Annotated in this window: 193 protein-coding genes, 1 tRNA gene, 1 other RNA gene, 7 pseudogenes and 1 riboswitch (1 of these 203 running past the window's edge); of the genes and pseudogenes, 82 read left to right on the top strand and 120 right to left on the bottom strand. The window is 73.7% G+C overall.

Annotation, left to right across the window (positions count from 1 at the left end):
* Positions 1-145 precede the first annotated feature (145 nt).
* Positions 146-901, top strand: coding sequence for a Tellurium resistance (locus ACQYWQ_RS07685; RefSeq protein ID WP_431033160.1), 756 nt, complete (start codon positions 146-148; stop codon positions 899-901).
* Positions 902-913: 12 nt separating this feature from the next.
* Here ACQYWQ_RS07685 and ACQYWQ_RS07680 read toward each other — a convergent pair whose 3' ends face one another.
* Positions 914-1681, bottom strand: a complete 768-nt coding sequence (locus ACQYWQ_RS07680) for a TerD family protein (protein WP_431033159.1) — start codon at positions 1679-1681, stop codon at positions 914-916.
* A 196-nt stretch (positions 1682-1877) separates the two neighbouring features.
* Between ACQYWQ_RS07680 and ACQYWQ_RS07675 the strand changes: the two genes are divergently transcribed.
* From ACQYWQ_RS07675 to ACQYWQ_RS07665, 3 genes are all read left to right on the top strand, one after another.
* On the top strand, positions 1878-3053 hold the full coding sequence (locus ACQYWQ_RS07675; protein WP_431033158.1) for an HpcH/HpaI aldolase/citrate lyase family protein: 1176 nt from the start codon (positions 1878-1880) through the stop codon (positions 3051-3053).
* Between the two features lie 89 nt (positions 3054-3142).
* A complete protein-coding gene (locus ACQYWQ_RS07670; RefSeq protein WP_431033157.1) occupies positions 3143-5692 on the top strand; it encodes a phosphoribosyltransferase in 2550 nt (849 codons plus the stop codon).
* Positions 5689-6495, top strand: coding sequence for a hypothetical protein (locus ACQYWQ_RS07665; RefSeq protein WP_431033156.1), 807 nt, complete (start codon positions 5689-5691; stop codon positions 6493-6495). Before ACQYWQ_RS07670 ends, ACQYWQ_RS07665 begins: the two co-directional genes overlap by 4 nt.
* Positions 6496-6510: 15 nt before the next feature.
* On the opposite strand, the gene ACQYWQ_RS07660 is transcribed toward ACQYWQ_RS07665, so the two are convergent.
* The 3 genes from ACQYWQ_RS07660 to ACQYWQ_RS07650 all read right to left on the bottom strand — a co-directional run bounded on the left by ACQYWQ_RS07660 (position 6511) and on the right by ACQYWQ_RS07650 (position 9250).
* Positions 6511-6729, bottom strand: a complete 219-nt coding sequence (locus ACQYWQ_RS07660) for an FmdB family zinc ribbon protein (RefSeq protein WP_431033155.1) — start codon at positions 6727-6729, stop codon at positions 6511-6513.
* Positions 6730-6915: 186 nt separating this feature from the next.
* Positions 6916-8376, bottom strand: a complete 1461-nt coding sequence (locus ACQYWQ_RS07655) for a hypothetical protein (RefSeq protein ID WP_431033154.1) — start codon at positions 8374-8376, stop codon at positions 6916-6918.
* A 121-nt stretch (positions 8377-8497) separates the two neighbouring features.
* Complete coding sequence (locus tag ACQYWQ_RS07650) at positions 8498-9250, bottom strand: DUF4097 family beta strand repeat-containing protein (protein ID WP_431033153.1); 753 nt, start codon at positions 9248-9250, stop codon at positions 8498-8500.
* A gap of 144 nt (positions 9251-9394) precedes the next feature.
* On the opposite strand from ACQYWQ_RS07650, the gene ACQYWQ_RS07645 reads away from it, so the two are divergent.
* Positions 9395-9466: transfer RNA gene (locus ACQYWQ_RS07645), tRNA-Val, on the top strand.
* A gap of 393 nt (positions 9467-9859) precedes the next feature.
* On the opposite strand, the gene ACQYWQ_RS07640 is transcribed toward ACQYWQ_RS07645, so the two are convergent.
* From ACQYWQ_RS07640 to ACQYWQ_RS07595, 10 genes are all read right to left on the bottom strand, one after another.
* Positions 9860-10234, bottom strand: a complete 375-nt coding sequence (locus ACQYWQ_RS07640; RefSeq protein ID WP_431033152.1) for a VOC family protein — start codon at positions 10232-10234, stop codon at positions 9860-9862.
* A gap of 479 nt (positions 10235-10713) precedes the next feature.
* Positions 10714-11220, bottom strand: a complete 507-nt coding sequence (locus ACQYWQ_RS07635) for an HD domain-containing protein (RefSeq protein WP_431033151.1) — start codon at positions 11218-11220, stop codon at positions 10714-10716.
* A 205-nt stretch (positions 11221-11425) separates the two neighbouring features.
* Entirely contained in the window at positions 11426-12241 is an 816-nt protein-coding gene (locus ACQYWQ_RS07630) for an enoyl-CoA hydratase/isomerase family protein (protein WP_431033150.1), read from the bottom strand.
* A complete protein-coding gene (locus ACQYWQ_RS07625; protein ID WP_431033149.1) occupies positions 12238-13506 on the bottom strand; it encodes a cytochrome P450 in 1269 nt (422 codons plus the stop codon). Before ACQYWQ_RS07625 ends, ACQYWQ_RS07630 begins: the two co-directional genes overlap by 4 nt.
* A 348-nt stretch (positions 13507-13854) precedes the next feature.
* Complete coding sequence (locus tag ACQYWQ_RS07620; RefSeq protein WP_431033147.1) at positions 13855-15207, bottom strand: cytochrome P450; 1353 nt, start codon at positions 15205-15207, stop codon at positions 13855-13857.
* Positions 15208-15541: 334 nt separating this feature from the next.
* Positions 15542-16144 (bottom strand): GTP-binding protein, encoded by a 603-nt coding sequence (locus ACQYWQ_RS07615; RefSeq protein WP_431033146.1) that lies wholly within the window; start codon positions 16142-16144, stop codon positions 15542-15544.
* A complete protein-coding gene (locus ACQYWQ_RS07610) occupies positions 16119-16514 on the bottom strand; it encodes a DUF742 domain-containing protein (protein ID WP_431033144.1) in 396 nt (131 codons plus the stop codon). The genes ACQYWQ_RS07615 and ACQYWQ_RS07610 overlap by 26 nt, the downstream gene beginning before the upstream one ends.
* Positions 16511-16912 (bottom strand): roadblock/LC7 domain-containing protein, encoded by a 402-nt coding sequence (locus ACQYWQ_RS07605; RefSeq protein ID WP_009064783.1) that lies wholly within the window; start codon positions 16910-16912, stop codon positions 16511-16513. The genes ACQYWQ_RS07610 and ACQYWQ_RS07605 overlap by 4 nt, the downstream gene beginning before the upstream one ends.
* Complete coding sequence (locus ACQYWQ_RS07600; RefSeq protein ID WP_431033143.1) at positions 16909-18108, bottom strand: ATP-binding protein; 1200 nt, start codon at positions 18106-18108, stop codon at positions 16909-16911. The genes ACQYWQ_RS07605 and ACQYWQ_RS07600 overlap by 4 nt, the downstream gene beginning before the upstream one ends.
* 796 nt (positions 18109-18904) lie before the next feature.
* On the bottom strand, positions 18905-19441 hold the full coding sequence (locus ACQYWQ_RS07595) for a hypothetical protein (protein WP_431033142.1): 537 nt from the start codon (positions 19439-19441) through the stop codon (positions 18905-18907).
* 963 nt (positions 19442-20404) lie between these two features.
* On the opposite strand from ACQYWQ_RS07595, the gene ACQYWQ_RS07590 reads away from it, so the two are divergent.
* Together ACQYWQ_RS07590 and ACQYWQ_RS07585 are read left to right on the top strand one after the other, a co-directional pair.
* A complete protein-coding gene (locus ACQYWQ_RS07590) occupies positions 20405-20704 on the top strand; it encodes a hypothetical protein (protein WP_431033141.1) in 300 nt (99 codons plus the stop codon).
* Positions 20705-20763: 59 nt separating this feature from the next.
* Positions 20764-20997, top strand: coding sequence for a DUF2277 domain-containing protein (locus tag ACQYWQ_RS07585; RefSeq protein ID WP_431033140.1), 234 nt, complete (start codon positions 20764-20766; stop codon positions 20995-20997).
* Positions 20998-22182: 1185 nt separating this feature from the next.
* Here the strand turns inward: ACQYWQ_RS07585 and ACQYWQ_RS07580 are convergent.
* A complete protein-coding gene (locus ACQYWQ_RS07580; RefSeq protein WP_431033139.1) occupies positions 22183-22830 on the bottom strand; it encodes a DedA family protein in 648 nt (215 codons plus the stop codon).
* Positions 22831-23065: 235 nt separating this feature from the next.
* Here ACQYWQ_RS07580 and ACQYWQ_RS07575 point away from each other — a divergent pair, with 235 nt between their 5' ends.
* On the top strand, positions 23066-24133 hold the full coding sequence (locus ACQYWQ_RS07575; protein ID WP_431033138.1) for a superoxide dismutase: 1068 nt from the start codon (positions 23066-23068) through the stop codon (positions 24131-24133).
* A gap of 326 nt (positions 24134-24459) precedes the next feature.
* On the opposite strand, the gene ACQYWQ_RS07570 is transcribed toward ACQYWQ_RS07575, so the two are convergent.
* Positions 24460-26451, bottom strand: coding sequence for an alkaline phosphatase D family protein (locus ACQYWQ_RS07570; protein ID WP_431033137.1), 1992 nt, complete (start codon positions 26449-26451; stop codon positions 24460-24462).
* 697 nt (positions 26452-27148) lie between these two features.
* Positions 27149-27772 carry an HNH endonuclease family protein gene (locus ACQYWQ_RS07565; RefSeq protein ID WP_431039102.1) on the bottom strand — a complete coding sequence of 208 codons (624 nt, stop codon included), beginning with the start codon at positions 27770-27772 and terminating at the stop codon, positions 27149-27151.
* Positions 27773-28317: 545 nt separating this feature from the next.
* On the opposite strand from ACQYWQ_RS07565, the gene ACQYWQ_RS07560 reads away from it, so the two are divergent.
* The 3 genes from ACQYWQ_RS07560 (at position 28318) to ACQYWQ_RS07550 (ending at position 31703) form a co-directional block, all read left to right on the top strand.
* Complete coding sequence (locus ACQYWQ_RS07560) at positions 28318-29592, top strand: DUF6183 family protein (protein WP_431033136.1); 1275 nt, start codon at positions 28318-28320, stop codon at positions 29590-29592.
* Between the two features lie 569 nt (positions 29593-30161).
* A complete protein-coding gene (locus ACQYWQ_RS07555; RefSeq protein ID WP_431033135.1) occupies positions 30162-30752 on the top strand; it encodes a TMEM165/GDT1 family protein in 591 nt (196 codons plus the stop codon).
* Positions 30753-31049: 297 nt separating this feature from the next.
* Entirely contained in the window at positions 31050-31703 is a 654-nt protein-coding gene (locus ACQYWQ_RS07550) for an HAD-IA family hydrolase (RefSeq protein WP_431033134.1), read from the top strand.
* Positions 31704-31724: 21 nt separating this feature from the next.
* Here ACQYWQ_RS07550 and ACQYWQ_RS07545 read toward each other — a convergent pair whose 3' ends face one another.
* Entirely contained in the window at positions 31725-32666 is a 942-nt protein-coding gene (locus ACQYWQ_RS07545; protein WP_431033133.1) for a peptidoglycan-binding protein, read from the bottom strand.
* A gap of 112 nt (positions 32667-32778) precedes the next feature.
* Positions 32779-33354 (bottom strand): GNAT family N-acetyltransferase, encoded by a 576-nt coding sequence (locus ACQYWQ_RS07540; RefSeq protein ID WP_431033132.1) that lies wholly within the window; start codon positions 33352-33354, stop codon positions 32779-32781.
* A gap of 164 nt (positions 33355-33518) precedes the next feature.
* Here ACQYWQ_RS07540 and ACQYWQ_RS07535 point away from each other — a divergent pair, with 164 nt between their 5' ends.
* Together ACQYWQ_RS07535 and ACQYWQ_RS07530 are read left to right on the top strand one after the other, a co-directional pair.
* Complete coding sequence (locus ACQYWQ_RS07535; RefSeq protein WP_431039101.1) at positions 33519-34280, top strand: hypothetical protein; 762 nt, start codon at positions 33519-33521, stop codon at positions 34278-34280.
* Between the two features lie 5 nt (positions 34281-34285).
* The gene (locus ACQYWQ_RS07530; protein ID WP_431033131.1) at positions 34286-34873 is read left to right on the top strand and encodes a translation initiation factor IF-2; all 588 of its coding nucleotides are present in this window, start codon (positions 34286-34288) and stop codon (positions 34871-34873) included.
* A 372-nt stretch (positions 34874-35245) separates the two neighbouring features.
* Here ACQYWQ_RS07530 and ACQYWQ_RS07525 read toward each other — a convergent pair whose 3' ends face one another.
* Together ACQYWQ_RS07525 and ACQYWQ_RS07520 are read right to left on the bottom strand one after the other, a co-directional pair.
* Positions 35246-35647: a DUF1992 domain-containing protein gene (locus tag ACQYWQ_RS07525; protein WP_431033130.1), complete on the bottom strand. Its 402-nt coding sequence runs from the start codon at positions 35645-35647 to the stop codon at positions 35246-35248.
* Between the two features lie 59 nt (positions 35648-35706).
* Positions 35707-36381, bottom strand: coding sequence for an O-methyltransferase (locus tag ACQYWQ_RS07520; protein WP_431033129.1), 675 nt, complete (start codon positions 36379-36381; stop codon positions 35707-35709).
* A 500-nt stretch (positions 36382-36881) separates the two neighbouring features.
* Here ACQYWQ_RS07520 and ACQYWQ_RS07515 point away from each other — a divergent pair, with 500 nt between their 5' ends.
* Together ACQYWQ_RS07515 and ACQYWQ_RS07510 are read left to right on the top strand one after the other, a co-directional pair.
* Positions 36882-38921, top strand: coding sequence for a bifunctional glycosyltransferase 87/phosphatase PAP2 family protein (locus ACQYWQ_RS07515; RefSeq protein ID WP_431039100.1), 2040 nt, complete (start codon positions 36882-36884; stop codon positions 38919-38921).
* A gap of 55 nt (positions 38922-38976) precedes the next feature.
* Positions 38977-40137, top strand: a complete 1161-nt coding sequence (locus tag ACQYWQ_RS07510) for an acetyl-CoA C-acyltransferase (protein WP_431033128.1) — start codon at positions 38977-38979, stop codon at positions 40135-40137.
* Positions 40138-40315: 178 nt separating this feature from the next.
* Here ACQYWQ_RS07510 and ACQYWQ_RS07505 read toward each other — a convergent pair whose 3' ends face one another.
* Entirely contained in the window at positions 40316-41455 is a 1140-nt protein-coding gene (locus ACQYWQ_RS07505) for an FAD-dependent oxidoreductase (RefSeq protein WP_431033127.1), read from the bottom strand.
* A gap of 127 nt (positions 41456-41582) precedes the next feature.
* Between ACQYWQ_RS07505 and ACQYWQ_RS07500 the strand changes: the two genes are divergently transcribed.
* On the top strand, positions 41583-42284 hold the full coding sequence (locus tag ACQYWQ_RS07500; RefSeq protein ID WP_431033126.1) for a TetR/AcrR family transcriptional regulator: 702 nt from the start codon (positions 41583-41585) through the stop codon (positions 42282-42284).
* Positions 42285-42425: 141 nt separating this feature from the next.
* Here ACQYWQ_RS07500 and ACQYWQ_RS07495 read toward each other — a convergent pair whose 3' ends face one another.
* From ACQYWQ_RS07495 to ACQYWQ_RS07470, 6 genes are all read right to left on the bottom strand, one after another.
* Positions 42426-42926 carry a transglycosylase SLT domain-containing protein gene (locus tag ACQYWQ_RS07495; protein ID WP_431039099.1) on the bottom strand — a complete coding sequence of 167 codons (501 nt, stop codon included), beginning with the start codon at positions 42924-42926 and terminating at the stop codon, positions 42426-42428.
* Between the two features lie 290 nt (positions 42927-43216).
* Positions 43217-44089, bottom strand: a complete 873-nt coding sequence (locus ACQYWQ_RS07490; protein WP_431033125.1) for an ECF transporter S component — start codon at positions 44087-44089, stop codon at positions 43217-43219.
* Positions 44086-45885 carry an ABC transporter ATP-binding protein gene (locus ACQYWQ_RS07485; RefSeq protein WP_431033124.1) on the bottom strand — a complete coding sequence of 600 codons (1800 nt, stop codon included), beginning with the start codon at positions 45883-45885 and terminating at the stop codon, positions 44086-44088. Before ACQYWQ_RS07485 ends, ACQYWQ_RS07490 begins: the two co-directional genes overlap by 4 nt.
* The gene (locus tag ACQYWQ_RS07480) at positions 45882-47033 is read right to left on the bottom strand and encodes a CbiQ family ECF transporter T component (RefSeq protein ID WP_431039098.1); all 1152 of its coding nucleotides are present in this window, start codon (positions 47031-47033) and stop codon (positions 45882-45884) included. Before ACQYWQ_RS07480 ends, ACQYWQ_RS07485 begins: the two co-directional genes overlap by 4 nt.
* Positions 47030-47695: an SCO2322 family protein gene (locus tag ACQYWQ_RS07475; RefSeq protein ID WP_431033123.1), complete on the bottom strand. Its 666-nt coding sequence runs from the start codon at positions 47693-47695 to the stop codon at positions 47030-47032. Before ACQYWQ_RS07475 ends, ACQYWQ_RS07480 begins: the two co-directional genes overlap by 4 nt.
* Positions 47692-49035, bottom strand: coding sequence for a prenyltransferase/squalene oxidase repeat-containing protein (locus tag ACQYWQ_RS07470; RefSeq protein WP_431033122.1), 1344 nt, complete (start codon positions 49033-49035; stop codon positions 47692-47694). The genes ACQYWQ_RS07475 and ACQYWQ_RS07470 overlap by 4 nt, the downstream gene beginning before the upstream one ends.
* 284 nt (positions 49036-49319) lie before the next feature.
* On the opposite strand from ACQYWQ_RS07470, the gene ACQYWQ_RS07465 reads away from it, so the two are divergent.
* The 3 genes from ACQYWQ_RS07465 to ACQYWQ_RS07455 are packed head-to-tail and all read left to right on the top strand — an operon-like array spanning position 49320 to position 52578.
* Positions 49320-50759: a glycosyltransferase family 4 protein gene (locus ACQYWQ_RS07465; protein ID WP_431039097.1), complete on the top strand. Its 1440-nt coding sequence runs from the start codon at positions 49320-49322 to the stop codon at positions 50757-50759.
* Positions 50753-51496: a methyltransferase domain-containing protein gene (locus tag ACQYWQ_RS07460; RefSeq protein ID WP_431033121.1), complete on the top strand. Its 744-nt coding sequence runs from the start codon at positions 50753-50755 to the stop codon at positions 51494-51496. Before ACQYWQ_RS07465 ends, ACQYWQ_RS07460 begins: the two co-directional genes overlap by 7 nt.
* On the top strand, positions 51493-52578 hold the full coding sequence (locus tag ACQYWQ_RS07455) for a prenyltransferase (RefSeq protein WP_431033120.1): 1086 nt from the start codon (positions 51493-51495) through the stop codon (positions 52576-52578). Before ACQYWQ_RS07460 ends, ACQYWQ_RS07455 begins: the two co-directional genes overlap by 4 nt.
* Before the next feature lie 53 nt (positions 52579-52631).
* Here ACQYWQ_RS07455 and ACQYWQ_RS07450 read toward each other — a convergent pair whose 3' ends face one another.
* From ACQYWQ_RS07450 to ACQYWQ_RS07430, 5 genes are all read right to left on the bottom strand, one after another.
* The gene (locus tag ACQYWQ_RS07450) at positions 52632-53483 is read right to left on the bottom strand and encodes a hypothetical protein (RefSeq protein ID WP_431033119.1); all 852 of its coding nucleotides are present in this window, start codon (positions 53481-53483) and stop codon (positions 52632-52634) included.
* 169 nt (positions 53484-53652) lie between these two features.
* Positions 53653-54585, bottom strand: coding sequence for an N-acetylmuramoyl-L-alanine amidase (locus ACQYWQ_RS07445; RefSeq protein WP_431033118.1), 933 nt, complete (start codon positions 54583-54585; stop codon positions 53653-53655).
* A 35-nt stretch (positions 54586-54620) separates the two neighbouring features.
* Positions 54621-55280, bottom strand: coding sequence for a class I SAM-dependent methyltransferase (locus tag ACQYWQ_RS07440; RefSeq protein ID WP_431033117.1), 660 nt, complete (start codon positions 55278-55280; stop codon positions 54621-54623).
* 87 nt (positions 55281-55367) lie between these two features.
* Positions 55368-56408, bottom strand: coding sequence for an NAD(P)-dependent alcohol dehydrogenase (locus ACQYWQ_RS07435; RefSeq protein ID WP_431033116.1), 1041 nt, complete (start codon positions 56406-56408; stop codon positions 55368-55370).
* A 131-nt stretch (positions 56409-56539) separates the two neighbouring features.
* Positions 56540-58324 (bottom strand): MFS transporter, encoded by a 1785-nt coding sequence (locus ACQYWQ_RS07430; protein WP_431033115.1) that lies wholly within the window; start codon positions 58322-58324, stop codon positions 56540-56542.
* Between the two features lie 177 nt (positions 58325-58501).
* Between ACQYWQ_RS07430 and ACQYWQ_RS07425 the strand changes: the two genes are divergently transcribed.
* On the top strand, positions 58502-59347 hold the full coding sequence (locus ACQYWQ_RS07425) for a MaoC/PaaZ C-terminal domain-containing protein (RefSeq protein ID WP_431033114.1): 846 nt from the start codon (positions 58502-58504) through the stop codon (positions 59345-59347).
* Positions 59348-59425: 78 nt separating this feature from the next.
* Here ACQYWQ_RS07425 and ACQYWQ_RS07420 read toward each other — a convergent pair whose 3' ends face one another.
* Both ACQYWQ_RS07420 and ACQYWQ_RS07415 read right to left on the bottom strand, forming a co-directional pair.
* The gene (locus ACQYWQ_RS07420) at positions 59426-59635 is read right to left on the bottom strand and encodes a hypothetical protein (protein WP_431033113.1); all 210 of its coding nucleotides are present in this window, start codon (positions 59633-59635) and stop codon (positions 59426-59428) included.
* Positions 59636-59733: 98 nt separating this feature from the next.
* Positions 59734-61878, bottom strand: a complete 2145-nt coding sequence (locus ACQYWQ_RS07415) for a hypothetical protein (protein WP_431033112.1) — start codon at positions 61876-61878, stop codon at positions 59734-59736.
* Positions 61879-62074: 196 nt separating this feature from the next.
* On the opposite strand from ACQYWQ_RS07415, the gene ACQYWQ_RS07410 reads away from it, so the two are divergent.
* The 3 genes and pseudogenes from ACQYWQ_RS07410 to ACQYWQ_RS07400 all read left to right on the top strand — a co-directional run.
* A complete protein-coding gene (locus tag ACQYWQ_RS07410) occupies positions 62075-62914 on the top strand; it encodes a Nif3-like dinuclear metal center hexameric protein (protein ID WP_431033111.1) in 840 nt (279 codons plus the stop codon).
* Entirely contained in the window at positions 62911-63654 is a 744-nt protein-coding gene (locus tag ACQYWQ_RS07405; protein ID WP_431039096.1) for a zinc ribbon domain-containing protein, read from the top strand. Before ACQYWQ_RS07410 ends, ACQYWQ_RS07405 begins: the two co-directional genes overlap by 4 nt.
* A pseudogene (locus ACQYWQ_RS07400) lies at positions 63641-64342 on the top strand (histidine phosphatase family protein); the annotation flags it as partial. The gene ACQYWQ_RS07405 and the pseudogene ACQYWQ_RS07400, both read left to right, overlap by 14 nt.
* Positions 64343-64464: 122 nt before the next feature.
* Here the strand turns inward: ACQYWQ_RS07400 and eda are convergent.
* The gene (gene eda, locus ACQYWQ_RS07395) at positions 64465-65121 is read right to left on the bottom strand and encodes a bifunctional 4-hydroxy-2-oxoglutarate aldolase/2-dehydro-3-deoxy-phosphogluconate aldolase (protein ID WP_431033110.1); all 657 of its coding nucleotides are present in this window, start codon (positions 65119-65121) and stop codon (positions 64465-64467) included.
* 65 nt (positions 65122-65186) lie between these two features.
* Positions 65187-65987 carry a peroxide stress protein YaaA gene (yaaA, locus tag ACQYWQ_RS07390; RefSeq protein WP_431033109.1) on the bottom strand — a complete coding sequence of 267 codons (801 nt, stop codon included), beginning with the start codon at positions 65985-65987 and terminating at the stop codon, positions 65187-65189.
* 203 nt (positions 65988-66190) lie between these two features.
* Here yaaA and ACQYWQ_RS07385 point away from each other — a divergent pair, with 203 nt between their 5' ends.
* From ACQYWQ_RS07385 to rnpB, 3 genes are all read left to right on the top strand, one after another.
* A complete protein-coding gene (locus ACQYWQ_RS07385; protein ID WP_431033108.1) occupies positions 66191-66613 on the top strand; it encodes a DUF4260 family protein in 423 nt (140 codons plus the stop codon).
* Positions 66606-67142, top strand: coding sequence for a TetR/AcrR family transcriptional regulator (locus tag ACQYWQ_RS07380; RefSeq protein WP_431033107.1), 537 nt, complete (start codon positions 66606-66608; stop codon positions 67140-67142). The genes ACQYWQ_RS07385 and ACQYWQ_RS07380 overlap by 8 nt, the downstream gene beginning before the upstream one ends.
* A gap of 12 nt (positions 67143-67154) precedes the next feature.
* An RNA gene (rnpB, locus tag ACQYWQ_RS07375) (RNase P RNA component class A) lies at positions 67155-67555 on the top strand.
* Positions 67556-67857: 302 nt separating this feature from the next.
* Here the strand turns inward: rnpB and ACQYWQ_RS07370 are convergent.
* From ACQYWQ_RS07370 to ssuE, 13 genes and pseudogenes are all read right to left on the bottom strand, one after another.
* Positions 67858-68634: pseudogene (locus tag ACQYWQ_RS07370) on the bottom strand (urease accessory protein UreD); the annotation flags it as partial.
* A gap of 69 nt (positions 68635-68703) precedes the next feature.
* On the bottom strand, positions 68704-68898 hold the full coding sequence (locus ACQYWQ_RS07365; RefSeq protein WP_431033106.1) for a hypothetical protein: 195 nt from the start codon (positions 68896-68898) through the stop codon (positions 68704-68706).
* Between the two features lie 64 nt (positions 68899-68962).
* Positions 68963-70123 (bottom strand): LLM class flavin-dependent oxidoreductase, encoded by a 1161-nt coding sequence (locus ACQYWQ_RS07360; RefSeq protein WP_431039095.1) that lies wholly within the window; start codon positions 70121-70123, stop codon positions 68963-68965.
* Positions 70124-70164: 41 nt separating this feature from the next.
* Positions 70165-71325 (bottom strand): annotated as a pseudogene (locus ACQYWQ_RS07355) (SfnB family sulfur acquisition oxidoreductase); the annotation flags it as partial.
* A gap of 76 nt (positions 71326-71401) precedes the next feature.
* A pseudogene (locus ACQYWQ_RS07350) lies at positions 71402-71563 on the bottom strand (hypothetical protein); the annotation flags it as partial.
* A gap of 11 nt (positions 71564-71574) precedes the next feature.
* A pseudogene (locus ACQYWQ_RS07345) lies at positions 71575-72882 on the bottom strand (NtaA/DmoA family FMN-dependent monooxygenase); the annotation flags it as partial.
* The gene (locus ACQYWQ_RS07340) at positions 72879-74252 is read right to left on the bottom strand and encodes an acyl-CoA dehydrogenase family protein (protein WP_431033105.1); all 1374 of its coding nucleotides are present in this window, start codon (positions 74250-74252) and stop codon (positions 72879-72881) included. The gene ACQYWQ_RS07340 and the pseudogene ACQYWQ_RS07345, both read right to left, overlap by 4 nt.
* Positions 74249-75964 (bottom strand): dipeptide ABC transporter ATP-binding protein, encoded by a 1716-nt coding sequence (locus ACQYWQ_RS07335; RefSeq protein ID WP_431033104.1) that lies wholly within the window; start codon positions 75962-75964, stop codon positions 74249-74251. Before ACQYWQ_RS07335 ends, ACQYWQ_RS07340 begins: the two co-directional genes overlap by 4 nt.
* A complete protein-coding gene (locus tag ACQYWQ_RS07330; protein ID WP_431033103.1) occupies positions 75961-76848 on the bottom strand; it encodes an ABC transporter permease in 888 nt (295 codons plus the stop codon). The genes ACQYWQ_RS07335 and ACQYWQ_RS07330 overlap by 4 nt, the downstream gene beginning before the upstream one ends.
* On the bottom strand, positions 76845-77849 hold the full coding sequence (locus ACQYWQ_RS07325; protein WP_431033102.1) for an ABC transporter permease: 1005 nt from the start codon (positions 77847-77849) through the stop codon (positions 76845-76847). The genes ACQYWQ_RS07330 and ACQYWQ_RS07325 overlap by 4 nt, the downstream gene beginning before the upstream one ends.
* A 9-nt stretch (positions 77850-77858) precedes the next feature.
* Positions 77859-79535 carry an ABC transporter substrate-binding protein gene (locus ACQYWQ_RS07320; protein WP_431033101.1) on the bottom strand — a complete coding sequence of 559 codons (1677 nt, stop codon included), beginning with the start codon at positions 79533-79535 and terminating at the stop codon, positions 77859-77861.
* Positions 79532-81112 (bottom strand): NtaA/DmoA family FMN-dependent monooxygenase, encoded by a 1581-nt coding sequence (locus ACQYWQ_RS07315; protein WP_431033100.1) that lies wholly within the window; start codon positions 81110-81112, stop codon positions 79532-79534. The genes ACQYWQ_RS07320 and ACQYWQ_RS07315 overlap by 4 nt, the downstream gene beginning before the upstream one ends.
* Positions 81109-81684 (bottom strand): NADPH-dependent FMN reductase, encoded by a 576-nt coding sequence (gene ssuE / locus ACQYWQ_RS07310; RefSeq protein ID WP_431033099.1) that lies wholly within the window; start codon positions 81682-81684, stop codon positions 81109-81111. The genes ACQYWQ_RS07315 and ssuE overlap by 4 nt, the downstream gene beginning before the upstream one ends.
* A gap of 490 nt (positions 81685-82174) precedes the next feature.
* On the opposite strand from ssuE, the gene ACQYWQ_RS07305 reads away from it, so the two are divergent.
* The gene (locus ACQYWQ_RS07305; protein WP_431033098.1) at positions 82175-83083 is read left to right on the top strand and encodes a LysR family transcriptional regulator; all 909 of its coding nucleotides are present in this window, start codon (positions 82175-82177) and stop codon (positions 83081-83083) included.
* Positions 83084-83640: 557 nt separating this feature from the next.
* Here ACQYWQ_RS07305 and ACQYWQ_RS07300 read toward each other — a convergent pair.
* Positions 83641-84504: a TetR/AcrR family transcriptional regulator gene (locus ACQYWQ_RS07300; RefSeq protein WP_431033097.1), complete on the bottom strand. Its 864-nt coding sequence runs from the start codon at positions 84502-84504 to the stop codon at positions 83641-83643.
* A gap of 174 nt (positions 84505-84678) precedes the next feature.
* On the opposite strand from ACQYWQ_RS07300, the gene ACQYWQ_RS07295 reads away from it, so the two are divergent.
* The gene (locus ACQYWQ_RS07295; protein WP_431033096.1) at positions 84679-85737 is read left to right on the top strand and encodes a hypothetical protein; all 1059 of its coding nucleotides are present in this window, start codon (positions 84679-84681) and stop codon (positions 85735-85737) included.
* Positions 85738-85844: 107 nt separating this feature from the next.
* On the opposite strand, the gene ACQYWQ_RS07290 is transcribed toward ACQYWQ_RS07295, so the two are convergent.
* Positions 85845-86840, bottom strand: a complete 996-nt coding sequence (locus tag ACQYWQ_RS07290; protein WP_431033095.1) for an Lrp/AsnC family transcriptional regulator — start codon at positions 86838-86840, stop codon at positions 85845-85847.
* A 455-nt stretch (positions 86841-87295) separates the two neighbouring features.
* On the opposite strand from ACQYWQ_RS07290, the gene ACQYWQ_RS07285 reads away from it, so the two are divergent.
* Both ACQYWQ_RS07285 and ACQYWQ_RS07280 read left to right on the top strand, forming a co-directional pair.
* A complete protein-coding gene (locus ACQYWQ_RS07285) occupies positions 87296-88873 on the top strand; it encodes an MFS transporter (protein ID WP_431039094.1) in 1578 nt (525 codons plus the stop codon).
* Between the two features lie 407 nt (positions 88874-89280).
* A complete protein-coding gene (locus tag ACQYWQ_RS07280; RefSeq protein WP_431033094.1) occupies positions 89281-89535 on the top strand; it encodes a hypothetical protein in 255 nt (84 codons plus the stop codon).
* Between the two features lie 115 nt (positions 89536-89650).
* On the opposite strand, the gene def is transcribed toward ACQYWQ_RS07280, so the two are convergent.
* The 9 genes and pseudogenes from def to ACQYWQ_RS07235 all read right to left on the bottom strand — a co-directional run bounded on the left by def (position 89651) and on the right by ACQYWQ_RS07235 (position 97156).
* On the bottom strand, positions 89651-90376 hold the full coding sequence (gene def, locus ACQYWQ_RS07275) for a peptide deformylase (protein WP_431033093.1): 726 nt from the start codon (positions 90374-90376) through the stop codon (positions 89651-89653).
* An 86-nt stretch (positions 90377-90462) separates the two neighbouring features.
* A complete protein-coding gene (locus tag ACQYWQ_RS07270) occupies positions 90463-90690 on the bottom strand; it encodes a hypothetical protein (protein ID WP_431033092.1) in 228 nt (75 codons plus the stop codon).
* 194 nt (positions 90691-90884) lie between these two features.
* Positions 90885-91691, bottom strand: a complete 807-nt coding sequence (locus ACQYWQ_RS07265) for a putative protein N(5)-glutamine methyltransferase (RefSeq protein WP_431033091.1) — start codon at positions 91689-91691, stop codon at positions 90885-90887.
* Positions 91684-92250, bottom strand: coding sequence for a hypothetical protein (locus ACQYWQ_RS07260; protein ID WP_431033090.1), 567 nt, complete (start codon positions 92248-92250; stop codon positions 91684-91686). The genes ACQYWQ_RS07265 and ACQYWQ_RS07260 overlap by 8 nt, the downstream gene beginning before the upstream one ends.
* A gap of 91 nt (positions 92251-92341) precedes the next feature.
* Positions 92342-93140 (bottom strand): annotated as a pseudogene (locus ACQYWQ_RS07255) (SAM-dependent methyltransferase).
* Between the two features lie 159 nt (positions 93141-93299).
* Complete coding sequence (locus ACQYWQ_RS07250; RefSeq protein ID WP_431033089.1) at positions 93300-93857, bottom strand: DoxX family protein; 558 nt, start codon at positions 93855-93857, stop codon at positions 93300-93302.
* A gap of 156 nt (positions 93858-94013) precedes the next feature.
* The gene (locus tag ACQYWQ_RS07245) at positions 94014-94916 is read right to left on the bottom strand and encodes a PhzF family phenazine biosynthesis protein (protein WP_431039093.1); all 903 of its coding nucleotides are present in this window, start codon (positions 94914-94916) and stop codon (positions 94014-94016) included.
* Positions 94917-95053: 137 nt separating this feature from the next.
* Positions 95054-95512, bottom strand: a complete 459-nt coding sequence (locus ACQYWQ_RS07240; RefSeq protein ID WP_431033088.1) for a lamin tail domain-containing protein — start codon at positions 95510-95512, stop codon at positions 95054-95056.
* 333 nt (positions 95513-95845) lie between these two features.
* Positions 95846-97156: an MFS transporter gene (locus ACQYWQ_RS07235; protein ID WP_431033087.1), complete on the bottom strand. Its 1311-nt coding sequence runs from the start codon at positions 97154-97156 to the stop codon at positions 95846-95848.
* Positions 97157-97713: 557 nt separating this feature from the next.
* On the opposite strand from ACQYWQ_RS07235, the gene ACQYWQ_RS07230 reads away from it, so the two are divergent.
* From ACQYWQ_RS07230 to ACQYWQ_RS07205, 6 genes are all read left to right on the top strand, one after another.
* Complete coding sequence (locus ACQYWQ_RS07230; protein WP_431033086.1) at positions 97714-98034, top strand: L-rhamnose mutarotase; 321 nt, start codon at positions 97714-97716, stop codon at positions 98032-98034.
* Positions 98035-98513: 479 nt separating this feature from the next.
* Positions 98514-99536, top strand: a complete 1023-nt coding sequence (locus tag ACQYWQ_RS07225; RefSeq protein WP_431033084.1) for a LacI family DNA-binding transcriptional regulator — start codon at positions 98514-98516, stop codon at positions 99534-99536.
* 344 nt (positions 99537-99880) lie between these two features.
* Positions 99881-101056, top strand: a complete 1176-nt coding sequence (gene rhaI / locus ACQYWQ_RS07220) for an L-rhamnose isomerase (RefSeq protein WP_431033083.1) — start codon at positions 99881-99883, stop codon at positions 101054-101056.
* Between the two features lie 72 nt (positions 101057-101128).
* Positions 101129-103168: a bifunctional aldolase/short-chain dehydrogenase gene (locus ACQYWQ_RS07215; protein ID WP_431033082.1), complete on the top strand. Its 2040-nt coding sequence runs from the start codon at positions 101129-101131 to the stop codon at positions 103166-103168.
* Between the two features lie 119 nt (positions 103169-103287).
* A complete protein-coding gene (locus ACQYWQ_RS07210; RefSeq protein WP_431033081.1) occupies positions 103288-104778 on the top strand; it encodes a rhamnulokinase in 1491 nt (496 codons plus the stop codon).
* Positions 104779-104932: 154 nt separating this feature from the next.
* Positions 104933-106567, top strand: coding sequence for an alkaline phosphatase D family protein (locus tag ACQYWQ_RS07205; protein WP_431033080.1), 1635 nt, complete (start codon positions 104933-104935; stop codon positions 106565-106567).
* Positions 106568-106729: 162 nt separating this feature from the next.
* Here ACQYWQ_RS07205 and ACQYWQ_RS07200 read toward each other — a convergent pair whose 3' ends face one another.
* Positions 106730-107734 carry a Gfo/Idh/MocA family protein gene (locus ACQYWQ_RS07200; RefSeq protein ID WP_431033079.1) on the bottom strand — a complete coding sequence of 335 codons (1005 nt, stop codon included), beginning with the start codon at positions 107732-107734 and terminating at the stop codon, positions 106730-106732.
* A 162-nt stretch (positions 107735-107896) separates the two neighbouring features.
* Here ACQYWQ_RS07200 and ACQYWQ_RS07195 point away from each other — a divergent pair, with 162 nt between their 5' ends.
* Genes ACQYWQ_RS07195 through ACQYWQ_RS07185 form a run of 3 tightly spaced genes read left to right on the top strand, consistent with a single transcriptional unit; the run spans position 107897 to position 111522 of the window.
* Positions 107897-109270, top strand: a complete 1374-nt coding sequence (locus tag ACQYWQ_RS07195) for a multidrug effflux MFS transporter (RefSeq protein ID WP_431039092.1) — start codon at positions 107897-107899, stop codon at positions 109268-109270.
* The gene (locus ACQYWQ_RS07190; RefSeq protein WP_431039091.1) at positions 109267-110424 is read left to right on the top strand and encodes a serine hydrolase domain-containing protein; all 1158 of its coding nucleotides are present in this window, start codon (positions 109267-109269) and stop codon (positions 110422-110424) included. The genes ACQYWQ_RS07195 and ACQYWQ_RS07190 overlap by 4 nt, the downstream gene beginning before the upstream one ends.
* Positions 110425-110448: 24 nt before the next feature.
* A complete protein-coding gene (locus ACQYWQ_RS07185) occupies positions 110449-111522 on the top strand; it encodes a small ribosomal subunit Rsm22 family protein (protein ID WP_431039090.1) in 1074 nt (357 codons plus the stop codon).
* On the opposite strand, the gene ddaH is transcribed toward ACQYWQ_RS07185, so the two are convergent.
* Positions 111426-112358, bottom strand: a complete 933-nt coding sequence (gene ddaH / locus ACQYWQ_RS07180) for a dimethylargininase (protein ID WP_431033078.1) — start codon at positions 112356-112358, stop codon at positions 111426-111428. The genes ACQYWQ_RS07185 and ddaH overlap by 97 nt on opposite strands.
* Positions 112359-112588: 230 nt before the next feature.
* Between ddaH and ACQYWQ_RS07175 the strand changes: the two genes are divergently transcribed.
* Positions 112589-113308 (top strand): bifunctional DNA primase/polymerase, encoded by a 720-nt coding sequence (locus ACQYWQ_RS07175; RefSeq protein ID WP_431033076.1) that lies wholly within the window; start codon positions 112589-112591, stop codon positions 113306-113308.
* 33 nt (positions 113309-113341) lie between these two features.
* Here the strand turns inward: ACQYWQ_RS07175 and ACQYWQ_RS07170 are convergent, their stop codons facing one another.
* The 7 genes from ACQYWQ_RS07170 to ACQYWQ_RS07140 form a co-directional block, all read right to left on the bottom strand.
* Positions 113342-114343, bottom strand: a complete 1002-nt coding sequence (locus ACQYWQ_RS07170) for a hypothetical protein (protein WP_431033075.1) — start codon at positions 114341-114343, stop codon at positions 113342-113344.
* The gene (gene efeU / locus ACQYWQ_RS07165) at positions 114318-115208 is read right to left on the bottom strand and encodes an iron uptake transporter permease EfeU (RefSeq protein ID WP_431033074.1); all 891 of its coding nucleotides are present in this window, start codon (positions 115206-115208) and stop codon (positions 114318-114320) included. The genes ACQYWQ_RS07170 and efeU overlap by 26 nt, the downstream gene beginning before the upstream one ends.
* Positions 115209-115218: 10 nt before the next feature.
* Entirely contained in the window at positions 115219-116481 is a 1263-nt protein-coding gene (efeB, locus tag ACQYWQ_RS07160) for an iron uptake transporter deferrochelatase/peroxidase subunit (RefSeq protein WP_431033073.1), read from the bottom strand.
* Positions 116478-117626 (bottom strand): iron uptake system protein EfeO, encoded by a 1149-nt coding sequence (efeO, locus tag ACQYWQ_RS07155; RefSeq protein WP_431033072.1) that lies wholly within the window; start codon positions 117624-117626, stop codon positions 116478-116480. Before efeO ends, efeB begins: the two co-directional genes overlap by 4 nt.
* Positions 117627-117814: 188 nt before the next feature.
* Positions 117815-118654, bottom strand: coding sequence for a heme ABC transporter ATP-binding protein (locus ACQYWQ_RS07150; protein WP_431033071.1), 840 nt, complete (start codon positions 118652-118654; stop codon positions 117815-117817).
* Positions 118651-119799: a FecCD family ABC transporter permease gene (locus ACQYWQ_RS07145; RefSeq protein WP_431033069.1), complete on the bottom strand. Its 1149-nt coding sequence runs from the start codon at positions 119797-119799 to the stop codon at positions 118651-118653. The genes ACQYWQ_RS07150 and ACQYWQ_RS07145 overlap by 4 nt, the downstream gene beginning before the upstream one ends.
* Positions 119796-120848, bottom strand: coding sequence for a heme/hemin ABC transporter substrate-binding protein (locus ACQYWQ_RS07140; RefSeq protein ID WP_431033068.1), 1053 nt, complete (start codon positions 120846-120848; stop codon positions 119796-119798). The genes ACQYWQ_RS07145 and ACQYWQ_RS07140 overlap by 4 nt, the downstream gene beginning before the upstream one ends.
* 198 nt (positions 120849-121046) lie before the next feature.
* On the opposite strand from ACQYWQ_RS07140, the gene ACQYWQ_RS07135 reads away from it, so the two are divergent.
* The 4 genes from ACQYWQ_RS07135 (at position 121047) to ACQYWQ_RS07120 (ending at position 125854) form a co-directional block, all read left to right on the top strand.
* Positions 121047-122510 carry an HtaA domain-containing protein gene (locus tag ACQYWQ_RS07135; protein ID WP_431033067.1) on the top strand — a complete coding sequence of 488 codons (1464 nt, stop codon included), beginning with the start codon at positions 121047-121049 and terminating at the stop codon, positions 122508-122510.
* Between the two features lie 116 nt (positions 122511-122626).
* Entirely contained in the window at positions 122627-124240 is a 1614-nt protein-coding gene (locus ACQYWQ_RS07130) for an HtaA domain-containing protein (RefSeq protein ID WP_431033066.1), read from the top strand.
* A 308-nt stretch (positions 124241-124548) separates the two neighbouring features.
* Positions 124549-125220, top strand: coding sequence for a PhzF family phenazine biosynthesis protein (locus ACQYWQ_RS07125; RefSeq protein WP_431033065.1), 672 nt, complete (start codon positions 124549-124551; stop codon positions 125218-125220).
* A 271-nt stretch (positions 125221-125491) separates the two neighbouring features.
* On the top strand, positions 125492-125854 hold the full coding sequence (locus tag ACQYWQ_RS07120) for an SH3 domain-containing protein (RefSeq protein ID WP_431033064.1): 363 nt from the start codon (positions 125492-125494) through the stop codon (positions 125852-125854).
* A gap of 101 nt (positions 125855-125955) precedes the next feature.
* On the opposite strand, the gene ACQYWQ_RS07115 is transcribed toward ACQYWQ_RS07120, so the two are convergent.
* Positions 125956-126630, bottom strand: coding sequence for a heme oxygenase (biliverdin-producing) (locus tag ACQYWQ_RS07115; protein WP_431039089.1), 675 nt, complete (start codon positions 126628-126630; stop codon positions 125956-125958).
* A gap of 170 nt (positions 126631-126800) precedes the next feature.
* Positions 126801-127658 carry a type I methionyl aminopeptidase gene (map, locus tag ACQYWQ_RS07110; protein ID WP_431033063.1) on the bottom strand — a complete coding sequence of 286 codons (858 nt, stop codon included), beginning with the start codon at positions 127656-127658 and terminating at the stop codon, positions 126801-126803.
* A 163-nt stretch (positions 127659-127821) separates the two neighbouring features.
* Between map and ACQYWQ_RS07105 the strand changes: the two genes are divergently transcribed.
* Positions 127822-128055, top strand: coding sequence for a hypothetical protein (locus ACQYWQ_RS07105; protein WP_431033062.1), 234 nt, complete (start codon positions 127822-127824; stop codon positions 128053-128055).
* Between the two features lie 23 nt (positions 128056-128078).
* Here ACQYWQ_RS07105 and ACQYWQ_RS07100 read toward each other — a convergent pair whose 3' ends face one another.
* Both ACQYWQ_RS07100 and ACQYWQ_RS07095 read right to left on the bottom strand, forming a co-directional pair.
* Entirely contained in the window at positions 128079-128516 is a 438-nt protein-coding gene (locus ACQYWQ_RS07100) for a nuclear transport factor 2 family protein (protein ID WP_431033061.1), read from the bottom strand.
* A 74-nt stretch (positions 128517-128590) separates the two neighbouring features.
* Positions 128591-129910: an MFS transporter gene (locus ACQYWQ_RS07095; protein ID WP_431039088.1), complete on the bottom strand. Its 1320-nt coding sequence runs from the start codon at positions 129908-129910 to the stop codon at positions 128591-128593.
* A 107-nt stretch (positions 129911-130017) separates the two neighbouring features.
* On the opposite strand from ACQYWQ_RS07095, the gene npdG reads away from it, so the two are divergent.
* On the top strand, positions 130018-130725 hold the full coding sequence (npdG, locus tag ACQYWQ_RS07090; RefSeq protein ID WP_431033060.1) for an NADPH-dependent F420 reductase: 708 nt from the start codon (positions 130018-130020) through the stop codon (positions 130723-130725).
* A gap of 113 nt (positions 130726-130838) precedes the next feature.
* Complete coding sequence (locus tag ACQYWQ_RS07085; RefSeq protein WP_431033059.1) at positions 130839-131030, top strand: hypothetical protein; 192 nt, start codon at positions 130839-130841, stop codon at positions 131028-131030.
* 15 nt (positions 131031-131045) lie between these two features.
* Here ACQYWQ_RS07085 and ACQYWQ_RS07080 read toward each other — a convergent pair whose 3' ends face one another.
* Positions 131046-131852 (bottom strand): site-2 protease family protein, encoded by an 807-nt coding sequence (locus ACQYWQ_RS07080; RefSeq protein ID WP_431033058.1) that lies wholly within the window; start codon positions 131850-131852, stop codon positions 131046-131048.
* 156 nt (positions 131853-132008) lie between these two features.
* Between ACQYWQ_RS07080 and ACQYWQ_RS07075 the strand changes: the two are divergent.
* The 3 genes and pseudogenes from ACQYWQ_RS07075 to ACQYWQ_RS07065 form a co-directional block, all read left to right on the top strand.
* Positions 132009-132107, top strand: a pseudogene (locus ACQYWQ_RS07075) (DUF6578 domain-containing protein); the annotation flags it as partial.
* A 62-nt stretch (positions 132108-132169) separates the two neighbouring features.
* Positions 132170-132721, top strand: a complete 552-nt coding sequence (locus ACQYWQ_RS07070; protein WP_431039412.1) for a hypothetical protein — start codon at positions 132170-132172, stop codon at positions 132719-132721.
* A 137-nt stretch (positions 132722-132858) separates the two neighbouring features.
* Entirely contained in the window at positions 132859-136296 is a 3438-nt protein-coding gene (locus tag ACQYWQ_RS07065) for a BTAD domain-containing putative transcriptional regulator (protein ID WP_431033057.1), read from the top strand.
* 63 nt (positions 136297-136359) lie between these two features.
* Here ACQYWQ_RS07065 and ACQYWQ_RS07060 read toward each other — a convergent pair whose 3' ends face one another.
* The 3 genes from ACQYWQ_RS07060 to panB all read right to left on the bottom strand — a co-directional run bounded on the left by ACQYWQ_RS07060 (position 136360) and on the right by panB (position 139327).
* A complete protein-coding gene (locus tag ACQYWQ_RS07060) occupies positions 136360-137193 on the bottom strand; it encodes an ABC transporter permease (protein WP_431033056.1) in 834 nt (277 codons plus the stop codon).
* Complete coding sequence (locus tag ACQYWQ_RS07055; protein ID WP_431033055.1) at positions 137190-138248, bottom strand: ATP-binding cassette domain-containing protein; 1059 nt, start codon at positions 138246-138248, stop codon at positions 137190-137192. The genes ACQYWQ_RS07060 and ACQYWQ_RS07055 overlap by 4 nt, the downstream gene beginning before the upstream one ends.
* 212 nt (positions 138249-138460) lie before the next feature.
* The gene (panB, locus tag ACQYWQ_RS07050; protein ID WP_431033054.1) at positions 138461-139327 is read right to left on the bottom strand and encodes a 3-methyl-2-oxobutanoate hydroxymethyltransferase; all 867 of its coding nucleotides are present in this window, start codon (positions 139325-139327) and stop codon (positions 138461-138463) included.
* A gap of 383 nt (positions 139328-139710) precedes the next feature.
* Here panB and ACQYWQ_RS07045 point away from each other — a divergent pair, with 383 nt between their 5' ends.
* Positions 139711-140640, top strand: a complete 930-nt coding sequence (locus ACQYWQ_RS07045) for an endonuclease/exonuclease/phosphatase family protein (RefSeq protein ID WP_431039087.1) — start codon at positions 139711-139713, stop codon at positions 140638-140640.
* A gap of 265 nt (positions 140641-140905) precedes the next feature.
* Here the strand turns inward: ACQYWQ_RS07045 and ACQYWQ_RS07040 are convergent, their stop codons facing one another.
* Complete coding sequence (locus ACQYWQ_RS07040; RefSeq protein ID WP_431033053.1) at positions 140906-142666, bottom strand: NAD+ synthase; 1761 nt, start codon at positions 142664-142666, stop codon at positions 140906-140908.
* A 493-nt stretch (positions 142667-143159) separates the two neighbouring features.
* Here ACQYWQ_RS07040 and ACQYWQ_RS07035 point away from each other — a divergent pair, with 493 nt between their 5' ends.
* Positions 143160-144521 carry a glutamine synthetase family protein gene (locus ACQYWQ_RS07035; protein WP_009064627.1) on the top strand — a complete coding sequence of 454 codons (1362 nt, stop codon included), beginning with the start codon at positions 143160-143162 and terminating at the stop codon, positions 144519-144521.
* Positions 144522-144583: 62 nt separating this feature from the next.
* Here the strand turns inward: ACQYWQ_RS07035 and ACQYWQ_RS07030 are convergent, their stop codons facing one another.
* The 3 genes from ACQYWQ_RS07030 to ACQYWQ_RS07020 all read right to left on the bottom strand — a co-directional run bounded on the left by ACQYWQ_RS07030 (position 144584) and on the right by ACQYWQ_RS07020 (position 147496).
* Positions 144584-145147: an NUDIX hydrolase gene (locus tag ACQYWQ_RS07030; protein WP_431033052.1), complete on the bottom strand. Its 564-nt coding sequence runs from the start codon at positions 145145-145147 to the stop codon at positions 144584-144586.
* 5 nt (positions 145148-145152) lie between these two features.
* Positions 145153-146658 carry a hypothetical protein gene (locus ACQYWQ_RS07025; protein ID WP_431033051.1) on the bottom strand — a complete coding sequence of 502 codons (1506 nt, stop codon included), beginning with the start codon at positions 146656-146658 and terminating at the stop codon, positions 145153-145155.
* A gap of 253 nt (positions 146659-146911) precedes the next feature.
* Complete coding sequence (locus tag ACQYWQ_RS07020; RefSeq protein ID WP_431033050.1) at positions 146912-147496, bottom strand: TetR/AcrR family transcriptional regulator; 585 nt, start codon at positions 147494-147496, stop codon at positions 146912-146914.
* Between the two features lie 289 nt (positions 147497-147785).
* On the opposite strand from ACQYWQ_RS07020, the gene ACQYWQ_RS07015 reads away from it, so the two are divergent.
* Both ACQYWQ_RS07015 and ACQYWQ_RS07010 read left to right on the top strand, forming a co-directional pair.
* Positions 147786-149474 (top strand): MDR family MFS transporter, encoded by a 1689-nt coding sequence (locus ACQYWQ_RS07015; protein ID WP_431033048.1) that lies wholly within the window; start codon positions 147786-147788, stop codon positions 149472-149474.
* Positions 149475-149690: 216 nt separating this feature from the next.
* Positions 149691-152693: a bifunctional [glutamine synthetase] adenylyltransferase/[glutamine synthetase]-adenylyl-L-tyrosine phosphorylase gene (locus tag ACQYWQ_RS07010; RefSeq protein ID WP_431033047.1), complete on the top strand. Its 3003-nt coding sequence runs from the start codon at positions 149691-149693 to the stop codon at positions 152691-152693.
* A gap of 73 nt (positions 152694-152766) precedes the next feature.
* On the opposite strand, the gene ACQYWQ_RS07005 is transcribed toward ACQYWQ_RS07010, so the two are convergent.
* Together ACQYWQ_RS07005 and ACQYWQ_RS07000 are read right to left on the bottom strand one after the other, a co-directional pair.
* Positions 152767-153666, bottom strand: coding sequence for a phosphatase PAP2 family protein (locus ACQYWQ_RS07005; RefSeq protein WP_431033045.1), 900 nt, complete (start codon positions 153664-153666; stop codon positions 152767-152769).
* Between the two features lie 211 nt (positions 153667-153877).
* The gene (locus ACQYWQ_RS07000) at positions 153878-155560 is read right to left on the bottom strand and encodes a glycoside hydrolase family 13 protein (protein WP_431033044.1); all 1683 of its coding nucleotides are present in this window, start codon (positions 155558-155560) and stop codon (positions 153878-153880) included.
* 406 nt (positions 155561-155966) lie between these two features.
* Here ACQYWQ_RS07000 and ACQYWQ_RS06995 point away from each other — a divergent pair, with 406 nt between their 5' ends.
* Positions 155967-156665 carry a DUF4230 domain-containing protein gene (locus tag ACQYWQ_RS06995; RefSeq protein ID WP_431033043.1) on the top strand — a complete coding sequence of 233 codons (699 nt, stop codon included), beginning with the start codon at positions 155967-155969 and terminating at the stop codon, positions 156663-156665.
* On the opposite strand, the gene ACQYWQ_RS06990 is transcribed toward ACQYWQ_RS06995, so the two are convergent.
* The 8 genes from ACQYWQ_RS06990 to glnII all read right to left on the bottom strand — a co-directional run bounded on the left by ACQYWQ_RS06990 (position 156643) and on the right by glnII (position 165761).
* Positions 156643-157404, bottom strand: a complete 762-nt coding sequence (locus ACQYWQ_RS06990) for a TetR/AcrR family transcriptional regulator (RefSeq protein WP_431033042.1) — start codon at positions 157402-157404, stop codon at positions 156643-156645. The genes ACQYWQ_RS06995 and ACQYWQ_RS06990 overlap by 23 nt on opposite strands.
* Before the next feature lie 311 nt (positions 157405-157715).
* Entirely contained in the window at positions 157716-158102 is a 387-nt protein-coding gene (locus tag ACQYWQ_RS06985; RefSeq protein ID WP_431033041.1) for a hypothetical protein, read from the bottom strand.
* Between the two features lie 96 nt (positions 158103-158198).
* Positions 158199-160205: a hypothetical protein gene (locus ACQYWQ_RS06980; RefSeq protein WP_431033040.1), complete on the bottom strand. Its 2007-nt coding sequence runs from the start codon at positions 160203-160205 to the stop codon at positions 158199-158201.
* A 30-nt stretch (positions 160206-160235) separates the two neighbouring features.
* The gene (locus tag ACQYWQ_RS06975) at positions 160236-160910 is read right to left on the bottom strand and encodes a response regulator (protein ID WP_431033039.1); all 675 of its coding nucleotides are present in this window, start codon (positions 160908-160910) and stop codon (positions 160236-160238) included.
* Positions 160895-162274 (bottom strand): sensor histidine kinase, encoded by a 1380-nt coding sequence (locus tag ACQYWQ_RS06970; RefSeq protein ID WP_431033038.1) that lies wholly within the window; start codon positions 162272-162274, stop codon positions 160895-160897. Before ACQYWQ_RS06970 ends, ACQYWQ_RS06975 begins: the two co-directional genes overlap by 16 nt.
* 227 nt (positions 162275-162501) lie before the next feature.
* Positions 162502-163533, bottom strand: a complete 1032-nt coding sequence (locus tag ACQYWQ_RS06965; protein WP_431033037.1) for an NAD-dependent epimerase/dehydratase family protein — start codon at positions 163531-163533, stop codon at positions 162502-162504.
* Positions 163534-163707: 174 nt separating this feature from the next.
* Entirely contained in the window at positions 163708-164307 is a 600-nt protein-coding gene (locus ACQYWQ_RS06960; RefSeq protein ID WP_431033036.1) for a winged helix-turn-helix domain-containing protein, read from the bottom strand.
* Positions 164308-164741: 434 nt separating this feature from the next.
* On the bottom strand, positions 164742-165761 hold the full coding sequence (gene glnII, locus ACQYWQ_RS06955; protein ID WP_431033035.1) for a glutamine synthetase: 1020 nt from the start codon (positions 165759-165761) through the stop codon (positions 164742-164744).
* Between the two features lie 349 nt (positions 165762-166110).
* Between glnII and ACQYWQ_RS06950 the strand changes: the two genes are divergently transcribed.
* Positions 166111-166413: a hypothetical protein gene (locus ACQYWQ_RS06950; RefSeq protein WP_431033034.1), complete on the top strand. Its 303-nt coding sequence runs from the start codon at positions 166111-166113 to the stop codon at positions 166411-166413.
* Between the two features lie 28 nt (positions 166414-166441).
* Here the strand turns inward: ACQYWQ_RS06950 and ACQYWQ_RS06945 are convergent, their stop codons facing one another.
* Complete coding sequence (locus ACQYWQ_RS06945) at positions 166442-167917, bottom strand: DUF1254 domain-containing protein (RefSeq protein ID WP_431033033.1); 1476 nt, start codon at positions 167915-167917, stop codon at positions 166442-166444.
* 419 nt (positions 167918-168336) lie between these two features.
* Between ACQYWQ_RS06945 and ACQYWQ_RS06940 the strand changes: the two genes are divergently transcribed.
* Both ACQYWQ_RS06940 and ACQYWQ_RS06935 read left to right on the top strand, forming a co-directional pair.
* On the top strand, positions 168337-168660 hold the full coding sequence (locus ACQYWQ_RS06940; RefSeq protein WP_431033032.1) for a hypothetical protein: 324 nt from the start codon (positions 168337-168339) through the stop codon (positions 168658-168660).
* 252 nt (positions 168661-168912) lie between these two features.
* Positions 168913-169290, top strand: coding sequence for an STAS domain-containing protein (locus ACQYWQ_RS06935; RefSeq protein ID WP_431033031.1), 378 nt, complete (start codon positions 168913-168915; stop codon positions 169288-169290).
* A gap of 7 nt (positions 169291-169297) precedes the next feature.
* On the opposite strand, the gene ACQYWQ_RS06930 is transcribed toward ACQYWQ_RS06935, so the two are convergent.
* The 3 genes from ACQYWQ_RS06930 to glnA form a co-directional block, all read right to left on the bottom strand.
* On the bottom strand, positions 169298-169690 hold the full coding sequence (locus ACQYWQ_RS06930; protein ID WP_431033030.1) for an ATP-binding protein: 393 nt from the start codon (positions 169688-169690) through the stop codon (positions 169298-169300).
* Entirely contained in the window at positions 169606-170208 is a 603-nt protein-coding gene (locus tag ACQYWQ_RS06925; RefSeq protein WP_431039086.1) for a hypothetical protein, read from the bottom strand. Before ACQYWQ_RS06925 ends, ACQYWQ_RS06930 begins: the two co-directional genes overlap by 85 nt.
* Before the next feature lie 179 nt (positions 170209-170387).
* Positions 170388-171797: a type I glutamate--ammonia ligase gene (gene glnA, locus ACQYWQ_RS06920; protein ID WP_431033028.1), complete on the bottom strand. Its 1410-nt coding sequence runs from the start codon at positions 171795-171797 to the stop codon at positions 170388-170390.
* Positions 171798-172064: 267 nt separating this feature from the next.
* Between glnA and ACQYWQ_RS06915 the strand changes: the two genes are divergently transcribed.
* Positions 172065-172532, top strand: coding sequence for an RDD family protein (locus tag ACQYWQ_RS06915; RefSeq protein WP_431033027.1), 468 nt, complete (start codon positions 172065-172067; stop codon positions 172530-172532).
* Positions 172533-173071: 539 nt separating this feature from the next.
* Here ACQYWQ_RS06915 and ACQYWQ_RS06910 read toward each other — a convergent pair.
* The 4 genes from ACQYWQ_RS06910 to lipB all read right to left on the bottom strand — a co-directional run bounded on the left by ACQYWQ_RS06910 (position 173072) and on the right by lipB (position 176362).
* Positions 173072-173767 (bottom strand): DUF4191 domain-containing protein, encoded by a 696-nt coding sequence (locus ACQYWQ_RS06910; RefSeq protein ID WP_431033026.1) that lies wholly within the window; start codon positions 173765-173767, stop codon positions 173072-173074.
* Between the two features lie 29 nt (positions 173768-173796).
* The gene (locus ACQYWQ_RS06905; protein ID WP_431033025.1) at positions 173797-173997 is read right to left on the bottom strand and encodes a hypothetical protein; all 201 of its coding nucleotides are present in this window, start codon (positions 173995-173997) and stop codon (positions 173797-173799) included.
* Between the two features lie 364 nt (positions 173998-174361).
* Complete coding sequence (gene lipA / locus ACQYWQ_RS06900) at positions 174362-175330, bottom strand: lipoyl synthase (protein WP_431033024.1); 969 nt, start codon at positions 175328-175330, stop codon at positions 174362-174364.
* Positions 175331-175576: 246 nt separating this feature from the next.
* Complete coding sequence (gene lipB, locus ACQYWQ_RS06895; RefSeq protein ID WP_431033023.1) at positions 175577-176362, bottom strand: lipoyl(octanoyl) transferase LipB; 786 nt, start codon at positions 176360-176362, stop codon at positions 175577-175579.
* Positions 176363-176871: 509 nt separating this feature from the next.
* Between lipB and ACQYWQ_RS06890 the strand changes: the two genes are divergently transcribed.
* A complete protein-coding gene (locus ACQYWQ_RS06890; RefSeq protein WP_431033022.1) occupies positions 176872-178494 on the top strand; it encodes a regulator in 1623 nt (540 codons plus the stop codon).
* A gap of 349 nt (positions 178495-178843) precedes the next feature.
* On the opposite strand, the gene ACQYWQ_RS06885 is transcribed toward ACQYWQ_RS06890, so the two are convergent.
* Positions 178844-180160 carry an NAD(P)/FAD-dependent oxidoreductase gene (locus ACQYWQ_RS06885; protein ID WP_431033020.1) on the bottom strand — a complete coding sequence of 439 codons (1317 nt, stop codon included), beginning with the start codon at positions 180158-180160 and terminating at the stop codon, positions 178844-178846.
* A 363-nt stretch (positions 180161-180523) separates the two neighbouring features.
* The gene (locus ACQYWQ_RS06880; protein ID WP_431033019.1) at positions 180524-181510 is read right to left on the bottom strand and encodes a TIGR01777 family oxidoreductase; all 987 of its coding nucleotides are present in this window, start codon (positions 181508-181510) and stop codon (positions 180524-180526) included.
* A gap of 70 nt (positions 181511-181580) precedes the next feature.
* Between ACQYWQ_RS06880 and ACQYWQ_RS06875 the strand changes: the two genes are divergently transcribed.
* Positions 181581-182198, top strand: coding sequence for a GNAT family N-acetyltransferase (locus ACQYWQ_RS06875; RefSeq protein WP_431033018.1), 618 nt, complete (start codon positions 181581-181583; stop codon positions 182196-182198).
* Positions 182199-182327: 129 nt separating this feature from the next.
* The gene (locus ACQYWQ_RS06870) at positions 182328-183557 is read left to right on the top strand and encodes a PP2C family protein-serine/threonine phosphatase (protein ID WP_431033017.1); all 1230 of its coding nucleotides are present in this window, start codon (positions 182328-182330) and stop codon (positions 183555-183557) included.
* A 165-nt stretch (positions 183558-183722) separates the two neighbouring features.
* Here ACQYWQ_RS06870 and ACQYWQ_RS06865 read toward each other — a convergent pair whose 3' ends face one another.
* The 8 genes from ACQYWQ_RS06865 to ACQYWQ_RS06830 form a co-directional block, all read right to left on the bottom strand.
* Positions 183723-184250, bottom strand: coding sequence for a DUF4240 domain-containing protein (locus ACQYWQ_RS06865; RefSeq protein ID WP_431039085.1), 528 nt, complete (start codon positions 184248-184250; stop codon positions 183723-183725).
* Positions 184251-184389: 139 nt separating this feature from the next.
* Positions 184390-185175 carry a VOC family protein gene (locus ACQYWQ_RS06860; RefSeq protein WP_431033016.1) on the bottom strand — a complete coding sequence of 262 codons (786 nt, stop codon included), beginning with the start codon at positions 185173-185175 and terminating at the stop codon, positions 184390-184392.
* A gap of 179 nt (positions 185176-185354) precedes the next feature.
* Entirely contained in the window at positions 185355-188051 is a 2697-nt protein-coding gene (aceE, locus tag ACQYWQ_RS06855) for a pyruvate dehydrogenase (acetyl-transferring), homodimeric type (RefSeq protein WP_431033015.1), read from the bottom strand.
* A 254-nt stretch (positions 188052-188305) separates the two neighbouring features.
* Positions 188306-188929: a GntR family transcriptional regulator gene (locus ACQYWQ_RS06850; RefSeq protein ID WP_431033014.1), complete on the bottom strand. Its 624-nt coding sequence runs from the start codon at positions 188927-188929 to the stop codon at positions 188306-188308.
* Between the two features lie 174 nt (positions 188930-189103).
* The gene (gene sucB, locus ACQYWQ_RS06845) at positions 189104-190900 is read right to left on the bottom strand and encodes a 2-oxoglutarate dehydrogenase, E2 component, dihydrolipoamide succinyltransferase (RefSeq protein ID WP_431033013.1); all 1797 of its coding nucleotides are present in this window, start codon (positions 190898-190900) and stop codon (positions 189104-189106) included.
* Positions 190901-190952: 52 nt separating this feature from the next.
* A complete protein-coding gene (gene lpdA, locus ACQYWQ_RS06840; protein WP_431033011.1) occupies positions 190953-192341 on the bottom strand; it encodes a dihydrolipoyl dehydrogenase in 1389 nt (462 codons plus the stop codon).
* A gap of 352 nt (positions 192342-192693) precedes the next feature.
* Entirely contained in the window at positions 192694-194199 is a 1506-nt protein-coding gene (locus ACQYWQ_RS06835; protein ID WP_431033010.1) for a leucyl aminopeptidase, read from the bottom strand.
* Between the two features lie 316 nt (positions 194200-194515).
* On the bottom strand, positions 194516-195289 hold the full coding sequence (locus tag ACQYWQ_RS06830; protein ID WP_431039084.1) for an adenosylcobinamide-GDP ribazoletransferase: 774 nt from the start codon (positions 195287-195289) through the stop codon (positions 194516-194518).
* A gap of 107 nt (positions 195290-195396) precedes the next feature.
* On the opposite strand from ACQYWQ_RS06830, the gene ACQYWQ_RS06825 reads away from it, so the two are divergent.
* Positions 195397-196155: a hypothetical protein gene (locus ACQYWQ_RS06825; RefSeq protein WP_431033009.1), complete on the top strand. Its 759-nt coding sequence runs from the start codon at positions 195397-195399 to the stop codon at positions 196153-196155.
* Positions 196156-196159: 4 nt separating this feature from the next.
* Here ACQYWQ_RS06825 and cobT read toward each other — a convergent pair whose 3' ends face one another.
* On the bottom strand, positions 196160-197224 hold the full coding sequence (gene cobT, locus ACQYWQ_RS06820; protein ID WP_431033008.1) for a nicotinate-nucleotide--dimethylbenzimidazole phosphoribosyltransferase: 1065 nt from the start codon (positions 197222-197224) through the stop codon (positions 196160-196162).
* Between the two features lie 72 nt (positions 197225-197296).
* Entirely contained in the window at positions 197297-198538 is a 1242-nt protein-coding gene (locus ACQYWQ_RS06815; RefSeq protein WP_431033007.1) for a bifunctional adenosylcobinamide kinase/adenosylcobinamide-phosphate guanylyltransferase, read from the bottom strand.
* Between the two features lie 80 nt (positions 198539-198618).
* Here ACQYWQ_RS06815 and ACQYWQ_RS06810 point away from each other — a divergent pair, with 80 nt between their 5' ends.
* The gene (locus ACQYWQ_RS06810) at positions 198619-198936 is read left to right on the top strand and encodes a hypothetical protein (RefSeq protein WP_431033006.1); all 318 of its coding nucleotides are present in this window, start codon (positions 198619-198621) and stop codon (positions 198934-198936) included.
* A 224-nt stretch (positions 198937-199160) separates the two neighbouring features.
* On the opposite strand, the gene ACQYWQ_RS06805 is transcribed toward ACQYWQ_RS06810, so the two are convergent.
* The 3 genes from ACQYWQ_RS06805 to ACQYWQ_RS06795 all read right to left on the bottom strand — a co-directional run bounded on the left by ACQYWQ_RS06805 (position 199161) and on the right by ACQYWQ_RS06795 (position 201877).
* Positions 199161-200231, bottom strand: coding sequence for a S1C family serine protease (locus ACQYWQ_RS06805; RefSeq protein ID WP_431033005.1), 1071 nt, complete (start codon positions 200229-200231; stop codon positions 199161-199163).
* A 51-nt stretch (positions 200232-200282) separates the two neighbouring features.
* Complete coding sequence (locus ACQYWQ_RS06800; RefSeq protein WP_431033004.1) at positions 200283-201095, bottom strand: class I SAM-dependent methyltransferase; 813 nt, start codon at positions 201093-201095, stop codon at positions 200283-200285.
* Positions 201096-201253: 158 nt separating this feature from the next.
* On the bottom strand, positions 201254-201877 hold the full coding sequence (locus ACQYWQ_RS06795) for a DUF3043 domain-containing protein (protein ID WP_431039083.1): 624 nt from the start codon (positions 201875-201877) through the stop codon (positions 201254-201256).
* Positions 201878-202170: 293 nt separating this feature from the next.
* Here ACQYWQ_RS06795 and ACQYWQ_RS06790 point away from each other — a divergent pair, with 293 nt between their 5' ends.
* The 5 genes from ACQYWQ_RS06790 to ACQYWQ_RS06770 all read left to right on the top strand — a co-directional run bounded on the left by ACQYWQ_RS06790 (position 202171) and on the right by ACQYWQ_RS06770 (position 209142).
* Positions 202171-202965 (top strand): PspA/IM30 family protein, encoded by a 795-nt coding sequence (locus ACQYWQ_RS06790; protein WP_431033003.1) that lies wholly within the window; start codon positions 202171-202173, stop codon positions 202963-202965.
* 130 nt (positions 202966-203095) lie between these two features.
* The gene (gene pspAA, locus ACQYWQ_RS06785) at positions 203096-203377 is read left to right on the top strand and encodes a PspA-associated protein PspAA (protein WP_007828100.1); all 282 of its coding nucleotides are present in this window, start codon (positions 203096-203098) and stop codon (positions 203375-203377) included.
* 316 nt (positions 203378-203693) lie between these two features.
* A complete protein-coding gene (locus ACQYWQ_RS06780) occupies positions 203694-205019 on the top strand; it encodes a sensor histidine kinase (RefSeq protein ID WP_431033002.1) in 1326 nt (441 codons plus the stop codon).
* Entirely contained in the window at positions 205016-205696 is a 681-nt protein-coding gene (locus ACQYWQ_RS06775; protein WP_431033001.1) for a response regulator, read from the top strand. Before ACQYWQ_RS06780 ends, ACQYWQ_RS06775 begins: the two co-directional genes overlap by 4 nt.
* A gap of 311 nt (positions 205697-206007) precedes the next feature.
* Entirely contained in the window at positions 206008-209142 is a 3135-nt protein-coding gene (locus ACQYWQ_RS06770) for an efflux RND transporter permease subunit (RefSeq protein WP_431033000.1), read from the top strand.
* Between the two features lie 159 nt (positions 209143-209301).
* On the opposite strand, the gene nadA is transcribed toward ACQYWQ_RS06770, so the two are convergent.
* A complete protein-coding gene (gene nadA, locus ACQYWQ_RS06765) occupies positions 209302-210492 on the bottom strand; it encodes a quinolinate synthase NadA (protein WP_431032999.1) in 1191 nt (396 codons plus the stop codon).
* Between the two features lie 283 nt (positions 210493-210775).
* Between nadA and ACQYWQ_RS06760 the strand changes: the two genes are divergently transcribed.
* Together ACQYWQ_RS06760 and ACQYWQ_RS06755 are read left to right on the top strand one after the other, a co-directional pair.
* Positions 210776-211132, top strand: coding sequence for a HesB/IscA family protein (locus tag ACQYWQ_RS06760; protein ID WP_008748399.1), 357 nt, complete (start codon positions 210776-210778; stop codon positions 211130-211132).
* A 137-nt stretch (positions 211133-211269) separates the two neighbouring features.
* The gene (locus ACQYWQ_RS06755; protein WP_431032998.1) at positions 211270-211689 is read left to right on the top strand and encodes a DUF4259 domain-containing protein; all 420 of its coding nucleotides are present in this window, start codon (positions 211270-211272) and stop codon (positions 211687-211689) included.
* A gap of 3 nt (positions 211690-211692) precedes the next feature.
* Here ACQYWQ_RS06755 and ACQYWQ_RS06750 read toward each other — a convergent pair whose 3' ends face one another.
* On the bottom strand, positions 211693-212823 hold the full coding sequence (locus ACQYWQ_RS06750) for a hypothetical protein (RefSeq protein ID WP_431032996.1): 1131 nt from the start codon (positions 212821-212823) through the stop codon (positions 211693-211695).
* Between the two features lie 244 nt (positions 212824-213067).
* Here ACQYWQ_RS06750 and ACQYWQ_RS06745 point away from each other — a divergent pair, with 244 nt between their 5' ends.
* Positions 213068-214045 (top strand): carbohydrate kinase family protein, encoded by a 978-nt coding sequence (locus ACQYWQ_RS06745; RefSeq protein WP_431032995.1) that lies wholly within the window; start codon positions 213068-213070, stop codon positions 214043-214045.
* Positions 214046-214061: 16 nt separating this feature from the next.
* Here ACQYWQ_RS06745 and ACQYWQ_RS06740 read toward each other — a convergent pair whose 3' ends face one another.
* Positions 214062-215435 (bottom strand): cysteine desulfurase/sulfurtransferase TusA family protein, encoded by a 1374-nt coding sequence (locus ACQYWQ_RS06740; RefSeq protein ID WP_431032994.1) that lies wholly within the window; start codon positions 215433-215435, stop codon positions 214062-214064.
* A 457-nt stretch (positions 215436-215892) separates the two neighbouring features.
* Between ACQYWQ_RS06740 and ctaC the strand changes: the two genes are divergently transcribed.
* The 4 genes from ctaC (at position 215893) to ACQYWQ_RS06720 (ending at position 220377) form a co-directional block, all read left to right on the top strand.
* A complete protein-coding gene (gene ctaC / locus ACQYWQ_RS06735; protein ID WP_431032993.1) occupies positions 215893-216858 on the top strand; it encodes an aa3-type cytochrome oxidase subunit II in 966 nt (321 codons plus the stop codon).
* Entirely contained in the window at positions 216855-218591 is a 1737-nt protein-coding gene (gene ctaD, locus ACQYWQ_RS06730) for an aa3-type cytochrome oxidase subunit I (protein ID WP_431032992.1), read from the top strand. Before ctaC ends, ctaD begins: the two co-directional genes overlap by 4 nt.
* Entirely contained in the window at positions 218588-218986 is a 399-nt protein-coding gene (locus tag ACQYWQ_RS06725) for a cytochrome c oxidase subunit 4 (protein ID WP_431032991.1), read from the top strand. The genes ctaD and ACQYWQ_RS06725 overlap by 4 nt, the downstream gene beginning before the upstream one ends.
* A gap of 131 nt (positions 218987-219117) precedes the next feature.
* Positions 219118-220377, top strand: coding sequence for an Ig-like domain-containing protein (locus tag ACQYWQ_RS06720; RefSeq protein ID WP_431032990.1), 1260 nt, complete (start codon positions 219118-219120; stop codon positions 220375-220377).
* A 149-nt stretch (positions 220378-220526) separates the two neighbouring features.
* On the opposite strand, the gene ACQYWQ_RS06715 is transcribed toward ACQYWQ_RS06720, so the two are convergent.
* Positions 220527-220928: a hypothetical protein gene (locus tag ACQYWQ_RS06715; protein WP_431032989.1), complete on the bottom strand. Its 402-nt coding sequence runs from the start codon at positions 220926-220928 to the stop codon at positions 220527-220529.
* Between the two features lie 175 nt (positions 220929-221103).
* Here ACQYWQ_RS06715 and ctaE point away from each other — a divergent pair, with 175 nt between their 5' ends.
* The 6 genes from ctaE (at position 221104) to ACQYWQ_RS06685 (ending at position 228369) form a co-directional block, all read left to right on the top strand.
* A complete protein-coding gene (gene ctaE / locus ACQYWQ_RS06710; protein ID WP_431032988.1) occupies positions 221104-221724 on the top strand; it encodes an aa3-type cytochrome oxidase subunit III in 621 nt (206 codons plus the stop codon).
* A 62-nt stretch (positions 221725-221786) separates the two neighbouring features.
* On the top strand, positions 221787-222596 hold the full coding sequence (gene qcrC, locus ACQYWQ_RS06705) for a cytochrome bc1 complex diheme cytochrome c subunit (RefSeq protein ID WP_431032987.1): 810 nt from the start codon (positions 221787-221789) through the stop codon (positions 222594-222596).
* Positions 222593-223645: a cytochrome bc1 complex Rieske iron-sulfur subunit gene (gene qcrA, locus ACQYWQ_RS06700; RefSeq protein ID WP_431032986.1), complete on the top strand. Its 1053-nt coding sequence runs from the start codon at positions 222593-222595 to the stop codon at positions 223643-223645. Before qcrC ends, qcrA begins: the two co-directional genes overlap by 4 nt.
* Complete coding sequence (gene qcrB, locus ACQYWQ_RS06695; RefSeq protein WP_431032985.1) at positions 223642-225291, top strand: cytochrome bc1 complex cytochrome b subunit; 1650 nt, start codon at positions 223642-223644, stop codon at positions 225289-225291. The genes qcrA and qcrB overlap by 4 nt, the downstream gene beginning before the upstream one ends.
* Positions 225292-225459: 168 nt before the next feature.
* Positions 225460-226524 (top strand): anthranilate phosphoribosyltransferase, encoded by a 1065-nt coding sequence (gene trpD / locus ACQYWQ_RS06690; protein ID WP_431032984.1) that lies wholly within the window; start codon positions 225460-225462, stop codon positions 226522-226524.
* A 132-nt stretch (positions 226525-226656) separates the two neighbouring features.
* A riboswitch (SAM riboswitch) is annotated at positions 226657-226774 on the top strand.
* 242 nt (positions 226775-227016) lie between these two features.
* A complete protein-coding gene (locus ACQYWQ_RS06685; protein WP_431032983.1) occupies positions 227017-228369 on the top strand; it encodes an aminotransferase class V-fold PLP-dependent enzyme in 1353 nt (450 codons plus the stop codon).
* 70 nt (positions 228370-228439) lie between these two features.
* On the opposite strand, the gene ACQYWQ_RS06680 is transcribed toward ACQYWQ_RS06685, so the two are convergent.
* On the bottom strand, positions 228440-228478 hold the end of the coding sequence (locus ACQYWQ_RS06680) for an Lrp/AsnC family transcriptional regulator (RefSeq protein ID WP_431032982.1). The gene runs 243 nt beyond the window's last position; only the last 39 of its 282 coding nucleotides appear in the window; its start codon lies off the right edge, out of view — the gene reads right to left on this strand; its stop codon occupies positions 228440-228442.

Genomic DNA, 228478 nt, shown 5'->3' with positions numbered 1-228478 from the left:
GCTTTCGGCCAGGTCACGGCCGAAGCGCGCGCTCTGGTGTAACGGGCCCCGGGCGCTGGGCACTCTTTTCGTGGGGCGGTCCGATGACACCTCGGGCCGCCCTCCAGCGCGTGAGGCACGACGGGAACGACAGGGGTGTGTGGGCATGGCCTTCCTGGACGGGCTGCGCGGCGGAGCCGCGGCCTTCGACAGCGGGAACACGAGCGGCAGCTCGATCGAACTGACCAAACGGCACCCCACGGTCTCCCTCTCCAAGGAGGGGGCCGTCTCGGGGAACCTGCGGGTCAACCTCTCCTGGCGGATGCGGACGAGCGACCTGGGCGAGCGGCGCCCCGGCGGGGGGCTGCGCGGACTGCGGAGCGGCTGGCGCAATCCGCTGAAGTTCTTCCAGCCCGACGTCGTCCAGGCGCACACGCAGTCGATGGTCAACGTGGACCTCGACCTCGGCTGCCTCTACGAGCTGAAGGACGGCACCAAGGGCGTCGTGCAGCCCCTCGGCGGCTTCCTCGGCGACCTCAACGAGCCGCCCTACCTCAAGCTCAGCGGCGACGACCGCTTCGGCGCCCCCTCCGGCGAGACGATGTACCTCAACCTCGACCAGAAGGACGAGTTCAAGCGGCTGCTCGTCTTCGTCTACATCTACGACCAGACGCCCGCCTTCGACCGTACGCAGGCGCAGGTCACCCTCTACCCCAGCAGCGGCCGGCAGATCGTCATCGACCTCGACGAGCGCGCCCCGGAGGCGCGGTCCTGCGCGGTGCTGAGGATCGAGAACGTGAAGGGGGATCTGGTGGTGCACAGGGAAGTGCGGTTCGTGTACGGGTTCCAGGCGGAGCTGGACCGCTTGTACGGGTGGGGACTGCAATGGGGGCGCGGCTTCAAGTCCAAGGCGGGGCGCTGAGGCGCTCCCCCCTCAGCGGATGAACTGCGGGCCCATCAGCGGCAGACCGTTCTCCGGCTCGTTCTGCGGGTACCCGTAGGGGTCCGGCTGCTGCGGGTAGCCGTACGGGGCCGGGGGCGCCGCCGGGGGCTGCGGGTAGCCGTAGGCCGGGGCGGGCGCGGGCGCCGGGGAGGGGGCCGGGACGGTGACGGGGGTCGGCGCGGGGGCCGGGTCCGGTTCCGGGTCGGGGGCCGCCGATTCGTCGACCGTGATGCCGAAGTCCGTCGCCAGGCCGATCAGGCCGTTGCTGTAGCCCTCGCCGAGCGCGCGGAACTTCCACTCGCCGCCCCTGCGGTACAGCTCCCCGCAGATCAGCGCGGTCTCCGCGCCCGTCTCCGGGCGGATCTCGAAGGACGCGTACGGCTCCGCGTTCTCCCCGGCCGCCGCGTCGAGCAGCAGCAGGCGCAGGTCGCGTACCCCCTCGAAGGGCAGGCTCTCGGCCGAGGCGACGAGCAGGACCCGTTCCACCTCCGCGTCCACGCGCGCCAGATCGGCCTGAAGCGTGTCCCTCATGCTGGAGCCCAGGCGCCGCTTGCCGAGGCTCCACACCGTCCCCGAGGGGTGCCGGGGCTGGTTGTAGAAGACGAAGTCGTCGTCCGAGCGCACGCGTCCGTCCGCCCCGAGCAGCAGCGCCGAGGCGTCGACCACCGAGACCTCGGGGCTGGGTGACCAGCACACGACGGCGCGGACCGCCGCCGCCTCGACCGGGACGTTCGAGCCCTTCAGCATGGCGTGCGTCATGCCGTCATCCTGCCTTCCCGAGGCGCCCGCGGACAACGCGGGTACCCCCGTGCCGCCCGGGCGAGCGCCCCTCCCGTAGCGGGCTGCCGGCCCCCGGTCATCAGAAGTTCACGGGGCGAGGGAACCACTCCGGCTCGCCCGTACGTACTATTACCGGTCACTTCTACTCGAACACTTCTTCCACCTGAGGGGTCAGATGCAGCATTTCGGGCACATCGCCCCGGCGGAACGCGCACGGCTCTTCCACCGGGAACCCCGCGCCTTCGCCGCGGACTCGCCGCCGGAGTTCCTCGCGACCGCACTCGGCGCGACCCTGTACACGCCGGCGACGCGGCCGCGTCTCGCCGAGGACGTGCGCAAGCAGGCCGCACGCGGGACCGTCTCGATGGTGCTGTGCCTGGAGGACTCCATCAGCGACGAGGACGTGCCCGCCGCCGAGCGGAACCTCGTCCAGCAGCTCGGCAAGCTCGCCGCGGGACCCGCGGACGGGCTCCCGCTGCTCTTCGTGCGCGTCCGCACGCCCGAGCAGCTCAGCGACCTCGCCCACCGCCTGGGCCCGTCGATCCGCGTGCTCAGCGGCTTCGTCCTGCCCAAGTTCACCGAGAAGTGCGGGCTCGCCTTCCTCGAAGCCCTCGCCGCGGCCGAGGCGGCCGCCGGACACCGGCTCTTCGCGATGCCCGTACTCGAATCGCCCGAACTGCTCCACCTGGAGACCCGGCACGAGGCCCTGGCCGGAATCGCGCGCGCCGTACGCGCCCACCGCTCCCGCGTCCTCGCCCTGCGCCTCGGCGTCACCGACTTCTGCTCCGCCTACGGACTGCGCAGACCCGCCGACCTCACCGCCTACGACGTCCGCATCGTCGCCTCGGTCATCGCCGACGTCGTCAACGTGCTCGGCCGCGCCGACGGCACCGGGTTCACCATCACCGGGCCCGTCTGGGAGTACTTCCCCGTCGCCGAGCGCATGTTCAAACCCCAGCTGCGCCGCACGCCCTTCGTCGGCGGCGAGGCCGACGAACTGCGCGACGCGCTCATCGAGCGCGACATGGACGGGCTGCTGCGCGAGATCGCCCTCGACCGCGCCAACGGACTGCTCGGCAAGACCTGCATCCACCCCACCCACGTCGCCCCCGTGCACGCGCTCTCCGTCGTCACGCACGAGGAGTACAGCGACGCCGAGGACATCCTGCGGCCCGAGCGGGGCGGCGGCGGGGTGCTCCGCTCCGCGTACACGAACAAGATGAACGAGGTGAAGCCGCACCGCGCCTGGGCCGAGCGCGTCCTGCGCCGCGCGGACGCCTTCGGCGTCGCCCGCGAGGACGTGGGCTTCGTCGACCTCCTCGCCGCCGTCACCCCGCAGGACGCCCTGTGAGCCCTGCGCGGGGCCCCCTCCGGCCGGACCTCCTCCGGCCGGACCCCCGGCGGCCCCGCCCCCTCCGACCGACCGAGAGAGACGAACACGTGGTGTGGACAGGAAGCTGGGTCGCCGAGCGACTCGGCGTACGGCTGAGCGGCGACCCCGGCATCGAGGAACTGCTCGGGCTCGCGCTGCGCCGCAACCCCAAGCGCGCCCACCTCCTCGTCTCGCACGTCCTCGGCAAGCACGTGCCGCGCTCCCCGCGCCTCGTCGCCGAGACGGGCCGCGCGCTCGGCCGTGAGGTCCGCGCCCTGCTCGGGGACGCGGCGGACGAGGCCGTCGTCCTCGGCTACGCCGAGACGGCCACCGCGCTCGGGCACTGCGTCGCCGACGGCATCGGCACGGCCCCTTACCTCCACTCCACGCGTCGGCCCGTCCCCGGCATCGCGCCCGTCGGCGGCTTCGAGGAGGCGCACTCGCACGCGACCTCGCACCTCCTGCTTCCCGCCGACCCCGGCCTCCTCACCGCGGCGGGGCCGCTCGTCCTCGTCGACGACGAGTTCTCGACCGGCTCCACGGTCATCAACACGCTGCGCGAACTCCACGCCCTGCGCCCCCGCACCCGCTACGTCGTCGTCGCCCTCACCGACATGCGCGGCCCCGCCGACCGCGCCCGCCTCGACGCCCTCGCCGCGGAACTGGGCGCCCGTATCGACCTCGTGGCCGCCGTCGCGGGTCACGTCGAACTGCCCCCCGACGTCCTGGACCGGGGGCTCGCGCTGGTGGCGGCCGAGGAAGCGCGCCAGGCCGCGGAGGCCCGTGAGACGGCGGAGGCCCGTAAGACGGCGGAGGCCCGTGAGACGACGGAGACAGGTGAGACGGCGGCGACAGGCGAGGGGGCGGCGCGCGAGGCCGCCGCGCTCCGTACCGCCGGCCCCGCACGGACGCGACCTGTGCACCTGAGCCTGGCCCCCGACTGGCCCGCCGGGCTCCCCGAAGGGGGCAGGCACGGCTTCGCGCCCGCCGACAGGGACCGGCTCGACGCCGCCCTGCCCGCACTCGCCGCGCGCATGCGCGCCGCGCTCCCCGAAGGCGGCGGACGGCTGCTCGTCCTCGGGACCGAGGAGCTGATGTACACGCCGCTGCGCCTCGCCGAAGCGGTCGAGACGGGCGCGCCGGAGTGGGACGTGTGCTTCTCGACCACGACCAGGTCCCCGGTCCTCGCCGTCGACGACCCCGGCTACGCGATCCGTACCGCGCTCGCCTTCCCCGCCCACGACGAGCCCGCCGACGGCCCGGGCCCGCGCTACACGTACAACGTCGCGGGCGCCGGCTTCGACGCGATACTCCTCGTCACCGACGCGGCGGGCGACACCCCCGCACTGCACGCCCCCGGCGGGCTTCTCGGCACACTCGCCGGGCACACCCCCCACCTCCTCCACACGACGCTCCCGCACCACCTGCCCGCGGCGCCCCGCGTCCCCCCACCCCGTACCGCACCGGAGGACACCCTGCTCCCCGCACCGCTCCGCGGCCCCGCCTTCTCCAGCTACCCCGCCGAGGACGTCGGCTGGCTGCTCCAGGACCTCTCGGACACGCCGCTCGAAGCCCCCACGGAGGAGCGCGAGGAGGCGATCCAGAGCGGCGGCGCGCACTACGCCGAATCGCTCCCCGTCGAGTACCAGCCGACCCCCGCCTACCAGCGCCTCTACCACGAGGCGCTCGAAGCGTCCGCCGCGCGCGTCGCCACCGCCGTCGGCACCGTCACGGAGACCGTCCTCGCCGAGCGCTCCCCGCGCCCCGTCCTCGTCTCGCTCGCCCGCGCGGGGACCCCCGTCGGCGTGCTCATGCGGCGCTGGGCGCGCGAGCGGCACGGCGTCGACGTGCCCCACTACGCCGTCTCGATCGTGCGGGGCCGCGGCATCGACGCCAACGCGCTGCGCTGGCTCGCCGCGCACCACGACCCGCGCGACGTCGTCTTCGTCGACGGCTGGACGGGCAAGGGCGCCATCACCCGCGAACTCACCGAGGCCCTCAAGGACTTCCCCGGCTTCGACCCCGGCATCGCCGTCCTCGCCGACCCCGGTTCCTGCGTGCGCACCTACGGCACGCGCGAGGACTTCCTCATCCCCTCCGCGTGCCTCAACTCCACCGTCTCCGGTCTCATATCCCGTACGGTCCTGCGCGCCGACCTCGTCGGGCCGCACGACTTCCACGGCGCCAAGTACTACCGCGAGCTGGCCGGTTCGGACGTATCGAACGCCTTCGTCGACACGGTGGCCGCACGCTTCGCCGAGGTCGCGGAGACCGTCGGGCAGCGCGTCAAGGAACTCGCGGGCAGCGACCGCGCCCCGACCTGGGAGGGCTGGCGCGCGGTGGAACGCCTCAGCGAGGAGTACGGCATACACGACGTCAACCTCGTCAAGCCCGGCGTCGGCGAGACCACCCGCGTCCTCCTGCGCCGCGTGCCCTGGCGCATCGTCGCGCGCCGCGACGCGGGCGCCGACCTCGACCACATCAGGCTCCTCGCCGCACAGCGCGGCGTCCCCGTCGAGGAGACCGACGACCTCCCGTACACGTGCGTCGGGCTCATCCACCCGCGCTACACGCGCGGCGCGACCGGCGCGGACGGCAAGGCGGTGAACCTCGCGTGAACCGCGTCCTCGTCGCCAGCGACCTCGACCGCACCCTCATCTACTCGGCCCGCGCCCTCGCCCTCACCGAGCCCGACGAGGCGGCCCCGCGCCTGCTGTGCGTGGAGGTCTACCGGGGCGAACCGCTCTCGTACGTCACCGAGACCGCCGCGGCGCTCCTCACCGAACTCGCCGCGCGCACCACGTTCGTCCCGACCACGACCCGCACCCCCGCGCAGTACGCGCGCGTCCACCTGCCCGGGCCCCCGCCCCGCTTCGCGATCTGCGCCAACGGCGGCCGCATCCTCGTCGACGGCGAGAGCGACCCCGACTGGTCGCGTCGCGTCGAACGCGCCATCGCCACCGGCTCCGCGCCGCTCGCCGCGATGCGCGAACGCCTCCTCGACGGAGCCGATCCCACGTGGCTCCTCAAGGAACGCGTCGCCGAAGACCTCTTCGCCTACCTCGTCGTCGACCGCGCGCTCCTCCCCGACGGCTGGCTCGACGAGACGACCGCCTGGGCGCACGAGCACGGCTGGACCGTCTCGCTCCAGGGCCGCAAGCTCTACGCGGTCCCGCGCGCCCTCACCAAGAGCGCCGCGCTCCACGAGGTCGCCGCGCGCACCAACGCCACGCTCACGCTCGCCGCGGGCGACTCGCTCCTCGACGCCGACCTCCTCACCGCCGCCGACCGCGCCTGGCGCCCCGGCCACGGCGAACTCGCCGACCAGGACTGGCGGCACGAAGGCGTCACGGCGCTCACGGAGGCCGGCGTGGCGGCGGGCGAGGAGATGGTCCGGAGATTCCTCAAGGCGGCGCAGTAGAGGCCGGGCCCGCGCTCAGCCGCAGCAGCCGCCCCCGCAGCAGCCACCGCCCCCGCCCTGCGGCGCGGGCGGGGCGCCGCCCGACGCCCGGCCCCCGACGGCCACGGTCGAGAGCAGCTTGACGGTGTCCGCGTGCCCGGCGGGGCACTCCGCGGGGGCACCCGAATCGGACATGGGACGGTTCAGTTCGAAAGTGTCACCACAGGCACGGCAGCGGTACTCGTATCGAGGCATGCGCACAGCGTACGGGGACGGGCGCGGCGCGGGGGAGACCGGAGGCGAGCGGAGCGGGGCGAGCGGGGTGAGCGGGGCCGGGCGGGAGCGTGTGGGCGCGAGCGGGCGGGCGGGCGGGAGCGCGTGGGGCGGCCCGCGCCGGGTGGCCTGGGCGCCCCTCGTGCCCGTACCGCTCGGCAGCCCGCCTCAGCCCCCGCCGCGCTCCTCGCGGATCTGCTCCACGACCCGCGCCGCCGTTCCCCGCACCGCCTCCGTCTCGCGCAGGAACTGCCAGTAGTCCGGGTGGTGGCCCTCCAGAGCCATCACCGCGCGGTCCAGGCGCGCCACCGCGTCGTCCAGCGGCCGCGCGTGCCGTGGATCGGGGGTCTGGCGGCCCGTCATCGCGAGCCGCTGCGCGTCCCGTACGGCGAACCGCGTCCGCTCGATCTCGCGCTGCGGGTCCTTCGCGACCTCGTTGAGCTGCCGCAAGCGGTCCCCGGCGGCCGAGACCGCCTCGTCCGTCTCGTCGAGCAGCGCCCGTACGGTCGCGAGCAGCGCGGTCGCGTCGGCCCAGCGCTGCTCCTCGCGGGCCTGCCGCGCCTCCGCGAGCTTCGTGCCCGCCTGCGCCACGTGCTTCGCCGCCTCCTCGGGAACGTGCTGGAGGTCCTGCCAGCACGGCGCGGTGAACCTGCGCCGCAGCTCGCTGAGCACGGGATCGACCTGCGCGCTCCGCGTCGTCAGCGCCTCCGCCCTGGTCCGCAGCGAGACGAGCCGCCTGTCGATCTCCCCGGCCCGCTCCGGCAGCCGCTCCGCCTCCGCGCGCAGCGCCTCCGCCTCGCGCCGCACCCGGTCGGCACGCTGGATCGTCTCCGCCACGCCGTGCCGCGCGGCGCCCTCGTTGAGCCGGGTCAGCTCAGGGGCGAGCGCCGCGAGCCGCGCGGCCAGCTCGTCGGCGCGCAGCCCCTGGGCGCGGACGGCGTCGAGCACGGTCGTCGTGGCGAGCAGCGACTGCTTGGCGCGCTCGACGGCGGGGGCGAGTCGCGCGAGCTGCGTCTCTGCCTTGCCGAGCAGCGGAGCGAGACTCTCGGCGAAACGGTCGAGGTCCGCCTTGACCCGCTTCAGCTCGTCCTTCGCGCCGTCCAGTTCGCGCCGCGCCCGCGAGGCCGCCGCGCCGTCCAGCTCGTCCCTGTCGAGGTCCACGGCGTCGACGGCGGCGATGTACGTACCGCTCGCCTCGTCGATCCTGCGGCCGAGCGCGGCGAAATCGGAGACGGCACGCTGCCCGGCCGGGCTGTCGTCGACGGCGGAGATCGTCTCGACCGAGATGCGCAGATCGCGCTGCGCGGTGTCCAGCTCGTAGAAGGCGTTCGCCGCCGCGTCCCGCGCGGCCTGCGCCTCCGCGCGTCTGTTCTCGCCGCGCCCGCCACCGCCGAACCAGCGCCGCGAACCGCCCCCGCCCCCGGTGAGGGCGCCGGGCAGCGCGAGGAGAAGGGGGAGGGGAAGCAGGCTCAGCGCCACGAGACCGCGCAGCGGCGACGGCGCGGGGCGGGCCCCGGACCGTACGGGAACCGAGGACCGTGCCGGAACCCCGGACCGTACCTGGACAGCACCTGACCCGGGCCGCCGTGCCGCCCGTCCGGTGCACGACCGCCGAGGTGTCGCCGTCACAATCCCTCTCCCGTGCCGCGTCTGCTTGCTCGTTTCATTCTCCCATCCAGGAGGACGAACGCGCGGACGGAAAAGTTCGCGAAAGCGGAGGCCGGTTGTGGCGGGTGGTGCGGGCCGGTCCTCAGCCGGCCTCACGAATCGTGACGGAGCCGTCGTGGCTGCGCGCCCGCACCCGGTGCGCGCTGTCCTCAGCGCGGTCCACCGAGACGTGCGTGCTCCCCTCCTTGACCTCGGTCCGTACGTCGTAGGCCGCCGAACCCGGCAGCTCCACGGTCGTCGAGCCGTCCTGGGAGTGCGTGTCCACGAGCGCGGGCGCGGTACGGGCCACGAGGTGGAGCGAGCCGTCCGTGCTGCGCATCCGCACGGTGCGCGAGCCGACCCCGCGCGCGTCGACGCTCCCGTCCGTGCTGCTCAGGTCGAGCGGGCCCGAGACGTCCCGCACGCGCAGCGAGCCGTCGTGGACCCGCGCGGAGAGCGCCGTACGGACACCCGAGACGCTGACCGTGCCGTCCTTGCCGCGCACCGTGAGCGCGAGCGCGCGCGGCACCTTCACGTCGTAGCGCGCGTCGCAGTCGGCGAAGAGCCCCGAGCACGTGGCCCGCAACCGCAGCCGGTCCCCGTCCAGCTCCCAGCTCGGCCTCGGCCCCTTGCCGAGCACGACCCTGCCCGCGATCCGCCGCGTGACCTCGATCTTCTCGACGTCCGCGGCGACGACGTCGAGCCGCGCGTCGTCCACGTCGACGGTCAGCCGCTCCCCGCCGAAGGCCCAGGCCCGGTGCTCCGGCTTCGCGTCCGCGGCGTCGGCACACCCCCCGAGCACCGCCATGAGCCCCACCCCCAGCACCACTGCCGTCACCGCACGTACTCGTCGCATGAACCCCTCCTCCTCGGACCACGACCGTACGAGGGAGCGGCCCCGCGGCACGATGACGCGGTCCCCCGTCCCCACCCGGGGGTTTTCCCCACCGGCCCCTGTCCCGGCCCCGGCGCGGGGCAAGGTAGGCTGTCGGCTCGACCCGGGCGCGTAGCTCAGGGGTAGAGCGTCGCCCTTACAAGGCGAATGTCGGCGGTTCGAAACCGTCCGCGCCCACCGGGAGCAGAAGCAGGCCGGTGCCTGTCTTTCGGCCCCTCGGCCCTTGTGGCCGGGGGGCTTTCGTCGTCCCCGGACGCGCGCGGGCCCGGCGGTGACGGCGACGGGGCCGACGGCGGGCCCGGCCTGCGGGGGCGGTGACGAGGCGCCGATGCCGCGCGCCTCGGGCGCCGTGCTGATCGCGGCGCGTTGATCGCGCTGCCCTGGTGCCGTTCGCGGTGTGCGGCATTGCCCTCGCGGGGCGAAGGCCGGAGGCTCGGGACCGTCCGCGCCCCCCCCCGGGCGGCGGGTGCGCACCTGCCGCGGCCCCTCAACCGGGATCGGCTGAGGGGCCTTGTCGTGGGCGAGGGGCGCGTGTGTGTGCGTGCGGTGCCTACGGGCGGGGGCGTGCGCTCACAGGTAGGGGCGTGTGATCAGCTCGATGGCGTGGCCCGCGGGGTCCTTGAAGTACACGCCCCGGCCGCCGTGTTCGTCGTTGATCTCGCCGGGGCGGCGCATCTGCGGATCGGCCCAGTGCGTGATCCCGCGCTCGCGCAGCCGCTGGTACGCGCGGGCGAACAGTGCGTCGTCGAGCAGGAAGGCGTAGTGCTGCATCTGGATCTCGACCGGCGGCTCGGCGAACTGCAACAGCACGCCGTCGCGGAGCTGGACGTTGGTGAAGGGACCCCAGGACGGGGCTTCGGACAGCTCCAGCAACTCCCGGAAGAACCGGGCGGATTCGGCACGGTCCTTGGCGGCGATGATGGTGTGGTTGAACGTGGCCGGCATACGGCTGGCTCCTTGGTGGTCCTGCACGGGAAACGGGCTCGTGGCGCGCGTGTCGCGCGCGTGGCGCGAGAGCCCGGGGGGCCGCGTGCGGGACGGGATGGGCGCGTCGTACCGCGCACCCGCCGTGCGCTCAGCCCACCACCGGGTCGCCGATCCGTGAGTGGCGCGAAGCCGGTCCGGTGTTCACGCCGGGAACCCTACGCGAGCGTCCGTGCGGCCACAACGGTGGCGTGGCGCCCTTCGCGGGGCGGGGCGGGGCGCGGCACCGGGCGGGGGTGAGGGGAGTGGGGGTGAGGGGAGTGGGGGGTGAGGGGAGTGGGGGGTGAGGGGAGTGGGGGGTGCGGGCCGGGCGGTCCGGAACGTCCCGAGGGAGACGACGGTGATCCGCCCGGGTGCGCACATCGACCGATCCCCCCCCCGCACCGCGCGGGACTCTGCGGACACGTCCTGCGCCGTCAACTCCTCCAGCAGGTCCGGGTTCACGAGCGTGAGAACGCCGCGACGTCCTGCGGCGGGGCGGCGGACCACAGGACGGCCCGGGCAGCGCGGTACGTGGCCGCCGCCCCCGCCGGCCGCCGCCCCCGCCGGCCGCCACCCCCGCCGGCCGTCGCGCCTGCGGGGCGGGGAGGTGTGCCGTGGGGTCGGCGCGGCGGTCGTGGGCGCTGTCCGCGATCTTCAAGGGTGGCGAGCGGATCGGCCGCGATACGGCGGATTTTGTCCTCGGAGGCGAGCCCGGGCGTGTGGGGCACGGCTTCGGCGATCGCGACGACCCGGTCGGGTACCCCGGCCGCGCGGAGGCGTGCGGCGGTCCAGTCGGTGTCCTCGATGACGTCGTGGAGCAGCCCGGCCATCCGGAGGCCGGGACCGGAGGGGGCGAGACCGGCGGCCACGGCGCGGACGTCGGCGATGCACGGCACGCCGATCTTGTCGGCCTGTCCCGCGTGGGCGAGAGCGGCGAGGGCATGGGCCTCCGCGAGGGGCGTCATGACGCCGGCGTGGCGCGACCGGCGGGCAGCCGTGGCGCGGGGGCGGGGCCCCGGAGGGCAGGGTGCGGGTGAACAGCCGACCTGCGCCTTGTCAGGGCGACGCTCCGCCCATCGAGTCGCTCCACCCGTCGAGTCGCTCCACCCGTCGAGCCGTACGGCCCGCCGACTCACGGGCCCCCGGGCGTCGTTGGCCGGGGGCCCGGGGTCAGCGGCGGGACTCGCTGAGGGCGAGGGCGAGGAGTTCCGGGTCGAGGAGGCTCGCGTCGGCCAGGCGGGTGGGGGCCGCGTGGGCGTTGAAGAGCGTCTTGGTGAGGCGCAGCGCGGTGGGGGAACGGCGCAGCAGCGGCTTGACCCAGGCGAGGACGGCGGCGTCCAGGTCCGCCTCCGGCACGACGCGCTGGAGGATCGACAGGCGCAGCGCTTCCTCGGCGCCGACCACGCGGGCCGTCAGGACGAACTCACGGACGCGGGCGGCGCCGGCCTCGTTGATGAGGCGGGGCAGGAGGCCGCCCCAGGCGACCGGGAGCCCGAGGGCGAGTTCGGGGAGACGGAAGCTCGCGGTCTCGGCACCGACACGCAGGTCGCAGGCGAGCGCGAGCGCGAAACCCGCGCCGATCGCCCTGCCCTGGACGCGGGCGATGGTCACGGCGGGTCCCGTGCTCAACGCCTCGCACACACGGCGGGCCCGCGCGCCCGAGAGGCGTACGGCGCCCCCGGCCGGGTCGGTGGCCATGTGCGCGGAAAGTTCGTGGCGGTCGCCGCCGAGACAGAAATCGGGCCCGGCGCCGGTGAGGACGACGACCTTCGTCGTGGTGTCCTGGGCGTCGAGCACTTCGTACAGCTCGTCGAGCATCGTGTCCGTGACGGCGTTCCCTTGCTCCGGCTCGCGCAGTTCCACGAGGAGCAGGCCGCCCTCGCGGCGGGTGCGGAGGGTTTTGCGGTCGCTGTCGAGGGGGAGGAGGGACAGCGGGGAAGGCGGAACGGGTGCGGGTGCCCCCGCCGGTTCCGGTTGACCGGTCATATCTGGACATCCAGGGAGACGAGACGGCGGAAGACGAATCGGGTGTCGTCGAAGACCGGAGCCGTGACCGCGTGCAACGTGGGGAAACGTTTCAGCACCTGGGCCAGGAGTTCCTGGGCTTCGAGACGGGCCAGACCGGCGCCCAGGCAGTAGTGCGGGCCGCCGCCGAAGGAGAGGTGGCCGCCCCCGCGCAACGGGTCGAAGGTGTCCGGGTCCGGGTTGCGGCGCGGGTCGTGCGCGGCGGCTCCGTACATCACGTGGACCGTCGTGTCACGCGGGATCGGGACGCCGGCGAGTACCAGGTCCTCCGAGGCGATACGGGAGTTGACCCAGATCGGCGGGTCGTAGCGCAGCGCCTCCTCGACCGTTGAGTCGATGTGCTCGGGGTGCGCGCTCAGCCAGGCGGCGCGGGCCGGGTCGGCGGTCGCGAGATGGACGGCGTTGCCCATGAGGACCGCGCTCGTCTCCAGGGAAGCGATCGTGACGAACATCGTGAGGTCGTAGATGATCTGGTCGGCCGCGGCCCGGTCGTCCCCGTACACGTCGTCGAAATGGGCGATCCACTGCGTGAGCGCGTCGTCGCCGGGCCGCGCGCGGCGCTCGCGGATGAGCCGCGTGAAGAACTCCCGCATCTCCAGCGTGGCCTGCTCGGAGATGGCGAGCTGCGATTTGGAGGGCAGCAACTCCTGTGCGTACACCTGACGGTGGGTGAAATCGAGCAGGTGCGCGTGGTCGGCGCGATCGATGCCGATCCACTCGCCGACCGAGCGCACCGGCAGCTGCTCGCCCACGACGCGCATGAAGTCGGCGTGCCCCTCGACCTTGATCTCGGCCTCCAGCTCGTCGAGGAGCGAGGAGATGAGACCGGCGATCATGGGGCGCAGGGCTTCGAGCGAGGCGCGGTCGAAGGGGGTACCGACGGCGCGCCGCTGGCACGTGTGCGCCGGGGCGTTGAGCCGGGGGAGCGTACGGGTCATCTCACGTGTCGCGAGGTCGGCCCAGCGCTCGGGGTTGCCCTGGCGCTCCTGCCAGGCGAAGTCGTTGCTGTGCCATTTCCTGCCGCGCAGGACCTCGTTGCAGGCGTCGAAGCCGACCACGAAATAGCCGCCCCAGGGTGCGGGGACGACGTCACCGAGTTCGTGCAGTGCGGCCCAGACCGGGCGCGGGTTCGCTGTTCCCTGCGCGCTGCGAAGCCGCCGCAGCAAGGGGATGACGGCGCGGCGGCTGAGAGTGGAGGTGCCGGGGTGATGGCCTACGGCGTTCACGCATAGCTCCTTTGGCTAAGGCTGCCGGTACCGGCGGAAGCTACCCTTCCTGTCTGCGCGTCATGCGCCGCAGGGTGTTGCCTCTGTCACATGCGGTGGTTTTGGCCTCTGCGACACCATGCGTAACGCCCCGTTCTGTCCCTGTCTGTCATGAATCCCGGCGTGCCCGGCCGAGGCGCGGAGGACCCGGGACGTGGGCCTCCGCGCCTCAAAACCCGTGCGGGGAAATTGGCCTGATCGTTCATGAGGTGATGAGCATTCAGACCTCTTGTGGGCGCGGTCTACTGGGCGCCGCGCGCGGTCGGCTGAGCGCCGTCGGGCACCGCGCGCGGTGGGCCGGGGGTGTCGTCAGGCGCGGAAGACGTCGAGGAACGCCGACCAGAAGCCCTTCTTGCGGGCCGGTTCCTGCGCGCCGTCCGGACCACTCGTACCGCGCGGGGCGACGGGGGACTGCCGCTCCTCGCCGGGGGCCGGCTGGGGGCGGTGCAGCGCCATGCGGGTCGCCGGGGTGGGGCTGAAATTCACCGGCAACGAGACCAGGGCCCGGTGGAAGGGGCCGGGACGCCAGCGCAGTTCCCCCTCGGGGACCGCGAGCGCGAGGTCGGGCAGCGCGTTGAGCAGCCGCTCGATCGCGGCGCTCGCGATGACCTGCGCCGGGTCCTTGGCGGGACAGGCGTGCGGGCCCGCGCCCCAGGCGAGGTGCGCGCCCTTGCTCTGGCTGCCGCGCGCCTCGGCGAGCTGGGGGTCGCCGTTGGCGCCGGCGAAGGAGATGAGCACGGGCGTGTTCGCCTCCGCGATGTGCCCGCCGAAGTCCACGTCCTGCACGGGGTAGTGGGCCGCGTAGTTGGCGATGGGGGCCGCGTTCCACAGCACGTGGTCCATCGCCTCCTCGATCTGCATCCCCGCGTCACGGCCGCCCGAGGTGGAGAGCAGGAGCAGCAGGGTGTTGCCGATGAGGTTGCGCTCGGGCTCGACACCGGCACCCATCATCATCACGAGCTGGTCGTTCAGCTCCGCGTCGGTGAGCCCGGCCGGGTGCTGGATGAGCCAGGAGGTGATGTCGTCACCGGGCTGGCGGCGCTTGAGGGCGATCAGCTCCATGAGGCACGCGGTCAGTTCCTCGTTGGCGCGCAGCGGGTCGCGGCCGTCGAAGATCGCCGACATCGAGGAGGTGAGGGTGTCACCGATGTCGGCCGGGCAGCCGAAGAGCTTGTTGAAGAGGAGCAGCGGCAGCAGCTTGGCGTAGTCGGAGAGCAGATCCGCCCGGCCCCGCTCGCTGAACTGGTCCAGGAGGTGGTCGGCGATGGGCTCGACCTCGCGTCGTACCCGGCTCATGTTGAGCTTCGCGAGGCTGTCGGTGACGGCCTTGCGCAGCCGCAGGTGCGTGGAGCCGTCACTGAACATGGCGTTGGGCCGGTAGCCCAGCATCGGCAGCAGGGGGTTGTCCGCGGCGATGCGGCCTTCGGCGAGGTCCTGCCAGCGGCGCGAGTCGCGGACGAACAGTTCGGTGTTGCGGAGTACTTGGAGCGCCGTGCCGTGGTCGACGACGAGCGTGCCCTCGATGCCGGGCGCCAGCTCGACGGCCCCGGCGGCGCCCTCGGCGCGCAGTTTCTCGTACACCTGGTGCGGATCGGCGGCGAAGGCCGCGTCGTGCATGGGGCATCCGCCGCCGGTCGGGGCGGACGCGCGATGAGTGGTCATCGGACTTCCTTCATGAACCGGGAGGGGGTTCCCGGGGGGAAAGGGGGTGAGGTGGGGGAGGGGCGGGGTGCGGCCGGGCGCGGGGGCCGACGCGTACCCGTACGAGGCTTGTCCGGTCCTGCACGGGAAGCGGCCGGTCTCGTACGGGATGTGGCCGGTTCCCGTGCGAGATGTGGCCGGTTCCCGTGCGGGGGCGACCGGTCCCGTACGGGATGCCGCCGGGGTGCCGCGGGGGACGCGGTGCCCGGGGGCCGGACGGTGTGGGGCCCGTACGCGCGAGGAGGCCGCGTTTCCCGCCGTACGGAAGGACCGTCCCGTACGGCGGGAAACGCGGTCAGGCCGCGTGTTCGAGGAGGTGGCGGACGAGGGCGATGAGTGCTTCGGCCGAGGAGCGCTGGTCGCGCGCGTCGCAGACGACCACCGGGGTGTCCGGGAGCAGGTCGAGCGCCTCGCGCACCTCCTCCGTGCTGTAGGACGTGCCGGTGTCGAAGGAGTTGACCGCGACCGCGTACTCCAGGCCGTAGCTCTCGATCAGGTCGATGACGGGGAAGGTCTGCTCCAGGCGTGAGGGGTCGACGAGCAGCAGCGCGCCGAGCGCGCCGCGCGCCATGTCCTCCCAGAGCTGCATGAAACGCTGCTGGCCCGGCGTCCCGAAGAGGTAGAGGACGAGGTCCTCGCTCAGGGTGAGCCTGCCGAAGTCGAGGGCGACGGTCGTCGTGCTCTTGTCGCCCGTGCCGCGCAGGTCGTCCACGTCGACCGAGGCGCGGGTCATGCGCTCCTCGGTGCGCAGCGGGGTGATCTCCGAGAGCGAGCCGATGAGGGTCGTCTTGCCCACGGCGAAGTGCCCGACCACGAGGATCTTCGCGGCGTTGGTCACCGCGCTGGGGACGTAGATGGAGCGCGGGGCGACCTCAGCCGATGAGGGATTGGAGTCCATTGAGAACCTTCTCCAGAGTCGCTCTGTCAACGTGCTGGGCCCGGGGCGGTTCGGCTCGGCGCATGAGGTGTCCCTGCCGCGCGAGGTCGGTGAGGAGTAACCGCACGACGCCGACGGGCAGCGCGAGGTGACCCGCGACCTCGGCGACCGAGAGGTAACCCCCGCCGCACAGCTCCCAGATCGCCCGGGTCTCGGGACTGGCGCCGAGCGGCAGACTGCGGTCGGGAGCCAGCGTCACCAGGGTGTGCAGCGCCAGATCCTCGGGGGTGGGCAGTTCCCTGCCCCCGGTGATGACGTACGAGCGCACGAAGTCGCTCGTGACGGAGGCCCCTTCATCGGGGCTCTTGGCCTCCTCCTCGGGGGCCGTCATACGCCGACACCGTTGTCAGTGCGCGGGGCGATGCTCATGGCCTTCGCGAGCGCCGTCACCGTCTTCTGCATCCGGAAGGACACGGCCTCCATGTCCACGTCGACCGCCGCCGATACGGCGAGGTAGGCGCCCGAACCGGCCGCGATGAGGAAGATCCAGCCGCCGTCGTACTCCAGGAGCGTCTGCTTCCAGAAACCGTTGCCCGCGCCGACGAAGGGCGCGACCGCGCGGCTCAGCGACTGCATGGAACTCATCGCGGCCGCGTTGGTCTCCGCGTCGTCGCGGGATATCTCGTCGGAGCGCTGGAGCAGCAGCCCATCACCCGAGACAAGGATCGCGTGGCGTGCGCCGCGCACTTCCAGCACGTCGTTCAGCACCCATGACAGGTCGGTGTTCACGGCTGATCTGGTCCTTCCAAGGAGGTCGTGCTCCGCCCGAGCTGGGTGCCTCGCGCGAAGGCACCGAGGCGGGACGCGGTCACTTCGCTGGACTGTTCCGGTGCCGTCGCCTCGCTCGCCGCGGGCTCGGGGACGACCGCGATGGCACGCTGGCGGCGGCTGCGCTTGGGGAGCCCGCCGGAAGTGCGGCCCACGATGTGCGAGGGGCCGACCGGTACGGGTGCGAGGCGCTGCGGCGTCTCCTCCACGGTGTCGTCCTGCCGGGCGGCGGGCGCCGCGGGTGCCGCCGACTGGGCGCTGAGAAGCTCTTCCGGTACGCGGATCACGGCACGCACGCCTCCGTAGGGGGACACCGAACCGACCGAGACCGCGAAGCCGTAGCGGGTCGCGAGCATCCCGCACACCGCGAAGCCGAAGCGGGGCGGGTCGCCGAGCTTGGTGATGTCGACGGATTCCTCGGCCGAGAGCAGGGCCGCCGCCCGGTCCTTGGTCTCCTGGTCCATGCCGAGGCCCGCGTCGTCGACGATGAAACAGATGCCGGTGGGCACGGTCTGGATGTTCACCTCGACCGGGGTGCCGGGCGCGCTGTACGCCGTCGCGTTGTCGAGCAGCTCGGCGAGCACCACCGCGAGCGGCTCGACCGCCTTGCTCACGACCTGGGCGCTGACCTGCGCGTGAACGCTGACCCGCCCGAAGCCCTTGATGCGGCCCTGGGCGCTGCGCGCGACGTCGTACACGTTCGCCGGGTCCTGGCGGCGGCCGAGCCAGCCGCCGCACAGCACCGAGATGCCCTTGGCGCGGCGCCCGATCTGGCTGCCTGTGTGGTCGACCGACATGAGGTCGGCGAGCATCTCGGAGTCGTCGCCGTACTTCTGGAGCAGTCCGTCGAGCAGGAGTTGCTGTTCCTCGGCGAGGGACTGGAGCGTGCCCATCGCCGATTTGAGGACGGCTTTGGTCGAGGACTCGGCGTCCGCGCGCACGTCGGCGAGTTCGCCGTGGTGCCGTTCGGACAGCGAAGCGGTTCTCGCCTCCAGATGCGCGAGATCACCCCGGGCCCGGCCGAGTCCCGCCTCCAGCTCGGCCTTCGCCTTCCTGAGCGAGAGGTTGGTCCTTCGCGCCCGCAGCACGGCGAACACCGCGACCACGAGCACTACCAGCGAGAACCACAGCAGTGGATCTCGGAAAAATGAAGTCATGAGACTCTCTTCAACTCGCACCGCGCGAGGACGGGGACGGGTCCTCCGGGGCACCGCGCGGGGTCGTGCGTCGTGGCGGGTGGCGCGGAGCCGCCTGGCGTTTTCCGTCCCGCGCCCTAGGGCGGTGGGGCTTTTGAGACTGTCCCCCGCACGCGTATGACGCGTCGTCAGTCTACTGAAAGTCCGATGATCGTATCAGTCGAGACTTGCGACTTCGGCCGGTTGAGCGCATCGGGTGGCGACTCTCACCTCATCTGCACCAGTTCCGGGTGACGGGTGATGAACGAGGCGGGTGCGGACGGGAGTTGGGGAGATGAAGGTGTGGGGGTGCGGGGGGAGCGGGAGGGGGACGTGTGGGGGTTGGGGAGGTGAGGGGGAGTGGGTGGGGGCGGTGCTGCGGGGGGGCGGTGGGGGTGAGGCGGGGCGGCGGTGGGGGAGGCGGAGACGGGGTGGCTTCCGGGTGGGGAGCCCGGGCCGGGGTGGGTTCCGGGTGGGGTGGTGGGGGTGAGGTGGGGCCCGGTGGGCCGGGCGGGGCGGCTTCCGGGTGGGCCGGCCCTTGGGTGGGGTGGGGGTGAGGCGGGTCGGCTTTTGGATGGGTCGGGGTCGAGGGGTGCGGGTTCTCTGGCGGGGGGATGGGTCGGGGTCGAGGGGTGCGGGTTCTCTGGCGGGGTGGCGGCGAGGCGGGTCCCGGCGGCCTGGGTGGCGTGGCTCCTGGGTGAGGGGCGGGGTGGGTCGGCGCCTGGGTGGGGTGGAGGCCGGGGTGGGCCGGCTTTCGGGCGGGCGGGGCCGGGGCGCCTCACTTCTCCGGTGGGGTGGTGGGACCGGGGGTGCCGGGAGCGGGGGGCTCGGGGGCGGTGGACGCCGGTTCGGTGGGCTCGGGCGCGGTGGACCCTGGTTCGGTGGGCTCGGGCTCCGGGGTCTCCGGTGCGGCGGCTTCGGGTCCCGGGGTGCCTGGCTCGTTGGCCTGCGGCGCGGTGGGTGCGGGCTCCGTGGTTCGTGGCTCGGTGGGGGGTGTGGCCGCGTGCTTGAGGCGGCTGCGGGCGTCGACGCGGCGCTCCTGGGCGACCTCGGCCCAGTAGGGATGCGAGGTCACGAAGACGGTCAGCTCGAACTCGCGGGCGCGCAGCTTGCTGACGAGCGCCTGGTCCTCCGCGCCCCAGCCGGGCGTGGCGGGCCGCTCCACGCGACGCCATCCGTTGTCCTCGCTGAAGCCGTCGTGCGGTGTCACGGACCAGGGCAGCCGCCTCAGCAGCTCGCGCAGCTCCGCCCGCACCTGGTGCAGTTCCTCCTGGCCGGTGCGGAGGTCGTCGGGGAAGTCTCGGGTCTCTGCCACGCATCGAATGGTACGCCTGTTCGATTTTTCGAAGCGAACGGAAGGGGGGAGGCGCGTGCTGATTCATTCGAACGTGTGAACGGGGATCGTGGTGTGGACGCGGGAACGGGCCGCGTCCCCGGGACGGCTCTCTCGGGCCACCTCCGGGGTGAGCCGCACCACCCCCACCCCCGGGAACCCGCCCGTCCTGAGACGGCCCGCTCGCGCCCCCGACCGGCCGGAATCCGTACCGGAGCCCGGTCCGGCTCTCCTCCGCCGGGATGCTCGACACCGAGACCGGCCCCGCGTCCGCGGCGTCCCCCGCGCACCGCCAGGGCCGTCGGTGACCCACAGCCCGCCGCCCTCCCGGGCCGTGCCCGTATCGGGCGGCACCGCCTCGGCCTTCGAGAACGACTCGGACTCCGAGTCCGTCGCCATCCACCGCCATCCACCGCGTGAACTGCCGCCTCTCGCACAGGAAGCACCTCGTGCCCGGTTCGTCGGCCAGTACGAGCGCGACGGTGCCGTCCGTGCTTGCGGGGCCCCGCCAGGCCCTCCACCTCGCAGGCGTGCTCGTGACCGACACGCCACCCGCTTTGCCGACTTCGCCGACCACGGAACCGGCCTCCGCGCGACCGTCCCACGCGTGCACCGAGGGCTCGGGGACCCGATCAAGGGGCCGCCCACCGACGCGACCCGCACGGGTGCGGCGCGGCCGGGAGCGGGCGTGCCGGGGATGTGCGTGCTGGGGCGGGTATGCCGGGGCGCGTGTGGTGGGCGCGTGTGCTGGGCGCGCCCGGGAGTGTCGGGGGGCCCGGGGGCGTCGGGGGGCCCGGGGGTGTCGGGGGCCCGGGGGTGTCGGCGGTGTCGGGAGCTTCGGGAATCGGTGGGGTCTCGGGGCCTCGGGAGTGTGTGGGGCGTCCCTGCGCGGAGACTGCCTGCCCCCGCCGACACCGCCGTGCGACGCGAGGCCGCGTCAGGGGTGTGGCCGCCCCCGCCCGCGAAGGCCGCCCCACGTCCCAGCGGGTGAGGGGTGTCGGCGTCGCGGCGGGTGACCAGAAGGCGCTGTGCACGGGGGCGCTGTGCCCGGGGGCGCTGTGCACGGGCGCCGAGGAGGACGCGGTCGCCTGGGGCGAGGAACAGTGGCGCGCCGAGCGGGCACAAGTACCCGTCGTCCGTCCCGAGGTCGTGCACCAGGACGTACCTCGGACGGGGATGACGCCGTCGACACCGGTGACGGCGAGCCGTATCCGTAGGCGCCCGGCTGTATTCGCCCGGCCGTGAACGCTCGGGAGTCACCGTTTCCGGGGCGGGCTCCCGCTCGGCGCGGCAAGCTGGGGGCCATGTGCCGAAACATCCGGACCCTGCGTCCCCCCGCCCAGCCCGAGTGGGCGACCGAGGAAGAGATCCAGGAAGCCGCCCTCCAATACGTCCGCAAGGTCTCCGGCTTCCGCGCCCCGGCCGCACACAACCGAGAGGTGTTCGAACGCGCGGTCGCTGAGGTGGCCCGGGCGACGGCGGAACTGATGGCGGGCCTTGAGGTGAAGGGCCCTGCGGCGCGGGGGGAGGCGAGCTGACCCGGCCCGGGCAGCTCGTCCGGGCGGGGGCCGGTCGGGGTGGGGGCCGGGGTTCGTTGAAGGGCCGGGCCGGTCGTGGGGTTCGGTGCGGGCGGCCCGGCGTGAGGGGGGCGATTCGCCTGGGCGCTCGGCTCGGGTGCGGGTCTGGTCCGGGCGCGGGCCGCGTCCGACGGGGCCGCTGATCGGGTGGGGCCGCTGGTCAGACTGCGGGTCTCGGCCCGGCCGGGCCTGCGATCCGGCTGCGGGCCGGGTTCGGCTCGGCCCGGCTGCGGGGTCTGGTCCGGCTGTGGGGCGTGCCCCGCACCCCGTACGGACTTCCGTGTGGCCGGTGCCGGTGCCGGTGCCGGTGCCGGTGCCGGTGCCTGTGCACAGGGTCAGGCGGCAGCCCGCACCTGCCTCCGCCTCCGCGCCCACACCCGCGACGGGCGAGGGGTGGGGGAAGGTGTGCGTCGTGCGGCCGCGACCGTGGACGCGGTCAACGGCGTACGGGCGCGGTCCGGTGGGGAACGTGACCCGGACCGAGCCGTCGCGGGTCCTGCCGGTCACGTCTCGGCGTTCACCCGCTCCGCCGCGAGTCCGGCGGCCCGTACCGTGCCGTTGCGACTCACGAGCCGATGGAGCCCGCCGGGACCACCCGCGTCCCGCACACGTACATCGCCGTCGCAGTGCCGAGGCGCAGCCGCCCCGCATCCCGTGACTCGGCCGCGTGACCTCAACCCCGTGACCTCGGCACCCGCGTTCCGTGCGCCAACCGTCACCGAGGCTCCCCGGGGGACGCGGACGAGCGGCATCCCGCCGCGGCTCTCGCGCGAGCCCCGTCGCGCGCCGCGCAGGGCGGGTCCGGGGCGCGGGTCCGGGGCGCGGGTCCGCCCGTCACCTTCCCGTCGCGTGTCGTCCCCCGGGGGTCCGTACGCCGCTCCGCGTCGCGACGACGAGCCTGGCCCCGCCCGGCAGGCCGTACGTGTCCCGTCCGCCGTGCCGCCGAGCGGTGAGGAGTGCGAGAGGCCGTGCGGGCGTGCGTGCTGGGTGAGCCGCGGACACGGGGTGTGCGTGAGGCGACCGCGTACGCGCCTTGTGCCGCGGCCGGGCGGCATTCAGCGCGGGCAGTCAGGGGGCGTCGCCGGCCGCGATCAGCGCACGCACGCGCTCCTCGGGTACTCGGCGATCCGGGCTTCGGCCGACCGCTCAGCCCTGGCGCGCGGCGGGGCGCGGGGCCGGGGCCGACGTGGCCGGTGCCGGGCGGCGCATGAGGAAGGCCGCTCCGGTACCTGCGGCGAAGAGGGCCGCCACCGAGATCGCCGTGCCGAACCAGTTGGCGCCCAGCCACTGCCCGCCGAAGTAGCCGAGCGCCACGCTGTACGCGGCCCAGGCGACACCCGCGACCGCCGACCACGGCAGGAAGTCGCGTGTACGGCGGTGCGCCGCGCCCGCGACGAGGGAGACGACCGAGCGGCCCGCCGGGGCGAAACGGGCCAGGATCACAAGGGCCCCGCCGCCCCGCGCGAGCGCCCAGCCGAGTCGTTCCTGCGCGGTGCTCAGCTTGCGCGAGCGGGCGATGGCCCGGTCCAGGCGCGCACCACCCCGCAACGCGAGCCGGAAGGCCAGCAGATCACCGAGCACGGAAGCCACCGCGGCGCAGGCGGCGAGCAGCACCACGTGCGGGATCTGGCTCACGTGCGGGCTCGCGGACGCCGTCGCGGCCGCCGCGGTCGCCGCCATCACGACCAGCACCCCGCTGGGCAGCACGGGGAGGAACACATCGAGCGCGACCGAGAGCGCGATGACCGCGTACATCCACGGGCTGCCGGTCAGCGGCCCCAGACTCTCGAACACCGAAACTCCCGGTCATGGACAGCGCCACGCTGTCGCACGGGAGGCGGCAAGGGCGATCGGATCTCAGCCATACAGCGTACGCGGACTGATCACCGGGAGCTTTGCCGGGGGGTGGGCTTGTAGGACATCTCACGTTCACCCACGTGCCCCATCCGAGCGGCGCCCGGCGGCCCGGTCCCGTACGAGTGAAGACACCGAAGGTAATCGAACGGGAACCGAGCGCAAGGAGCAGCAGATGGTGTCAGGAAGGGTCGCCGGGGCCGTCGCCGCGGCCGTGCTGGCGGCGGCCGCAGCGAGTGGCCAGGCAGTCGCCGTACCGACAGGGCCGGGCACCAGACCGGAGCCGCCGAGGCCCGCGGCGGAGCGGGAGGCGGTGGGCGCGTCCGCACGCGGCTCGCTCCCCTCCTCCTACCTGCGCCCGGCCGCGCCCCCGGCCGGGCCCGCGCTGCGCCCGCTGCCGAGGCCGGCCGCCGACACCACGGTGCGGCCCGCGGTCCAGGGGGTACGGGGCAGGACCGCGCCCGCCGACACGGGCCCCTTCACCACGGTCGCCCCGCTCGCCCCCGCCGGAACCGGTCCCACCGATCCCGCGGCCGTGCTCACCGACCGGCCCGCGGAGCCGGCCGGCGCGCTCGCGCCCGGCAGCCTCGTGCCCGGCGCGGGCCTCACCGGTACGGGTGACCTCGCCACCGGCGCGCTCGGCACCCCCACCGGTGTGCTCCCCGGCACCGGCGGCACGAGCACGACCCCGTACGGCTACCCGACGACCGCCGAGGAGCAGGCCCCGGCCGCCGGTGGCCAGGGGCAGCGTCCCGCCGGGGAGTACCGGCTCCTCGTCGGCTCGCACTTCTCCGCCGTGCCGAAGGCGCTCGCGCCCGCGGCGGACCTCCCGAAGGCGCTCACCTACAAGCCCTCGCTCGTCCCGGCCGGCGCGGGCGTCGAGGTCGAGCAGCGCACCGAGGGCGAGGGCACCCGCGTCACGCTGCGGGTCACCGGCCTCAAGGCGGGCCACCGCTACGGGGCGCACGTGCACACCGGCGTCTGCGGTACCGACCCGGCCGCCGCGGGTGGGCACTACCAGCACGAGAAGGACCCGGCGCAGCCCTCGACCGACCCGGACTACGCCAACCCCCGCAACGAGGTCTGGCTCGACGTCACCGCCGACACCCTCGGCAACGGCACGGCGACCGCCGCGCACCCGTGGGACTTCCGGCCCGGCGAGGCCCGGTCGGTCGTCCTCCACGAGGCGGCCGGCGCGACCGAACGCGTCGCCTGCGTCTCGGTACCTTTCCGGGGATGGTGAGAACCGCGCGGGCGCGGTGAGACGCACCGGGCGGGTTCGCGGTGCGGCCGGACCTGGTGGGGCGGGGGCCCGGTGGCGCCGGCCCTGGCAGGGGGTGGACCTGGTGAGGCTGGCTCTGGCAGGGGTGGCCCTGGCCGGGTGGACACGGTGGGGCCGGCCCTGGCGGGGTGGACACGGTGGGGACGGCCCTGGCGGGGTGGACACGGTGGGGACGGCCCTGGCGGGGTGGAGACGGTGGGGACGGCCCTGGCGGGGTGGACACGGTGTGGGTGAGCCGTGGCCCCTTGATGCCTGGCCGGGGGCCGTACGGAGTGGGTCGGCGCGGTTCACGCGCGGTGCAGTCTGGTGCGCGTCACCTCGCGCAGGATGGCGCTTTCGCCCCGTACCACCGCCTTCTCCAAGGTCAGCTCGGCCGTCCGGCCGCGCAGATCGAGTGTCATGAGCTGATTGCCGAACCAGGGCCCGCCGCCGCGCCGCCAGCGCACGGCGGGCCTCTTCACGTGCCCGTGCCGTGTGAAGAGCCTGCCGAGCGCGCGCCCCGCGCCCGTCCAGCCGAAACGGAACCCGAAGCGCATCGCGAGCGGCACCGAGTTGTGCACGGGAGAGCACGTGAGCTGGTACACCGGGCTGCCCGGCTCCGCCTCGTCCCCGCGCGGCCACCCGGCCCCGCTCCCGCGTGGCCAGCGGGCCTCGGCGATGTAGGCGTGGTGCACGTCGCCCGACAGGACGCTCACCGTCGCCGGCGCCTCCGGCCCCTCCCGTATCTCCGCGAGCAAATCCGCGAGCGCATCGAAGGACCGGGGGAAGGCGGCCCAGTGCTCCAGGTCGGCCGCCCGTCGCAGGTACTCGCCGCGCTCCGCCCAGCGGGCGCCCCGCGCCCCGCCGCACAGGGCCGAGTCCCAGCTCTCCAGGTCGTGGATGAGGTGCGGGAGGAGCCAGGGCAGCGAGGTGCCGAGCAGGAGATGGTCGTACGCGCCGCGATCCTCGCGTACCTGCGCGCGCACCCAGTCCTCCTCTCCCGGGCCGAGCATCGCGCGCCGGCCCTCCTTCAGGACGCGCGCGGCCCGCGAGTCGATCATGAGGAGCCGGGTGCGGCCGAGGTCGCGTCGGTAGCTCCAGCGCACGGCTGCGGGGTCGGCGTCCGCGCGCTCGGCGAAGGCGCGCAGTGCCGCCGTGCCGTCGCGGTCCGGGGCCGAGCGGATCGCGGCGAGGAGCGGATCGGCGGCGAGAGCGGTGGGGGAGAGGTTGCCGAGGTGCTGGTGCACCCAGTACGACATGAGGCCGCTGAGGACGCGTTCGCGCCACCAGTCGGTCGCGCGCATCTCCGCGAGCCAGGACTCACTCGTGTTCCAATCGTCCACTATGTCGTGGTCGTCGAAGATCATGACGCTCGGCACCGTTGAGAGCAGCCAGCGGATCTCCGGGTCGCCCCAGGACTCGGCGTAGAGCCGGGTGTACTCGGCATAGTCGGCGACCTGCGCGCCCGGCCGGCTGCCGAGGTCGCGTCGCGCCCCTATCCACTCCTGCGTCGCGGGCGAGACCTCGTCCGCGTACACCTGGTCACCGAGCAGGACGAGCAGTTCCGGGCGCTCGCCCGTGGGCTCCCGGGCGAGCCGCCGTGCGAGAGTGTCGAGGGCGTCGGGTCCCACCGGGTCCTTCTCCTCGGCCGGTGGCGCGGCCCAGCGGCACGACCCGAAGGAGACCCGGACCGGCGCTGCCGGGTCCTCGCTCCGTGTGCGGATCTCGGAGGGCGGGAAAGCGGAGCCCTCCTCGGGCCACACCCGGACCTCGCTCCCACCGCCGTCGGCCTCGAACGTCACCTCGTACGGCAACGAGACACCGGACGGGAGCCCGTCGACGACGACAAGGGCGTAGTGATGCCCTGCCACGCTGAAGGTGGCGGCCTCGCCGACGAAGGACACGGAACCCGGGGGGCCGTCGCCGTCCCCCGCGCGGGCGCTCCTCTGTCCCGTACGGGCGGCCCCGTTCCTTGCGAGGGCACCGCCTGTTCCCGTTCCGGCGTCCCCGATTCCTGTTCCTGCGTTCCCGGTTCCCGTATCGACGTCCTCGTTTCCCGTGCCGCCGCCGCTCTCCGTACCGCTGCCCGCTCTCGTACCGCCGTCGCTCTCGTCCGCCCCGTCTTGTATCGCCGTCCACGCGCCCGCACTTGCGTCTCCATTTCCTTGTCCACCTCCTTCCGCGTTCTCCCGTGCCGTCCCCCGCACGCGCACCGTGCACGCCGCGTCCGTCTCCACCCAGACGGTCGCCGCGCTCGCGTCCACGTACCGCAGCACCGGCCCCAGTAGCAGCCTTGCCATCCTTGCCCGCCCTTCACGCTCGTCTGGCCCCGCGCCACCCGCACCTACCCTCCCGCTCGAACAGGACGCGTGTCCCTCGAACGGAACTACTACGGAGAACGGCGGTCGGTGAGGGAGCGGTTCCCGGGCGGGCTCTCACGAACGGGTGAACGTGAGGGGTGAGCGTGGGACGGCCGCCGGAGCCGGGCCGGCGGCCGCCGTACAGGATGGCGTTGCGACTGTCTGTGACCGTAGCGCAGATGGTCCGGCGCTGCGCAAGCGCGCAGACGGTCGCCACCCGGACGAGTGAGAGGATTTTTGAGTTCGGCGAAGTTATCCACAGATTCCGGGAATTGGGGCGGGAGGTGGGGTGGGGTGCGGAAGGATGGGAATCGGGGACGCCCCCCTAGGGAGGGTGGGGGGTGCCCGGAAACAGGCGAAGCGGCGAGGCCTGCCTCCCTCAGGCCGTCACCCACGGTCACGTACCCTTGCTTCCGCCCACGCGCCGCCTGCCCCTCGTCCCGCGCCTACGCGACGCCTCGCGCCTGTCCCCACCCCTCCCCCCTCGCCCCGTCACCCTCTCCCCACCCCACCCCCCCAGAGCCCGCCCTTCACCCGCGCAGCGCGCGCCGATCAGACCGCCGCCGTGAGGGGCTCGAATGGACCGCCGCCGTGAGGGGCTCGCATGCCCCTCACCGGCGGCCCTCGCTCCTCCCCCTCAACAACCCTTCAGCGCCCCCTGCAACGCCGTCTTCTCCGCCGAGTCCACATTGAGGTCGTAGTAGTGCTTCACCTGCACCCACATGCGCGCGTACATGCAGCCGTACGACGCGAGCGGGGGCATCCAGGCGGCGGGGTCCTTGTCGCCCTTCGACTGGTTGACGTTGTCCGTGACGGCCACGAGCTGGGGGCGCGTGAGGTCGTTGGCGAGGGCCTGGCGTTGCGCGGTGGTCCAGGAACTCGCACCCGAGCGCCACGCCTCCGCGAGCGGCACGACGTGGTCGATGTCCACGTCGGACGCCGCCGTCCACGTGGCCCCGTCGTACGGGGACTTCCAGGTGCCCGAGACAGCGGAACAACTGGAGTTCTGCTCGACGTTCGTGCCGTCACGTTTCAGCACGACCTCGCGGGTGTCGCAACTGCCCGACTGCGTGATCCAGTGCGGGAACTTGTCGCGGCTGTAACCGGTCATCGAACCAGGCGTCGCGACGGTCAGCTGCGACAGGTAACTCCGGGCCGTGGAAGCGGCGATGGGGGTCGGCGGGGCCGCCTGCGCGGGCGGGCCCGCGAGCACGGACGCGGTGGTGAGCGCGGCGGTCAGGGCGCCGAGCGCGCCCAGCAGGCGGCGCGGGCGACGGAGTCGGCGGGGCCGCTGGGATGCCGGGTCGTCGTGACGCGCGTAGAAAGCGAACGAACTGTCCTGGTGTGAGGGCACGTTGACTCCTCGATGTGGGGGGTGGGTCCGTCTTCAGGCTGGCGGCCCAGGGTTTCCGTGGGGTGGGCGCCAGGTAACAGCGTGGCGTCATGCGCACGTCACTACAAGAGTGGTGAGCGCCCGTCGGTCGTGCGCGGGCGTGCGGATGTCGCGTGCGGGGCACGGGAGTTGTGGGGGCTTCGTGTGGGGGTACGAGAGTGGGTTGCGGTACGGGCCCCGAGCGAGCCGCAGCGATGCGACGCGGCTCAACCGCCCCCCGCCGTGAGGCCCCCTCAGCCCTGAGGCCCCGTCCACCGCGAGGCGCCCTCTCTTTGCGAGGCGCCCTCTCCCTGCGAGGTCGCTCCCCTCCCTACGAGGGGCCCTCACCCCGCGAGATGGCTCCCCTCGCCGCGAGGCGCCTCCTCCGTGAAAACCCGCGTGTCGTTCCGGCCCCCTCCCCGTACGCTCCCCGCATGGACGAGCGAGTGGGCGAGGTCCTGCGCGGCCTGTCCGGCCGGGATGACGTGTCCGACGTGGGCGACATGGCGAAAAGGGCCCTGGCCGCAGGCGAGTCACGCTTCCTCGGCGACCTCGGTGTGGCCTTGGCTGCCCGTCGCGTCGGCACATGGCAGTACTGGAACGTTTTCCATCGCCTTCTGCGCCTGCTCTGTCTCACCCCGGGACGGGAGCATGTCGAGGAGGCGGTACGGCTGGTTGCGGCGGCGACCGAGGCCGCGAAGGCTGCCACTGCCACTGCCACTGCCACTGCCACTGCCACTGCCACTGCCACTGCCACTGCCACCCCCGCCACCCCCTTCACTGCCACCCCCGCCATCTCCGTCACTGCCACCCCTGCCACCCCCACCTCGCCCGCCCCGTCGCCCACCCTCTACTCCCGCACCGCCGCCGCCCTGCTCGCCGAGGGGCAGCCGGTGGCGGACCTCGCCGTCGTCTTCGCCGGTGGTGGCCGCGCGCACGCGCCGGAAGAGCTGCGGGCCTGCCTGGTCCACGAGTTGGTCCTGCGCGGTACGTCGCCCTGCGAGGTTCCCGAACTCGCCCGCTGGGCCCGCTCCCCGCACGGGCGTCGCCACCCGCTCCACCGGCTTCCGCTGGAGCTGCTCGCCGTCGAGGAGCCGCCCCTCCTGAGCGTCAACTCCCCTCATGGAAGCTCCCGTTCGACCCCCGATGCGCGTCCCGGCGCGCCCGTCGCGCTCGGCCGATCGGGCGGCCGCCCGCCACTCGCCGCCGACCGCACCACCGATGCCTTCCGCGCCGAGGCGGGCGCGGCGGTCCGCAACTGGTGCACCGAGTCGAACGGCGCGTACGAGACCGGGTGCTGGGAACTCTCCGCACCCGTCCCCGAGGCCGGCCTGCCCGCACTCCTGCGCGGCCTCGGGCTCGCCCCGCTCGCCGTCGCGAACCCCCGCCGCCCGCTCGCGCTCACCCGATGCACCCCCGGGCAGGTGTGGGGCGCCCTCTTCGCCGCCGCCGCGCACGGTGGCGCGTACAACAGAGGTGAGTACGGCGCCTACGGGCGACTCGCCGCCTGGCGCTCCTTCGCCGCGCTCGCGGGGGCGCCGAAGGACACGGACCCCGCCCGGGTCGAGGTGGCCGCGCACGGCTGCGCCTGGTACGGCTTCGCGGGCTCCACGAAGTGGTTCCGGGGCATCGCCTGGGACATCGGGTTCGCCGCCGTGCGCCCGGACGGACGCGGACTCGCGGTACTGGCGGCGACTGACACGGACTGACGGGACGGACCAATCGACGGGACGGACCAATCGACGGGACGGACCAATCGACGGGACGGACCGTTGACCGGATGTACCACTTGAGGGACGGGGCAGCGGTGCGGGCCGACTGACGGGGAGCCGACTGCCGGGGGCTGACGGGAGCTGACAGGGCGCCCGGCCGACGCGGGCAACCCCGCGAACCCGTCCCGCGCGGCCGACCGAACCCGCCAGCCCCGTCATTCCCCCCGTCATTCCCCCCGTCCCGCAGAGCCGACCGAACCCGCTGGCCCCCGCCACCCATCCCGGTCGGAACCCCTCGCCCCACTACCTCGTCCCGGCCCCCTCGCGCACTCACCCCGCCCTCGCACACCTCACCCCCCTCGCACACCTCACCCCCCTCGCACACCTCACCCCCCTCGCGCACTCCCCCCTCACACACCCCGGGGCGCCACCCCCGCCCCGTCCCCAACACCCCACGCCGGTACGCCCCCACCCTCAAGGACCGGTACCTTCGGGGGCCGGGTGTCGGGATGGTGGGCGGCCCGCTCCGGTCCGGAGGGCCGAGGGGGTCGCGGGAGGCGGGAAGTGTGTTCGATGTCGCTGTGGCCGCACTGGCCTTCGGGGTGGTCGTGCTCGCCGAGCTGCCGGACAAGACGGCGCTCGCCGGGCTCGTTCTCGGCACCCGGTACCGCGCCTCGTACGTCTTCGTGGGGATGGCGGCCGCCTTCCTGCTCCACGTCGTCCTCGCGATCGTGGCGGGCAGCGTACTGACCCTGCTGCCCACGCGGCTGCTGCGCGCGCTCACCGGTGTCCTCTTCCTCGCCGGGGCCGCCTTCCTGCTGCTCCAGCGGCCGCCCGACGAGGAGGCCGTGGCCAGGGCGCGCGAGCCCGGCGGCCAGAGCTTCTGGCCGGTCGCCGGTGCCGGTTTCTCGTTCATCCTCGCCGCCGAGTTCGGCGACCTCACGCAGATCGTGACCGCGAACCTCGCCGCCCGCTACGCCGGTCAGCCGCTCTCGGTCGGCGTCGGCGCCGTCGCCGCGCTGTGGGCGGTCGGGGCGCTCGTCGTACTCGGCGGGCGCGGGCTCATCAGAAGGGTGCCGCTCGGGCTCGTCACGAAGGCCGCCGTGCTCGTGATGCTCGTACTGGGCGCGCTCAGCCTCTTCGAGGCCGTCGCCTGAACCCAGGACCGGAACGGCCACGAGCGACCAGCGGCCGAACGCCACAACGGGCGAGCCCCCACCAGCTCAGCCCCCCTGCCTGCCACCCCCCGCCAGCCCCCTGCCTGCCACCCCCCCTGCCTGCCAGCCCCCGCCAGCCGAGCGCTCCGGCGGGCAGGCTCGGGCGGGGGTGGTGTGGCGCCGGACCGCCCCGTTTTGTATCGTGACCGAACAAAGTGGTTCCGCCCGCAAACCCTGACCTGTGGGCGGGACCACTCTTGTTCTCCGTCCGTGTTCCTCCCGCCCGTGAGGTGTGACATGCCGCGTACCAAGTTGCACGTCAAGGCCCTGCTCATCGACATGGACGGCACGCTCGTCAACTCCGACGCCGTCGTCGAGCGCATCTGGCGGGCCTGGGCCCTGCGCCACGGGCTCGACCCGGAGCAGGTCCTGCGCGTCGCGCACGGGCGGCAGGGGTACGCGACGATGGCCGCGCTGCTCCCCGAACGCCCCGTCGAGATCAACCTCGCCGAGAACGAGGCCATGCTCGCCGAGGAGACCCGCGACACCGAGGGCGTCGTCGAGATCCCCGGCGCCGCCGCGCTCCTCGCCGCGCTCGCCCCGTACCCGCACGCCCTCGTCACCTCCGCCGACCTCCCCCTCGCGACGGCCCGGCTCACGGCCGCCGGGCTCGCGCTCCCCGCCGTACGGATCACCGCCGAGGACGTCGGCGCGAGCAAGCCGGACCCCGAGGGCTTCCTCAAGGGCGCCGCCGCGCTCGGCGCGGACCCCGCCGACTGCCTCGTCCTGGAGGACTCCGCCGCCGGTATCGCGGCGGGACGCGCCGCCGGGGCCACGGTCCTCGGCATCGGCCCCCGCGCCGCGGCGTACGCGCCGGACCACCACGTCACCGACCTGCGCGCGGTACGTGTCGAGGGCACGGCGGACGGGGTACGGGTCCGGCTGGGCTGACCTCACGGCCCCGCACCTCCGCTACCCCAGCTGCGGCGTCTCCCCCTCCAGCTTCGTCCGCGTGTCGGCCCCGTAGACCCCGTGCTCGTCCGTGGCGCCGCGCGTCACCTGGTACGTCGTCAGCGCGTACTGGAGGGTCCGGTCGAAGCGGCCGTCCTCGCGCCCCGGGTAGATCCCGACGGCCCGCAGCCGCGCCTCCAGTTCCGTGACCTCCGGGCCGCTGTCGCCCCGGCGCAGCACCGCCGCCGTCACGTCCTCGGGCGGTCGCTGCTCGGACGGCCCCGCCGTGGGCGGCTTCTGCACGGCGGTACGGGTCGGGAGCGGCGACCCCGCCTCGCTCGCGCTCGCCCCCGGGGACACCGAGGCCGAGGCGCCGGGGCTCGGCGTCGTGCCGGACGCGGAGGCGCTGGGCGACGACGACGCCGACGCGGAGGGGGAGGCGCCGGCCGAGGGGGAGAGGGACGCCGAGGCGCTCGGGGACGGCGCCGCCTCGTCCGTACGCGCCGTGCTCGGCCCGGCCGCCGCCGCGACGCCCGGCGCCGGTCCCGGCGCGTCCGGGCCCGAGGAGAACGCGCCGCCCGCGAGGAGCGCGGCGACCGTGCCCGCCACCACGAGGGCCGCCCCCGAGGCCACGTACAGCCCCTTGCGCCGCCCGCCGCCGCGCGGTTCCGGCTCGCCCGTGCCGGGAAGGCCGGGCCCGGGGACGCGCGGCAGCCGCATCGTCGCCTCGGGGAGCGCCCCGCCGTACGTCGTGGGCTCCGGCTCGGCCCCGTCGTCCTCCCCCTCGCCGACCGTCACGTAGGGCCGCACCCGCAGCGGGCTGAACTCCTCGCCGTCGGCCCCGCACGCGCACGGCGCCCCGGCCTCGCGCGGTCTTCCGCACTCCGGACAGGGTTCCTGCCCCTGTTCCTGCCCGTGTCTCCGTGCCTGTTCGCGGTCTTGCCCGCGTTCCTGTCCGTTCACCGCAGTCCCCTCCCGGCCCCCTGAGCGATCCCCGCGATTATGCCGAGACACCCTGAGCACGTGTTCGACCGGGCGAGACATGACAAGCCGTCAACCCGCCGGGGGCCGCCCCTCAGCCGGTCGCCCCGGGCACCGCCCGGACCTCCCCCACCTCGCCCGCCTCCCGGGCGACCCCGGTGTCCCCCGCGTCCAGTTCCTTCCTGAACCACCGTTCCGCGTAGGCGTCCTCCCACAGCGGCCCCGTCTCCCGCCACCCGTGCCGCGCGTACAGGGCCCGCGCCTCCACCAGGTCGTGCCGCGTGTCGAGGTCCAGGCGCCGCGCCCCGCGCTCCCGCGCCGCCGCCTCCGCCGCGCGCAGCAGCACACCGCCACCGCCCAGGCCGCGGAACGCGGGACGCACGTACATCCGCGTCAGCTCCAGGGCGTGCGGATCGAGCCGGCTCGGCTTGAGCCCCACGCAACCGGCCGTCTCGCCCCCGTACCGCCCCACGAGCAGCAGCCCGTGCGGCGGCGCGAGCGGGGAGTGGTCGGAGGAGGCGAGCGCGCGGCGCAGCTCGCCGGGCTCCGTGTCGTGCCCCTCGCGCAGCCGGTACCAGCGGTCCGAGACCTCCGTGTAGTACGCGCGCCACAGGGCGAGGGCGGTCGGTGATGCGTGCGGTTCCCGGGCGATGGCCCAGCGTGCGTCCATCCCGCGATCCTCACGCACCGTGTCCGTTCACGGCCAACGGTTTTGCGGCGCCGTTCGCGGCAACCCGGAGTGCTGAACGCAATACCCCGGGTCCGGGACAAGGGACGCGGGTTCCGCCGGACTCATATCAACGGAGGGCAAGTATGTCTCCCGCCTTGACAGTTGTGCTGATCGTGGTGGTGGTCGTCGTCCTCGCCGCCGTCGCTTTCCTCCTCGTACGGCGCGGCGGCGGCGCGGGCGGCGGCTCGCTGCCGCGCCGCTTCGGCCCCGAGTACGACCGCGCCGTGCGCCACCACGACGGCGACCGGCGCGCCGCCGAACAGGAGTTGAGGGAGCGCGTCAAGACCTACGGCTCGCTGCGCGAGCACACCCCGGCGCCCGAGGAGCGCACGCGCCTCCTCGCCTCCTGGAGCACCCTCCAGGAACACTTCGTCGAGGCGCCGCGCGAGGCAGCAGCCGAGGCGGAGCGGCTCCTCGCCGAGACCGCGACGGCAGTCGGCCACCCCGGGGGCGACCGGCACGCGGCCCGCCTCGACTCGCTCTCCGTCCACCACCCGCACCACGTCGACGGCTACCGCAGGCTGCGTGCCGCGCTGACCCCCGCCGAGAGCGGCCAGGAGAGCACCGAGGAACTGCGCGAGGCGCTGCTCGCCGCGCGCGGCCTCTTCGAGGAGCTGATCGGCGCGAGCCCGTCCGGAACGCGTACGGAACGGGACGGCGCCCACCAGGACGCCCGCCACCACGACGCCAGCCACGCAGGCCGCCACGCAGGCCACCGCACCGAGCGCACCGAGCGCCCGAGCGCGCGCGGGGAGGGACCGGGCACACCGCCCGCAGCCGGCAGGCCCGAGGCCCCGGCGCCGGGCACGGCCCCGGCCCCCGAGAACGCCGAGACCTACGAGGGCCACGAGGCCCGGAGGAGCTGACCGAGATGACCGCGATCCTGCCCGACCAGAAGCCGCACACCGCCACGACGGGGACGAGCTTCCTTCCCGACGACACGCGTGAACGCCTCGCACCGAAACTCCGCGAGGCCGTGAGCGAGTTCGTCGACTCGCCCGCCGAAGCCGTCGAGAAGGCCGACCGCCTCCTCGCCGAGACCGTCGAACAGCTCCACGAGGCCCTCGTCCACCGCCACGGCGAACTCCGCTCGGCGTGGGACGGCGAAGGAAGCGCGCCGAGCGCGGGCGGCGCGGGGAGCGCCGCGCAGGCACGACGCGACGACGCCACCGGGTTCGGTGACAATTCACGCTTCGGCGACGGCACACCGACCGGTGGCGGAACGGCCCCGCGCGGCGGCCGCGACGGTACGGGGACGGCGCGCGACACCGGCCGCGCGCGGCGCGCGGCCGACGGCGTGACGGACGACCCTGCCGACAGCGCCCCCCTGCCCGCGCGGGAGCCCGGCCGCGAGCGGACCACCTCCCGGCAGGGACACGGCGCCGAGGCCGACACCGAGCGCCTGCGCCTCGCGCTCCAGGAGTACCGCGAGACCACGGAGCGCCTGCTGAGCCTGTGACGCCCCCTGAGACCACCGCAGGGAACGGACGAAGGCACGGGAACGGACGAAGGTGCGGGCCGCGCGGAGCACGAGTCCCCGGGTCCCGAGAGCCGGAAGGGGCGGACGACGGGTGGGACCCCGTCCTCCGCCCCTTCCTCCTGCCCCGGGCCCGCGCGAGATCCCGCGCGGGCCCGCATCCGGTGACGCGGCAGGCCCGCGCAGCGAGTCCCCCGTACGGGCGAATCCGAACCCGGACCCACGGCGCGGCCCCGCACACGACGCGGCCCACCCCGCGCTCAGCCCGTGCCAGCCCAGCCCGTACCCGGCCCCCGTCCCCGTCCCCGTACCCCGGACCCCCGCAGGCGCCCCCTCGCCCTCAGGCTCTCGCCCTCAGGCCCCGCCGCCCCGCGCCGCGCGCCACTGCGCCGCGATCTCGTCCACGTCGTACGGGCTCAGCCGCAGCGGCGGGCCGTCGATCGGGCCGCGCAGTGCCGCGCGGATCTTCTCGTTCAGCTCCGTCACCAGGCGCCGCGCCATCGCCTCGCTCGGCGCCTCGCGCGCGGCGGCGAGCGTGTCCTCCGCCTCCTTGCGCAGGGCCAGGGACGGCGGGAGGTGGGAGAGCCCCTCGCGGGCCATCTTCCCCTTGATCCACCACATCTCGTCGTGGTGCGGGCCCTCGTCGGGCAGCGGCTTCCCGGCCAGCGCCCGGAAGTCGCCGCGTTCCTCGGCCTCTCTGATCTGCCGGTCGATCCAGGACTCGAAGTCCAAGCCGGGGGGTTTGCGCTCGGTCATGCCGTGGCCTCCGTCCGCCGCCGTCTCACGTGCGTACGCGCCCATTGTTCCCCGGGTGTTCAGGCCACCACGCGGGCCAGCGCGAAACCGTCGTACCCCTTGCTCCCGACGGTCTGCACCGCCGTGCCGCTCAGGCGCGGCTCGCGGGCGACGAGGTCGAGCGCGGCACGGGTGCCGAGGACGCTCGGGTCCGTGCTGTCCGCGTCGGTCACCGCCCCGTTCCGTACGACGTTGTCGATCACGATGAGGCTGCCGGGGCGGGTCAGGGCCAGCGCCCACGTCACATAGCCGGGATTGTTGACCTTGTCGGCGTCGATGAAGACGAAGTCGAAGGGCTCCGGCTTCTCGTCGGCGAGCGCCGCGAGGCTGTCGAGCGCGGCGCCGACGCGGATCTCGACCGTCTCCGCGTACCCGGCACGGTCGAGATTGGCGCGCGCCACCTCCGCGTGCCTCGGCTCGTACTCCAGCGTGATCAGCTTCCCGTCCGCCGGGAGCGCGCCCGCGAGCCACAGCGTGCTGTAGCCGCCGAGCGTGCCGATCTCCAGGATGCGGCGCGCGCCCTGCGTCTCGGCGAGGAGCCGCAGGAGCTTGCCCTGGTTGGGTGCGACGGCGATGGGCGGCAGTCCCGCCGCGTCGCTCGCGCGCAGCGCCTCGGTGAAGAAGTCCTCGCCCTGCGCGAGCAGGCCGGTGAAGTAGGTGTCGACAGCGGTCCAGGTCTGTGCGGAGTCGGGCACGGTGCGGCCTTTCGGTACGAAGCTCCCGGTGCGGATGCTCCCGCGAGTGAGTTCCCGAAAGGAACTTATCACCGAGCCGTGCGGGCCTGCCGGAGTGTTCGGCACGTGGAGTCACGTAGAGTGACCACTCTGTTGCCGGGAAGGTGCGGCGGAAGCGGGCCGGGGGGCGACGGCTACGCTTTCCCCGCCCCGAGCGGGGCAAGGGGGAGCGTTCCGCGCCGTTCCGCGAGAATTCGGGAGGCGTCCGCTTTCCCGGTGGCGAGCAACCTTGTCCAGAACCTCAGTTTTCGGCCAAAAGCCGGTCAAAACGTGGTCAACGGCAAGGTGAAAGAGAAGAGGCTATGAGGCGAACAGGGGCCCGGCTGCGTCTCCGTACACGGGCGGTACGAGCCTCTGGGAGCACGGAGGGCGCCACCGGGGGCCGGGACGTGCCGGACAACGACGAGCGGGGCGGGAGGCCACACGACGTGGCGAATGCGGAGCGGAGCGGGACCGACGGGATGTTCGGTCCCGGCGGTCCTGAGGGTGTCAGGGCCCGGATGCGGGTCCTCGGCATCGTGCTGTGGGTCGCCGCCGCGGCACTGGTCGTACGACAGCTCACCGCCGTGCTGCGGCTGCCCCCCGGCGACCGGCTGACCGACCTGGAGACCTGGGTGGGCCCGCAGGGGGTGCTGCACGTCTCCGGTTCCCTCTACGACACCGGGCGCTTCACGGGGACCCCGTTCGCCGGGCTCGTCCTCAAGCCCCTGCGCGAGGCCGCGCAGGACACGCTCGGCGTGCTGTGGACGGTGGCGAGCCTTCTCCTCGTCGTCGTGCTCGGCCTCGTCGTCGCGCGCGCCGTGCCCCGGCCCCGCTCGCAGTCGCGCCTCGTGCCGCTGCTCGTCGCGCCCGTCGCGATCTGCCTCTTCCTCGTCTCGCTCCCGGTGCGCAACGCCTTCCACACCGGGCAGCTGAGCATCCTCCCCGTCCTCCTCGTCGTCCTCGGCTGCTTCGCCGTGCGCAAGGACGTCCCCGCCGGAATCCTCGTCGGCCTCGCCGCGGCCCTCCAGCCGACGATGCTGCTCTTCGCGCCGCTCCTGTGGCTCACCGGACGCCGCCGCGCGGGCCTGTCCACGCTCGTCACCTTCCTCGCGGGCACCGTGCTCGCCTGGGCCGCCCAGCCGCACGACTCGTGGACCTACTGGGTGCACCACATCGCCGGCGCCGGGCTCGGCACCAGCGACGAACTGGCCAACCAGTCGCTGCACGGCGCGCTCCTGCGCCTCGGCCTCCACGGCCCCCTCGAACTCGCCCTCTTCGCCGTGCTCGCGCTCGCCGTCGTCTACACCGGGCTGCGCCGCGCGGTGCGGTACGCGGAGGACGGGCAGCCGCTCCTCGCCGTCGCGATCACCGGCTGCGTCGCCGTCGCGATCTCGCCGACCAGCTGGCAGCACCAGATGCTGTGGGTCCTGCTCACCGTCGTCGGCCGCGTCGGCAGCAAGGCCGCCGACAGGTACGTGTGGCCGATCGCCGTCGTGCTCGCGCTCTCGCTCACCCCCAAGGTGCTGCTGCCGAACATGACGAGCCTCGACCCGATCACGCAGAACATCATCCTCATCGCCGCCCTCGCCGCCGCCTGCGTCGTGCCCTTCCTCAGCACCTCGGCGCCCGCCTACGAGCACCCCGTCCCCACCGTCTACCTGCCGCGCCGCCCCGCGCGCTGGTCCTGGGTCCCGCTGCTGCCCGTGTGGCGCTGGGTCGCGCGGCGTCCCAACCTGCTCCTCGAACTGCTCCTCATCCGGGTCGGCTACGCCGCGTACTCCGAGGTCCGCAAGGCCGCGCGCGGCGGCAGGGCCACCGCGGAGGACCACGGCGACATCGTCCACAGCATCGAGAAGTTCCTCCACATCGACATCGAGCACTGGGCCAACCACGCCGTCGTGAAGGTCTCCTGGCTGGAGGACTTCTTCAACTTCTACTACGAGTCCTTCCACTTCGTCGTCCCGCTCAGCGTCCTCGCGATCCTCTACATCCGCCGTCCCGCCGAGTACCGGTGGGCGCGCAGCGCGCTCGGCTTCGCGACGCTCCTCGCGCTTCTCGGCTTCTGGCTCTTCCCGCTCGCCCCGCCGCGCCTCATGCCGACGCTCGGCTTCATCGACACCGTCCACGGCGTGCAGGACTTCAGCAAGCCGGACTACGGGACGCTCACCGCCGTCACCAACCAGTACGCCGCGATGCCCTCGCTGCACTTCGGGTGGTCGCTGTGGTGCGGGCTCGTCATCGCGATCCTGGCGCCCAAGTGGTGGATGAAGGCGCTCGGGCTGCTGCATCCGCTGTTCACCGTGTCGGCGATCGTGGCGACGGGGAACCACTGGGTCCTGGACGCGGTGGGCGGGGCCACCGTGGTCGGGCTCGGGTTCGGGATCACGTACGTCCTGGCGGGGCCCAGGGGGCGGACCAAGGACGTGGGGAGGGCCGCCGCGCCCTCCGGGCCGGGTGAGCCCGAAGCGGAGGCTCCCCCCGCACGCCCGCGCTCCTCGGTTTCCGGAGGGACCCAATGAGTCGGCCCCTGCCGGAGGGTTAAAAAAACCGGCCCGCTCCCGCAGACTCCCTCCCATGCGCCAGGACGCCGTCATCGTCGGGGCCGTACGGACCCCCGTCGGCCTCTACGGCGGGGCGCTCGCGCCCGTGCATCCCGCGCGGCTGCTCGGGCTCGTGTACGGGGCCCTGCTGGAGCGGGCCGGGCTCGCCGCGGCACGCGTGGAGCAGGTGGTCTGCGGGGCCGAGACCCAGACCGGGGAGCAGGCCGACAACATGGCCCGCACCGCGTGGCTCGCCGCCGGGCTCCCGGCGGGCACCGCCGCGCTCACCGTCGACGGACGGGAACTGTCGGGGCAGGAGGCGGCCCACCTCACCGCCGCGCTCATCGGCTCGGGAAGCCTCGGCATCGGGCTCAGCTGCGCCGTCGAGGCGATGTCCCGGGTACCCCCCGCCACCGCGACGCAGCGCGGCCCGGGACTGCCCAGGCCGGCGGGCTGGCACGTCGACCTGCCCGGCCCCTTCGAGGCCGCCGAGCGGGTCGCGAAGGCGTACGGGATCGGCCGGGCCGAGGCCGAGGAGGTCGCCGGGCTCTCGCGCGCCAGGGCCCGCGCGGCCCGCGCCGACGGCAGGACGACGGCCGAGACCTGCCCCGTACCGCTCGGCACCACCGAGATCACCGCCGACGAGGGCGCGGCTGCCGGGCCGCGGGACCGCACTCCCTTCGTCCCCCGCCAGCGCTCGTCCCCCGCCCCCGGCGGCAGCCCGGCGGGGGCCGTCCACACCGCACGCAGCACCGCGCCCTTCGCGGACGGTGCGGCCGGGCTGCTCTGGGCGAGCGCCGCGTCCGCGCGGCGGCTGGGGCTGCGGCCCCTCGCGCGGATACGGGCCCACGTCACGCTCGGCGTCGAGCCCGCCTCGTACCTCGAAGGCCCCGTCGCGGCGACCCGCGCCGTACTCGACCGCGCCGGGCTGTCCCTCGGCGACCTCGGCACGATCGAACTCGACGAGCCCTTCGCCGCCGTTCCGCTCGGCTGGGCCCGCGCCCTCGGCACCTCGCTCGACCGTGTCAACCCGCGCGGCGGCGCCCTCGCCCTCGGCCGCCCCGGCGGCGCCACGGGAGCCCGCCTCCTCACCACCGCCCTCGCCGAACTCCACTCCGGCGACCACACCTTCGCCCTCGCCACCACCGTCGGCGACGGCGCCCAGACGGCGGCCACGGTCCTCGAACGGCTGTGAGACCGGCGGGGAGAACCCGCCACCATGACTGACGGAGCACCGGGCCCGCGCTCCGCGCCGCCGTCCACCGGGTGTGCCGAAGGCCCTCAGCGCGACCTTCGCCGCGCAGAGGGCCTTCGGTGAGCGCGGCCGCGCGCCGTCCTTCGGCCGCGCGGACCGACCGGGGGTCTCGTCCCGCTCAGGACTCCTGGTCCTGGCCCGTGACCATGCGCAGGAAGCGGTGCGGGGAGTCGGGGCCGAACATCAGCTCGTGCATCAGGGTGGCCTGCGCCGCCTCCTCGTGGCTGCGCGGGAAGAGGTCGCGCTCGTACGCGGCGAGTGCCGCCTCCGGGTCGCCCGGGTGCGCCGCGAGGGCCTTGCCCAGCTCCGCGCCGTCGAACATCGCCAGGTTGGCGCCCTCGCCCGAGGGGATCATGAGGTGCGCCGCGTCACCGATCAGCGTGACACCGGGCACCCGCTCCCAGCGGTGGTCGCCCGGCAGCGTGTGGAGCGGGCGCAGGACGGGGGCCGTCTCGCCGTCCGTGATGAGCGCGGTCAGCTCGGGCGCCCAGCCGTCGAACTCCTTGAGCAGCCCCGCCTTCACCGAGTCCGGATCGCCGAAGTCGAGCGCGTCGAACCAGTCCAGGGGGCGCTGGAGCGCGACGTACGTGTGCAGCCTGCCGTCCTTCTCGCGGTGCCCCTGGATGCCCTTGCCGGGCACCAGCGTGTACATCGCCCCGGCGCCGACGGCCCGCGCCGCACGGGGGTGGCGCGTGTCGGCCTCGTACAGGTACGTCTCGACGAAGGACGTGCCGGTGTACACGGGCTTCGCGTCCGAGAGCAGCGGGCGCACCCGCGACCAGGCGCCGTCCGCGCCGACGAGGAGGTCCGTCTCCGTACGGGTGCCGTTCGCGAAGCTCACCTCGTGGCGGCCGCCGCCGAGCGCGCGCACCCCGGTGACCTTGTGGTCCCAGCGCACCGTGCCCTCGGGCAGCGAGTCCAGGAGGACCTGCCGCAGCTCACCGCGCTGCACCTCGGGGCGGCCCCCCGTGCCGTCGTCCTCCTCCTCCAGGAGGACCGAGCCGTCCGGCGCGAGCGCCCGCGAGGCCTCGTGGCCCTCCAGGACGAGCGCGCGGAACTCCTCGGTGAGCCCGGCAGCGGCGAGCGCGGCCTGCCCGTTGTTCTCGTGGATGTCGAGCATCCCGCCCTGTGCGCGGGACGTCGGCGAGGCCTCCGCCTCGTAGACCGTGGACGGGATGCCGTGGACGTGCAGGACGCGGGCGAGCGTGAGTCCGCCGAGTCCCGCGCCGATGATCGTGACGTGCGTGTGCGTGGTCATGGCGGGCTCCTTCGCAGTCGTCCGGAATCTCCTCCGGAAAGCCGTCTGGAATGTCGTTCCACCACCACCGTGGAACGGCATTCCAGAATTGTCAAGCTGGAACCCTGTTCCAGGGGCGTGTGCCAGGATGGGAGCCATGACGAAGAGGACCGCTCGCGCCGAGCCGCTCTCGCGCGAACGCATCGTCCGGACCGCCATCGCACTGCTCGACGCGGCGGGCGCCCGGAAGCTCACTTTCCGCGCCCTGACGGAGCGGCTCTCGACGGGCCCCGGGGCGATCTACTGGCACGTGGCGAACAAGGACGAGCTGCTCGGCGCGGCGACCGAGGCGGTCGTCGCGGACGCGGTGTCCGTGGAGCCCGCCGCCGGCGCCTCGCCGCGCGAGGCCATCCGCTCCGTCGCGCTCGGCCTCTACGAGGCGACCGAGGCGCACCCCTGGCTCGCCGCCCAGCTCGCGGCGCAGTTCGCGCGCAACCCCTGGGGCTCGGTGGCGCCGCGCGTCTTCGAGGCGCTGGGGCGGCAGGTGCGGGCGCTCGGGGTGCCCGAGAGCGGCTGGTTCACGGCCACGTCCGCGCTCATGCACTACGTCTTCGGCGTCGCAGGCCAGAACGCGGCGAACACCGACATGGCCCTCGACCTGCCCGGGCGAGGTACCCGCACCGAGTTCCTGGAGGCCGCCTCGCGCGCCTGGGAAGCCCTCGACCCCGCCGCGTACCCCTTCACCCGCGCCGTGGCGGGCCAGCTCCGCGACCACGACGACCGCGAGCAGTTCCTCGCGGGCGTGGACCTGGTCCTGGCGGGCATCGTGGCGTCGGCGGAGGGCGCGTAGGGCGCGTAGGGCGCCTAGGGGGCGTAGGGGACGCGGGACGGCGCGGGACGGGGTGTCCTGGCCCGTTCGTCGTGGCGCGACGAAGCCGCCGTCACCCGGTGGGGGTGGCGGCGGCTTCGTTCACGTGTGGCTCCCGGCGGCTCAGTACCAGTGGTGGGCCTGCCAGAAGTCCCAGGCGGCGGCGGGGCTGCCGTAGCGCTCGGTCATGTACTGGATGCCCCACTTGATCTGCGTCCCCGCGTTCTCGTGCCAGTCGGCGCCCGCGGAGGCCATCTTGCTGCCGGGCAGGGCCTGGACCAGGCCGTAGGCGCCCGAGGCGGCGTTGGTGGCGTGGGGGTTCCAGCCGCTCTCGTGCGACACGATCTTGTCGAAGGCGGCGAACTGGCGCGCGTCGGGCAGCAGCTTCTTCGCGAGGGCCTTCGCCGACGCGGGGTCGTCGGCCTTCACGGCGCTCGCGCTCTTCACGGGGCTCACGCTCTTCGCCGCGCTCATGACCGTCGCCGCCTGCGGTGCCGGGGTGGCGGCGTGCGAGGCGGGGGCGGCGGAGAGCGCCATCCCGGCCACGCCGCCCAGGAGGGCGACGCCGGTCACGAACTGCTTGGGGATGAGGGCGAGACGAAGGGCGGTGGCGGGGAAGGGGATGCGCACGAAGGAGACCTCACGTCGGGGACGGGGGGCCGGGGCGCGGACCGTGGAGCGGGAGACCGCGAGGCGGTGTTTCGCTCCGGCGGCGGGTGGGTACTGCGCCCGGCGACGTCTCCCGTTGTAGACCGATGGCGGTTCGGGCGGCAAAGAGCGGGTGTACTACATCCCTTAGGGGATGCGGGGATATGTCGCTTTTGTTCCTGCGGTTTCCCCCGGTTCCCGCGCGTTCCCCCCCGCCCTCGCTCTACTAAGCCGCTCCGTGTGCGAGCCAGGTCACGTGCCCCGCCTCACCTTTCGGCGCCCTCTTCCTCACCCGGTACGGGCAGGGTCTCACGCACCGTGAAGGACACTTCGGGCTCGAAGGCCGCCCTGCGCGTCGCGCGGCGCAGCGCCTTCAGGACGGCAGGCCCGAGCGTCAGGCTCAGCACCGCCGTGAGCGCCGCGCGCGGCAGGTCCCAGCCGAGCGAGGTCGCGAGGCAGTAGGCGAGGAAGCGGGTCAGGTTCGCGCCGAGCGCGTCGCCCGGCACGTACGAGACGCCCGTCGACAGACCTCCGATGTAGGGCCAGCCCTGGAGGTTCATGACCGTGCCGTACGCGAGCGCCGCGACGACCCCGTATCCCGCGAGGACCAGCAGCTCGCGCGTCCCGCGCAGCGACCGCGCCCCCGGCAGCAGCCCCGCGCCACCCGATACCCACCCCATCGCGAGCATCTGGAACGGCAGCCACGGGCCCACGCCGCCGGTCAGCAGGGCCGAGGCGAACATCGACACCGCGCCGAGCACGAAGCCGAAGCCCGGGCCGAGCACCCGCCCCGCGAGCACCATGAGGAAGAACATCGGCTCGATGCCCGCCGTGCCCGCGCCGAGCGGCCGCAGCGCCGCGCCGGCGGCGGCGAGCACCCCGAGCATCGCCACGGCCTTCGCGTCCAGGCCCCCGTCCGCGATCGCGGCCACCACGACCGCGAGCAGCAGCGGGAGCAGCGCGGCGAAGAGCCACGGGGCGTCCCCCGAGTGCGCGACGCCCGAGCCGGGAGCGGCGAGCAGCGGCCAGCCGAAGGCCATGACCCCGATCACGGTGACGAGCCCGAGCGCCACGGCGGCGCGGGGCCCGAGCCGGACGGCGCGCGCCACGCGCCGCGCGGTGGGCACGTTGCCGCTCACCGCGCCACCGTCCCCTCGGTCCCCGGGCCCGTGGAATCCGGGCCCCCGGTTCCCGTCCCCCGCGCGTCCAGCGCCGCCGCGACCTGCCCCACCGTGAGCCACGCCGCGCCGGGCGCGAGGATCTTCGCGGTCTGCGGGGCGAAGAGCGGCGAGGCCACGACGACCTCGGCCGCCGGGCCGTCGGCGACGATCTCGCCCTCGGCGAGGATGACGACGCGGTGCGCGAGTTCGGCGGCGAGTTCCACGTCGTGCGTCGCGAGCACGATCGCGTGCCCGGCGCGGGCGAGCGCGGTCAGGATGCCCACGAGCCGCGCCTTCGCCGCGTAGTCGAGGCCGCGCGTCGGCTCGTCGAGCAGCAGCAGCGGGGGCCGCGCCGTGAGCACGACGGCGAGCGCGAGCGCGAGCCGCTGCCCCTCGGAGAGATCGCGCGGGTGGGTCGCTTCCGGCACGCCGGGCAGCAGCTCGCGTACGAGGTCCCGGCACGTCCCCGGGGCCGCGCCCGCGTCCGCGTCGGCCGCCGCGCACTCGGCGGCGACCGTGTCCGCGTACAGGAGGTCGCGCGGCTCCTGCGGTACGAGCCCGACGCGCCGGATCAGGCGGGCGGGCGCCAGCGCGCGCGGCGCCTCGCCGCCCACCGTCACGGTCCCGGCCGTCGGCGCGAGCAGCCCGACGAGACACGACAGCAAGGTGGACTTCCCCGCCCCGTTGCGCCCCATGAGCGCGACGGTCTCGCCGCCCCGCACGGTCAGCCCGACCCCCCGCAGCGCCCGTACGGACCCGCGCGTGACCGCGAGCCCCCGCACCCGCGCGGCCTCGGTGCCGACGGGCGCCGGTGCGGGGGCCGCCTCGGCACGGCGACGGCGCAGCAGGCGGGGGAGGAGACGGGGACCGGCGGTGTGCGCGTCCTCGTGCGGGTGGCCGCCGGTACGGGGCGCCGGGGCCCCCGGCCCGTGGGCCGCCGGCTCCCGTACGGGCTCCAGGCCGCTCAGCCGCTCCCGCAGGCCGCCCGCCATGCGCCGCGCGTCCCGTACCGAGAGCGGCAGCGGCTCCCAGCCCGCCACGCGGCCCAGCGCGACGACCGGAGGGAAGACCGGGGAGACCGCCATGACCTCGCGCGGGGTGCCCGCGCGCGGACGCGCGCCCAGCGCCTCCAGGAGGATCACGCGATCCGCGTACTGCACGACGCGTTCGAGGCGGTGCTCGGCCATCAGGACCGTCGTGCCGAGGTCGTCGACGAGGCGGCGCAGCACCGCGAGCACCTCCTCGGCCGCGCCGGGGTCGAGCGCCGACGTCGGCTCGTCCAGGACGAGGACGCGCGGGTGCGGCGTGAGCACCGAGCCGATCGCGAGGCGCTGGCGCTGGCCGCCCGAGAGCGTCGCGATGGGCCGGTCGCGCAGTTCGTGCAGCCCGAGCAGGTCGAGCGTCTCCTCGACGCGGCGGCGCATCACGGCGGGCGCGAGGCCCAGGGACTCCATGCCGTAGGCGAGTTCGTCCTCGACCGTGTCGGTCACGAAGTGCGCGAGCGGGTCCTGTCCCACCGTGCCGACGACGTCCGCGAGTTCGCGCGGCTTGTGCAGCCGTGTGTCGCGACCGGCGACCGTGACCCTGCCGCCGAGCGTCCCGCCAGTGAAGTGCGGCACGAGCCCCGAGACCGTGCCGAGCAGCGTCGACTTGCCGGACCCCGAAGGCCCGACGAGGAGCGCCAGCTCGCCCTCGGGCACGCTCAGGTCGACGCCCGCGAGCGCGGGCGCCCCGGCATCGGCGTAGGTGACGGAGACGTTGTCGAAACGGATCACGGGGCGGGCTCCGGGGCGGTACGGGTCAGGGGCGGCGCGGGCGGCGCGGCGAAGGCGGGGACGAGCCCCAGGAGCACCGCGAGCGCCGGCCACAGTGGCAGGACGGGCGCGAGGAGCGGCACGACCCCGGGGTGCAGCGCGGGATTCCCCGAAGCGAGGACGAGCAGCGCGGCGACCCCGGCCCCCGAACCCGCCACGAGCCACGCCCGTACCCCCCAGGGATCGGGCCGGTACCTGCTGCGCACCGCGCGCCGCCCGCCGAGCCACAACCCGCCCGCCGCGGCGAGCACCCCGGCGGCGAGCAGCGGGAACCCGTAGGCGGCCCCCGTGTCGGCGAGCAGCGCGTAGGTGCCCGCGCAGACCCCGAGCAGCCCGCCGAGCGTCAGCGCGGCCGTCGTACGGCGCACCGCGCGCGGCACCGAAGCGGTACGCCCGTACCCGCGCGCGTCCATCGCCGCCGCGAGCGAGACCGAGCGTTCCAGCGCCCCCTCCAGGACGGGCAGCCCCACCTGGAGCAGCCCCCGCAGCCCCCGGTCGGGCCGCCCCCGCAGGCGCCGCGCCGCGCGCAGCCTGCGCACGTCGGCGACGAGGTGCGGTGCGAAGGTCATCGCGACGACGACGGCCAGCCCCGCCTCGTACAGCGCGCCCGGCAGCGACTTCAGGAGCCGCACCGGGCTCGCGAGCGCGTTCGCCGCGCCCACGCACACGAGGAGCGTCGCGAGCCGCAGCGCGTCGTAGAACGCGAAGAGCAGCCCCTCCGCCGTCACGCGCCCGCCGAGCCGCACCCCCTGCGCCCAGTCGGGCAGCGGGATCTCGGGGAGCGTGAGCAGCGTGTGGGTGCCGGGGACCGGCGAGCCGAGGAGGACGGCGAAGGCGAGCCTGATGACGAGGACGACCAGGCCGAGCCGCAGGAACGCCCCGTACGCGCGCGCCCAGGGCGCCTCGGTGCGGCGCGCGGCGACGACGTAGCTCGCGACACCGACGAGGAGCGCGAGCAGCAGCGGATTCGTGGTGCGGATCGCGGCGGCGGCGAGCCCGAGCGCCCACACCCACCAGGCCCCCGCGTGCAGCGGCGGGAAGTCGCGGCGCGAGGGGCCGGTCCCCGTGCCCGTGCCCGTGCCGCGCCCCGCCTCGCGCGCCCCGCTCACGGCTGCCGTCGGCGGCGGGTCTGCCACACGATCCCGGCCGCCAGCACGACGAGCACGCCGAGTCCCGCGGAGACGCCGAGCGAGGGACCGCCGTCGTCGTCCCCGTGCGCCGGGGTCTCCCGCGGGGTCTTCCCCGCCGTCCCCCTCGACGGCGCGGCGACCTGCTCGCCGCAGCCCTGGCGCGGGTAGCCGGCGATGCCGCACAGGAGCGCCGATGCGTCGTAGCGCAGCGGCTTCGCGACGGCGGCGAGCGCGTCGGCGGCGCTCGCGTCCTCGGGGACCCGCGCGCAGGCCGTACGCGCCCGGGGCGGGCGCTCGCCCGAGGGCGCGTCCGCGGCCGTGCCGAAGTCGATGACGAGCCCCACGCGCTTCTCGCCCGCCCGCGCCTTCGTGTCCGCACAGAGCGTCGCGAAGTCCGCGGCGTTGCGCGGCCGGGTCGCGTCGCCCGCGTCCTCGCTCACCGCGAAGCGGAAACCGGCCACCTCGCCGTCCCCGGGCCGGGCGACGGCGGGCCCGCGCGTCGCGTACTGCCAGGCGCCCGCGTCCGTACGCTCCCAGAACGACCAGTACCGGTACGCGCTCGCGGCCGAAGCCGGCGCGGCCAGGCCGAGGACGCAGGCGAGCGCGGTCAGCAGGAGGAGGGCGTGGCGGCGGAAGGTCACCGCGAGCCGTTCTTCTTGTTGCGAGCGCTCAGCAGGAAACCGATCCCGGCCCCCGCGGCGAGACCGACGCCCACGAACCACCACGGGCTCGCCCCGCCACCGTCGTCCTTCTTATCCTTCTCGTCCTTCTTGTCCGCCTCGGCGGACTCGCCCGTCGTGCCCGAGTCCTTGCCGGACTCCCGCGCGCGTACGGTCCCGCCCGCCACCGTCCGGCCGCCCGGCCCCGTCGCGGCGAGCTTCGCGGGAAGGTCGCGGCCCACGAAATCGGCCGGATCGACACCGGTCGCGTGCGCGGCCAGGATGAGCTGGGACCACGCGGCGGGTCCCGTCTTCTCGGCCCACGCCGGGCCTTCGGACTGGAGCCAGCCGACCGCCTTGCGCGCCTCCTCGGGCATCCCGGCAGCGGCGAGCGCGACGGCGGTGTCGGCCGTGTTTCCCGCGTCGGGCTGCGGCTTCGCGCCGGGCAGCGCGCTCATGACGGCGCCGTTCTCGGGGAGTGCCCCGGCGAGCCAGACGGCGCCGTTGCGCGCGGCGTCCTTCGCCGTACGGGGCGCCTCGCAGCCCAGGCTCCCGCCGCTCTCCGCGCGCGGCGCGGCGACCACGAAGCCCGCGCCGTACCCGGCGGTGACGGCGGCCGCCGTCGCGTCGGTGTTCGCGAGGAGCGCGCCGTCCTTCTCGGGCTGGAACGCGAAGGCGGAGCCGGTGCCCTTCTTGCCGGGCGACTGCTTCGCCTCGCACGTCAGGGCGAAGGAGAGCAGCGCGTCCTCGGGGGACTTGCCGCCCTTCGTCACGGCGGACGGCTTCACGCCGAGCGCGCGCAGCGCGCCGAGCACGACGGACGTCGAGTTCGCGTCGGAGGGAGAACCGGCCGTGTACCCCCAGCCGCCGTCCTCGTTCTGCGCGGACTGCAGCCACGACAGGGCCTTCTCGGCCTCGGCCCGGTGCCCCCCGATCGCGGCGAAGGCCTGGATCGCCGCGCCCGTCTGGTTCGTGTCCACCTGGTCCTTCGGCCCGCAGTCCGCTTCCGGCTTCGCGCGGTACGGGGCGAAGGAGCCGTCCGCGCACTGCTGCGCCACGAGCCAGTCCACCGCCTTGACCGGGAGCTTCCTGCCCGCCGCGTCGAGCGCCACGAGCGACAGGGACTGCCGCCACACACCGTCGTACGTGGGGTCCTGCGTCCCGAAGAGCCCTTCCGCCGGACCGGGAGCGGCGGCGGGGGCGGCCGCGGGAGCACCGCCGGGCGCGGTGCCGGGCGCCCCGGCGAGGGCGGGCGCCGCCGCGAGCCCGATGGCGGCGGCGGTGAGGAGGGGGACGGCGGCGGCGAGGCGGCGGAGGTTCATGCGGGCGGCTCCTGGCGGGGCGCGCCTGGCCGGGGGCGCGGGGGATTTCGGGACCGCACCACTTTAGCTGGCGAGGGGTTTCGGCTGCTTTGGCGGTCGGGGACCCCCGCTGACGTGCTCTTCGTCACCTCCCGCACCCGGTGTCCCACCGAGGCTACTTGCCGGTAGATTCTGGGAACGGACGGCGATCAAGGGGAACCTGTCCGGACGATCAAGGGAACTTGTTCGGTTTTGCAGTCCCGGCGTAGGCTCGCCGGACGTTCAGGAAAGAGAGGGTGCCTGGAGTGACCGCCGAGGCCCTGGGTGCCCGCGCCGGACTCGACCGCCCGCTGCGCATCGCCCTGCTGACGTACAAGGGGAACCCTTTCTGCGGGGGGCAGGGCGTCTACGTGCGCCATCTCTCGCGCGAACTCGCCCGGCTCGGGCACGAGGTCGAGGTGCTCGGCGCCCAGCCGTACCCCGTGCTCGACGAGGGCGTCCCGCTCACCGAAATCGCGAGCCTCGACCTCTACCGCCAGCCCGACCCCTTCCGCACCCCGCGCCGCGAGGAGTACCGGGACTGGGTGGACGCCCTGGAGGTCGCCACGATGTGGACGGGCGGCTTCCCCGAACCCCTCACCTTCAGCCTCCGCGCCCGCCGCCACCTCGCGGCCAGGCGCGGCGCCTTCGACGTCGTGCACGACAACCAGACGCTCGGCTACGGGCTGCTCGGCGGCCCCCGCGCGCTCGGCGCCCCGCTCGTCACGACGATCCACCACCCCATCACGGTCGACAAGGAACTCGACCTCGCGGCCGCCGACGGCCTCAAGCGGCAGCTCTCGGTACGGCGCTGGTACGGCTTCACGCGGATGCAGAAGCGCGTCGCGCGCCGCCTGCCCTCGGTCCTCACCGTCTCGGGCACCTCGCGCGCCGAGATCGTGCGCCACCTCGGCGTCGACCCGCGCCGCGTCCACGTCGTGCACATCGGCGCCGACGCGGACCTCTTCTCGCCCGACCCCGCCGTGCCCGAGGTCCCCGGCAGGATCGTCACGACGTCCAGCGCCGACGTCCCGCTCAAGGGCCTCGTGCACCTCGTCGAAGCGCTCGCCAAGGTGCGCACCGAGCACCCCGAGGCGCACCTCGTCGTCGTCGGCAAGCGCGCCGACGACGGCCCCGTCGCGCGCGCCATCGAGAAATACGGGCTCGGGCACGCGGTCGAGTTCGTCAAGGGCATCAGCGACGCGGAACTCGTCGACCTCGTGCGCTCCGCGCAGGTCTCCTGCGTGCCCTCGCTGTACGAGGGCTTCTCGCTGCCCGCCGCCGAGGCGATGGCGACGGGGACGCCGCTCGTCGCGACGACCGGCGGTGCGATCCCGGAGGTCGCCGGGCAGGACGGCGAGACGTGCCTCGCCGTGCCCCCCGGCGACGCGGGCGCCCTCGCACAGGCTCTCGGACGGCTGCTCGGCGACGCGGAACTGCGCGGCAGGCTCGGTACCGCGGGCCGCGCCCGCGTCCTGGAGCGCTTCACGTGGGCCCGCGCGGCCGAGGGCACGGCGGAGCGGTACCGCGCGGCGCTCGCCCGTACCTCGGCGCCCCGCCCCGTACGGCCGCTCACCCGCCCGGCGAAGACCGTGCGGGCCCCCGCCGCCGCGTCCACCGCCGCCGCCCCGGCCGCGCCCGAGGCCGTCCCCGAGGTCGCGCCCACCCCCGCCACCCCCGACCGCGAAAGCAGGTCCTCGTGCTGACCGTCGACTTCACCCGTTTCCCGCTCGCCCCGGGCGACCGCGTGCTCGACCTGGGCTGCGGAGCCGGGCGGCACGCCTTCGAGTGCTACCGGCGCGGCGCACGGGTCGTGGCCCTGGACCAGAACGCGGACGAGATCCGCGAGGTCGCCAAGTGGTTCGCGGCGATGAAGGAGGCGGGCGAGGCCCCGGCGGGGGCGAGCGCCACGGCGATGGAGGGCGACGCGCTCGCGCTGCCCTTCCCCGACGAGTCCTTCGACGTCGTGATCATCTCCGAGGTCATGGAGCACATCCCCGACGACAAGGGCGTGCTCGCCGAGATGGTGCGCGTCCTCAAGCCCGGCGGGCGCATCGCCGTCACCGTGCCGCGCCACTTCCCCGAGAAGGTCTGCTGGGCGCTCTCGGACGCGTACCACGAGGTCGAGGGCGGCCACATCCGCATCTACAAGGCCACCGAACTCGCCGCGAAGATGCGCGGCGCGGGCCTGCGCCCCTACGGCGCCCACCACGCGCACGCGCTGCACAGCCCGTACTGGTGGCTCAAGTGCGCGTTCGGCGTGGACAACGACAAGGCGTTCCCGGTCCGCGCGTACCACAAGCTCCTCGTCTGGGACATCATGAAGAAGCCCCGTACGACCCGCTACACCGAGCACTTCCTCAACCCGCTGCTCGGCAAGAGCTTCGTGGCGTACGCGACGAAGCCGCACCTGCCCCACGACGCCGCGCGCACCGCCGTATGACGACGCCCCGCACCGGCCTTCCGACGCTACCCGGCGTCCTCACCGCCGACGAGGCCCGCGCCACCGTCGCCGCGCTCATCGGGCAGCAGCGCGAGGACGGGGCGCTGCCCTGGTTCCGCGGCCACCACCTCGACCCCTGGGACCACACCGAGGCCGCGATGGCGCTCGACGCGGCGGGGGAGCACGAGGCCGCCGCACGCGCGTACGCGTGGCTCGCGCGCCACCAGAACCCGGACGGCTCCTGGTACGCGGCCTACCACGACGGCGACTTCGCGCGGCCCACCGACCGCGCCCGCGAGTCCAACTTCTGCGCGTACGTGGCCGTCGGCACGTACCACCACTGGCTCGCGACCGGCGACACGGCCTTCGCCGACACGATGTGGCCGGTCGTCAGGGCCGCGCTCGGCTTCGTGCTCGGGCTCCAGCAGCCGGGCGGCGAGATCGGCTGGAAGCGCGAGCCGGACGGCACGCCCGTCACGGACGCGCTCCTGACCGGCTCCTCGTCCGTCCTGCACGCCCTGCGCTGCGGCCTCGCCCTCGCCGCGGCGCGCGGCGAGGCGCAGCCCGACTGGGAACTCGCCGCGGGGGAACTGCGCCACGCGATCCGCCGCCACCCCGAGCGCTTCCTCGACAAGAACCGCTACTCGATGGACTGGTACTACCCGGTGCTCGGCGGCGCGCTCGAAGGCGCGGAGGCGAAGGCGCGGCTCGCGGCGCGCTGGGACGAGTTCGTGGTGCCGGGGCTCGGCTGCCGCTGCGTCGTCCCCAACCCGTGGGTCACGGGCGGCGAGAGCGCCGAACTCGCCCTCGCCCTGTGGGCGGTGGGCGACACCGAACGGGCCGTCGAGATCCTGCGGGGCCTCGGACGGCTGCGGGACACGGAGACGGGGCTGTACTGGACGGGCTACGTGTTCGACGACGACGCCCTGTGGCCGCGCGAGCAGACGACGTGGACGGCCGGTGCGCTGCTGCTCGCGGTCGCGGCGATCGCCGGGGAACCGGCGACGTGCGGGGTCTTCGGGACGGGGCGGCTGCCGTACGGGATCGAGGAGCCCGCGGTGGCCTGCGGGTGCACCGGCTGAGGGGCGGGAGCCTGGGCCCCGCCCCTCAGCCGACACGACGTCGGCGAAGGACGTCAGCCGCGCTGGATGCCCGTCGTGTCGCGCAGGACGCCCCGCTTGCCGTCCTGGGTCTGGGCCACCAGGTCCTGGCCGCGCTGGTCGACGGCCAAGTACCAGGTGCCCGGCGTGAGTTCGGCGATCGGGGTGGGGGTGCCGTCCTCGCCGTAGAGCGGGCGAGGCACCGGCACCGCGAACCAGAACGGGGCGAACTCGGCGGGCTGCGGAGCGGGGGCCGGAGCCGGGGTCGCCCCCGCCTGCGGCTGGCCCGCGCCCGGGTACCCGTAGCCGGGCTGCTGGGGCTGGCCCGCGCCCGGGTACCCGTAACCGGGCGGCTGCTGCTGGCCCGCGCCCGGGTAGCCGTACCCGGTCTGCCCCTGCTGCTGCCCGTACGGCTGCGGCTGCGCGGGGCGCGGGGCGGGGACGAGCGGGCCCTTGAGCGCGGGCACGAGCGGGGTCGCGAGGGTGGCGGCGGCGAGGACGAGCGCGGCGATGAGACCGAGGATCAGGCCGGAGCCCGCCCCGATCCGCGCCACGTTCTGGACGTCGCTGAAGGAGCCCAGCGGGTCGAAGATCGTCCACAGCGCGGTCCACGCGGCGAACACCCCGAGGGCCGCGCCGAGCTGGCCGAGGTCCAGGCCGAGCACCTTGCGCGGCTGCGGCAGCAGCCTCGTGAGGATGACGAGCGCGGCCCCGATGACCCCGGCAAGGTAGACACTCATCAGGAGCCCGAGGCTGTCCCAGGCGTTGGGAACGCTGGTGCAACTGTCGCTGTCGCAGGAGAAGGTGCCGAGGAACGAGGCGATGAACAGCACCACCGCGGCCACGATCACCACCCCGTCGCCTCTGGTCAGAGAGCGGATGTTCACGTCGTCAGGTCCTTCGTCGGCAGTGGTCGGCAAGCCGGGGCGTGCTCACCGCCGACCGTGGGTCGCCAGGTCCGTACGGCAGAGATCCCCCGAGCTCCCGAGGACCATACCGCCACAGGCCGGGGCCCGTCCGGCGGCCCCGCTCGCCCACCCCGGCACCACAGCGTCCTCACGACTTCTCCCCGGCCTCGTCCGCCAGGTAGGCGGCGACTCCCGCGGCGATCCCGCGCGCGGCACGCTCCCGCCACTTCGCGCTGGTCAGCAGCCCGGCGTCCTGCGCGTCGCGCATGTTCCCGCACTCCAGGAAGACCTTCGGGACGCGGCTGAGGTTGAGGCCGCCCAGGTCGGAGCGGGTGTCAAGTCCCGTACCGCCGTTGATGTACGTGGCGGGCGAGGTGCCCGTGGCCTTCGCGAAGGCGGCGGCCAGGCGGGTGCCGAGGTCGTGCGAGGGCCCGCTGATCGCGCGGGTGTCGGCCTTGCCCGCGTGCACGGCGGCGGGCATGATCACGTGGAATCCGCGTGCGCCCTCGGGTGCGCCGTCCGCGTGCACCGAGACGGCCGCGTCCGCCTTCGCCTCGTTGCCGATCTCGGCGCGCTCGTCGACGCACGGGCCGAACTCCCTGTCCCCGTCGTGCGTGAGCCGCACCTCGGCGCCCTGCGCGCGCAACAGCGTCCGCGCCCTGCGCACGACGTCGAGCGTGAACTCGGCCTCCGGGTAACCGGCGTTGGTCTCCGTTCCGGTCGTATCGCACTCCTTGTGCCCGTTGCCGACGTCGACCTGACGGTTGATGTCGGCGGTGTGGAGACGGTTCTTGAGGTTGTGCCCGGGGTCGAGGACGACGACCTTGCCGCTCAAGGGCCCGAGGGGCGAGGGCGAGGGCGAGGGCGGGGGGACGGGGGCCGCGCTCGTACGGGCAGGGGCTGCCTTCGCGTCGTCACCCCCCGTACCGCCGCCGCCCCCGTCACCGCCCCCGCGCCCGGCGAGGCCGTACCCGATGCCCCCGGCGAGCAGGAGGAGGGGCACGGCGACGGCGGCGACGGTGAGCAGCCGCCGGGAACGCTGCGGGCGGCCGGGCTGCGGTGTGGTGGGGGAGTTCGACACGCCCGCGAGGATAGGGGGTCCTCGGCCGCGCGCGCTCAGCGGCGCCGCAGCACCCGCAGCGAGTCCACCGTGCGGACCTCGTCGAAGTCGCCCGAATCGACCGCGCGCAGCCAGACACGGTACGGGGCCTGCCCGCCGTCGGCCGGGTCGGGGAAGACGTCGTGGATGACGAGGAGGCCGCCCGGGGCGAGCCGGGGCGCCCAGCCCTCGTAGTCGGCGTGCGCGTGCGCGTCCGTGTGCCCGCCGTCGACGAAGACGAGTCCGAGCGGCCGCCCCCACACCGCGGCGACCTGCGGGGAACGCCCGACGACGGCGATGACGTGCTCTTCGAGCCCCGCCCTGCGCAGCGTGCGCCGGAAGGTGGGCAGCGTGTCCATGACGCCGAGTTCCGGGTCGACGGTCGCCGGGTCGTGGTACTCCCAGCCCGGCTGCTGCTCCTCGCTGCCCCGGTGGTGGTCGACGGTCACGACGGGCACCCCGGCCGCGCGCCCCGCGTCGGCGAGCAGCACGGTGGACCGCCCGCAGTACGTGCCCACCTCAAGCAGCGGCAGCCCCAGCCGCCCCGCCTCGACGGCGGCCGCGTACAGCGCGAGCCCTTCGTGCACGGGCATGAACCCCTTCGCGCCCTCGAAGGCGGCGAGGACACCGGGCGAGGGCGCGGGCGCGGGCAGGCCGGTGGCGGGCGGCTGGGACATGGGGCGGGTCCTCCTGCGGTACGGGCACGGGCGAAGCTCGTACGCAACGTACTTGCCGCCGCGCACCCGCCCCGCGCCGGGCCCCGCTCAGCCGAGGTCGGACAGGTCGAGCACGAAGCGGTAGCGCACGTCGTTGCGGCGCAGCCGGTCGAGTGCTGTGCCGACCCGCGCCGAAGGCAGCACCTCGACGTCCGCGACGATCCCGTGCTCCGCGCAGAACCGCAGCATCTCCGCCGTCGCGGGGCGGCCCCCGCTGCCCGCCGAGCCCAGCTTCTTGCGGCCGATGAGCAGGTCCGTGGCCTCGACGGTCACGGGGCCCAGGTACCCGAGGAGGCTGAGCGTCCCGTCGAGCGCCACGAGCCGCAGGTAGGGGGCGAGGTCGTGGGGCGCGGAGATCGTGTCGAGCAGGACGTCGAAGGAGTCGCGCGCCGCGGCCACGGCCTCCTCGTCGCTCGTGACGAGGAAGTCGTCCGCGCCGAGCCGCAGCGCGTCCTCGCGCTTGTCCTCGGTACGGCTGAGCACGGTGGTACGGGCGCCGAGCGCGGCGGCGAGCTTGACCGCGAGGTGGCCGAGCCCGCCGAGCCCGGCCACGGCGACCCGGCTGCCCTCGCCCACGCCGAGGGCACGCAGCGGCTCCCACACCGTGATGCCCGCGCACAGCAGGGGAGCGGCGGCGGCCGGGTCGAGCCCGGCGGGCAGGGGGTACGCGAAGGCATCGCGCACGACGTACTCGCGCGCGTACGCCCCGAGCGTCGTCGAGCCGTCGTGCCGGTCCGTGCCGCCGTAGGTGAGCGTCGGGAAGGACAGGCAGAAGTTCTCCTGCCCCGCCCGGCACATGGCGCACGTGCCGCACGAGTCCACGATGTTGCCGACGGCGACCCGGTCCCCGACCGCGAAACCACTCACCCCCGCCCCCACCTCGGTCACGGTCCCCGTGAACTCGTGCCCCGGCACGAGCGGCGCCCCGGCCCCCGCCTCGTACGTGCTCAGCGCGTGCAGGTCGCTGTGGCACACCCCGCAGTAGTCGACCCGCACCGCGAGGTCGTCCGCCCGCAGCTCCCGCCGCGGCAGCTCGGCCCTTCCCAGTTCGGCCGGCCCTGTCGCGCGCCAGCCGGTCGTCGTTCGCATGGGGTGGTCCTCCGCGGGAAGTGAGCGTTTCCCGCGCAGCCTAGACACGATCGCGGTCGTTTCCCGGCGGGTTCCGCCCGCAGCGGACCCGGGAATACGTGCGACCGCGTGGCACCCGGGCCGCGGCACCCTCAGCCGCTCACCGCCTCCGCGCGCCCGCTCCGGTCCCGCGGGGGAGCAAGGACGAGCGGGACGAGACGGGTCGCGTGGCCGCCGGGGAAGGAGACGGCGGCGGCGCGCGGGGTGTGGCCCGTGGCACGGCAGGCGACGACGTAGGGGCCCGGGGCGAAGGCGGGGAGGGCGTAGCGGCCCGCCGCGTCCGTCGTCGTGAGACCGGCCTGGCGGCCCCTGCGGTCGATGAGGGTGACCGTCGCGCGGGCCACGAGTGTGCCCTCCGCGTCCCGCACCTCGCCGCGGAAGCCGCTGAAGCCGTCCGGGAGGAGGAAGTCGTCCTGCGCGCCGGGGAGCGCGACGAGCCTGAGCCGCTCCCCGCCCCCCACCGCGCGCGGCAGGAACCACGCGAGCACGAGCCCGCCCGCCACGGCGCACAGCGCGATCACGAACGACGTGCGGAAACCGCTCGGCGAGGGCACCTCGACACCCCCGTGCACGGTCGCCGAACCCGCGAGGACCATCCCGATGACGGCGCTGGACACCGAGGTGCCGATCGAGCGCATGAGCGCGTTGAGCCCGTTCGCCGCGCCCGTGTCCTCGGGGCGCACCGCCGCGATGATGAGCGCGGGCAGCGAGGAGTACGCGAGCCCGATCCCGGCGCCGACGAGCACCGCGATCAGCACGGTCTGCCACACCGCGCCGAGCAGCCCGAGTCCTGCCCCGTACCCGATCCCGATGACGAGGAGCCCGAGCAGCAGCGTCAGGCGCGGCCCGCGCCGCGCGGCGATCCGTGCGTACAGCGGCGCCGTCGCCATCATCGTGAGCCCCAGCGGCGCCACGCACAGGCCCGCGACGACCATCGACTGCCCGAGCCCGTAACCGGTCGCCTCGGGCAACTGGAGGAGCTGCGGAAGGACGAGCGTCACGACGTAGAAGGACACCCCGACCATGACCGAGGCCAGGTTCGCGAGCAGCACCTCGCGGCGCGCGCTCGTGCGCAGGTCCACGAGCGGCGCGGCCACGCGCGACTCGTACCAGCCCCAGAGGAGCAGCACGAGCACCCCGCACCCGAAGATCCCGAGGACCCGTGCCGAGCCCCAGCCCCAGTCCGCGCCCTTCGTCACGGGGAGCAGCAGGCACACGAGACCGAGGCTCAGGCCGAGCGCCCCTGGCACGTCGAAGCGTCCGGGTGCCCGTACGGACGCGTCCGGCACGAGTGTCACGACGAGCCCGAGCGAGACCACGCCGAGCCCCGCGGCGAGCAGGAACAGCGCGTGCCAGCCCGCGTGCTGCGCGACGATCGCGGAGAGCGGCAGCGCGAGCCCGCCACCGACCCCGATCGACGAACTCATGAGGGCCATCGCGCCGCCGAGGCGTTCGCGCGGCAGCACGTCGCGCATGATCCCGATGCCGAGCGGGATCGCGCCCATCGCGAGGCCCTGGAGCGTGCGCCCCGCGAGCATCGGCACGAGCGTGCCGGTCAGCGCGCACACGACCGAGCCCACGATCATCGCGCCGAGCGACACGAAGAGCATTCGCCGCTTCCCGTACAGGTCACCGAGCCGCCCGAGCACGGGCGTCGACACGGCCCCGGCGAGCAGCGTCGACGTCATGACCCAGGTGGCGTTCGCGGATGAGGTGCCCAGGAGCCGGGGCAGATCCTTGATGACGGGGACGAGCAGGGTCTGCATGACGGCGACGGCGATCCCCGCGAAGGCGAGCGCGGCGACGGTCGCTGAGGGATTGCGGGAACGGACCGGGGTCTTGCGGGGTATCCGGGGGCGGTCGTGGGTGTGGGGCATGAGCGGTGCTACCTCCGACCCTTGCGGACTGAAAGTGATCCGGTACGGAGGGTAGTCCGGTGATTCTCGTACGAAGGGAAAACCGGCCGCCCGGGCGGAAGCGGGAGGGGCACGGGCGGGGCGGAGCGTGCGCCCCCTGAGACGGCGTGTGCGTCGCATGCGTCACAATCGAGCCCCATGCCGCTCGACACCACCCGCCTCCTGGCCGCCCGGCCCCGCACCCGCGACCTCACCTGGTCCGAACGGGACGTCCTCCTCTACCACCTGGGCGTCGGAGCCACGGCCTCCGAGCCGCACTGGACCCTGGAATCCCGGCTGCGCGTCCTTCCCTCCTTCGCCGTCGTCGCGGGCGGCCAGGACGTCCTGAGCGTCCTCGAAGCACCCGGCGCCGAGGACATCGACCGCACCCAGGTCCTGCACGGCACGCAGGAGCTGCTGGCGCACCGCGCGCTCCCCGCGGCGGGCTCGGCGCGCGCCCTCACCTCCGTCACGGACGTGTACGACAAGGGCACGGCCGCCGTCATCGGCGTCCGTACCGAGGCGGCCGACGCGCGGGGACCGCTGTGGACCTCGCGCCTGCTGCTCTTCGCCCGTGGCGCGGGCGGCTTCGGCGGCTCGCGCGGACCCGCGCTCGCGAAGCCGCCGCGCCCCGCGGGTCCCCCGGCCGCCGTCCACCTCGTCCCGCTGCGCGAGGACGCCGCCCTCCTCTACCGCCTCAGCGGCGACATGAACCCCCTGCACGCCGACCCCGCGGAGGCGGCGCGCGCCGGTTTCCCGCGCCCCGTCCTCCAGGGCCTGTGCACGTACGGGACGGCTCTGCGCGTCCTCGTCGACACCCTGCTCGACGGGCGCCCCGAGCCCGTGCGCCGGTACGCGGCCCGCTTCTCGGGGGTCGTCTTCCCCGGCGAGACGCTGGAGCTGAGGGTGTGGCGGACCGGTGCGGGGGAGGCGCGCGCGGAGGCCGTGGCGCGCGGCACGGAGCGGCTCGTCCTCTCGGACGCCGTCCTGGAGTGGGAGGCGTGAACGAACGGGGGCGGGGCCCGGAGACGCCGCTCGGCGTCCCGGGCCCCGCCCGTCCTGCTGGTGTTTCCCCCTGAACTGCTAGGCCGCGGCCCGGTCCTCCTCGAAGAACCCGGCGTATGCGGCGCGTTCGTCGCGTTCGGCGCCGGGCTTGCGGTGGCGCCCGCCGGGCCGGGTCTCCCCGGCCTCCCCGGCGCCCGCCGCGTTCCCCCGGTGCCGCCCCGGTCCCCCCGCGTCCCCGTTCGGGACGGACGGCGTTTCGGCGGCCCACTGCTTGCTGATCTCGGTCAACGGAACGTCACCCCGTAGTACTCGTTCACGTGCGCAACAACTACCCCGCGATTTTCTCACGGCGCGTCAGTCACATGTTCGGGGGGTCCGGGGGGAGTTCAGCCGTGGAAAGGCGCGTCGCGCAGGGGTACGGGGCGGGACGGGGTCTCGTCCGAAGGGGGCGGCGTGGTCCAGGTGATCCCGGAGGGCACGGCGTCCGAGTCCGGCAGGTCCCGCGCCGCCTCGGGCTCGTCGGCGGGCGCGGGCAGCGGTACGGACACGGCCCCGCGCGTCACCACGAGCCCCGCCCTTATCGCCGCCCCCGCGGAGCCGAGCCCCCCGGCGAGCGTGGACGGCCCGGCCACCCCCGAGAACCCGGAGACGGCCATGACGGAGAAGGCACCGGTGACTTGCGGGGTCTCGGCGGCGGAAGCGGCGGAAGCGGCGGGCGCGGGGGGTGCCGGGGGTTGCGAGGGACGCGGGGGAGCGGGGGGCTGCGGGGGGCGTGGGGGCGGGGCGGATCGGGTGGCTTGGCTGGGCCGGCTGGGCCGGCTGGGCTGGCTGGGCTGGGTGGCTGGGCCGGGTTGGGCGGATGGGCCGGGCTGGGCGGGCTGCTCGGGCGGGGTGGGGTGTCCGTGGGGCGCGGGCTGCGCGTGGGGTGCGGGCGTGGGCTGCGCCTGGGGTACGGGGTGTCCGTGCGGTGCGGGTCGCGCCGCCTGGGGTGCCGACTGCTCGTGGGGCGCCGACTGCTCGTGGGGCGCGGGCCGCTCGTGTGGCCTCGGCCGCTCGCCGGCCTCCCGCTGTTCCCCGCGCTCCCCGGTGGCGGGCGCTTCTCGCCGCTCCGGGGGTTCGGGGCGCGGCTGTTCCCTGGTGACCCGGGGGAGCGGCCGGGTCGCCGCGTCCTCCACGTCCGCGCCGCGATCGTGCTCGACGGGCGGGGCGGGCGGCGCCGGGGGAGCGGGCGGTGCGCCGGGGGTCCGCGGTACGGAGCGCGGGGCCGGTACGGAGCGTACGGGCGCCGCCGTGTCCTGCCCGGGCCCGGTCGCCGCCGTACCCCTGCCGTCCCCCTCGTGGGCCTCGCGGCCCAGCCGCGCCTCCCCCTCGCCGCCCCCGGGCGGAGCCGAGGGGGCGTGCCCGGGCGGAGCCGCGGGAGCCGACGGGGCCGAGGGCACCGACGGGGCCGAGGGCACCGACGAGGCCGCGAGGGGCACCTCGCCCGTCTCCGAGCCCGAGGGCCACGTCACCCGGGCGAGCCCGCACGGGCCCGGGCCCTCCGCGTACGGCAGCCGCAGGACGCCGTCGCGCGTCCACAGGCCGCCGCCCGCGAGCCAGCCGCGCGGCGCGGGGAGCTGGTGGAGGCGGCGGCCCACCGGGCGCCACACGCCGATCCAGCTGGCGCCCGCCGTGCCGTCCACGCGGAAGGCCACCGCGCTGTGCTCGGGCAGCAGGTCCTGGCCCGGCTGCACGGCGAACGGCGTGAGCCGCGCGTCCGGCAGGTCCAGGCACTCGGGGAAGCGCACCGGCAGCGCGCTGCCGAGCACCCCCCACGCGAGCCGGTCCTGCCCCGGCGCGTCGGAGCGGATGAGGAGGAGCCCGCTGCCCACGTCGGCGCTCAGCAGCCTGTCGTCGCTCCGCTCGGCGATCTGGAGCAGCGGCGAGACCTCCCCCGCGCGTTCGAGGTCGACGGCGACCGCCTTGGTCACGCCGTCCTCGCCCGTACGGTCCACCGCGAGCATCCGCGCCTCGCGGTCCAGCCACACGCCGCCCGCGCACCGCCCGGGGATCTCCGCGAGGTGCTCGGGCCCGAAGGCCCCGCCCGCGACGAGCCACACGGCCGTCGAGTGCAGCCCGGGAGCGAGCGCGTACACGCGCCCCGCCACGGGACTCGGCGGGAGCAGCAGCAGGGGGCCTGGGGAGCCGTCGGCGCGTACGTGCTCGACGGCGCCGAGCGGCAGCTCCCCCGTGTCGGGCCCGGTCGGATAGAGCAGGGAGAAATAGTGCATGGGCCCTTCGGGTCTGTGCACGAGGACCCGGCCGTCGGGCAGGGGCTGCGCCTCGGTGCCCGCGGGCTCGGGGCGCGCCACGGGCAGCGGTACGGCGAAGGGCTCCGGCCCGCCGAGCGTCCACCGCTCCACGTGCCGCCCCGCCGTTCCGCCTTCGTCGGGCCCGCCTGGCGGCACGATCCTGGCCGCGTACGAACCGTCCGCCGCCACCACGAATCCGGGACCCTCACCCTGCGGCCACGCGGTCTCACTGACCGTCATCGCTGCGTCACCTCCGGCGACGAAGCTAGTTTTCGCACGCCCCCACGGCAGCCCAGGACCCCCGACTTCACCCCAACGGGTGGCGAACCGGCGAATCGCCTGACATCCAGGACACCTTGTGCTCGGTCCGTGCTCGCGTGGTTCCTCGCCGTACCGCCCCGGAGGCACCTCGCCCGTTCCCGGTAACCTTGCCCCCGTGCCCCGCCTCTCCGAAGTCACCGCAGCCCTCGACGCCCTCTGGCCTCCGCACCGCGCCGAGTCCTGGGACGCCGTGGGCACCGTCGTCGGGGACCCGGGGGCCGAGGTGAGCCGCGTGCTGTTCGCCGTGGACCCCGTCCACGAGATCGCCGAGGAAGCGATCCGCCTCGGCGCCGACCTCCTCGTCACGCACCACCCCCTCTACCTGCGCGGGACCACGACCGTCTCGGCGGCGACCTTCAAGGGCCGCGTCGTGCACGACCTCATCAGGCACGACATCGCCCTCCACGTCGCCCACACCAACGCCGACGGCGCCGACCCCGGCGTCAGCGACGCCCTCGCCGGTGCCCTCGGCCTGCGCGTCATCGGCCCGCTCGTGCCCGACGCCACCGACCCCGAGGGGCGCCGCGGCCTCGGCCGCGTCTGCGAGCCCACCCGCCCGCTGACCCTCGGCGCCCTCGCCGAGGCGGCGGCCCGCGCCCTGCCCGCGACCGCGCAGGGCATCCGCCTCGCCGGCGACCCCGAGGCGCAGGTCCGCAAGGTCGTCGTGAGCGGCGGCGCGGGCGACAGCCTCTTCGACGCCGTACGGGCCGCCGGCGCCGACGCCTTCCTCACCGCCGACCTGCGCCACCACCCGGCGTCCGAGGCCACCGAGCACAGCCCGCTCGGTCTCGTCGACGCCGCGCACTGGGCCACCGAGTGGCCCTGGTGCGAGCAGGCCGCCGCACAGCTCGACGAGATCTCCGACCGCCACGGCTGGGAGCTGCGGGTGCACGTCTCGAAGACGGTCACCGACCCCTGGTCCGCACACTTCGATTCCACAGGAGCCCCCAACTGAACGCCGCACCCGCAGACCAGATCCGCCTGCTCGACCTCCAGGCCCTCGACACCAAGCTCGGCCAGCTCGCCCACCGCAAGGAGTCGCTGCCCGAGCACGCCGAACTGACCGGTCTCGGCAAGGACGCGACGGGCCTGCGCGACCTGCTCGTCGCGGCCCGTACCGAGGAGGGCGACACCGCGCGCGAGCAGACCAAGGCCGAGCAGGACGTCGACCAGGTCCGTACCCGCGCGACCCGCGACCAGCAGCGCCTCGACTCGGGCGCGGTCACCTCGCCGAAGGACCTGGAGAACCTCCAGCGCGAGATCGCCTCGCTCGCCAAGCGCCAGGGCGACCTGGAGGACGTGGTCCTGGAGATCATGGAGCGCCGCGAGTCCGCGCAGTCCCGCGTCGCCGAGCTGACCGAGCGCCTCGGCTCCGTCGAGACCCGTATCGCGGAGGTCACCGAGCGCCGCGACGCGGCCGCCGCCGAGATCGACGCCGAGGCCGCGACCGTCGCCAAGGAGCGCGCGGTGGTGGCGGGTTCGGTCCCTGACAGCCTCCTCGCCCTCTACGAGAAGCTGCGCGCCCAGCGCGGCGGCGTCGGCGCCGCGCGTCTCTACCAGCGCCGCTGCGAGGGCTGCCGGCTTGAGCTGAACATCACCGAGGCGAACGAGGTCAAGGCCGCCAAGCCCGACGCCGTCGTCCGCTGCGAGAACTGCGGCCGCATCCTGGTCCGTACGGCCGAATCGGGCCTGTGAGCGAGGAGCCGTGAACGAGGGGAGCGCGGTGCCCGGCGACCGTACGGCCGCCGCGCCGCCGCCCCCCGACCTCGGCCCGCCCACGACCTTCCTCCTGCTCCGCCACGGCACCACCGCGCTCACCGCGCACGGCCGCTTCTCCGGGAGCGGGGCCCGTGAGGACCCGCCGCTCGCCGAGGAGGGGCGGGCACAGGCGGCGGCGGTCGCGAGGCACCTTCGCGGCACGTCCGTGGACGCGGTGATCTCCTCGCCCCTGCGCCGCTGCCGCGAGACGGCGGCCGCGCTCGGGCTCCCCCACGCCGTCGAAGAGGACCTCCGCGAAACGGACTTCGGTACGTGGGAGGGCCTGACCTTCGCCGAGGCGCGCGCTCAGGACCCGGACACCTTCGCCGCGTGGCTCGCGGACCCCGCGGCCGCCCCGCCCGGCGGCGAGAGCTTCGCCGACGTGGCGGTACGGGTCGCGGCGGCCCGCGAGCGCCTGCGCGCCGCCCACGCGGGCCGCACCGTGCTGCTCGTCTCGCACGTGACCCCGCTCAAGACCCTGCTGCGCCTGGCCCTCGGTGCCCCGCCCGCGGCGCTCTTCCGTATGGACCTCGACCCCGCCTCGCTCTCGGCGCTGGCGGTGTGGGGCGACGGCAACACGAGCGTGCGGTTCCTCAACAGCACGGCGCACCTCCCGCCGGGCTGAGGAGGCCGGGGGAGGTGCGCCGGGGTTGCCGGGGTTGCCGGGGTTGCCGGAGTTGCCGGGGATTCGTTGGGGACGTTCCGCGCGACCCCGCGCGCTGCCCGCCCATCCGGTGGCTGCCCGGCTCAGCGCAGCGTCGCCGCCTCGCGCGCCAGCGACTCGACCCGCCCCCAGTCCTTCGCCTTCACGGCGTCGGCCGGGAGCATCCAGGAGCCGCCCACGCAACCGACGTTGGGCAGCGCGAGGTAGTCGGGCGCGTTCTTCGGGCTCACGCCACCCGTCGGGCAGAACCGCGCCTGCGGGAGCGGGCTCGCGAGCGACTTCAGGTACGGGGCGCCGCCCGCCGCCTGCGCGGGGAAGAACTTCATCTCGGTCACGCCGGCCTCGATGAGCGCCACGACCTCCGACGTCGTCGAGACGCCGGGCAGGAAGGGCACCCCCGAGGACTTCATCGCGGCGAGCAGCGCGGGCGTCCACCCCGGGCTGACGAGGAAGCGCGCCCCCGCGCGTACCGCCGCGTCGACGTGCGCCGCCGAGAGGACCGTGCCCGCGCCCACGACCGCCTCCGGTACCTCGGCCGCTATCGCCGCCATCGCGTCGAGCGCGACGGGCGTCCGCAGCGTCACCTCGATCGCGGGCAGCCCGCCCGCCACGAGGGCGCGCGCGAGCGGAACGGCGTCGGCGAGGTCGTCGATCACGACGACGGGGAGCACGGGGGCGAGGTCGAGCACGGATGCGGGGGCCTCGGCGGTGGTCTGCGCGGGGACGGGCGAGTCTGTCATGCGCTCATCGTGCCTCGCCCGCCGCACCCTGCGCAAAGCACGTTGCGCAGGGTGCAACGGCCTGTCTAGTGGATCTCCCGCACCACGACGTCGAGCGCTTGCGGCTTCCCCTTGCCTCCGGGTCCCGCCGTCTCCACCGTGTGCCCCAGGTCCCGCAGCGCGGTGACGAGTTCGGCCGGTGAGGAGGCCCGTACGTCGTGCGCGAGCAGGTCCCGTACGAGCCGCCCCTTGGTCGCCTTGTTGAAGTGGCTCACGACCGCGCGCTTCTCGACCCCGTCGACCAGCCGCGCGTGCAGCACGCGCACGGTCACGGTCCGCTCGGCGAGCGCGCCCTTCGGCTTCCAGGCGGCGGCGTACGCGGCCGAGCGCAGGTCGAGCACGGGCCCCTCGCCCGCGGCCTCCGGCAGCACCTCGGCCATCAAGGGCCGCCAGTACGCGCCGAGCGCCCCGAGCCCGGGAAGCTTCACGCCCATCGCGCAGCGGTACGAGGGGATGCGGTCCGCCGTGCCGAGGGCGCCCCAGAGGCCCGAGAACACGAGCAGCGAGCGCGCCGCCCGCTCCCGCGCGGCGGCGTCGAGTGTGGCGAGGCCGAGCGCGTCGTAGAGGACGCCGGTGTAGATCTCGCCCGCCGGTCGCGTCCCCGCCTCGTACAGCGCCGCGTTCTTCGCGACCTCGCCGCGCAGCCCCGCGCTGAGCCCGAGCACCTCGCGCGCCTTCTCCTCGTCGCCCGCGCACAGCGTGACGAGTTCGTCGAGCACCCGCGCCCGCGCGGCCGTGAGGCCCGGGAGGGAAAGCCCGTCGAGCGCGAGCGGCGCCCCCTCGCCCCCGGCGGCCTTCCCCTCGGACGGCGGCAGCAGTACCAGCACGGTGTCTCTCCTCGTTCACGAAGCGCACGGGCGCGCGGGGGCGGCCGGTGCGGGGCGGCCGGGTGCGCGGCCCCGGGCCAGGGTAATCGGGGCGGGTCCCGTGATGGCTAACGCGCGAAGCCTTGACGGCTAACGTCGTTAGCCTCATGCTGGGGCTAACGACGTTAGCCGGGTGCTTCCCGGCCCGACCCGGGGAGTACGTCATGACCGCCACGCTCCGCACCGCCGCCGCCCCCACCCGCTCCCGCACCTTCCTCCTCCGCCGCCTCGCCTGGGGCGCGGCCGCGCTCTTCTGGCTCGCGTTCACGGTCCTGGAGGGCGTCGACCACGGCTGGCTCGTGGGCCTCGTCGCCTTCGCCGGGCTCATCGCGCCCGACCTGACGATGCTCGTGGGGGCCAGGGAGGCGGCAGGACTGGAGCACGGACAGCTGCCCCCCAGGGCGGTCCCGTACTACAACGCGGCCCACCGCGCGCTCGTCCCGCTCGCACTGCTCACCGCGTACGCTTTCGGCCCCTGGCACGCACCGGCCTTCTTCGCCCTGCTGTGCGGCTGGCTCGCGCACATCACGGCGGACCGGGCCTTCGGCTACGGCCTCCGCACCGAGGAAGGCTTCCGGCGTGGCTGAGCGGCAGGACCCGAGCCCGCGCGCGACGCAGATCCTCGTGGCGGCGCGCCGCCTCCTGGAGGACAAGGGCCCGCAGGCGCTCACGATGCGGGCGGTCGCCGACGAGGTCGGCATCCGCGCCCCGTCCCTCTACAAGCACTTCCCCGACAAGGCGGCCCTGGAGACGGCGCTGACGGCCGCGTCCCTGCGCGAGACGGCGGAGGCGCTGGAGGCCGCGGAGCGTGCCGCGCCCGGCTCGCTGCGCGCCCTCACCGAGGCGTACCGCGCCTACGCGCGCGCCCACCCGCACCTCTACCGCCTCGCGACGGACCGCCCGTTGCGCCGCCCCGCCCTCCCCGACGGCGTCGAGGACCGCGCGTCGGCGCCACTGCTGCGGGCGGTAGGGGGCGAGGCGGCGACGGCCCGCGCGGTGTGGGCCTTCGCGCACGGCATGGTCCTGCTCGAACTCGACGGGCGCTTCCCCTCGCACGCCGACCTGGACGCCGCGTGGGAGCGCGGCGCGCTGGCCTTCGCGCGACCGGTACCATGACCGCACGGCAGACGAGCCGGGCGGACGGCCGCGTGGGCCCCTTCGGGGACCCCCGAGGAACGTCCGGGCTCCACAGGGCAGGGTGATGGCCAACAGCCACCCGGGGTGACCCGCGGGACAGTGCCACAGAAAACAGACCGCCGGAGGCCTCGGCCCCCGGTAAGGGTGAAACGGTGGTGTAAGAGACCACCAGTGCCCGAGGCGACTCGGGCAGCTAGGTAAACCCCACCCGGAGCAAGGTCAAAAGGGAACACCCCGGTGTTCCTGCGCGGACGATCGAGGGCTGCCCGCCCGAGTCCGCGGGTAGACCGCACGAGGCCGGTGGCAACACCGGTCCTAGATGGATGGCCGTCGCCTCGGCACGCCGCAAGGCTCCCGAGGAACAGAACCCGGCGTACAGCCCGACTCGTCTGCCGCTCACGTGCCGCTGGGGGCGGGTGCCGTCGTGCGGCGGGGGTGTGGTGCGGCGCTTCGGTGTCGGTGGGCGCGCATGGCGTCCTCGCGCCAGGCGGCGAAGGTGGGATCGCACAGCGTGTCGCGGTACCGGCCGATTCCCATCCACCGCAGCACGGCGCCCGACCGGTCCAGGGGGGAAGCAGGTCTCTCCGGGGCCGGTGCCGCCCGCGTTCGGCTCGCCGAACGGCTCGGGTGTCCAGCCCAGCGCGGTGACCGTGTCCAGGGCGCGCAGGTTTCCGAGGACGCCGGGCATCCGGCGGGCCTGCCGCCCCAGGTCCAGGTGTTCCACCTGGAGCGGCCCCGCCTCGTCGCGCGCGTCCAGGGACGTGGACAGGTCCCCGCCGGTCCGCCCGGCGCGGCCGAGCACGCGCTTCTCCTGCGTCAGGGCCCTGCCGGAACCGTGCGGCCGGATGCGCGTGCCGCGGTGGGTGGTGATCTCGTCCGAGACCACGAACGGCATGCCCGCCCAGGTCAGGACGGCTCCGTCGCCCACGTCGGCGTCGATCGCCCAGGACGAGGGGGCGTCGCCTTCGTAGGCGACGGTGCCGGTCGCTTCCACGACGTCGAGCCGGGCTCCGGGAGCGACGTCCACCTCGACGCGGACCTCGTCCCCGCAGAAGAAGCCCGCGTCCCCGCCGAAGGTCTTGCGGCTCCACTCCTTCATGACGCGCGCGACCTGCCAGGTGCGGGTCACGGCCTCGCCGACGCGGCCCCTCGCCTGGGTGTCGGACGAGGTGAGGGACGCCGCGCCCCTGTCGTGCGGCACGTCCTCGGCGAACACGGGCGGGGAGCGGATACGGGAGTCGGCGAACGCCTCGTCGTTCGGGCTGGCCAGGTCCGGGTCGTGCGCGGAGGCCGGCATGGCGATGTGCTCGGCCACGGTGTTCACCGTGTACGGCAGCGTCGGGTTCGTCGAAGCGGGCAGGACGTTCTCACGGGCGGCCCCCTTGAGGATGTCGGGCGCGTGCCCGCCACCCGCGCCCTCCGCGTGGAAGACGTGGATGTCGCGTCCGCCGATGGCGTCGAGGGTGGTCTCGCTGAAACCGGCCTCGTTGAGGCAGTCGGCGTGCGGGGCGACCTGGAGCCCCCACCGCTCGCCTGCCCGCTACGCGGCGTCCAGCACTGCGGGGGTGGCCCCCCAGTCCTCGTGGATCTTGTAGCCCCCGGCACCCGCCAGCGCCTGCTCGTCCAGGCCGTCGGCACTGACGGTGTCGCCCTTGCCCAGGAGCATGACGTTGACCGGCAGGTCGTCGAAGCCGCGGTGCGGGTTCCTCCCCAGGTGCTGCGGGCCCGGGGGCACGGTGTTCGCCTGGGAGCCCCGGAAGGGCCGGGCGGAGGAGAGGGGCCCCGTCCGGCCCAGCGGCTCAGCTCACGACCGGTGCGGGGTCCGCCCCGAAGGGGACGGAGGCGTGGGACGTCACCGGTGCGGGGTGGTGCCACAGGCCGCGGCGGGCGAGTTCGGGGAGGACGCCCTCGCCGAACCAGTAGGCCTCTTCCAGGTGGGGGTAGCCCGAGAGTACGAACTCGCTTATCCCCACGGCCCTGTACTGCTCGATCAGGTCGGCGATCTCCGTGAACGAGCCCACCAGGGCCGTTCCCGCGCCGCCCCGGACCAGGCCCACGCCCGCCCACAGATTGGGGTGGATCTCCAGGTCGTCCTTGGACCCCCCGTTGAGGGCGAGCATGCGGCGCTGGCCCTCGGCGGAGGTACGGCGCAGGCCCGCCTGGATGCGGTCGATGTCGGCCTGGTCGATCTGGTCGAGCAGCCGCTCGGCCTCGGCCCACGCGGCCGCCGCCGTGTCCCGCGCGATCGTGTGCAGGCGGATGCCGAAGCGCGGGGTGCGCCCGTGCGCGGCCGCCGCCGTGCGTACCCGGTCGAGTTTCTCGGCCACCGCTGCGGGGGGTTCGCCCCACGTGAGGTAGACGTCCGCGTGCCGGGCCGCCACCGCGATGCCCTCGGGGGACGAGCCGCCGAAGTAGATCTCGGGCGGCGCGTCCGGCAGATTGCCGAGGCGCGAGTTGCGCACGGACAGGTAGCGCCCGTCGAAGTCGACCGTCTCACCCGCCCACAGTGCCCGCGCGATCGTCAGGAACTCGTCACATCGCGCGTAGCGCTCGGCCTTGGGCAGGAAGTCCCCGTACATCCGCTGCTCGTGGTCCTCGCCCCCCGTCACGACGTTGAGCAGCAGGCGGCCTCCGGAGAGCTTCGCGAAGGTGCTCGCCATCTGCGCGGCGAGGTAGGGGCCGACCGAGTCGGGGCGCAGCGCGACGAGGAACCTCAGCCGCTCCGAGAGCGAGCTGATCATCGCTGTCGTCACCCACGCGTCCTCGCACCAGGCGCCCGTGGGTGTCAGCGCCGCCTCGAAGCCGAGCTGTTCGGCCGAGCGCGCGATCTGCCCGAGGTACGGCACGGACGCCGGCCTGCTCGCCGCCTCGGCGGCGAGGCCGTGCCCGCCGCCGATGATGTGGCGGCCGTCGCCGCCGTTCGTGGGGAGGAACCAGTGGAACTTCAGCGGCTCGTTCATCGAATCCGTCCTTCGAGGGGGGAAGTGGTGGTGCGCGGTGGTCAGAGCTGGCCGTGGCGGGGCGGCAGGAGCCTCGACGCCGCCCAGCGGCCGAGGTGCTGCACCTTCCACGCCGCCGGGTCGTGGAGGGTGTGGGTCCGGGCGTTGCGCCAGTGCCGGTCGAGCCCTTCGGCGCTCAGCGCCGCACGGGTCCCCGCGACCTCCAGGAGCCGCGAGGCCACCTCGACGGACACCCGCGCCGAAGAGGCCCGTACGGCGGCGACGGCGAGCGAGGCGGCGGCGGCCGACTCCTCCGAGAGCGCCCCGTCGGCCGCGTCCACGGCACGGCCCGCCGCCGCGAGCAGGGCCTCCGTGCCCCGTACCGCCAGCTCCATCTCGCCGAAGGTGTGCACGACGACCGGGTCGTCGACGGCGCGCGTGATGCCGTGGAGCGCCACGGCGTCGGGGTACGGGCGCGACTTCGCCGTCACGAAGGCGGCGGCGTCGTCGAGCGCGGCGCGCGCGATGCCCGTGTCGATCGCCGCGTGGACGAGCTGGGCGTACGAGCCGTACGTCGTCGGCCCGTCGAAGACCTCGGCGTAGTCGGTGATCCACTCCTCGCCCACGGCGACGTCCGTGAAGGTCGCCGTGCCCGAAGCGGTCGTCCGCTGCCCGACGGCGTCCCAGTCGTCGGTCACCGAGACGCCGTCGGCGTCGCCGCGCACCCACGCGACGTGCAGGGGCCCTTCGGGGCCGAGGTGCGCGAGGACGGGTATCCAGTCGGCGAAGAGCGCGCCCGTGCAGTAGAACTTCGTGCCGTCGAGCCGCCAGCCCTCGCCCGCCGGGTCGCGGGTCAGGGTCGTACGGAAGTCCCGTACGTGCTTCGTGCCCCGCTCCGACTGCGCGTTGCCGAACCAGCGGCCCGCCAGGACCTCGCCGAAGAGGCGCTCCTGCTGCGCCCTGCTGCCTTGCAGGCGCAGCTGGTTGACGTAGACGAAGTGGCTCAGCGGGATCTGGCCGATGCTCGGGTCGGCGCGGCTCACGCGCCGTACGATCTCCGCCACGACCGAGGCGGGCAGCCCCGGGCCGCCGAAGGCGCGCGGCACCGTGACGGCGAGGAGGCCGCTGCGGGCGAGGCGGCCGAGCTGGGCGAAGGGGAGGACGCGGTCGCGGTCGCGTGCCGCGGCGCCCTCGGCGAACTCCCCTGCGAGGCGCTCGGCGACGGCGAGCGCGGCAGGGGCGTCGAGGAGGGGGACCCCTGAGCCCTGCCGCGAGCCGCCCGAGTCCTGTCGCGAGCCGCCTGAGCCCTGCCGCGAGCCGCCCGAGTCCTGCCGCGAGTCGCCCCGTGCGGCCTCCCTGTCCCGTGCCGCCGCCTCCGCCCAGCTGCGCGGCCCGTGCGTGAAGGCGCCCCGGTACCGGGCCGCCGGGTGGCGCGCGGGGAGCCGGTCGCCGCCGAACCACTTGCGGCGCAGTGTGCCCTCCGCGTACTCCTCCTGCGCGAGTCCGCGTGCGCGCAGCACGGGGAGTACCTTGTCGGCGAACTCCTCGAAGGAGCCGGGGATCACCCAGTTGATGACGTTGACGCCGTCGATACCGGCGGCCCGCCACCGTTCGACGGTGTCCGCGATCCGCTCGGGCGTGCCCACGACGACTGTGTCCCGCAGGCGCTGGAGGGCGAGGTCGCCCACGGTCGGCTCGCGGTCCGTGATGTGCCTGCGCAGGTTCTCCAGGAAGCCCTTGGCCGTGTTCGTGTCGACCTGGCTCAGCGGGGTGTCCGCCGGATAGGCGCGGCCCGCCTTGTCGACGAGCGCCGCGTGTGCCGCGTACCCGTCGGAGCTGACGTACCGCTGGTAGTCGGCGAACTTCGCCGCGGCTTCCTCCTCGGTGTCGCCGATGACGAAGGAGAGGCCCTGGTGGAACGTGAGGTCGTACGGGTCGCGGCCGTAGGAGGCCGCGAGCGCGCGGGTCTCCTCGATCTGCTGCCGCGCGATCTCCGGGCTCGGCGCGACGAGGAAGACGGCCTCGGCGTGGCGCGCGGCGAACTCACGCCCCGGGCCCGAGGAACCGGCCTGGAAGAGCAGCGGAGTGCGCTGCGGCGAGGGGGAGGGGAGGAAGGGTCCCTCGACGCGGTAGCGCGGCGAGGAGTGGAAGATCTTGTGGACCCCGGCCGGGTCGGCGTGCCTGCTGCCCGCCTTGTCCTGGACGAGCGCGCCCTCGTCCCACGAGCCCTCCCACAGCTTGTACGTCACGTCCACGAACTCGTCGGCCCAGCGGTAGCGCTCCGCGTGGTCCGCCAGGGCCTCGTGGCCGAAGTTGCGGTAGCCGTTGTCCTGCGTGCCCGTGACGATGTTCCAGGCGACACGCCCCTTGGAGAGGTGGTCCAGGGTGGCGAGCTGGCGCGCGAAGTTGACGGGGTGCTGCTGGAAGACGTTGCTCGTGACGGCGAGGCCGAGGTGCGTCGTGTGGGCGGCGAGCGCGCCGACGAGCACGGTCGGGTCGTTGCTGGGGATCTGGAGGCCCTCCGCCACGTACACCGACCAGTCCGCCTCGGCGTCCCCGTACAGCCCGACGACGTCGGCGAAGAACATCGCGTCGAACTTCGCCTCTTCGAGGAGCCGCGCGAGGCCGATCCACGTCTCGACGTCGTTGAAACGGTGCTGCTGGGCATCGGGCCTGCGCCACTGGCCGTGGTGGATGTGGCTCGTCGTGTTCATCACGAAGGCGTTGAAGAACAGCCGCTCGCGCGGGGCGGCGGGTACGGGGGACCGGTGCTCGCTCATCGGCCGCTCTCCTGCCTCTCCGCACGCGTGCGGTCCGCGTGGTCTGCGCGGTCCGCGTGGTCTGCGTGGTCCGCGTGGGCCGCACGGTCTGTGTGGTCCGCGTGGTCCTTACGGTCGGCGTGGGCCGCGCGGTTTCCGCGCGCCGCCGCGTGGGCGCGCGTGACCCACGCGCTCGGTGCCGTGCCGTTGAGCGCCGCGTCGCCCACGATCGTCTGCCGGTAGATGGCCGGGTTGTGCGAGGCGAGCGTGCGGGCGTTGCGCCAGTGCCGGTCGAGCCGGAAGCGCCCGGTCACCGCCGAGGCGCCGCCGACCTCGAAGATCTCCGTCGTCAGGCCGAGCACGAGGTCGATGACCGCCGACTGCGCCGAGAAGACCGCGAGGTCGGCGGCGGCGAACAGCTCGGGGTCCGCCCGGCCGGCGAGCTGGGCGCGGTGCGCCCGGTCGACCTCGTCGACGGCGGCCAGGGTGGTCGCGGACGCGCCGTACGACTTCGCGCGGACGCGGCCCACGACCTGCTGCACCTGCGGATCGCGCCGGGGCTCGGGGTAGGCGGGGTTGGCGAGGTTGCGCGTGCGCTGGTTGACGAAGGCGACGATGTCGCGCACGGCGGCGCGCGCGATGCCCGCGAGCGTGGCGAGGTGGACGAGCTGGAAGACGGCGTGGAGCGTCGTGCCGCGCGGGGTGTCCTTGGGGAAGACCTCGACGTCCTCGGACGCGATCCGTACCTCGTCGAAGACGGTCGTGCCCGAGCCCGTGAGGCGCTGGCCGAAGCCGTCCCAGTCGTCGATCCTGCGCACCCCGGGGGCCTCGGCGGGCACGAGGACGTGGGCGCCCCGCTCGGCGTCGACCGTCGCCGTGGTCTGGACCCAGTCGGCGAAGAGGCTCCCCGTGGAGTAGAACTTCGTGCCGCTCAGCGACCAGCCCGCCTCCTCGTCCCGGCCGGCCGGGCGGAGGGTCGTGGCGCTGTCCCAGAAGGAGCCGTTGCCCAGCTCCGACTGGGCGTTGCCCACGACGGCGCCCGCGGCGACGCGCCGCAGCCACCGCTCCGCGCGCGCCGCGTCCTCGTGCACGAGCCGCGATTCGACGAAGCCGATGTGGCCGCGCCACAGCTGCGGCAGATTCGAGTCGGCCTCGGCGAGCGCGATGAGCAGGCGGAAGAACCGCGGCAGGCTCACGCCGAAGCCGCCGTACGCGACGGGCACGCGCAGCCGCCCGAAGCCGGCCGCGCGCAGCGCCTTCACCTCCTCGTACGGCAACCTGCGCGCGGCGTCGCGCGCGACCGCGCCGCGGGCGATCTCCTCGATGACGGGCCCGAAGCGCTCGTCGAGTTCCGCGTCGGACGGCCCCGTGGCCAGGGCGCCGCCGCTCACGCCTGACCGACCCGGGGCAGGGCGGTCAGGAGCCGCCGTGTGTACGCGTGCCCGGGGCGTTCGAAGATGTCGTCGGCGCTGCCTGATTCGACGACTGCCCCGTCCTTCATGACGAGAATCCGGTCGCTCATGTGGTGGATCACTCCGAGGTCGTGGGAGATGAAGAGGTAGGAGACGCCCAAAGCGTCCTGGAGGTCCGTGAGCAGGTCGAGCACCTGCGCCTGGACCGAGACGTCGAGCGCCGACACGGGCTCGTCGCAGACGAGGACGCCGGGTTCGGGCGCGAGCGCCCGCGCGATGGCGACGCGCTGGCGCTGGCCGCCGGAGAGGCGCAGCGGGGCGGCGCCGAGGTGTTCGGCGCCGAGCCCGACCTGCTCCAGGAGCCGTACGGCCCGCTCCCGCGCCTCCGTACGGGACGTGGGCGGGGTGGGTCCGGTCGCGAGCGCGTCGGTGAGGACCCGCCCGACCGGCCAGCGGGGATCGAAGGAGCTGAGCGGGTCCTGGTAGATCACGCCGATCCGGGGGCGCAGCGGGCGGCGTCGCGCCTGGCTCAGGCCCGACCACGGGCCGCCGTGCAGCAGCACCTCGCCCGCGGTCGGGGTGATGAGCGACAGGGCGATCCGCGCCGTGGTGGTCTTGCCGGAGCCCGACTCGCCGACGATGCCGAGGGTCTCGCCCTGGAACAGCGTGAAGGAGACGTCGTCGACGACGGCGCGGTCGACCTTGTCGGGCCCGGTGTAGACCTGCGTGAGGTGGCGGGCTTCGAGCACGGGACGGGTGCGGTCGACGGCCCCGCGGGTACGGGGCGCGGGCGCCGCCGTACCCGCGGCGGCGGGGCCCGCGGGGCGTACCAGCCGCTGCCCGCGCGTGTGCTCGGACGGCACCGCGTCGAGCAGCGCCCGCGTGTACGGGTGCCGGGCCTCGCGCAGGACCTCGCGCACCGGGCCCTGCTCGACGATCCGGCCGTCCTTCATGACGGCGACGTCGTCGGCGAGGCGGGCCACGACGGAGAGGTCGTGGCTGATCAGGATGATCGCCCGGCCGCGGTCCTTGGCCTCGCCGAGCAGGTCGAGTATCTGGGCCTGGATCGTGACGTCGAGCGCGGTCGTCGGCTCGTCGGCGATGAGCAGCGGCGGGTCCAGGGCGATCGCCCCCGCGATGAGCGTGCGCTGCCGCAGCCCGCCGGACAGCTCGTACGGGCGCTGCCGCGCCTTCACCTCGGGCTCGGGCACGCCCGCCGAGGCCAGCAGCTCGACCGCCCTGGCCCTGCGCGAGGCCCTGGTGCCGACGCCGTGGACCTTGAGCGGCTCGGCGACCTCGTCGCCGACCCTGCGGAGCTGGTCGAGCGAGACGAGGGCGTCCTGGAGGACGAAGCCCGCCTTCCTGCCCCGTATCCGGCGCCAGGAGCGCTCGTTCTGGCGGGTCAGGTCGAGCCCGTCGAGCGTCAGCCGGTCCGCGCTCACCCGGGCGCCGCCCCCGGTGAGGCCGACGAGGGTACGGGCGGTGACGGACTTGCCCGAGCCGGATTCCCCGACGATCGCCAGGCAGCGGCCCGCGTGCGCGGCGAAGGAGATGCCGCGGACGACCTCGCGGGCGCCGAAGCCGACGCGGAGTCCTTCGACGTGGAGGAGGGGGGTTGCGGTGGCGGGCGGGGCGGACGGGCGGGTCCCGTCGCCCGCCGCCGTGGTCGCCGTGCGGGTGGGAACGGTCATCGGGCGGCTCCTTCCAGTCGTTGCCGGATCGCTCTGCCGAGCGTCGTGACGGAGAGGGCGAAGAGGACGATCACGAGTCCGGGGAGGACTTCCAGCCACCACTGCGTGGTGATGAAGTTGCGCCCGGAGTCCAGGAGCGCGCCCCACTCCGGGTTGGGCGGCGGGACGCCGAGGCCGAGGAAGGCCAGCGAGGAGGCCCACACGATGGACTGCCCGACGCCGAGGGTCACGAGTGCGACCAGCGGGCGCATGGCGTTGGGGAAGAGGTGGCGTACCAGGACCCGCCACCTGCCGTGCCCGAGCGCGTGGGCCGATTCGATGTAGCCGGCCTGGCGCACGAGGAGCACCTGGCCGCGCACCATGCGCGCGTAGCCGGGCATCGAGCTGATCCCGACAGCGAAGACCGAGGTCTTGACCGAGGGCCCGAAGACGGAGATCACGAGCAGCGCGGCGAGGAGCGAGGGGAAGGCGAAGAAGACTTCGAGCACGCGCGTGAGGACCGCGTCCACGACGCGCCCCCCGAGCGCCGAGAGGAAGCCGAGCACGAGGGCGAGCCCCATCGCGATGGCGGTCGCGCCGAGGCCGATCCCGAGCGAGAGCCTGGTGCCGTGGACGACGCGGCTGTAGAGGTCGCGCCCGGCCTCGTCGGTGCCGAAGGGGTGGTGCCAGGACGGCGCGGCGAGCGCGTCGCCGAGGTCGATGCGGGTCGGTGTCGTGGTGGCGAGCACGCCGGGGGCGAGCGCGGCGAGGGCGACGAGGGCGACGCACACGGCGGCGAGCGTGACGCCGGGGCCGGGGAGCCGCCCGAGCGCGCGGCGCGCCGCTGCCCCGTGGGCGGGCGGCTCGGGAGCGACGGGCTCCGGGGCGAGCGAGAGGCTGGTCATGAGGCACGCAACCTTGGGTCGATGACGGTGTAGGCGAGGTCGACGAGGAGGTTGGCGACGATGTACAGCGCGGCGACGACCACGACGACTCCCGCGACGGTCGGGACGTCGCGCGTGCCGACCGCGGTGTTGAGGACCATGCCGATACCGGGCCTGCCGTAGATGTTCTCGACGATGACGGCGCCCGAGACGAGCGCGCCGAGCGCCCAGCCCGAGAGCGTGACGGCGGGGAGAACCGCGTGCCGCAGGGCGTGCTTGACGCGTACCGCCGTGTCGCTCATGCCGCGTGTGCGGGCGGTCGTGACGAACGGTTCGTCGAGTACCTTGTCGAGTTCGTCGCGGATGACCTGTCCGAGGAAGCCGCTGAGCGGGATCGCGAGCGTGAGCACGGGGAGGACGAGTCCCGCGGCCCCCGACCCGCTGATGACGGGGAAGGCGGGGATCTTGACCGCGAGGACCACGAGGAGGATGACGCCCACCCAGTAGTGCGGCAGGCTCGCGGTGAACGCCTCGAAGACCGAGCCGAGGCCGCGCAGGAACCGCCCGCGCTTCACCGTGAGCAGCGAGACGGTGAGCGCGATGACCCAGGCGACGACGAGCGCCGACAGGGTCAGGACGAGGCTCGGCACGAGCTGCGCGCCGATCACCTTCGTCACCGGCTGGTACTGCGTGTACGAGGTCCCGAGGTCGCCCTTGAAGAAGCCGCCGAGGTAGTGCAGCCACTGCGAGATCAAGGGGTGGTCGAAGCCGAACTCATGTTTCACGGGGGCGAGTTCGCCCGGTGAGTAGTTCTGCTGCTTGCCGTTGCGCATGTTGAGGATGGCCGTGGCGCGGTCGCCGGGGATCAGGATCTGGGCGAGCCAGGCCAGCGAGGCCGCAGCGAGGAGGACGAGGATCGCGGAGAGGAGCTTGACGGCGGCCCTGCGGGCGGCGCGCGCCCCCGGCCGTGCGGGGCGTCCCGGCGCCGCGAGGGCGGCCGGGGACGGGGTGAGCGTGGTCATGGCGGGCCCTCACCGCTTCCCGGTGAAGTACGCGTCGGAGAAGACGGGTTCGCCCTGGCTCTTCTCGACCCAGAAGCCGTGGAGCTTGTCGGAGACGGCGATCAGCGTGTTCTGGGTGTAGAGCCCGACCCCCGCGGCCTCGTCGTTGACGACCTTCTGCGCCTGCTTGTACTGGCCGAACCCGGCGGCGGTGTCGGTGTTCGTGTTGGCCCGGTCGATGAGCCGGGTCAGCGAGGAGTCGTTGTAGAAGGAGTGGTTGTTGCCGTTCGGGTTGTCCTTGGTGGACTCGCGCCAGATGATCCACAGGATCGCGGGGCTGGGGCTGGTCCAGTACGAGGCCTGGGTGTCGTACGAGTCGGGGGTGCTGTACGTGCCGCCCCAGGACTCCGCCTGCGTGGCCGGGACGAGGGTGACGTCGAAGCCGTTCTGCCGCCACTGCTCCTGGAGCGCCTGGAGGACGGTGGCGCCCTCGCTCGTGAACTGGTAGCCGGGCCCGTACACGAGCCGTACGCGCAGCTTGCGGCCGTCCTTCGCGTAGATCCCGCCCGCGCCCCTGCTCCACCCGGCCCGCTTGAGCAACTGAGCGGCCTCGGCCGGGTCGTAGGGGTACGGGTCGGTGTCCAGGTAGCCGGGGGTCGACTGCGAGACGGACGGGTTGGGCTCGTAGGGGATCACACCGTGGAAGCCCGCGTCGACAGCGGCCTCGCGGTCGGCGGCGCGGGCGAAGGCCTGGCGGACGAGCTTGTCCGTGAACGGCCCCTGCTGCGTGTTGAGGTAGAAGGAGACCGGGTGGCCGGGGGTGATGTAGCGGATCGTGTTCCTGAACCGCGCCCGCGCGTCCTTCCAGTTGACCGTCGGGACCTCGTAGATCACGTCGGACTGGCCCGTCGTGAGCGAGGCGTAGCGCGAGGTGCCGTCCGCGACGAACTTCCAGTCGATCGTGTCGACGTACGCGGGTCCCTTGTGCTTCGCGGTCGCCGGCCAGGAGGTGTAGCCGGGGTTCTTCCTGAAGAGGACGTTCTGCCCCTTGTTCCACTTCTCGACGGTGAAGGCGCCCGAGCCGATCGGCCGCTCGCAGTTCTGTTCCTTCGTGCGGGTCTTCAGGGCGTGCGCGGACTGGATGCCGAAGTAGCCCTGCGTGATGAGGCGCAGGAACTCGGGGTAGGGCTTGTGGAGGTGGATGGCCACGTGGGTGGCGTCGACCGCCTCGGCCTTCTTGTAGTACGGGTCGATCGAGACCTTCGCCGTGCCGTTGAGGTCGCTGTGCTCGAACTGCTCGAAGTTGTACGCGACCGCCTCGGCGTCGAGCGGCGTGCCGTCGGTGAACTTCACGCCGTCCTTGAGCGTGAACGTGTAGGTGAGCCCGTCGGGCGAGGTCTTCCAGGAGGTGGCCAGCCACGGTTTGACGCTGCCGTCCTCGTCCTCGGTGACGAGACCGTCGAGCACCTGCCGCGAGATGTACGCCTGCTGAATCCAGCCGCCGAAGATGCAGGGCGGCTCCTGGACGTGCGCGTACGTGATCGTGCCGCCCTGGACGGGGGTGCCGCCGGTGCCGCCGCCGCTCGTGCCGCCCGCGCACGCGGCCAGCGCGAGGCTCGCGAGGACGGTGCCGAGCGAGGCGGTGGCGAGCGGGGCGCGGGAGCGGGGCAGGGGCCGCGGGGGCCTGGGTCGGGTCGGGGAAGTCATCGGCCGGCTTTCTCTTCCAGGAGGAGGGGCGCGGGGCGCGGGTCCGAGATGCCCTCGGGGCGCGGGAGGTGCCTGCCACCGCGGTAGCGGGCGGCCGGGTGGTTGGCAGGGAGCCGGTCGCCGCGCCCGAAGACGCGGTCGCGGAGCGATTCGCCGGGGTCGTACGAGGCGCGCAGCCGGCCCCGGGCCCGCAGCACGGGCACGACGAGGTCGATGAAGTCCCTCGCCGTGTCGAAGGTGTGGTACTGGAGCAGGTTGATGCCGTCGATGCCGATGTCGTCGAGCCAGTGCTCGATCGCGTCGGCCGCCTGCTCGGGGGTGCCGACGACCCACAGGGGGTGGCGCGAGAGGTCCCCGAAACCGGCGAGGAAATCGCCGACGGTGCCTTCGGGGTCGAGCCGTTGCCGCCGCCCGGCGAGGCCGCCGTCGACCTTCGCCGCCACGTCGGTGAGCGGGGTGTCCGGCGCGAGCGCGGTCGGGTCCCAGCGGAGCGCGGCATGCGCCAAGTAGCCCTCGGGGTCGGAGAGTTCCTGGAAGCGGGCGGCCTTGGCGCGCGCCTCCTCCTCGGTCGGGGCGACGATCACCCCGGCGTTCGTGATCACCTTGAGGTCCGCGCGGGTCCTGCCCGCGGCGACGGCGGCCTGCCGGAGGCTCCCGACGAGTTCCCTGATCCGCTCGGGGGTCCCGCCGCCGGTGAAGACGACCTCGGAGTGCCGTCCGGCGAAGGCGATGCCGTCGGCCGACTGGGTCGCGGTGAAGAGCACGGGGGTGCGCTGCCTGCTCGGGCTCGGCAGGTGCGGGCCCTCGACGCTGAAGTGCTTGCCGACGTGGTCGATCGGGCGGATCTTCGCCGGATCGGCGTACACGTTGCGCGCGCGGTCCGCGACGATCGCGTCGTCGTCCCAGCTGCCCTCCCACAGCTTGTAGAGCACGTCGAGGTACTCGTCGGCGATCTCGAACCGCGTCCCGTGCTCGACCTCGCCCGAAAGTCCGTGGTTGCGGGCCGCGTTGGGCAGGTACGACGTGACGATGTTCCACCCGACGCGGCCCTTGGTGAGGTGGTCGAGGGTGCTCGCCCTGCGCGCCCACGCGAAGGGCGGCTCGTACGTGGTCGAGAAGGTGATCCCGAAGCCGAGGTGCTTCGTGACCGCGGCCATCGCGGGGACGACGACCGCCGGGTCGTTGTTGGGGATTTGCAGCCCGCGCCTGACGGCGGTCTCCGCCGAGCCGCGGAAGGTGTCGTAGGTGCCGACGACGTCCGCGAGGAAGACGGCGTCGAAGCCGCCCTCCTCCAGGAGCCCGGCCAGCTCGGTCCAGTACTCGATGTCGTTGAACCGCTCGCGGTTGTTGTCCGGCAGCCGCCACAGGCCGTGGGTGATGTGGCTGACGCAGTTCATCTCGAAGAGGTTGAGGACGAGGCGCTTCTTGGCGGGAGCGGGGTCCGCGTCGGGGGCGGGAGCGGGCTCGGCGCCCGCGTGGTCCCCGGGCTCGTGGGCCGTGCGGTCGTGGTCGGTGCGGTCGTGGTCGGGGCGCTCGGGGGCCGTGTCGTGGTCCCCGCGCTCGTGGGCCGTGCTCATGCGAAGGCCCCCTGCCGGGTCTCGCGCGGGGCGGCCCCGTGACGGCTCGTGAGCGCCGCCGAGAAGGCGTCGACGACCCGGTACACCTCGCGGGCCGTGTCCTCCCGCACGGCGACCGTGCCGTCGGGGGATGCCGAGATGTGCTTGTCGACCACGAACCAGCCGGGGAGCACGTGCGCGGCGCCCATCGAGGTGAGCACCGGGCGCAGCGCGTAGTCCACGGCCAGGACGTGCGCGGGGCTGCCCCCGGTGGCGAGCGGCAGCACCGCCTTGCCGGTGAGGGCGTACTGCGGGAGCAGGTCCAGGAGGGTCTTGAGCAGCCCGGAGTAGGCGGCCTTGTAGACGGGTGTCCCTATCACCACACCGTCGGCCTGCTCGAACAACCGGGCCGCTTCGGCGATCGCGGGATGGCCGGGGTCGGCCCCGACGAGCGCGTCGGCGGGCAGCGTACGGACATCGAGCGGGACCACCCGGTGGCCCTGCTCGCCGAGCCGGGCGTCGATGTGGCGCAGCAGGCGACCGGTGCGGGAGGTGGGGGAGGGGCTTCCCGAGACGGAGAGCACGGTGGGCATGGGGACTCCTTCACGAAGGGCGGGACGGCAGCCCGCGCGGACCGTCGGCGGGGCACGGCCGGGCCGATCCGGGCGAGGTGGTGGAGAACGCGCAGGTGAAAGGCGTGGTGAAAGGCGTGACGGCAGGCGGAAGCGAATGCGGGGGGTGCGGAGGAGCTGCCGGGCCGAGGGGGCGTCAGGCAGGAGGCCGCGCGCTCGTGGACGGCGTTGACCCGAGGATCACGGCGGGGGAAGGCGAGGGAAGAACTCGCTCAGCAGGCGGCGCGAGGCGAACAGAGGCCGCTGGACACACCACGCACGAGGTCGACATGGCGTCGCCGCGTGAGGTCCTTGCGCTGATTCATGTGCTGGATTTAAGCAGACGGCGGGCCGATCGGTCGAGAGTCACCCCCGCCAGGGATCGGTGATGCCGTGATAGGAATTTCCTTGCACCCGGCCGGAGCTGAGGTGCGGCCGGGCGCCACCGCCCCAGCGAACCGAGGTGCCCCGTATGCGGATCGAACAGCTGGAGTACCTCCAGACCGTCGCCCGGCTCGGCTCGCTGCGCAGGGCCGCCGACGCGCTGCACCTGTCGCAGCCGGCGCTCAGCGAGACCGTCCGCAATCTCGAACGCGAACTCGGCGTCGCCCTCCTGGACCGCCACCGCTCGGGGGCCAGGACGAGCGACGCGGGGCGCGAACTGCTCCCGCACGTCGCCGCCGTCCTGGAGGCCGTGGACAGGCTCCGCCAGGCCGCCGACCACCAGCACCAGGTCAGCCGGATGGTCAGGCTCGGTACGGTGCACGCGGCGACCGTCCCGCTTCTCGTCCCCGCCGTACGCGACTTCCGCGCCGCGCACCCGCAGACGCAGGTCGAGGTCGTCACCGCGCAACAGCCCGACATCCACCGGATGCTCGCCGAGGGCAGCCTCGACCTGGGCCTCGTCAACTACCTCACGGGCGACGACCTGCCGCCCGACCTGGACTCGACGCGGCTCCTGCGCGGCCGCCCCGTCGTCTGCCTGCGCCCCGACAGCCCGCTCGCCGCGCACGCGGCCGTCGGCATCGACGCGCTGCTGAGCGAGCCCCTGATCGTCATGCGGGCCGGATACGTGATGCACCGCTACATCCACCGGCTCCTGCGCGGCCGCACCCCGGTCTTCTCCTACTCGACGGACGGTGCCGAGATGGGCAAGCTCATGGTCGCCGAGGGTCTGGGGGCCACGGTGCTCCCCGACTTCAGCGTCATCGGGGACCCGTTGGAGCGCCACGGTGTCATCACCTGGCGCCCGCTGGCCGACGCGGACGAGGACACGGAGGTCATGATGGTCGCGGAACGCCGCCGCTCCGCCTCGTACCCCCGCGCCGCCCGCGACCTCCACGAGACCCTCATCGAACGCGCCCGCCTGTACGCACGCTGACCGACAGCGGCGAGCGCGACGTCCGCGCCCCCTGCGGCGGCCGTGACCGCGTTCCGCGGGACGGCCCCCGACGTGATGTCCGCCCGCGGCCCGAACCGTCCCGAAGAAGCGGCCCACCTCACGAAGCCCCCGCCACCACGGCCGTTGCGGCTGTCGCGGCTGTCGCGGCTGTCGCGCGGACGATCACGGGGACCGGGGGGCGGCTGCCGGGAGCCCGCGGGTGGGGGTGGTGGGGGGCAGGGGTGTGGATGGGGACGGTGCGGGGTTCGGTGGGGCCCGCCGGGTTCCGTGCGGGGCTTGGCCGGTCCCTTGCGGGTTTCGCCGGGGTCCCGAGCGGCGGGCCTGCGGTGTCCCGTGCGGGGTTCGCGGGGGTCACGTGCGGGGGGTGCCGGGTCCCGTGCGGGACTGCCGCGGTGCGTCGGGCTTGGCGGGTTCCGCGGGGGGTGCCGTCTCGTGGGTGGGGTACGTCCGGCGATTGCCCGGTCCTCCGGCCGTTCTTCGGCTGCCCTCCGGCCGGTCCCCGCACGGTGTTCGCCCGGCTCCGTGCCGCCGTCCGCTCAGGTGGTTTCCTCGCCCGTCCTCTCCCGCGGGGGTTCTTCCGCGCCGGGGAGGGCGACCGCGCGGACGAAGGTGTCGGTGAAGATCTCGATGGCCTCCTCGGGCGTGGGGAGGTCTTCGGCGCCGGGGATGGAGGGTGCCGCCGGGCGGAGGAGGAAGTGGGAGAAGAGGGGGCCGGTGAGCTGCTGGACGAGGAGGAAGACGGGCAGGTCGCGAATGCGCCCCGCCGCGGCCTCCTCGCTGAGCCAGCGGCCGCTCGCGCCGAGGATGCGCGGGAACACGCGCGCGTACATCGCCTGCACGGTGGGATCGGCCGGGCGCCCGAAGGCGTCGGCGATGATCGCGGGCAGCACGCGCGGCTCGCGGTTGAAGGCGTCGACCATCGCGCGGTAGATGGCGCGGACCGTGTCCCGAAGTCCCTGGCGCGGGCCCGCGAGCAGCGCTTCGACGTCCAGGATCGGGCTGTAGCGCTCGTACACCGTGTAGAGGAGTTCGTCGCGGCCGCCGAAGGCCGCGTAGAGGCTGTGGACGGAGCAGCCGGCGCGTTCGGCGACCCGCTCCAGGGTGGTCGCCGTGAGGCCCTCGGTGCTGATCAGTTCGGCCGCGGCCGTGGCCGCGCGGACGCGGACCGGCTCCTGGCCGCCCGGATCGACCCCCGAGGCGCGCACCGCCTCGTCGAGGGTGCGGCGGGTGCCGTCGAGACGGCGGAGCAGGGTGCTGCGCGAGATGCCGGCGGCCTCGGCCACGGCGAGCAGGGGCACTTCGGCCACGGGGACACCGCGCTCCGACGAGGCGTGCAGAGCGGCCTGCACGATTTCTTCAAGAGCGGAACGCGCGGGGACGGAATCGCTGAGGTTTGACACAGGGCTAAGGGTACTCTGTAATCAAGTATCAGAGGTCGCGGGGTGGTGTCGCCGTCCCGTGCCGCCTCCGCCGTCGCCATGCTCGCCACGCGTCTCTCTTTGCTCGTGCGCATTCTGCCCTTCCCTTCCCATACCGCCCCGACCGGCGTGCCCGGCGGGCGGGAGGAGTTCGCCATGACCGATCAGCCCGCGCCCGTCGCGGGGACCGCTCCCGCCGGAGGCCCGCCCGCGCGGCCCTCCGGCACGGTCCGCAAGCTCACGGTGATCCTGCTCGGCCTGACCGCCGTGGTCACCCTCATGCTCTGCGCCTTCGCGCTGCCCAGCGTGCACGGCGGCCCGCACAAGGTCCCGATCGGCGTCAGCGGCCCGCAGGCGGCGACCGAGGCCCTGACGCGGAAGCTCCCCGGCGCCGAGTGGGAGGTCACGGTCTACGCGGACAAGGCGGCGCTCACCGCCGACATCGAGGACGGTGACGTCTCCGGCGGCCTCGTCCTCACCGCGGACGGGCCCGAGATATACACCGCGACCGCCGGTGCCCCGATGGCGACCAACGCGCTCACCGCGCTGGGCAACGGCATCGCGGCCGAGCAACACGCCGAGGCCACCGTCCACGAACTCGTGCCCTTCACCGCCGACGACCCGCGCGGCTCCGGATTCGCCGCCGCCGCGCTGCCGATGATCTTCGGCGGGATGTTCCCCGCGATCATCCTCACGCGCCTGTTCCCCGGCCACGCCGGTCTGCGCGTGCGCCTCGCCGGGGTCGTGGTCTTCTCGCTCCTGGCCGGTTTCGCCGTCACCGCGCTGCTCCAGTACGGGACCGGATCGCTCGGCGGCGCGTACGCCCTCACCTCGCTCGGCATGAGCCTCGGCATGGCGGCGCTCTCGCTCACGTTCATCGGCCTGGAGGCGCTCGTCGGCTTCGCCGGGCTCGGCGCGGGCGCGGCCCTCATGATGTTCCTGGGCAACCCGCTCTCGGGCCTCCAGACGGGCCCGCACTGGCTGCCCAACGGCTGGTCCACCTTCGGGCAGTTGCTCCCACCCGGCGCAGCGGGGAGCCTGCTGCGCGCCAACGCCTTCTTCGACGGCGCCCACGCCGCGGCGCCCCTCGTGGTGCTGACGGCCTGGGTACTCCTCGGCCTCGTCCTCCTCTTCACGGCCGACCGGCGCGGGCGGGGCGCGCGCCGCGCGGGGGAGAGGGCGGAGACGAAGGGGCCGGTGCCGCTGGCCGCTTGAGTGGCGGGGGCCGTGCCGATGGCCGCTCGCGGGGCGGGGTCCGCGGCGGTGGCCATCCGCGGGCGGGCTCCGTGCCGGGCCGCCCGAGGGGGCGGGCGCCCGCCCCCTCACCTCCGCGGCGCCGGGGCCACCAGGCGGCCCCGGTGCACGAGCGAAGCCGCCTGCTTCAGCGTGCGCAGCCGTACGCTCACGCTGTAGTCCGTGATGCCGGGGACGCTCGCGAGCCCCCGGCTCAGGAAGTCGTAGAAGTCGGCGGCGTCCGTGGCCATCGCGATGGCCATGAGGTTCTGTTCACCGCTGGTGGCGACCGCGAAGACGATACGGGGCAGCCGGGCCACCGCCGTACCCGTCTCGTCGAGCAGCGCGGGCGTCGTCCGCAGCCACAGGGCGGCGCTGAACGGGTAGCCGAGGCGCTCGGGGACGAGGTCCACGTCGTAGAAGAGCGTGCCGGTCCGCTCCAGGCTCTCGATGCGGCGGGCGACGCGGCCCGGCGTCCACCCGGTGCGCTCGGCGAGCGTGGTCTGGCTCGCCCGCCCGTCCTCGGCGAGCACGGCGAGCAGCGGCGCGTCCTCGGGGCGCGGCTCGACGGGCGGGCCCTGCGGCACCGGGCGCGGGTGCCGCTCCTGGAGCAGGGCCACCGCCTCCTCGGGGAGCGAGGGCCCGAGGCGGCCCCAGTCCGCGCCCGGCGGCGAATAGGGACGCAGCAACATGCGCGTGTCGATCCCCAGGACACCGGGGAACCTGGCGAGCTGACGCAGCACATCGGGCACCCGCCCGTCGTGCGGGGCCTCCAGGGAGCAGACGATCTCGGAGCCGCCGAAGGTGATGTTGGCGAAGGAGACCTCCGGCAGCCGGGTCACGGCCTCGGCGAGTGCGTCGAGCCGGTCCGGGCGCAGCGAGATCCGTACGACGCTCGCCGCGAGGCCGTGCACCACCGGGTTCACGAGCCCCACGACCCGTACCGTGCCCGCCCTGCGCATCGCCCCGAACCGGCGCGCCACGGTCTGCTCCGAGGCCCCCACCGCCTCTCCGATCAGGCGGAACGGCGCACGCGGCGCCACGTGCAGGGCGTGGAGGATATAGCTGTCGAGCATGTCGGGCATGGAGAAAGCATCGCATTGCCAGGAAACCTGTGGATGTTTCCGACGCCTTCCGGGGTCCGGCTTGGGGGAATTCATGGTTTCGGCGGAGACTTCTTGAGGATTCGCGGACGGAACCACGGCGCGCTCCCCGGCCGAAACCACCGGACAGACACCCGGCCGAAGCCACCGGCCGGGCAGGTCCGGCCCAGGCCCCGGAGCGCCGTCCGGCCCCGAGTGCGTACGTACCCCGTACGCGAGGGGGACCCCACCGCGTCCCGCCGGCCGGCGAAGGCGCCGCCCGGCCCGCTCGTGCGCCCGGGCGGGGAGGCCGCCATCGGCCGCCCCGTACGGCCGTACGGCCGGACCTGCCGTCCCGCCCACGACTCCGCCCCGTCCCACGCGCCGGAATCCCCCGGCGCCCTGAAGGAGTTCCCTTGTCCCAGTCACCGCCCGCAGCAGCCGAGCCCCGTCGCGGGGTGACACTGTTCATGGCCTGCCTCGGGGTCTTCGTCGCCTATCTGCCGGTGACGAGCGTCTCGGTGAGCCTGACCGCGATTCAGTCGGCGCTCTCCACGACGACCTCGCAACTCTCGTGGGTATCGGACGCCTTCGTGCTGCCGATGGCCGCCTTCATCCTCACCGCGGGCGTCTTCGGCGACGTCCACGGCCGCAAGAAGGTCTACCTGGCGGGCCTCCTGCTCTCCGCCGCGGGGGCCGCGACCTCGCTGACCGCGCATTCGGTCGGTCAGCTCTGGGCCGGGCAGGCCCTCTCCGGGCTCGGCGCCGCGGCGCTGCTGCCCACGACGCTCGCGCTCATCAGCCACGCCGTGCCCCATCCGCGTGAGCGCGGCAAGTTCATCGGCTTCTGGGCGATGTGCCTCATGGGCGCGCTCGCGATCGGCGGCATCGTCTCCGGCACGATCCTCGCGCACGCCTCCTGGCGGTGGATCTTCCTCGTGACGATCCCCATCGCGCTCCTCGCCCTCGCGGTCTCGGCGAAGCTGCTGCCCGAGTCGCGCGCGCCGCGCACGAGCCGCCTCGACTGGCCGGGCCAGATCACCGCGATGCTCGCCATCACCGGTCTCGTCTACGGCGTCATCGAGGGCGGCGCGGGCGCCTTCACGGACGTTCAGGTCGTCGTCGCGCTCGCGGTCGCCGTCGTCAGCGGCGTCCTCTTCGTCGTCGTCGAGCGCCGCGCGGAGCACCCCATGCTCGACCTGGCGCTCTTCCGCAGTCCCGGCTTCACCGCCACGACGCTCGTCGCGATGGTCATGTTCCTCGGCATGATCGGCTTCTTCTTCGTGCTGAGCCTCTACTTCGGCCTGGTCCAGCAGCTCGACACGCTCGGCATCGCGTGGCGGATGCTCCTCGTCACCGGGGCCGCGCTCGTCGTCAGCGGTGTCGTGGGCCGCCTCATGCACAAGATCGCGCCGCGCCTCATGATCACGGTCGGCCTGCTCCTCGTGACGGCGGCGCTGCTCACGCTGCTCGGTGCCGAGGCGGACAGCTCCTTCGGCACCCTGTCGTGGCGGCTCGTCCTGCTCGGCCTCGGTATGGGCATGGTCACGACGCCGATGACCGCGACGGCGGTCGCCTCCGTGCCGCACCCGCTCGCCGGGATGGCCGCCGCGGGCAACAACGCCTTCCGGCAGGTCGGCGGCGCCCTCGGCCCGGCCGTGCTCGGCGCGCTCCTCACCAGCCGCGCGGCCTCCGCGCTGCCGGACAAGCTCGCCGCCAAGGGCGTCGACGGCACCCTCGCGGACCGGCTCACGCACGCGGTCGACGGCGGTGGTCTCGGCGCGGTCGGCTCGGTGCCGCTCGGCGCCCGCGCGGGGCAGGTCTACGGGGCGGTCGGTGACGCCTTCCTCGACGGCATGCGCCTGTGCCTGACGATCTCCGCGGCGCTCACCTTCCTCGCCGCCGTCCTCGCCTTCGTCCTGCTGCGCCCGCGCGCGAACCGCGCGGGAACGGTGGTGCGCGAGTCGGTCACGGCGAAGGTCCCGCACCCCGGCACCCCGGCCGACCGCGAGGCGGTCGCGGGAGAGGGCGCGTAACCGCCCGGCGCTCCCCGGAGACCGAAGGCCGCCCGGGCGCCCGAGGCACCCGCCCCGCGCCCGGGCGGCCTTCGCCGTACCCCGGAGACCCGGGATCGCGCTCCACCAGGGTCGAGGCCGCGCGGGCGAGCCCACGGCCACCGCCGTGCGTGCGGCGGCGCACCGGCACGGGCTCGCCCTCGTGACGCCGTGCCCCGCGCGTGACGGGCGACGCCTCCAGACAGCTTCGCGGTCGACTCGGCGCGCGCCGAACTCCTCGCCCACTCCCAGCAGGACGCACCTGTACGGGGCCCCGCCACGTGCCCTCGGGTCCCAGGGGGCCACCCGCCCCGGCGACGGCCTCGTACCGACCGTGCCCGCGTGCGGCACCGCGAGCCGGGCCCCAACCCCGTAGTCTGGCCCGCGACATGAGCGCCCATGACACGAGTGATTTCGCCGACGAGGCCAGGAGCCGTGCCGCCCGCCTGCTGCGGATGGCCGCGCCCGATGACGACAGGGACGGCCTCATCGCCTACGCCACCGACACCCCCGATCCGCCCCTCATGGGCCCCGAAGGCATCCACACCACGGGCTGCCCCCGCTGCCGCCGCACGATGTGGCTCCAGCGGGACGTGTGGGTGTGCGCGGGGTGCGGAGACGTACGGGAGCGCGAGGAGGCGTAAGGGGTACGGGGCACAGCAGCTCGCCCCACGCCCGCCCCGCCGCGCCGCGCCCGCCCCGCCCCGCCGCGCCCGCTCCGCCGCCCGGGTGCCCGTCCCGCTGCCCCCGCCTCCCGTCCTACCGCTCCCCGCTCAAGTCCGTCACGCCCATCGCCGCCGCCCGCGCCCTGCGTTCGGCGAGGACCGTGTCGCGCGCCTCGGCCATGTCCGTGAGGACCGTGCGGCGGGCGCGCTTGGCGAGGCGGTCCACGTAGACCATGCCGTTGAGGTGATCGGTCTCGTGCTGGAGGCAGCGCGCGAAATAGCCCGTGCCCTCGATCGTCACGGGGCGCCCGTCCCTGTCCACGCCGCGCACCACCGTACGGTCCGCGCGGGCCAGCTCGTGCTGCGCGCCGGGGACCGAGAGGCAGCCTTCGACGTCGTCGACGAGGGTGCGCCCCGACGCGGCCTCGTCGATCACGGGGTTGAGGACGTGGCCGACGTGCCGGGCGCCTTCGTCGTCGAAGCAGTCGTAGACGAAGAGACGCAGGTCCACGTCGACCTGGTTGGCGGCGAGCCCCGCGCCCTCGGCGAGGTACATCGTCAGGAACATGTCGTCGACGAGCTGGGTGAGTTCGGGTGTGCCGAAGACGGTGGCCTCGGCGCAGCGGCGCGCGAGGATCTCCTCGCCGACCTCGGTCACGCGCAGCATCCTGCCCCGCGCCGCCTCGGGCGCGAGCGGCGGGTACTCGCCCTCGTACCGCTCGCCCCGCACGTACACAGGCACCCCGGAGGGAATCCGCGCGCGGACGGAGCCGGGCGGCGGGACGAGGCTCGGCGCGGGCTCAGCGGCGGGTTCGGTCATGGGGCGGCCTCTCTCGGGAACGCGGCGGGCGGTTGGGCGCGTGCGGCCAGAACCCTACCCGCGCGCCGCGCGCCCACCCGCGCCCGTCAGCCGTGCGGGACGTGCCGCACGCGCTGCCGCAGCTCCTTCTCCACGTCGTAGCGGTTCAGGTCCTGTTCGCGGGCCCAGTCGGTGACCGCCATGTGCACTTCGGCGGCCGCGTTGAACCACACGCGCCGCTGCGCGTTCTGCTCCTCGCCGTCCAGGTGCTCGATCCTGCGGCCCTCTTCGTCGGCCGCCTGCTGAAGGGTGATCAGGTAATCCGGTAGCTCCACGGCGGCACCGTAGACAGCGGACGTACCGGGAACGGGCCCGGACACGAGGAGTTCCCGTGAGGGCGGGAGCCCGTCAGCCATACGGGCGAGGGCGTGGGCACGGGCCGGTCGTGGACGAGGGCGTGGGCATGGTCGTGGGCGCGGCAGTGGAGGCGCGACGCGCGGGCGGGGTCCCCGGGGCCCGGCCCCGCTCCTCAGGTGCCGGAGGGCGCACGCGTCCCCGTCACCACCGTCGCCCACCCGTCCTCCTCGTGCGCGACCTCCGCCCGCAGGCCCGCCGCGGTGAAGATCTCGGCGACCTCTGCCGCCTGGCGCTCACCGCTCTCGACGAGGAGGCGGCCGCCGGGCGCGAGCCACGCCCCCGCCTCCGCCGCGACACGGCGGACCAGGTCGAGGCCGTCCGCGCCGCCGTCGAGGGCGACAAGGGGCTCATGGGCGCGGGCCTCGGCAGGAAGGAGACGTACCTCCTCGCTCGGCACGTACGGGACGTTCGCCGTCAGGACGTCGACGCGGCCGCGCAGCGCGGCGGGCAGCGGAGCGTAGAGGTCGCCCTCGTGGACGTGCGCGCCCACCGGCGCCAGGTTGCGGCGCGCCCAGCGCAGCGCGCCCGGGTCCACGTCGGCCGCGTACAGCGTCGCGCGCGGGCCGAGCGCCGTGCGCAGCGCGAGACCGAGGGCACCGGAGCCGCAGCACAGGTCGAGCAGCGTCAGCGCCCCCCGCGCGCGCACCCCCGCGAGCGCCCGTGCGATCAGGAACTCGCTGCGCCTGCGCGGTACGAAGACCCCGGGGCCCACCGCGATCCGCAGCCCGTGGAACACCGCGTGTCCCACGACGTGCTCCAGCGGCTCGCCCGCCACCCGCCGCGCGAGCAGCGCGTCGAGCGCCGCGTCCCGTCCGGCCGCGTCCCGCGGCACCGCAGCGAGCAGCAGTGCCGCCTCGTCCTCCGCGAAGACGCAGCCCGCCGCGCGGAGCCGGGCCACGAGGCCCGCGACGTCAGCCACGCCCGCCCATCGTGTCGGGGAGCCTGCGCACCGGGCTGCCCCAGCCCCGCACCACCTCGTAGTCCGTGAACTCCTGCACGAGCCGGTACGCCGAGCCCGCGTGCGGGCCCCTGCGCTCGGCGGCGAGGAAGGCCTCGGCCTCGCGGCGGTCGTGGCGCGGGGTCCCGCACAGCTGCCACGTACGGCCGTTCCACATCTCCGGCAGCCAGCGCTCCCGTGCCTGTGGGCGTTCGTCGCGCTCCCCGTACCGCGAGGGCGCGACCTGGTAGTCCCGCTCGCCGTCCGGGAGCCTGACCACCCTGCGTCCCCCGCGCCGCCGTGTCTCGCACAGCAGGCACAGGTCGGGGGCGCTCTCGTCCCTCGGCCCGTACGGGTGCTCGGCGCACCGTGTCGTCGGCTCGGGGCCCTCGACGGTCTCCTCCAGGAGAGCGAGGGCGCGCCGCAGGTCCTTGGCGATCTCGTGGAGCTTCGCCTCGGTCGTGGCGCCGCCGAGTTCCTCGCCCTCTTCCCCGAGCGCCCTGAGCGCCCGGCCCAGGGCCGGGATCTTCTGCTGCCTCATGGCCTGAGCCTCCGGTGTCGCGCGTCCCCGTACCCGCCCATTGTCCAACGCCCGCCGGGCAAGCCCTCGGCCCACCCGCCACGGGCCGCCCTCAGCCCACCCGCCGCACAGGTACGAGGGTGAGCCACGCGACGCCCAGGAGCCCCAGGTGCCCGTGGAGCCAGAAGGCGCACTGCTCGCGCAGCTCCTCCCGTACCGCCCCGGCCCGCGGGTGGTCCGGGTGCGGCGCGAGCCACTCCTCGCGCGGCGCGCGGAGCCCCGACTCGAACTCCTCCCACTCCGAGGCGCTCGCCGTCTCCGTCCACAGCGGCCGGAAGCCGCCCGCTTCGGCCGCGTCCACGAGCGCGCCGAGCGAGGGATGGTCGCCGGCCTTCGCGCCGGACCACAGCCGCGCCGGCTCGGCTTCCGTGGGGGTACGTGTGAAGAAGCCCTCCCCGAGCAGTACCCGCCCGCCCGGGTTCACGAGCCGCCGCAGTTCGGCGAAGAGCCTCGGCAGGTAGTCCGGCTCGTCCGGATCGACGAGCGCCTGCCCCGCGCCCCCGCACAGCACGACGTCGGCAGGGCCCGCGCCCGGTGCCGCGCGCCGACTCCTGGTGGAACCGCACCCGCTCGCCGAGCCCGCGCTCCCGCGCCCGCCCGGCGGCCCGCGCGAGGTCCACGCCCTTCAGGCCGATCCCTGTCCCGTGCGCCCCGGGGATTGCTGCGAGCACGCGCGGCATCAGCTCCGCCCAGCCGCAGCCGCAGCCGCAGCCGATGTCGAGCACGCTCGCGGGGCGCACGGCGGCGAGGCGCGCCACCATGCGGGCGGCGCGTTCCCCGGAGAGGGGGTCGTGGGAGGTGAGGCCGGGCAGCCCGGTGGGCGGGGCGCCGTGTGTCTCCGCGGTGGTCATGGGAGCGGACGGTACGGAGCGGGGACGGGCGGGGGCGAAGGGTTTCCCCGCGGGTTTCCTGCGGCGGTACGGGTGCGGGGCGGCCCTTCCGGGGACCCGCCCCGCCCCGCACGCGTCGTACGTACCCGCGCCGGGCCCGCGCGGCCCCGCGCGCCGGCCTCAGCCCTCCGTGCCCTCCGCCGGGGCCGCCTGCCGTACCCGCTTATTGCGCTGCGCGACGACCGTGAGGGCCGCGGCGGCGCCGCCGACGAGGGCGGCGGGGACCATCCAGTGGCGGTTGAAGATGTCGCCGAGCTTGTGGTCGAGCGAGTACCTGCCCGGGCCCGTGACCGCGAGTCCCGCCGCGGCGAAGCCGAGGAACGCCGGGTACTCGTAGCCCCCGCCCTGCGCGAAGAAGCCGCCCGGGGCGTGCACGGCCGCCGCGCCCGCCATCGTCCCCGCGGCCGCCGCGCCAGCCGCCGGGGTCGCGAGGCCGAGCGCGAGCAGCGCGCCGCCGCCCGCCTCGCCGAGCCCCGCGGCGAGTGCGTTGAGCTTGCCGGGCGCGTAGCCCATCGATTCCATCGCCTGGCCTGTGGCGTCGAGCCCGCCGCCGCCGAACCAGCCGAAGAGCTTCTGCGAGCCGTGCGCGGCGAGCACCCCGCCGGTACCGAGGCGCAGGGCGAGGAGCCCGAGGTCGAGCCGACGTGAGCGGCGTGCGCGGCTTCCGTGGCACTTCACGTTGTCTCCTGGGGGTGTGGAGTGGGGGGAGCCGTGTCACCGGGGCCGCACCTCGTCCCCGTACGCCCCGGACACGGTGATCACGAGGCTACGCCTCCCGCGCCACGCCGCACTTCGAGGCACGCGCGCGGCCCCCCGGGAGCCGTCCAGCGACGCTCAGTCGTCCGCCTCCGCCGGGATGCGGACCGCGGTGCCGGAGACCCGCACCCGCGGATCGCCCGCCCGCAGCGTCACCGTGACCGTGCCGGGACGCCCCAGGTCCTCGCCCTGCACGCACGTGAGCCGCGCCTCCTCGCGCACGAAGCCGAGCGCCCGCAGGTACGCGCCGAACGCCGCCGACGCCGCGCCCGTGACCGGGTCCTCGACGACACCGCCGACGGGGAAGGGATCGCGCGTGTGGAAGACGCCGGTCTCCTGGTCGCACCAGAAGAGGTGCACGGTCGTCAGGCCGACGCGCTCCATGAGCGCGCGCAGCCGCTCGAAGTCGTAGTCGAGCGCCGCGAGCCGCTCCCGGGTACCGGCCGCGAGCACGAGGTGCCTGGCACCGGCCGAAGCGATGCGCGGCGGGTACTCGGGATCGAGGTCGGCCGCGGGCCAGCCGAGCGCGGCGAGGGCCTCGGCGAGGTCGTCGGGGGCGATGTCCTCGATACGCGGCGTGACGCTCGTCAGTGTGGCGCGCAGCTCACCGTCCTCGCGCACGACCCCTACGGGCACCTGTCCGGCCGGGGTGAAGAAGACGTACTCGCCTGGCCCCTCGCGCTCCGCGAGCGCGACGGCGGTCGCGATCGTCGCGTGGCCGCAGAAGGGCACCTCGGTCTCGGGGCTGAAGTACCGCACCCGGTGCGTGCGCGGTTCGCCGCCGGGCAGGACGAACGCCGTCTCGCTGTACCCGAGCCGTGCCGCGATGGCGAGCTGCTCGGCCTCGCTCAGCCCGGTGGCGTCGAGCACGACCCCGGCGGGATTGCCCGCGAGGGGATCGGTGGTGAACGCCGCGTACCGGCTGATGCGGGCGGCGGAGGCGTCGGGGGCAGCCGGAGGCGTGGGGCCAGGGGTCGTCATGCCGAGGACAACGGGCACGGCGACGGAAGGTATTCCCGCTGGTCCCCGGGGTGACGGGCGCGGTGGCGCGGGTACGGGGCGCCTCCCCAGGCGAGGGGAGCGGCGCCCCGTACCCGTACCGCCGTCGTCCAGGCGCGTCAGTGGCAGTTCTTCTGCCCGTTCTTCGTGGTCTTCCAGGAGCAGGAATCGCGCAGGGCGCCCTTCGGGGTGAGGAGGCGCGCCTTGTCGCCGGTGTTGTTCCAGACGTACGCGCCGCGGTTCCAGTAGACCGTCCCCGAGACGTTCCTGCCCTTGCCGGTACGGACCTTGACCGTCTTGCCCGCGCCGATCCTGTAGCTGCCGAAGGTATACGTGTAGCCGTTGTCGTCCTTGAGCTTGTACCCCTTCAGCTGCACCGGGGACTTGGAGCTGTTGTGGATGTTCACCCACTCCCCGTTGAGCGAGGCGTTGCTGCGGGTGTCCTTGCCGGGGCTGTCGAACTGGACGAGCCCGAGGTGGACGCCGCTCTTGTGGGCGGCGGCCTGCGAGGGCGAGGCCGCGAGACCCACGAGGGCAGCGGCGGCGAGAACGGCCGGGGCCGCGAAGCGAATGCGCACGTAGTGCTCCGAAGGGTGCCGAAGGATTCCGCGGATCGCGGAAGAGGACATGCGGGTGCCGGAAACGGCGAAGAGCGCTCGTACGCGGTGATGTCCGTCATACGAGTGAAAGACGGCTCATCGTACTGAGAAGCGGGGAGCGGCGGGAGCGTTTCGCGGAACGCGGTCGATGCCGGGCTTCGGCACGGACGGGAATCGGCGTGGACCGGCTTCCGTGCGGGGTGGCTTCGGTGTGGATCGGCTTCCGTGCGGCTCGCCCGGGCGCGGAGGGGGTGGTGCGTCGGCACGCACCACCCCCTCCGCGCCCGCCGGGTCAGGCCCGGCGGGGGCCGCTCAGGCCGCCTTCACGGCCCGCTCCTTCTCCAGCTGGTCCAGCGACTTGCCCGCCGTGTTCGGCATGAAGGAGCCGATCACACCGCACAGGAAGAGCGAACCGGTCAGGAAGGCCGCGACGACCGTGATCCCCGTGCTCGCCAGGTGCGGCACGAAGAAGGACCAGATGCCGAGGATCACGCGCGAGACACCGAAGGTGATGCCCTGCGCCGTGCCGCGCAGCATCGTCGGGAACAGCTCCTGACTGATCGTCTTGTACGTCGCCTCACCGGCGAGCGCCTGCCCGATCCCGAAGAGCACCACGTTCAGGATGATGACCGGGATCGAGAAGTCCATGACGAGGAACATCCCGTAGGCGACGACCTGCATCACCGAACCGAGAATCCACATGACCTTGCGGTGCTTGTGGCTGCGGTCCGAGTAGCGCATGTACCAGAACACCGTGCCGACGATGACGAGCGCGAAGCTGCCGCAGGAGAGCGCGACGCTCGTGGCCTGGCCGCCCGCGCCGAGCGTCCTGATCATGTACGGCGTGAAGGTGCCGTTCGTACCGGCCGCGAGGTTCCAGAACAGGTAGATGGAGCCGGTGAAGAACATCGCCTTGAGGTACGGGCCCTGGAAGAGGTCCCGCACCCGCGGCTTCGGCGCCGCGCCCTTGTCGGACTTCTCCGAAGCGGCCTTCCACACCGAGGACTCGACCATCCCGCGGCGCAGCAGATACGTGATCACCGAGACCACGAAGAGCGAGAGGTACACGATCCTGATGCCGAGCAGGTCGAGCCCGGACAGCGCCCACGCGAGGAGCAGTACGACGACGGGGCCGACGCTCCAGCTCACCTGCGTGAAGCCCAGCAGCCTGCCGCGCGCCTTCGCGGGCGAGAACTCGCCGACGAGCGCGAGCGAGGTCGGCACGTCGGCGCCGACGGCGAGCCCCACGAAGAAGGTGCCCACGAAGAGCATCCCGGCGTTCACCGAGAACGCGCAGACCAGGATCGCCGCCGCGTAGATCAGCAGGTCGTACTGGTAGATCCGCTTGCGCCCCAGCTTGTCGCCGAGACGGCCGCCGATGAACGCGCCGATCGCCGCGCCGATCGCGTTCGGGCCGATCGCCGCGAGCGCGCCGCTCGCGTCCGTGGAGAGCCCGAACTCGTCCTGCCACAACGAGAGCCCGGCGCTCAGCGCCACGATCGAACCCGCGTCGAGATACGAGGCCATACCGGCGAGGCCGGTCCACTTCCACTGCTGCCGCGTGATCTTCTCGTCGTCGCCCGGCGGTGCGGCGTCGGGGATGTGCGTGTCCACGGTGGTCACCTTGGACTCCTTCGTCCTGATGAGGCGGCGCCGCAGGGGGGACGACGGCGCCGCTGGTGGTGCGGTACTGCGGGGGCCCTGGCCGCGTCCCTCCGCGGGGTCCGTGCGGAAAGCGCGGGCTGCGGATGAGCGGGATGGCTCGCAGACGAGTGATTGAAACGAATCAACCATCTGTCGGGGGCGAGGATGCGTCAAGGGGTGGGCGCGGGTGAATTGAGACGGAAGGGGTGTGAAACCTTTCACTTCGTTGCGGCGATTCGCGTGCCGCGCGGGACGGTGCAGTGGCTTACGCGTCCATTGCGTGGCTTGGGCGGGAGGGGGTGTACCGCACCCTTTGCCACGGTACGAGGTGGGGGGATGCGGTGGGATGTGACGTTGCGAACGGGAGGTACGGTCGCCTCAGCGGCCGGCGCCCGTGGTGGCGCCCCGCCTCCTCCCGCGTACCGCCCGCCCTGCCGTCGCGCGGCGGTCCGCCCTCCTGCCCGCCCCGCACCGCTCCCCGGCCGTCGCGTGCCGCCGGAGCCGTGCTCGTGGGCGCCTCCCCGAAAGGAACTCCCGTGCCACGCGTCTGCTTTCTCCTCCAGGTCAAGCCCGAGCGGGTCGACGAGTACCGCGAGCGGCACGCCGCCGTATGGCCCGAGATGCGGCAGGCGCTCTCGGACACGGGCTGGCACAACTACTCGCTCTTCCTCCGTGAGGACGGCCTCCTCGTCGGCTACCTGGAGACCGACGACTTCGACCTGGCCCGCCGCGAGATGGACGCCAAGGAGGTCAACGCCCGCTGGCAGGCGCAGATGGGCGACCTGTTCGAGGAGCTGGAGGGGCAGGCTCCGGACGAGGCGATGAAGCCGCTGCCGGAGGTCTTCCACCTGGACTGAGGTACGGGGGCGGGGCGCGGGCGGGGGCGGGGCGGCGTGGTGCGGGGTGGTGCCGGTCCCGTGCGGTCGGTGCGGCTGCGGCTGCGGCTGCGGCTGCGGCTGCTGCGGCTGGGGTCCGGAGGCCGGGGCCCGGGGGTCGGTCGGTGCCAGGTACCAGGTGCCTGCCGCCCGGCGCTGGGTTCCGGTTTCGCGTCCTCGGCGCCCGGTGCCTGGTGCCCGGCCCTCGGCCCTCGGCCCTCGGTGCCCGGCGGTCCTGTCGCCGGGTGCCGGGACGCTCGCGGGGCGGCGTGCTGCCCGGCGCCCGGACTCGTGCCTCGTTCCGGTTCGCGGGACGCGCCGGGGCCGTGGTGCCGGGGTGAGGTCCGCGCGGCGGGCGGGCCGGGCCGCGTACGCTTCCTGGGGGTTCCCGGCGGGTCTTCCGGGGCTCGGGGGTCTTGGGATCTCCCGGGGGGACAGCAGCACGAGAACAGGACGGACGCGTGGCGCAGAAGGCGCAGAAGGTCGGCATCAAGGACGTGGCGCGCGAGGCGGGAGTCTCCCTCGGCACGGTCTCCAACGTGCTCAACCGCCCCGGCATGGTCTCCGAGGAGACCCGCGTCCGCGTACTGAACGTCATCGAGCGGCTCGGCTACGTACGGAGCGAGAGCGCGCGCCAGCTCCGGGCGGGCGAGTCGCGGATCATGGGCCTGCTCGTGCTCGACATGGGCAACCCCTTCTTCGTCGACATCGCCCGCGGCGCCGAACGCGCCGCCCGCGCCGCCGGGCTCGGCGTCATGGTGTGCAACAGCGCGCAGGACCCGGACGAGGAGGCCGAGTACCTCTCGCTCTTCGCCGAGCAGCGGGTACGGGGCGTGCTGCTCACCCCCTCCGACGCCTCCTCGCGCAACATCGAGACCTTCCGCCGCCACCGCATCCCCTTCGTGCTCGTCGACCGTGTCGGCGCGGACGCCGAGGAGTGCTCGGTGTCGACCGACGACGTCCTCGGCTCGGCTCTCGCGGTGCGGCACCTGATCGAGACGGGTCACCGTTCGCTCGCGTACGTCTCGGGACCTCCGGGACTCCAGCAGGTACGGAACCGGCGCGCCGGGGCGCTCCAGGCGCTCGCCGAGGCGGGACTGCCCCCCGAGGCGCTGCGCGAGATCCCCACCGAGCGGCTCGACGTCTCGGCGGGCCGCGACGCGGGCGCCCGCCTCCTCGGCCTCGGCGACCGCCCGACCGCCGTCTTCTGCGCCAACGACCTCCTCGCCCTCGGCGTCCTCCAGTCCCTCTACGCGGCGGGCGTCTCGGTCCCCGACGAGATGGCGCTCGTCGGCTACGACGACATCGAGTTCGCCGCGGCCGCCGCCGTGCCCCTCACCTCCGTCCGCCAGCCCGCCGTCCGCATGGGCGCGCTCGCCGCCGAACTCCTCCTTGAGGAGACCCCGGGCGCCGAGCACGAGCACCGCCAGGTCGTCCTGGAACCGGAACTCGTGGTCCGCAGGTCCACGCTGGCGGGGCGCTGACCACACGAGCGGACGGCGCCTGCCCGGGGTGGGCGCGTGCTCCCTCGCCCCGGCAGGGGCTTTCCGGGCCAGCGGCCGGGCGGGGGCCCGGCCGCTGGCCGTGCTCTCCGCGACCCGCACCCGCGTGGTGTGCCCCGCCGCTTGCGCAGTTCGGCGAGGCGGTGGACCCGCGCCGCCAGGATCGGCGCCCGCGCTCCCTTCTGAATCCTGTCCTCCTGGTGGCGCCGTCCCTATTGAATCGTTTTCATCACAAGTCGGACCGCTTGACACTCCCGCTCGCCCGCGACTAGCTTCGGGCACGTCTGAAACGATTCAGGCGCCAAAGAAGTCGTCGAGGTGAAGTCATGCCGTCGCAGTCCACGGTCTCCGCAGTCAAGGAAACGCTCAAGGGCCAGGTGATCGAGACCCCGTCGTGGGGTTACGGCAACTCCGGTACGCGGTTCAAGGTGTTCGCGCAGGCCGGGGTGCCGAGGGACCCGTTCGAGAAGCTGGACGACGCGGCGCAGGTGCAGGAGTTCACCGGTGTCGCGCCCCGCGTCTCGCTGCACATCCCGTGGGACAAGGTCGAGGACTACGCCGCGCTCGGCGCGCACGCCGCGAAGCGGGGGCTCGTGCTCGGGGCGATCAACTCGAACACCTTCCAGGACGACGCGTACAAGCTCGGCTCGGTGACGCACCCCGACGCCGCCGTGCGCCGCAAGGCCGTCGCGCACCTCCTGGAGTGCGTCGACATCATGGACGCGACCGGCTCCAAGGACCTCAAGCTCTGGTTCGCCGACGGCACCAACTACCCCGGCCAGGACGACATCGTCGCCCGGCAGGACCGCCTCGCCGAAGCCCTCGCCGAGGTCTACGCGCGGCTCGGCGACGACCAGCGGCTGCTCCTGGAGTACAAGTTCTTCGAGCCCGCCTTCTACACGACCGACGTCCCCGACTGGGGCACCGCCTTCCGCCACTGCCTCAAGCTCGGCCCCAAGGCGCAGGTCGTCGTGGACACCGGGCACCACGCCCCCGGCACCAACATCGAGTTCATCGTCGCGACGCTGCTCCACGAGGGCAAGCTCGGCGCCTTCGACTTCAACTCCCGCTTCTACGCGGACGACGACCTCATGGTGGGCTCGGCCGACCCCTTCCAGCTCTTCCGGATCATGCACGAAGTGATCAAGAACGACGGACTCAAGGCCGAGACCAACGTCAACTTCATGCTCGACCAGTGCCACAACATCGAGCAGAAGATCCCGGCCGTCATCCGATCGGTCATGAACGTGCAGGAGGCGACCGCCAAGGCGCTGCTCGTGGACACCGAGGCACTCAAGACCGCGCAGGTCTCCGGTGACGTGCTCGCCGCCAACGCCGTCCTCATGGACGCGTACAACACCGACGTCCGCCCGCTGCTCGCCGAGGTCCGCACCGAGATGGGCCTCGCCGCCGACCCCGTCGCCGCCTACCACGCCTCCGGCCGACAGCAGCAGATCGAGGCCGAGCGCGTCGGCGGCGAGCAGGCCGGCTGGGGCGCCTGAGCCCCGTACCGCCGCCGCGCACCCCGCACCTCCCCGCACCCCCCTTCTCGAAGGAACCGAAGGACCCCCCTCATGGCCACGCACCCCGAAGTAGCCGCCCTCATCGAGCGCGCCCACCGGCTCGGCGCCGACCCGCGCAACACGAACTACGCCGGGGGCAACGCCTCGGCGAAGGGCGTCGAGACCGACCCCGTCACCGGGACGTCCACCGAACTGCTCTGGGTCAAGGGCTCGGGCGGCGACCTCGGCACGCTGACCGAGCAGGGCCTCGCCGTGCTCCGCCTCGACCGCCTGCGCGCGCTCACCGAGGTGTACCCGGGCGTCGAGCGGGAGGACGAGATAGTCGCCGCGTTCGACTACTGCCTGCACGGCAAGGGCGGGGCCGCGCCGTCCATCGACACCGCGATGCACGGCCTCGTGGACGCCGCGCACGTCGACCACCTGCACCCCGACTCCGGCATCGCGCTCGCGTGCGCCGCCGACGGCGAGGCGCTCACCGCCGAGTGCTTCGGCGACAAGGTCGCGTGGGTCCCCTGGCGCCGCCCCGGTTTCCAGCTCGGCCTGGACATCGCCGCCATCAAGGAGGCGAACCCGCAGGCCGTCGGCGTCGTGCTGGGTGGCCACGGCATCACCGCGTGGGGCACGACCTCCGAGGAGTGCGAGCGCAACGCGCTGTGGATGATCCGCACGGCGGAGACGTTCCTCGACGAGAAGGGCAGGGCCGAGCCCTTCGGCCCCGCGCTCGACGGTTACGAGGCACTGCCCGAGGCCGAGCGGCACGCCCGCGCCGCCGCGCTCGCGCCCGTCATCCGGGGCCTCGCCTCGACGGACCGCCCGCAGGTCGGCCACTACACCGACTCCGCCGCTGTCCTGGACTTCCTCGCGCACGCCGAGCACCCGCGCCTCGCCGCGCTCGGTACCTCCTGCCCCGACCACTTCCTGCGCACCAAGGTCCGCCCCCTCGTCCTCGATCTCGCGCCCTCCGCGCCCGTCGAGGACCAGATCGCGCGCCTCAAGGAGCTGCACGAGGAGTACCGCGCCGAGTACCGCGCCTACTACGAGCGCCACGCGACGGAGGACTCGCCCGCGATGCGCGGCGCCGACCCGGCGATCGTGCTCGTCCCCGGCGTCGGCATGTTCTCCTTCGGCAAGGACAAGCAGACCGCGCGCGTCGCCGGTGAGTTCTACGTGAACGCCGTCAACGTCATGCGCGGCGCCGAGGCCGTCTCCACGTACGCGCCCATCGAGGAGTCGGAGAAGTTCCGCATCGAGTACTGGGCCCTCGAAGAGGCCAAGCTCCGGCGGATGCCGAAGCCGAAGGCGCTCGCGACCCGCGTCGCGCTCGTCACCGGTGGCGGCTCGGGCATCGGCAAGGCGATCGCGCACCGCCTCGTCGCCGAGGGCGCCTGCGTCGTCGTCGCCGACCTCAACGGTGACAACGCGGCCGCCGTCGCCGAGGAGCTGGGCGGCCCGGACAAGGCCGTCGCGGTCACCGTGGACGTCACCGACGAGGCAGGGATCACCGCCGCGTTCGAGCGGGCCGCGCTCGCCTTCGGCGGCGTCGACCTCGTCGTCAACAACGCCGGGATCTCCATATCGAAGCCGCTCCTGGAGACGACGGCGAAGGACTGGGACCTCCAGCACGACATCATGGCGCGCGGCTCCTTCCTCGTCTCGCGCGAGGCGGCCCGCGTGATGAGCGCGCAGAACCTCGGCGGCGACATCGTCTACATCGCCTCGAAGAACTCCGTGTTCGCCGGCCCGAACAACATCGCCTACTCGGCGACCAAGGCCGACCAGGCCCACCAGGTGCGGCTCCTCGCGGCCGAGCTGGGCGGCCACGGCATCCGCGTCAACGGCGTCAACCCCGACGGTGTCGTGCGCGGTTCGGGCATCTTCGCGGGCGGCTGGGGCGCGCAGCGCGCCGCGACGTACGGCGTCGAGGAGAGCAAGCTCGGCGAGTTCTACGCGCAGCGGACCCTCCTCAAGCGCGAGGTCCTGCCCGAGCACGTGGCCAACGCGGTCTTCGTCCTCGTGGGCGGCGAGCTGAGCCACACGACAGGGCTGCACATCCCGGTCGACGCGGGCGTCGCCGCGGCGTTCCTGCGCTGACCGCGAGCGGCGGTACGGGGGCACCACCGCCCCTCCTACCGGGCGGTGGTGCCCCCGCCCCCCCGTACCGCCACCCTCTCCCCGTACCCCCTCCTCTCCCGCACGCCCGAGGTGTCCCCGTGTCCGCCCAGCGCTCCTCCACCCCCACCGCCTTCGCCGCGGCCGACCTCGGCGCCACGAGCGGCCGGGTCATCATCGGCCGGGTCGGGCCCGGGCTCCTGGAACTGACCGAGACCGCGCGCTTCGCGAACACACCGCTGCGGCTCCCCAGCGGCCTGCACTGGAACATCCCGGGGCTCTACCAGGGTGTGCTCGACGGGCTCGCCGAGGCGGGCCGCCGGGCCGACATCGCCTCCATCGGCATCGACAGCTGGGCCGTCGACTACGCGCTCCTCGACGCCGAGGGCGCCCTCACCGGCCTCCCGCACCACTACCGCGACCCGCGCACCGACGAGGTCGCCCCACGCCTGCGCGACCGGATCGGCGCCGACGCCCTCTACCGCACGACCGGGCTCCAGCACCTCCCGTTCAACACCGTCTTCCAGCTCGCCGCCGAACCGCGCGGACCCCGCTGGTACGCGGCCCGGCGCCTCCTCCTCGTCCCCGACCTCCTCGCGCACTGGCTCACGGGCGCCGAGGTCGCCGAGGCGACCAACGCCTCCACGACGGGGCTGCGCGACGCGAGGACGGGGGAGTGGTCGCTGCCGATGCTCGGCGCCGCGCACGTCGACGCGACGCTCCTGCCGCCCCTCGTCGACCCCGGCACCCGCATCGGCACGCTCCTCCCGCACGTCGCCGAGACGACCGGGCTGCCCGCCGCCACGCCCGTGACCGCCGTCGCCTCGCACGACACCGCGTCCGCCGTCGTCGCCGTGCCCGCCGTCGACGAGGACACCGTCGCCTACGTCTCCTGCGGCACCTGGTCGCTCGCCGGGCTCGAACTCGAACACCCCGTGCTCACCGAGGAATCGCGCGCCGCGAACTTCACCAACGAACTCGGCGTCGACGGCACGACCCGCTACCTGCGCAACATCATGGGCCTGTGGCTGCTCAGCGAGTCGCAGCGCACGTGGCGCGCGCAGGGGCTCCCGTACGAGATCGGGCCGCTGCTCGCCGCCGCCGAGGCCGCCGAGCCCTTCGCGCACGTCATCGACCCCGACGCGCCCGAGTTCCTGGCCCCGGGCGACATGCCCGCGCGCATCGCCGCCCACTGCGCGCGCACCGGGCAGCGTGCGCCGCGCGACCAGGGCGCCCTCGTCCGTACGATCATCGAGGCGCTCGCCTGGGCGCACGCGCGAACCCTGCGCGAAGCCGTCAGGCTCGCCGGGCGTGCCGCCCCGCGCACCGTGCACCTCGTCGGCGGCGGCAGCCGCAACGCGCTCCTGTGCCGCCTCACCGCCGAGGCCACCGGCCTCCCCGTCGTCGCCGGTCCCGCCGAGGCGACCGCGCTCGGCAACATCCTCGTGCAGGCCCGCGCGCACGGCCTCGTCGGCGACCGCGCCGAACAGCGCGCGCTCGTCGCCGCGACCCAGCGACCCGTACGGTACGAGCCCGCGGGCGACCCGGAGGCGTGGCGCCGCGCCAACTCCCGTATCGGCCTGGGAGACTGACGCGCCGCCACGAGGGCCACGGCGCGGCGATCCGGCCACCCCCAGAACTCACCCCCCGTCCACACCCCCGTCGCACCGGCGACAGGCGCAGGTCGCACCCGTCCCGGAGAGTCCCCCCGGCCAGCAGCCACCGAGACGAGGGGACCCCCACCCGATGAGCCACCGCTTTCAGGACCCCGACGCCGAACTCCGCGCCGCCGCCCGGCACTTCGGGCGACGTGGCTTCCTCACCATGACGGGTGCCGCCGCCGCGCTCGCCTTCGCCGTCAACCTCCCCACCGCCGGAAGCGCCGCCGCGGCCGAACTCGACCCGCGGGCCGTCAAGGCCGACCCCTTCACCCTCGGTGTCGCCTCCGGGGACCCGCTCCCGCACTCGGTCCTGCTGTGGACGCGCCTCGCCCCCAGCCCGTACGAGAGCGACGGCGGCCTCCCCGGGGGCCGCCTCACGGTGCGCTGGGAACTCGCCCACGACGCCCGCTTCACGCGCGTCGTGCGGCGCGGTTCGGCCACCGCGCACCCGGAGTTCGCGCACACCGTGCGCGTCGAGGTCGCGGGGCTCGACACCGGCCGTGAGTACTACTACCGCTTCCGCGCCGGTACGTGGATCAGCCCCGTGGGCCGTACCCGCACCGCGCCGGCGACGAGCGCGAAGCCCGCCGGGATGAAGCTCGCCGCCGTCTCCTGCCAGGCGTACCACGACGGGTACTTCACGGCGTACGGGCACCTCGCGCAGGAGGACGTGGACGTCGTTTTCCACCTCGGGGACTACCTCTACGAGTACGCGGTGACGGCCGTCGGCGGGAACCGCGGCTACACCGACCGGCGGCTGCCCGCCGTCTTCAACCGCGAGACCCTCACCCTTGAGGACTACCGGTTGCGGTACGCGCTCTACAAGAGCGACCCCGACCTCATCGCCGCGCACGCCGCGCACCCCTTCGTCGTCACGTGGGACGACCACGAGACCGAGAACAACTACGCCGACGACACCCCCGAGAACGACGTCCCGCCGGAGGAGTTCCTGCTGCGCCGCGCCGCCGCCTACCGCGCGTACTGGGAGAACCAGCCGCTGCGCGCGCCGCAGCGGCCCACCGGGCCCGACATGAAGCTCTACCGGCGCCGCCACTGGGGCCGCCTCGCGCAGTTCGACATCCTCGACACGCGGCAGTACCGCAGCGACCAGGCGTACGGCGACGGCTGGCAGGTCCCCGGACCCGAGTCCGAGGACCCCTCGCGCACCCTCACGGGCGACGCCCAGGAGCGCTGGCTCATCGACGGGTGGAAGGCCTCGAAGGCCACCTGGAACATCGTCCCGCAGCAGGTCACCTTCGCGCGGCGCAAGGACCGCGCGACGGACGGCTTCAAGCTCTCGATGGACTCCTGGGACGGCTACCCGGCCTCGCGCGAACGCCTCCTGAACGGCTGGCAGTCGAGCCGCAAGGACAACCTCATGGTCCTCACGGGGGACGTCCACGTGCACTACGGCTTCGACCTCAAGGCGGACTTCGACGACCCCGCGTCGAAGACCCTCGGCACCGAGATCGTCACCAGCTCGATCACGAGCGGCGGCGACGGCACCGACAAGCCGTCCAACTGGGACACTTACATGGCCGCCAACCCGCACCTGCGCTTCTACAACGGGCGGCGCGGCTACGCGGTCGTGACGCTCGGCGAGAAGGCGGCGCGCGCGGACTGGAAGACGGTCTCCGCGGTCACGACCCCGGGCGCGCCGCTCGCGGTCGCCGGGTCGTTCGTGACGGAGGCGGGGAAGCCGGGCCTCACACCCGCCTGAACCCGGCGGGCGCTCCTCGCGCGTACGGCCGCGACTCCCGTACGCGCGAGGGCCCCCCGGCGCAGCGGGACCCGTACGGGCCCCGGCCCACTCGCCCGCGTACCGCCCGGGCCCACTCGCCCGCCTACCGCCCGGGCCCACTCGCCCGCGTACCGCCCCGGCTCACTCGCCCGCGTACCGCACCCCCGTCACCTCGCGCACCCTGTCCAGCGTCCGCAGCACCGCGAGCGAGCCGTCCAGCGGTACGAGCGGCGACTCGCGCAGTCCCTCGCGCAGACAGCGCGTCACCTCGACCGCCTCGGGGACGTAGCCCTCGCCGCCGCCCTCCTCGCGCGCCGTGTACGTGACGGGATCGGCGCCCCGGCGGTGCAGCACGAAGGCGGCCGGGTGGAAGAAGTCGCCCGCGATCTCGACGCGGCCCCGCGAGCCGACGAGCGTCGCGCGCGTCGGGCCCGCGCCCGTGAGCCCGCAGCGCAGGAGCGCCTGCGCGCCGCCCGCCCAGCTCAGGAGCATCCCCGTCTGGAGATCCACGCCCCGCTCGGACAGCTTCGCGCTCGCCCGCACCTCGTCCGGTTCGCCGAGGAAGAGCTGCGCGAAGGCGACCGGGTAGACGCCGAGGTCGAGCAGCGCGCCGCCGCCCTGCGCCGGGTCCACCATGCGGTGGTCGGCGGGGAAGGGCCCGTCGACGGAGAAGTCCGCCTCGACGGAGGTGAGTTCACCGATCGCGCCCTCGTCGACGAGGGACTTGAGACGGCGCACGAGCGGATTCACGTACGTCCACATCGCCTCCATCAGGAAGACATCCCGCGCGCGGGCCAGGTCCACGAGCCCCGCCGCCTGCCGCGCGTTGAGCGTCAGCGGCTTCTCGCACAGCACCCCCCTGCCCGCCTCCAGGCACAGGCGCGCCGCCTCCAGGTGCGCGGTGTGCGGCGTCGCCACGTACACGACGTCCACCTCCTCGTCCGCGGCGAGCGCCGCCCACGAGCCGTGCGCGCGCGGGACGGTGAAGCGCGCGGCGAAGGCGCGCGCCGACTCCTGCGAACGCGAGCCGACCGCGACAAGCTCGGCGCCCGGCACCGTCAGCAGGTCGGCGGCGAACGTCGCGGCGATGCCCCCGGTCGCGAGCACTCCCCAGCGCACGGGACGTCCCGTGATCCCCTCGCCCATGCCGTCCCCATCTCTCTCGCACCGCCCACCGGGGCCCGGAACGGCCCGGCGCGGCGAAAACGGTCCTCAGCGGTCCGTCCGAGCTGAGAGCATAGAAACCGGGCCACCACCGCCGTCCCCCCAGGCCCCCCGTCCCCGGTACCCGTTCTCAGAGAGGCACCCATCGTGGAGCGCGCCCCCGGCACGCCACAGCCCGCCCAGGACACCCCCGCCGATCCCGCCATATCCGCATCCGCCCGCCGCACCTCCCTCCTCACCACGCTCGTGCTCGGCGGGCTCACCGCCACGCCGCCGCTCTCGATGGACATGTACCTCCCGGCCCTGCCGAAGGTCACCGAAGCGCTCGGCAGCCCCGCCGCGACCGTGCAGCTCACGCTCACCGCCTGCCTCACGGGGATGGCGCTCGGCCAGCTCGTCGTGGGCCCGCTCAGCGACCGCTTCGGCCGCCGCCGCCCGCTCCTGTTCGGCCTCGTGATCTACGTCCTCGCGACGGCCGCGTGCGCGCTCGCCCCCGGCACCGCGCTGCTCATCGTCTTCCGCCTCGTGCAGGGTCTCGCGGGCGCCGCGGGGATCGTCATCGCGCGCGCCGTCGTGCGCGACCTGTACGACGGCCTCGCGATGGCCCGGTTCTTCTCGACGCTCATGCTCATCTCGGGCGTCGCGCCGATCGTCGCGCCGCTCATCGGCGGGCAGATCCTGCGCTTCACCGACTGGCGCGGCATCTTCCTCGTCCTCACGGTCGTCGGCGTCCTGCTCACGCTGGTCGTCGTACGGCGCCTGCCCGAGACCCTGCCGCCCGCGCGCCGCCACACCGGGGGCACGCGCGACGCGCTCGCGACGATGCGCGGCCTCCTCGCCGACCGCGTCTTCACCGGGCACGTCCTCGTCGGCGGCTTCACCTTCGCCGCGCTCTTCGCGTACGTGAGCGCCTCGCCGTTCGTCGTGCAGGAGATCTACGGGGCGAGCCCCCAGGTCTTCAGCCTGCTCTTCGGCGTCAACTCCGTCGGGCTCATCATCATGGGCCAGGTCAACGGGCGGCTCCTCGTGGGCCGCGTGAGCCTCGAACGGGCCACCGCCGTGGGCCTCTCGCTCATCACGGCCGCCGCGATCGCCCTCCTCGTCATGACGAGCGGCGTGCTCGGCCACGTCGGGCTCGTCCCGCTCGCCGTCGGGCTCTTCGTGCTCATGTCCTCGATGAGCCTCGTGCTGCCGAACGCGCAGACCCTCGGCCTCCAGCGCGCCCCGCACGCCGCCGGTTCGGCCTCCGCGCTCATCGGCACCTCGTCCTTCCTCATCGGCGCCGTCGCCTCACCGCTCGTCGGCATCGCGGGCGAGGACACCGCCGTGCCGATGGCACTCGTCCAGCTCGTGAGCGTCCTCGTCGCGGGGGCGGCCTACGTCCTCCTGTGCCGCCCCGGCGCGGGGACGAAGGCGACCGTGACGGCGGCACGGCACGACGTCACGACGACCGTGCTGCCCGCGCCCGCCCCCGAGGCGGCGGGCACACCGTGCCGCGAAGGGGCTGACGAAGGCTGAACGCCGCCCGCCTGCGCCGCGCGAGCCCCGAGCGCGCCGGACTCGACCCCCGCGAGATCGCCCGGCTCACCCAGGAGGTCCGCGCCCTCACCGAGGGACCCGAGCCCTGGTGCGCCGGGGCCGTCGTCCTCGCCGGGCGCGGCCACCACCTCGCCGCCGAGTCGGCGGCGGGGTGGGCGGTGCGGTACCGCGCGTGGGACGAGGAGAGCGGTACGGGCGTGGAACTCCCCGCCGGTGAACGCGTCCCCGCGACCCCGAGGACCCCCTTCGACCTCGCCTCGCTCACCAAGCTCTTCACCGCGATCACCACGCTCCAGCAGGTCGAGCGCGGCGCCCTCGCCCTCGACACGCCCGTCGCCGAGATCCTCACCGACCACCCGGCGGCCGCCGCGCACGGCTTCACCGTCCGCGCCCTGCTCACCCACACCACCGGGCTGCGCCCCGAACTCCCGCTGTACGAGCTGCCCGACGACGCGGCCCGCTACCGGGCCCTCGCGACCGAGGAACCCGTCACCGCGCCCGGCACACGCCGCTACTCCGACCTCAACCCGCTCCTGCTCCAGCACCTGGTCGAACGCCGCACGGGACAGCGCATCGACCAGCTCGTGGCCGAGGGCATCACGCGCCCCCTCGGCATGACGTCCACACGCTTCGGCCCGTGCCCCGAAGCCGCCGCGACCGAGGACGAGCGCCGCCCGTGGGCGAAGGCCGACAGGGGCATGGTGCGGGGCCTCGTCCACGACGAGAACGCGTGGGCGCTCGGCGGCGTCGCCGGGCACGCCGGGCTCTTCGGCACAGGACACGACCTCGCGATCCTGTGCCGCGCCCTGCTCGGCGGCGGCGCCTACGGCACGGCGCGCGTCCTCGGCCCGGACTACACCGCGCTCATGCTCGACGAAGGGCTCGGCTTCGAGGTCGACAAACCGTGGTACATGGGCGAACTCGCGAACCCGCGGTGCGCGGGACACACCGGCTTCACGGGCACCTCACTGGTCGTGGACCGGGCCACCGACACCTTCCTCGTCCTGCTCGCCACGACCGTCCACCCCCGCCGCCGCACCCCCGACAGCACCCCCCGCGCCCGCGCGGCGACCCGCCTCAAGCGGGCCGTACGGGACACGGGCCGTACGCTGCCCCGCGAGGGCACCCCCTAGAATCCCGGGGTGAACGATCCCGGGGTGACCCACCCGCACCACGCCCCGTCCGAGGTACTGCGCGCCGCGCTCGCCTCCCTCCTCGACGGCCTCCCCACCCGCGCCGCCACCCGGTCGGTCGACCGGCTCATCGGGCACTACCGGGGCCGCACCCCCACCGGGGCGCCCGTCCTGCGCGACCGCTCCGACGTCGCCGCCTACGCCGCGTACCGGATGCCCGCGACCTTCGAGGCGATGCGCGCCGCGCTCGGCGCGCTCGCCACCGCGCTGCCCGGCTGGCTGCCCGGCAGCCACCTCGACATCGGCGGCGGCACCGGCGCCGCCGTATGGGCGGCCGGAGCGACGTGGGACGGGGAGCGGCCCGTCACCGTCGTCGACTGGGCGCGCCCCGCACTCGACCTCGGCGCCGAACTCGCCGCCGCGGCGCCCTGGCCCGCCGTCCGCGGCGCCCGCTGGACCCAGGACCGCATCGGCACGGGCGTCGGCACGGACGTCGGCACGGGCACGGCCCCCACGGCCGGCCTCGTCACGATCTCGTACGTGCTCGGCGAGCTGACCGAGCCGGACCGCGCCGCCGTCGTCGACACCGCGCTCGCGGCGATCGGTACGGCCCCCGGCGGCGCGGTCGTCGTCACCGAGCCCGGCACCCCCGAGGGCTACGCCCGCGTCCTCGCCGCACGCGACCGCCTCCTCGCCGCGGGGCTCCACGTCGCCGCGCCCTGCCCGCACGACGGGCGCTGCCCGATCGAGCCGGGCCGCGACTGGTGCCACTTCTCGGCCCGCGTCGCACGCTCCTCGCTGCACCGGCAGGTCAAGGGCGGCTCCCTGCCCTACGAGGACGAGAAGTTCGCCTACGTGGCGGCCACCCGCGCCACCCCCGAGCGCGTCCCCACGCGCGTCCTGCGCCGCCCCCAGATCCGCAAGGGCCAGGTCATCCTCGACCTGTGCGAGCCCGACGAGGCCCTGCGCCGCGCGACGGTCACGAAGCGCCAGGGCCCCCGCTACCGGGCCGCCCGTGACATCGACTGGGGCGACGCGTGGCCCCCGGCCGAAGCGGCGGAGGACGGCGAGGACGCGGGCGGCGGTACCGAGGACTGAACCGGCGCGGGCCGCAGCTCCTGCGTACAGCACTTCACGCTCCCGCCGCCCTTCACCAGCTCGCCCAGCTCCACCCCCACCGGGTCGAAGCCCCGCTCCCGCAGCGGCCCGAAGAGGCCGTCCGCCTCGCGCGGGAGGACCACGTGGCGCCCGTCCGAGACGGCGTTCAGGCCCAGGGCCAGCGCGTCCGCCTCGGTCGCGAGGAGCGCGCCGGGAAAGAGCGCGGCGAGTACGGCACGGCTGCCGGGCGAGAAGGCACCGGGGAAGTACACGACCTCCTCGCGCTCCGCGTCGAGCACCGAGAGCGCCGTGTCCAGGTGGTAGAAGCGCGGGTCGACCAGTTCCAGGCCGATCGCCGGGCGCCCGAAGTACTCCTGCGCCTCGCCGAGCGCGAGCGGCGAGGAACGGAAGCCGTGCCCGGCGAGCAGCCAGCGGCCCGTCACGGCGAAATCCCCCTCACCCTCGTTGACCTGCACGGGCACGCCGACGTCCGCCCAGCCCCGCGCCGTGAACCACGCCCGGTGCGCCGCGGCCTCCGGCTCCCGCTCGGCGAAGGCGAACCGCGCCCCGAGCACCCGCCCGCCGACCACGGTCGCCCCGTTCGCCGCGTACACCATGTCGGGCAGCCCCGGCTCGGGCGCGAGCACGTCCACCGTGTGCCCGAGCGCCCGGTAGCACGCCACGAGCCCCTCCCACTGCGCGAGCGCCCGCGCCCGGTCCACGGGCGTGCCCGGGTCCATCCAGGGGTTGATCGCGTAACGGACGTCGAAGTGTTCAGGGGGGCACATCAGGTAGTGGCGCGGGCTCGCCTCGCGGGCGCTCGCTGTACGGATCACGGCAACCTCCTCGTACGGGGAGTACGGAGATCACGCGGGCCCGCACCCGGCCGTGCGGCCCGCCGCCGCGCCACCCGGGCCCGGCACGGCCATCGTGCGGCAGCCCCCGCCCACCGGTCTGCGCGCCGAACGGGTGAACGTCGTGACAGGGTGCCCGAAAGGGCCCGGTCCGTGATCACCCCGCACTGGTGGCACCATAGACGGATCACCAGGACGAAGTGAGAGGTGAGATGGGCGCAGCGCACGACCGGCGGCCGGGCAGGCTCACACAGTGGTGGCGGCGTGCCACCGGACAGCCCCCCGGCGGTGAACCCCCCGCACAGGACCGCACCGCGCTGCTGCTCGCCGTCGCCCAGGCAGGGCTGCCGCTCGCCCCCGCCGCGCACCCGGTGGGGCACCGCTGCTCCTGCGAGCGCGTCGGCTGCCCCACGCCCGGCAGGCACCCCGTCTCCTTCGCCTGGCAGACCCAGTCCACGCACGACCGCGCGCAGGTCGAGCGCTGGGCCGCCGCCGCGCCCGAGGCGAACTTCATCACGGCGACCGGCATGGTCCACGACGTGCTCGACGTGCCCCACGGCATCGGCGAGCGGCTCCTCGCCCGGCTCGCCGACAGCGGGGACGGCACGGAGGTCGGTCCCGTCGCGGTGAGCGACGACGGCCGGATGCTCTTCTTCACGGCGACCCGGGGAACCCCGGAGGACGAGGACGAGTACTGGCCCTGCGAACTCGACTCGCACCCCGAGTCGGTCGACGAGCACCCGGGCCTGCGCTGGCACTGTCGCGGCAGCTACGTACTCGTCCCGCCCGCGCGCCTGCCGGGCGACGGCCTCGGCGTGAGCTGGCTGCGCGGCCCCGAACACCCCCTGGTCGACCCGCTCCCGCTCCTGGCCGCCCTCACGGACGCCGAGGCCGTGGCGGCGGGGACACCGGCCGACGAGCAGGGGTGGTGACGGCCCCCCGCGGCCTCAGCCGCCCCCGCGGCCTCAGCCGCCCTCCGCGCCCGTCAGCCCCTGGAGCCGGTTGAGGAAGACGGCGGGACCACCCGAAGCCGGGACCCGCACCGTCGCGTTGGACGTGTACTCCAGCGTGTACGAGCGGTCCACGCGGCCCTTCAGGAGGGGCTTGGCCGCGAGCGGCGGGACGACGGAGACGTTCGCCGCGCCCGTGCGGCGCTCGTAGTGGCGGCTCGCGAAGAAGGCGAGGCTGCCGCCGTCCGCCGTGCGCAGCGCGTACGGGCGGAAGCTGCCCGTGTCGGCGGGCTCGTCGGCCCACTGGATCGTCCAGCCGGGCCGCTCGGCGTTCTTCGCGCGCTGCTCGCGCCAGCCCGTCGTGTGCTGCCCGGGAGCGAAGCGCTCGCCCTTGCCGTCCTTCAGGAACGTCGCGTAGGCGCGGCTCAGCGCCCCCGGCGTCGCCGGGACGACGTACCCGTCCCCGTCCGTACGGAACTTCGGTATCTCGCGCGGGGAGAGGATCGCGAGGTAGGTGGCCCGCCAGTCCGCTTCGGGCCCCGAGCGCGTGAAGAGGAAGAGCCAGCGCGTGTCGCGTGCCGGGTCCTCGTCCACGTCGCGGTTGGTGTCCGTATCGGCGACGAACCAGCGCGGCCAGCCGCGCTGCCTGGGTATCAGGTAGCGCACGTCGGAGACCTCCAGCGGGCTCGCCCTGCGGCCGCTCGACGGGTCCTGGGCCTTGCGCGCGCGCAAGGTGTCCTGCGTGATGGCGCCGAAGGGACCCGCGAGCACGGCCGCGTCCTTCGCCGGGTCGAGGTCGCGCGCCGCCTCGTTGTACGCGGCCCTGAACCGCTTCAGCGCGGTCGCCGCCTCCCCCCGCGTCGCGGTCGGCACGAGCGCCGTCTCCCCGTGCACGGTGACACAGCCGGTGGTGGTCAGCGCGAGCGCGAGCGCCAGGAGCCCGCCCCGCGCCCCGTACCGCCCCCGCACCCCGCGCGCCCCGTACGCCCGCTCACCCCGCCGCAGAAGTCCCCGCATCCTCCGCGCTGCCCTCATCGGCTCCCGTCACCCTCTCCCCGCCGCCCTTGCCCCTGCTGCGCCCGAACCCTACCGGGGCGAGGAAGAGCCCGAGTGCCGGTACGAGGTACAGCGTCCACACCGTGACCTGGAGGACGGTCGGGTCGGGCTGGAAGTTGAGCACGCCCTTCAGGAGCGTGCCGTACCAGGACTCGGGCGGGATCGTGGAGCTGATGTCGAAGGCGAGGTCGGTGAGGCCGCCGAGCCACCCGGCCTCCTGGAGGTCGTGGAAGCCGTAGGCGAGGACACCCGCCGCGACGACGACGAGCATCCCGCCGGTCCACAGGAAGAATTTCGCGAGGTTGATGCGGACCGCGCCCTTGTAGAAGAGCCAGCCGAGGACGACGGCGGTCAGGAGGCCGAGCACGACGCCGATGAGCGGCCCGTGCGTGCCGTCGCTCGACGCCTGCACGGACGCCCACACGAACAGCGCCGTCTCCAGTCCCTCACGGCCCACCGCGAGGAACGCCGTCAGGACGAGCGCGCCCGTGCCCATGACGAGCGCCTTGTCCAGCTTGCCCTGGAGTTCGCTGCTCAGGTGCCTGGCCGTGCGCCGCATCCAGAAGACCATCCACGTCACGAGCCCGACGGCGACGATCGACAGCGAGCCGCCGAGGGCCTCCTGCGCCGCGAAGGTCAGCTCCCTGGAGCCGTAGGTGAGCGCGCAGCCGAAGCCGAGCGCGAGGAGCACGGCGACGACGACCCCGGTCCACACCGGGCGCAGCGCCTCGCGGCGGCCGGTCTTGACGAGGTAGGCGACGAGGATGCAGACGACGAGGCTCGCTTCGAGGCCCTCGCGCAGCCCGATGAGGTAGTTGGCGAACATGGGGGGCCTCTCAGTCCTTGGCCGGTGCGGTGAAGAGCGCGCGCCCCCACCAGTCGTGGGCGTCGCGCACCCCGGGCGGGATCGCGAAGAGCGCCGAACCGACGTGCTGGATGTACTCGTTGAGCGCGTCGTGCCGGGCGAGTTCACGCTGCACGGGGAGGAAACCGGTCCGGGGATCGCGCTGGTACGCGAGGAAGAACAGGCCCGCGTCGAGGCGGCCCAGCCCGTCCGTCCCGTCCGTGAAGGAGTAGCCGCGCCGCAGGATGCGGTGCCCGCCGTGCGCCTCGGGCCGGGCGAGCCGTACGTGCGCGGTGGGCAGCATCGCGCGCGGGGACACCGGGTCGTGCTCGGCGAGCTTCCCGGCGGGCGCCCCGGTCCGCTTCGTGCGCCCGAAGACGTCCTCCTGCTCGCGCAGCGACGTCCGGTCCCACACCTCGATGTTCATGCGGATACGGCGTGCGACGAGGTACGAGCCGCCGGTGAGCCACGTGGGCCCGTCCTTGTCCTGGACCCACACGTGTTCGTCGAGCGCGGCGTGCTCCTCGCTCCCGATGTTGCGGGTGCCGTCCTTGAACCCGAAGAGATTGCGCGGGGTCTCGGCGCCGGGAGTCGTCGACGAGGTCTTGCCGAAACCGAGCTGCGACCAGCGGATCGCGACGGTGCCGAAACCGATGCGCGCGAGATTGCGGATCGCGTGCACGGCCACCTGCGGGTCGTCGGCGCACGCCTGCACGCACAGGTCGCCGCCGCTGCGGGACTTCTCCAGGTGGTCCCCGGGGAAGGCGGGCAACTCCTCAAGTGCTTCGGGCCGTTGGTCTTCGAGCCCGAAGCGCGTGAAGAGCGAGGGCCCGACCCCGAAGGTGAGCGTGAGGCGTGCGGGGGAGAGCCCGTACGCCTCGCCCGTGTCGTCCGGGGGCGCCTCGTCCGCGCCGAACGCCCCTTCGCCGACGGCGTGTCCGGCGGTCATGCGGGCGGCCGCCCTCGTCCACTCCTTCAACAGGGCGACCAGGTCTGCGCGTTCGGTGGTCGTCACGTCGAAGGCGGCGAAGTGCAGACGGTCCTGGACGGGCGTGGCGATCCCGGCCTGGTGGGTGCCGTGGAAGGGCACGGCGGCGGGCGCCGCCCCCGGGTCGCCGCCGTCGAGCGCGACCGCCGTACCGGCCGCCGCGCCCGCGCCGAGCACGAGCCCGGCCCCGCCCCAGCCCAGCACGTTCCTTCTGGAGGGCCGCTCCCGCGCCTCCCGCTCCCTCGCCCCCCGCTCCCGCGCGCTCACTTCCCCACGACCGCCGCGGCGAGCTTCGAGAGCGGCTCGGCGAGCGCGTTGACGCCGTCCGAGAGCTTCTTGCGCTGGGCTTCCTTCACCTTGTCGTAGGGGGTGAAGTCGTAGGAGTCCTTGTCGGGCCGGTAGGCGTCGAGTTGCTTGTCGAGCGCGGCGAATCGGGCGTCCAGCCGGGTGGTCAGCCCGGGGTCGTTGGCCTTCGCGCCCGGCTTCAGGAGCGTGTACGCCTTCTCGGCGCCCTCGACGTTGGCCTTGAAGTCCACGAGGTCGGTGTGCGAGTAGCGCTCCTCCTCACCGGTCACCTTGCCGGTCGCGACCTCGTCGAGGAGGTCCTTGGCGCCGTTGGCCATCGAGGTCGGCGTGATGACGGCGCGGCCGACGCGCTGCTGCCAGTCCTTCAGGTCCGCGTCGAGCCGCGTCGCGAGGGTCTTCTCCTCGGCGCCGATCTTCCCGTCCTCGAAGAGCGCCTTCTCCAGGCGGTGCCAGCCGGTCCACTTCTGGCCCTTCTCCAGGCCGTCCGCGCGCGTGTCGGTCTTCGGGTCGATGTCGCCGAAGGACTCGGCGACGGGCTCGGTGCGCTCCCAGCCGATGCGCGAGGGCGCGTACGCCTTCTTCGCCGCCTCCAGGTCGCCCGCGCGGATCGCGTCCGTGAAGACCTTGACCTTCGGCAGCGTCTGGTCCGCCTGGTCCTGCGCGTAGTCGCGGTACGCGGAGACCGCCGCGTCCAGGCGCGGGTCCCGCTTCGCCGCGGTGTCCTTGCCCGAGACGGTGAGCCGCTGCCGCACGCCGTGCCCGACCATGCCGGGGCGGCAGGCGATCTCGTAACTGCCCGCCTTGACCTCGGCGGTGAGCGTGTACTTCGTGCCGGGGCCGATGTTCTCCTTCTCGGAGACGATCCGCCCGTCGGGCAGCACGATCTCGACCTCGGTCGCGCGCTTGCCCTTGTTCGCGATGGCGAGCGTGACCTTCCCCGCCCTCGCCGTCTTCGCCGTCGTGTCGCAGGCGGTGTCGGCGGCGGTGACGCCGATGGTTCCGTCCTCGCCCGCTTTCGCCGCGCTCTTCTCGGTGCAGGCGGTGAGCCCGCCGAGGGCCAGGGCGCCGGTGAGCACGGCGAGTACGGGACGACGCAGGGGACGCATGAGAGTGCTCCAGGACCACGAGGCGGCGGCCACGCAGGGGCCACCGGGAGGAGGGGAGTGCCGGTGAGGCGAGCCTAATTTAGCTGAGCCTTACCTCACCGGAACACCGGCGTCTCGTGATCTGGCTCTCATTCATGACGAAAGGTCATGAAGAGGTCAAGGAGGGGTTAAGTGCTGGTCTTTTCGGGTCACTTGAGGGAGGCGCGCACGGGGAGCACCAAGGGGCTGCCGGTCGCCGGGTGGGGGATCACCTCGACCGGCTGCCGGTAGACCTCGGTCAGGAGATCCGCCGAGAGGACCTCGGCGGGGGCCCCGTCCGCCGTCACGCGGCCGTCGTGGAGGACGGCGACGCGGTGCGCGTACGCGGCCGCGAGGCCGAGGTCATGCAGCACCACCACGACCGCGTCGCCGGCCGCCGCGCGCTCGCGGCACACGCGCAGGACGAGCTCCTGGTGGCGGAGGTCGAGCGCGGCCGTCGGCTCGTCGAGCAGGACGAGCGGGGCCCGTTGGGCGAGGACGCGGGCGAGCGCGACACGGGCGCGCTCACCGCCCGAGAGCGCCGAGAAGGGGCGCGGCGCGAACCCCGCCGTCTCCGTCGCCGCCATCGCCTCGCGCACCGCCGCCTCGTCCTGCTCCTCGTGCTCCGTGCCCGCCCAGGGCGCGCGGCCCATCCGGACCACCTCCTCGGCGGCGAACGGGAACGACAGCGTCGCCGCCTGTGGCAACACGGCACGGCGCAAAGCGAGTTCGGCCGCGCTCCACTCGCCGGCCGGGCGTCCGAGGATCTCCACGGTGCCCTCGTGCGGCCGCGTGTCCGCGGCGAGCACGGCGAGCAGCGTCGACTTGCCCGCCCCGTTCGGGCCCACGAGCGCGAGCACTTCCCCCGCGCGTACGGGCAGTTCGACACCGCTCAGCACCGGGCGCCCCCCGAGCCCGAGCCCCACACCGTGCGCACGTGCCACCGTCTCGCCCGGCGCCGGCCGCGCGGGCAGCCGCCGGGCGCGGCCGACCGATCCGTACCACCTCATGCCCAGCCTCCTTGCTTGCGACGGGTCCTGCGCAGCAGCCAGAAGAAGAACGGGCTGCCGAAGAGCGCCGTCAGCACCCCGAGCGGCAGCTCGGCGGGCGCGGCGACGGTACGGGCGGCGAGGTCGGCGCCCACCAGGACGAGCCCCCCGCCGAGCGCGCTCGCGGGGACCAGGAAGCGGTGCCCGGGGCCCGCCGCCATGCGCAGCAGGTGCGGCACGAGCAGCCCCACGAACGAGATGATCCCCGACACCGCGACGGCGGCCGCCGTCAGGAGCGCCACGACGAGCACGAGGACGAGTCGCAGCCGCTCCACGTCCACGCCCAGGTGCCGCGCCGGGCGTTCGCCGAGCGCGAGCAGGTCGAGCTTGCGCGCGTACAGCGGCGCCACCGCGAGCCCGATGAGCGCGCACGGCAGCACGGCGAGGACCTTCGGCCACGTGGCCTGCGCGAGGGAGCCGAGCTGCCAGAAGGTGATCTGTGAGACCTGCGCGTTGTCGGCGAAGAAGACGCACAGGCCGATGAGGGCGCCCGCGAAGGCGTTGACCGCGATCCCCGTGAGGATCAGTGTCACGACCTCGGTCCTGCCGCCCGAGCGCGAGAGCGCGTAGACGAGCAGGACCGTCGCGAGGCCCGCGACGAAGGCGAAGACCGAAACCGTCCAGTTCCCCAGGAAGTCGATGCCGAGCGCGATCGACGCGACCGCGCCGACGGCGGCGCCCGATGAGATCCCGATGACGCCGGGCTCCGCGAGCGGATTGCCGAACACGCCCTGCATGAGCGCGCCCGCGCAGCCCAGCGAGGCCCCGACGAGCAGCGCGAGCACGACCCGGGGAAGCCGCACGTTCCACAGCACGCTCTCGCCGACGCGGTCGAGCGCGTGCCCGCCGGCACCCACCTTGTGCGCGAGCGAGGCGAGGAGGTCGCCGAGCGGGATGTGGTAGGCGCCGATGCTCGCGGAGACGAGGCACAGGGCGAGGAGGCCGAGGACGAGCGCGGGCGTGAGGACGCGGGTGACGGGCCGTGGGGCCTTGGCGGGCGCGGGGGCCCTGGCGGGTGTGGGGGGCGCGGGGGGTGTGTCCCGTACGGGCTCCGCTCCCTGCCGTACGGGCTCGTCGCCGTCCCGTACCGCCTCGGTGGCCGTCATCCCCTGCCGCCCTTGCCGGTCTTCCCGTACAGCTGGTCCACGAGCGTCGCGAGGACCTCGTCCGTGCGCGGGCCGTAGTTGAGGAGGACGCCGTCGTCGACCGAGACGACGCGGCGGTCGAGACCCGCGGGGGTCTCGGCGACACCGGGGATCTTCAGGAGCCCGTCGACGCCGCCGACCGACGCGAGTCCCTTGGTCATGACGAGGATCGCGTCCGGTGCCGCCTTCGCCAGCGCCTCGCTCGTGATCGCGGTGAAGTCCTTGCGCAGCCCGGACTCCTTGCCCGCGTCCACCGCGCCCGCCGCCTCCAGGAGCGAACTCGCCCCGGACTCGGCGCCGCCCAGGAGGTACACGGACGCCGTGCCGCGCAGGTACAGGAAGGCGACGCGGGGGTGGTCGGCGTGCGCGGGGATCTTCTCGCGCTCGGCGGCGAGGCGTTCGTCGGTGCGCTTGGCGAGCCGGTCGCCCGCCTCGGGGACACCGAGCGTCCTCGCCACGGCGTGGATGCGCTTGTCGACGTCGTCGAGGCTCTTCGCGGGATCGAGGATCACGAGCGGGACGCCCGCGTCGCGTATCTGCGCGATCGCCTCGGCGGGACCGGTCGTGGACTCGGCCAGGACGAGGGTCGGGTGCAGCGAGAGGACGTTCTCGGCCGAGACGTCGTGCGCGCGCGTCACGAGGGGCAGCTTCTTCGCCTGCTCGAAGGTCGCCGTGACGTCCTTCGCGACGACGTTCCCGCCGAGCCCGAGGCTGAAGACGAGTTCGCTGATGCTCCCCGTGAGGGGCACGATCCGCGAGACGTCCTTCACCGTGACGGTGTGCCCGTCGGCCGACTTCACGCGCGCGGGCAGGTGCGGCGTGGGCTTGTCCGGCAGCGGTTCGACGCGGTCGCGGTGCGCTGCGGCGCTCGCCGACGCCCGGGGGGCGCCCCCGTTCCCCGTACCGCCGGAGCCGCCGTCCGTGCCGCAGGCCGCGACGGCGAGTACGGCGAGCAGAGCGGCGCCGAGCCGGAGGCGGGCCGTGAACGACGGCCTCAGTTGCGTGCGCACCGATCAACCATCCTGTCGTGCTGGGTTCGTGCTGTGTCGTGCGGGAGCCGGGGGGTTCCCGGGACCGCCTGTCATACATTAGGTTAGCCTTACCTCATTGACCAGGGCTTTGCCGGGTTGACCTGTCGTTTCCCTTTGGCCCTCTCCTGTACCGCCGCACGCCCTCCCGGCGCCGTGCGCCCCTTTCTGAAGGTGTCCATGAAGCACGCCTCGCGCCGTCTCCCGGCACGTTCCGGGGCCTTCGCCCTGCCGCTCGCCCTCGCGCTCGCCCTGCTCCCGCTCCACCAGGCGCGGGCCGCCGAGCGCACGGTGAGCGGCGGCCGGCTCGACTGGGGCATCAAGTCCTCGTTCCAGAGCTACGTCACCGGGCCCATCGCGCAAGGCAGTTGGAGCCTGAGCGGTGGGGTCGGCACGGTCGGGGGGAGCCAGTTCCGTTTCCCGTCGGCGACCGGCACGTACGACCCGGACAGCGGCGCGCTGCGCACGAGCTTCGCGGGCGGGGTGCGCTTCGTCGGGCACAAGAAGGGCTCCTCGTACGAACTCGACCTCACCATCAGCCGCCCCACCGTCCGCATCGCCAACGGCGCGGGCACGCTCTACGCCGACATGCGGAGCAAGGCCAAGGGCAGCGGGCAGTGGAGCGACCGCGCCCAGGTCCCGCTCGCCACGCTGAACCTCGGCGGGATCGACACCAAGGGCGGCGGCAGCCCGATCGGCCTCGCCAACGTGCCGGCGACGCTCACCGCGCAGGGCGCGAGCGCCTTCGCCGGGTACTACACGGCCGGTACGGCGCTCGACCCCGTCACCCTCTCCGTCGACGTCCTCGCGGCCGCCGGGTCCAAGGCGCCCGCGAAGAGCCCGAGCCCCGCGAAGAGCCCTTCGCGAAGCCCCGGGAAGGAGACGGCGAGCCCCGCGAAGGCGGGCCGCATCGAGGACGCCGCGCTCGACTGGGGCGTGCGCCGCACGTGGCGCGAGTACGTGACCGGGCCGGTCGCCAAGGGCGAGTGGACCCTCAAGGACGGCGCCCAGGACGGCGGAGCGCTCTTCCGCTTCCCACGCGGCTCCGGTACGTACGAGGCGAAGAACGGCCGTCTCGACGCGGACTTCACCGGCACCCTCCGCTTCACGGGCGCGCACGGCCTCGACCTGAGCCTCGCCGCGCCGCACGTGAAGGTGCGCGCGGGCCAGGGCACGCTCAGCGCGAAGGTGACCGCGGGCGGCGCGAAGGCCCGTACCCGCACCCTCGTCACCTTCGACGCGAAGAAGCTGAGCGGGAGCGAGGGGCTCGTCCTGCTCACCGAGGCCCCCGCGAAGCTCACCGCCGAGGGCGCGGAGGTCTTCGGCGGCGTCTACACGGCGGGCACGGCGATGGACCCCGTCTCGCTCGCCGTCGCCCTGGACGACACGGCGAAGCTCCCGGCCCTGCCCGACATCGGCAGCGACGCCTCCGCGGCGCCGCGGGCCGCCACGACCACTCCTTCCCCCACGGCAAGCCCCGCGGCGGCCGCTTCCGACGGTGACTCAGCGGCCGTGCCGCTCGCGGTCGGCGGCGGGGCCGTGGTCCTGATCGCCGCGGCGGGCACGGCCTACGGGCTCACCCGCAGGCGCAGGGCGCGCGCGGGCGCCGGGGACGCCACCGGGGGGACGACCCCGGGCGAGTGACCCCGGGCGAGTGACCGCGGGCCGTACGCCCCGCGCGCCGCGGCCCCGTCCCCCACCCCCACCACCCACCACCGTCCCCGCGCGGGGACGGTCCACCCGAGGAGCATCACGTCATCATGGCAGTCACCAGACGCCGCAAGACCACCGTCCTGGCGGCCGCCGTCGCCACGGCGGCGGCGCTCGGCACCGGCGCGCTCACCCTGCCCACCGCGTCGGCCGCCGCCCCCGCCGCGGGAGCGCAGGCCATCAAGCTCAAGGACGGCACGCTCGACTGGGGCGTCAAGGAGTCCTTCCGCAAGTACCTCCTCTCGCCCATCGCCAACGGCAAGATCACCGCGGGCGACGGCGCCACGCAGGCGGCGGGCAACGGCCCCTTCACCTTCACGGGCGGCACCGGCACGTACGACACCGCCACCCACGGCACGCACACCGCCTTCAACGGCAGCGTGCACTTCGAGGGCCATGAGGGCGTCCTCGACATCGAGCTGAGCGACCTCCAGGTCACCACGACCACGACGGGCGGCGGCATCTCCGCCGACGTCACGACGGTCACGGACGGCAAGACGACGACCGATCAGGACGTCGTCATCGCCGACCTGAGCCTCGAAGGCATCCGGCCCGGTTCGGGCGCGGGCGGCGCGATGGTCTTCGAGGACATCCCCGCCACCCTCACCGCCGACGGCTCGAAGGCGTTCCAGGGCTTCTACCAGGCGGGCGCCGAACTCGACCCGGCGACCCTCACGGTGACGGCGGACAGCGAGAAGCCGACGGACCCGAGCACGGAGCCCTCGCCGGAGCCGAGCACGGACGACCCGTCCACGGAGCCGTCCCCCGACCCCAGCACGGACCCGGGCACCGATCCCGGCACGGACCCGGGCACCGATCCCGGCACGGACCCGGGCAAGGACCCCGGCGCCCAGCCGACCCCCAGCCCCTCGGCCGACCCGAGCGAGACCCCGGCCGACTCGGGGACCGTCGCCAAGGGCGCCCTGACCTGGGGTCTCAAGGAGTCCTGGCGCACGTACATCGCGACGGGCGGCGGCAGCGAGGTCTCCGGCGGCGCGAAGAAGAGCGGCGAGGTCTTCACCTTCCCGTACGCCTCGGGCACCGTCGACGCCGACGCGAAGAAGGCCGACGTGGCCTTCGACGGCGGCGTGCGCTTCACGTACAAGGCGCACGGCATCGACATGACGTTCAGCGACGTCAAGGTCGTCACGAGCGGCACCAAGGGCACCCTCACGCTCGACGTCACGACTCCGCAGGGCACCAAGGACGACGTCGACTTCGCGAAGCTCGACCTCTCCTCGGCCTCGTACGCGGTCAAGAACGACGTCGTGACGCTCGCTCAGGTTCCCGCGACCTTCACGGCCGCGGGCGCCGCGGCCTTCGCCAACGACACGACCGGCTCGATCTACAAGGCCGGTGACGCGCTCGACCCGGTCACCGTCAGCCTCGCCCTGAGCGATGACGCCGACCTCCCGTCCGGCGGCTCGGACAACGGCAACGGCGGCGGCACGGGCTCCGGTTCGGGCGCGGGCGCGGGCGGTACGGGCTCCGGCGCGAGCGGCTCGGGCTTCGGCACGAGCGGCGGCACGGGCTCCCTCGCCTCCACCGGCGCCGGCCTGCCCACCGGGCCGCTCCTCGGCGGCGCCGCCGCCGTCGTCGCCGCGGGCGCGGGCGCGCTGTACGTGGCGCGCCGCCGCCGCGACACCCTGGCCGAGCAGGCATGACCTGAGGGCGGGTGCGGCGGGGCGGTCCGCTGTCGTCACGTGACAGACCGCCCCGCCGCCGCGCCCTCCTCCCGGCCGGTGAGCGGCCACTCACCGGTCCCGAGGGCCGCGTCCTTCCGTGTCCGTACGCACGTCTCCGTACGGACCGGGAGGCGCGGCCCCTTCGCGTGCGGGCCCGGCGGCCCGAGCGGGCGGGCCCGGCGGCCCGAGCGTGCGGGCCTGGCGGCCTGAGCGTGCGGGCCTGGCGGCCTGAGCGGGCGGGCCCCGCGCCGCCCGTCCGTCCCCTCGTATGCGGTTCAATGCGGGGCATGAGCACACCAGGCACTCCCGCCCTCGACGTCCTGCGGGTCTTCTGCGACGCCGCCGGGCGGTACGGCAACGCGCTCGGCGTCGTGCGCGACGGCGCGCGCGTCCCCGGCGACGCGGAGCGCCAGGCGCTCGCGGCCCGGCTCGGGTACAGCGAGACCGTCTTCGTCGACGACCCCGAGCGCGGCCTGCTCGACATCCGCACCCCCGGCACCGCGCTGCCCTTCGCCGGACACCCCGTCGTCGGCTGCGCCTGGCTCCTGGACCTGCCGGAACTCGCCCCGCCCGCCGGGCTCGTCGAGGCCCGCTCGGACGGCGAGTTCACCTGGATCACCGCCCGCGCCGAGTGGGCGACAGGGCGCCGGCTCGTCCGGTACGGCAGCCCGGAGGAGGTCGACGCGCTGCCCGTGCCCGAGCCCGGGCACGGCTGGCGGTACGCCTGGGCCTGGGAGGACGAGACGGCGGGCCGGGTACGGGCCAGGGGCTTCCCCGGGCGCGGGGACGGCATCGACGAGGACGAGGCGACCGGCTCGGCCGCGCTCGCGCTCACGGCGCACCTCGGACGCGCGCTCAACATCCGCCAGGGCCGGGGCTCGCAGCTCCTCACGGCGCCCGGGCCCGACGGGCTGGTGGAGCTGGGCGGCCGGGTGCGGTTCGCCGGGGCGCCGCGGTGAGAGGGCCGACGCGGCCGAGGGCACGTCGGGGGCGCCCTGGTAAAGGGGCCCTGACGGCGCGACCGGCTGCGGGCAAAGCTTCGGCGAGCTGAGGCAGGGGGCGCGCCCCTCGCGGGGCCCGCGCTCCTTGTGCGCTCGCCGCCGCCCGGGTGAAGCGGCCGTTTCGTGCACGCCCCAGGCCCGTACCACGTGCGATCAAGGGACGAGACCGGGGTGCCGACGCCCCGGTGACGGCCCGGGACCCGCCCGGGCACCGGCACGGAGGAACTACATGCGCGCAACCCGCACGGCCGCCGCTCTCCTGGGCGTCCTGCTGACCGGCACCGTCCTCGCGACCCCCGCGCTCGCGAACGACGAGTCCGGCACCCAGCTCGTCAGCAACGAGGCCGCCGCCGCGTACGCCAAGGGCAAGGTCGTCTCGAAGATCGAACTGAACGTCCGCGAGAAGCCCACCACCAACTCCAAGGTCCTGCGCACCGTCAAGCCCGGCGCGATCATCGAGCTGCGCTGCAAGGTCATCCACGGCCAGCCGGTCGGTGGCAACAGCGTCTGGTACCGCACGGGCTCGAAGGGCTGGGTCGCGGCCCGCTACGTCAAGAACCTGTCCCACGTGAAGCTCTGCACCGACCACTGAGCCCCGTTCGGGACCGGCAAGGCGGCCCGGTACTCCCTGCCATCCGCAGGGGGTACCGGGCCGTCGTCCGTCCGGGCCGCTGGACGGGGGGCGTACGCGGCTCACGCCGCCGCGAGCGGGAACTCCTCGCCGAGCGCCCTGAAGACGCCCGTGTTGAGCGCGAAGGCGCGCCTGCACTCGTCGACGACCCGCTCCTTCTCCACCGCGTCGAGCGGCAGCGCGTCGAGCCGCTCGCGGTAACCGCGCTTGAAGGCGGCCGGGTTCGGGACCGACGCGAAGACGTAGAAGCGGACCCCGTCGCCCTTGCGCGCGAACCCCCACGTCCGCTCCGCCTTGTCGCGGATGATCTGCCCGCCCGAGAGGTCCCCGAGGTAGCGCGTGTAGTGGTGCGCCACGTACCCGCCGGGCCAGCCCGCCGCGCACTCGGCGACGCGCGCCGCGTACTCCTCGGTGGCGGGCAGCGCGCTGAGACCCGCGCGCCAGCCGGGCCCGCGCAGGTGCGCGAGGTCGCGCTCCAGCTCGGGGAGCCTGGCCAGGCCCGGGTCGACGAACGGCCCGGCGACGGGATCGTCCGCGAGCGCGGCGGAGCGCTCCTCCAGGGCGCGGTAGACGAACCAGAGCTGCTCGGTGTAGCGCGCGAAGGCGTCCACGCCGAGTCGACCGCCGAGCAGGTCGCTCATGAAGGTCGAGTTCTCGGCCTCCGTGTGCTGGGCGTGCGAGGCGGTGCGGATGACGGTCGAGAAGGGGGTCTCAGCGGACCCGGCGTCGCTGGGGATGCCGGGGGAGACGTCCGTCGAGGTGTCCAAGGAGGACCTCCAGGGCGTGAAGGAAGTACCGAAGCGTGGGGGAACCAGGCACGATCATCTAACTTAGGCTTGCCTAAGTCAATGGGTTCCCGACGGGCTGTCGGTAAAACTCCGCGCGGCGCGCGCCGCCGCCGTTCGGCTCAGGGCGTCGTGAGGATCTCCGCCCCCGTCGCCGTCACGACGAGCGTCTCCTCGAACTGGGCGGTGCGCTTGCGGTCCTTCGTCACGACGGTCCAGCCGTCGTCCCACTGCTCGTAGTCGTAGGTGCCGAGCGTGAGCATGGGCTCGATCGTGAACGTCATGCCCTCGCGCATGACGGTCGTGGCGTGCGGGCTGTCGTAGTGCGGCACGATCAGCCCGGAGTGGAAGGAGGAGTTGATGCCGTGCCCGGTGAAGTCCCGTACGACGCCGTAGCCGAACCGCTTCGCGTACGACTCGATGACGCGCCCGATGACGTTGATCTGCCGCCCGGGGCGCACGGCCTTGATCGCCCGGTCGAGCGCGGTACGCGTCCGCTCGACGAGCAGGCGCGACTCCTCGTCCACGTCGCCGACGAGGTAGGTCGCGTTGTTGTCGCCGTGCACGCCGTCCTTGAAGGCGGTGACGTCGAGGTTCACGATGTCGCCGTCGCGCAGCACGGTCGAGTCGGGGATGCCGTGGCAGATGACCTCGTTGACCGAGGTGCATAGCGACTTCGGGAATCCGCGGTAGCCGAGTGTCGAGGGGTAGGCGCCGTGGTCGACCATGTACTCGTGCGCGACGCGGTCGAGTTCGTCGGTCGTGACGCCGGGCGCGATGTGCTTCGCCGCCTCGTCCATCGCCCGCCGCGCGATCCGCCCGGCGACCCGCATCCTCTCGACCGTCTCCGCGTCCTGCACCTCGGGCCCGGTGTACGGCGTGGGCGCGGGCTTCCCGACGTACTCGGGGCGCGGGATGTCCTTGGGGACGCCCCGCGGAGGGGAGATCTTTCCGCTTACGACAAATGACTGGCCAGACATGGGGCGAGTCTATGGCGGCCGCGCGCCGGGGGTCCGGGGTGACCGCGGACCGGGAGGCGGAATCCCGCTGCGGAATCCGATCCGACCGAGCGGCCCGATCTCGGGCACGATGGGACCCGGGCCCGGGGGCAGCACCGGGCAGGACCGCGGAAGGACGCAGCGCATGGCTCTCTTCGGCAGGAGCGACAAGCAGGGCAGCGGCAAACCGGGCGAGTGGTACTACTGCCTGGACCACCACAAGGTCGAGGAGGGCCCCCAGTGCCCCTCCAAGAACCGCATGGGCCCCTACGCCACCCGGGTGGAGGCCGAGCACGCGATGGACCGCGCGGCCGAACGCAACCGCGAGTGGGAGAACGACGAGCGCTGGGGCGACGGGGGCCGGCCCGAGGAGGAGTGAAGGGGTGGGGGTGTCCGGCTCGTTCAGCCCGGCTCCGCCGTCGGCGGCTCCCCCCGGGTCCACACCACGTGGACCGTCATCGCGCTGAAGCGCCAGCCCTCCGGCGTGCGGCGCAGCGTGGCCTCCCAGCGGCCGCCCACGACGAAGAGGGGGTCGGCGGCGGGGGAGTGGTGGACATGGACCATGTACGCGTTCCACGAGGCCGTGGCGTCGTCGGTGCCGAAGGTCGCGTCCGTGACGACGCCCGAGGCGAAGTGCTGGGTGCGGGCGAAGCGCAGGAGGGCGGTCTCGGCGGTGCGTACCGCCTCGGCGCCCCGCTTCGCGCCCACCGGGGCGTCCATCCTCGCGTCGTCGGTGAGGTAGGCGCGTGCCCACCCGGGGGTGAACTCGCGGGTGTCGAGCGCCAGGAAGAAGCGGTCGACGAGTGCGGTGATCTCTGCCTGATCCGTTCGCGCGGTCATGGGCAGAGTCTGTGCCCTCAAGCCCGCTTGAGGTCAAGGGGTGGCAAAAAGCGTGTGCCGCACGGCACGTGGCCTCAGGACGGGTCCTCGACCGCAGCCGGTGCCGGTGCCGGTGCCGGTACGGGTTCGGGTTCGGGTACGGGCAGCGGCTCGGCCCGCTTCTCGGCCCTGCGGCGCACCGCGTCGGGGTCCGTGTCCGCGTCGTACCGCACCATCCGCGGCAGTACGGCGGCGAGCAGCCCGACCGCGGCCACGCACGCCACGCCGCCCGACCACAGCGCCGTCCGCGCGCCCGACCAGCCCGCGACCGTACCGCCGCGCAGCTGCCCCAGCTGCGGCCCCGTACTGAAGGACAGGACTTCGATGCCCGCGAGGCGGCCCCGCAGGCCGTCGGGGATCGTCTGATTCCAGATCGTCGAACGCCCGAGCCCGCTCACCATGTCCCCGGCGCCCGCGAGCACCAGGAAGAACAGCAGCAGCCACACGTTCGTGCTCCACCCCGCGGCGGCGATCGCGAGCCCCCACACGGCGGCGCCGCCCGCCACGAGCAGCCCGTGCCTGCGCACCCGCCCGATCCACCCGCTCGTGAGCCCGAGCAGCAGCGAACCCACCGAGATCGCCGCGTACATGAAGCCGAGCGCCCACGGCGCGCCGAGGTCGTCGGCGAGGAAGGGGAAGAGCGCGTCGGGCACCGCGAAGAGCATCGCGGCCATGTCCACCGCGTACGTCCCGAGCAGGACGGGCCGCGACCACGCGTACGCGGCCCCCTCCGCGATGCCGCGCAGCGAGGGCCGCGCCTTCGCCCCCCGCGCGGGCGCGGGGGACAGGCGTCGGCACAACACGACCGAGACCACGAATCCCGCGGTCGTCAACGCGTACGCGGTCGCCGTGCCCGCCGAGGCGACGACGAGCCCCGCGAGCGAGGGGCCCGCGATGGCGCCGAGCTGCCAGCGCAGCGCATTGAGCGCGGCCGCGGCGGGGACCTGCTCGTGCGGGACGATACGGGCGATGAGCGCGTCCAGCGCAGGACGCTGAAGGCCGCTCAGCCCCGAGACCCCGGCCGCCACGACGTACAGCGGCCACAACAGCGGGTGCGGCAGCAGCGCGTTGACGAGCAGCACGGCGGCGAGGGCCCCGAGCCCCGCCTCCGTGAGCAGGATGATCCTGCGCCGGTCGGCGACGTCCGCGAGCGCCCCGCCGTACAGCCCGCACACCACGAGCGGCACCAGCTCGGCGAGCCCCATCGCGCCGACGGCGAACGGCGACCCCGTCAGCTCCTTGATCTGGAGCGGCAGCGCGACCACCGCCATGAAGCCGCCGAGCGACGTGATCACTCCCTGGACCCACAGCCGCCGGAAATCCGGCAGCGTCCGCCACGGCGTCGGATCGGGCAGCACCCGCGAGAGGAAGGTCACGACGGACGACTATGAGGGAGGGGACGAGCGGCGTGCCAGCGATTTTCGGCGCGGAACGCACCCCTACTTGCCAGTAGGCTGCCGCTATGACTACCACGGACGATCACGCGCAGAAGCCGCCCCGCAAGGACCCCTGGGACCTCCCCGACGTCTCCGGTCTCGTCGTCGGCGTACTCGGCGGCACGGGCGACCAGGGGCGCGGCCTCGCCTACCGGCTCGCCCGCGCGGGCCAGAAGGTGATCATCGGCTCGCGGGCCGCCGAGCGGGCCGAGGGCGCCGCCGCCGAGATCGGGCACGGCGTCGAGGGCGCCGACAACGCGGAGTGCGCGCGCCGCAGCGACGTCGTGATCGTCGCGGTGCCCTGGGACGGCCACAAGGCGCTGCTCGAAGCGCTGCGCGAGGACCTCGCCGGCAAGGTCGTCGTCGATTGCGTCAATCCGCTCGGCTTCGACAAGAAGGGCGCCTACGCCCTCACGCCCGAGGAGGGCAGCGCCGCCGAGCAGGCCGCTTCCCTCCTCCCCGGCTCGCGCGTGACGGCGGCCTTCCACCACCTGTCCGCGGTCCTCCTCCAGGACCCCGCCGTCGAGAGCATCGACACCGACGTCCTCGTGCTCGGCGAGGCCCGCGCCGACACCGACCTCGTCCAGGCACTCGCCCAGCGCATCACCGGGATGCGCGGCGTCTTCGCCGGGCGGCTGCGCAACGCGCACCAGGTCGAGTCGCTCGTCGCCAACCTCATCTCCGTCAACCGCCGCTACAAGGCCCACGCGGGCCTGCGCGTCACGGACGTCTGAGTCGCGCCACCGCTCCGGGCCCTCGTGGCAAGCCCCCCGGAGCGGGGCGATCGGGGCATGGGGGACACTGGTCGGGCAGCAGGCCCGCCCGTCCACGACAAGGAGCCACCCCCATGCCCCGCCTCGCGCTCTACGCCCTCGTCGTCTGCGTCCTCGCCGTCGCCGCCGCCGTGGTCTCCTTCACGCAGGGAAGCTGGCTCGGGATCGTGTGGGTGCTGCTCGCCGGGGTCTCCTCCAACATGTGCTGGTACTACGTGCGCCGTGCCAAGGCCGAGCGCCGGGCCACAACGCCCGTCACCGGCTGAGCCACGGACCGGGACTCACCCGCCGAGCGCGCAGAGCGGGTCCCGCTCCACCCAGAACCGGAACAGGTTCCTTCCGCAGTACGTGTCGAACTCCGGCACCCCGAGCGCCCGCAGCAGCCCGTTCATCGCGTCGAAGAACGCCACGTTCACCTCCGGCACCCACAGCAGCGCGAAGACCGCGATGAGCCCGAACGGCGCGAAGGGCTCCACCTGCCGCCGCACGCTCCGTGAGAGCCAGGGCTCGATCACCCCGTACCCGTCGAGGCCGGGCACCGGCACGAAGTTCAGGATCGCCGCCGTCACCTGGAGCAGGGCGAGGAAGCCGAGCGCGTACTGGAAGGACCTGGGCACCCCGTCCAGCGCGTGCAGCCAGAACGGGGCGGTGCACACGACGGCGAAGAGCACGTTCGTGAGCGGCCCCGCCGCCGAGATCAGGCTGTGCCGCCAGCGGCCCCTGATCGCGCCCCGCTCGATGTACACCGCGCCCCCGGGCAGGCCGAAACCGCCGAGGATCACGAAGACCACGGGCAGCACGACGCTCAGCAGGGCGTGCGTGTACTTCGCCGGGTTGAGCGTCAGATAGCCCTTCGCCGCCACGCTCAGGTCCCCGCTGTGCAGCGCGGTCCGCGCGTGCGCGTACTCGTGCAGGCACAGCGAGACGACCCACATCGCGGTGACGAAGAGGAACACGGCGAAGGCCGTCGCGTCCGCGTAGCCGGTCCACACCGCCCAGCCCGATACGGCGGCCACCGCGACGATGCCGAGGAACACGGGGCTGACCCGCCGGTCCGAACGGTCGGGGCGCGAGTGCGCGGTGGCCATGCGGCTGCTCCAGAACTGGGGATCGGGCCCGGCTCGCACACCGGCTCGGGCAAGGGTACGAGGACGGTACCCGCTACGGGCGGGCTATCCCGCCAACGTGCCGCGGTCCCGCCCGGTTCCGCAGGGCGCCCTGCCTCACCCGGCAGACTCAGCGGTATGACACGGCGGCAGGTCTTCTACGAGAGCCGGCAGTTCGAGTGCTGCGGCGAACCCTTCGCGGTGGGCGACACCGTGCGGTGGCCGCTCATGCCGGAGGCACGGGACGAGGGGCCGCAGACCGTCGAGTGCCGGGTCGGGACGGGGGCGCGGCCCGGCACGTGGACTCGGGGGAGGACGCGGAGGAGGGGGACGCCGACGAGGGGGAGGACGCGGAGGAGGGGGACGCCGACGAGGAGGAGGACGCGGAGGAGGGGGACGACGAGGACGAGGAGGGCCCGTCGCTCGACCTGGTGACGCCCTACGGCCCCGTGAGCCTCGCCCGGATCGGGGCGCCGCGCCTCGAACCCGGCCCCGGTCCCGTACGGCTGCGGGGCGAACTCGTCGTCGGCGGCCACGGCACCGGCGGCGATCCCCTTCCGCTCCGGGCGCACCGCATGTGGGTGCGCTGCGAGCCCAAGGTGCCGGACGGGGAGGGTCGCCTCATGCCCGACCCCGACAAGCCCCCGTACCTCCGCGAGGTCACTGCCCCACCGGCCTTCTTCGCCGACCCCGAGCCGCTGCTCGGCCTCCCCGACGACGCCGACACGCGGGACGGCCTCATGACCGGCCCCGTCACCGGCTACCTCCCCGGCATCGACGAGACCGGCATCCTGGTCGAGGCCGAACCGCTCACCGACGGAACCGAAGCCCCCGGCCGATCCCCGTCCTGACCGAACCCCCGCCGTCCTGACCGAACCCCCGCCGTCCTGACCGACCCGCTCTCCCGGCGGAACCGACGCCGCCGCCCGCGCCCGCCCTTCCCGCCGAAGTCCGCCCGCCCCTCCCGCCGAAGCCCGCCCCGTACACAATGGTCCCCGTGTACTACCGCGTCCTCGGCACCACCGCCGCTCTCCGCCCCGACGGCAGCGCCGTTCCCCTCGGCGGGGCGCGGTTGCGTGCGCTGCTCACCGTGCTCGCCGTACGGGCCGGGCGGAGCGTGTCGGCCACCGTGCTCGCCGACGAGGTCTGGGGAGCCGATCCGCCCGCCGAGCCGCAGGCGGCGCTGCAAGCGCTCGTCGGACGGCTGCGGCGCGCACTCGGAGCCGCCGCGATCGTCTCGGAGCCCGCCGGATACCGGCTCGACGTCCCGCCCGACGCCGTCGACCTGCACCGCTTCGGGCGGCTCACCGACGAGGGGCGGGCCGCGCTCGACGCGGGCGAGCCCGCCCGTGCCGCCGGGCTCCTCGACGAGGCGCTCGCGCTGTGGGCCGAACCGCCGCTCGCCGACCTGCCCGACGCCGAGGCCGAGGCCCGCCACTGGACCGAACGGCTGCGCGCGGCCCGTACCGCCCGCTGGGCCGCCGCCCTCGACCTCGGCCACCCCGAGGAGGCGCTGCCCCCGCTCACCGCGCTGTGCCGGGCCCACCCCCTCGACGAACCCCTCCACCTGCTGCGCCTGCGCGCCCTGCGCGACACCGGGCGCCCCGCCGAGGCGCTCGCCGCCTACGCGCGTCTCGCCCGTACCCTCGCCGACCGCCTCGGCACCGACCCCGGCCCCGCCCTGCGCGCCCTGCACACCGCACTCCTCGGCGCGGGCGAGGACGGCCCGGCGCCCGCCGCGCCCGAACGCCCGCGCCCGCCCGCCCCCGGCAACCTCCCCGCCCGCCTCACCTCCTTCGTCGGCCGCAGCGCCGACATCGACACCCTGCGCGCCGACCTCGCGGGCTCCCGGCTCGTGACACTCCTCGGGCCGGGCGGCTCGGGCAAGACGCGGCTCAGCCAGGAGGCGGCCGAGACCCTGCGCGAGCGCGCACCCGACGGCGTCTGGCTCGCCGAACTCGCCCCCGTCACGGACCCCGAGGCCGTCCCCGCCGCCGTGCTCGGCGCGGTCGGCGCACGCGAGACCGTGCTGCGCGGCGCCGGTGCCGAGGAGATCCGCGTCGCGACCGACCGGCAGTACGACGACGTCCTCACCCGGCTCACCGAGCACTGCGCCCCGCGCCGGATGCTCCTCCTCCTCGACAACTGCGAGCACGTCGTCGGAGCCGCCGCGCACCTCGCGCAGGCCCTCCTCGAACGCTGCCCCCGCCTCACGATCATCGCGACGAGCCGCGAACCGCTCGGCGTCCCCGGCGAAGTGCTCCGCCCCGTCGAGCCCCTTCCCGAGCCCGCGGCGCGCCGCCTCTTCACCGAACGCGCAGCCGCCGTCAGCCCCGGCTTCACGCCCGGCACGGAACCCGATGCCGTCGCCGAGATCTGCCGCCGCCTCGACGGCCTCCCCCTCGCCATCGAACTCGCCGCCGCCCGCCTGCGCCTGCTCACGCCGCGCCAGATCGCCGACCGCCTCGACGACCGCTTCCGGCTCCTGACCACGGGCAGCCGCACCGTGCTGCCCCGTCAGCAGACCCTGCGCGCCGTCGTCGACTGGTCCTGGGACCTCCTCGACGCACGCGAGCGCGCCGTGCTCGCCCGCCTCTCCGTCTTCGCGGGCGGCTGCGACCTCGCCGCCGTCGAAGCCGTGTGCGCCGCCCCGGGGGCACCGGCGGCCGAGGTGCCCGACGTGCTCGGCGCCCTCGTCGACAAGTCCCTCGTCACCGCCGCGCCCGCCCCCGACGGCACGATGCGCTACCGGCTCCTGGAGACCGTCGCCGAGTACGCCGGCGGACGGCTCGCCGAGGAAGGCGCCGCGGCGGCCACCCGCCACGCCCACCTCCTGCACTACCGCGAACTCGTCCGCACCACCGACCCGCTCCTGCGCGGCCCCCGGCAGGCCGCCGCGATCTCCCGCCTGGAGACGGAGTACGAGAACCTGCGCCTCGCCCTGCGCACCGCCGTCGAGCGAGGTGAGGAGCAGGAGGTCCTGTGCCTCGTCCTCTCGCTCGCCTGGTACTGGCAGATCCGCGGCCCGCGCGACGAGGCCGTGCACTGGGCGGCCGCGGCCGCCGCGCTCGGCCCCGACCCCTTCGCCGAGGACGCCGCCGAGGCATCGCCCGTACCGGAGAGCTGCACAGCGACACCCCCGCCGTGGACCGGCGCCGTCCTCGACGAGGCCAGGCGCGGCGTGCACCTCATGCACCTCGCCCACATGGACATGGACCTGGAGCGCTGGAACGACCTCGCGGGCCGCAGGCGGCTGCGCCGCGTCACCGAGGTCTACCGCCCCGGCCTCCCGCAGACCTGCCGCCCCCCGGCCAACGTCTGGTTCTTCGCCGTCCTCTTCACCGGGGACATCGGCCTCGTCCGCGAGGTCGCCGACAGCACCGTGCGCACCGCGCGGGAACTCGGCCTGCCCTGGGAACTCGCCACCGCGCTCCAGAACCGCGCGAACCTCCTCGCCAACCGCACGGACCTGGAGGGCGACCCACTCGCCGACGCGGGCGAGGCGCTGCGGATCTTCCGCGACCTGGGCGACAGCTGGGGCGCCGCCGAAGCCCTCGCCGCGCGCGCCGAGGTCCTGGAGTGGCACGGGCGCTTCACCGAGGCCGCCGCCGACTACGAGGAGGCGACGAGCCACGCGACCACGCTCGGCGCGCACAGCCAGACCGGGGTGCTGCGCGCCAGGATGGGCGGCCTCCTCATCGAGTCGGACGACCCCGATGAGGTGGCGCGCGGCGAGAAGCTGCTGCGCGAGATCGTCGGGCAGGGCGGCTCCGTGCCCGTCGAGGCGCGCCCCGTGGCCTACCTCTTCCTTGCCATGCGCTACGCGGGGACCGGTCGTGTCGCCGAGGCGCGGGAGGCGGTCGAGCGGCTGCGCCGCGACTTCGGAAGCGGCTCCTTCGTCCTCCTCGACAGCATGATCGGGCGCCTGGAGGGCTGGCTCGACGCCCTGGAAGGCCGATACGAGGAGAGTCTGCGCCGCCTCGGGCAGGGCATGGACATGTTCTTCGAGGATCTCGCCCTGCTCATGGCCCCGCACCTGTCCGCCGGTCACCTCCTGACCGCCGCCTACGCGCTCGCCCTGCGCGGCACCGCGCGGCGCTCCGCCCCCGACCTGCTCCTCGCCGCGCGGCTCGTCGCCGCCGTGGGCGCCGCGCTGCCCGCCCCCGGCCGCGCCGCCCGCGTCGAACGCGAACTGCTCGCCGGGACCGAGAGCATGATCACGACCGCCACCGAGGACGAGACCTTCCCCCTCGCCGCCCCCGCCGTGCGCACCGCCCGCGCCGAGGGCGCCGCTCTCACCCTCCGCGAGGGCCTCGCTCTCCTGCACACCCTGACCAGGCCCGGCACCGGCGAAGCCGCGCCCCCCGGCACCGGCGAGTCCGCCCCTCCCGGCACCGGCGAAGCCGCGCCCACCGGCCGGGACTGACCGTCCCCGCCGGAGCCGCGGCTTCCGCTCGTACGTCATCCGTACCCCACCCCCTCGTACCGTTCAGGAGGACTTCGTACGGAACTTGTGGATCGCGACGGGCGCCATGACCACCGTGATCGCCACCGTCCAGATCAGCGTCCACGTCAGCCCGTGCGTGAGCGGGCCGCCGTTGCACAGCGCCCGCGAGGCGTCGGCGAGCGTCGAGATCGGGTTGTAGTCGGTGAAGGCCTGGAGCCAGCCCGGCATCGTCGACGTCGGCGTGAAGATCGAGGAGCCGAACTGGAGCGGCATCATCACGAGGAAGCCCATCGCCTGGATGGCCTGCGCGCTCTTCATCGTCACGCCGAGCGTCAGGAAGATCCACATGAGCGAGGAGCCGAAGAGGATCGACAGGCCGATCGAGGCGAAGAGCCCCGGCACGTTCGAGACCGAGAGCCCGAGGGCGAATCCGACCGCGAGCAGGACGCCCACCGCGATGATGAGCCGCAGGATCTCGACCATGATCTTGGCGATGAGGACCGAGGACCTGGCGATCGGCAGACTTCGGAAGCGGTCCATCACGCCGGTCTGGAAGTCCTGGTTGAAGCCGGTCCCCACGCCGGTCGCCATGTTCATGCCCATCATTGCCATGAGGCCGGGGACGACGTAGTTCACGTACTCCTGCTGGTTGCCCTTGCCCGCGATCGCGCCGCCGAAGACGTAGACGAAGAGCAGCGTGAAGACGAGCGGCATCAGGATGGCGTCGAACATCGACTCCGGGTCCTGCTTGATCCACAGGATGTTGCGGCGGGTCAGCGCCCCGATGTGCCGCAGGTGGGCGCGGAGCCCGATCTTCGCCTCGCCCACGACGGGGGCGGGCGAGGGCGAGGGCGCGGTGAGGGTGGCGGTGCTCATGCCGAGACCTTCTCTCGTACGGGGGCGGTGGCGCCGTCCTGCGGCTGCTCCTGGTCGGTGTGGGTGGCCTTCTGGCCGGTGAGCGAGAGGAAGACCTCGTCGAGGCTCGGCAGCTCGGTGCGCAGGTCGGCGAGGGCCACGCCCTTCTCGGCGAGCAGTCCTATGACCGCGGTGAGCTGTTCGTCGGCGAGCAGCGGGACGAGGACGCTGCCGCTCTCCGGGTCGAGCGCCGGAGTGGCGAGCCCCGTGAGGCCGCTCTCCTCCACGAGCCGGGCCACCTCGGGCAGCGCGCCCCGGTCGGCCGGGCGCACGCGCAGCACACGGCCGCCGACGCGGGACTTGAGCTCGTCGATCGCGCCCTCGGCGACGACCCGCCCGCGGTCGATGACGGTCAGCTCGCTCGCGAGCTGCTCGGCCTCCTCCATGTACTGCGTGGTGAGCAGCACGGTCACGCCGTCGCCGACCATGCTCTGCACCTCGCTCCACACCTCCTGGCGGGTGCGCGGGTCGAGACCCGTGGTGGGCTCGTCCAGGTAGAGCACGGCGGGCCGGCCGATCATCGACGCGGCGAGGTCGAGGCGGCGCCGCATCCCGCCGGAGTACGTGCCCGCCACGCGCTTCGCCGCCTCGGTGAGCGAGAACCGTTCGAGCAGCTCGTCGGCCCGCCGCCGCGCCTCGGCACGGCTCAGGTCGAGCAGCCGCCCGATCAGGTACAGGTTCTCGCGCCCCGAGAGCTTCGCGTCGACCGAGGCGTACTGGCCCGTGAGGCCGATCCTGCGGCGCAGCTCCTTCGGCTGCCGCAGGACGTCGATGCCCGCCACGGTCGCGGAGCCCGCGTCGGGGACGAGCAGGGTGGACAGGCAGCGCACGAGGGTCGTCTTGCCCGCGCCGTTGGGGCCGAGTACCCCGAGCACGGTGCCGCGGCGGACATCGAGGTCCACGCCGTCGAGTGCCCTGGTGCTGCCGAAGTGCTTCTTCAGACCGCGGACCGAGACGGCGATGTCCCCGCCGTCCCGCCGCCCCTTCGGTGCGTTCGTCGTATCGATTCGCGTCATGGCAACCACCCTGACAGCCGCCACCGACAAGCCGCCCACAACTCACCTACACGCCTCTGACCTGCGAAAAGAGGCGATCTGTCGGTGTCGTGCAGGGGGTGGGGGGCGCACGTGCGAGCGCATGCGCCCCGGTGCGGCCCGGACGAAGGGGCCGGCCCCGCGGGAGAACCCGCCGGACCGGCCCCGGTCGTGTCACCGCGCCGCCTGGGGCGTCAGTGCACCTCGTGCTCCGCGGCGGGGAAGGCGCCCCCCGCGACCTCGGAGGCGAACGTACGGGCCGCGTCGCCGAGGAGGCCGCGCAGATCCGCGTACTGCTTCACGAAGCCCGGCACCTTGCCGCCCGTGAGCCCCATCATGTCCGTCCACACCAGGACCTGCGCGTCCGTCGCCGCGCCGCCGCCGATGCCGACGGTCGGGATGGCGAGCGTGCGCGTGACCTCGGCGGCCAGCTCGGCCGGGACGAGTTCGAGCACGACGGCGAAGGCGCCCGCGTCCTGCACGGCCTTCGCGTCGCGAAGCAGCTGGGCGGCCGCCTCCTCGCCGCGCCCCTGCACCCGGTACCCCATCGCGTTCACGGACTGCGGGGTGAGCCCGATGTGGCCCATGACGGGGATACCCGCCTCGACGAGCGTCCTGATCTGCTCGTGCGAGCGCTCGCCGCCCTCCAGCTTCACGGCGCCGACCCCGGCGTCCTTGACCAGGCGCATCGCCGAGCGCAGCGCCTGCTTCGGGCCCTCCTGGTACGAGCCGAAGGTGAGGTCGCCGACGATCAGGGCCCGCTTGGTGCCCCGTACGACGGCGGCGGAGAGCATCGCCATCTCGTCGAGCGTCACGGGCACCGTCGAGTCGTAGCCGAGGTGACAGTTGCCCATCGAGTCCCCCACGAGGAGGACGGGGATGCCGCTCTCGTCGAAGACGGACGCGGTCATGGCGTCGTAGGCGGTGAGCATCGCCCACTTCTCGCCGCGCTCCTTGGCGCGGGCGATGTCGTGCACGGTGACCCTGCGGCGCACGGCCTTGCCGTACAGGGTCCCTGTGGGAGTTTCTGACTGTGCGCGGGCAGCGGAAAGCTCGCTCATCACGCGGCTCCTTCTGGTCATCTCGAAGCGCCCTTGCGGCGTCCCCGGATTCACTCCTCATGGTGACACCTCGCACGCGAAACCGGAAAGAGGGGGAGTGGTCCGGCACGCACAAAAGGCACAGCCCGCACCCAACCAGGAACTCCCGCCCGGCGCCCTCGCGTCCCCACTCCACACAGGTCCGCCGTGGCGGCGGGCAGGGCTCCCTTCATCCCCTAGGGTCAGGGGCGGAACGGGTGCACGGTGGTCAGTGAGGCGGCGGAATGGCGCAGGCATACAAGGCGGAAACGGGCAGTGAGGGACAGCGCCCCGAAGGGCTGCGCGGCCGGATGCGCTTCGTGGGCCGCCGCACAGGGGCACCGGGCGGCGGAAGGTTCGCCGGGATGTGGCGGCGCGGCATCGTGCTCGCCGTGCTCGCGCTCGCCCTCGCGGGCCTCATGCTCGTCCACGCCCACGTCCCCAACCGCGTCGGGAACCTCGGCAGCCTCCTGGAGACCTTCCTCCCGTGGTTCGGGCTCCTCGTCCCCGTCCTCCTCGTCCTCGCGCTCGTACGGCGCTCGGCGACCGCGCTCCTCGCCCTCGTGCTGCCCGTGGCGGTGTGGCTCAATCTGTTCAGCGGTCTCGTCCTCGGCCACGACCAGTCGCGCGGCGACCTCACCGTCGTCACCCACAACGTCAACGCCGAGAACGGCGACCTTCCCGGCACCGTCCGCACCCTCGTCGGCTCCGGCGCCCAGCTCCTCGCCCTGGAGGAGCTGACCGATCAGGCAGCGCCCCGCTACGCGAGCGCCCTCAAGGCCGCGTACCCGTACCACGTCACCAAGGGCACGGTCGGCCTCTGGAGCAAGTACCCGCTGCGCGGCACGAAGCCCGTCGATCTCCAACTGGGCTGGGAGCGCGCCCTGCGCACGACCGCCGAGACCCCCAGGGGCCCCGTCGCGGTCTTCGTGGCGCACCTGCCCTCGGTCCGCGTCAAGCTCGACACCGGTTTCGTCGCGGGGCAGCGCGACCGCAGCGCCGAGGCGCTCGGCAAGGCGATCCGCGAGGAACCGCTCACCAACAAGCTCCTCGTCGGCGACCTCAACGGCACGATGAACGACCGCGCGCTCTCCCCCGTGACCTCGCAGCTCCGCTCCACCCAGGGCGCCGCGGGCAAGGGCTTCGGCTTCAGCTGGCCCGCCGGCTTCCCGATGGCCCGCATCGACCAGATCCTCGTCGGCGGCGCGGAACCGGTCTCCTCCTGGACCCTCCCGCGCACCGGCTCCGACCACCTCCCGGTGGCGGCGTCGATCCGCCTGGCGAGCACGAGCTGAGCGGCCCGCCCGCGGCGGTACCGGGCGCGGGACGGGCGACGGGACGCCGCCGGGCGACGGGACGCCGACGGGCGCGGGACGCCGACGGGCGCGGTGGGCGGCCCGTGCGCGGCACGTGGCCGTGGTCCCGGGCGGTACGTGGCCCCGGGGCGTCCGCCCGCGGTGCCCGCGAGCGCGCGTCCCGTCCCCGTACCGCCGCCACCCGCGTACGCGCAGGGGGCCGCGCCCACCGGACGCGGCCCCCTGCCCGACGGTTCCCCGGGGCTCAGGTCCCCGAGTTCTCCCGCCACCGGTTCGTGATCGGCATCCGCCGGTCCTTGCCGAAGCCCTTCGCGGAGATCTTCGTCCCCGGCGGGTACTGGCGCCGCTTGTACTCGGCGTTGTCGACCATGCGCAGCACGCGCGCGACGACCTCGGGGTCGAAACCTGCCGCGACGATCGCGTCCGAGCCCTGGTCCCTGTCGACGTACATCGCGAGGATGCGGTCGAGCACGTCGTAGTCGGGGAGCGAGTCCGTGTCGACCTGGCCGGGGCGCAGCTCCGCGCTCGGCGGCTTCGCGATCGTGTTCTCGGGGATCGGCGGGGTCTCGCCGCGCTGCTCGGCCGCCTGGTTGCGCCAGCGCGCGAGCTGGAAGACCTGCGACTTGTAGACGTCCTTGATCGGGCCGTAGGCGCCGACCGCGTCCCCGTAGAGCGTCGAGTAGCCGACCGCCAGCTCCGACTTGTTGCCGGGCGCGAGGACGATCTGCCCCTCCTGGTTCGAGATGCCCATGAGCGTCGTGCCGCGCAGCCGCGCCTGGAGGTTCTCCTCGGCGAGCCCCGTGAAGCCGAGCGCGTCCATGTAGGCGTCGAACATGGGGGCGATCGGCGCGGAGCGGTAGTGCAGCCCGGTGCGCGCGGCGAGATCGGCCGCGTCGTCCTTGGAGTGCTCCGATGAGTACTTCGACGGCATCGAGACCCCGTACACGTGCTCCGCGCCGATCGCGTCGCAGGCGATCGCCGCGGTGAGCGCGGAGTCGATGCCGCCGGAGAGCCCGATGAGGACGGTGCGGAAACCGTTCTTCCTCACGTACGCGCGCAGCCCCGTGACGAGCGCCCCGTACACCTCCTCGGCGTCCTCCAGGCGCTCGGCGTACTCGCCGGTGTACTCCGGCTCGTACGCGGGCAGGGGCGTGGGCGAGATCGTGACGTGCTCGATGCGCAGCCCGTCGTGGACGGTCCCGGCGGGCTCCTCGGGCGGCGCGGGCGGCAGGTCCAGGTCGAGCAGGAAACAGCCCTCGGTGAACTGCGGGGCACGCGCGAGGACGGAGCCGTCCTTGTCGACGACGATCGAGTCGCCGTCGAAGACCAGCTCGTCCTGCCCGCCGGACATCGCCACGTACGCGGTCGTGCAGCCCGCCTCCTGGGCGCGCTTGCGGACCAGGTCCAGGCGCGTGTCGTCCTTCTCGCGCTCGTACGGGGACGCGTTGATGCTCAGCAGCAGCCCGGCACCCGCCGCGCGGGTCGCCGGCACGCGCCCGCCGTCCTGCCACAGGTCCTCGCAGATGGCGAGGGCCACGTCGACGCCGTGCACGCGCACGACGGGCAGCGTGTCACCGGGCACGAAGTAGCGGAACTCGTCGAAGACGCCGTAGTTCGGCAGGTGGTGCTTGGCGAAGCGGAGCACGACGCGGCCCTGGTGCAGCACGGCGGCGGCGTTGCGCGGAGACCCCGCGGGCATCCCGTAACGGTGCTGGTCCGTTTCGCTGCGGTCCAGGTAGCCGAGGACGACGGGCAGCCCGCCGAGCCCCTCGTCGACGAGGCGGGTGGCGAGCGCGCGCAGCGCGGAGCGGCTGGCGTCCACGAAGGTGGAGCGCAGCGCGAGGTCCTCCACGGGGTAGCCGGTCAGCACCATCTCGGGGAAGGCGACCAGATGGGCGCCCCGCTCCGCGGCGTGCCGGGTCCATTGCACGACCGAGTCCGCGTTGCCGGCGAGATCGCCGACGACGGCGTCGATCTGATTCAGGGCGAGACGTAGTTGAGGCACGGTCGCCAGTGTAATCGTCTCTCTGACGCGATGTGGGGGAGGGGCGGGGCCGTACGGGTGCGGGGCCGTGTCCCGGCCGGTCACCGCTCCGCCGCCGTTTGCCGATTTCGAGGCATTTTCGGCGCAATCCGTGGCGTGTCCTTTACCCCGCCTTGGGCCGGTACGCGAGGGTGGCGCCGTTTCCTGCGGGCGCGTCGGCCCCGTACCCGTATCCCCAAAGCCGGTGTGCTGTACGGGACTTGAGCGGGCCCGCGGGACCCGTGGGGGAGTGGGTCGACCCGGAAGGCACGCGTCCCCCACAATGGGCGCGGCCAGCCGTGCCCCCCGGGCCCTGTCGGCCGCGGTGTGCGGGCAATGCACTATGGCGGGAGCGGTTGCGCGGCGGGAGATCGTCCTTGTGTTCGCAACCTGCGGGAAACCGTGTGGTGGGATGCTCGTACGCCCAGGGCACGGCAACGGTGCAAGGCGGCTCGACCAGCAAGGATGGGTGGATATGAATAAGCAGCAGGAGTTCGTGCTCCGCACGCTTGAGGAGCGGGACATCCGCTTCGTGCGCCTGTGGTTCACCGATGTCCTCGGCTTCCTGAAATCCGTCGCCGTCGCGCCGGCCGAGCTGGAGCAGGCCTTCGACGAGGGCATCGGCTTCGACGGCTCCGCGATCGAGGGCTTCGCCCGGGTCTACGAGTCCGACATGATCGCCAAGCCCGACCCCGCCACCTTCCAGGTCCTGCCCTGGCGCGCCGAGGCCCCCGGCACCGCGCGCATGTTCTGCGACATCCTCATGCCGGACGGCTCGCCGTCCTTCGCCGACCCGCGCTACGTACTCAAGCGCGCGCTCGCCAAGGCGTCCGACCTCGGTTTCACCTTCTACACCCACCCCGAGATCGAGTTCTTCCTCCTCAAGGAGAAGCCGGTCGACGGCTCGCGCCCCACCCCCGCCGACAACTCCGGCTACTTCGACCACACCCCGCAGAACGTCGGCATGGACTTCCGCCGCCAGGCGATCACCATGCTGGAGTCGATGGGCATCTCGGTCGAGTTCAGCCACCACGAGGGCGCCCCCGGACAGCAGGAGATCGACCTCCGCTACGCCGACGCCCTCTCGACGGCGGACAACATCATGACGTTCCGCCTCGTCATGAAGCAGGTCGCGCTGGAGCAGGGCGTGCAGGCCACCTTCATGCCCAAGCCCTTCTCGGAGTTCCCCGGCTCGGGGATGCACAGCCACCTCTCCCTCTTCGAGGGCGACCGCAACGCCTTCTACGAGTCGGGCGCCGAGTACCAGCTCTCCAAGGTCGGCCGCTCCTTCATCGCGGGCCTGCTGCGCCACGCCGACGAGATCTCCGCCGTCACCAACCAGTGGGTCAACTCCTACAAGCGCATCTGGGGCGGCACGGAGCGTACGGCGGGCGCGGGCGGCGAGGCGCCCTCGTACATCTGCTGGGGCCACAACAACCGCTCCGCGCTCATCCGCGTCCCGATGTACAAGCCCGGCAAGACCGGCTCGGCCCGCGTCGAGGTCCGCTCCCTCGACTCCGGCGCCAACCCCTACCTCTCCTACGCGGTCCTGCTCGCCGCGGGCCTCAAGGGCATCGAGGAGGGCTACGAACTCCCCCCTGGCGCCGACGACGACGTCTGGGCCCTCTCCGACGCCGAACGCCGCGCGATGGGCATCGAACCCCTCCCCCAGAACCTCGGCGAGGCCATCGCCCTGATGGAACGCAGCGAACTCGTCGCGGAAACCCTGGGCGAACACGTCTACGACTTCTTCCTGCGCAACAAGAAGCAGGAGTGGGAGGAGTACCGCAGCGAGGTCACGGCCTTCGAGCTGAAGAAGAATTTGCCGGTGCTGTAGGCGCGCTTCGCGCCGCACGGCTCGCCCGCTGTGCGGCGCACGCCGCGGGCGGGCCGGACGGCTCAGGCGGCGGGGAGTTCGCCGAGGGCCGCGGCGAGGCCGAGGGCAGCGAGGGTCATGCCGTCCTCCATGCGGCCCTCGGCTGCCCACTGGCGGAGGCGGGCGTGCGGGAGCCACCGTGCCTCGGCCACCTCCGTAAGGTCCCGCACCGGTCCGGTGGCCTCGGTCACCTCGGCACGCACGACGGCGACCCGGCTCGTCAGTAGCCCCGAGTCCGGCGTCATGTACCCGAGCAGGCGCAGAGCCGCCGCCCGCGCGCCCATCTCCTCCAGCAGTTCGGCCCGCGCGGTCTCCAGGGGGTCGGCGTCCTGCGCGAACCCGCGCGGCAGTCCCCATTGCCAGGAGGCGACGGGGTACCGGTAGGTCCGTACGAGGCCGATGCGGTCACCGCGCACGGGAAGGACCACCACTCCCGGGCCCGGCCCGCGGTGCCGGATACGCAGGTAGCGGCCCGCCGTCCCGTCCCCGAAACGCACCTCGTCGTCGAAGACCTCGACATAGGGATTGCCGTACGCCAGGACTTCCCGGCTCCGCTGGATCTGGGCCCGTTCGGGCGGCTCGCTCACGGCGGTCAGCCTCTCACGACGGCGACGCGCCCCAGTGCGCGCGCCCTGCTGCGCGTGCCTCGCCTGTCCTTGACGATCCGGGTCGCCCGGCGCGCGAGCAGAGGGGCGACCGCCCCGAGGGCGGTGGCCGGGTACTCCAGCAAGCCGGGGAAGGACCACAGGGCGGTGGCGATGGCTGGGCCGACGGCTCCTGCCGAGGTCAGGCTGATCTCCACCAGCCCGCCCTCGGCGGGGCCTGCCGAGCCACCCTTGCCGAGGAGCCCGGCGACCCGGGCGAGGTGACGCTCCAGAGCGCGCTCGGCCGCGGCCGGTGTCGCTGCCGTCCGCAGGTCCTCCACCCCGGCCCAGAACGGTGGGGGCGTGCCACCGCGCGAGGGCCGCTCGGCCCGTGCCGCGAGCAGTCGTTCGAAGGCGGCCGTCGCCGTGTCGCGCAGTTCCCGCAGAGCGGCCCTGGCCCCGGGCTCGTCCGTGGCCCTGGTTCCGTCGATCCTCAATTCGAACAGGGGAAGGCCCTCGGACTGCTCCACCGAAGGCCGCTGGTGCGGCAGCCACGGCGGCAGGTCGGCTCGCAGCCGGTAGTGGGCGAGTGCGAGTTCCTGCGCGACGGCACGCGCGGCGACATCGCTCCCGCCCGCCGTGGTGAGGTCGGTGCTGAATGTCGCCTGTGCCGTGCCGATCGAGTCCACGACGACCGTGTTGTAGAGCGTGTCGACGAATTCCTGTACCAGCGCGAGCGGTTCGGCGCCGCCCACGATCTCCTCGGGGGTGCGGCCCGCCACATCGCCGGGCCAGGGGCGGTCCATGCGCACCGCGCTGCGCCCGCTGAAGCCGCGGGAGCCGATCGGGTCGAGGGCGCGCAGGGCGCGTTGGAGGATGGCGTGGGTCTCGCGGAAGGGCTCGGACAGTTCCTGCGCCGCCCGGCTCATCGCCGAGGACTCGTCGGCGGCGGCCGTGATGAGGGCAGCGAGGTCGGTGGGCACCGCGGGCGGCCGGGCACGCACCCGGGGGAGGGCGGCGAACTCGGCCCGTATCCGGGCCAGTGCCTCGGCTCGTTCGTCGCCGATCCAGTAGCTGTTGAGCAAGCGGTCCAGGCTGGAAGCGTCCGCCTGGACCTGGCCGGGGTCGAGCCCGTACTCCGCCGCGTGGTGCAGCTCCGGCAACAGGCCGCTGGACAGGGGGTGCCCGTCCGCCCGGGTGCGGTGCAGCATCGTCGCGACGGCTTCCTCGAAGGAGGCGGCCCGGTGGAGGTGCAGCCGAAGGGGGTGCTCGCGCGAGGCGACCCGGTCCCGCGCCTCCAGGACGCTGCTCGCCACACGCAGGAAACTCAGCGAGTCGAAGGCGTAGCTCTGCGGGATCACGAGGTCCAGGCCCAGGGCCAGCGTCGTGAAGACCTCCGTGAAGACCTGCAACTCGTGGTGCTCGCGCTGCCGTTCCTCCTCGGCACTCACTCCCCCCGGCCCCGGCCAGCGCATCCTTTGCGAGTCCAGCGATTCCAGGTAGTGCAGTGCCATCGCTTCCCCCTGCGGCGCTTACACGCGGTCGTCGTCGGCACCGTACCGCCGCAGCGTCGTCCCGTACCTGGGAAAGCGGGATGTGGGGCGGTGGCCAGTGGCGTGGCCCGCCCGCAGGGCGCGGCCGGAATCGACGGGCCGGGGCCACGGTGTGGGCTTCCGGGGGGCCATAGTGCGGGGAGCCGTGTGGGCTACCGGGGGCCACAGTGCGGGGAACCGCCTCTTGTCCGGCGAGGCCCCGTCGGTGTCCGGCTCAGCCGAAGACCCCCGCCATCGCCTGCATCGTTTCCGTGATCAGCTCGCGCGGGTCGTCCGTTTCGTCGCCGGCGATCCAGCGCTGCATGGCGAGGCGGATGGAGGCGAGGAAGGCGGCGCCGAGGCAGCCGGCTTCCAGGGGGGTGAGGCCGCCGCGGTCGGTGATGGCCTCGCGCAGGTCCGTTTCGAGTACGGCGTGGTTGGCGAGCTGGCGGGCGAGCAGGGTGGGGTGGCGCAGGGCGAGGCGGGTGCGGAGCGCGGTCTCGCGGTCGGGGGGTTCCTCGGTGGGGAAGCGGTCGACGACGGCGTTCGCGAGGGCCTGCCAGGGGGTCTCGCGGGCGGGGCGGGCGCGGAAGGCGAGGACGAGGGCCTTGATGTGCTGCTCCTCGCCCCAGAGGACCGCGTCCTCTTTCGCCGTGAAGTAGTTGGAGAAGGTCCGGCGCGAGATGCCCGCCGCGTCGGCGATCGCCTCCACGGTGACGTGCTCGAAACCGTGCTCGACCGCCAGATCCAGCGCCGCCTTGTGGACGGCTTCCCTGGTGGCGGCCTTCTTGCGCTCGCGCAGACCCACTGTGCTCTCCATGTCCATCCATCGTAGGGGACCCAGATTACGTGCTCAGTGTGCAAAATTGCTCAGTGCGCATGTATGGTGAACGCGTCAGCGCGGAGGCCCGTGGGCAGCGGGAAACCCGGGTGGCGCCCCGGGGCACCGCCCCCGCGACCGGCCCGGTCCGGTCCGTCCCCGTACCCCGTACTCCCGCGCACGTGAGCACCACACCCGTCCCGTACGCGCACGTACCTCCCGCACACCCGGGTACGCCCGTGCGCCCGTACATCCCCTACGTCCCACTCCCGCATCCCGGAGGTAGCGCGTGAGCGCCCAATCGGTGGCGGCGACGGAGTCCAGCGACTCCGCCCCCGTGGATCACCAGCACATCCTGCGGGCCCTCAGTGGCCTGCTCATCGTGCTGTTCGTCGCGATGATCAGTTCCACCGTCGTCTCGGTGGCGCTGCCCCAGATCATCGGCTCGCTCGGCGGCACCCAGTCGCAGTACACCTGGGTCGTCACGGCGACCCTGCTCGCCTCGACGGCGTCGACGCCGATCTGGGGCAAGCTCGCCGACCTCTTCAACAAGAAGCTGCTGCTCCAGATCGCGATCGGCATCTTCGTCGTCGCCTCGCTCGGCGCGGGCTTCGCGCAGAACACCGCGACACTCATCGGCTTCCGCGCGGTGCAGGGCCTCGGCATGGGCGCGCTCCAGGTGCTCGTGCAGGTGATCATCGCGGCGATGATCAGCCCGAAGGAGCGCGGCAGGTACAACGGCTACCTCGGCGCCGTCATGGCGGTCGCCACGGTCGGCGGGCCGCTGCTCGGCGGCGCGATCACCGACGTCGACTGGCTCGGCTGGCGCTGGTGCTTCTTCATCGCGCTGCCCTTCACCGTCGTCGCCTCGGTGATCCTCGCCCGCACCCTCCACCTGGAGGACGTCCGCCGCCCCGAGACGAAGGTCGACTACTGGGGCGCCTCGCTCATCGCGGCAGGCGTCAGCCTCCTGCTCCTGTGGGTCACCTTCGTCGACAACGACTTCGACTGGATCTCCTGGCAGACGGCCGCGATGCTCGCGGGCACGGTCGTCCTCCTCGGCGCGGCCGTCGCGGTCGAGTCGCGGGTCGCGCAGCCGGTCATCCCGCTGCACGTCATCAAGCGCCGCGACCCCGCGCTCGCCATCGTCGCGAGCCTCGCGGTCGGCATGGCGATGTTCGGCGGCGCGGTCTTCCTCGGCCAGTACTTCCAGATCGGACGGGGCAAGTCCCCGACGATCGCCGGACTGCTGACCATCCCGCTCATGGCCGGAGTGCTCCTCGCGTCGACGATCGCGGGCCGGCTCGTCTCGAAGACGGGCAAGGTCAAGCCGTACATCCTCGCGGGCACGGTGATCCTCGCGGGCGGCTTCTTCGGCCTCTCGACGGTCGACGCGCACACCTCGCTCGTCGTCGTCGGCGCGTGGATGTTCCTCGTCGGCACGGGCGTCGGCATGTCGATGCAGAACCTCGTCCTTGTCCTCCAGAACACCGTGCCGCTCCACGAACTCGGCGCGGCGAGCGGCGCCATCACCTTCTTCCGCTCCCTCGGCGGCACGATCGGCGTCTCCGTACTCGGCGCGGTGCTCGCGAACAGTGTGAGCGGCAGGATCGCGGACGGCCTCAAGCAACTCGGCGTCGACGGTGCGGCGGGCGGCGCGGGCGGCGGCAGCGGCACGCTGGACGTCAAGGGCATGCCGGCCCCGGTCCAGGAGGTGGTCCGCGGCGCCTACGGCGACGCGACGGGCCACATCTTCCTGATCGCCGCCTTCATCGCCCTCGTCGGCATCGTCGCCGCGGCCTTCCTCACCCCGGCGACCCTGCGCGACAGCGTCGATCTGGCCGAGGTCCCCCCGGCGGCAGCGGACGGTGCCACGGACACCGGCGGCGGTACGAGTCCGACGCCCCCTCCCGCCGACGCGGCCCCCGCGACCGGCCGGGGCCCCGACGAAGGACGCACGAAGACCCCGGTCTCGTAGCCGACGGACCGGCAGGGACCGGCACGGACACGGACCGGCAGGGACACGGACCGGCAGGGACACGGACCGGCAGGGACACGGACCGGCGGGGACCGGCACGATCGCAGGGGGCCACCCGGCACACGGACCGGGTGGCCCCCGCCCGTCGCGCGCCACCCCGACTACGCTCACCACCGTGGGCCCTGACCGGCAGGGTCACGGCAGGAGGGCGTGGCGATGACCGTCCCGAGCGGGCGCAGGAGCAGTACCTTCACGCGGCTGCTGCGGTACGGGTTCGTCGATCCCTCGCACGCCGAGAAGCTCCTCGGCGAGGACGCCCTCGCCGCCGTGCGCTCCGACCCCGTACTGCTCGACGCGCTCGGAGCGGCCGCCGACCCCGATCTCGCGCTGCTCGGCCTCGTACGGCTCGCCGAGGCGCAGCCCGACGAGGAGGCGCGGCGCACCCTGCTCCTCACGCTCGTGTCCGCGAAGCCGCTGCGCGACCGGCTCCTCGGCGTGCTCGGCGCCTCCGAGGCCCTCGCCGACCACCTCGCACGCCACCCGGAGGACTGGAAGACCCTCGTCCGGTACGAGTCGAGCGATCTGCACCCCGATGTCGCCGAGTTCGAGCGCGGCCTCGCCGACGTCACCGACCCCGTCTCGCTCCGCGTCGCCTACCGCCGCTGCCTCCTGTCGATCGCCGCGCGCGACGTCACGGGGACCACCGACGTCAGCGAGACCGCCGCCGAACTCGCCGACCTCGCCACCGCGACGCTGCGCACCGCGCTGCGCCTCGCCCAGGAGGCCGCACCCGAGGACGCCGCCGTGTGCCGCCTCGCCGTCATCGCGATGGGCAAGTGCGGTGGCCACGAGCTGAACTACGTCTCCGACGTCGACGTCATCTACGTCGGCGAACCCGCGCACGACGGCGTCGACGAGGGCGAGGCGATCCGCGCGGCGACCCGCCTGGCCGCGCACCTCATGCGCATCTGCTCCGAGACCACCGTCGAGGGCACCATCTGGCCCGTCGACGCCAACCTCCGCCCCGAGGGCCGCAACGGCCCCCTCGTGCGCACCCTCTCCAGCCACCTCGCCTACTACCACCGCTGGGCCAAGACCTGGGAGTTCCAGGCGCTGTTGAAGGCCCGTCCCGTCGCGGGCGACCTCGCCCTCGGCCAGGAGTACGTGGACGCCCTCGCGCCCCTCGTATGGCAGGCGTCCGAGCGCGAGAACTTCGTCACCGACACGCAGCGCATGCGCCGCCGCGTCATCGACGCCATCCCCGCCGCCGAGGCCGAACGCGAACTCAAACTCGGGCCGGGCGGCCTGCGCGACGTCGAGTTCGCCGTCCAGCTCCTCCAGCTCGTCCACGGCCGCACCGACACGAGCCTGCGCAGCCCCACGACCCTCGCCGCGCTCGCCGAACTCGCCGACGGCGGCTACATCGGCCGCACCGACGCCTTCCAGCTCGACGAGGCCTACCGCTTCCTGCGCTCCCTCGAACACCGCATCCAGCTCTTCAAGCTGCGCCGCACCCACCTCGTCCCCGAGGACGAGGCCGACCTGCGCCGCCTCGGCCGCTCCCTCGGCCTGCGCACCGAACCGATCACCTCACTCCTCAAGGAGTGGAAGCGCCACTCGGGCGCGGCCCGCCGCATCCACGAAAAGCTGTTCTACCGCCCCCTCCTCGACGCCGTCGCCCACCTCGCCCCCGGCGAAGCCGGACTGAGCCCCGCGGCCGCCCGCGACCGCCTCGTCGCCCTCGGCTACGCCGACCCCGCCGCCGCCCTGCGCCACCTCGAAGCCCTCACCAACGGCGTCTCGCGCCGCGCGGCCATCCAGCGCACCCTGCTGCCCGTCCTCCTCGCCTGGTTCGCCGACTCCGCCGACCCCGACGCGGGACTCCTCAACTTCCGCAAGGTCTCCGACGCCCTCGGCAAAACCCCCTGGTACCTGCGCCTGCTCCGCGACGAGGGCGCCGCCGCCGAGAACCTCGCCCGCGTCCTGTCCGCGGGGCGCCTCGCCCCGGACCTGCTCCTGCGCGCCCCCGAGGCCGTCGCCCTCCTCGGCGACCCGGCGGGACTCGACCCGCGCCCCCTCGCCCAGCTCGAACAGGAGATCCTCGCCGCCGTCGGGCGCGCCGAGACCCCCGAGGCCGGAGTCGTCGCCGCGCGCGGAGTGCGCCGCCGCGAGCTGTTCCGTACCGCGGCGGCAGACCTCATCGGCTCGTACGGGACCGAGGACAACCCGGCCGAGGAGGACCACGGCGCGCTCGTCGACCGCGTCGGCTCCGCCGTCTCCGACCTCACGGCGGCGACCCTCGCGGGCACCCTGCGCGCCGTCGTCCGCGCCGGGTGGGGCGAGGAACTGCCCACGCGCTTCGCCGTCATCGGCATGGGCCGCTTCGGCGGCCACGAACTCGCCTACGGCTCCGACGCCGACGTCCTCTTCGTCCACGCGCCCCGCGAAGGCGTCGACGAGGCCGAGGCGGCCCGCGCGGCGAACGCCGTCGTCGCCGAGATGCGCCGCCTCCTCCAGCTCCCCAGCGCCGACCCGCCCCTGCTCATCGACACCGACCTGCGGCCCGAGGGCCGCAACGGCCCCCTCGTGCGCACCCTCAGCTCCTACGCCGCCTACTACCGCCGCTGGTCGCAGACCTGGGAGGCCCAGGCCCTCCTGCGCGCCGAGCCCGTCGCGGGCGACCCCGAACTCGGCCGCGCCTTCACCGAACTCATCGCCCCGCTCCGCTACCCCGCCGAAGGCATCAGCGAGGACGCCGTACGGGAGATCCGCCGCCTCAAGGCCCGCATGGAGGCCGAACGCGTCCCGCGCGGCCAGGACCCCAACCTCCACACCAAGCTCGGACGCGGTGGCCTCTCCGACGTCGAGTGGACCGTCCAGCTCCTCCAGCTCCGCCACGGCCACCACGAGCCCGGACTGCGCACGACCCGCACCCGCCAAGCACTCGCCGCGGCCTTCGAGGCGGACCTCCTCGACCAGGAACAGGCCCGCGTCCTCGACGAGGCGTGGGTCCTCGCCGCGCGCGTGCGCAACGCGGTCATGCTCGTACGCGGCCGGGCCGGCGACACCTTCCCGAGCGACACCCGCGAACTCGGCGCCGTGAGCCGCTACCTGGGCTACGAGGCAGGGCACGCCGGGGACATGCTGGAGGACTACCGGCGCACGACCCGCCGCGCACGCGGCGTGGTGGAGGAGCTGTTCTACGGGGCGGCGCTGTGAGCACGCCCCCGCACGGGGACAGGGCCCGCGCCCGTACCGGCACAGGGCCCGCCACCGTACGGGGGCGGGTCTGTCAGCGGGAGACCCGTGCGGCCTGCGTCGCCCCCGCAGCGCGCAAACGGGAGCCTCTGCCCGGTGACGTGATCAGCCGGGGCAGCGCGTAGGGCAGCTTCCCGTACCAGAGCGAGGCGACGGCGAAGCCGAAGGCGAGGCAGACGAGGCCGCCGACCGCGTCGAGCCAGAAGTGATTCGCCGTCGCCACGATGACCGTCAGCGTCGCCATCGGGTAGAGCGCCCCGAGGATCTTCGCCCACGGCGTCTTCGCGAGCGCGATGATCGTCAGGCCCGCCCACGTCGACCAGCCGATGTGCATCGAGGGCATCGCCGCGTACTGGTTCGACACGTGCTTGAGGTTGCCCGAGGCCATCGAGCCCCACGTCTCGTGCACGAGAACGGTGTCGATGAAATGGGTGTTCGCCATGAGACGCGGCGGCGCGAGCGGATACAGGTAGTAGCCGAGCAGCGCCGCGCCCGTCGTCGCGAAGAGTACGAGGCGCGCCGCCGCGTACCGCCCCGGGTGCCACTTGAAGAGCCAGACCAGCACGCCGAGCGTCACGATGAAGTGGAGCGTCGCGTAGTAGTAGTTCATGCCCACGATCAGCCACGTGACCTTGTCGATCGCGTGGTTGACGGACTGCTCGAAGGCCATGCCCAGATCGTGCTCCACGCGCCAGATCCAGTCCGCGTGCCGCAGCGCCTCGGCGCGCTGCTCCGGAACCGCGTTGCGGATCAGCGAGTACACCCAGTAACTGAGGCCGATGAGGAGGATCTCGAACCAGAGCCGGGGCCGCTTCGGGGTGCGCAGGCGCCGCACCGTGCGGCGCACGGCGGTGGGGCGATCGGGCTCGTCCGTCGCGGGTGAGGAGGCGGCCGGTTCATGGCCTTCCATCGGTGTCACAGTCATCTCACCCATGAGCAGAGAGTCTGCCAGAATCCGGCACGAATCCTGATCATCCCTCCGGTCGGCCTCGCCCCCCGTCTTCTCCGCCTGGAGGAGGAGAGCCGCGCGGAGGGACTCAGGGAAAACCCCGAGCCGACCCCTCTGCTCCCTCCCTCCCCACCAGGAGCCCCCGCTACGCCTTCTCCTCCTCTCCTTCCCCTCCCTTCCTCCTGTTCCTCTCCTCCTACTCCTCGCTCGCCCACCACCCGCACGTCTCCCCGGGCAGCACCACGCGTCCGCCTGCCGTGTCCACCGGGCCCGAGGCGAGCAGCGGGCGGCCCGGCAGGTCGAGCACGACCTCAGCGGGGCGGGTGTTCAGGGCGCACAGCAGCCCGGGCCGCGCGAAGAGCAGGACGCCCTCGGGCGCCGCGCGCCACTCCATCCCGCCGTCGCCCAGGCCGGGCAGCTCACGCCGCAGCGCGAGCGCGGCGCGGTACAGCTCCAGCGTCGATGCCGGGTCCCCGCGCTGCGCCTCCACGCTGAGCCCCCGCCACGCGGGCGGCTGCGGCAACCAGGAACCACCGGGCCCGAAACCGTACGGTGGCGCCTCGCCCGACCACGGCAGCGGCACCCGGCAGCCGTCCCGCATCCCCTCCTGCCCCGTCGCCTCCGTCTCCGGGAGCCCCGCCGCATCGGGCGCGCCCGGCAGCCCGGCTCCGTCCCCCGCGAGCGTCCTGCCCCGGAAGTAGGCGGGGTCCTGCCGTACCTCCTCCGGCAGGTCGAGCACCTCGGGCAGCCCCAGCTCCTCGCCCTGGTACACGTACACCGAGCCGGGCAGCGCGAGCGTGAGCAGCGCCGCCGCCCGCCCTCGGCGCAGCCCGCGCGCCGGGTCGCCCTCCGCGTACCGCGTCGTGTGCCGCACGACGTCGTGGTTGGAGAGCACCCACGTCGTCGTCGCCCCGACCGCACCCGTCGCGCCGAGCGAGGCGTCGATCACCTCGCGCAGCGCCCCTGCCTCCCAAGGGGCCAGCACGTACTGGAAGTTGAACGCCTGGTGCGCCTCGTCGGCCCGTACGTACAGCGCCAGGCGCTCGGAGGTCGGCGCCCAGGCCTCCGCGACCTCGATGCGCTGGCCCGGGTAGGAGTCGAGGAGCGAGCGCCAGGAGCGGTGGATCTCGTGCACGCCGTCCTGGTCGAAGAACGGCAGGACCTCGGTGTTGAGCATGCGGGCCTGTCCGGCCCGGCCGACATCGGGGAGCCCGGGTGCCTTGACCATCCCGTGCGCCACGTCCACGCGGAAACCGTCGACGCCGAGGTCGAGCCAGAAACGCAGCACGTCCTCGAACTCGGCGCGCACGGCCGGGTGTTCCCAGTTCAGGTCGGGCTGCTCGGGCGCGAACAGGTGCAAGTACCAGGCCCCGTCGGGCAGGCGGCTCCAGGCCGGGCCGCCGAAGACCGACTCCCAGTCGTTGGGCGGCAGTTCACCGTGCGCGCCGCGCCCGGGGCGCAGGACGTAGTACGCGCGCTCGGGCGCCGTGGGCGAGGCGCGCACGGCGCGGAACCACGGATGCTGCTCGGAGGTGTGGTTCGGGACGACGTCGACGATGACGCGCAGCCCGTGCCTGTGCGCCTCGGCGATGAGCGCCGCGGCGTCCGCGAGGTCGCCGAAGAGCGGGTCGACCGCGCGGTAGTCGGCGACGTCGTAACCGCCGTCCGCCTGCGGCGAGGCGTAGAACGGTGTGAGCCACACCGCGTCGACCCCGAGTCCCGCGAGATACGGCAAGCGGCTCGTCACCCCGCGCAGGTCACCGATCCCGTCCCCGTCGCTGTCCGCGAAGGACCGTACGTACACCTGGTAGATGACGGCGTCCCGCCACCAGGCGGGGGCGGGGGTGCGGACGGCGCCGGGGGCGGGGTCCTGCGGCATGGCGGGCCTTTCTCTGCTGACCGGTACGGGGACGGGCTGACGAGTACGGACACGGGCGGCGCCCGGCGGCGGCTGGGGGAGGAGAACGGGCCGCCGGGCACCTGTCACGGTCATACCCGAGCGGCGGACGTACCCACACGGACTGACATACAACGTCATGAATTGGCAGCTTCGTGCCAGCCGCGTGCTCTTTCGCGACTCGCTCAGGTCCCTGGCTGACCGCTCCGGCCCGCAGCTGACCGCTCGGACACGCGACCGGACTGTCACGACACTGCCACTGGACTGCCCCCAGACTGCCAACGACGCCTGATCGCCCGCGTCTTGGGCATCAGAGAGCTGTGAAGGACGGGCCGACACGGACGTGCGGCCCGCACGGGAGAGCCTTACAGGAGAGGGGAGCGCCGTCATGCCCCAGAAGACCGCCCAGACACCGGAGAGGGCCGAGGCGACGCCGCGTCGCAGGGCGGGAACGCCCTGGTGGGGAAAGCTCCTCGCCGCCCTCGTGGCCCTCGTCGTGCTGTTCGTCCTGCTGATCAGGTTCGCCGTCATCCCGGGCCTCGGCGAGCTGTTCGGCGAGGACACCCACGACCGCACAGGACCCGCGCTGCTCAAGTCCATCAAGGACATGAGCCGTTACGAGGCCGCCACCGGCAACTTCCAGGTCGTCGTGGACCTGGAGAAGGACACCAAGTTCCTCCCCGACGCCCTCAAGGGCAAGCGCACCCTGTACGTCGGCGCGGGAAGCGTCTCCGCCTACGTGGAACTCGGCGGCCTCAAGGACAAGGACGTCCGCGTCAACGACGACCGCACCGAGGCGAGCCTGCGGCTCCCGCACGCCGTGCTCGGCAAGCCCGCGCTCGACCCCGACCGCTCCTACGCGGTCTCCAAACAGCGCGGGCTCCTCGACCGGCTCGGCGACTTCTTCTCCGACAATCCCAACGACGAACGCGCCGTCCAGAAGCTCGCGGCCCAGCACATCGGGGACGCCGCCAAGGACAGCGAACTCCCCGCGCGCGCCGAGAAGAACACGACGGCGATGCTGGAGGGACTGCTGCACTCGCTCGGTTTCGACACGGTGCACATCACGTACGCGGCGAAGAAATGATCTCCTGCGCCTCGGCCTCGGCCGCGTCCCGCGCCCGTGGCAGCCCCGCGGGCGCGAGCGCGAGGAGGCTGGCGACCAGCTCGGCGAAGAGCCCGTCGACCGGCTCCCGCGCCAGGATTTCCCTGAGCAGCGCGGCGAGTTCGGGATCGCGCTGCGCGCTCACCGCGAGCAGCGCGACGAAATCGTGCACGAGCTGGCGTTCCAGCTCGGCGCGCGCCACGCGCCGCCCGTCGAGCCACAGCAGTGCCGTCGACTCGGCGAGCGAGACCCAGGACCGTACGACGAGATCGAGGCGCGCCGAGGGTTCGGTGACACCGAGGTGGGCGAGGATCTGGTCCCGTGCGGCCTGCCGCACCGCGTCGATGAGGGCGTTCGCCGCCTGCCCCGATGGGACGGCGGGTCCGCCCCGCATGAGCGCCGAGAAACCGGGGCCGTGCGCGTCCACGAAGTCGAAGTACCGCTCCATGACCCGCAACAGCCGTGCGCCGAGCGGCCCTTCGTGCGGCTCCACGAAGCGGTGCGCGAGATCATCGGCGGCCCGCCGCAGGGCGGCTTCGTAGAGGCTGAGCTTCCCCGGGAAGTAGTGGTAGACAAGCGGCCGCGAGATCCCGGCGGCCGCCGCGATCTCGTCTATGGACACGTCGGCGGGAGGGCGGCGGCTGAACAACTCCAGTGCCACGGAGATCAACTGTTCCCGACGCTCCTCGACACCCATCCTGCGGCGCACCCCGGTCGTCATACGAACAGCCTACCGAGAACGGGTGGTTAGGCGACCGGGGGTCCCTCGGGGGCCTTCGGGGGCCTCGGCGGGGTGCCTGCGAGGGAGGCTGACCTCTGCGCGCCGGGCGCCTCGCGGCTGGCCGTCCCTCCCGGCCCGGCTGCCGGTAGCGCGGCCCGCCTCCTCCCGGCTCGCCTCCCTCCTCCTGGCCCGCCTGGCCCGCCTCCCGCCTCTCGGCCCGCCTCCTTCCGCCCCTCCTGGCCCGCCTCCCTCTTCTCGGCCCGCCCCCTCCTGGCCCTGCGGCCGCCGGTAGCGCGCGCGGGGTGTGCCGGTCAGGCGTCCGGGGGCGACTGCGGCGGAAGGTTCTCCGGCGGGGGCGGGCCGGGCTGCTCAGGGACACGGGCGGGGAAGGCGAGCTGGTCGGGGTGCGGCCGCCGGCGGCGGGCCGTGCCCGGCCCCCCGCCGGGGCGTGGCGGTACGGGGCCCGCCCCCGCACCACCGAACTCACCGTCGCCCGCACCGCCGAACTCGCCGTCGCCCGTGCCGCCCAGCGCGTCGTCGCCCGTACCCCCCGCCTCTCCCGGGTCACCCAACGGCCAGGTCAGCCCCTCCTGTTCCTCCCGCTCCTCCGCCTGCGTCGGATACGTCGTGCGGCGGTCGATGAGGTAGTCCAGGCTCTCGGGCGCGTCGGGGTCATGGGGACGGTCGTTTTCGTCCATGAGGGCGACGATCCGGGCCCCGAAGCGGCGCGGGCAGGGCGCTCGGCGGGCGCATGGCCGCACCTTGTCTGCAACCCGCCCCGCCCGTCAACGGGTTCACCCCAGCCCGTTGAGTGTGCCGCCCTTCACCAGCTCGGCCTTCAGCGTCGCCGTCGCGCCCTTCGGCGCGGGCAGGGCGAAGAGGCGGGTGGGGGAGGCGCCGCGGATGCCGTCGCGGGCGGTGATCGACGCGACGCCCTCGGAGCCGGCGGCCAGGACGTACCACGTTCCCGAAGGCGCCTTCCACATGGCGCCCGCGAGGACGTCCGGCTGCCGCGTGCCGCACGACGGCGAGTCGCCCGCCTGCGCGGCGACGGCGCCGAGCGGATGGCCGGGGGCGCGGTACTCGGCGAGCGTCAGCGTGCCGCCCCCGCGCCACGTGTCCATCCGCGTGCACGCCCACCCCGCCGTGCCCGCCCCCTCGGGCAGCGGCTGGCTCGCGTACTCCCAGGAGTTGACCGCCCGCACCCCCCGCCCCTGCCCCGCCACGAGCGAGCACGCCGAAGGCGCCCACGCCGTCCTGCCCGTGAGGTCGTCGACCTCGTCGGGCGCGGTCGGCGAACCGGTCGTGAGGTGCGCGGGCAGCAGGTCACCGAGGTCGGTGTACAGCCGCGCGTGGCCGTCGAGGCCGGTGACCTGCACCGTGTTCCACGTCGTGCAGCCGCCGTCGGCCGCGGGCTCGCGCCCGGGCTGCTGGAACGGCCACACGGTTCCGTCCCGCTCCGTCGTGAACGGCGTCGACGCGCGCTCAGGGGCCCGCAGATCGCGCTGCGCCACGGACTTCACCCACGGCGCGGTCAGATACCGCACATTGCCGTCCGTGCGCGCGACGGCGACCACCGCCGCGCCCGTCTCGTCCACGCCGTCGGCCCGTACGAGGTCGAGCGCGGGATCACCGAAGCCGTCACCCGCCGCCTCCGCGTACCGCACGAGGCGCAGCCCGTCGTAGAACAGCACGACGTTCGCCCCCGCCGTGTGCCCCGCCCACAGCAGCCGGGGCGGCCCCGCCGGGCCGCCGAGCGGCGTGCCGGGCGTCGCCGAGACATGCGTACGGGGCCCGGGACTCGCCCACTCGCGCAGCGCCCTGCCGAGCAGCGCCCCGTCCGATACGAGCCCGCCGCGCGCCGGCCACACCGAGAAGTCGCGGCGCGCCGCCGTCTTCCACGCGTCCTGCGCCACCGTCGTCAGGTGCGCGGGGTCCAGCGCCTCGCGCTCCGCCGCGTTCGGCACGGGGGCGGGCGCGGCGGAACCCCGCGTGAGCGACCACCCCGTGAACGCGGCCCCGCACACGAGGAGCACCGCCGCGCCCGCCCCCACGACCCGTACGCACTGCCTGCGCCGCACCAGGTCGGTGGGCCGCGCCTGGAGCGAGCAGGGGTCGAACTCGGGCGAGGCGAGCAGGGCCGCCGCGTGCGCGCCCGCAGGGACCTCGACCCCCGTCGCCTCGCCGAGCGCCGCCCCCGCGTCGTCCGCGCCCGCCTCGGCGAGCAGCGTCCGTACCGCCTCAGGGTCCAGCCCCTCCAGGTGGAGCAGCGCGTACGCCGCACGGCCCGCCCCGCTCAGCAGCGCCAGCGCCTGGTCGAGAGCGAGTTCCTCACCACCGCCCGCGCGCGGGAAGAGCCTGAGCCCCCACACCCGCGGCAGCCCGAACGGCACCCGCGTCTTCCCCGCCTTCCCGCCGGCCTCGCCGCAGGCCCGCAGCGCCTCGCGCAGCACCCTCCGCCGCACGCAGGCGTACCCCGCGTCCCGCGCGGAGACCCTGGCACCGTCCCGCCCCCGCCCGCCGCCCGCCCCCGTGCCACGCGGACCAGGCACCGGCCCGCCCGCGCGGTCCTTCCGCCGGGGCAGGGCCCGCTGGGTGAGCGCGTGCGCCGCGAGGACGCGACGGGCCCGGCCGAGCGAGGACGGCAGCACGAGGTGCGCGAGCCGCACGAGCCGCGGGTAGTGCTCGACGAGCGCCGCCTCCGCCTGCGCGAAACCGACCGGCGCGGCGCCTGGGGACGAGGGGGCGGTGCCGGAACGCGACCGGCGGGAGGTTCGGGGGGCGAGCTTCGCAGAATCCACGCCAAGCGCAACGAGACACGCCCCCCGAGGTCACCTGCCGCCGTCCCCCGGGCCCGGCAGCTTCCCGTCGAGGAAGGCGAGGACCGCGAGCACCCGGCGGTTGTCGTCGTCGGAGATCTCCAGGCCAAGGCGGGCGAAGATGTTCGATGTGTGCTTGGCGACGGCCCGCTCGGTCACCACGAGCCGCTCCGCGATCGCCGCGTTCGAGCGTCCCTGCGCCATGAGTTCGAGCACCTCGCGCTCGCGCGCCGTGAGCCGGGCCAGCGGCCGCTCGGCCGCGGGACGGCGCAGCAACTGCGAGATCACCTGCGGGTCCATCGCCGTGCCGCCCGAAGCGACCTGCCGCACCGCGGCCACGAACTGCTCGGCGTCGAAGACCCGGTCCTTGAGCAGGTACCCGACCCCGCCGGCGCCGTCCGCGAGCAACTCCCGCGCGTACAACTGCTCGACGTGCTGCGAGAGCACCAGCACAGGGAGCCCTGGCCGCTCCCGCCGCGCGGCCAGGGCGCACTGCAAGCCCTCGTCGGTGTGCGAGGGCGGCAGCCGCACGTCCACGACCGCGACGTCCGGGCGCTCCTCGGCGAGCGCCCGGGTCAGCTCGGGCCCGCTCTCCACCGCGGCGACGATCTCGAAGTCGTACGCTTCGAGCAGTCGGACGAGACCGTCCCGCAGCAGAAACAGGTCCTCGGCTAGGACAACACGCACGGCAGCTCCACGGTGGCCAGAGTGGGGCCGCCGGGGGGAGAACTGACGGCCAGGACACCGTCGAAGGTACCGAGTCGGCGCTCGACCCCGGCCAGCCCGGTCCCCTTCCCGGCCGTCGCCCCGCCCTCGCCGTTGTCCCCGACACTGATCCGCAGCCGTCCCTCGCGGTACCCGAGGTCGATCCAGATCCGGTCGGCGCCCGAGTGCTTGACCGCGTTGGCGAGCAGCTCGCTCGTCGCGAAGTACGCGGCCGCCTCGACCGGCGCCTCGGCACGCCCCGACACCTCCGCCACGACCTCCGTCTCGACGGGCAGCCGCAGCGCCAGCGCCCGTACCGCGTCCACGAGCCCGCGCTCGGCGAGCACCGGCGGGTGGATGCCCCGCACGAGGTCCCGCAGTTCGCCGAGCGCCTCAGCCGATGACTGCCGCGCCTTGCCGAGCAGCTCCTTCGCCTTCGCCGGATCGCGCTCCATGAGCGACTCGATGAGCCCGAGGTCCATCCCCACGGCGACGAGCCGTGCCTGCGCCCCGTCGTGCAGGTCCCGCTCGATGCGGCGCAGCTCGGCCGCCGAGGTGTCGACGGCGTCCTCCCGTGTGGTCGTGAGCCGGTTGATCCGCGCGGCCATCTCCTGCTCACGGCTCGGCGCGAGCGCCGTACGCGTCAGCCTGAAGTACGCCTGTACGAACGCCGGGGCCGACCAGCGCGCGGTGAGCGCGATCACCACGCCGAGCGCGAGCGCCGCGAGCCCCGTCGCCTGGCTGTCCACCGGGATGAAGAGGTACCACTCCGCACCGTAGTCCCGGAAGATCCGCCACCCGCCCGCCGCGAGCACGGCGCCCCACACCGGGTAGAGCAGCACGACCGGCGCCAGGATCGAGAGGACCGTGCCCGCCGTGCAGTCCAGGAGCAGCCAGCCGATGTCCCGCCACGTGGCCGGGTCCCGCAGCAGCGCCAGGCACAGCCCCGCCTCGCCGGCGAAGCCGGGCTTGAGCGGGGGCAGCGGGCGGTACGCGACCCCGATCCGCACCCCGCCCCAGGCCAGCGCCCGCATCCGGCGCCCGAGCGCGTACTCACGGATCACGGCGAGGACCGGCGGCGTCGTGATGAGCCCGACGCCGAGCGGGATGAGGCAGATCGAGACCAGGACGAGGCAGAACAGCCCGCAGGACACGGCGAGCGAGACACCGGCGAGCGCCGCCCCGCGCCCCGCGGCACGGAAGACCCGCAGAGCACCGCCCCCCTGCTCGCCGCGCGCCTCACCGTCCGCGGCCGCCAGGAACCGCTCGGCGGTCCGCTCCCCGGCACGCAGGCGCTCGTACACGCGCCGCCCGCCCTCGTCCTCGGTCGGTGTCAGCCCGCCCATGATCAACCTCTTCCCCCACAACAGACCCTCCGGCCCGACCAGGCCCCAGCGGCCCGGCACTCCCAATTCTGCGGGGCGCCGCCGCGCGGGGGCAGCCGTTTTCCCCCCGTCCCCGGGGTGTACTCAGGTACACCCCGGGGGGCGCGTCCCCGCCCGCGCGGGACCCGCCCTCCCCGCGCCCGCCCAGGCCGTCGGCGCCCCTCGCCCCCAGCGCCTCTCACCTCACCTCACCCCAGCCCCGCCAAGGCCCTCGCCTCCTTCTCCGCGTCCAGCCCCAGCGCCGACCGCGGATTCGTCCGGGCCGGCATCGTCCCGCCGAGTTCCCCCGACACCCACTCCCACGTGTCCGCGACCGTCTCCGCCACCGGCCTGCACCGCAGCCCCGCCTCCAGCGTCGGTGTCACGTCCGCCGTGTGCATCGCCCCGTGCAGTTCGCCCGGCGGGCACCACACCGGCAGCTCCGTCCACGGCTCGATCCCCGCCGCCTCGACCTGCGCGGGGCTCGCCCAGCGCAGCACCGCGTCCGAGCCCGTCACCGCACGGCACGTCTCCAGGAACTCGCCCATCGTCGTGTGCCCGGACGGGCTGACCAGGTCGAAGGCCCCCGAGCGCCCCGCCGTCCCCGCGTCGAGCAGCCACGTCGCCAGGTCCCGCGCGTCGATGTACGCGAGCGGCAGCTCGCGCGGCCCCGGCGCGAGCACCTCGCCGCCGCGCCGCATCCGCAGCAGCCACCACGGCAGCCGCCCCACGTTCTCGTGCGGGCCGAGGACGAGTCCGGCGCGGGCGAAGAGCGCGCGCTCCGCGCCGAAGGCCCGCGCGACGGCCAGCTCACCGCCCCGCTTGTCGCTCGGGTAGTCGCGCGCCTCCGCGTCCGGATCGCCCGCCACGAGGGGCGCGTCGACGCCCGTCCCGGCCGCGCGGGGCCACGCGTACACGGAGCACGTCGACACGTACACGTACCGTCCGGCCCGCTCCTTCAGCGCCTCGGCCGCGTCCCGTACCGCCCGTGGCCCCTGCGACCACGTGTCGACGACGAGGTCCCAGGCGCCGCCTTCGAGCGCGGCGAGCCCGCCGGGCGCCGTGCGGTCGCCCACGAGCGCGCGGGCGCCCTCGGGGACGGGCTTCGAGCCCCGGTTGAGCACCGTCACGTCCCAGCCGCGCGCGAGCGCCGCCTCCACGGTCGCGCGCCCGACGAACTCGGTCCCGCCCAGGACGAGCAGCCGTGTCCCCGACGCGTTCGCTGATGTGTTCGCAGTCATGACACGAGCGTGCCCGCTCCGGACGGGACCGGGGACCGTATTTCGCTCTCGGAAGATCTTGTGCGCTGCCGGCCGAACTCCGGCGTGTACGAGAACCTTTCGCGCCCGCGGCGCTACGGCCCGCCGCCCCGCTCGACGCGGCCCCGGCTCAGCCCCGCTCGACGCGGCCCCGGCTCAGCCCAGCGGCGGCGTGTACTTGTACCCGACCCGCCGCACCGTCTGGATGCTGTGCCGGTACGCGGTGCCGAGCTTGCGGCGCAGGCGCGCGATGTGCACGTCCACGGTCCGTCCGTCGCCGACGTGCCCGTAGCCCCACACCGTCGTCACCAACTGGTCGCGTGTGTGCACCCGGTGGGGGTGCGCGACGAGGTGCGCGAGGAGTTCGAACTCCAGGTAGGTGAGGTCGAGCGGCCGCCCGTCGACCTCGGCGGTCCTGCGGTGCGCGTCGACCCGTACGGCCTCGGTACGGGGTTCGGGCGAGGGCTCCGGCGAGGGCTCGGGCACCGCGCTCACGGCGGGCGCGGCGGCCTCCGCGAACGGCGGCTGCTGATCGGCGGGTACGAGCACGAGGTACCCGACCATCGGCGGGTTGCCCGGCAGCGCGGGCAGCGTGTGCGACGGAACGGGGAGCCAGGTCGCCCCGGCGGGCAGCGCGACCTCGGGAGCCGGCGCCGGCTCGCCCGCCTCGACGGCCCGCAGGCGGTGACGTGGCGGGCTCACCGGGCTCACGGGCCGGGTGAAAGGAGCGGCGGAGAGGGAAGGGTGGTTCGCCATGTGAGGTGTCAGCTCTTTTCGCACGAAGCGGCACCGATGCGGTGCCGGGGATGCCACGGAAGGGACATTCGTCGTCGCGCGGACCGAAAACCGGAGCCCGGCCGGGAAGGCGGGGAGGGTGTTAGAGGGCCCGAGCGTTCCGCGGGGGCTGACACACCCGGTCGAAATCGTGGTGCTGACGGGACGGCCAGAACGGTTCGAGGTCGACACGACCCGTCACGAGGTTCCGAAAGCTGTCCATGCGTCCATTGAAGCAGATGACATGAGGGGCAGGGAGAGGGTTTCAGCCGAAGCCGAAGCAAAAAGCCGACAACGAGGGCCCCGCGCGAAAGGGGCGTTCATCCCGTCATGATGAACGCCCCACCCGGGCGCGCGCGCCTCGCCGCGCGCGCCCCGCCGCCGGGCCGGTCACCCGGCCCGAAGTGTCCCGGACCTCAGACCTGTCCGGCCTTCTCCAGCGACGTGCAGCACGTCTCCGTGATGAGCCGCGTCACCACGTACGGGTCCACGTTCGCGTTCGGGCGGCGGTCCTCGATGTACCCCTTGCCGTCCTTCTCGACCTGCCACGGAATCCGCACCGAGGCACCCCGGTCGGAGACCCCGTAGCTGTACTCGTTCCACGGCGCGGTCTCGTGGAGCCCGGTGAGGCGGTCGTCGATGCCCGCGCCGTAGTTCTTCACGTGGTCGAGCGGCTTGGAGCCCTCGCCGAGCGACTCGCAGGCGGTGACGATCGCCTCGTAGCCCTCGCGCATCGCCTTCGTCGAGAAGTTGGTGTGCGCGCCCGCGCCGTTCCAGTCGCCCTTCACCGGCTTCGGGTCGAGCGTCGCCGAGACGCCGAAGTCCTCGGCCGTGCGGTACAGCAGCCAGCGCGCCACCCACAGCTGGTCGGAGACCTCCAGCGGCGAGAGCGGGCCGACCTGGAACTCCCACTGCCCCGGCATGACCTCCGCGTTGATGCCGGAGATGCCGAGCCCGGCGGCGAGGCAGTTGGCGAGGTGGGCCTCGACGATCTCGCGGCCGAAGATCTCGTCCGCGCCGACGCCGCAGTAGTAACCGCCCTGCGCGGCGGGGAAACCGTTCTCGGGGAAGCCGAGCGGGCGGCTGCCCTTGAAGAAGGTGTACTCCTGCTCGATCCCGAAGACCGGCTCCTGAGCGGCGAACTTCTCGGCCACGGCGCGCAGTTCGGCGCGGGTGTTGCTCGGGTGCGGGCTCAGGTCGGTGTCGAGCACCTCGCACAGGACGAGAACGTCGGCGCCGCCGCGCAGCGGGTCGGGACACGTGAAGACCGGCTGGAGCACGCAGTCCGACGAGTGGCCCTCGGCCTGGTTCGTGGAGGAACCGTCGAAGCCCCACACGCCCGGCTCGGCTCCGTCGGCGACGATCTTCGTCTTCGACCGGAGCTTGGCGGTCGGCTGGGTGCCGTCGATCCAGATGTACTCGGCCTTGAAGCTCACGTGGCCACTTCCTTACGTGTGCACGACGCGCCCTCGGGGGCGCGGGGGGGCGGGTGCGGGACGCCCGCAGGATGGCAAGGGGCGGTTGCCCGGCCGTTGCCCCGGTGTGAACCGCGTGTTACCCGGCCGGACCGTCGCCACCCCGCCCCCTGCGGCCGTTCCCGAAGGGGCCGCGGGGGCGCGTGGGCACCCCTGTGGCACCTCCGTGTTCGAATGCCTCAAATCCCCTGCCACCAGCGGCTTTTGTCAGTCCCCGGCAGTAGAATGGCAGCAGTGTTCGAACGCGGGAGGGGGAGCGGGACCGACCTCAGGAGTGACCGGTCTCACCCCCTTCCGCCGGTTCAGGAGGATGCCCGTGGCCCGAGCAGCGACCCTCGACCCGACCGCCCCAGCGACCCCGCTCTTCGACCTCCCCTACATGCCCGTCGAGAAGAGGGCGCTGCCCGCGGGCCGCCCCCGCGAGTGGTACGTCGCGCACAACCGCCGCCTCAAGGCGATGCGGCTCGCGATCGTCCTCCTCGACGCGGGCGTGTGGCGCCCCGAGCAGGCATCCGACCGCACGATCCGGCGCGCGGCGGAGCGCGTCGGCATCCACGAGCCGTCCCCCGTCACGTGTCACATGGTGCGCGCGCTGATGCGCTACAGCCGCTGACGGCGCGGGGTCTCGTACGGGTACGGGCTCACTCCGGCTCCGCCCGTACGAGCCCTGGCACCGCGTACCCCGCCTCCGGCACGTACAGCCGCAGCACCGCCCGGAAGGCGCCCGCGGGGACCGGCACCCAGTTCGCCGCCGCCCCGCGCGGCGGCCGCGCGGCCAGGCGCAGGACGAGCGAGCCGTCCTCCTCGCGCACGAGGCCGGGCGTGCGGTCGCTCACCGCGCGCGGCTCGGGTCCCGGGCGGCGCGGCACCTCGTGCGCGCTCAGCGCCCAGCCGTAGGCGGGCTGCGGGGGCGGCAGGCGCAGCGTGTACGCGTACGCGCCGTCGAGCCGGTCCCCGGCCGCGTCCCGGTACGTCTGCGTCGTCGTCGCCTCGTAGCCGTGCGGGCCCCACAGCCCGACCCGCGCGGCGACCGCCCGCCGCAGATACGCCTCGGAGCGGTCACCGGCCCGCCAGAGAGGGGCGTCGAGCGTGCCAGGTCCGAGGTGGTCGAGGTTGAAGTCGAAGAGGTGCGCGGCACCCTTCCAGCCCCCTGCGCCGCCCGGGGGCCCACCGTCTGCCGGGGAGCCCGCCGGGGGACCGGCGAGAAAAGCCGCCGAGGACGACGCCGGGCCTTCCCCCGAGCCGTCCCCGCTCCCCGTGTCCCCGCTCCCCACGGGCCCGTCACCCGTGGTCCCGTCACCCGCGCCCCCGTCACCCGCTGTCCCGTCCCCACCCCACCGCCACGCCGCCGCCTCCACCTCCGCGCGTCCCGCCGCCGCCCCCTCCTCCAGCGCCCACCGCAACTCCGCCGCCGGTTCCGCGTACGGCGTCGCGCCCTCCTCCAGGAGCCCGAGCGGCTGGAAACGCTCCTGGTAGGCGCGATCCGCGTCCGAGGGCGGGAAATCGCCCGCCCACACCCGCAGCCGCTCCCAGAAGCGCAGCGCGGGCTCGGCGAGCGGATCGCCGCCCGGGAGCCCGCCGCGCCCCAGCCCCGGCGCGGTGAGCGGGTGCAGCGCGAGCCCGGCCCGCAGGTCCCGTACCGCGGCGACGTCGTCCGCGTCCGCGAGCGCGCAGGCGTACCGCACCACGAGCGTCGCGACCGCCGTCGGCGCCTCGATCACCTCGCGCACGCTCCCCGGCACCTGCCCCTCCCAGCCGGGCGGCGCGAGCAGCCAGCTGCCGCCGTCCGCACCGCCCGCGCGCAGCCCCGCGTACGCGAAGTCGTTGGTCCACGCGTCGACGAACTGGTACACGGCGTAGCGCGAGCCGCTCGGCGGGACCTGGAGGACGAGCGGGCCCTCGGAGAGGTCGAGATGGGCGAGCGAGCACAAGGTGCCCTCGTCGGCGGGCCAGCCCGTCGCGGGTTCGGCGTGCGCGAAGTGGTTGAACGCCGTCGCTTGCAGCGAGCCGAAGCCGTCCTGCGTGAGCAGCCCGACGGTTTCGAGGCCCCGCACGAGCGGCGCGCCGTACACGTACGCCTCGGCGGCGAGCGCGGCTGCCTGGGAATCACCGCCCACAACGCTCCCTCTCTCCTCGGCGAGCCCCCGAACCTCAAGGTCACACGCCCTCCGCCGTCCCGCATCCCGAGTCGCACACGAGTGCGGCCCTTCCCCTCGTGGAGTGACCGGGGTCCCCCACACGGACCGACACGAATTCGGACAGGCGCGCTCGCGCGGGGCGCAAGGGTGAACCGGCGCAGCGCCCGCGCGACTGGCTCGTTGGCCGGACAGATCGCCACGAGTGAACGGAAGATCGCCGTACGTGACGAACGGCGCGCGGTGCCACGCCGCCGTACGGGCGCGCGGCACCCCACGCCGGTACGGCGCCACGAGCCGTGCGACACGACGACCCCGTACGAGAGGACGCAGCCCATGCCCCGGCCCCCCGCCCCCGCCGCACCTCCGCACCCCGCCCCCGCGCACCCCCGGGACGCGCGGTGAGCCGCCTCTCGCTCGCCCTGAGCGCCGCGCACCTCGCCGGAGTGGTCTGGCTGGGGCACTGCGCCACGGCGAGCGCGCGACACGGCGCCTGGTGGACGACGGCCGCCTTCGTCGCCGCGTCGGCGCTCCTGGTCACCGCGATCCTGCGCGAGAACGAGTGCGCCGAGGAACACGTGCCGCGCCCCGCGCCCGTACCGCCCCCGCGCCCCGTCGCCGACTGGCAGGTCTTCGAGGCGCTGTGCTGCCTGCGGGCCTGGGAGACGCGGGGCCGCGCCCACGATCCGGCGCACTGCTCCTGCCGCGACTCGCTGTCCTCGTGAGACCGCTCGCGCGGCGGCCCGCGAGGACGCTCGCGTGGCGGACGGGTGCCGTGGCCGCGTGGCGAACGCGCGCAGTGGCCGCGTGGCGAACGCGCGCCGTGGCCGCGTGGCGAACGCGCGCCGTGGCCCGCGTGGCGGCCCGCGTGGCCGCTCGTGCGGAGCGGCGGAAGGCTGTGAGAAACCGGTGAACGCGGAAGGGCGGAGGGAGGGGGCGAGTCGGGACCCCGGTGGCGCTTGAGGCAGGATGCGCATATGCCCGAACCCGCAGAGCCGCCCGAGCAGGAACCGGCGGACGAGACCTCCGCCGACCCGGAGAGACGCGCCCTGCCCGCCGACCCCGCCGCGATGTGGCTCGTCCGGGCCTCCGGCGAGCTGGACCTCGACACCGTGGGCGGGCTGCGCCAGGAGCTGGAGGACGCGGCCGCGCGCTATCCGGTCGTCATACTCGACCTGAGCCGCGTCGACTTCGGCGACTCCAGCTTCCTCAATCTCCTCATCCGCGTCCGTGCCACGACCCAACTGCGCCTGGTCGCCCCCACGGAGCCCCTGCGTCAGCTCTTCGCCCTGACGGGCACGGACACGGTCCTCGACGTGTACGAGACGATCGGCGAGGCGATCGACGCGGGCTGACCCGCCCTCACCGCTCCCCTTCGGCCGGCGGCTCGCGCTGCGCGGGCACGAAGCCGGGGTGCTCGTACGTGCTGTGAGCGGACGTCAGCGGCAGCCGCGCCCGCACGGTCTTGCCCCCCTCGGCCCCCTTCACCACCTCGACGCGCGCGAGCTTCGTGACGAGCCCCCACCCGTACCCGCCCTCGCGCACGAGAGGCCGGGGCGTCCGCTCGTACGGCATCGCGTCCGACCCGTCCGAGACCCTGATCTCCACCTCCGCGCCCTCGACGCTCACCCGGAAGCAAGTGACGCCCCCGGCGTGCCGCACGGCATTGCTCACCAACTCCGAAGCGACAAGCACCGCATCGGCGAGCACGAGCACATCCACCGGCGGCCGCACAGCGAGCAAGGCGTCATACACCCGCTCCCGAGCCTCCCCGGGCCGCACCCCACCCTCTTCCGCACGTCCTTCCTCCTCCGGCACCACCACTCACCTGCCCGCACTCGTTTCCACCTGCCCTGTGCTCCGGGTGCCCCGAGTCGGGCGCGACGCACCTGTTTTGTGCGGTGAGCGTGGGGCGGAAGCAGGGGCGGGGGACGCGAGCGAGGGCGGTCGCGGCCTTGAACGTGAGCCCTTCGGGCAGGGAGTCCCGCGACACGGTGACGCCGTGCGACGTGAACACCCGGGCGGCCTCGGCGGGGGAGAGAGTGAGTTCGCGCGCGACCGGCGGCACGAGGGGGAACGGCACGAGATCGCGGAGGGCGAGGCCGAAGCCGTAGGCGCGGTCCCGCCACCTTTCGACGTCTGCGCAGGAACGGCAGCAGGACCAGGAGCGCGGCCTCGGCGGGATAGAGGTCGAGCCCGTCCGGCTCCGTCAGCCACTCGACGTGCCCCAGGAACCGTACGGGCGCCTCGGCGTCGTACCACGGGGCGGCCACGGTGCCGTCCACGGAGTTGTGGCTGTCGCCCTCGTCCACCGCGCACCTCGATTCGTCGCCCGCGAGGTGAAGCAGACCGGACGCGGGCGCGGAAACGGGCCGTGAGCCGCGCTTCCCGCAAGGGAGACGCGGCCCACGGCCCGTGTGCGGCCGGTGCGGGGCGGTGGCCCCGGGCCTTCCTAGATGTCGAAGTACAGCTCGAACTCGTGCGGGTGCGGGCGGAGCTGGATCGGGGCGATCTCGGCGGTGCGCTTGTAGTCGATCCAGGTCTCGATCAGGTCGGAGGTGAAGACGCCGCCGGCCTGGAGGTACTCGTTGTCCGCTTCGAGGGCGTCGAGGACGGCCGGGAGCGAGGTCGGGACCTGCGGGACGCCCGCGTGCTCCTCGGGGGCCAGCTCGTAGAGGTCCTTGTCGATCGGCTCGGCCGGCTCGATCTTGTTCTTGATGCCGTCGAGGCCCGCGAGGAGGAGCGCCGAGAAGGCGAGGTACGGGTTCGAGGACGGGTCCGGGGCGCGGAACTCGACGCGCTTGGCCTTCGGGTTGGAGCCCGTGATCGGGATGCGCATCGCGGCGGAGCGGTTGCGCTGCGAGTAGACCAGGTTGACCGGGGCCTCGAAGCCGGGGACCAGGCGGTGGTACGAGTTCACCGTCGGGTTGGTGAAGGCGAGCAGCGAGGGGGCGTGCCTGAGGATGCCGCCGATGTAGTAGCGGGCGGTGTCCGAGAGGCCCGCGTAGCCCTGCTCGTCGTAGAAGAGCGGCTGGCCGCCGGTCCACAGCGACTGGTGCACGTGCATGCCCGAGCCGTTGTCGCCGAAGATCGGCTTCGGCATGAAGGTCGCGGTCTTGTTGTTGCGCCAGGCGACATTCTTCACGATGTACTTGAAGAGCATCAGGTCGTCGGCCGCGGCGAGCAGCGTGTTGAACTTGTAGTTGATCTCGGCCTGACCGGCCGTGCCCACCTCGTGGTGCTGGCGCTCGACCTCAAGGCCCGCCTTGTCCAGCTCCAGCGAGATCTCGGCGCGCAGGTCGGCGAAGTGGTCGACCGGCGGGGCCGGGAAGTAACCGCCCTTGTAGCGGACCTTGTAGCCGCGGTTGTTCAGCTCGGAGCCGGTGTTCCAGGCGCCCGCCTCGGAGTCGATCTCGTACACCGAGCGGTTCGCTGAGGTCTCGAAGCGGACGCTGTCGAAGACGTAGAACTCGGCCTCGGGGCCGAAGTACGCGGTGTCGGCGATACCGGTCGACGCGAGGTACGCCTCGGCCTTCTTCGCCACGTTGCGCGGGTCACGGCTGTACTGCTCGCCCGTGATCGGGTCGTGGATGAAGAAGTTGATGTTGAGCGTCTTGTCGCGGCGGAAGGGGTCCACGCGCGCGGTCGACAGGTCGGCGCGCAGCGCCATGTCCGACTCGTGGATCGCCTGGAAGCCGCGGATCGACGAGCCGTCGAAGGCCAGCTCCTCGGCCGGGTCGAACGCCTTCGCCGGCACCGTGAAGTGCTGCATCACGCCCGGCAGGTCGCAGAAGCGGACGTCGACGAATTCCACGCCCTCGTCGGCGATGAACTTCTTGGCGTCATCGGCGTTCTGGAACATCCAACTCCTCCTCCTCCCACCCGGGGAGGGGCGGGGGTTTCAGCTCGTGCCCGCGGTCAGTGCGGTGACCCACGGTGGAGCCGACCATAGAAAGACGGGATTTCTCAAGCGTGACCCATTTGTTTCACCGAAGTTAACCACCTCGGGGCTGCCCGGCGGCCCCGGCCACGGCGTGCGCCGGCCCGTCCCGCGCCCCGCCTACGCGGGGGTGCGCGCCGGGCGGGGGCTGCCAGGGGCCGCCGGGAGCGGGCGCAGTACCGTGGAGCGGTGGACAACAGGGATGCAATGGGATCGTGGCTCTCCGGGCCGCGCGCCGCCGCCGAGGAGATGGGTGTCGACTTCGGCTACCGGGGCGAGCGCCTCGGTCTCCCCGAGGAGGGCCCCGGCTCCCTCGCGCCCCTCGGGCGCCGCTTCGGCGCTCTCCTCGTCGACTGGGCCCTGTGCATGCTCATCGCATACGGTCTCATCGCGCGCGGTGACCAGCAGGCGGCGGGCAACTGGGCACTGGGCATCTTCTTCGTCCTGAGTCTGCTCACCCTCGGCACGGTGGCCGGGACCCCCGGCAAGGTCCTCTTCCGCCTCCGCGTCGTCGCCGAGGACGGCGGCAGGCTCGGCATCGTCCGTGTCCTGATCCGCAGTGTGCTCCTCTGCATCGCCATCCCCGCCCTCATCTGGGACCGCGACGCACGCGGTCTCCACGACCGGCTGTCCCGCGCGGTGCAGATCCGCGTCTGAGGCAGCCGCGGGCGGCACACTGCCCCTCGCGAACAACCGCACCCGCAAGAAGGCTCCCCGCCCACGCCTGCCGCGCCGCCGAAGAGGGCCGCGCGGGCGTCCCCGCCCGCCTCCCGCGCGAGGGCGCCGACCCCGACGCCCGCAACGCCGACGGCTCCCCCCGCTGCCTCGCCGCCGTCCGGGGCGAGACCCGCTGCGTCGCCCTCCTCCTCGCGGTGGGCGCCACGCCGGGGCTGGAACCGCAGGGCCGGCGCGACGGCCTCCCGGCGGCAGCGCGGGCGGTGGCGCGGGCGGTGGCGGTGCGGGCGGGGGCGGTACGGGCGGAGGGCGGGGGCGGTACGGGACGGGGGAGGAGTACGGGACGGGCGCCCGTACGCGCGTGAGGCGGCCCCGGGTGCGTACCGCCGACGCCGTACCGCCGACGCGAACCCCGCGCTCACGCACTCCGAGCCCCGTCCGGACCCCGTCGTGACGCCGAAGGGGCGGGCCCCGGTGTGCGGGCCCGCCCCTTCGGCGGTTGTCGTGACGGGTGGGAGGGGTCAGCCGCGCGGGCCCCGGGGCATCCGCATGCCCTTCGGCATGGGGCCCTTCGGGAGCGGCATGTTCTTCATCATGTCGCCCATCGCGCGCAGCCGGTCCGTGGTCTCGGTGACCTGGGGGCCGGTGAGGACGCGCGGGTACTTCAGAAGCGTCGTACGGACCTTCTTCAGCGGGACCTGGCCCTCGCCGTTGCCCACGATCATGTCGTGGACCGGCACGTCGGAGACGACGCGCGCCATCTTGCGCTTCTCCGCCGCGAGCAGGTTCTTGACCCGGTTCGGGTTGCCCTCGGCGATCAGCACGATGCCGGGCTTGCCGACCGCGCGGTGCACGACGTCCTGGCTGCGGTTCATCGCGACCGCCGTCGTCGTCGTCCAGCCGCGCTTCATCTGGTCGAGCACCGCTGCCGCCGCGCCCGGCTGTCCCTCCATCTGCGAGAACGCCGCACGCTCGGCGCGCCGCCCGAAGATGATCGCCATCGCGAGAACAGCGACGAGGAAGCCGAAAATGCCCAGGTAGACCGGGTGGCCGATCAGGAAACCGATCGCGAGGAGCACGCCGAAGGCGACGATCCCCACGGCACCGATCACCAGGCCGATCCTCGGATCGACCCGTCGGGTCATCTTGTAAGTGAGAGCGATCTGTTTCAGTCGCCCCTGATTCGCAGAGCTTTCTGCGGTGTCCTTCCTCGCCATACGGGGAAGTTTACGTGGCGTGCCACGGGTCAGGACGTGCGGGCGGGCAGCGCGCGCAGGACGGCCTCCGCCTCGGCCCGCTCCCTCGCCCGGGCGCGGTCGGCGATCACTGCGGTGCGCGCGTTGTGCGCGGAGCGGCTGAGCAGGGCGGTCTCCACGGCGCGGAGGGCCGAGGAGAGCGGGGCGAGGAGGGTGGTACGGGCCTTCGGCAGGTGGTGGACGCTCGGCACGGTGGGCTCCCCGGGGCTGGCGGCGGTGACGCGCTCGTACGGGCGAGGACCTCGCGCGGACCGGCGCGGCGCCTCGCTCCCAGCGTCACAGCACGGTGTTACCAGCCGGTGACCGAAGGGTCAAACGGCCATGAAGCGGCGGAAGACGGCGCTCCGCGAAAGCCGGGCGAAGACTTGCGGTCATCCGCGAAAGGCGGCGGCCCCGGAACCGTACCCACCTGGGGGAACGGCTCCGGGGCCGCCGGAGGGCCCGAGGGGCGCGCCCCGATCCCGTACGGAACCGGGGCGCCCCGCTGTGCCGGACCTCACACGGTCCGCTGGGGGCCTCGCACGGTCCGCCGCGGGCCTCAGACCGTCGGCAGCCTCAGACCGTCGGCAGCGGTCCCGCCATCGCGCCGCGCCGCTCCATCGCCTGCTGGAAGAGGCGCCCGGCGCGGTACGAGGAGCGGACGAGCGGGCCCGACATGACGCCGGAGTAGCCGATCTGCTCGGCCTCCTCCTTCAGCTCCACGAACTCGTGCGGCTTGACCCAGCGCTCGACGGGGTGGTGCCGGGGCGAGGGGCGCAGGTACTGCGTGATCGTGATCAGCTCGCAGCCCGCCTCGTACAGGTCGCGCAGCGCCTCGCTGACCTCCTCGCGGGTCTCGCCCATGCCGAGGATGAGGTTCGACTTCGTGATGAGACCGGCCTCGCGCGCCTCGGTGATGACCTTGAGGGAGCGCTCGTAGCGGAAGCCGGGACGGATGCGCTTGAAGATGCGCGGGACCGTCTCGACGTTGTGCGCGAGGACCTCGGGGCGCGAGGCGAAGACCTCGGCGAGCTGAGCGGGGTCCGCGTTGAAGTCGGGGATGAGCAGCTCGACCTTCGTGCCGCCGAGGGGCCGCTCGGCGGTCAGCGCGTGGATCTGCCGGACGGTCTCGGCGTAGAGCCAGGCGCCGCCGTCTTCGAGGTCGTCACGGGCGACGCCCGTGACGGTCGCGTAGTTGAGGTCCATCGTGCGGACCGACTCGCCGACACGGCGCGGCTCGTCGCGGTCGAGTGCCTGCGGCTTGCCCGTGTCGATCTGGCAGAAGTCACAGCGCCGGGTGCACTGGTCGCCACCGATGAGGAAGGTGGCCTCGCGGTCCTCCCAGCACTCGTAGATGTTGGGGCAGCCGGCCTCCTGGCACACCGTGTGCAGGCCCTCGCTCTTCACGAGCTTTTGCAGCTCGTTGTACTCGGGGCCCATTTTCGCGCGGGTCTTGATCCACTCGGGCTTGCGCTCGATGGGGGTCTGGCTGTTCCGGACCTCCAGGCGGAGCATCTTGCGCCCGTCGGGTGCGACTGCGGACATGCCCGGCGCCCCTTTCTGCTGCGATCGCGCGTCGTGGCTTTCGATTCTTCGGCGTGGCCCAGCCTACGCCCGTGAGGGCAAGGGCCCGCTCCGTGCCCAACCCACCGAACCGCAGGCGCATTCCCTCGTACGGCCCAATGGGCGGGCTCTCTTCCGGTACGGACCGGGAACGGGCTGTCGCTACGGGGTGCGCGGCGGCCGTCCCGTACGGGCGCGGCCCCTTCCCCGTACCGCCCCGAGGCCCCGTCAGACCGCCGTCGACAGCGGCGGCGCGCCCGCGCCCGCGAGGACGTCGGCGAGATGGCGCTCCAGGATCGGCAGCACCTCCTGGACCGTCACCTCGCGGCCCAGCTCGCCCGAGAGCGAGGCGACGCCCGCGTCGCGGATGCCGCAGGGCACGATCCGGTCGAAGCCGGTCGTGTCGGAGTTCACATTGAGCGCGAAGCCGTGCATCGTCACGCCCTTCGCGATCCGGACGCCGATCGCGGCGAGCTTGCGGTCCTCACGGCGCTGCCCCGCGTTGGAAGGCGCGTACTCGGGGCCCGCGAGGCGCGCGTCGAAGAGCGGGTCGGTGCGCTCCAGTTCGAGGGTCAGCCCGCCCGGCCGCTTCTCGACCGGCTCGCCGAGTACCCACACGCCGCTGCGGCCCTCGACCCGCGTCGCTTCGAGGCCGAACGCGGCGCACGTGCGCAGCAGGGCCTCCTCCAGGTTCCGTACGTGCGCGATGACGTCGACCGGGCTGGGGAGCCGCAGGATCGGGTAGCCCACGAGCTGACCGGGGCCGTGCCAGGTGATCTTGCCGCCGCGGTCCACGTCGATCACCGGGGTGCCGTCGAGGGGGCGCTCGCTCTCCTCGGTACGGCGGCCCGCCGTGTACGTGGGCGGGTGCTCCAGGAGGAGGCAGGTGTCGGGGATCTCGTCGGCGACGCGTGCCGCGTGCACCCGGCGCTGCTCCTCCCAGGCGTCGAGGTACGGCGTGTACACCGTCTCGGCGGACTCCAGGCCCATACGGACGAATCGCAGCTCACTCACGGCGTGCCTTCCCACGTGCGTCCCTCGGCACCGACGCGTGCCTTCGCCACTGTACGGCGGCGCGTGCGGGGAGCGGCGAGCGGGCGGGGGCGGGGCGAAGGCGGGTGGAGCACGGGGTGGGGATGAAGGCGGGGGTGCGGCGGGGCGGGGGCGGAGGTGCGCGGTGAGGGGGGCGGGGGCGTCGCGGGGCGGCTGCGCAGGGGTGCGGCGGGGGTGGACGCGGAGGGGCGCGCGGGGGTGCGAGGGGTGGACGCCGGGGGCCGGGCGGTGACCGCGAGAGAGGTTTCACGTACGCGGAAAGTGCCCGGTTCAGGAGAAAACCCGACGCGCCACGAACGAGTGAACGTGTACGCCTCTCACGCCCCGCTTTCCGTCAGTTCTCCGGGCAATCCTCACACGATCGGATGAACGTGGGGCGAAGGGCGTGATGGGGCGTTCGCCGCCCGTTACATTCGCGCCGTTCCACGAGGGCTGCTTTCGGGCCCGGAAGGCAGGAGACCGCACAGCTGATGACGGACCGAACCCCTCAGCGCACCCCCAACCGACAGCTCGCCGCGCTCATCGCGGAGGCGGGGTTCTCCAACGCGGGGCTCGCCCGGCGAGTGGACCAGCTCGGCCTGGAACACGGGCTCGACCTGAGATACGACAAGACCTCCGTGACGCGCTGGCTGCGCGGCCAGCAACCGCGCGGCACGACACCCGCGCTCATCGCCGAGGTCTTCACCCGCCGCCTCGGCCGCAGACTCAGCGCCCAGGACCTCGGTCTCGACGCCTGCGCGCCCGTCTACGCGGGACTCGAATTCGCCGGGACGCCCGAGGAGGCCGTCGACATCGTCGGCGGCCTGTGGCGCAAGGACTCGGGGAGCCACGCCGAACTCCGCAAGATCGCCTTCACCCCCGCCGGCCTCGTCGTGCCGAGCCGTGACTGGCTCATCGGCCGGGCCGACGAACGCGTGGGGCGGCTCGCGGACGACCGCGTGGGCCGTACGGAGCGCGCCGAACGGCCGGGGCGGGCGGAGACCGCCGGTCGCGCGGAGACCAGGGAGGGAGCGGAGAGCGCGGAGATCCCACGGCAGGAACCGGTCGCCGTCGGCGCGCCCGGCGTCCCCGCGCAACCGACGGGCGTCGCGGGACGGGTCCCGCAGCAGGCCAGGCCGGGAGCCCTGCGCGGCCCCGCGCCCGCGGCGGGCGCGTCCTGGGGGCGCTCGGGGAGCGAACGCGGGCCCGGCCAGAAGGTCACGAGCGGCGACATCGCCGCGCTGCGCTCCGTCGCCGACCTCTTCCGCTCCCTCGACCACGCCTACGGTGGTGGCCACGCCCGGCAGGCCCTCGTCCGCTACCTGGAGCACGAGGCCGAGCCGATGCTGCGCGGCGTCTACGGCGAGCAGACGGGGCGCCGGCTCTTCGCCGCGGCGGCCGACCTCACGAGGCTCGCCGGCTGGACCTCGTACGACATCGCCGCGCACGGACTCGCGCAGCGCTACTTCGTCCAGGCCCTGCGCCTCTCGCAGGCCGCCGACGACCGCGTCTACGGCGCGTACGTGCTCATCACGATGAGCCGCCAGGCCGTCTATCTCGGTCACGGCAGGGAGGCGGTGCAGCTCGCGCGGGTCGCCCAGCAGGGGGTCGGTTCCGCGGTGCCGCCCGCCGTACAGGCGCTCCTGCACGCGGCCGAGGCGCGCGGGCACGGGATGCTGAGCGAGACGCGGTCCTGCACGGCCTCGCTCGTACGTGCCGAGCGCGCGCTCGAAGCGGCCCGCCCGGGCGACGAGGTGCCCGGCTGGGCCCGCTTCTTCGACGAGGCCCAGCTCGCCGACGAATTCGGCCACTGCTACCGCGACCTCCAGCAGTACCGGGCGGCGGCGCAGCACGCCGAACGCTCCCTGCAACTGCGCGCGAGCGGCTACGCCCGCAGCCGCCTCTTCTGCCGCGTCGTTCTCGCCACGGCCCGTCTCGGCCTGGGCGACCTCGACGCGGCGTGCGCCCACGGCGCGGAGGCGGCGCAGGCGGCGGGTGAGATGCGCTCGGTCCGGGCGGTCGAGTACGTACGCGACTTCGAGCGCCGCCTGGAGCCGTACCGTGACGCGGGGCCGGTGCGGGGGTACAGGGACCGGGTCGCGGCGTACCAGTAGGGGTGGGGGAGGGGAGGGCGAGAGGGGCGGGGGAGACGGAGGAGGGTGAAGGCGAGGGGGAAGGGGGCGGAGAGGGGCGTGGGTGGCTGAAAGCGGTCTGTGGACAACTCGGGGGTCGCGCGGAAAACGCTCACCGGATCGGGTGAGGGGCGTGATGGGTTTCGCGGAGTTGTCCACAGATTTTGGGAGGTGGTCGGGGGGAGGGGGCGATTTGCGGAAGACTTGTATACGGGGAGCCCCCCCCGGGAGGGAGGGGGCTGTCCGCAGGGCCTCGCCACACCTCGCACCCCCTCCACCGCTCAAGCCCCCTCAAGCCTTCCTCAAGCCCCCCTCAAGCCCCCCTCCCCCCTCAAGCCGCCACCACCTCCGGCACCCCTCGCGGCGGATACGCCGGTGCGCGGCCGATGTCGCGGAGGAGGGCGTGGGCCGCGCGGCGGCCCGAGCTGAGGGCGCCCTGGACCGAGCCGGTGTCGCGGTGGTCGCCGCACACATAGAGGCCGTCCAGGACACGGACCACGCGGCGCGGGTCGTGCGGCGGGGCCATCGCGGGGACCGCCTCCGCGTCGTGGTGCACGGCGAGGAGGTCCCAGTCCCCGGTCGGTACGCCGTACAGCGCCGCGAGGTGCGCCCGTACGGAGGCGTCCAGACCGGCCGGCGGCCGCCCGGGAACCGTCGAGGAGACGAGCGTGCGCCCGGCCGGGGCGCGGCCCGGGTCGACGGCGCTCAGCACCGCCGTGTGCGAGACCGGGCCCGAGCGGTCGCCGTCCAGGACGAGCGAGGAGCCCGTGGCGGGCGGGAACGGCGCGCTGTGGTGGAAGACCGTCACCTCGTGGAAGCGCGGCACGCGCAGGCCCGGCAGCAGCTCCGCCGCGTCCCGGGCACCCGTGGCCACGAGCAGCGCGCGGCAGCCGAGTTCACCGTGCTCCTTCGTCGTCACCGCGGACGTCGATGCCGCGGTGACATGCACGCCCGTCCGGATCGTCCCGGGCGGCAGCGTCGCGGCGAGCCGTTCCGCGAGCGCCCCCGAACCGCCCTCGGGCACGCACAGCCGCCCCCGCGCGAAATCGCGCAGCGCGAAGTCCGCGACGCGCGAGGACGTGGACAGCTCCGGATCGAGCAGCAGCGCCGTGAGCAGCGGGCGCAGGAACGTCTGCGCGGTACGGCGCGGCAGTCCCTGCGCCGCGAGCGCCTCGGCCGCCGTGCGCTCCTCGCGTCCGGTCAGCCGGGCGTCGTCGGCGTGCGCGAGCCGGGCGAGGACGGCGGAGAGCCGGGCCTGGTCGAGGGCGCGGACCCCCGCGCCGTACGGACGGGGGGCGCTCGCGAGGGCGCGTGCCGCTGTCAGTGCGCCCCTGGTGCGCCTGCCATCGCCGATACGGTGCAGCCGCCCCGCGCTGTGCACGAGCGCGCCCGGGGCGAAGGGACGCAGCACGAGCCCTTCGAGGCCCGGCGTGCGGCGCAGTTCGGGGTGCGCTGTGCTCAGCAGCCGGCCCACCCGGTCCAGCCGGAAACCGTCCACCTCCTCGGTCGCCATCCGGCCGCCGACGCGCGGTCCGGCCTCCAGGACGGAGACCGTCACTCCCGCACTGACCAGGTGGTGCGCCGCCGAGAGGCCCGCCACTCCGGCTCCGACGATGATCACATCCGCTTGCTGTGCCGTATCGAACACGGCCCCTCCCTCGGGGTCGGGCGTCTGCCGCTGGGGCGTGTGCCCCGAACAGCCCGCGCTATGAGCCCAGTTCCTCGTCGAGCCTAGGAGCGGCGGCAGGGGCGGGGGAGCGCTCGTGCGGGGGCGCGGGGTGGCACGGGGTGGCTCGGTACGGGGCACGGAGGGCCGCACGGCGGAGGTACAGGGCAAGGCGGGCCCGCCCGGCCCCGAATCCCCGCCGCGATCAGCCCCGCAGCGCCGCCGCACACCCCCCGCCGCGCACCCCGCCGTACCGCCCCACCGCGTCCCCCCCCGCCCGGTCTCACGCCCCAGCCGCCCGCCCCCTCACCCCGTACCGCCCCCCTCACCCCCGTACTGCCCCCCTCACCCCCGTACCGCCGCCGCGATCGCCTCGTCCGCGAGCGGGAAGGCGAAGCGGAAGCCGGAGTCGATGAGGCGGCGGGGGAGGACGCGCTGGCTGCCGAGTACGTCGCCCGCGAACTCGCCGAGCGCGAGACGCAGCGCCGCGGCGGGGACGGGGAAGGGCGTGGGGCGGCGCAGAACGCGGCCCATCGCCGCCGTGATCTCGCGGTTGATCACGGGCTCGGGCGCGGTGAGGTTGAACGGGCCTTCGAGTGCGGGCGTGTCGATGAGGTGGCGCAGTGCCGCGACGTGGTCGTGCAGCGCGATGAAGCTCCAGAACTGCCGCCCGTCCCCGAGCCGCCCCCCGAGCCCCGCCTTGAAGAGCGGGAAGAGCCGCCCCCACGCCCCGCCCTCGCGCGAGACCACGAGCCCCGTGCGCGCGAACACCGTCCGCACCCCCGCCTCCGCGGCGGCCCCCGCCGCCTCCTCCCACTCCACGCACACACCCGGCAGGAAGCCCTCGCCCGGACCCGCGCTCTCGTCCACGGCACGCGCGCCCGTGTCCCCGTAGTAGCCGATCGCGCTGCCGCACACGAAGACCTCGGGCCGCTGGTCGAGCGAGGCGACCGCGTCGGCGAGCGCCGCGGTGCCGAGCACCCGGCTGTCGCGGATGGCCCGCTTGTACGCCTCGGTCCAGCGGTGGTCGCCGATGCCCGCGCCCGCGAGGTTCACGACCGTGTCGCAGCCCGCGAGGGCCGCCGTGTCCACCTCCTGCCGCTCCGGGTCCCAGCGCGCCTCGTCCTCGGCCCGTGCCTCACGCCGTACGAGCCGCACCACCGCGTGCCCGTCGGCGCGCAGCGAGCGGGCGAGCGCGCCGCCGATGAGCCCGGAGGCCCCCGCGATGGCCACCCGCCGCCGCGCGGGACCCTCGCGTACCGCCGCCTCGTCCTCGCCGAAGTTCAAGCCTGCCGCCGCGCCCGTCTCGTCCTCGTGCCCGTGCTCGTCCATGCGGTCATCGTGCCCCGCCCCGGCGGGAAAATGGCGTGAGCGGTGAGTGGCAGGGGTGCAGGATGACCCCATGACGACCGAACAGCCCATAGCCGCCCCCGCCGGGCCGCCCGCGCGACAGCCGGAAGGACCGCCCGCCGGACAGGCCGCATCCCCCGTGGCCCAGCCGCCCGCCGCCGGGAGCGCCCCCCTCGTCCGCCCCGCCCGGGCCGATGACGAGGCCGCGCTCGCCGCTCTCGACGCCGCCACCTGGTCCACGCTCCACGCCGTCACCCCGCGCCCCGTCCCCCCGCTCCCGCCCTTCTTCCGCGCGGGGCGCGGCCCCGAGGCCCACCTCGTCGCCGAAGTCCCCGAGAGCCCCGGCCGCCCGGTCGGCTACCTGCGCCTCCTCCCTTCCACCCCCCTGGCCTCGAACGCCCACGTCCGCGCCGTCCAGGGCCTCGCCGTCGATCCGGCGGTACGGGGCAGGGGCGTCGCCCGCGCCCTGCTCCGCGCCGCCGTCGCCCGCTGCCGCGCCGAAGGCGCCCGCCGCCTCACGCTCCGCGTGCTCGGCCACAACACGCCCGCGCGCCGCCTCTACGAGAGCGAGGGCTTCGCGGTCGAGGGCGTCCTGCCCGGCGAGATGTACCTCGACGGCGACTACGTGGACGATGTCCTCATGGGCCTGCGGGTACACCCCGAGGAGTGACGCGGGAGCCACCCGGCGTGCGGCGCGGGCGGTGCCGTACGAGGGTGGGAGCCGCGCCCGTACGTGCAGGGAGCCGCGCCCGTACGAAGGCGGTCAGGACCGAGAGCGGGCCCGGAGGGAGCACACCCGATGCAGGGGCCGGAGCCCGACAACACGAGCGGTGGCGAGAACCGGCCCTGGCGGGTCGCGGTCGCCGCGCGCGCGGTGCTGCGCCGCCAGGACCGTGCCGAGGACCCACTGCGCGTGGCACGCCCTCCCAGCTGGCTGCGATGGCTCCCCATCTACCTTCTCTTCGCGCTCGCCGTGGTCCAGGGGATCGTCGGGCGCAGGTTCGAACTCGGTTTCCTCATCGGCGCGATCCCGCCGCTCGCCGCACTCACCTACAAAGCCTTCGGCACCGCCGTCTTCGGCGGCATCGTGCTGGTCCTGCTGTGGGTGCCCGCGATCCGGCTGGGGCACGCGGGCGACTCGGACCTCGTCACTGTCGCCTTCGTCGCGGTGCTCAGTGTCGTCATCGCGTGGGCGCGGCGGCGCAGGGACGAACAGCTCGTGACCGTCCGCACGGTCGCGCAGGCCGCTCAGTTCGCCGTGCTGCCCCCGCTGCCGCCGCGCGTCGGGCCCGTACGCTGCGCGGGCCTGTACCGGGCCGCGCAGCACGGCACGCTCGTCGGCGGTGACCTCTTCGACGTGCGCGAAGGCCCCTACGGGGTGCGCGCGCTCGTCGGCGACGTGCAGGGGCACGGGCTCCAGGCCGTCGGTACGGTCGCCGCGCTGCTCGGCGCCTTCCGCGAGGCCGTGCTCGACCAGGAACGCCTCACGGGCGTGGCGGGACAGCTCGACCGCAGGCTCAGCGTCGACGCCGAGGACGTCGTCGCCGCGGGCCGCGTCGAAGGAGACCAGGACGCCGTCTCGGAACTCTTCGCGACCGCCGTGCTCCTCGAATTCCCGCCGGACTCCACGGAGGTGCGGATCGTCTCCTGCGGCCACCCGCCTCCGCTCCTCATCCACACGGGCGGCGCCCGTGAACTCCCCGTCATCGCGGGCCCGCCGCTCGGCCTCGGCGTCCCTGCCGAGGGCTACCGCACGCTGACGGTGCCGCTGCGGACGGGGGAGTGGCTCTTCGCGTACACCGACGGAGTGACCGAGACCCGCGACCGCACCGGCACCTTCTACCCGCTCACCGAGCGCGCCGCCGCGCTGCGCACGGACGACCCGATCGCCTTCACCGACACCCTCTGGACCGACCTGCGCGCCTACGCGCGCGGCGACATCACGGACGACGTCGCGATGCTCGTCTTCGCCCCTGACCCGCCGGACCTCCCCGACCCGGTGGTGGGACCGGAGGGCGGGGCCTCGTAGGCGCGGAACGCGGTACGCGCGGGACGTACGCACAGCTCAGCCCCGCGCCGCAGACGGCTCAGCCCCCGCGCCGTACATGGCTCAGCCCCGGTACGCCGCTGTACGTGGCTCAGCCCCAGTACGCCGCCGTACGTTGCTCAACCCCGGCACGCCGCCGTACGTGGCTCAGCCCCCGTACCGCTCCCACAGTCGCGGGTACCGCGTCGCCAGCTCGTCCTCGTCGTCGAGCGGGAACGGTGTCCCCTCGGGGACCTCCGGCTCGGGCGGCAGGCCGAGCGCGGGGAGCGGGGCACCCGTGAGCTGCTCGAAGGCGTCCTCGGCCGCCTCGCCCAGCTCGCCCGCGTCCCCGTCGATCTCCTCGTCGAAGTCAGGGAGCAGGTCGGCGAGCGAGTCGGCGTCGGCGAGCGCGCCCTCGAAGACGGTCCTGCCCTGCGCGATGAGCCAGCAGCGGAAGTAGTCGAAGCTCTCCTCGTCCGCCCCCTCGGGCGCCGCGAGCAGCACCCCGGCCGCGCCCCACAGCTCCCACGTCCAGGCCCTGCGGAAGCGCACCGTGAAATGACGGGCGAAGTCCGCGACCGACTCGGGGTCGAGCTGGAGCAGCCGGTCGACGACCACGTCGGCCTGCTCCTCCGGATCGCCGTCCGCCGCCTCGCGCGCGGAGTCGATGAGCTCCCAGAACTGCGTCTCGTCCATCACCAGCACAGCATCCGCCCTCGCCGCGCCCCGCGCACGCCGGGCCGTGCGGGAACGTGCGTTCTGCCGCGCACGCGAGGGTGCGGACGGCGGGAAACGGGTACGGGGCCACGGGGCCGGGCGCGGGGCCGCTTCCCGTTCAGGCCAGCTCCGCCAGGCCGCTCAACGGGTTCAGCGCGAGCGCCCCGAAGACGGCGCCCTGCGGATCGCTCAGCACCGTGAAGCGGCCCGAGGCGATGGTGCGCGGCGGGACGAGGACGCCGCCGCCCGCCTTGGCGCAGCGTGCGGCCGTCGCGTCGCAGTCCGCCGTCGCCACGTACACCATCCAGTGCGGCGGCACCTGCGGCGGGAAGGAGTCGTTCATGCGCAGGAGGCCGCCGAAGGGCTCGTCGTCGACGGTCCACATGCGGTAGCCGTGGTCGTCGGGGCTCGTCGTCGCCCAGCCGAGCACCGTCGCGTAGAAGTCGCTCGGCACGCCCGTGTCGCGGCTCGCCAGCTCGAACCAGCAGAATCCGCCGATCGCGTTGACGACTCCGAAACCGGGGTGCGCGCGCCGCTGCCACAGCCCGAAGACCGCGCCCGCGGGGTCCGCGCACACCGCGTACCTGCCCTGGTCGAGCATGTCGGCCGGCCCCGCGGTCACCGTGCCGCCCGCGCCCTCGACGCGGGCGGTCACCGCGTCCACGCCCTCCGTCTGGAAGTACGGCAGCCAGGCCGCCGGGCGATCGGGGCGCGCGGTCGGCGCGAAGCCGCCCACGGTGCGGCCGTCGTCGAGCGCGAAGAGCCCGTACCCCTGGGTGTCCCTGCCCGGCAGCTCCGTGGCCTCCCAGCCGAGCACCGACCGGTAGAAGCGGCACGCCGCCGCGGTGTCGGGCGTCGTCAGATCGGCCCAGCAGGGCGCCGAAGGCACGTTTGCGATCTTCATGGACCGTGCTCCCGCTCCGCTCGGTGACACGGGCGGCGGCGCGGTGCGCGGGCGCCCGGGGACGAGTCCATTCACGCACGGGCGGAGGAAGCGGGCAAAAGGGCGGACACGGGTACGGGGACGGGCGCGACCCGAGGGCCGCGCCCGTCCCCGTACCACCGACGCGTCGGTGTACCGGCTCAGAGGCCGTAGCGCTCGCGGGCCTCCTTGACGGTGGCCGGCTTGACCAGGCCGCGGCGGGCGAGCTGGGCGAGCGTCGCGACGACGACGGACTCGGCGTCGACACCGAAGTAGCGGCGGGCCGCGTCACGCGTGTCGGAGATGCCGAAGCCGTCCGCGCCGAGCGAGGTCCAGTCCTGCTCGACCCACTGCGCGATCTGGTCGGGGACCTGGCGCATGTAGTCGCTCACCGCGACGACCGGGCCCGGCGCACCCGAGAGGGCGCGCGTCACGTACGGGACCCGCTCCTCGCCGCGCAGGAGCGCCTCGTCGGCCTCCATCGCGTCCCGGCGCAGCTCGCCCCACGAGGTCGCCGACCACACATCGGCGGCGACGCCCCACTCCTCGGCGAGCAGCCGCTGCGCCTTGAGCACCCAGTGGATCGCGGTGCCGGAGGCGAGGAGCTGGGCCCGGGGGGCCTTCTCGCCGAGGCTCAGACCGGCGGTCTCGGCCGTGTTGAAGCGGTAGAGGCCCTTGAGGATGCCCTCCTCGACGCCCTCGGGCTTCGCCGGCTGCGGCATCGGCTCGTTGTAGACGGTCAGGTAGTAGAAGACGTTCGGGTCCTCGTCGGGGCGCGCCTCGCCGTACATCCGGCGCAGACCGTCCTTGACGATCGCCGCGATCTCGTAGGCGAAGGCCGGGTCGTACGTGAGCGCCGCCGGGTTCGTCGCCGCGATCGCGGGGGAGTGGCCGTCCGCGTGCTGGAGGCCCTCGCCCGTCAGGGTCGTACGGCCCGCGGTGGCGCCGACGAGGAAGCCGCGGCCGAGCTGGTCGCCGAGCTGCCACATCTGGTCGCCCGTGCGCTGCCAGCCGAACATCGAGTAGAAGATGTAGAAGGGGATCATCTGCTCGCCGTGCGTCGCGTACGACGTCGCCGCGGCGATGAAGTCCGCCATCGAACCGGCCTCGGTGATGCCCTCGTTGAGGATCTGGCCGTTCTTCGCCTCGCGGTAGTACATGAGCTGGTCGCGGTCGACCGGCTCGTACGTCTGGCCCTTGGGCGAGTAGATCCCGAGGGAAGGGAAGAGCGATTCCATACCGAAGGTGCGGGCCTCGTCGGGCACGATCGGGACCCAGCGCTTGCCGGTCTCCTTGTCGCGGATGAGGTCCTTCAGGAGCCGTACGAGGGCCATCGTGGTCGCGACCGGCTGCGTGCCCGAGCCCTTGTCGAAGGCGGCGAACGCCTTGTCGGCCGGGGCGGGCAGCGGCGCGAGCGGCTGGGTGCGGCGGGCCGGGGCCAGACCGCCGAGTGCCGCGCGGCGCTCGTGCAGGTAGCGGACCTCGGGCGAGTCGGCGCCGGGGTGGCCGTAGGGCACCTGGCCGTCGACGAAGGCGGAGTCGGGGATCGGCAGCCCGAGCAGGTCGCGCATGTCCTTGAACTCGTCCACCGTGAGTTTCTTCATCTGGTGGTTGGCGTTCTTGGACTCGAAGCCCTTGCCGAGCGTGAAGCCCTTGACGGTCTGCGCCAGGATCACCGTCGGCTGTCCCTTGTGGGCGAGCGCGGCACGGTAGGCGGCGTAGACCTTGCGGGGCTCGTGGCCGCCGCGGGAGGTCTTGAAACACTCCAGGATCTTGTCGTCGCTCAGCAGCTTGCCCAGCTCGGCGAGGGCCGGCTCGGCGCCGAAGAAGTGCTCGCGGATGTAGCTGACGTCGCGCGTCTGGTACGTCTGGAACTGCGCGTCGGGTACCTCGCGCAGGCGGCGTACGAGCGCGCCCGTCGCGTCGAGCCGGAACAGCTCGTCCCAGGCGGTGCCCCACAGCGTCTTGACGACGTTCCAGCCGGCGCCGCGGAACTCGGCCTCCAGCTCCTGCACGACCTTGAAGTTCGCGCGGACCGGGCCGTCGAGGCGCTGGAGGTTGCAGTTGATGACGAAGGTCAGATTGTCGAGGCCCTCGCGGGCCGCGAGCGTGAGGGCGGCCGTCGACTCGGGCTCGTCCATCTCGCCGTCGCCGAGGAAGGCCCACACGTGGGCGTTCGAGAGGTCCTTGATGCCGCGGCTGGTCAGGTAGCGGTTGAAGCGCGCCTGGTAGATCGCGGAGAGCGGGCCGAGGCCCATCGACACCGTGGGGAACTCCCACAGCCACGGCAGGCGGCGCGGGTGCGGGTAGGACGGCAGGCCCTTGCCGCCGGCCTCCTGCCGGAAGTTGTCGAGGTTCTCCTCGGTGAGACGGCCGTCGAGGAAGGCGCGGGCGTAGATGCCGGGCGAGGCGTGACCCTGGACGTAGATCTGGTCGCCGGAGCCGTCGCGCTCCTTGCCGTGGAAGAAGTGGTTGAAGCCGGTCTCGTAGAGCCACGCGGCCGAGGCGAAGGTCGCGATGTGACCGCCGACGCCGTGCTTCGAGCCGCGCGTCACCATCGCGGCCGCGTTCCAGCGGTTCCACGCGGTGATGCGGGACTCCATCTCCGGGTCGCCGTCGATCTCGGGCTCGGCGGCGGTGGGGATGGTGTTGACGTAGTCGCTCTCAAGGAGCTGGGGCAGCGGGAGACCGTTGCCCTCGGCGCGTTCCAGCGTGCGGCGCATCAGGTACGCGGCACGGTGCGGCCCGGCCGCCTCGGTCACGGCGTCCAGGGACGCCTGCCATTCGGCGGTCTCCTCGGGGTCGCGGTCCGGGAGCTGGTCGAGCTCGCTGCGCTGGATGCGGGTGGGGTCGGTCATGTCGCCGCCTTCCGTGTCGAAGGGGGGTGTTAGCCCTGTGGAGGCAGGACAGGGCGCGGGACTCGGTGGAGTCCGTCGTCGACTGTAAGCCGCTGATCGATGATCGATCAAAGGCTCGGAGGGAAAAAATTGCCCGGAACGGGAAATTGGCATCCAGTGCCCGTCGAATCGGCACCGAGTGTCGCTTGACCTGGGGTGATTTGCCGGACTCGCCGCTCGGGTGGGGGCGTGCGCCGCTCACGTGAGCCCCGCCCTCACGCCCTCGGCGCGCACCCCAGCACATGCGCCTTCACCAGCGGCCCGATGTGCGGGTCCCGCGCCCTGAAGGCCCGCACGAGCTGCTCGTGCTCCTCCGCGTACGACTGCTGACGCGTCCCCAGCCAGCGGATGGACAGGGCCGTGAAGACCTCGATGCCGAGGCCCTCCCACGTGTGCAGCAGCACCGCGTTCCCCGCCGCTTCCACCAGGGCCCGGTGGAAGGCGACCGTGTGCCTGACCTGTCCCGTGCCGTCCGAGGCGTTGTCGGCCTCGTACAAAGCCGTCACGTGGGGTTCCAGGGCCGAGCAGTCGGTCGCGAGGCGCTCGGCGGCCAGTTCCGCCGCGATCTGTTCGAGTCCCGCCCGTACCGGATAGGACTCCTCCAGGTCGGCCGCCGTGATGTTGCGCACCCGGACGCCCTTGTTCGGCGCCGACTCGATGAGCCGCAGGCTCTCCAGTTCGCGCAGCGCTTCCCGTACCGGCGTCTGCGAGACCTCCAGCTCGACGGCGATGCGCCGCTCCACGATCCGCTCGCCCGGCTTCCACCGCCCGCTCACGATCCCTTCCACGATGTGCTCGCGGATCTGGTCACGCAGCGAATGGACGACGGGCGCGGTCATGGGGACTCCTACGACTCCTTCGACAGGGTGTCGATACGAACCATACGGCGGCGCCCCCGCCCGGACATGGTCCGGACGGGGGCGCCGTGGGTGAGGAACCTTACAGAAAGCGGCCGTGCGCCACCCTCCGTGCTCTCCGGACCGGTGCGGTATGCACCGGTCCGTGCGGGAAGGTCACAGCCCCAGCTCGACCTCGAACTCGCCGGCCTCCAGGATCGCCTTGACGGTCCCGAGGTAGCGGGCGGCGTCGGCGCCGTCCACCAGGCGGTGGTCGTAGGAGAGCGACAGGTACGTCATGTCGCGCACGCCGATGACGGTGCCCTCGGCGGTCTCGATGACGGCAGGGCGCTTGACGGTCGCGCCGATACCGAGGATCGCCACCTGGTTCGGCGGAACGATCACGGTGTCGAAGAGCGCGCCGCGCGAACCCGTGTTGCTGATCGTGAAGGTCGCACCCGACATGTCGTCGGGGGTCAGGCCACCACCGCGCGCCTTGCCCGCGATCTCCGCGGTCTTCTTGGCGATCCCGGCGATGTTCAGGTCGCCCGCACCCTTGATGACCGGGGTCATCAGGCCCTTCTCGGCGTCCACGGCGATGCCGATGTTCTCCGAGTCGAAGTACGTGACGGTGCCCTCGTCCTCGTTGAGGCGGGCGTTGACGACCGGGTGGGCCTTGAGCGCCTGCGCCGCCGCCTTCACGTAGAAGGGCATCGGCGAGAGCTTGACGCCCTCACGCGCCGCGAAGGCGTCCTTGGCCTGCGCGCGCAGCTTCATGAGCCGCGTCACGTCGACCTCGACGACCGTGGTGAGCTGCGCCTGCGAGTGCAGGGCCTTCATCATGTTGTCGCCGATGACCTTGCGCATGCGCGTCAGCTTGACGGTCTGGCCGCGCAGCGGAGAGACCTCCAGCTTCGGCGCCTGCTTGCCCGCCGGGGCGGCGGGGGCCGCCGCGGCCGGAGCGGCCGGTGCCTGGGCCTTGGCGGCCTCGGCGGCGGCGAGCACGTCCTGCTTGCGGATACGGCCACCGACACCGGAGCCCTTGACCGCGGAGAGGTCCACGCCCTGCTCCTGCGCGAGCTTGCGCACGAGCGGCGTCACGTAGGCACCCTCGTCGCTCGCCGAAGCGGCGGAAGCGGGAGCCTGCGCGGCGGCCGGCCGCGGGGCCGGGGCAGGAGCCGGAGCGGCGGCCGGGGCGGGCTGCGCGGGGGCAGGCGCCGGGGCCGGAGCCGGAGCAGGGGCGGGCTGCGGGGCCTGAGCCGGAGCCGGGGCGGCCTGCTGCGGCGCGGGCGCCGGGGCAGGGGCCGCGGCCGGAGCGGGCTGCGCGGGGGCGGAGGCGGCGGCCGGGGCGGCACCGGGCTGACCGATGACGGCGAGCTTCGCACCGACCTCGGCGGTCTCGTCCTCGGCGACGGTGATCTCCAGGAGAACACCCGCGGTGGGCGAGGGGATCTCGGTGTCGACCTTGTCGGTCGAGACCTCAAGGAGCGGCTCGTCGGCCTCGACCGAGTCGCCGACCTCCTTGAGCCAGCGCGTGACGGTGCCCTCGGTGACGCTCTCGCCGAGCGCCGGGAGGACCACGTCGGTGCCCTCGGCCGAACCGGAGCCTGCGGCGGCCTCGGCGGTCGGGGCGGGGGCGGGCGCGGCGGCCTCGGTGGAGGGCGCGGCCTGCGCGGGCTGCTGCGGCTCGGCGGCCGGGGCGGCCTCCTGCGCCGGGGCCTCGGCCGGGGCGCCGGAGCCGTCGTCGATGAGCGCCAGCTCGGCGCCCACCTCGACGGTCTCGTCCTCGGCGACCTTGATCGAGGAGAGGATGCCGGCGGCGGGCGAGGGGATCTCGGTGTCGACCTTGTCGGTCGAGACCTCCAGCAGCGGCTCGTCGGCCTCGACGCGCTCGCCCTCGGCCTTCAGCCAACGGGTGACAGTGCCCTCGGTGACGCTCTCGCCGAGCGCCGGAAGGGTGACGGAAACCGGCATGGTTCCAGTTGCTCCTTACGAAAGTGGAAAAAGTCCGTGATCCCGAGGGATGTCAGTCGTGCGAGTGCAGCGGCTTGCCCGCGAGCGCCAGGTGGGCCTCGCCGAGCGCCTCGCTCTGCGTGGGGTGCGCGTGGATGAGCTGCGCGACCTCGGCGGGCAGCGCCTCCCAGTTGTAGATCAGCTGGGCTTCGCCGACCTGCTCACCCATGCGGTCGCCGACCATGTGCACACCGACGACGGCGCCGTCCTTGACCTGCACGAGCTTGATCTCGCCCGCGGTCTTCAGGATCTTGCTCTTGCCGTTGCCCGCCAGGTTGTACTTGAGCGCGACGACCTTGTCCGCGCCGTAGATCTCCTTGGCCTTGGCCTCGGTGATGCCGACCGAGGCGACCTCGGGGTGGCAGTACGTGACACGCGGGACGCCGTCGTAGTCGATCGGCACGCTCGCCAGACCCGCGAGGCGCTCCGCGACGAGGATGCCCTCGGCGAAACCGACGTGCGCGAGCTGAAGGGTCGGGACGAGGTCGCCCACGGCCGAGATCGTCGGCACGTTGGTGCGCATGTACTCGTCGACGAGGACGTAGCCGCGGTCCATCGCGACGCCCTGCTCCTCGTAGCCGAGCCCCTGCGAGACCGGGCCGCGCCCGATCGCGACGAGCAGCACCTCCGCCTCGAAGGTCTTGCCGTCGGCGAGCGTCACCTTGACGCCGTCCTGCGTGTACTCGGCGCCCTGGAAGAACGTGCCCAGGTTGAACTTGATACCGCGCTTGCGGAACGCGCGCTCCAGGAGCTTCGAGCTGTTCTCGTCCTCGACGGGGACGAGGTGCTTGAGGCCCTCGATGATCGTCACGTCGGTGCCGAAGGACTTCCACGCCGAGGCGAACTCGACGCCGATGACGCCGCCGCCCAGGATGATCGCGGACTTCGGGACGCGGTCGAGCTTGAGCGCGTGGTCCGAGGAGATGATCCGGTTGCCGTCGATCTCCAGGCCCGGCAGCGACTTCGGCACGGAGCCGGTCGCGAGCAGCACGTGGCGGCCCTGGACGCGCTGGCCGTTGACGTCGACCGAGGTCGGGGACGACAGGCGCCCCTCGCCCTCGATGTAGGTCACCTTGCGCGAGGCGATCAGGCCCTGGAGGCCCTTGTACAGGCCCGAGATGACCTCGTCCTTGTACTTGTGGACGGCCTCGATGTCGATGCCCTCGAAGGTGGCCTTCACGCCGAACTGCTCGCTCTCGCGAGCCTGGTCGGCGATCTCACCGGCGTGCAGCAGCGCCTTGGTGGGAATGCAGCCGTTGTGCAGGCAGGTACCGCCGACCTTGCCCTTCTCGATCAGGGCGACGTCCAGACCCAGCTGCGCCCCGCGCAGCGCCGCGGCGTAACCGCCGCTACCACCGCCGAGGATCACTAGGTCGAAAACGGTGCTGGCGTCGTTCGCCACGTCACGTCCTCCATGCATGTGCGCCGTGCTCCGGTCGCGTGTGACCGGTCGGCGGCGGTCGTCGGCCGCTCGTTACTTCGGCCCTCGGGTGGGGCCCTGTCCTGCCAATCACCCATCTTCGCACTTACCAGGGGCCGAACGGACGCGCCCCCGGGGTGTGAGACGAGCGACACGCGGGACCGCCGTGCCATTCCGGCGCCCGCGTCAACGAAATGGACGGCTTTGTCATTCCCTGGTGTTCTTTGCCCGTGCTTGGGGGCGCCGGAGCGGAAGCACGGGGAGCACGGGAACGGCCGGCGCCCCCCGCGAGGGACACCGGCCGTTCCACAGCCCTGCGGGCGCGCGCCGGGGCTCAGCCCAGCTCGCCCTCCCCGGCCGCCTCGATGAGCCGCACCAGGGTGCGCACCGCGCTGCCCGTGCCGCCCTTCGGCGTGTAGCCGGACGGCGCGCCCTCGTTGAAGGCCGGGCCCGCGATGTCGAGGTGCGCCCAGCGGATGCCCTCGCCCACGAACTCCTGGAGGAAGAGACCGGCGGTCAGGCCGCCGCCCATCCGGCCGCCCACGTTGGCGAGGTCGGCGACGTTCGAGTCCAGGCCCTTGAGCAGCGACTTCGGCAGCGGCATCTCCCAGGACGGCTCGCCCGCCGACTCCGACAGCTCGTGCAGCGTCGCGCGGAACTCGTCGTCGTTCGCCATGACACCGAACATCTCGTTGCCGAGCGCGACCATCATCGCGCCGGTCAGCGTCGCGACGTCCACGATCGCGTCGGGCCCGTCCTCGCTCGCCCTGGCGATCGCGTCGGCCATCACGAGGCGGCCCTCGGCGTCCGTGTTGAGCACCTCGACGGTCTTGCCGCCGTACATGCGCAGCACGTCGCCCGGGCGCGTCGCCGAACCGGACGGCATGTTCTCGGCGAGCGCGAGCCACCCGGTGACGTGCGCGGGGAGCTTGAGCTTCGCGGCGGTGAGGACGGAGGCGAGCACGGCGGCCGCGCCACCCATGTCGCACTTCATCGTCTCGTTGTGCCCGGCCGGCTTGAGCGAGATGCCGCCCGAGTCGTACGTGATGCCCTTGCCGACGAAGGCGAGCGAGGCCCGGGCGCGCGCGCCCTTGTACTCGACCTTGACGAGCCGCGGCGGGCGCTGCGAGCCCTGCCCGACGCCCATGATGCCGCCGAAGCCGCCCTTGGTGAGCGCCTTCTCGTCGAGCACGGTCACCTTGACGCCGTACTCCTTGGCCAGGCCCTGGACGAGCGCGGCGAAGGACTCCGGGTAGAGGTCGTTCGCGGGGGTGTTGACGAGGTCGCGGGCGCGGTTCAGCTCCTCGGCGAGGACCTGCGCGCGCTCGGCGGCCGCCTTGTGCGCCTTGTCGCGCGGCTTCGCGCCGACGATGACCGCCTCGGCGAGCGGCGCCTTGACGCCCTCGTCGTCCTTGTACGTGGTGAAGGAGTACGCGCCGAGCAGCGCGCCCTCGCCGATCGCGGCGACGTCGTCCGCGTCGCCCACGGGCAGCGCGTAGACGGCCTTCGCCTTGCCGGCCAGGGAACGGGCGACGGCACCGGCGGCGCGGCGCAGGGTCTCCGTGCCGAAACCGCCCTCGTCCTCCTCGGCGCCCAGGCCCACGGCGATCACGAGCGGGGTCTTGAAGCCGCTCGGCGCCGCGAGGCGGGTCAGCTCACCCGGCGCGCCGGTGGCGCCCAGGGTCTCCAGGACGTCGGCGAGCTTCCCGTCGTAGCCCGTGTCGACGGCCTCGGCGCCGGGGGCGAGCCGGGGGCCCTCGTCGTCCTTGACCACACCGACGACGATCGCGTCGGCCCGCAGGCCGGGAACGGCGGCGGTGCTGAGTGTCAGAGCAGTCACGGTGGTGAAATCTCTCTCTCGTGTCTCGGGGCCTCGGGTGCGCGAAGGCGCCTGCGTGCTCGTGCAGGGGTGACGGCCCGGCGCCCGGGGTCCGATGGGACCGGCGCCGGGGCAGAGCCTACGCTCCGTGACGGCGCTCGCCCATGTCGGCGGGGCCTCCGCTTCCCCGGCCGCGGGCGGCGGAACGGGGCGCGGGGCCCCACGCCCCCTCAAGTCCCGTACCCACGCCCCGTCAAGTCCCCTACCCGCGCCCCCGTTCGCCCCCCGGCCCCCGCTCACATCCCGTCGCCCGGCCCGTCGCCCGCCCCGTTCCCGCTCAGCGTCCCAGCGCCAGCACCACGAGTGCCGCCGTGGCCGCCGTCTCCTCCAGGCCGCCGAAGACGTCCCCCGTCACGCCGCCGAAGCGCCGCACACAGTGCCGCAGGAGCAGCGCGGCGCCCGCCGCGCCCGCGAGCACGGCGGCGGCGAGCCGCACCACCGCGCCCGCGCCCTCGCCGAGTCCGAGCCCTGCCGCCGCACACGCGAGCAGGCACAGCGCCCCGACCCCGTACGCCGCCCCGGGGGGCACCGTCCCCGCGACGGCCGCGCCGAGCCCCTCCGGGCGCGCCGCCGGTACCCCGCGCCGCGCGGCGAGCGTCATCGCGAGCCGCCCCGTCACCCCGGCGACAGCCGCCCCCACCGCGCCCTCGGCCCACCCGAGCCCGTACAGCCGGTCGAGGACGGCGACCTGCGCGAGCAGCACGAGCAGCAGTGTCACGACCCCGAAGGGCCCGATGTCCGAACGCTTCATGATCGCGAGCGCTTCGGTGGCCGGTCTCCCGCTCCCGAGCCCGTCCGCCGTGTCCGCGAGCCCGTCCAGGTGCAGCCCGCGCGTCAGCACGGCGGGCACGGCCGCGCTCGCGACCGCGGCGAGCGGCGCGCCCGCGCCGAGCACGCTCAGCAGCCCGCCGAGCGCGGCGGCGCCGAGCCCCACCACGAGCCCGGCGAGCGGCGCCCACAGCATGCCCGCGCGCGCCGCCTCACGATCCCAGCGCCGCACCCGCACGGGCAGCACGGTGAGCGTGCCGAAAGCGAAACGTATGCCGTCCATCATGGGGGGATTTTCGCAGGTACGGGCCCCGCGGAGGAGCGCCGGGCGGACATCCGGGATAGACCGGACGCGAGGGACGCGGCGCGGGGCAGGGGAGCGGGGCGGACATGGGCGAGTGGATCGACAGGAACTTCGTCGAGCCGGGCAAGCTGCCGCTCCTGCTCGCGCTGCTCGCCTTCGTGCTGACCTTCCTCGTCACGCGCACCATCACGCGCCTCATCCGCGCGGGACGCGGCCCCTTCCGCAACATCACCCCGGGCGGTGTGCACGTCCACCACTGCGTGCCGGGGATCGTCCTCGCCGTCGTCGGCGGCTTCGGCGCCGTCGGCAGCGGCAAACACGGGCCCGCCGCCGGGATCTGCGCGGTCGTCTTCGGTATCGGCACGGGACTCGTCCTCGACGAGTTCGCCCTGATCCTCCACCTCGCCGACGTCTACTGGACCGAGCAGGGCAGGCAGAGCGTCGAGGTCGTCATCCTGACCGCCGCGCTCGGCGGCCTCGTCGTCGCGGGCGCCGTACCCGCCGGCGTCGACCAGGTCTCGCAGGGCGAGGCCGCAGGACGCGTCACGGCGATCGGCGCGATCCTCTTCGACCTGTGCTTCGTCGTCGTCTGCCTCGCCAAGGGCAAGATCCGTACGGGCCTGATCGGCGTCTTCGTGCCCTTCGTCGCGCTCATCGGCGCGATCCGTCTCGCCCGCCCGGGCTCCCCCTGGGCCCGCCGCCGCTACCCCACGCGCCCCCGCCGCCGCGCCCGCGCCCTGCTCCGCGCCTACCACGCGGACCGCACCTGGCAGCGCTGGGTACGCGGCTTCCAGGACCTCGTGGGCGGCACACCGGACGAGGACGTGCCGCCCTCGGGCGGGTGAGCGCTCACTCAGCCGTGGCGGCCGCCGTCCGCTCGGGAAGCTCCGCCGTCAGCGCGGCCGCGGCCCGTACCAGCGGCAGCGAGAGCAGCGCCCCGAGCCCCTCACCGAGCCGCACGCCCTGGTCGAGCAGCGGTTCGAGCGCCATCCGGTCGAGCGCCTTGGCCTGCGCGGGCTCCCCGCTCACGTGCCCCGCGAGCCACCAGTCGGGCGCGCGGAAAGCGGCCCGCTGCGCGACGAGCGCGCACGCGGCAGAGACGACACCGTCGAGGATCACCGGGGTACGGCGCACCGCGCACTGGAGCAGGAAACCCGTCGTCGCCGCGAGGTCCGCGCCGCCCACGGCCGCGAGCAGCGCGAGCTGATCACCGAGCACCGGGCGGGCCCTGCGCAGCGCGTCCCTGATCGCCGCGCACTTGCGCATCCAGGTGAGGTCGTCGATCGGCTCGCCGCCGCGCCCCGTGACGACCGAGGCGTCGACTCCGCACAGCGCGGCCACGAGCGTGCCCGCCGCCGTCGTGCCGCCCACGCTCACGTCCCCCAGCACCACGAGGTCCGTGCCCGCGTCGGCCTCCTCGTCGGCGACGGCCATCCCGGCCCGTACGGCCGCCTCGGCCTCCTCGATCGTGAGGGCGTCCTCGCGGTCGATCCGCCCCGACGCGCGCCGCACCCGGTGCCGCGTCACCTCGGCGGGCAGCTCACCGGGGTCGCAGTCGAGCGAGACGTCCACGACCCGTACGGGCACGTCCTGGGCCCGCGCGAGCACGGCGACGGGCGCCGTCCCTTCGAGCACGGCCCGCACGAGCGCCGTCGCCCCACCCGCGGGCCGCCGCGAGACCTCCGCCTCCGCCACCCCGTGATCCCCGGCGAACAGCACGACACGCGGCCGGCGCACCGGCACCACGGGCACGGCCGACTGCGCGGCGGACAACCACTCGCCGAGCCCGTCGAGCCGCCCGAACGCCCCGCCGGGCACGCTCGACCGCGCCCGGCGCTCCTCGGCGCTTCGCCGCACCTTGCTATCGGGCCGCTCGATGAGATCAGAGAAGTCGTCAAGATCAATGGGGCTCATTCGCAAGACGGTACATCCATTCAGCCCCCTCCGGCGTGCCCGGAGCGGGGCCGGGGACGGAGCCGGGGGAGGTCACCCGGGCAGGGGGATCACCCTCCCGGCGACGACGAGCACGACCTCTTCGCACTCGCCCGAGACACCGGCGTTCACCCGCCCCAGTTCGTCCCGGTACCTGCGCCCCGACGCGGTGGCGGGCACCACCCCCGCCCCGACCTCGTTGGACACCAGCACCACCCGCCGCCGCGTGCACCGCACCGCTTCGATCAGCTCCGCCACCCGCTTGCGCAGCGCGTCCCTGCCCCCGCCCGCCCACGCCGCGTCGTCCCACGCGTCGACCTCGTCCATCGCGTCGGTGAGCCACAGCGAGAGGCAGTCGATGAGCAGCGGGGGGCCCTCGTCGGCGAGGAGCGGCACGAGGTCGCACGTCTCCGCGGTCCGCCAGCTCGCGGGCCGCCGCTCGCGGTGCGCGCCGACGCGTTCGGCCCACTCGGGGTCGCCCGCGCGGGTGCCGCCCGTCGCCACGTAGAGCACCTGCGGGTACGTCTCCAGGCGGCGCTCCGCCTCGACGGACTTGCCGGAGCGCGCCCCGCCGAGCACGAGGGTGCGGCGCGGGACGCGGGGGGCGCGGTAGGGGCGCTCGTCGCGCGAGAGTTCCCGTACGCCCGTGCCGGGCACGGGGCGGGCCTGCACGGTCGTGCCGTCGGGCACGGCGCGCGCCCCCGCGGCGGCGAGCCGCCGCTCCAGCTCGGCTCCCTGCGGGACGTCGTGGTCGAGGTGGACGGCGAGGAGGACCGTGTCCTCGCCGATCGCGCCCGCGCGGCGCAACCGCGCGACGGCGTCGGGGCGGCCCGTCACGTCCATCACGACGGTGTCGAAGGGGTCGACCTCGCCGCGTATCCCCGCGACCGCCCCGCCCGGCGGCAGGTAGAGCAGCCGCTCGCCCTCGGGACCCGTCACCGCGTAACCGGTGCCGGGAGCGTCCATCGCGAGGGCGCGGACGCGATGACCGCTCATCAGGGCCAGCTCACGTCCCTCGGGAACGCGGGCGGGCTGCGGGAGCCCGGGCGGCACCTCGACGGGCGGGCCCTCGTGCGGATGGCTGAGGAGCACCTGCCGCACCCCGCTCAGCGCGTGCCCCGCGCGCGCCGCGGCGAAGGCGGCGCCCGGGGTCAGGTCGAAGAGCAGCGTCCCGTCGACGAGCAGCGCGGTCGCCGCGCGCGCTCCCGCGCCGGTGGCACGGGCGCAACGGGCACAGGGGCAGTCGGTCCTGGGCAGTCCGGCGGGGGCGCCGGTGCCGAGCAGAGTCACATCCACGGTGCTGATTTTCGCCTGCCCTTCCCCCGGCCGCCCGTCCGGCTACGCTTCGGGGAGGACCCGGATCATGGAGGCTTTCAATGGCGGCATGGACGTGGCGGTTCGAGAACGGCGACGGCGTGGAGACCCAGCCCGCCGTACAGCCCGAGGAGTTCACGACGCAGGGGGACGCCGAGTCGTGGCTGGGGGAGCAGTGGCGCGCCCTGCTCGCAGGCGGCACCGACCGGGTCCACCTCCTGGAGGAGGGCAAGGCCGTCTACGGCCCCCTCAGCCTGAGCGAGGCCGCGGCGACGGATATCTCGGAGCCCGCCCTGACGGCGGACGAGGAAACAGCGGTACCCGGGGACCCGCAGCCGGTCGAGCCGGGCCAGGGCCTCGGCATCGGCGGCCTCGGCTGAACACCTGGGAACGGGCCGCACGGGCGGGACGCGGGCGGTAGGGCCGGGGGTGGTACGGGCCGTGGGCGGTGCGGCCGTGAGCGGTGCGGCCGTGGGCGGTACGGGGCAGGCGGCCCCGCTCCCGTGCCGTGGCCGCCCGGCTCCCGTACCCCGCCCCGCTCCCGCACGCGCCCCGGCCCGTACCCGCCCCGGGCCCGTACCGCCGCCCGGGGCGCGCCACCGGGCTACATCTCTCCCAGCGTCACCCGCGCCGTCTTCTCGTCCCCGTTCCGCGTGTACGTCAACTCCACCCGCTCGCCCGGGCGTTCGGCCGCGAGCAGCGAGGTGAGCGAGTCGATCGTGCTGAGGTTCCTGTCGCCGAGGCGGGTGAGGATGTCGCCCGCGCGCAGGCCCGCCTTGTCGGCCGGGCCGCCCTCGCGGACGCTGACGAGCGCGACGCCCGCGGGCTGGAGGTCGCGGCCGAGGACGGTGCGGCCCGTGATGCCGAGCGCCGCGCGGCCCGAGTCGGTGACCTTGCCGTCCTTGACGATCTGCCCGGCGATCGAGCGGACCGTCGCGGCCGGGATCGCGAAGCCGATGCCCGCGGCCGCGCTGTCGCCGAGGCCCGGGTCGGTCGCGGCGAGCGTCGGGATGCCGATGACCTTGCCGTCGAGGTCCACGAGCGCGCCGCCGCTGTTGCCCGGGTTGATCGCCGCCGAGGTCTGCACCATGTTCGCGATCGTCGCGCCCGTACCGCCGCCCGAGCGCCCCTCCGTCACCGTGCGGCCCGTCGCCGAGACGATGCCCTGCGTCACGGAGGAGGAGAGGCCGAGCGGGGAGCCCATCGCGAGGACGATCTGCCCGACCGAGACCTTCCCCGAGTCGCCGAAGGCGGCCGCCTTGAGCCCCTTGGGCGGGTTGTCGAGCTTGATGACGGCGAGGTCCTGCTGCGGGTAGCTGCTCACGAGATTCGCGCTCAGCTCCTGCTCACCCGTCGCCGTCGTGACCTTGAAGGACGACTCCTCGCCGACGACGTGCGCGTTCGTGACGACGTGCCCCTTGTCGTCCCACACGATGCCCGAGCCGAGCGAGTCCCCCGCCGTGATCTGCACGACCGAGGGCAGCACGTCCTCGATGACCTTCTCGTAGTCGCTCTGGAGTTCGCTCGACGCGCGGGGGAGCCCGGCCCGCTGGGCACCGGCCGTCTTCTCGCGGGGGGTCTCGGCCTGGGCCGAGCAGCCGGTGAGCAGGGCGGTGGCGCAGAGCGCCGCGAGGAGGACACGGGGCGCGCGGGCCCCGGGAGCGGGGGAGTTCATGGCCCGGATTATGCGGATACGGGCGGTTTCGCGTGGGCGGCGCGCGGTCGCTCAGCCCCGTACCCCGCACAGATGCAGCAGCGCGGCGACGCGGCGGTAGGGGTCGGTGCGGCCCGCGCGGTCCTCGACGTCGAGGATGCGGTCGAACTCCTCGGCGCGGGGCGGGGCCGCGTGCGCCGGGTAGCGGTCGGTGAAGACGCGGACGCCGTACCAGGCGGCGAGCGGGGCGCCGATCCCCGCGAGGGTCTGGGTGAGACGGCCGAGCCTGTCGGCCCGCACCGTACGGCCCCCGCTGTCGTGCGTGAGGGGTGAGTCGAAGGCGGCGCGCGCCGTGTCCCAGTCGCCTTCGAGCCCGGGCCGCAGCGCGAGCGCGTCCGCGTTCCGTACGAGCAGCGAGAGCAGCCCGCCCGCCGCGAGGACCCGCGCGAGCCCCGCGAGGACCGGGTCGGGCTCCTCGACGTGCATGAGCACCCCGTGGCACAGGACGACGTCGAAACTGCCGGGCGTGAAGTGTGCTCCGGTCCTGGTGCTCTCGGCCTCCAGGAGCCGTACCCGTTCCCTCACCTGGGGCGCCTCCCCGGCGAGGACCGCACGGACCGTCGTCAGCGTCTCCGGGTCGGACTCCATGCCCGTGACCTCGTGCCCGGCGCGCGCGAGCCGCAGCGCCTGGGTGCCCTGCCCCATGCCGACGTCGAGGACCCGCAGGCGGCGCCCGGCGGGGAAGGCGGCCGCGAGGCGCTCGTCGAGCTGACGCGCCACGAGGACCTGGCGCACCGCGCCGGGCACGCCGCCGAGCGTGCGCAGCCACAGCTCGGTCGGCGATGCCTCGCGCGCGGCGCCGCGCTGCCCGGGGACGCCCCCCACCTGCGGGAAGGACGGCGGAGTGTCACCACCCGCCGCCCCCGCGTCGCCGCCCGTACGCCCCCGTGTCGAGAGGTCCGTACGCCCCTGCCCGGGGAAGCCGCCGCGCCCCTGCCCCGAGAAACCGTCGAAACCGTCGAAGTGTTCGGAAGGGGCTGTACTCAGGGCCTCTCCCCGCGCCGCACCTGGGGCTTGGGCAGCCGCAGCCGCCGCATCTGGAGAGTGCGCATGAGCGCGTAGGCGACCGCGCCCTTGTGGCGGTCGTCGGGGAAGCGGGTGTTCAGCTCCTTGCGCAGGCCGAAGGCCAGGCGCAGCGAGTCGCCGACGATCAGCACGATCAGCACCAGCCAGCACAGCAGCGCGATGCTCTGGAGCGCGCCGACGCGGACCATGCTGAAGACGAGGATCACGACGGCGGCGGGCAGGAACCACTCGGCCGCGACGCGGCGCGAGTCCACGAAGTCGCGGGCGAACTTGCGCACCCGCCCCTTGTCACGGGCGGGCAGGTACCGCTCGTCGCCGCTGTCCATCGCCTCGCGCTGCTTCTGGAGCGCGACCCGCCGTGCCTCGCGCTGCCGCTTGGCGGCGTCCTTGCGCGACATCGGCGTATTGGTCACGCTGCGGCGCGGGCCCTGGGCCTCGCTCCGCTTCGGCGTGGGGCGGCCCTTGGGCGCCTGGGGGTCTCGGGGCTGCTTGGAGACGGTCACCGGCGCGGAGGCGGGTGCCTTCTCATCCTTCGTACGGCTACGGAACACAAAACCCAAGGGTAAGGGGTACCGGCGCATGAGCGGGGGCCGCACGGGGAACGATCCCGCAACGCCAGGCGTCCGCATAAGCGGGCACAGCGGGGATTTACCGGGGAATTCCGGCCACCGGAGCGGGGTGCGGGGCCGGGTGGTGCACCGGGCGCGGGCCGGGCGGCTACTCCTCACGCCTGAGTGTCACGGGGCACTAGTCGTTCTTGGGGAGGAGCGGAAAGCCGCTCGGACAGTGCGGTAATAGACCCAGGGCCCGTACTGTGGGTCTTGTTGGAAGTGCAGGAGAGCCGAAGGCCGTCAGAAGGGGGCGCGCGAAGCCCATGAGCGGTGTGATGAAGCGTATGGGGATGATCTTCCGCGCGAAGGCTAACAAGGCCCTCGACAAGGCGGAGGACCCCGGCGAGACCCTCGACTATTCGTACACGAAGCAGCTGGAGCTGCTCCAGAAGGTGCGCAGGGGCGTCGCGGACGTCGCGACCTCCCGCAAGCGTCTCGAACTCCAGCTCAACGGGCTCCGCAAGGACTCCGCCAAGCTGGAGGAGCAGGGCCGCAAGGCACTCTCGCTGGGCCGCGAGGACCTCGCCCGCGAGGCACTCTCGCGCCGGGCCGCGCTCCAGCAGCAGGTCGGCGACCTGGAGGCGCAGCACGAGACGCTCCAGGGCGAGGAGGAGAAGCTCACCCTCGCGGCGCAGCGCCTCCAGGCCAAGGTGGACGCCTTCCGTACCAAGAAGGAGACCATCAAGGCCACCTACACCGCCGCGCAGGCGCAGACCCGCATCGGCGAGGCGTTCTCGGGCATCTCCGAGGAGATGGGCGACGTCGGTCTCGCGATCCAGCGTGCCGAGGACAAGACCGCGCAGCTCCAGGCCCGCGCGGGCGCCCTCGACGAGCTGCTCGCCTCGGGCGCCCTCGACGATCCGTCCGGGCTCGCCAAGGACGACCTCCAGGCCGAGCTGGACCGCCTCTCCGGCGGCAGCGACGTCGAGCTGGAGCTCCAGCGGATGAAGGCCGAACTGGCCGGGGGCACCTCGGGCCAGCAGGCGATCGAGCCCGGTCAGGCCGAGCAGCAGGGCCAGCAGGCCCCGCAGCGGGACCCGCGCTTCGACAAGCAGTGAGCCCTTCGCCCGGGTCCCCGCCGGGGGCCCGGGCAGCGGCGCGTCCGGCAGCACGTACGGGCCCGCCGCGTCCCCGCAGTGCCGGGGGACCGCCAGGCGGCGTCCCCCACGAGCCGCCCGAGGAGAGGTCATGATCGTCCGGATCATGGGGGAGGGCCAGTTCGCACTGGCCGAGAGCCACCTCGCCGAGCTGAACACGCTCGATGAGGAGCTGCTCGCCGAGATGGAGAACGGCGACGGCCCCGGTTTCCGCAAGACCCTGCACGCCCTGCTGGACAAGGTGCGCTCGCTCGGCAGCCCGCTGCCCGACGACGCCCTGGAGCCCTCCGAGCTGATCCTCCCGTCCCCCGACGCGAGCCTCGACGAGGTACGGGACCTGCTCAGCGGCGACGAGGGCCTCATCCCCGGCTGACCGGGCAAGGACCCCCCTCGGGGCGCTTCCGCCACACGGACGGAGGCGCCCCGAGGCATAGGTGTACGGGGGGTGCGGCGCGCGCGGACACCGGGAGCGGACCACTCCCGGGGGCGTACGGGTCGGTCGGTACGCGGCCGGGGCCCCCGTGCCCGGGACGCGCACCGCGCCCGTCGTACCGGCGGCGAGGAGGCCCGTGGGGCCCCGCACCGCCAGTCCGTCCCCGTACGGACCCGTCCTCCCCGTACGGACCCGTCCCCGTGCGGACCCGCACCGCCCGACCACCGGCCCCGGGGGGAGCCAGCAAAGGACTGTCATGGCCGACCACCTTCCCCCGTCCCTGCACGGCGTCCGCCGCTGGGCGAAGGCGCACCCGACGGGGCCCGACGCGCTGCTCGCCGCCTTCGTGCTCTGCGGGATGATCGTCGGCAGCTTCGGCAATCCGCACCAGCCCGACGGCCCGCGCTGGTCCGAGCAGCCGCCCGAGGCGCTCAGCGTCGTCCTCATGACCCTCGCCGCCCTCTCCCTCGTACTGCGCCGCAGGTACCCCGCGGGGGTCCTCCTCGCCGCCGCGCTGTGCACGGCCGTCGAACTGGCCACGGGGAATCCGCGCGCACCCGTCGTCGTGGCCTGCGGCATCGCGCTCTACACCTTCGCCGTGCACACCGACAGACCCACCGCCTGGCGCATCGGGCTGCTCACGAGCGCCGTGCTGGTCGGCGTCGCGATGCTCACCGGACCGCTGCCCTGGTACGCGCAGGAGAACTTCGGGCTGCTCGCCTGGACCGGGATGGCCGTCGCCGTGGGCGACGCGGTGCGCAGCCGCCGCGCCTTCATCACCGCGATGCGCGAGCGCGCCGACCGCGCCGAGCGCACCCGCGAGGAGGAGGCCAGGCGCCGCGTCGCCGAGGAGCGCCTGCGCATCGCCCGCGACCTCCACGACGTCGTCGCCCACCACATCGCCCTCGTCAACGTGCAGGCCGGGGTCGCCGCGCACGTCATGGACCGCCGCCCCGACCAGGCCAAGGAGGCCCTCGCCCATGTGCGCCGCGCCTCGCGCTCCGCGCTCGACGAACTGCGCGCCACCGTCGGGCTGCTGCGCCAGTCCGGGGACCCCACCGCGCCGACCGAGCCGACCGCCGGGCTCGAACGCCTCGACGACCTGCTCGGCACCTTCCGCGACGCCGGGCTGCCCGTCCGCCTCGTCACCCCCGAGCCCCTCGCGGGCGGGCCCCTGCCCGCCGCCGTCGACCTCGCCGCCTACCGCGTCGTGCAGGAGGCGCTGACCAACGTGCAGAAGCACGCGGGCGCCGGGGCGCAGGCCGAGATCAGCGTGGTACGGGTAGGGAGCCAGGTCGAGGTGACGGTGCTCGACGACGGGCGCGGCGCCGAGGCCGAGGGACCGGCCGAGGACGGCGGGCACGGGCTGCTCGGGATGCGCGAGCGCGCCGCCGCGCTCGGCGGCCACCTCACGGCGGCCCCCCGCTTCGGGGGCGGCTTCCGCGTCCACGCGATACTGCCACTCGAACCACCCGACCCCACCGCGCCCGCCCCCGTCCCCGTCCCCGGGCAGAGCGCGCCTCCGCGCGGCGCGGGGCGCGCGGGGGAGAGGGCCGAGAGCCGCGACCAGGAGCGCCGATGACGATCCGTGTGCTGCTCGCCGACGACCAGGCCCTGCTGCGCAGCGCCTTCCGCGTCCTCGTCGATTCCGAGGACGACATGGAGGTGATCGGCGAGGCGTCCGACGGCGCGGAGGCCGTCGGGCTCGCCGCGAGCCACCTGCCCGACGTCGTCCTCATGGACATCCGTATGCCGGGGACCGACGGCCTCGCCGCGACGCGGCAGATCAGCGCGGACCCCGCGCTCGCCGCCGTGCACGTCGTGATGCTCACGACCTTCGAGGTCGACGAGTACGTCGTGCAGTCGCTGCGCGCCGGAGCGGCGGGCTTCCTCGGCAAGGGCGCGGAGCCCTCCGAACTGCTCGGCGCGATCCGTACCGCCGCGGCGGGCGACGCGCTCCTGTCCCCGGCGGCGACCAGGAGCCTCATCACGCGCTTCCTCGCCCAGGCGCCCGGGACCGGCCCCGCCGCCGGCGTGGACAGCGCGCGCCTCGCCGCGCTCACCGGGCGCGAGCGGGAGGTACTCGTGCAGGTCGCCGCTGGGCTCAGCAACGACGAGATCGCCGAACGCCTCGAAGTCAGCCCGCTCACCGTCAAGACCCACGTGAACCGCGCGATGGCCAAGGTCGGCGCGCGCGACCGCGCCCAACTCGTCGTCATCGCCTACGAGACGGGACTGGTCCGCCCGCGCACGGAGTGACGCGATGCGGTACGAGGCCGGGCAGACCGGGCATATCTCCCTCTCCACCCCTGGGTTGAGCCCTGTCCCCTACGGGTCTCCACCCGCACGCTCAGCCCGGGGGTTGACACGGCGCGGGTCCCCGCCTACTCCGACCGCAGTAGAGCGCCCGTACGAAATGGTCCTGGGAGCGCTCGAACCGGCTTTCGGCATGCCGCATCGTGGAGGGGTACGGTCGCCCCGTCTTCCCCACCGCACCGGGACCCGCCCGGCACCCGGCGGATCAGGACCGTGCGCCCCGCCCTTGCCGCGTAGCCACAGAGAGAGAACACATGTCCTGGCTGTCGAGATTCAGCCTCGCTCAACGCGCCCTCATCGGGCTGATGTCGATCGTCGCGATCGTCTTCGGAGCGATCGCGATACCTCAGCTCAAGCAGCAGCTGCTGCCCAATATCGAACTCCCGATGGTGTCGGTCATCGCCCCCTACCAGGGAGCGTCGCCCGACGTGGTCGAGAAGCAGGTCGTCGAGCCGCTGGAGAAGTCGCTCGACGCCGTGGACGGCCTCTCCACGACGACGTCGACCGCCAGCGAGGGCAACGCCGTCGTCATGGCGCAGTTCGACTTCGGCAGCGGCACCAAGCAGCTCGTCGCCGACGTCCAGCAGGCCGTCAACCGCGCCCGCGCCCAGCTGCCCGACAGCGTCGACCCGCAGGTCGTCGCCGGTTCCACCGACGACATCCCCACCGTCGTACTCGCCGCCACCTCGCCCAAGGACCAGCAGGCACTCTCCGACCAGCTCGACCGCACCGTGGTGCCCGAGCTGAAGTCGATCGACGGCGTCTCGCAGGTCACCATCGACGGGGTCCGCGAACTCCAGGTCACGATCACGCCGGACAACGCGAAGCTCGCCCGCGCGGGCCTGAGCGCCGCCGCGCTCGGTGACGCGCTCAAGGCCGGCGGCGTCACGATGCCCGCCGGTTCCTTCGACGAGAACGGCGAGAACCGCACCGTCCAGGTCGGCACGCCCTTCACCTCGCTGAAGCAGATCGAGGACCTGCGCGTCGTCGGGCAGCCGGGCCAGGGCGGCGAAGGCGTGGCCAAGCCGGTCCGCCTCGGCGGCGTCGCGAGCGTCAAGCAGCAGGAGGCGACCGCCACTTCGATCACCCGCACCGACGGCAAGCCGAGCCTCGCCGTCGCGGTGACGATGGACAAGGACGGCAGCGCCGTCGGCATCTCCAAGGCCGTCAAGAACAAGCTCGACGACCTGCGCGACTCGCTCGGCGAGGGCGCCGACCTCAAGGTCGTCGTCGACCAGGGCCCGCCGGTCTCCAAGGCGATCAGCGGCCTCACCACCGAGGGCGCGCTCGGCCTCGGCTTCGCCGTCGTCGTGATCCTGGTCTTCCTCGCCTCGATCCGCTCGACGCTCGTCACCGCGGTCTCCATCCCGCTCTCCGTGCTCCTCACGCTCATCGTGCTGTGGACACGGGACCTCTCGCTCAACATGCTCACCCTCGGCGCGCTGACCATCGCGATCGGCCGCGTCGTCGACGACTCGATCGTCGTCCTGGAGAACATCAAGCGGCACCTCGGCTACGGCGAGGAGCGCAAGGAGGCGATCCTCACCGCGGTCAAGGAGGTCGCCGGAGCGGTCACCGCGTCGACGCTCACCACCGTCGCCGTCTTCCTGCCGATCGGTCTCGTCGGCGGCATCGTCGGCGAACTCTTCAGCTCCTTCTCGCTCACCGTCACCTCGGCGCTGCTCGCCTCGCTCCTCGTCTCGCTCACCGTGGTCCCGGTCCTCTCGTACTGGTTCCTGCGCGGCCCGAAGGACATCACGAGCCCCGAGGACGCCGAGGCCGCGCGCCGCGCCGCCGAGGAGAAGGAGTCCCAGGGCCGCCTCCAGCGCGCCTACCTGCCGGTCATCGGCTTCGCGACCCGGCGCAGGGTCACCTCGCTGCTCATCGCGGTCTTCGTCCTCGTCATCACGCTGGGCATGGCCACGCAGCTCAAGACGAACTTCTTCGACGACAGCGGCCAGGACTCGCTGAGCGCCACGCAGGAGCTTCCGCCGGGCACGAGCCTCGCGAAGACCGACGAAGCGGCGAAGAAGGTCGAGAAGCTCCTCGACGGCATCGACGGGGTCGGGGATGTCCAGGTCACCGTGGGCTCCTCCGGTTTCATGGCGGCCTTCGGCGGCTCGACCGACTCCAACCACGCCTCGTACCAGATCAAGCTCAAGAGCGAGGACGACGCCGACACGGTCCAGGACGCCCTGGAAAGCGGCTTCAAGAAGCTGGACGGGGCCGGGGAGCTGAAGGTCTCCGGCGGTGGCGGCTTCGGCGACCAGGACCTCTCGGTCGTCGTGAAGGCCCCCGACGGCGACACGCTCGCGAAGGCGGCCCAGCAGGTCACCGACGCCGTCAAGAAGATCGACGACGTCAAGTCCGTCGAGAACGACCTCGCCACCTCGGTGCCGCGCATCTCTGTGACCGCGAAGCCCGCGGCCGCCGACGCCGGTCTCAGCCAGGCGGCACTCGGCGCCCTCGTCGCCGAGCAGGTCAACGGCACCAGGACCACCACGGCGACGCTCGACGACACCGAGCGCGATGTCGTGGTCCGCTCCGCGCACCCGGCGACGACGCTCGCCGAGCTGAAGGCCCTCCCGGTCGGCGGCGCGAAGCTCGGCGACCTCGCGACGGTCCAGCTCGTCGACGGACCGGTCTCGATGACCCGTATCGACGGCGCCCGCGCCGCCACGGTCACCGCCAAGCCCGTCGGCGACGACACCGGCTCGATCAGCGCCGAGCTGAGCAAGAAGCTCGACGAGCTGAAGCTTCCGCAGGGCGCCACGACCGAGATCGGCGGCGTGACGGCGGACCAGAACGACTCGCTCAGCAAGCTGGCGCTCGCCATGCTCGCCGCCGTGGCGATCGTCTTCCTGCTCCTCGTCGGCACCTTCCGCTCGCTCATCCAGCCGCTGATCCTGCTCGTGTCGATCCCCTTCGCCGCGACCGGCGCGCTGGGCCTGCTCCTCATCACGGGCACCCCGCTGGGCGTCCCCGCGATGATCGGCATGCTGATGCTCATCGGCATCGTGGTGACCAACGCGATCGTCCTGATCGACCTCATCAACCAGTACCGCTCGCGGGGCTACGGGGTCATCGAGGCGGTCACCGAGGGCGGCCGCCACCGTCTGCGCCCGATCCTCATGACGGCGCTCGCGACGATCTTCGCCCTCATCCCGATGGCGACCGGCATCACCGGCGAGGGCGGCTTCATCTCGCAGCCCCTCGCGGTGGTCGTCATCGGCGGCCTCGTCACCTCGACCCTCCTGACCCTCCTCCTCGTCCCGACCCTCTACGCGATGGTCGAGCTGCGGAAGGAGCGCAGGGCGGCGAAGAAGGCGAAGAAGAAGGGCGACGACGGCACGGAGGTCCCGACCCCGAGGGAACCCGTGAACGTCTGAGGAAGCGGTACGAGAACGAGCTGAGCCCCCTGCCACGATCCTTGTGGCAGGGGGCTCAGCCATCACAATCCAGCCCCTCCGGCGCTTGCGGAGCGGGCTGTGGGGCGGAGCACCACGAATCCGGCCCACCCCTACGGGAGGCCCCCACGAGTCCGGCCCCTACGGGAGCGCCAGCATCCGCTCCAGCGCCGCCTTCGCGTACGTCTCGGTCTCCTCGTCGACCTCGATCCGGTTGACGACCTTCCCCTCCGCCAGCGACTCCAGCGTCCACACGAGGTGCGGCAGGTCGATCCGGTTCATCGTCGAGCAGAAGCACACGGTCCGGTCGAGGAACACGATCTCCTTGTCCGGGTGCGCCTTCGCGAGCCGCCGCACGAGGTTGAGTTCCGTCCCGATGGCCCACTTCGACCCGGCCGGGGCCGCGTCGAGCGCCTTGATGATGTACTCGGTCGAGCCCACCTCGTCGGCGGCCGAGACGACCTCGTGCTTGCACTCGGGGTGGACGAGCACCCGTACGCCGGGAATCCGCTCGCGCACCTCGTTCACCGAGTCGAGCGAGAAGCGCCCGTGCACGGAGCAGTGCCCGCGCCACAGGATCATCTTCGCGGCGCGCAGCTGCTCGGCGGTGAGCCCGCCGTTCGGCTTGTGCGGGTTGTAGACGACGCAGTCGTCGAGCGACATCCCCATGTCGCGCACCGCGGTGTTGCGCCCGAGGTGCTGATCGGGCAGGAAGAGCACTTTCTCGCCCTCGCCGAAGGCCCACTCCAGGGCCCGCTTCGCGTTCGACGAGGTGCAGATGGTGCCGCCGTGGCGCCCGGTGAACGCCTTGATGTCCGCCGATGAGTTCATGTACGAGACGGGGACGACCTGGTCGGCCACCCCCGCATCGGTGAGGACGTCCCAGCACTCGGCGACCTGCTCGGCGCTCGCCATGTCGGCCATCGAGCAGCCCGCGGCGAGGTCGGGGAGGATCACCTGCTGGCGCGCGGAGGTGAGGATGTCGGCCGACTCGGCCATGAAGTGCACGCCGCAGAAGACGATGTACTCCGCCTCGGGACGCGCGGCCGCGTCGCGGGCGAGCTTGAAGGAGTCGCCGGTGACGTCGGCGAACTGGATGACCTCGTCCCGCTGGTAGTGGTGGCCGAGGACGAACACCTTCTCGCCCAGCTTCTCCTTGGCCGCGCGGGCGCGGGCCACGAGGTCGGGGTCGGAGGGTTCGGGGAGATCTCCCGGGCACTCCACGCCGCGCTCGCTGCGGGGGTCGGCCTCGCGGCCGAGCAGCAGCAGGGCGAGCGGGGTGGGCTGCACATCGAGATCGACGGGGGGCTGGGCCGTGGTCACGTCACGCACCCTTTCTTCTCTGGACAGGCGGCGGTGCGGCCGCTCCGGGGACGCCGCTCTCGGACGCCGCCCCCTTTTCGTCGTATTGACGTTATCCATAATATCTGCTTACCGTCAGATTGACGACACCGCGCGGCCCGATGTGATGTGTGCCCCTTCGCCACCCCTGACCCGTCCCGGTGCCGTATGCGACGATGAGGGAACGCGGCTTGCGGCCGCGCGGGAATAACGCCCAGAGCGTGCCGGTTGGAACGTCGGCAAGCAGTCTCCGTACAACCCGGGAGAGAAGCAGATGTCCGTATCGGACGAGACCACCACCGTGAGCGAGGGCATCCTCCTGTCCGACGCCGCCGCGTCGAAGGTCAAGGCCCTGCTGGACCAGGAAGGCCGTGACGACCTCGCGCTGCGCGTGGCCGTCCAGCCCGGCGGCTGCTCGGGCCTGCGCTACCAGCTCTTCTTCGACGAGCGCTCGCTCGACGGCGATGTCGTCAAGGAGTTCGGCGGCGTCAAGGTCGTCACCGACCGCATGAGCGCCCCGTACCTCGGCGGCGCCTCGATCGACTTCGTGGACACGATCGAGAAGCAGGGCTTCACGATCGACAACCCGAACGCGACCGGCTCCTGCGCCTGCGGCGACTCCTTCCACTGAGTCACCCGCGCGTTCCCCGCGAACGCGAGCAGGAAGAAGGCGGCGGTCCCCTCCGGGGGATCGCCGCCTTCGTCGTCCCCCCGGTTGTCGGTGGCGGCTGCGAGGATGCCGCCCGCCACGACGACAAGGGAGAGCGCATGGGTACGTGGGACAGCGGGCCGTTCGACAACGACACGGCCGCCGACTGGTGCGACGAGCTGGACGACACCGAAGCGGCCGGGCGCGCCGAACTGGTCAGGGCCGCCCTGGCGTACGCGGCGGACACCCCGCCCGACGCGTATCTCGACGACGCCGAGCATGCGGTCGCGGCGGCGGCACTCGTCGCCGCCCAGTGCCCGCGCGGCGAGGCGGCCGGCTCCGGATACGGTCCCAAGGAGCCCCTTCCCGACCTCACGGCCCTGCGCCCCCTCGCCCTCGCGGCCCTCGAACGGGTCCTCACCGCGCCGTGCGAACTCCTCGCCCTGTGGGAGGGCGCGCCGTCCTGGCACGGGACGATGGACCGCCTGCGCGCGGCCCTGGAACCCGAGCCGGTGGGGGAGCCGCGCGCGCTGGACTGAGGCTCAGGCCGCGGGGATCGGCTCGCCCTCCGTCGTCACGACGCTCCGGTCGCCGAGGGGCCGGTCGAGGGTCACCGAGCGGGTGAGGTCCTTCGCGATCATGACGCAGATCTTCCCGGGCTCCTTCTCCTCCGTGAGACGTACGCGCACCTGACCGTCCTTCTCCTCCGCGTGCGCCCGGTAGCGGGCGCAGACGCCGCCGGTGAAGCGGAGGCTCAGCTCGCGCCCCGCCGCCGCGTACGAGACGGGCGGCACGGAGCGGATCTCGGCACCGGGGCCCACGGAGGAGGCTCCGCCCGGGTGCCGGGGCCCGCCCGGAGCGAGGTATCGCTCCTCGATCGCGGTCTGCGCGAGCGTCGTGCGCGGGGGCGGTACGGAGAAGAGCCAGGCCGGTACGAGGACGGGGCGCCCCTCCCGCGTACGCGCCGCGAGCCCGAAGCGCGCCCGCGTGACGCGGACGACCGAACTCCCGTCCCCCGCACCCTCGTTGAGTGCCGCGAGCGCCTCGGCCGCGGACCGCACCGGGTACCGGTCCCGGCCGGCGGTACGGGGCACGTCGAGCCGCCCCGTACCGCCGGCGACCTCGCCGCCTGCCGCGAGCCTGAGCCGCGTCGACCACCCGTCCGTGGGCAGCCCGTCGACGACGGGATCGGCCGCCACGACCCGGCTCGTCCCCTGTACCTCCCCGGCGCGCACCTCGGCGTCCGCGAGCCCGAGCGCCGCGAACACGGGCCGCGCCCCCTCGCGCGCCTCGGCCTCGGTCGGCGCGGAGCACCCCCGCGCGCACTTGTCCCCCTTGGCCGTGTAACTCCACGCGCCGGGAGCCTGCCGCGCCACGACCAGCCCCTGACCGCGCCACTCACCCCCCACGGCCCGCACACCCCCGGCCATCCCGAGCGCCCGCGCCAGCCGCTCCGCCTCCCCCCGCGACACCGCACCGTCCACCCCGTAAACCCCGCCCTTGCCGGGCCCTTCGGGCAGGTCCCCCGCCATCCGGTACCGCACTCCGCGCGGATCGGGCTCCCCGGGAGCGATCCCGGGCGGCGGCCCGTTCGAGACGGGCCCGCCGCTCCCGCAGGCCCCGACGAGCAGCACCATGCCAAGCCCGGCGACAAGCCGTAGTTTCATGCTCATGCCAACTCCAGCCTCGTGGATACGGACGAAGATCTGACGCGACACCTCCGCGAGCGGTTCCGCTGGGACAAGCCCGCGCGGAGCTTGAGGAGCGGGGCCCGGGGCCGAGCCCCGGGAATCGGGACCCGGGGCGGAGTCCCAGGAATCGGGGCCCGGGGCGGAGTCCCGCGAGGGCCACCCGCGAACGGGCCGAGCCACGCCGGATAACGTGAACCGACCATCCCGCCCCCTAGCAGGAGTTCCCGTGCGGATCGCAGTCACCGGCTCCATCGCCACCGACCACCTCATGACCTTCCCCGGCCGCTTCGCCGATCAGCTCGTCGCCGACCAGCTGCACACGGTCTCCCTCTCCTTCCTCGTCGACAACCTCGACGTCAGGCGCGGCGGGGTCGGGGCCAACATCGCCTTCGGCATGGGCCAGCTCGGCACGAAGCCGATCCTCGTGGGCGCCGCGGGCCCCGACTTCGACGACTACCGCGCCTGGCTCGACCGCCACGGCGTCGACACCGCCTCGGTGCACATCTCGGAGGTCCTGCACACCGCCCGTTTCGTCTGCACGACGGACGCGGACCACAACCAGATCGGCTCCTTCTACACGGGCGCGATGAGCGAGGCCCGCCTCATCGAACTCCAGGCCGTCGCCGAGCGCGTCGGCGGTCTCGACCTCGTCACGATCGGCGCCGACGACCCCGAGGCGATGCTCCGCCACACGGAGGAGTGCCGCAGCCGCGGCATCCCCTTCGCCGCCGACTTCTCGCAGCAGATCGCGCGCATGGAGGGCGAGGAGATCCGTACGCTCCTCGACGGTGCCACCTACCTCTTCTCGAACGAGTACGAGAAGGGCCTCATCGAGTCCAAGACCGGCTGGACCGACGCCGAGATCCTCGGTCGTGTCGGCCACCGCGTCACGACGCTCGGCGCCAACGGCGTGCGGATCGAGCGGGTCGGGGACGAGCCCATCGAGGTCGGCGTCCCCGAGGAGCGGCGCAAGGCGGACCCGACAGGCGTCGGCGACGCCTTCCGCGCCGGTTTCCTCTCGGGCCTCGCGTGGGGCGTGAGCCTGGAGCGCGCCGCGCAGGTCGGCTGCATGCTCGCGACGCTCGTCATCGAGACGGTCGGGACGCAGGAGTACCAGCTGGAGCGGACGCACTTCATGGACCGCTTCACGAAGTGCTACGGCACCGAGGCGGGCGAAGAGGTACGGGCGCACCTGTCCGTGTGACGAGCCGGGGGACGGCTCAGCCGGTGCGCCGCACCGTGTACGCCGTCCCCTCGCGTCCCACGTACTCCTGGCCCCGCATCTCGCACCACGCCGGGATGTCCAGGGCCGCCGCCTCGTCGTCCGACAGGACGGTCACCGTGGCGCCGACAGGCACGCGCGGGAAGACCTTCGCGAGTTCGATGACCGGGATCGGGCAGCGCTTGCCGAGGGCGTCGACGACGAGCGGCCCGCCTCCCGCCTCGCCGGGCGGCTCCTCCTCCACCGGGGCGCCGAGCTGCTCCCTGACCCCGGCCACCACGCCGGGCAGCACCTCCAGGAAGCGGTCCACGTCCTGCGCCCGCACGTCCACGGGGAGCGAGACGCGCACATTGCCCTCGCTCAGGACACCCATCGCGCGCAGGACGTGGCTCGGGGTCAGGGCCGAACTCGTGCAGGACGAACCGGACGAGACGGAGAAACCGGCCCGGTCGAGCGCGCTGAGCACGCTCTCGCCGTCCACGTAGAGACAGGAGAAGGTGAGCAGGTGCGGCAGCCGCCGCTCCGGATCGCCCACCACCTCCGTACGCGGCACGAGCAGCGGTACCTCTTCCCGCAGCCGCTCCGTCAGCGCGCGCAACTCCCCGGCCCGCGCCACCGCGTCGGCGCGCGCGGCGCGGAGCGAGGCCGCCGCAGCGACGATCGCCGGCAGGTTCTCGAAGCCGGGAGCCCGCCCGCCCTCCCTCTCGTCGCTGGGACCCTGGGGCGCGAAACGCGTGCCCTTGCGTACGACGAGCAGACCGACGCCCGCGGGCCCGCCCCACTTGTGCGCGCTCGCCGCGAGCAGCGACCAGTCGCCCTCCACGGGCCCCCACAGGAGCGACTGCGCCGCGTCCACGAGCAGCGGCACGCCCGCCGCGCGGCAGACCCCGGCCACATCGGCGACCGGCTGCACCGTGCCCACCTCGTGGTTCGCCGACTGGAGCACGGCGAGCGCGGTGCCGGTACGGAGCGCGGCGGCGTACGCGTCCGGGTCGACGGCGCCCGTACGGGACACCCCGACCTCCGTCACCTCACCACCCGCACGCGTGTGCGCCTCGGCCGCGTGCAGGACGGAGGAGTGCTCGACCGCCGAGACGACGAGGTGCTTGCCCACGCGCCGCCTGCCCGCGAGCGCCCCGGCGAGCCCGGCGTGGACCGCGCGGGTGCCCGAGGGCGTGAAGACGAGTTCGTCGGGGCGGCAGCCCACGGCCTCGGCGGCGGCCTCGCGGGCCGCGTCCAGGAGCAGCCGGGCGCGCCGCCCCTCGCGGTAGAGCCTGGCCGGATCGGCCCAGCCCTCGTCGAGAGCGGCGAGCAACGCCTGCCGGGCGACAGGGTGGAGCGGGGCGGCGGAGGCCACGTCGAAGTACGGCACCCGGTCACGCTATCCCCGGCCCGCCCGCGCCCTCGCGCCCGCCCCGCCCCCCCCGTCCACCCGCACGGGAGCGCCGCGCCCTCACCCCCGTGCGAGAACCCCGCCCCCCGTTACCCGTACGACAACCACACCGTCCCCACCCGTCCCCCTCCCGAGCGGCCGCGCGACACGCCCGGCGCCGCACTCCTTCTTTTCGGCGTTCTTTCCCGCGCCCCCCGCGGCGCGCCGCACGCGCCCGGGGAGAAGGGGCGTCAGATGGCCTGCGCGAGGGGCGATTCCACCCCTTCGGGGAGTGCTGCGGCGCGTTGGGGACCCTCCCCGCGCGACCCCAAATTGAGTCCAGTAGGGTTTGGTCCGCATAAACATCCAAACCCTGCCCGCCGCGGGGGCACGGCGACCGACCAGCGTGAAGGCCGCGTACGCCTCGGTGCGGGCGAGACTCTCGGGAAGGCGCTACGTGAGTCCCAACGGCTCCGACCGCTCGTCGCGGCGCCCGATGCGGCGGAAGCTGCCGCAGGTGCTGACTGCGGGCCTGATCCTGGTAACCGCTACCGGTTGCTCATACAAGGACTTCCCCCGCCTTGGTATGCCCACGCCCACCACGGAGGAGGCGCCGCGCATCCTTTCGCTGTGGCAGGGCTCCTGGGCGGCGGCCCTCGCCGTGGGTGTCCTCGTCTGGGGGCTGATCCTGTGGAGCGCGTTCTTCCACAGGCGCAGCCGCCACAAGGTCGAGGTACCCCGGCAGACCCGGTACAACATGCCTCTTGAGACGTTGTACACGGTTGTCCCTCTGCTGATCGTCTCGGTCCTCTTCTACTTCGTCGCCCGCGACGAGTCGAAGCTCATGGACCTCTCGGACAAGCCGACCCACACGGTGAACGTGGTCGGCTACCAGTGGAGCTGGGGCTTCAACTACATCGAGAACGTCGATGGGGACGACTCCACAGGCGACGCCGCGAAGTCCAAGGAACTCAAGGCGATCCCGGACCGCTTCGCCGCGGACTTCCCCAAGGGCGCCGAAGGGGTCTACGTCGCCGGCACCCCGGCCGACCGGAACCCCCAGACCGGGAACCCGGGTCCGACCCTGTGGCTCCCCAAGGGCGAGAAGGTCCGTTTCGTCCTGACCTCGCGTGACGTCATCCACTCCTTCTGGGTGGTTCCCTTCCTCATGAAGCAGGACGTCATCCCGGGTCACACCAACGCCTTCGAGGTGACCCCCAACAAGGAGGGCACCTTCCTGGGCAAGTGCGCCGAACTCTGCGGCGTCGACCACTCCCGGATGCTCTTCAACGTCAAGGTCGTCTCGCCCGAGCGCTACGAGGCCCACCTCAAGCAGCTCGCCAAGGACGGCCAGACCGGTTACATCCCGGCCGGTATCGAGCAGTCGGGTCACGAGAAGAACCGGGAGACGAAGAACCTGTGAGTATCGACAACGACCCTCAGCGGGTCGCGACCGCGGAAGGGACGCTCGTCTCCGAGCCCCCGGTCCGCCGCCGTGAACCCGGAAACGTCGTGGTGAAGTGGCTGACCACCACCGACCACAAGACGATCGGCTCGCTCTACCTGATCACGTCGTTCATCTTCTTCTGCATCGGCGGTGTGCTCGCGCTCATCATGCGCGCCGAGCTGGCCAGGCCCGGTACGCAGCTGATCTCGAACGAGCAGTTCAACCAGGCGTTCACGATGCACGGCACGATCATGCTGCTGATGTTCGCGACGCCGCTGTTCTCCGGTTTCGCCAACTGGATCATGCCGCTCCAGATCGGTGCCCCCGATGTGGCCTTCCCGCGGCTGAACATGTTCGCGTACTGGCTGTACCTCTTCGGCTCGGTCATCGCGGTGGGCGGCTTCGTCACCCCGCAGGGCGCGGCCGACTTCGGCTGGTTCGCCTACTCGCCGCTCTCGGACGCGGTCCGCTCCCCGGGCGTCGGCGCCGACATGTGGATTCTCGGCCTGGCCTTCTCCGGCTTCGGCACGATCCTCGGCTCGGTCAACTTCATCACCACGATCATCTGCATGCGCGCCCCCGGCATGACGATGTTCCGCATGCCGATCTTCACCTGGAACGTGCTGCTCACCGGTGTCCTGGTGCTGCTCGCCTTCCCCGTGCTCGCCGCGGCGCTCTTCGCACTCGAAGCCGACCGAAAATTCGGGGCGCATGTATTCGACGCGACAAACGGCGGGGCATTGCTCTGGCAACACCTCTTCTGGTTCTTCGGCCATCCAGAGGTGTACATCATCGCGCTGCCATTCTTCGGCATCATTTCCGAAGTCATTCCGGTCTTCGCGCGCAAGCCGATCTTCGGCTACGTGGGCCTCATCGGCGCGACCATCGCCATCGCCGGTCTCTCGGTGACGGTGTGGGCGCACCACATGTACGTGACCGGCGGGGTACTCCTCCCGTTCTTCTCCTTCATGACGTTCCTGATCGCCGTGCCAACGGGCGTGAAGTTCTTCAACTGGGTCGGAACGATGTGGAAGGGGTCCTTGTCCTTCGAGACACCGATGCTCTGGTCGATCGGCTTCCTGATCACCTTCCTCTTCGGCGGTCTGACCGGCGTGATCCTCGCGGCCCCGCCGCTGGACTTCCACGTCTCGGACTCGTACTTCGTCGTCGCGCACTTCCACTACGTGATCTTCGGTACCGTCGTCTTCGCGATGTTCGCCGGATTCCACTTCTGGTGGCCGAAGTTCACCGGCAAGATGCTCGACGAGCGGCTCGGGAAGATCACCTTCTGGACCCTCTTCGTCGGCTTCCACGGCACCTTCCTCGTCCAGCACTGGCTGGGCGCCGAGGGCATGCCGCGCCGGTACGCCGACTACCTGGCCGCCGACGGCTTCACCGCGCTGAACACGGTCTCGACCATCAGCTCCTTCCTGCTCGGCCTGTCGATCCTGCCGTTCTTCTACAACGTCTGGAAGACCGCCAAGTACGGCAAGAAGATCGAGGTGGACGACCCGTGGGGCTTCGGCCGCTCCCTGGAGTGGGCGACCTCCTGCCCGCCGCCGCGGCACAACTTCACCTCGCTGCCCCGCATCCGCAGTGAATCCCCGGCCTTCGACCTCCACCACCCGGAGATCGCGGCCCTCGACCAGCTGGAGAACGGCGACCAGCGCGACACCGCGCTCGTCGGCGGCAAGGAGGCCGGACGGTGAAGGTCCAGGGCAAGATGTTCATCTGGCTGAGCGTCTTCGTCCTCGCCATGGCGGTCGTCTATGGCGTGTGGTCGAAGGAGCCGGCCGGTACCACGGCACTCTTCCTCGCCTTCGGGCTCTGCATCATGATCGGTTACTACCTGGCGTTCACCGCCCGGCGGATCGATGCGGGCGCGCAGGACAACAAGGAGGCCGACGTCGCCGACGACGCCGGCGAGGTGGGCTTCTTCAGCCCGCACAGCTGGCAGCCGCTCGCGCTGAGCGTCGGTGGCGCGCTGGCCTTCCTCGCCGTGGCCGTCGGCTGGTGGCTGCTCTACTTCTCGGCCCCGATCCTGCTGATCGGCCTCTTCGGCTGGGTCTTCGAGTACTACCGCGGAGAAAACCAGAACCAGTAGCACATGCTGCGTCAGGAGGGGCCAGGACACACCGCAGGGTGGGTCCTGGCCCCTCTTTTCGCGCCCTCCGGGGCCACTCGAACAGCCCAGTCGGCCGCGCTGAACGGGCGTCGGCTCCGTACGTTGAGGCCATGAGCCACACACCGCGAACCCGTACGGTACTGAGCTGCACTGTGCTGGTGGCCGCTCTTGGAGCCGGCCTCTCGGCCTGCGGCGGCGACGCCCGTGGAAACTCGCTGACCGCCCGGCCGTACGACGCGGCGGGGCACGTCACCTTCAACACGGCGGGCGCCGAACGCGTCAACCCGGACAAGCCGCTGGAGGTGACGGTCAAGGGCAAGGACAGCCGGATCACCGACGTCACGGCCGCCGACGGCCTCGGCCGCCAGGTCGCGGGGGAACTCTCCGCCGACGGGACCCGCTGGCACTCGACAGGCCCCCTCGCCGCCGCCGCCGACTACACGGTGCGTGTCGCCACCGAGAACAAGGACGGCGCGCCCGGGCTGAAGACCCTTCGCTTCCACACCGCCGACGCGGGCAAGAACCGCCTCAAGGTGACCTTCGGCCCCAAGACCGGCACGTACGGGGTCGGGCAGCCGATCACCGCCGAGCTGAGCGCCCCGGTCAAGGACAAGGCCGCGCGCGCGGTCGTCGAACGCTCCCTCAAGGTCGAGTCCTCGCAGGACGTCGAAGGCTCCTGGTACTGGGTGGACTCCAAGGAACTCCACTACCGGCCCCGTACGTACTGGCCCGCGCACTCCAAGGTGAACGTGAGCGCCCACCTCGACGGCGTGAAGGTCACCGACACCCTGCGCGGCGGCGAGGCGAAGCCGCTCTCGCTCAGCTTCGGCGACCGCATCGAGGCGCTCGTCGACTCCGGCAGCCACCACATGACGGTGCGCAAGAACGGCGAGGAGATAAAAACCCTGCCGGTGACCACCGGCAAGCCGGGCTTCTCGACCCGCAACGGGATCAAGGTGATCCTGGGCAAGGAGTCCTTCGTCCGGATGCGCAGCGGCAGCGTCGGCATCGCCGCGGGCAGCTCGGAGTCCTACGACCTGCCGGTCTACTGGGCCACCCGGGTGACATGGAGCGGTGAATACGTGCACGCCGCGCCGTGGTCGGTCGGCTCGCAGGGCTCGGCGAACACGAGCCACGGGTGCGTGGGGATGAGCACAGGCAACGCGCACTGGTTCTTCGACACCGTGCGGGAGGGGGACATCGTGCGGGTCGTCAACAGCGGCGGCGAGCAGATGGCGCCGTTCGGGAACGGATTCGGGGACTGGAATCTGAGCTGGGCCAAGTGGCGGGAGGGCAGTGCGGTGACCGGGAGCGGACACAACACGGCCCCCGGCGGGGTCGAGCAGGCGCGGCTGCGGCCGCAGCTGTAATCACTCGGGCGAGTGAATCCCCAAGGCCCTCCCCGCGCCGTCCAGCGCGCGGGGAGGGCCTTCCGCGTGGGTCCGCGGGACGCTGCCGCGCGGACCGCTCCGGCCCGCGCCCCGCTCCTCACAGGCCCGCTCCTCCCACGCCCCGCTCCTCACACGCCGGAGAGGCTGTCCTTCTTCAGCAGGCCCGCCAGTGCCCCCGCGAACTCCACCGGGTCCACCGGGAGGGTCACCGCGGCGTCGGCGCGGCTCCAGGTGGCGAGCCAGGCGTCCTGCGGGCGGCCCATCAGGAGCAGGACAGGGGGGCAGCGGAAGATCTCGTCCTTGATCTGCCGGCAGACGCCCATACCGCCCGCGGGGGCCGTCTCGCCGTCCAGGACGCAGACGTCGATGCCGCCGCGCTCCAGTTCCTTCAGCACGGCCGGGAGCGTCGCGCACTCCACGAACTGCACATCGGGGGCGCCGGGGGCGGGCCTGCGGCCGGTGGCGAGCCGTACCTGGGTGCGGGTTTCGGCGTTGTCGCTGTAGATCAGCACGGTGGCGATCGGCTGCATTTCTCCTCCTGGCCTCGGGTGTGACCGGGTCCCCGGTGGGCCGGATGCTACTCCGTCCGACTGCCCGTCAACACCGCTGTGAACAGCTCAACGATGGGCTGTTCGGGCCCGACACACGGGGCGGACACACCGAACGGCACCCCCGGGAGTGAGGGCGGGATAAGCGACCGACATAATGTCGGTCGTGGCGACAGCAACGACAGTAGAAACCGGGCCCGCGCACCCGTCGGTCAACAGGCCGAACCTCACCAGCGTCGGAACCATCATCTGGCTGAGTTCCGAGCTGATGTTCTTCGCGGCCCTCTTCGCGATGTACTTCACCCTGCGATCGGTGACCGGACCGGATCACTGGAAGGAAATGGCGGATGCCCTGAACGTTCCGTTCTCGGGTACCAACACCGCCATCCTGGTGGCCTCCTCTCTCACCTGCCAGCTCGGCGTCTTCGCCGCCGAGCGCGGCGATGTGAAGAAGCTCCGTACCTGGTTCGCGATCACCTTCGTGATGGGTGCGATCTTCATCGGAGGTCAGATCTTCGAATACACGGACCTGGTCAAGGAAGAGGGGCTCTCGCTCTCCTCCGACCCCTACGGTTCCGTCTTCTACCTCACGACCGGATTCCACGGACTGCACGTGACGGGCGGCCTCATCGCCTTCCTGCTTGTCCTGGGCCGGACGTACGCGGCCAAGAGGTTCACACATCACCAGGCCACTGCGGCCATCGTCGTGTCCTACTACTGGCACTTCGTCGATGTCGTCTGGATCGGCCTCTTCGCCACGATCTACCTGATCAAGTAATCCGGGCGAGAAGCCCACATCCAGTAGCACCGACGCAGAAGATCCTGACACCGGGGTAATCCGTGAAAAAGCTCTCCGTACGACGACGCCATCCGCTGGCGGCGGTCGTCGTCCTACTCCTCGCGCTGGCGGCCACCGGGGGGCTGTACGCCGCGTTCGCGCCTGCGGACAAGGCACAGGCTGAGGAAACAGCCCAGTCCCTCAAGATCGACGAGGGCAAGAAGCTCTACGACGTCGGCTGCGCCAGTTGCCACGGAACCGGTGGACAGGGCAGCAGCGACGGGCCGAGCCTCGTCGGCGTGGGCGCCGCGGCCGTCGACTTCCAGGTCGGTACCGGCCGTATGCCGCTCCAGCAGCAGGGCGCCCAGGCGCCCCGCAAGAAGGTCATCTACTCCGAGAAGGAGATCGACCAGCTCGCGACCTACGTCGCCTCGCTCGGCGCCGGTCCCGAGGTGCCGACCAAGAACCAGTACGACCCCGCCGGGTCGGACAGCGCCAAGGGCGGCGAGCTCTTCCGTACCAACTGCGCGCAGTGCCACAACTTCACCGGCGAGGGCGGCGCGCTGACGCACGGCAAGTTCGCTCCCTCGCTTGAGGGCGTCGACCCGAAGCACCTCTACGAGGCCATGCAGACCGGCCCGCAGAACATGCCCTCCTTCCCCGACACCACGATGCCGGAGAAGCAGAAGAAGCAGATCATCGCCTACCTGCGCGACGTCAACGGGGACAAGGCCACCAACCCCGGTGGTCTCAGCCTCGGGGGTCTCGGTCCGGTGAGTGAAGGTCTCTTCGCCTGGGTCTTCGGGCTCGGTGCGCTGATCGCCGTCGCCACGTGGGTCGCCGTCCGGACCGCAAAGGCCAAGAAGTCATGAGCAGCCAAGACAATCCCGAAGAGAACCTGCCCGCAGGGCAGGGCGCCGAGGAGCACTCGGCCGAGCTGGCGAAGAACCCCTTCGCCGACCCGGGGCTGCCGCCCCACGAGCACCGCATCCAGGACCTGGACGAGCAGGCCGCCAAGCGCAGCGAGCGCGTGGTCGCCTTCCTCTTCACCCTGTCGATGCTCGCGACGGCCGGCTTCATCGCCTCGTACGTGATCTTCAAGCCGGGCAAGATCGTCTACATCTGGCCCTTCGGGCACGTCAGCGCGCTGAACTTCTCGCTCGGCCTGACGCTGGGCCTCGCGCTGTTCTCGATCGGCGCGGGCGCCGTCCACTGGGCGCGCACCCTGATGTCGGACGTCGAGCTGGTCGACGAGCGCCACGACATCGAGGCCGACAACGACACCCGCGCGAAGGTCATCGCGGACTTCAAGCAGGGCGCCAAGGACTCCGTCATCGGGCGCCGCAAGCTCATCCGCAACTCGATGTTCGGCGCGCTGGCCCTCGTGCCGCTCTCCGGCGTCGTGCTCCTTCGCGACCTCGGCCCGCTGCCCGAGAAGAAGCTCCGCTCCACGAAGTGGAAAAAGGGCTCGGTCATCGTCAACATGAACACCAACGAGCCGCTGCGTCCCGAGGACGTCATCACCGGTTCGCTGACGTTCGCCAAGCCCGAGGGCCTGGAGGAGACGGACCACGACTTCCAGAACCAGATCGCCAAGGCCGCCCTGATGATCATCCGGATCGCCCCGGAGAACATCAAGGACAAGCGCGAGCTGGACTGGTCGCACCAGGGCATCGTCGCCTACTCCAAGATCTGCACCCACGTCGGTTGCCCGATCAGCCTGTACGAGCAGCAGACGCACCACGTCCTCTGCCCGTGCCACCAGTCCACCTTCGACCTCTCCGACGGCGCCCGAGTGATCTTCGGCCCGGCCGGTCACCCGCTGCCGCAGCTGCGGATCGGCGTGAACGACGAGGGTTACCTCGAAGCGCTCGGCGACTTCGACGAGCCCGTCGGTCCTGCCTTCTGGGAGCGCGGATGAGCACCGAGACCACACATGCACCCGGCGCGGACGCGCCGGACCGCAGTCAGGCGCCCGCCGGGGAACGGCTCGCCGACTGGGCGGACGGACGGCTCGGCATCTACAGCCTGGCCAAGTCCAACATGCGCAAGATCTTTCCGGACCACCCGAGCTTCATGCTCGGCGAGATCTGCATGTACAGCTTCATCATCATCATCCTCACGGGTGTGTACCTGACGCTGTTCTTCCACCCGAGCATGAACGAGGTGGAGTACCACGGCGTCTACGGCCCCATGCAGGGCCAGCTCATGTCGGAGGCGTTCTCCTCCACGCTGAAGATCAGCTTCGAGGTCCGCGGCGGTCTGCTCATCCGGCAGATCCACCACTGGGCCGCGCTCATCTTCCTCGCCGGCATGTTCGTGCACATGATGCGCGTCTTCTTCACGGGCGCCTTCCGCAAGCCGCGTGAGATCAACTGGCTGTTCGGCTTCCTGCTCTTCGCCCTGGGCATGTTCACCGGGTTCACCGGTTACTCGCTCCCGGACGACCTGCTCTCCGGCACCGGTGTCCGCTTCACGCAGGGCGCGATCCTGTCCGTGCCGATCGTCGGCACGTACATCTCGATGTTCCTGTTCGGCGGGGAGTTCCCCGGCGGCGACTTCGTCGCCCGGTTCTACTCGATCCACATCCTGCTGCTGCCCGGCATCATGCTGGGGCTCATGGTGGGCCACCTGATCCTGGTCTTCTACCACAAGCACACGCAGTACGCGGGCCCCGGACGCACCGAGAAGAACGTCGTCGGGATGCCGCTGCTCCCGGTGTACATGGCGAAGGCCGGAGGCTTCTTCTTCCTCGTCTTCGGTGTCATCGCGGCCATCGCCGGTATCGCGACGATCAACCCGATCTGGGCGATCGGCCCCTACCGGCCCGACCAGGTGTCCACCGGCGCCCAGCCCGACTGGTACATGGGCTTCGCCGAAGGTCTCATCCGTGTCATGCCGGGGTGGGAGATCAACCTGTGGGGCCACACGCTGGTCCTCGGTGTGTTCATCCCGCTGGTGGTCTTCGGTCTCGTCCTCGGCGCGATGGCGGTCTACCCGTTCATCGAGTCCTGGGTCACCGGGGACAAGCGCGAGCACCACATCCTCGACCGCCCGCGCAACGCCCCGGTCCGCACGGGCCTCGGTGTCGCTTGGGTGACGATGTACATGATCACGCTCGTCGGCGGTGGCAACGACCTGTGGGCCACCCACTTCCACCTGTCGCTCAACGCGATCAGCTGGTTCGTGCGGATCGGCTTCTTCGTCGGCCCTGTCGTCGCCTTCATCATCACCAAGCGGATCTGCCTCGGCCTCCAGCGCCGCGACAGGGAGAAGGTGCTGCACGGGCGCGAGTCCGGCGTCATCAAGCGCCTGCCGCACGGTGAGTTCATCGAGGTGCACGAGCCGCTCAGCGCCGAGCAGCGCTACACGCTCACCGCGCACGAGCAGGTCAAGCCCTTCGAGATCGGCGAGACCACCGACGAGAACGGCGTCAAGCGCAAGGTCTCCGGCGCCGAGAAGCTCCGCTCCAAGCTCTCCAAGGGCTACTACGGCGACGGGACCCAGATCCCGAAGCCGACGGAGGAGGAGTACAAGGAGATCACGAGCGGCCACGGCCACCACTGATCCCCGCACTGTCACGCCACACGCCACCTGAGGGCCCCGTCCCGTCCCACCTTCCCGGTGGGCGGACGGGGCCCTTCGCGCTGTCCGCGCGCCGATAAGGTGGGGGACGAAGAGACGGCGGCCGGCGCGCTGCGCCCCCGCCCCCGTACCCACACACCAGGAGCGGCCATGAGCGCTGTGCACCCCGTCGGAGGCGATACCGCGGCGGCCCGCTCCTGGCCGGCCGTACTCGACGGACTCCTCTCGGGCCGTGACCAGTCCGCGGCCGACACCGCCTGGGCGATGGACCGCATCATGCGGGGCGAGGCGACCGACGCGCAGATCGCCGGTTTCGCCGTGGCCCTGCGCGCCAAGGGCGAGACCGTCGAGGAGATCAGCGGCATCGTCGAGGCGATGTACGCGCACGCCCGCACCATCGACGTCCCCGGCGACGCCGTCGACATCGTCGGTACCGGCGGGGACGGGGCCAAGACCGTCAACATCTCGACGATGTCCGCCGTGGTCGTCGCGGGGACGGGCGCGAAGGTCGTCAAGCACGGCAACCGCGCCGCCTCGTCGGCCTCGGGGGCCTCCGACGTCCTGGAGAAGCTCGGCGTCAACCTGGAGCTGAGCCCGGAGCGGGTCGCGCAGGTCGCGGAGGAAGCGGGGATCACCTTCTGCTTCGCCGTGAAGTTCCACCCGGCGCTGCGGTACGTCGCCGCGGCACGCGGTGAACTGGGCATCCGTACGACCTTCAACTTCCTCGGGCCGCTCACCAATCCGGCCCGGGTCCGCGCCCAGGCCACCGGCGTGGCCGACGCGAGGATGGCGCCGATCATGGCCGGGGTGCTCGCCGCGCGCGGCTCGTCGGCGCTCGTCTTCCGGGGCGACGACGGTCTCGACGAACTCACGACGGCGGCGACCTCGCGCGTGTGGATCGTCCAGGACGGCGCGGTGCGCGAGGAGAGCTTCGACCCGCGCGACGTCGGCCTCACGCTCTCGCCGGTCACGGCCCTGCGCGGCGGCGACGCCTCGCACAACGCGGAGGTCGCCCGCCGCCTCTTCGCGGGCGAGCGCGGCCCGGTGCGCGACGCGGTGCTCCTCAACTCGGCGGCGGCCCTCGCCGCCCTGCGCCCGAGCGGGGAGTCGCTGAGGGACCGGATCGGGGAGGGCATGGCGCGGGCCGCGGAAGCGCTCGACTCGGGGGCCGCGGAGGCGGCGCTGGAGCGCTGGGTCAGGGCGAGCAACAGCTGACCGCCACCGGGGCGGGCGGCGGTTGGCGCCGCTTCACCGGCACGGGCGGTACGGGCCTCGGGCGCGTACCGCCCGTTTCGCATGCTGGAACCCCCTGGGCCCGGCGCGGGGCCCTGTGGCAGGATGCTGGCAGGTCATGAGTGACAGCGACTACGGCCCCGGCCTGCTGTCCGGCAACCCTCCGTCCGTGGCGGGGTGCCCCGGGTGAAGACCTGGCCGCAGGCAGCGAGGTCTGCGGCAAGCGCGGACCCCTCCGCGCCCGTCAGGGGCGTTGGCACACCTCCCTTTCGCGGCGTCAGGCACCAGGGGTCCTGGTCGTCGAGGGAGCGGTTCTCCGTGAGCAAGCGAATGTCGTAGGGCGCACACCCTTCACCACGTCAGGGTGCGGCGCCCTTCGCCGTCCTGGGCCGCCGGGCCCTTCGTACCGCCCGCCGCCCCCGTCCTCGCAGCTCGCCTTCCGCTGCCTTCCGCCTCCACGTACGGGAGTTCGCCATGTCTGTTTCCGCCACCGCCTCCGCCACCGCCGCCCTCGCCGCCCCGCTGCCCGTCCTCGGCCGCGAGGTGCGCGTGCCGCTCGTCACCGGCGGCGAGGTCGAGTACGCCGCGCTCGACTACGCCGCGAGCGCCCCCGCCCTGGAGCGCGTCTGGAACGACGTCGCCGCCTACGCCCCCTACTACGGCAGCGTGCACCGCGGCGCCGGGTACCTCTCGCAGCTGTCCACCGAGCTGTTCGAGACCGCCCGCGCGGACGTCGCCGCCTTCCTCGGCTGCCGCGCGGACGACGAGCTGGTCTTCACGCGCTCCACGACCGATTCGCTCAACCTCCTCGCCGCCGCGCTGCCCGCGGGCTGTGAGGTGTACGTCTTCGAGACCGAGCACCACGCCTCGCTGCTGCCCTGGCGCACCGCCGCCGTGACCCACCTCGACGCCCCGCGCAGCCCCGCGGACGCCGTCACGACGCTGGAGGGCGCGCTCAGGGCCCGTACCGGCCGGGGACCTGCCCTCGTGTGTGTCACGGGCGCGTCGAACGTGACGGGGGAGCTGTGGCCCGTCGCCGAGCTGGCCCGCGTCGCGCACGCGCACGGCGCGCGGATCGTCCTCGACGCGGCCCAGCTCGCCCCGCACCACCCCGTCTCGGTCCAGGACCTCGACGTGGACTGGGTCGCCTTCTCGGGCCACAAGCTGTACGCGCCCTTCGGCGCCGGGGTGCTCGCGGGCCGCGCGGACTGGCTGGAGGACGCCGAGCCCTACCTCGCGGGCGGCGGCGCGAGCCGTGCCGTGAGCAGGCGCGCGGACGGCGGCGTGGACGTCGAGTGGCACCAGGGGGCGGCCCGCCACGAGGCCGGTTCGCCGAACGTCATCGGCGCCTACGCGATCGCCTCCGCGTGCAAGGCCCTCACGGAGGCGGGCTTCGACGCGCTCGTCGCCCGCGAGCAGCAGCTCGTCGCGCGGGTCAGGGACGGGCTCGCCGCGATCGAGGGCGTCCGTGTCCTCGGGCTCTTCGGGCCCGAGGCCGAGCGGGTCGGCGTGCTCTCCTTCGTCGTGAGCGGCTGGAACAGCTCGCACCTCGCCGCCGCGCTCTCGGCCGAGTACGGGATCGGGGTCCGCGACGGGCTCTTCTGCGCCCACCCGCTGGTCCGCACGCTGCTCGGCGCGGACGCCGGGGCGCCCGGCGAGTGCGGGGCTCCCGAGGGCGGCTCGCTCAACGCGGTGCGGGTCAGCTTCGGCGCGGGGACGCCCGACGAGCACGTGGAGCGCTTCCTCGGCGCGGTGCGCGAGCTGGTCGAGAAGGGCGCGCGCTGGACGTACAGGACCGAGGGCGGGCGCTGCGTGCCCGCGGTCTGAGCGGGAGCCGAGGGAGGGGCGCCGGTCCTCGGACCGGCGCCCCTCCCTCGTACCTCCGGGGAAGCGTGCCTCAGGAGTCGAGGCCGATCGCGAAGGCCGCCTCCAGGTC

This window comes from Streptomyces sp. P6-2-1 (assembly GCF_050613165.1).
Lineage (GTDB): Bacteria > Actinomycetota > Actinomycetes > Streptomycetales > Streptomycetaceae > Streptomyces.
This window is presented reverse-complemented; position numbering and strand designations above follow the sequence as displayed.

Coding starts and splice junctions, on each gene's coding strand:
- ACQYWQ_RS07685 (WP_431033160.1), top strand. CDS start 146: ATGGCCTTCCTGGACGGGCTGCGCGGCGGAGCCGCGGCCTTCGACAGC.
- ACQYWQ_RS07680 (WP_431033159.1), bottom strand. CDS start 1,681: ATGACGCACGCCATGCTGAAGGGCTCGAACGTCCCGGTCGAGGCGGCG.
- ACQYWQ_RS07675 (WP_431033158.1), top strand. CDS start 1,878: ATGCAGCATTTCGGGCACATCGCCCCGGCGGAACGCGCACGGCTCTTC.
- ACQYWQ_RS07660 (WP_431033155.1), bottom strand. CDS start 6,729: ATGCCTCGATACGAGTACCGCTGCCGTGCCTGTGGTGACACTTTCGAA.
- ACQYWQ_RS07650 (WP_431033153.1), bottom strand. CDS start 9,250: ATGCGACGAGTACGTGCGGTGACGGCAGTGGTGCTGGGGGTGGGGCTC.
- ACQYWQ_RS07640 (WP_431033152.1), bottom strand. CDS start 10,234: ATGCCGGCCACGTTCAACCACACCATCATCGCCGCCAAGGACCGTGCC.
- ACQYWQ_RS07635 (WP_431033151.1), bottom strand. CDS start 11,220: ATGACGCCCCTCGCGGAGGCCCATGCCCTCGCCGCTCTCGCCCACGCG.
- ACQYWQ_RS07630 (WP_431033150.1), bottom strand. CDS start 12,241: ATGACCGGTCAACCGGAACCGGCGGGGGCACCCGCACCCGTTCCGCCT.
- ACQYWQ_RS07620 (WP_431033147.1), bottom strand. CDS start 15,207: ATGACCACTCATCGCGCGTCCGCCCCGACCGGCGGCGGATGCCCCATG.
- ACQYWQ_RS07615 (WP_431033146.1), bottom strand. CDS start 16,144: ATGGACTCCAATCCCTCATCGGCTGAGGTCGCCCCGCGCTCCATCTAC.
- ACQYWQ_RS07610 (WP_431033144.1), bottom strand. CDS start 16,514: ATGACGGCCCCCGAGGAGGAGGCCAAGAGCCCCGATGAAGGGGCCTCC.
- ACQYWQ_RS07600 (WP_431033143.1), bottom strand. CDS start 18,108: ATGACTTCATTTTTCCGAGATCCACTGCTGTGGTTCTCGCTGGTAGTG.
- ACQYWQ_RS07585 (WP_431033140.1), top strand. CDS start 20,764: ATGTGCCGAAACATCCGGACCCTGCGTCCCCCCGCCCAGCCCGAGTGG.
- ACQYWQ_RS07575 (WP_431033138.1), top strand. CDS start 23,066: ATGGTGTCAGGAAGGGTCGCCGGGGCCGTCGCCGCGGCCGTGCTGGCG.
- ACQYWQ_RS07570 (WP_431033137.1), bottom strand. CDS start 26,451: ATGGCAAGGCTGCTACTGGGGCCGGTGCTGCGGTACGTGGACGCGAGC.
- ACQYWQ_RS07560 (WP_431033136.1), top strand. CDS start 28,318: ATGGACGAGCGAGTGGGCGAGGTCCTGCGCGGCCTGTCCGGCCGGGAT.
- ACQYWQ_RS07550 (WP_431033134.1), top strand. CDS start 31,050: ATGCCGCGTACCAAGTTGCACGTCAAGGCCCTGCTCATCGACATGGAC.
- ACQYWQ_RS07540 (WP_431033132.1), bottom strand. CDS start 33,354: ATGGACGCACGCTGGGCCATCGCCCGGGAACCGCACGCATCACCGACC.
- ACQYWQ_RS07530 (WP_431033131.1), top strand. CDS start 34,286: ATGACCGCGATCCTGCCCGACCAGAAGCCGCACACCGCCACGACGGGG.
- ACQYWQ_RS07525 (WP_431033130.1), bottom strand. CDS start 35,647: ATGACCGAGCGCAAACCCCCCGGCTTGGACTTCGAGTCCTGGATCGAC.
- ACQYWQ_RS07515 (WP_431039100.1), top strand. CDS start 36,882: ATGTTCGGTCCCGGCGGTCCTGAGGGTGTCAGGGCCCGGATGCGGGTC.
- ACQYWQ_RS07510 (WP_431033128.1), top strand. CDS start 38,977: ATGCGCCAGGACGCCGTCATCGTCGGGGCCGTACGGACCCCCGTCGGC.
- ACQYWQ_RS07505 (WP_431033127.1), bottom strand. CDS start 41,455: ATGACCACGCACACGCACGTCACGATCATCGGCGCGGGACTCGGCGGA.
- ACQYWQ_RS07500 (WP_431033126.1), top strand. CDS start 41,583: ATGGGAGCCATGACGAAGAGGACCGCTCGCGCCGAGCCGCTCTCGCGC.
- ACQYWQ_RS07470 (WP_431033122.1), bottom strand. CDS start 49,035: ATGAACCTCCGCCGCCTCGCCGCCGCCGTCCCCCTCCTCACCGCCGCC.
- ACQYWQ_RS07455 (WP_431033120.1), top strand. CDS start 51,493: ATGACGACGCCCCGCACCGGCCTTCCGACGCTACCCGGCGTCCTCACC.
- ACQYWQ_RS07440 (WP_431033117.1), bottom strand. CDS start 55,280: ATGTCCCAGCCGCCCGCCACCGGCCTGCCCGCGCCCGCGCCCTCGCCC.
- ACQYWQ_RS07435 (WP_431033116.1), bottom strand. CDS start 56,408: ATGCGAACGACGACCGGCTGGCGCGCGACAGGGCCGGCCGAACTGGGA.
- ACQYWQ_RS07430 (WP_431033115.1), bottom strand. CDS start 58,324: ATGCCCCACACCCACGACCGCCCCCGGATACCCCGCAAGACCCCGGTC.
- ACQYWQ_RS07425 (WP_431033114.1), top strand. CDS start 58,502: ATGCCGCTCGACACCACCCGCCTCCTGGCCGCCCGGCCCCGCACCCGC.
- ACQYWQ_RS07415 (WP_431033112.1), bottom strand. CDS start 61,878: ATGACGGTCAGTGAGACCGCGTGGCCGCAGGGTGAGGGTCCCGGATTC.
- eda (WP_431033110.1), bottom strand. CDS start 65,121: ATGACAGACTCGCCCGTCCCCGCGCAGACCACCGCCGAGGCCCCCGCA.
- ACQYWQ_RS07385 (WP_431033108.1), top strand. CDS start 66,191: ATGACCGCCACGCTCCGCACCGCCGCCGCCCCCACCCGCTCCCGCACC.
- ACQYWQ_RS07360 (WP_431039095.1), bottom strand. CDS start 70,123: ATGAACGAGCCGCTGAAGTTCCACTGGTTCCTCCCCACGAACGGCGGC.
- ACQYWQ_RS07335 (WP_431033104.1), bottom strand. CDS start 75,964: ATGACCGTTCCCACCCGCACGGCGACCACGGCGGCGGGCGACGGGACC.
- ACQYWQ_RS07330 (WP_431033103.1), bottom strand. CDS start 76,848: ATGACCAGCCTCTCGCTCGCCCCGGAGCCCGTCGCTCCCGAGCCGCCC.
- ACQYWQ_RS07325 (WP_431033102.1), bottom strand. CDS start 77,849: ATGACCACGCTCACCCCGTCCCCGGCCGCCCTCGCGGCGCCGGGACGC.
- ACQYWQ_RS07320 (WP_431033101.1), bottom strand. CDS start 79,535: ATGACTTCCCCGACCCGACCCAGGCCCCCGCGGCCCCTGCCCCGCTCC.
- ACQYWQ_RS07315 (WP_431033100.1), bottom strand. CDS start 81,112: ATGAGCACGGCCCACGAGCGCGGGGACCACGACACGGCCCCCGAGCGC.
- ssuE (WP_431033099.1), bottom strand. CDS start 81,684: ATGCCCACCGTGCTCTCCGTCTCGGGAAGCCCCTCCCCCACCTCCCGC.
- ACQYWQ_RS07305 (WP_431033098.1), top strand. CDS start 82,175: ATGCGGATCGAACAGCTGGAGTACCTCCAGACCGTCGCCCGGCTCGGC.
- ACQYWQ_RS07295 (WP_431033096.1), top strand. CDS start 84,679: ATGACCGATCAGCCCGCGCCCGTCGCGGGGACCGCTCCCGCCGGAGGC.
- ACQYWQ_RS07290 (WP_431033095.1), bottom strand. CDS start 86,840: ATGCCCGACATGCTCGACAGCTATATCCTCCACGCCCTGCACGTGGCG.
- ACQYWQ_RS07280 (WP_431033094.1), top strand. CDS start 89,281: ATGAGCGCCCATGACACGAGTGATTTCGCCGACGAGGCCAGGAGCCGT.
- def (WP_431033093.1), bottom strand. CDS start 90,376: ATGACCGAACCCGCCGCTGAGCCCGCGCCGAGCCTCGTCCCGCCGCCC.
- ACQYWQ_RS07260 (WP_431033090.1), bottom strand. CDS start 92,250: ATGAGGCAGCAGAAGATCCCGGCCCTGGGCCGGGCGCTCAGGGCGCTC.
- ACQYWQ_RS07245 (WP_431039093.1), bottom strand. CDS start 94,916: ATGACGACCCCTGGCCCCACGCCTCCGGCTGCCCCCGACGCCTCCGCC.
- rhaI (WP_431033083.1), top strand. CDS start 99,881: ATGCCGTCGCAGTCCACGGTCTCCGCAGTCAAGGAAACGCTCAAGGGC.
- ACQYWQ_RS07215 (WP_431033082.1), top strand. CDS start 101,129: ATGGCCACGCACCCCGAAGTAGCCGCCCTCATCGAGCGCGCCCACCGG.
- ACQYWQ_RS07205 (WP_431033080.1), top strand. CDS start 104,933: ATGAGCCACCGCTTTCAGGACCCCGACGCCGAACTCCGCGCCGCCGCC.
- ACQYWQ_RS07200 (WP_431033079.1), bottom strand. CDS start 107,734: ATGGGCGAGGGGATCACGGGACGTCCCGTGCGCTGGGGAGTGCTCGCG.
- ACQYWQ_RS07175 (WP_431033076.1), top strand. CDS start 112,589: ATGGGCGCAGCGCACGACCGGCGGCCGGGCAGGCTCACACAGTGGTGG.
- ACQYWQ_RS07170 (WP_431033075.1), bottom strand. CDS start 114,343: ATGCGGGGACTTCTGCGGCGGGGTGAGCGGGCGTACGGGGCGCGCGGG.
- efeU (WP_431033074.1), bottom strand. CDS start 115,208: ATGTTCGCCAACTACCTCATCGGGCTGCGCGAGGGCCTCGAAGCGAGC.
- efeO (WP_431033072.1), bottom strand. CDS start 117,626: ATGCGTCCCCTGCGTCGTCCCGTACTCGCCGTGCTCACCGGCGCCCTG.
- ACQYWQ_RS07150 (WP_431033071.1), bottom strand. CDS start 118,654: ATGAGGTGGTACGGATCGGTCGGCCGCGCCCGGCGGCTGCCCGCGCGG.
- ACQYWQ_RS07145 (WP_431033069.1), bottom strand. CDS start 119,799: ATGACGGCCACCGAGGCGGTACGGGACGGCGACGAGCCCGTACGGCAG.
- ACQYWQ_RS07135 (WP_431033067.1), top strand. CDS start 121,047: ATGAAGCACGCCTCGCGCCGTCTCCCGGCACGTTCCGGGGCCTTCGCC.
- ACQYWQ_RS07130 (WP_431033066.1), top strand. CDS start 122,627: ATGGCAGTCACCAGACGCCGCAAGACCACCGTCCTGGCGGCCGCCGTC.
- ACQYWQ_RS07125 (WP_431033065.1), top strand. CDS start 124,549: ATGAGCACACCAGGCACTCCCGCCCTCGACGTCCTGCGGGTCTTCTGC.
- ACQYWQ_RS07120 (WP_431033064.1), top strand. CDS start 125,492: ATGCGCGCAACCCGCACGGCCGCCGCTCTCCTGGGCGTCCTGCTGACC.
- map (WP_431033063.1), bottom strand. CDS start 127,658: ATGTCTGGCCAGTCATTTGTCGTAAGCGGAAAGATCTCCCCTCCGCGG.
- ACQYWQ_RS07105 (WP_431033062.1), top strand. CDS start 127,822: ATGGCTCTCTTCGGCAGGAGCGACAAGCAGGGCAGCGGCAAACCGGGC.
- ACQYWQ_RS07100 (WP_431033061.1), bottom strand. CDS start 128,516: ATGACCGCGCGAACGGATCAGGCAGAGATCACCGCACTCGTCGACCGC.
- npdG (WP_431033060.1), top strand. CDS start 130,018: ATGACTACCACGGACGATCACGCGCAGAAGCCGCCCCGCAAGGACCCC.
- ACQYWQ_RS07085 (WP_431033059.1), top strand. CDS start 130,839: ATGCCCCGCCTCGCGCTCTACGCCCTCGTCGTCTGCGTCCTCGCCGTC.
- ACQYWQ_RS07080 (WP_431033058.1), bottom strand. CDS start 131,852: ATGGCCACCGCGCACTCGCGCCCCGACCGTTCGGACCGGCGGGTCAGC.
- ACQYWQ_RS07065 (WP_431033057.1), top strand. CDS start 132,859: ATGGTCCCCGTGTACTACCGCGTCCTCGGCACCACCGCCGCTCTCCGC.
- ACQYWQ_RS07060 (WP_431033056.1), bottom strand. CDS start 137,193: ATGAGCACCGCCACCCTCACCGCGCCCTCGCCCTCGCCCGCCCCCGTC.
- ACQYWQ_RS07055 (WP_431033055.1), bottom strand. CDS start 138,248: ATGACGCGAATCGATACGACGAACGCACCGAAGGGGCGGCGGGACGGC.
- panB (WP_431033054.1), bottom strand. CDS start 139,327: ATGAGCGAGCTTTCCGCTGCCCGCGCACAGTCAGAAACTCCCACAGGG.
- ACQYWQ_RS07045 (WP_431039087.1), top strand. CDS start 139,711: ATGTGGCGGCGCGGCATCGTGCTCGCCGTGCTCGCGCTCGCCCTCGCG.
- ACQYWQ_RS07035 (WP_009064627.1), top strand. CDS start 143,160: ATGAATAAGCAGCAGGAGTTCGTGCTCCGCACGCTTGAGGAGCGGGAC.
- ACQYWQ_RS07025 (WP_431033051.1), bottom strand. CDS start 146,658: ATGGCACTGCACTACCTGGAATCGCTGGACTCGCAAAGGATGCGCTGG.
- ACQYWQ_RS07020 (WP_431033050.1), bottom strand. CDS start 147,496: ATGGAGAGCACAGTGGGTCTGCGCGAGCGCAAGAAGGCCGCCACCAGG.
- ACQYWQ_RS07010 (WP_431033047.1), top strand. CDS start 149,691: ATGACCGTCCCGAGCGGGCGCAGGAGCAGTACCTTCACGCGGCTGCTG.
- ACQYWQ_RS07005 (WP_431033045.1), bottom strand. CDS start 153,666: ATGGGTGAGATGACTGTGACACCGATGGAAGGCCATGAACCGGCCGCC.
- ACQYWQ_RS07000 (WP_431033044.1), bottom strand. CDS start 155,560: ATGCCGCAGGACCCCGCCCCCGGCGCCGTCCGCACCCCCGCCCCCGCC.
- ACQYWQ_RS06995 (WP_431033043.1), top strand. CDS start 155,967: ATGCCCCAGAAGACCGCCCAGACACCGGAGAGGGCCGAGGCGACGCCG.
- ACQYWQ_RS06990 (WP_431033042.1), bottom strand. CDS start 157,404: ATGACGACCGGGGTGCGCCGCAGGATGGGTGTCGAGGAGCGTCGGGAA.
- ACQYWQ_RS06985 (WP_431033041.1), bottom strand. CDS start 158,102: ATGGACGAAAACGACCGTCCCCATGACCCCGACGCGCCCGAGAGCCTG.
- ACQYWQ_RS06970 (WP_431033038.1), bottom strand. CDS start 162,274: ATGGGCGGGCTGACACCGACCGAGGACGAGGGCGGGCGGCGCGTGTAC.
- ACQYWQ_RS06965 (WP_431033037.1), bottom strand. CDS start 163,533: ATGACTGCGAACACATCAGCGAACGCGTCGGGGACACGGCTGCTCGTC.
- ACQYWQ_RS06960 (WP_431033036.1), bottom strand. CDS start 164,307: ATGGCGAACCACCCTTCCCTCTCCGCCGCTCCTTTCACCCGGCCCGTG.
- ACQYWQ_RS06950 (WP_431033034.1), top strand. CDS start 166,111: ATGCCCGTGGCCCGAGCAGCGACCCTCGACCCGACCGCCCCAGCGACC.
- ACQYWQ_RS06935 (WP_431033031.1), top strand. CDS start 168,913: ATGCCCGAACCCGCAGAGCCGCCCGAGCAGGAACCGGCGGACGAGACC.
- glnA (WP_431033028.1), bottom strand. CDS start 171,797: ATGTTCCAGAACGCCGATGACGCCAAGAAGTTCATCGCCGACGAGGGC.
- ACQYWQ_RS06910 (WP_431033026.1), bottom strand. CDS start 173,767: ATGGCGAGGAAGGACACCGCAGAAAGCTCTGCGAATCAGGGGCGACTG.
- lipA (WP_431033024.1), bottom strand. CDS start 175,330: ATGTCCGCAGTCGCACCCGACGGGCGCAAGATGCTCCGCCTGGAGGTC.
- ACQYWQ_RS06890 (WP_431033022.1), top strand. CDS start 176,872: ATGACGGACCGAACCCCTCAGCGCACCCCCAACCGACAGCTCGCCGCG.
- ACQYWQ_RS06880 (WP_431033019.1), bottom strand. CDS start 181,510: ATGGACGAGCACGGGCACGAGGACGAGACGGGCGCGGCGGCAGGCTTG.
- ACQYWQ_RS06875 (WP_431033018.1), top strand. CDS start 181,581: ATGACGACCGAACAGCCCATAGCCGCCCCCGCCGGGCCGCCCGCGCGA.
- ACQYWQ_RS06870 (WP_431033017.1), top strand. CDS start 182,328: ATGCAGGGGCCGGAGCCCGACAACACGAGCGGTGGCGAGAACCGGCCC.
- ACQYWQ_RS06865 (WP_431039085.1), bottom strand. CDS start 184,250: ATGGACGAGACGCAGTTCTGGGAGCTCATCGACTCCGCGCGCGAGGCG.
- ACQYWQ_RS06860 (WP_431033016.1), bottom strand. CDS start 185,175: ATGAAGATCGCAAACGTGCCTTCGGCGCCCTGCTGGGCCGATCTGACG.
- aceE (WP_431033015.1), bottom strand. CDS start 188,051: ATGACCGACCCCACCCGCATCCAGCGCAGCGAGCTCGACCAGCTCCCG.
- ACQYWQ_RS06850 (WP_431033014.1), bottom strand. CDS start 188,929: ATGACCGCGCCCGTCGTCCATTCGCTGCGTGACCAGATCCGCGAGCAC.
- sucB (WP_431033013.1), bottom strand. CDS start 190,900: ATGCCGGTTTCCGTCACCCTTCCGGCGCTCGGCGAGAGCGTCACCGAG.
- ACQYWQ_RS06830 (WP_431039084.1), bottom strand. CDS start 195,289: ATGGACGGCATACGTTTCGCTTTCGGCACGCTCACCGTGCTGCCCGTG.
- ACQYWQ_RS06825 (WP_431033009.1), top strand. CDS start 195,397: ATGGGCGAGTGGATCGACAGGAACTTCGTCGAGCCGGGCAAGCTGCCG.
- cobT (WP_431033008.1), bottom strand. CDS start 197,224: ATGAGCCCCATTGATCTTGACGACTTCTCTGATCTCATCGAGCGGCCC.
- ACQYWQ_RS06810 (WP_431033006.1), top strand. CDS start 198,619: ATGGCGGCATGGACGTGGCGGTTCGAGAACGGCGACGGCGTGGAGACC.
- ACQYWQ_RS06805 (WP_431033005.1), bottom strand. CDS start 200,231: ATGAACTCCCCCGCTCCCGGGGCCCGCGCGCCCCGTGTCCTCCTCGCG.
- ACQYWQ_RS06795 (WP_431039083.1), bottom strand. CDS start 201,877: ATGCGCCGGTACCCCTTACCCTTGGGTTTTGTGTTCCGTAGCCGTACG.
- ACQYWQ_RS06790 (WP_431033003.1), top strand. CDS start 202,171: ATGAGCGGTGTGATGAAGCGTATGGGGATGATCTTCCGCGCGAAGGCT.
- pspAA (WP_007828100.1), top strand. CDS start 203,096: ATGATCGTCCGGATCATGGGGGAGGGCCAGTTCGCACTGGCCGAGAGC.
- ACQYWQ_RS06780 (WP_431033002.1), top strand. CDS start 203,694: ATGGCCGACCACCTTCCCCCGTCCCTGCACGGCGTCCGCCGCTGGGCG.
- ACQYWQ_RS06775 (WP_431033001.1), top strand. CDS start 205,016: ATGACGATCCGTGTGCTGCTCGCCGACGACCAGGCCCTGCTGCGCAGC.
- ACQYWQ_RS06770 (WP_431033000.1), top strand. CDS start 206,008: ATGTCCTGGCTGTCGAGATTCAGCCTCGCTCAACGCGCCCTCATCGGG.
- ACQYWQ_RS06760 (WP_008748399.1), top strand. CDS start 210,776: ATGTCCGTATCGGACGAGACCACCACCGTGAGCGAGGGCATCCTCCTG.
- ACQYWQ_RS06755 (WP_431032998.1), top strand. CDS start 211,270: ATGGGTACGTGGGACAGCGGGCCGTTCGACAACGACACGGCCGCCGAC.
- ACQYWQ_RS06750 (WP_431032996.1), bottom strand. CDS start 212,823: ATGAGCATGAAACTACGGCTTGTCGCCGGGCTTGGCATGGTGCTGCTC.
- ACQYWQ_RS06720 (WP_431032990.1), top strand. CDS start 219,118: ATGAGCCACACACCGCGAACCCGTACGGTACTGAGCTGCACTGTGCTG.
- ACQYWQ_RS06715 (WP_431032989.1), bottom strand. CDS start 220,928: ATGCAGCCGATCGCCACCGTGCTGATCTACAGCGACAACGCCGAAACC.
- ctaE (WP_431032988.1), top strand. CDS start 221,104: ATGTCGGTCGTGGCGACAGCAACGACAGTAGAAACCGGGCCCGCGCAC.
- qcrA (WP_431032986.1), top strand. CDS start 222,593: ATGAGCAGCCAAGACAATCCCGAAGAGAACCTGCCCGCAGGGCAGGGC.
- qcrB (WP_431032985.1), top strand. CDS start 223,642: ATGAGCACCGAGACCACACATGCACCCGGCGCGGACGCGCCGGACCGC.
- trpD (WP_431032984.1), top strand. CDS start 225,460: ATGAGCGCTGTGCACCCCGTCGGAGGCGATACCGCGGCGGCCCGCTCC.
- ACQYWQ_RS06685 (WP_431032983.1), top strand. CDS start 227,017: ATGTCTGTTTCCGCCACCGCCTCCGCCACCGCCGCCCTCGCCGCCCCG.